The organism is Erwinia tasmaniensis Et1/99, from assembly GCF_000026185.1.
Taxonomy (GTDB): domain Bacteria; phylum Pseudomonadota; class Gammaproteobacteria; order Enterobacterales; family Enterobacteriaceae; genus Erwinia; species Erwinia tasmaniensis.
Genome location: NC_010694.1, coordinates 688592 through 919277, shown reverse-complemented (window position 1 = coordinate 919277; position 230686 = coordinate 688592). Strand labels below are relative to the sequence as shown.

The following is a 230686-nucleotide window of genomic DNA, read 5'->3' as shown; positions in this document are numbered from 1 at the left end:
ACGATGGCCACCACCAGCACCACTTTCACCAGATCGCCCGGCAAAAAGCCCAGCGATGCAACGCCCGCCTGCTTCAGGGAGATGCCCGCCACGGCGGCAATCCACGGGATGCCCATCGAGTAGATCAGCCCCAACCCGCCCAGCGCCACGATCGGCAGCTCTTTCACCCACGTCAGGGAGCGCAGGCTGCGGCGATAGAGCCAGCCGATCAGCAGCGCCGCCAGCGGCCAGGCAAGGATAAACCCGCCGCTGGGACCGATAAAGATGCCAAACCCGCCGCGCCCTCCGGCCAGCAGCGGCAGCCCCATGGCCACCAGCAGGTCAAACAGCACCATCGCCAGCGCGCCGCGTTTCGCCCCGGCAATCGCTCCGGCAAACATGCAGCCCATTGACTGGGCGGTGATCGGCACGCCAATGACCGGCAGGTTAAATGCCGGAAACAGGCCCAGCGCCGCCGTCATGGCGGCAAACAGCGCAATGTACACAATATCTTTAGTCGACATGGATCTTCTCTCCGTTTTTCCGCGGGCTGGATAACTGCGGGTCGTAAGCGCGGGCCTCCAGCGCAGCGGCGATATCATCGGCCATTTTCAGAGTCCGTACCATCACCGGCACGGCCACGGCAATCATGCTGTTATCCAGCCCGCGCGCTTTTTGCGCTTCGCGCACTTCAAGCGTGATGGCCGCCAGCACCGGGATAAAGCGCAATGCCAGCGCCAGCGCCAGGCTGATTTTTGCCGGATTGATGCGCATATAGCGCAGCCAGAACAGCCCTTTTTCCAGCGCCTCGATCATCGCGCTGGTGCGGGTGGTGAGCGTCACCAGCGCCGCCATCAGCATTAACGCCGCCAGGCGCACTATCACCAGCAGGCCGGACTGCCAGCTCACCATCCACCACTGCACGGCAAACAGCAGCAGCAACAGCCACAGCAGCGGCTTGAGTTGCAACAGCAGGGTACGCACGGGAATATGCGCCAGCGGATAAAGCACCACGATGGCAAACAGCGCGGCAACGGCAAACTCCAGCCGGGGAAAGATAAACAGCAGCGTGCCCAGCGCCGCCAGCGCCAGGATCTTGATCCCTGGCGGCAGACGGTGGATGGCGGAATCGCCGGGCTGGTAATCACTTACCGTCATGACATCATCCTGATATAGGCATTCAGCGCCACGGCGGGAATATCATCCACCACCACCTGCCCGCCGTCGAATACCAGCACGCGGTCAAAATCCTGTAAGAAGTCCAGATCGTGCGATACCACAATGGCGGTTTGATCCAGTCCGGTAATGGCTTCGGCAATGCGGCGCTTGTTGCGCAGATCGAGCAGCGTGGTCGGTTCGTCAAACACGATATACTGCGGCTCCATCACCAGCACCCCCGAAATGGCCAGCAGCTGCTTTTGTCCACCGCTTAACAGATGTGCCGGGTGCTGGCGCAGATCCTGCATATCGTAACGCGCCAGCGCGGCGTCGGTGCGCTCGCGGATGGTCGCTTTCGACAGCCCGAGATTTTTCATGCCGAAGGCCAGATCTTCCTCCACCAGCGGAAACACAATCTGGTTATCCGGGTTCTGAAATACGAAGCCCACTTTACGCCGCACCGCCTTGCCATGCTGGCGGGTACTCAGGCCATCGACCAGCACCTCGCCCTGCTTCGGCAGCAGCAGGCCGTTCAGCAGCCTGGCGAAGGTGCTTTTGCCGCAGCCGTTGCTGCCGACGATGCCGATACGCTTTTCAGTCAGTTGTATATCGATGTTATTGAGTACCTGGCGCTCACCGAACGCGTGCGATACTCCCTGTAGTTCCAGCATGAAAGCTCCTGAATCAGGCGGGTTGACGCGGGCGCGGCTGACGCCCGATGGTCAGCAGTTCGACCGCCGCAGCCGGCGACAGCGACATGACAAAATCGACGGCACGACAGATATCGGCGGTGGTTAACATCTCATCCGCCTCAAGGCCGCTACCCTGCGCCATCTCGGTATCCACCACGTCCGGGCACAGGGTGGTGACCTTGATCCCCTGCATGCCCAGCTCGCGGGCGATGGATCGACCGTAGCCCACCAGCGCGTGTTTGCTGGCGGCATAGCTGGCAATGCTGCCGTACGGCTGCACGCCGCTGACCGAAGCAAGGTTAAAGATGCGGCCCTCTGCGGATTTCAGCAGCCACGGTGTACACAGCTGGCAAAGATGGTGGATGGCGGTGACGTTGGTCGCCAGCAGCGCGCTGAAGTCAGCCAGCGGGGTTTGTGTTGAAGCCGGGCGGAAAATCCCGGCGGCGTTAACCAGCACGTTCAGATGCTGATACCGCGCCAGCGCCAGCCGTAGCCGCTGTGCCACCGCCGGAGAATCACAGAGATCCAGCGCCAGCGCCTGCACGCGCTGCCCATCAAAGGTGGCGGTCAATGCCGCCAGCCGCTGCGCATCACGCGCGACTAAAATCAGGTGGTAGCCCTGCGCATAAAAATGGCGGGCAAGATGGTGACCGATACCGCGGGAGGCACCGGTGATCAGGGCAACTTTCTCGGACACAACGCGCCTTTTCATCGCTATTCAAAGGCGGCAACGATACGCTATTTTGCCGCAGAAATACAAAACGGCCCCCGCAGGAGCCGTTATTTTTTTACGCCAATCGCGACTTATTTCTTTTTCGCTTTCGGGTTCGGCAGGTCGGTAATGCTGCCTTCAAAGATTTCCGCCGCCAGGCCAACCGATTCATGCAGGGTCGGGTGCGCGTGGATGGTCAGCGCAATATCTTCCGCATCACAGCCCATTTCGATAGCCAGACCGATTTCACCCAGCAGCTCGCCGCCGTTGGTGCCGACAATGGCACCACCGATAACGCGATGGGTGGCTTTGTCGAAGATCAGTTTGGTCATGCCGTCGGCGCAGTCGGAAGCGATAGCGCGGCCTGAAGCGGCCCACGGGAAGGTGGACGTTTCATAGCTGATGCCCTTCTCTTTCGCTTCTTTCTCAGTCAGACCAACCCAGGCAACTTCCGGCTCGGTGTAGGCAATGGATGGGATCACTTTCGGATCGAAGTAGTGTTTCTTACCGGAGATCACTTCTGCCGCTACGTGGCCTTCATGCACGCCTTTGTGCGCCAGCATCGGCTGCCCGACGATATCGCCGATGGCGAAAATGTGCGGCACGTTGGTGCGCATCTGCTTATCCACGCGGATAAAGCCACGGTCGTCCACTTCAACGCCGGCTTTGCCCGCGTCCAGACCTTTACCATTGGGTACGCGGCCAATGGCCACCAGCACCGCGTCGTAACGCTGTGGTTCTGACGGCGCTTTTTTGCCTTCCATCGTGACATAGATACCGTCTTCTTTCGCTTCAACGGCGGTCACTTTGGTTTCCAGCATCAGGTTGAACTGCTTGGAAATGCGTTTGGTGAACACTTTCACCACGTCTTTATCCGCAGCAGGGATCACCTGATCAAACATTTCCACCACGTCGATCTGTGAACCCAGCGCGTGATAAACGGTGCCCATTTCCAGGCCGATAATACCGCCGCCCATTACCAGCAGGCGTTCCGGCACGTCTTTCAGCTCCAGCGCATCGGTGGAATCCCAAACGCGCGGATCTTCATGTGGAATAAACGGCAGCTCGATTGGGCGTGAACCGGCGGCGATAATCGCATTGTCGAAAGTGATGGTGGTTTTCGAACCATCTTCTGCGGTCACTTCCAGCGTGTTGGCACCGGTGAATTGACCGAGACCGTTAACCACATTCACCTTACGGCCTTTCGCCATCCCGGCCAAACCGCCGGTCAGCTGGGAGATGACTTTCTCTTTCCAGCCGCGAATTTTATCAACGTCAGTCTGCGGTTTGCCGAAGACAATGCCGTGCGCTTCCAGCGCTTTCGCTTCTTCAATCACTTTGGCAACGTGCAGCAGGGCTTTAGAAGGGATACAGCCCACGTTCAGACAAACACCGCCCAGGGTGCTGTAACGTTCAACGATTACGGTCTCCAGACCTAAATCCGCTGCACGGAATGCCGCAGAGTAGCCTGCAGGACCTGCCCCAAGTACCACGACCTGAGTTTTAATTTCTGTACTCATCATGACCTCTTAATTGATAGTCCGGCGGGTCAAACTTTATTTCAACGTCCTTCATCCACCGGGACGCGTTCACCGCAAGAGTTTACAGAATTGTTAACAAACTGCAAACCACGGCGCCACGGATCTTTACAACAAGGCCGGCTTACGCCGGCCTTAATCAATGGTCCTACATCACCAGACGGCGAATGTCGGCCAGGGTGTTATTGATGATGGTGATAAAGCGCGCACCGTCCGCACCGTCGATGACGCGGTGGTCGAAGGAGAGCGAAATCGGCATCATCAGGCGCGGCATAAATTCTTTGCCGTTCCACACCGGCTCCATCGCCGACTTGGAAACGCCGAGGATAGCCACTTCCGGCGCGTTAACGATCGGCGCAAAGTGGGTGGTTCCCAGGCCACCAATGCTGGAGATGGTGAAGCAACCACCCTGCATTTCGCCCGCGGTCAGTTTACCATCACGCGCTTTTTTCGAGATGGCGGTCAGTTCGCGCGACAGCTCAACAATCCCTTTCTTGTTGACGTCCTTGAAGACCGGAACCACCAGGCCATTTGGCGTATCAACCGCCACGCCGATGTTGATGTATTTTTTCAGCGTCAGCTTCTGCGCATCTTCAGACAGCGAGCTGTTAAAGCGCGGCATCTGCTCAAGTGCAGCTGCTACCGCTTTCATGATAAACACCACCGGGGTGAACTTCACGTCCAGCTTACGCTTCTCTGCTTCGGCGTTCTGCTGCTTACGGAACGCTTCCAGATCGGTGATGTCGGTTTTGTCAAAGTGGGTAACGTGCGGGATCATCACCCAGTTACGGCTCAGGTTAGCACCAGAAATTTTCTGGATGCGGCCCAGCTCGACTTCTTCAACTTCACCAAACTTGCTGTAGTCCACTTTGGGCCACGGCAGCATGCCCGGCATTCCGCCACCGGCAGCCGCCGGCGCTTCGGCACGTTTCACCGCGTCTTTCACGTAGCTCTGCACGTCTTCTTTCAGAATACGTGATTTGCGTCCGGTGCCCTTGACCTTCGCCAGGTTAACGCCGAATTCACGCGCCAGACGGCGGATAACCGGGGTGGCGTGCACGTAGGCATCGTTTTCCGCAAATTCAGACTTCGCCTCTGCTTTGGCAGGAGCCGCGGCCGGCGCGGCTTTTTCTTCCTGCTTAGCCGCAGCAGGTGCTGCCGCTTCAGTTTTCGCCGCCGGAGCGGCGGCAGGCGCCGCGCCCTCAACGTCAAAGACCATCACCAGAGAACCGGTGCTGACCTTATCGCCAGCGCTGATTTTGATCTCTTTCACCGTACCGGCGAATGGCGCAGGCACTTCCATTGAGGCTTTGTCACCTTCAACGGTAAGGATCGACTGTTCTGCTTCAACCTTGTCGCCGACTTTCACCATGATCTCGGTGACTTCAACCTCGTCGCCGCCGATATCCGGTACGTTCACTTCTTTCGCCGCGCTGGCTGCTGCCGGAGCAGGAGCAGCAGCCGGGGCCGCCTCCTGCTTCTCTTCAGCTGCTGCCGGTGCTGCTGCATCGCCAGCCGCTTCGAAGATCATAATCAGCTTACCGGTTTCAACCCGGTCGCCGGTGGCGATTTTGATCTCTTTCACCACGCCAGCCTGTGGCGAAGGCACTTCCATTGAGGCTTTGTCGCCTTCGACCACCAGTATTGACTGCTCAACTTCTACCGTGTCGCCAACCTTGACCAGGATCTCGGTGACTTCAACTTCGTCCGCCCCGATATCAGGAACATTAATTTCGATAGCCATTACTCTATTACCTCTTATGCCAGACGCGGGTTAACTTTATCAGCATCGATGTCGAATTTAGCGATCGCTTCTGCTACCACTTTCTTATCGATTTCGCCACGTTTAGCCAGTTCGCCCAGCGCGGCAACGACCACGTAAGATGCGTCCACTTCAAAGTGGTGACGCAGATTTTCACGGCTGTCTGAACGACCGAAACCGTCAGTACCCAGTACGCGATAATCGCTAGCCGGGATGAAGCTGCGCACCTGCTCGGCAAACAGTTTCATGTAGTCGGTAGACGCCACGGCCGGGGCATCGTTCATCACCTGGGCGATGTACGGTACGCGGGCTTCTTCGGTTGGGTGCAGCATATTCCAGCGCTCGCAGTCCTGACCGTCACGGGCCAGTTCGGTGAACGAGGTCACGCTGTAGACGTCAGAACCTACGCCGTAGTCCTTCGCCAGGATCTCTGCCGCTTCACGGACGTGACGCAGAATAGAACCTGAACCCAGCAGCTGTACTTTGCCTTTGCTACCTTCGATCGTGTCCAGCTTGTAGATACCCTTACGGATACCCTCTTCTGCACCGGCCGGCATAGCAGGCATGTGGTAGTTTTCGTTCAGCGTGGTGATGTAGTAATAGATGTTTTCCTGCGCTTCACCGTACATACGCACCAGGCCGTCATGCATGATAACCGCCACTTCATAGGCGTAGGCCGGATCGTAGGAGATACAGTTCGGGATAGTCAGCGACTGAATGTGGCTGTGGCCATCTTCATGCTGCAAGCCTTCGCCGTTCAGGGTGGTACGACCGGAGGTGCCGCCGACCAGGAAGCCGCGCGCCTGCTGGTCGCCCGCTGCCCAGCACAGATCGCCGATACGCTGGAAGCCAAACATTGAGTAGTAGATATAGAACGGGATCATCGGCAGATTGTTGGTGCTGTAAGACGTTGCCGCCGCCAGCCAAGATGCGCCTGCCCCCAGTTCGTTGATCCCTTCCTGTAGGATCTGACCTTTCTCGTCTTCTTTATAGTAAGCAACCTGCTCACGGTCCTGCGGGGTGTACTGCTGGCCGTTCGGGCTGTAGATACCGATCTGACGGAACAGACCTTCCATACCGAAGGTACGCGCTTCGTCGGCGATGATCGGCACCAAGCGATCTTTGATCGACGGGTTTTTCAGCATCACGTTCAGGGCACGTACAAAGGCGATGGTGGTGGAGATCTCTTTGTTCTGCTCGTCCAGCAGCTGACGGAAATCTTCCAGCGCCGGCATTTCCAGCTTCTCGCTGAACTTCGCTTCACGCGTTGGCAGGTAACCGCCCAGCTTTTCGCGCTGGCCGTGCAGGTAGTTATACTCGTCTGACCCTTTTTCGAAGGTCACGTACGGCAGTTTTTCGATGTTGGCATCGTCAACCGGCACGTTGAAACGATCGCGGATGTAGCGCACGCCATCCATGTTCATTTTCTTCACCTGGTGAGCAATGTTTTTGCCCTCCGCGGTTTCACCCATACCGTAACCTTTCACGGTATGCGCCAGGATCACCACCGGCTTACCTTTGGTGTCCTGCGCTTTTTTCAGCGCGGCGTAGATTTTCTTCGGATCGTGACCACCACGGTTCAGTGACCAGATTTCGTCGTCGGTCATCTCTTTCACCAGCTCGGCGGTTTCCGGATAGCGACCGAAGAAGTGCTCGCGCACGTAGGCACCGCTCTTCGATTTGAAGGTCTGGTAGTCACCGTCAACGGTTTCGTTCATCAGCTGGATCAGCTTGCCGCTGGTATCTTTACGCAGCAGCTCGTCCCAACGACCGCCCCAGATCACTTTGATCACTTCCCAACCGGCGCCACCAAAGATGCCGTCCAGTTCGTTAATGATCTTGCCGTTACCGGTGACCGGGCCGTCCAGGCGTTGCAGGTTACAGTTGATGATGAACACCAGGTTATCCAGCTTTTCGCGGGTGGCGATAGTGATCGCCCCTTTGGATTCCGGCTCGTCCATCTCACCGTCGCCGAGGAAGGCGTAAACGGTCTGGGCAGAGGTGTCTTTCAGGCCACGGTGTTCCAGATATTTCAGGAATTTAGCCTGATAGATAGCGCCCAACGGGCCAAGACCCATAGAAACGGTTGGGAACTGCCAGAAGTCAGGCATCAGTTTAGGATGCGGGTAAGAGGACAGGCCTTTACCGTCCACTTCCTGACGGAAGTTGTTCAGCTGGTCTTCGGTCAGGCGGCCTTCAAGGAAGGCGCGGGCATAGACGCCCGGAGAGATGTGGCCCTGGAAGTAAACCAGATCGCCGCCGTCTTTTTCGGTGCGCGCACGGAAGAAGTGGTTAAAGCACACTTCATACACGGTGGCAGAAGACTGGAAGGAGGACATATGGCCACCCAGTTCCAGATCTTTTTTCGACGCACGCAGAACGGTCATGATCGCATTCCAACGGATAGCGGAACGGATACGGCGCTCTAAAGAAGCGTTGCCCGGATATTCCGGCTCATCTTCAACGGCAATAGAGTTGATGTACTGACTGGCGGACGTACCGGCAGCCACCTTAACGCCACCTTTACGTGCTCCGCTCAGTACCTGGTCGATCAGATACTGTGCGCGCTCAACACCTTCTTCACGGATGACCGACTCGATCGCTTCTAACCAGTCGCGAGTTTCCATCGGATCCACGTCATTGTTTAAACGTTCTGACATGGGGGTATTCCTTATCTGTGTCTAATTTCGTTGAATTGTCTGGAACCTGTCTCTCTGTGCTCTGATCCTCTGCAAAACACAGAGAGACAGGTCCTTCGTGAGTCACATACCGTTATCGGGTACGTGCCGCGTTATCTTTACGCGTTAGTCTTTACGTTGCTGTAAACGGCGCAGGGAGCGTTCTCTACGAGTCTGTTCCCGGCTTCTGTCCAGCAATACTTCCTCGATAAACGCCAGATGGCGGTGTGAGGCTTCACGCGCCTTTTCCGGCTCGCGTGCCACAATCGCCGTGAAAATACTGGCGCGGTGTTCGCTAACCCGCGCCAGCATTTCACGGCGCGAGTAGAGCATTTCAAAGTTCTGTCTGACGTTCTGTTCCAGCATCGGCCCCATGCTACGCAATAAATGCAGCAGCACGACATTATGTGCCGCTTCTGTGACAGCAATCTGATACTGCATCACGGCATTGGCTTCCGCATCCAGATCGCCACTTTGTTGCGCCGTCTGAATCTGCAGATGGCAGTCGCGAATACGTGCCAGGTCTTCGTCCGTACCGCGCAGCGCGGCGTAATAGGCAGCAATGCCTTCCAGCGCATGACGCGTTTCTAACAGGTCAAACTGGGATTCAGAATGGCTGGCCAGTAATTCAGCCAGCGGGTCGCTCAGGCTTTTCCACAGACTTTTCTGCACAAAAGTGCCTCCCCCCTGACGGCGTAATAACAGCCCCTTTGCTTCCAGACGCTGGATAGCTTCACGCAGTGAGGGACGGGAGACGTCAAACTGCAAGGCCAGCTCACGCTCGGGCAGCAGTTTCTCTCCGGGACGCAGCGTCCCTTCCATTATCAGGGACTCAAGCTGTTGCTCAATAACATCAGAGAGCTTTGGTTGGCGGATCTTGCTGTAGGCCATCATCCCTTCTTTGTACGATTAGCCGAAGTAAATTGGTAATACCAATTCCAAAAAGGTGCCAGTAAACTAACAAAGTATTCACCTGATGTCCATATGGTAACCCATGGAAAGCAGACCCTGCCCTCGTCCCCCATCAGCGCTCAGGCATCCTGTTACCCTCCTCTCAGCTGGAGATAAAATTGTTACATAAGATCGTTTTTTTGAAACGAGGCAGCGAGTTACTGCACAAAATCACGGTGGGTCATAAGAGAATATTATTCGTCATTCTGCTGATTTTGTGACAAAAGAAGGAACGGTGTTACCTGATACGAACGCCGTATTTTTACGCAACCTTACTTACATAATACGAAACCAGGTGCATTAGTCGGCTCATATCACTATTCTCTGCGCTGGGATAGCTTTTGCCCGATATTTAGCTTATTAGCGGCGTAAAGTTTTCAATACATTACGGTAATACCGTCACGCACCGGATTGCAGGTAGATGGCGAGCTCTCTCACCAGGATGAGCGTAGATGGCCACATCATCGGATGATATGTACAGCTGATAACTCTGCGGCTTAGTGCACGCCGGGAAGTTAAGCCTGACACAGACATTAATAAGAACGAGGTTTCTATGGAACAACAGCAGGGCGACACGCTGAAACGCGGCTTGAAAAACCGCCATATTCAGCTGATCGCGTTGGGCGGGGCCGTCGGTACGGGCCTTTTCCTCGGTAGCGCATCGGTGATCCAATCCGCCGGTCCCGGCGTCATACTCGGCTATGCCATTGCCGGATTTATCGCTTTCCTGATTATGCGCCAGCTGGGTGAAATGGTGGTGGAAGAGCCGGTAGCCGGCAGCTTCAGCCACTTTGCCTATAAATACTGGGGTAACTTTGCCGGTTTCGCCTCTGGCTGGAACTACTGGGTACTGTACGTGCTGGTCGCCATGGCCGAACTGACCGCGGTAGGGAAGTATATTCAGTTCTGGTACCCGGAAATCCCCACCTGGATGTCTGCCGCCGTCTTCTTCGTGCTGATTAACGCCATCAACCTGACGAATGTGAAAGTGTTTGGTGAGATGGAGTTCTGGTTCGCCATCATTAAAGTGGTGGCCGTAGTTGCCATGATCCTGTTCGGCTGCTGGCTGCTGTTCAGCGGCAACGGTGGACCACAGGCTACCGTGCGCAACCTGTGGCAGCAGGGCGGCTTCCTGCCTCATGGATTTACCGGGCTGGTGATGATGATGGCGATCATCATGTTCTCATTCGGCGGCCTGGAGCTGGTCGGGATCACCGCAGCCGAAGCGGACAACCCGGAAACCAGCATTCCTAAAGCCACTAACCAGGTGATTTACCGCATCCTGATTTTCTATGTCGGGTCGCTGGCCGTGCTGCTGTCCCTGATGCCGTGGACGCGGGTCACCGCCGATACCAGCCCCTTCGTGCTGATCTTCCACGAGCTAGGGGATGCGCTGGTGGCAAACGCCCTGAACGTGGTGATCCTGACCGCCGCGCTGTCGGTGTATAACAGCTGCGTTTATTGCAACAGCCGCATGCTGTTTGGCCTGGCGCAGCAGGGCAACGCCCCTAAAGCGCTGCTGAAAGTGGACCGTCGCGGCGTGCCGGTGGCGTCTATTCTGTTCTCTGCCGTGGCTACGGCTTTCTGCGTGCTGCTCAACTACCTGATGCCGGGCGAAGCCTTTGGCCTGCTGATGGCGCTGGTGGTATCGGCTCTGGTGATCAACTGGGCGATGATCAGCCTGGCGCATATGAAGTTTCGCCGTAAGAAAGATCGGCAAGGGATAAAAACCCGCTTCCCGGCGTTGTTCTATCCGCTGGGAAACTGGCTCTGCCTGCTGTTTATGGTCGCAATCCTGGTGCTGATGGCCATCACGCCGGGTATGGCGATTTCCGTCTGGCTGATCCCGGTATGGGTGCTGATCCTTGCCGTGGGCTACTGGATTAAAACCCGCAGCCAGCGCGCGTAATCATTACACGCGCTTCTGATTCGGCCAGCCGTGCTGGCCGAATTGTTATCTGCCTCACATTTAATACTCTCCACGCGTTTAATCCATCTTTGCGGCGTTTTTCACCTGCACATCCCCTCCGTTAAGAGTCAATACTCTGCTGTACCAACCACAGTGGGAGAACGATCCATGAAGGGCACAGCACTCTCTGTCCGTGAGAAAATTGGCTACGGAATGGGCGATGCCGGGTGCAACATGATCGGCGGCGCCATCATGCTGTTTCTCAACTACTTCTATACCGATGTCTTTGGCCTTGCCCCGGCGCTGGTCGGCGTTTTGCTGCTATCGGTCAGGGTACTGGATGCGATAACCGATCCGATAATGGGCGCAATTGCCGACCGCACCCGAAGCCGCTGGGGGCGTTTTCGTCCGTGGCTGCTGTGGATCTCCCTACCCTACGTGCTGTTCAGCGTGATGATGTTTACCACCCCCGACTGGAGCGATGACAACAAGGTGATCTACGCCTTTGTCACCTATTTCCTGATGTCGCTGACCTACACTGCCATCAATATTCCCTACTGCTCGCTGGGCGGCGTGATCACCAGCGATCCGGGCGAGCGGGTCTCCTGCCAGTCTTACCGCTTCGTGATGGTCGGGATTGCCACCCTGATCCTTTCCCTTTCCCTGCTGCCGATGGCCGAGTGGTTTGGCGGCGTGGATAAAGCGCGCGGTTATCAAATGGCGATGAGCGTGCTGGCGCTGATCGGCCTGTTGATGTTTCTGTTCTGCTTCGCCACGGTGCGCGAGCGCATCCGCCCCGCGGTGCCCAGTCATGATGATTTAAAGGCCGACCTGCGTGACGTGTGGAAAAACGACCAGTGGGTGCGCATTCTGCTGCTGACGCTGTGTAACGTCTGCCCCGGATTTATCCGCATGGCCGCCACCATGTACTACGTTACCTGGGTCATGCAGCAGACAACCCAGTTCGCCACGCTGTTTATCAGTCTGGGCGTTGTCGGCATGATGATCGGCAGCACGCTGGCAAAAGTACTGACCGACCGCTGGTGCAAACTAAAGGTTTTCTTCTGGACAAATATCGCGCTGGCCGCGTTTTCCGGCGGTTTTTACTTCCTCGATCCGCACGCCACCCTCCTGGTGCTGGTGATGTATTTCCTGCTCAACATCCTGCATCAGATCCCTTCTCCGCTGCACTGGTCGCTGATGGCCGACGTCGATGACTACGGCGAATGGAAAACCGGTAAACGTATTACCGGCATCAGCTTCTCCGGCAATCTGTTCTTTCTTAAAGTGGGCCTGGCGGTAGCCGGAGCGATGGTCGGATTCCTGCTCTCGTGGTACGGCTACGATGCCGCCGCGCAACGGCAAAGCCCCGCCGCGCTGAACGGCATTGTGCTGCTGTTTACCGCCATTCCGGCGCTGGGTTACCTGATCACCGCGGGCGTGGTCAGGCTGTTAAAAACGGACCGCAGGCTGATGCAGCAGATCCAGGTTGACCTGCAACTGCGCCGCGCCAGCTATCAGGAGCTGAACGAGTATCAACACGACAAAGAGATGAACACACCATCACAAGGAGAGATGCGATGAGCCACTGGCCAAATCCGCTGATCGAACGGCGCGCGGACCCTTTTATCCTGCGCCATCGGGGCAGCTACTACTTTATCGCCTCAGTGCCGGAATACGATCGGCTGGAAATACGCAGGGCCGCAACCCTCGCGGGGCTGGCACAGGCAGCGGCCGTCACCGTGTGGAGGAAACACGCCCACGGGCCAATGAGTGCGCTGATTTGGGCGCCGGAGTTGCATCATATTGACGGTCAGTGGGTGATCTACTTTGCCGCCGCTCCGTCACCGGAGATTAAGGCGGGTCTGTTCCAGCACCGCATGTTTGCCCTGACCTGCGACGCTAATGACCCGCTCACGGGGGAATGGGTAGAGCGCGGGCAGATCCGCACGCCAATCGACAGCTTTTCGCTGGATGCCACCCACTTCGTGCACCAGGGTAAAAACTGGTATCTGTGGGCGCAGAAAGACCCGGCGATCCCCGGTAACTCCAACCTCTGGCTGGCGCAGCTGGCCACCCCCTGGCAAATCAGCGGCCAGCCGATCATGCTCAGTCGCCCTCAGTACGAATGGGAATGCGCCGGCTTCAGCGTCAATGAAGGCCCGGCGGCAATTCGCCACCAGCAGCGGCTGTTTATCAGCTATTCGGCCAGCGCCACCGATGAGAACTACTGCATGGGGCTGTTGTGGATTGACGCGGCTGCCGACCCGCTGGTAGCTGCTAACTGGCATAAATCTGCCGCGCCGGTGTTCACCAGCAGCTGGGATAATCGCCAGTACGGGCCGGGGCATAACAGCTTTACGCGGGGGGAGAACGGCGAGGATGTGCTGGTGTATCACGCGCGTAGCTACACCGAAATTGACGGCGACCCGCTGTATGACCCCGGCCGCCATACGCGGATCAAGCGTTTTGACTGGGATGCCGACGGCATGCCGCAGTTTGGGACGCCCCCGGCAGACAGCGTGATGTAAACGGTAAGTCACATTGACTGCAATAAACCGATTTTATTGCAGTAAAATATAGCACCACAAGGTATTCTCTTATTTTATATTTTGAGCGTATTCAATGCTAAAAAAACCAGTCAGGCTGAGGGAGCCTTGATGCCTCATGAGACAATATAAATTAAAGCGCATTATAACTAATGATTCCTTCACAACTGATACCCGCGAAAAACGTTGTAAACAGGTTGCTACATTCATATTAAGGGAGACGTAGATAACATCGATCTTTTATCCCTGCAAGCTCTTACCGTTGCACCTCAGACAAGCGTTGCGTGAAGATTATACATAATCCCTTTATGTATCTTATAACGCGTTAATAAGAAAAATAACGATTTAAACCTGTTAATAGCCAAATATTATTTGTTATGAAGAAATAATACTTACTCTAATTACAGGATGTTAAGCATGCCAATACCTTCGCCTCACCAATATAAATACGAATTTGCTGATCGAAAGCAACATGATGATCTTATTAACAAAATGGCAATACATCGCGGAAGGCATAGCGGCAATATAACCCGCCAGGATTTTTCCAATATATTTCTGCATTGCCTTTCCCGGGCGGCCAGCGACAATCGTAGCATAACGCTTGACAGCAGTAGCCACCCAGCGCCTGTGATTTACACCTCTGCGTGTCATTTAACTGACGCCAATCCGTATCCATACCTGAAATTGACCAGCTGGAAAGTTGGTACTTCAGACATTCAAGATGAAGGTCCATTTATTCATAATGGCCTCTGTTTAAACCAGCTTGAGCAAAAGGTGTGCCAGGCATTGGATAAGCTTATCCTGCTACAAACAGCAAAGCTGCCCGCAGACAGGCCGTACAGCATCCCCCACTGCACCGATTCAGCGGCCACGGCACAGGCGCCCGCCAATGGTATGACCACTCTGCTGGATAAAATTGAAGGAGTAGCCAGAATCGTTGGTGATTTTATTGCTTATTATGAACCGCTACAACTTCAGCGGGTGGAAGCGCTCCCTTACAGCACCAAAAATCTGGCTGAAGAACCATCAAATAATCGTAAAACCCATGATGAAATCACCATCAAAGATATCGATTCGAGAAGATTAAATGACAGTTCGGAAAAAAAACCCGAGCTTCATAAAATTGTCAGCGTGGGTCGGGAAGCTATGGACTCTTTTTTTGATGTCTACAAAAAAAAACCCCCCAACCTGAAAGAGCTGGCAAGAAAAATCCTTAAAGAAAAAATAGCGCAGCGTTTTCATTTAAACCTTGACCCTGACCGAGTTTTTTTTATGCAGTTTGACGTTAGCATGTATGAAGGTGACAGGTTACTTCAGTATGGGCCGCCCATAGCCAAAAAAACGCTGACGGAATATCTTTTTACTAACTTTGGCAGTGACGTTCAGGATTACCTGGTAAATGTGGATGCGGTGAGTGGGATCTATGATGCCTCACAGCAAAACGTCAGAATTCATGACGTAGCCGATGCAATAAAAATAAAACCTACGGACTTTATTAAGCTGATATGGGATATTGATTTTTATAGTTATGCGAAGGTGAAACTCACTGACGACTTCAGCCATCAGGATGAGCATATTAAAAATCATTTTATCTCCTTTATCAATCACCTTGATACGGCCCAGATTGACAGCGGTGCGGCTAAAGATGTTCTTAACGGAGTAGGACTGTTAAAAAACAACAACGTTATAGTCACTCCTTTTGATATTAATCAATACCGCGCTGCCGATGCCTTCACTTTCAGAAATAGAGACAATCAGCGTGTAACGCTATATTTTCCCAAAAGCGATTTCAAACTTATCTCTTTCAGGGGGGATTTTGAAATGCGCACATGGGTTACCAACGCCTGTGCCACTGAAGAACACAGAAAAATGCTGGCCTCGCACTTCACTCTGGCAAACAGGCAGGATGGCCTTTTTTACTACGGCGTGGATGCCTGGCTGAATTCGATTAATCTTGATAATGGCTATTCAGACAGAATTGCCATCTCATCAGTTGAAGTCCCGTCAGAGCACTTTTTTAGTGCATTATTTAACAGCGTAAAGGCTAAAACGTTCTCCGACCTGGACTCACAGATAAAATCCGATGCAGAGGTCAGGCGTGATATGTGGGAGGAGATGGTTGATGCATCGAATATCGTTCCTAACCCGGTATCGCCGTTCCTGTCTCTGGCTATGCATATTGAGCATGCCATCAATGCTGACACCTACAGGGAAAAAATGCAGGAATGGAGGAAGATTGAAAATGATATGGTTAATCTCATCGCCTTGGTGGTCCTGGATAAAATGATCAAATCACTTGGGTTTGAAGGATATGCGTTTATAAACGCAGTAAAGGAAGGAATCAATGAAGAACGAATTCTGGATATTAGCAATATGCTTGCTGGAGAAAATAAACCACAAGTGCCAGAATATGACATATTTAACCCCCAGTCTCCGGGATGGAACTGGTTATTTGATAATGATGAGGGTGTCGCCCATCCCGCTGAAGAAAATTACCCCACCGTTAATGAATCTCAATATTTCGATCCTGCCTCGCCAGAATGGGAATGGCTTCTCAAAGAGAAAAATGACATTCCTCAAAAAAAACCACACCTGAAAAAATTCTTACCAACAAGAAACATCTTTTATACTAAAAAAATTACCTCACTAAATGAATTTATATATAAATCTGTTTTCGAAAGGCTTCAAAGACATCCATTCGATATTTTCTATGGCATGGAAGATAATGATTTAGAATCACCTCAATACGTCAATCATGCAAGAACCAATTGCAGAGCCGCGTTAACATCATCTGGTAAGCACATTGAGTTAGCTCTTGATAAATTAAACAGTCTGGATTACGAAGAAAGAATCAAAAATTATCTATCTATTGCTCTTGATACGACAGACGACAGCATACTCACAGAAGCCTTATCCAGACTAAGATGTCAAGCAAAACGTACAGCCGATTATCTTACCGAATGCGAAGAAACTGGCTTTAAAAATATAGGGTTCGTATCGACAAAGCAGACCGTGAATCCGAGGAGCAAAATTTTATTTACTAGCGAAATAAAAGATCTTAATTATCTTAAAAATTTGGAACTGGGTTTTTCCTGTAAGCTGGACCCCTATCGAAGGATTTTTATTATGCTAGATAGCAGCCAGTCAATGAGAAAAGCAGGAACAGACATTCTTCACAGGAATGTCGATCTGGTCGATGGTATATTTATGCATGAAGCATCCCACCTGTCATCAGATACGATGGATTTTTGTTATAATTCTTTTTTTGACAGGATATTTGACGCAGGAAACCCAAAAACTCTCCTTGAGAAGTTTAACGGAATACTCACCAGTGATTCACTAAAGGAAAATAAAGATTTTGAATTGTTTATGCATATGGTTTATAGCCAACTTGGTATCACTGAACCCTATGATATTGATGTTGCCATCGAGATGATTAAAAATGACCCCATGCTGAAAGCCAACATGTTGATGAACAATGCGGATAATTTTGTTACGTTTATCAAATACCTGTCTGATTTAGATAATAACCTAAGGCAGACAAGGTCTCTAAAGTCAGATCCCAATACCGATTCTTATATAATGCTAATATTTACTGCAACAAGAAATCATTTTATCCTGTCGCCATAGAGTAGACCTCTTTAGACAGGAAAAATAACAATATGGATTTACCCTCCATTCTTACCATAGTAGAAAATTATTCAACGACCTTCCAATATCACAAACATCCTGCTATTAGCGTCTGCCAGGCATTGATGTTTTTATACCTTTGCAGATTATCATGCAGAAATCATTATACGTGAACGATTTACCTGACTTTCATCCGGTTAACCCTGTAAAACTCATCAAGCCGCTCACACCACTAAAAATGCAATTTATCACAGTGAATGGCCGCTCTTTATCACCTCTAAAATAAAACAGGACGTACAAATGCCAATTTCTCCGGCTCTGCAAAACACTCGCGATTTGTATACCCCTATTGCCCAGAAAGATTCGGTTTCTGACCTTTCGAAAAATCTTGGGCGACATAGCAATAATATCATGCGCCAGGATTTGTCTAATCTTTTTCTGCATTGCCTCTCACGAGCTACCTGCGCACGGCAAAGCTACGGTGATAACTCAACAGTCGGTAATAATACCCACACACAGCCTGTGATTTACCCGTCCAGCCATAATTTTATTTTCGTCAGTCAGTATCCCGCACAGTGCACGCATGGGATAAATAGCGCCCGAAGCGATCCGTTGGAAAAAAAACAAAAGAATGACGGCCACGAAGCGGATTTAATTCAGCTTGAACGGCAGGTATGCCAGGCGATTAAGAAGTTTACGCAACTACAGGCAAAAGAGCCTGCCCTGAAGAACCCGCACGCCGAAGTGATAGCTCCATTCGACCAGCCGGCGACCACGGCTATACGTGTTGGCAGTAAGATCATCCATCTGCTGAGTAAGATTGCAGGAATGCTGGATCAGGCTGGCAATTTTATCGTTTTTCATGACCCGATAAGATTTCCGCTCGCAGAGGCATTTCATCTAAGTCAAAATAACGCCGTTGGGGAGGGCGATGATAACCGTATTATAGAAAGTATTGAGGGGACTATTTTTCAGCTAAAAAATGCTTATGGTAAGATGGCGATAAAAGAAACGGAGCCCTGTCACTTTATTGCAACAGGACGGGAGGCATTGAAAAAATATGTTGAAAAATACGCCAGTCAATATCCAGATTTAAGAGATCTCGCTGCTACCGTTTTACGAGAAAGGATCGGCCGGAAATTTAATTTAGACATCGATCCTGACAAAAACTATTTCATCACATTTATGGAGCGTTTTGAAGATGGTGTAAACATTACTTATTTTATGCCCTTAATAAAGAAAACGCTCACTGAATGCCTTTTCACCAATTTTGGCAGCGATTTTTGGAAATATTATGTGCGGGTTGATGCGGTTAGTGCGATTTATGATATCTCTTATCTGAACTCTCATACTAAAAATTTTGAATTTGGTGACAGGATTAAAATAGACCCCACTAAATTCGGCGATCTGGTATGGGAGATAGATTTTTATAATTACGCTAAGCAAAAGCTAACTGAACAATATAAACATAAAAATGAACATATAAAAAATATTTTTATTTCATTTATCAATCATCTGGACAGCAGCGAGATTAACCGAAGTTCGGCCATAGATGTACTCAACGGCGTGGGATTGTTAAGGGATGGCAACGTCACCGTGACTCCTTTTGATATCAACGGCTACGGCGCGGCAAATGCTTTTGTTTTCAGAAATAAGAATAGTGGTCAGGTGACGCTATACTTACCCAAAAGTGATTTTAAGTTCTTCCCTTTCAGAGGTGATTTTGAGATGCGTTCATGGGTAACCAATGCCTGCGGGAGCGAAAAAAATCGGGCTATGATAGCTTCTCACTTCACTCTGGCAAACAGGAGGAGCAATCTATTTTACGATGGTATTGATGCCTGGCTAAAGACCCTCAGTGACGATAATCTTTATGTGGACAGAGTGGCGATAAATACAGCAGAGGTCAGTTCTGAAGTTTTTTTTTCAGATTTATTTACGTCCATAAAAAATAAAGCATTATCCGATCTCCACTCACAGATAAAATCAGATACCAGCGTGGGCCGTGATATTTATGAAGAGATGATTGAAGCATCAAATATCATTCCTAATCCGATATCCCCCTTCTTGTCACTGGCTATCCATATTGAACATGCTATAGATGCTGATACCTATGAAGAACAAATTCAGGAATGGAGCAAGATAAAGGATGATGCGGTGAGCTTCATCATGATGGTTGTTTTGGATAAGGCGATAAAACTACCTGATACAGAGGGATATGAGTTTATAGATTCGGTAAAAAAAGGATTCGATAGACCTATTCTAAGCATATTCACCGAAAGATTGAAAAAAAATGGTGAATTAACCATCAATGATGCCAGATATATTTATCGTGAAGCACCTGCCGGTGGGGGATTAACAGATGAGCAGATTGAGCATATTAAAACTATAAATGCATTTTTACCGATAAGAAAAGTACCCTTTGCTGAAGATATGGTAACGTTGACGGCGGATATGAATAGCTATATTACTCGTGACCTGTCGGGGCATCCATATGATTTATTCTACGGCTTTCATCAGGATAATTTAGCGCCTCCTTATATCACTCTTGCACGCACAAAATACCGTATGGCTTTTAGATCGGCACAAGAGAATATTGCTCTGGCAATTAGCCGGATAAGCGATCTGTCTTATGAACATGAAATTAAGGGATATCTTGCCCTGTCTCTTAACACTCGCAGTGAAAAAATACTCAGTGAAGCCCTGTTGAGGCTTAAAGGACAATTGGGGCGCGCGCGTGATTTTCTAAGTACATCTGAAATAAATGCCTATAACAATATCGTTATTGTATCCACCAGACGTATTGTAGACGTGTTAAACCCATTTAATTCCCATAGTACAATCGCAGATCAAAATGTTCTCAGAAAGATACCGCTGGCTTTTACGTATTTGGAAGACCCTGGCCGCAGGATATTCATCATGCTTGACTCTAATGTAGAGCATAAAGCCGTAGGCAGTTCCATTATGGAGATGAACGTTAACTATCTGGACTCTACCTTTATTCACGAAACCTCTCATTTAACATCCTGCACGTCGGACATTTGTTATAACGGTAGGTTTGAAGAAGTCTTTTTGCCTGGTGATACCCGTGCTCTGCGCCAACAACTCTATGACCAAATTGAAAGTGGTGAGTTAAAAAACAACATACACTTTAATCTATTTATGCGAACTGTCTACCAGCACTTTGGTATAACCCAACCTGTCGATGCTGAAACAGGTTTAAATATAATAAAAACCACCCCGATGTTAAAATCAAATTTAATCATGGACAATGCGGATAACTTCGTCGCTCATGTAAACACCTGGCAAACCTGGACTACGATAAAAGATTCAAAAGAGACTCGGATAAAGAAGATAACGGAGATAAGGATAATTACCGCTATCTGGGGTTAATCTTTCTGGCTTCAACAGAGGGGTCTATCAACACCATCTCATCCGTTCCGTTCATGTGAAATCAGTCCGTTGACGGGTATAAAATCACCGACTTATATTTCCAGCCAGTCCCCGGCAGGCCGGTTCTAAACCAGCGTGCCGTAAATCGTCAGTAATGCCACCACAACCACCAAAACCAGAGAGACTTTTTTCGCCAGCACAACCGCCACCCGTGGTGTTTCAACCTTATCCATGTGGGGATCGCGGGCCAGAGAAAACTGCGCCAGAGTGGTTAACACCTGGTACTGCGAGGTGTGCCGATCTGCCAGTGAGGCAAACCATGCGGGCAGCGCACGCTCACCATGCCCCAGCAGTGCATAAGCGACGCCCACCAGCCGTACCGGAAGCCAGTCTACCCAATATAAAATGGCATCAACGCCAGACTGAACGCGAGCCAGAGGATCGGGCATGCGCGCCAGCCAACTCTGCCATGCACGCAGAAATGCATATCCCATCAGCAGTACCGGCCCCCAAGGCCCACCGACAACAAACCAGAACAACGGGGCCAGATAAAATCGGTAGTTAATCCACAGTAACGCATTTTGCAGCTCGCGCAGATATTCACGTTCGTCACAGTCAACGGGTACGCCATGGATGAGGGTTAGCTCTTGTGCCATCGCATTATGGGCCGCCGTATCGTTGTGCCCGGCAGCTTTCAGATAAGCATGGTAATGCAGACGTACCGACCCCGCCCCAATGCATAGCAGCCCTACCAGAACCCAAAACAGCAGCTTGGGAACACCAAAAAACAGTCCTTTCACCGCCAGCAGGCAGAGCGCCGTCAGCCCCATAACCACCAGCAGCATCAGTAGAGTACGTGTCAGGGAAAAGTGCGTGCGAGCACGAAACAGGGGTATCAAATGATGATCGAGCTGCCAGTGCTCGCCCAGCTTAAATAAGCGTTCCCATCCAAGAACCAATAACAGACTAAATAATGTCATTCCTTAACTCCTGTTGCATTGGTATGAGCGTGCGTAGCCAGTCCGGTACGAAAACGCAACCAGTCGAAAGACGGGCCGGGATCGGTTTTACGCTGCGGAGCGATGTCGCTATGCCCGGTAATATGCTGTGCGATTGATGGATAATACTGGATCAATGATTGAGTGACCGCCCGTAACGCCTGGTACTGCGCGTCGGTATAGGACAGCGTATCCGTACCTTCCAGTTCAATGCCAATTGAAAAATCGTTGCAGGCTTCGCGTCCCCTGTAGCTGGAAACGCCTGCATGCCAGGCCCGCAGATGAAACGGAACGTATTGCACAATCTCGCCATCACGACGGATAAGGCAGTGTGCAGACACCTGTAGCTGGCATATCTCGGCAAAATAAGGATCGGCGTTGGCATCAAGCTGACCGGTAAACAGCGCATCAATCCACGGGCCGCCAAACTTACCGGGAGGCAGGCTGATATTATGAATGACTAACAGTGAAGGAGCTTCACCATCCGGCCGCTGATTAAAATGCGGCGATGGCACGCGCCGCACGCCCTCAATCCAGCCGTCTTGCAGCTGCATACCCTGCTCTCCTCACTTTTGACGAAAGCAGATTAACGTGGTTTTTTCTGCTTTCTCACGCTTCAGCGCCACTGCGTTTGCGTCTTACCTTATCAAGTTGCGGCCATCTTTGACAACCGCGGAACCAGCTGTGCCAGTAAGATTTCGCGCAGACGACCGGCGGCAGGCGCGATAATCTCTTGCCCCTGATGCAGCGCGATCCCCAGTTCAGCAACTTTGGGCAATAAGGGGTGATGCAGTATTTGTAGCCCGGCAGGCAGGCCAAGCTCACTACGTAATGTCACCCCCAGCCCGGCCGTGGCCGCCGCCCATATTCCACTCAGGCTGCGGCTGGTAAATGCCACACGCCAGGGAATAGCCGCATTATCAAGCGCGTCTATCGCGCGCATACGGATCAGGCAAGGTGCATCGAATAATAGCAGCGGCAAAGGTTCACCCTGCGCCAGCCATCGTTCAGGCCGCATCTCTTCGCAACCAATCCAACCAAGGGTAGCCGCCGGTAGTGGCTGCATAAAGCGTGTGTTCAGTTCGCCCTGCCAGCACAATGCCAAATCAAGCTCTCCCTGATGGATCCCTTGCAGCAGCTGCGCATTACCACCAATAGACACTGAAACCTGCACCTGTGGATGAGCACGGGAAAACTGGCCGAGCACTTCCGACAACAGCGCCTCGCCAAAATCTTCCTGTAAACCAATACGCACGCTGCCGGCAATATTCCGTCCGGCCATTGTGCTGAAAGCCTCATCATTCAGTGCCAGAAGGCGACGTCCATAGGCCATTAACAGCTCACCATTTTCGGTTAGCTCCAGCCGCCGTCCAGCTTTATGTAAAAGAGGTAGACCGCTTTGTTGCTCCAGTTTTTTCAGTTGCGCGCTGACGGCTGACGTAGAGCGGTTCAGGCGGCGAGCCGCTAATGCAAAGCTTCCCAATTCCATACCCAGTACAAAACTACGCAACGCGTCCAGATCAAAAGTTACAGGCCTCGAGGGTGTCATTAATCATCCTGTTTTTCGGGATTATCGATATCAAATTATGCGATTTTATAAACTATTTACCAGGGTTATGCTGCAACTCTGTTTCAGATAATGGAGTTTCACGATGAGTCTCTCTCAAGATAATAGTAATTTGATATGCCGAGTTTTTGCTACGCACGGCGCTCCCCAATACCTTAAATATCCTGGAGACGGATCGGCCGCCAGCGATGAAAACGTTCACCGATCTGCGGAGAAACACCCATGATTGCCATGCAATATCGCTTCCGGCTACCTGTCGACTACGACATGAGCATCATTACTACCCGTATCCTGGAAAACGGTCATCAGTTTGATAACGTCCCAGGACTGTTGCTGAAAGTCTGGTGCTATTCTGAAAGCAACGACCCGTTTTGTACGGATGAACCCCTATATGCGCCGTTTTACCTCTGGCAGGACTGTAGCAGTATGGCGAGCTTTCTTACCGGAGGCGGCTTCCGGCGGCTAATGCAGGATTTCGGCCGTCCAGCAATCGACAGCTGGCTGGTGCAAGACTTTCAGCCAGCTGCCGAACTTGTACAATCGGTTTTTGCCCGTCGTATCATTACCCCTGTTTTACCCAAGGCAGATTTAGCGCAGTGCCGTCACGCAAGCGAAACCGTCGCTGAAAGCACTACACAAATAGTGGCTTGGGACGTACAGCGTTGGCGACAATTGAACTTTCAGTTAAGCCCACAACCATTCACTGACGACGACAGTGCCGAGCGCTACCGGGTGGGCCATCTCTCCATTTCGCATCACATGACGCCGTAGCACAAGCACTGGCTGGCACGGCCGCAATAAACGCGTTAGCATGTCAGCCTCTGCTACCCGACTTTTCGGAGTTTAATCATGCCATCCCGCCGTTACGATGCGGACAGCCGCCGCACCGCGCTGCTCGATCGTATTGAAAGCGATATTCCTCCAAGCGTAGAACAGGCATTACGTGAAGACTTAGGTGGAGTCATCGACCCCAGCCGCGACATTACCGCCAGCCTGCTGTCTGCCGATACGCATTCTCATGCAGTGGTGATCACCCGTGAGCCCGGGATTTTTTGCGGTAGGCCCTGGGTAGAAGAAGTGTTCATTCAGTTGGGGAACAAAACGCAACTCACTTGGTTCGTCGATGATGGCGATACCCTGATTGCCAATCAGCCGCTTTTTGAGGTGACAGGGCCCGCTTCGCTGCTTCTTACCGCCGAACGCACGGCACTGAACTTCGTGCAAACGCTCTCTGGCGTAGCGACTGAAGTCAGACGTTATGTCGCACTGCTGGATGGCACCCGCACCCAGCTGCTTGATACACGTAAAACCGTGCCGGGGCTTCGTAGCGCGCTGAAGTATGCCGTTTTGTGCGGCGGCGGAGCCAATCACCGTCTTGGTCTTTTCGATGCCTTTCTGATCAAAGAAAATCATATTATTGCCTGTGGTTCGATAGCCAAAGCCATTGAAAAAGCCTGCTGGCTGCACCCGGATGTTCCGGTGGAAATCGAAGTCGAGTCGCTCGAAGAACTTGAACAGGCACTTCAGGCCGGGGCAGATATTGTGATGCTCGACAACTTCACCGTTGAGCAGATGCGAGATGCCGTGAAGCTGAGCGATAACCGCGCCCTGTTGGAAGTCTCCGGCAACGTAACCGACCAAACCTTGCGAACATTTGCCGAAACCGGCGTGGACTATATCTCCGTGGGTGCTCTGACCAAACATATACGGGCCCTCGACCTGTCAATGCGCTTTTGTTAACTCGTCCATCCTGTTTTACTCCAGGCCAGCCGTTGGCGCTGGCCTTTTTACCCGAAGAATACTGTTTTTGCGTAGTGGCTTCAGGCAATCACCTTATGCAATGTAACGAACACTCACATCTTGCGGCGACCGCCTGAAACCGGATATTTGTCGCTGGCACAGGCCAGCTGCTCCGAATTATTGTGCTTACCTCTCAACCACAAGGAGGTTTGCCATGACCCACCAACAGGGATTCACCCTGATCGAACTGATGATTGTCATCGCTATCATCGCCATTCTTAGCGCTATCGGTCTGCCCGCCTACCAGAGCTATCTGCAAAAGGCCGCACTTACCGATATGTTACAGACCACCATGCCATATAAAACGGCCGTTGAACTTTGTGCCATTGAGCGCGGCGGCAGCGGCAACTGTAGTGCAGGAAGCAACGGCGTTCCGACCGAGCGCACCTCGCGCTACATTTCAGCCCTCAAGGTCAATGCGGGGGTTATAACGCTGACGGGCCAGGAAAGTTTAAAGGGATTGAGCGTCAGGCTTACCCCCCAGTGGGACAGTAAAGATGGGCAGCTAAGCTGGCGACGCAGCTGTGAAAGCACATCCGCTGGTCTCAAAGAAGCTTGCCAGGATCTGTTCCGTTTTGATGAGGAGCCGTTGCCATGACGCCGGCAACGCAACGAGCGGTAGAAGGTATTTGTCAGGCTTATCAGGCGATAATAGTTGACTTCACCGCCGAACGTCTGCATATCGCCGTAGCAGAAACGCCCAGCCATGCACTGATGGCTGAGCTTCGCTTCGCTACCCACTGCCCTGTAGAAGTTGAATGCTGGCCACGGGCAAAACTGGAACAGTTTAACGTGAAGGGGAGCATTTCAGCCTCTGTTACGGCAGAGGGTACGTTGGAGCAGTACGGAACGGCAGTAGAAATTATTAACGCCTTGCTGATACAGGCTCTGCAAAAACGTGCTTCTGATATTCATATCGAGCCGCAAAAAGATAGCCTGCGGCTGCGCTTACGCGTCGACGGTGTATTACAGCAGTTGCCTTGTACCGGGGTTGAAAACAGCGCACCGCTGATCGCTCGCCTGAAAATCCTTGCCAGCCTTGATATTGCAGAACGCCGGGTTCCGCAGGACGGACAGTTTTCACTGGTGCTCAACGATAATACCGAATCGTTCCGTCTTTCGACCCTGCCGACGCGTTTTGGTGAAAAGGCCGTGGTACGCCTGATGCAAAGCGATAGTCATACCATCGCGCTGGAAAATCTCGGTATGCCCAGCCCCTTGTTAAAACGCTACCGCGAGGCGCTGGCTCGTCCTCAAGGGATGATTCTGGTTACCGGTCCCACGGGAAGTGGCAAGACCTTTACGCTCTACAGCGGCCTGAGCTGGTTGAATATCGCCACACGTAACCTGTGCAGTGTAGAAGATCCGGTTGAAATCCCGTTGGAGGGGGTCAATCAAACCCAGATCCACGCTAAGTCAGGGTTGGATTTTCACCGTGTATTACGCGCCCTGCTGCGCCAGGACCCCGATGTGATTATGGTCGGCGAAATCCGTGACGGTGAAACCGCCGAAATCGCCGTAAAGGCAGCACAGACAGGACACCTGGTGCTTTCAACATTGCATACTAATTCGACTACCGAAACGCTGGTGCGTCTGGGACAGATGGGCGTACCCGGGTATCTGCTGGCTTCGGCTCTTAAACTCGTTATCGCCCAACGTCTGGTACGAAAGCTCTGCCCTCACTGCCGTCAGCCTGCGCAAGCGACGTCCCATTTCCCTCCTCACATCTGGCCAGGTACGGTGCAAAACTGGCAGGCGATAGGCTGTGAACGCTGTTTCTCTGGTTTCTATGGCCGTCTCCCCCTGTTTGAACTGCTGCCCGTGTCCGCACGTCTGCAAAACGCACTGGCAAAATCAGCGCCACCGGAAGAGCTGACGGAAATTGCACGGCAGCAGGGAATGAACACGCTATTCGTTGAAGGTCTGCACTGCGTCAATCGCGGAGAAACTACGCTGGAGGAGTTAACCCGAGTAGCGGGAGGAAGCGATGAGTGAACGCTATCTGTTCCGCTGGCAGGCTATCGATGATAGCGGGCAACTTCACCAAGGCTACAGCTTTGCAGCCAGTCCCTTGCAGATCACGGAAGAGCTGGCTGCACAACATCAGATAGCGCTAAAAATTTCGCGTGGCCGCCGCTATAGATCTCGCCGCTGGCGATGGCAGCAGAAGAACGCATTTTTCCGCCAGCTCGCCACGTTGCTGAAAGCAGGGTTACCACTGCCCGGATGTTTGCAGCTATTAGCAGATGGGCATCCTGAAGCAGGCTGGCAGGCGCTACTGCTCAACCTGCATCAGCGAATTAGCGCCGGGGAGCCGTTTTCACAGGCGTTACGCGAGTGGCCCGATATTTTTCCGCCGCTGTTTCCAGCGCTGGTTCATATCGGCGAACTCACCGGAGATCTGGACGAATGCTGCCTGCAGCTGGCAATTCAGCAGGAGCAACAGCAACAACTTCAGCATAAAGTACAAAAAGCGCTGCGTTATCCGCTGTTTATCATCGCCGTTGCCCTGCTGGTTAGCATCGGCATGCTGGTTTTTGTTCTCCCGGAGTTTGTTGCCATTTATCGTTCGTTTAACGCGCCGCTGCCGGGGTTTACAAAAGCTGTGATTGCGTTCTCGCAGCTATTACAGCAGCAGTCGCTACTCTTGGCGGGTATTTTCACAACGCTTTGCCTGCTTTGGAAAACACAGCGCCTTAAATATCCTGCATGGCAGCGCTATGAGCAACGCCTGCTGCTCCGGCTACCGCTGGTGGCCAGGTTATATCGAGGCAGCCTGTTAAGTCAGATATTTACAACCCTTTCCCTGACCCAACGAGCCGGATTGACGCTGTTACACAGTCTACAGGCGATAGAGAAAACGCTTACCCCGCTGCTGTGGCGTGAGGCCATCCGTCAATTGCAACAGCATATTGCGGCGGGCTACCCACTGCACCAGGCGCTAAAGTCACACCCGCTATTTACCCCGCTGTGTTATCAGCTAATCAAAGTGGGAGAAGAGTCGGGCTCGCTGGATACGCTGCTGACCCGGCTGGCAATGTGGCACAAACAGCAGACTCATCAGCTGGCAGACACGCTGGCGGCAACGTTGGAGCCACTGATGATGATAGTGATCGGCGGGATTGTTGGTACGCTGGTCGTGGCGATGTATTTGCCCGTATTCAGACTGGGGGATGCGCTTGGATAGGCGACTCTCCCGGCCCGGAACCAGGCAGGGAGAGACCGGACAACTAACGGTTAAACACGCGGTTTTCCTGCTCGTTGACGCGGATAAAGGTAGTACGCTTGGTCAGCTCTTTCAGTCGCTCGGCACCAACATAGGTACAGGCGGAGCGCAGGCCGCCTAAAATATCGAGCGCGGTGGGTTCCACCGGGCCACGCACCGGCAGCCTGACGGTTTTACCCTCTGCCGCACGATATTGCGCAATGCCCCCCACATGGCGCTTCATGGCTGATTCGGAACTCATGCCGTAAAACAGCATAAACCGTTCACCATTTTCTTCCACCAGCGTGCCCTCACATTCATCATGAGCGGCCAACATACCGCCCAACATGACAAAATCAGCGCCGCCGCCGAAGGCCTTAGCCACATCGCCAGGAACCGAGCAGCCGCCATCGCTGACAATCTGCCCGCCCAGGCCATGCGCCGCATCAGCGCACTCAATCACCGCAGAAAGCTGTGGGTAGCCCACGCCAGTTTTAACACGGGTAGTACAAACGGACCCCGGACCAATACCGACTTTGACCATATCTGCCCCGGAAAGGATAAGCTCCTCGACCATTTCTCCCGTCACCACATTGCCCGCGCAAATAGTCTTATCCGGACAGGCTTCGCGTGCTCGCTGTAGGAAAGTCACAAAATGCTCCGAGTAGCCATTAGCCACGTCTATGCAAATAAAGTTAAGCATCGGCGACAGCGCCAGGATCTGTTGTAGCCGGGTAAAATCGGCTTCAGACGTGCCGGTAGAGACCATCACATGGCGCAACACCGCTGGCGAGACACGCTCTACAAACGCTCGCCACTGCTCAACACTATAATGTTTATGTACTGCGGTAAGAATATCGAAGGAGGAGAGCGCTTCTGCCATATTGAAGGTGCCAACGGTATCCATGTTGGCCGCGATGACCGGCACGCCAGACCAGGCTATGCCCGAGTGTTTAAAGGTAAACTGGCGTTCCAGCTCCACCTGAGAACGGCTTTGTAACGTTGAACGTTTAGGCCGGATAAGAACGTCTTTGAAACCTAACTTAATATCTTCTTCGATACGCATAACGATTTTCCTGGTTGGTGGCGTTTATCCGAATTCGTTCCCTGTATCGGTTCACGCTTTCGTTTACAGGCGAAGTGCCAGCTCCAGTGACGCTATCATACGCGCTAAAAACGTGTAGACAAGACTGCGACATTGGCTTTGTTTACGTTACAATCACTTAAATTTGCCTGTAAATTTGCCTTGTGATCTGTGCCACATTATTTGTTTGCGTGCGGTAAATAATAAGCCAACATAACATCGTAGCTTGAGCTAAAACCTATGTCCTATACAGTAGCGCTGACCGGTGGTATCGGCAGTGGAAAAAGTACCATTGCTAACATTTTTGCCGGGCTGGGCGTTGAGATTGTTGACGCCGATATTATTGCGCGTCAGGTCGTCGAGCCCGGGCAACCTGCTCTGGCGGCCATCCATGAGCATTTTGGCGATGAAATACTGATGCCAGACGGTACGCTGAACCGGACGATTCTGCGTCAGAAAATATTTAGTTCTGCGGCTGATAAAATGTGGATTAATAATCTGTTACACCCTCTTATCCACAGCAGAACCCGGCAGCAGTTAGCATTAGCGCGCTCCCCCTGGTGCTTATGGGTTGTGCCTCTCTTAGTGGAGAACCGTTTGCAGCATCATGCCGATCGCGTGCTGGTGGTCGATGTTGACCGCGCAACCCAGATAGCCCGAACCACTGAACGCGACAAAATTAGCCGCGTTCAGGTTGAGCAGATCCTTGCTGCCCAGGCCACGCGCGAAGCGCGTCTGGCTGTGGCAGATGACATTATTGATAACTGCGGATTGCCGGAAACGGTGATTGCGCGCGTTGCCGAACTTCATGAGCGTTATCTGGTTTTGGCAACCGATCGGGATTAACAGTATGAGCACAACGGTTCTTTTTGAGCACCCTCTGAATGAAAAAATGCGTACCTGGCTGCGTATTGAATTTTTGCTAAAACAGCTTAGCGCCAGCCAAATCATTGTCGATCACCAGGGCGCTTTGACGTTTTTTCGTAATGCTGGCGAGCTGCTGGACGTGTTTGAACGCGGAGAACTGCGTACCGAAATACTCAAAGAGCTGGAACGCCAACAGCAAAAATTGCTTTCATGGGCTGAAGTGCCCGGCGTTGATATGACGCAAATCGAGATGCACAGAGCAAAGCTCAAAGGCTGCGCAACATCCTTAATTGCGGCACCGCGCATGGGGCAACTGTTGCGTGAAGAACGCCTGATAAGCCTTGTGCGGCAGCGCTTAAGCATTCCGGGCGGCTGCTGTAGTTTTGATCTTCCCACACTGCATATCTGGCTGCACATCGAACAACAGCTGCGTGACCAGCAGGTCGCCGTCTGGCTTGATTCGCTGGCCCCTATACGTGATGCGTTGATGCTACTGCTCGCTCTGATCCGTCAGTCCGGGATATTACGAACCCACACCAGCCTGAACGGTTTTTTCCAGGACAATGCTGAAGGTGCCGATTTGCTGCGCTTGCAGCTCCGGCTGGAGGATGCGTTATATCCTCAGGTCTCCGGACACAAGAGCCGTTATGCCATCCGCTTCCTGCCGTTAGACAGTGAACGAGGCGAAGTCCCTGCCCGCTTTAATTTCGAGCTGGCCTGTTGTTAAGGTAAAAATCATGAATGATGTCACTGTTGTCAACTGTCCGACCTGCAACAAGCAGGTGATCTGGGATGAACTCAGTACCTGGCGTCCGTTTTGCAGTAAACGCTGTCAGCTTATTGACCTGGGTGAATGGGCCGCTGAGGAGAAGCGTATTCCCAGCAGCGGCGATCTTAATGATAGCGATGACTGGAGCGAACAGCCACTCGATCGCCAGTAAACCTTGTCTGTCTGTTATCAGTGGCCTGCTTTCAGCCTGGCCACGATTTCAGCATTCGCGGGTGGAAACTCTGCGGCGTTGAGTTGACCCTGTGCAACCCAACGCTGTGGCTGCCCTTCGCGACCATAGGGTTCGCCATTCCAGCGATCGACAATAAAAAAATGTAGCGTTACGCGCAGATCGCTATAGCTGTGGTCGATAATATCGTAAGGTACGGCGTTAAGCGCTTCGATACCCGTTTCTTCCAGCAACTCACGTTTCAAAGCCTGTTCAGGCGTTTCACCCTCTTCAATTTTCCCGCCGGGAAACTCCCACATATTGCCCATATGAACACTGGCTGCACGCTGTGCTAAAAAAATCTTCTGTTGGTCATCGCGAATAATTCCTACTGCCACCTGTAAATATTTCATCATCGTTCACTCGAAAGGTTCAAACAGAATGGCGACAAATTTTATCATCGAATTATGCTGCTGTCTCGGCCATCAGTGCTGCCTCGTGGTCTGAGCATTGCCAGCAGGCATGACGTCTTTTCCTGCCGCCGGCCGAGATTATCGCAGCATCGAATTTGAATTACGCCCACATATTTCCCACACGCTCACTATTAAATGACTACCGAAATAGCGTTGAGTACAAATGGTATTCTCATTGAGCGTCAAATCCTGATTTACAACCCCGCTGATGGTGAAAAATCAACAGAGTTACATTATTTTAATTAATGTAACCCCTCCTTAAAAAAAGAAATCAGCTCTTTATCAGCCTTCATATCATTACCGAGGTGACAACCTCACTTTTTTCCAGATAACACATAAATCACGTAAGCGACTAAAAAAACGCCGCTATTTTTAGCTAATCGTAAAATTGACAGGAACAACAAGTGTCAAACTATGTCAATACGGCTATAAAATACGAAATAGAATAGAAGATATGATTAATTTAATAGAGATTAAAACCTTAAACACCGTTAAATAACAACAACAGAAGTAACGTAAAATCAGACAGTTACCAATTTTCAATGAAAAATTAAACTTATTGCGTGTTGCAAAAAAACAGGCAAAGATTTTATGATCCTCATCAAGTTATCGTTTTGAAAAAGCTGATTAAAAAAACATAATCGTTTATTTAAAGCGTTTTTCATGAGAGTTTTTCTCTCCCATATATCAGCGAAAAGCTGCATACATTGGAGACTTCATAAGGAATAAAGAAAATGTTAAGCGTTGAACAATACGAAAAGATACTCGACATTGAAAACATTCACTACAGTACTTTTTTTAGTCTCGATTGTCAGATGAACACGCTTGATATTCCCTGTAAGAAGCTGACGATCGCGCTTAGCGAAACGCAAAAACGACTTTTAATCTGCCTCACGCAAAAAATAAACAGCAAGAGAGAAATCATTAATATTGTCTGGTATGAAAACCATCAATGTGTCCGTGATAATAATTATCACCAGTTGGTGTTCCAAACGCGTGCGCTTCTGCAACGTAACCAGCTGCCAACCAATATTCTGATTACCGTTCCTTACTACGGCTTAAAAATAAATGAACCTCTTTTAAGAAAATTAGAAGAAGAGGCTATGAATACCGCCGCTTCCCCTCATACATTCCAGGACAACCTCACGGATAAAAACAACAGGCCGTCATTAAAGAAATGGCTATTGAATGCCATTCGCTAATCGTTGCTTTCGCATCATAATTCATGGGTTTTAGCATGAACTTATTCTCTGACAATGCGCCGATAACTGATTTAAAGCGAGTTGCATCACCACGTGCCCTCTATTTTGTAAGCGTCATCCTGCCGCTCGCCGCGCTGGGTTATGCGCTTAACTTCCCTACGCCTTCGCTTCTGCCTCCTCCCGAGGCTCCACAGCTGTCGGCTGAAACCGAGCCGGAGAGGACTCAGGATGGGTATACCAGTCTGTCGGTCATTTCATTATTTACCGCCCCGCGCAAGGACCTGGCCGTTCAACAGCAGGATGACAGTGATGAGCAACTGTTGCGGGCACCAGAAAGCACGCTACCGCTCAAGGTGACCGGATTGCTGAGCAGTAACGTTGATTCGCACTCTATCGCCATCATGCAGCAGAACCAGCAGCAGATCGCTCTGAGCATCGGAGACACGCTGCCCGGTACAACCGCAACCCTCGTGCGTATCTTTCCGCAGCGCGTAATTATTCGTCACCAGGGAAGGTATGAAGCCTTAACCCTGAAGTGATGACACCGAATTAAATCCAGGACTGCCTATGAAACTGATGAACTCCCACCGCCCAGCCAGCGCCAGGCGTTTGCCCCTTCTGCTGCTGATTTGCTCGCTATTCTCCTCCTCCGTGCAGGCGGAAGGCTATCAGGCAAGCTTTAAAAACACCGAGATCGAAGAGTTTATTAACACCGTAAGTAAATCACTCAATAAAACCATCATTATCGATCCGACGGTGAAAGGAAAAATTAGCGTCCGCAGCTATGAAACGCTCGATGCCGATCAGTATTACCAGTTTTTTCTCAGCGTACTAGAGGTCTACGGCTACACCGCGATCAGTATGGATAACGGCGTGCTTAAGATTATTCCCTCGAAAAGTGCCAAAGGTGCCGCCGTGCCGTTTGTCACGGGTGGGGCCAGCGTGAGCGGCGATGAGATCATTACCCGGGTTGTGCCACTTCAATTTGTCGCGGCTAAAGATCTGGCTCCGTTATTACGCCAGCTTAACGATGCGGCAGCAGGTAGCGTCGTTCATTACGACCCCAGTAACGTACTATTAATGACGGGCAGAGCGGCGGTCATCAGTCAGCTGATGGCCATCGTCGAAAATATCGATCTGCCTGAAGATACGACGGTTAACACCGTGAAATTACAGTGGGCATCAGCGCCTCAGGTCGCAGAGATCCTCAATTCAATCAAGGGTGATAACAAAACGGCAGGCGGTAATAAATCGTTCGCCAAAGCCGTTGCGGATACGCGTACCAATTCCGTGCTGCTTACCGGCGACGAGCTGGCACGCCAGCAGCTGATCGACGCGGCCAGAAATCTGGACGAGGAGAAAGACCACAGCAGCAACTCCAAAGTGTTTTATCTGAAACATGCCAAAGCGGAGAACCTGTTAGAGGTTCTGAGTGGCGTAAGCGGCTCTATACAGGATAAAGCAGAGTCTAAAACCGCCAGCCCTGTCGCGATGTCAAAAGACATTGTGGTGAAGGCCGACACCTATACCAACTCCCTGATTATCAACGCGCCACCGGACGTGATGGGCGATCTTGAAGATATCATTAACCGACTCGATATCAGCCGTGCACAGGTGCAGGTAGAAGCGATCATCGTTGAGGTTCAGGATGCTGACGGGCTGGCGCTGGGCGTTCAGTGGTTTAACCAACACGGAGGGGGAACGCAGTTTCCGGCAGCCGATGCGCCAGTCAGTCACCTGATTGGCAGCACCGTTGCCGAAACACTGAGCAAAACCAACGGTCTGGCTGCGGGCTTCTATCACGGTAACTGGGCCGGATTATTTAACGCGCTGCAAACCAACAGCCTGAATAATATTTTGGCCACGCCGAGTATTGTGACGCTGGACAACATGGAAGCCGAATTCACCGTTGGCCAGGACGTCCCTATTCTCACCGGCTCACAAACCACCAGCGGCGATGGCGTATTCAACTCGGTCGATCGTAAAAGCGTGGGTATCAAACTGAAAGTGAAGCCGCAAATCAACGAAGGCGACTCGGTGTTGATGGAAATTGAGCAGGAAGTCTCCAGCGTGGCAGAACAGAGTTCGGTCGATCCGCTGGGAGCCACCTTCAATACCCGCCTGGTCAAGAATGCGGTTCTGGTTCAAAGCGGTAAAACCGTCGTGGTCGGCGGGCTGCTTGATACCACACATAGCAATGTAGAGAGCAGCGTTCCGTTGCTAGGCAAAATCCCGTTCATCGGCGGGCTGTTCCGTTACACCTCTGATAAAAAAAGTAAACGCAACCTGATGCTGTTTATTCGCCCAACGATTATCCGTCAGCAGGACAGCTTTGATCTTACCAGCGGCGGCAAACTGAAAAACTTCCGCGAAACGCTCAGCGAAGAGGAAGGAGACAAACGCATCGGTAAAGCGATCGATGAGAATTTGTCCGGCAAGCAGAGCAATCAGGCGCTGATGGAAACACAGAAGCAGATCGCTGATTTTTATCGGAAACAGCCGCGATGAGCCAGGCATTATTTCCGTTCAGCTGGGTGCAGCAGCATAACGTGTTGCTGCTGCCGGAGGGGGGATCCACGGCCCTGTGCTTCCATGCGGGGAGCAGAATGACGGCCATTCTGGAAGCACGCCGCCATGCACCGGAGGCCAGCCTGACGTTGCTTTCTGAAGAGGTGTTTCTCCAGAAGATGAGCGATGCTTATCAACAGAATGCCTCTTCAACGCAGATGTTTGAAACGCTGGGCAGTGAGTTCGATCTCGATGAGCTGGTGGATGGACTACCGGAGGATAACGACCTGCTCGACAGCGATGATGGCGCGCCGGTTATCCGCCTGATTAACGCCATCCTCAGTGAGGCAATCAAAGAAGGCGCTTCCGATATTCATATCGAGCCATTCGAGAAAAAGCTAAGCGTCCGCTTTCGCATCGACGGCATGCTGCGCACCATTCTGTCGCCCCCGGCACAGCTCAGTCGCTACCTGTTATCGCGTATTAAGGTGATGGCAAAGCTCGACATTGCGGAAAAACGCATACCGCAGGATGGACGTATTTCTCTGCGCCTCGGCGGCAGAAATATCGACGTGCGCGTTTCGACCCTGCCCTCGCGTCACGGGGAGCGCATCGTGCTGCGCGTGCTGGATAAAAACGGACTGACGCTGAACCTGGCCGATATCGGCATGTCACCCCAGGCGGAGCAGGCGATGAATCGCCTGCTGAAAACGCCACATGGCATTCTGCTGGTGACCGGCCCCACCGGCTCTGGGAAAAGCACCACCCTGTACGCCGGGCTTAAGCTTATCCATAGCGACGATAAAAATATCATGACCATCGAAGATCCGGTGGAGTACGAGCTGGAAGGGATCGGACAGACGCAGGTCAACAGCAAGGTTGATATGACCTTTGCCCGTGGCCTGCGCGCCATTCTGCGCCAGGACCCGGACATCGTGATGATCGGGGAGATCCGTGACGGTGAAACCGCACAGATCGCCGTTCAGGCCTCCCTTACCGGGCATCTGGTGCTCTCCACGTTACATACCAACAGCGCTTTTGGTGCCATCGAGCGCCTGCGCGATATGGGGGTTGAACCCTTCCTGCTGGCCAACTCACTGATTGGCGTACTGGCCCAGCGTCTGGTTCGCCGGCTGTGCCCCGCCTGCCGTCAGCCGGGCGAGGCTACCGCTGCTGAATTGACCCACTTCCCACACAGCCCGACTCAATGCGTACCGCTGTGGCGCGCCGTCGGCTGCGAAAAGTGCAATCAAAACGGCTATCGGGGGCGCATCGGCATCTATGAGCTGTTGACCATTGATGATGCGCTGCGCCAGGCAATCGGCCAAAACAAAAGTGAAAAGGAACTTAGCCAGCTGGTCAACGCCGACTATTGCTCTTTGCAACAGGACGGGCTGCAAAAGGTGCTTAGCGGCATGACCACGCTCGAAGAAATCCTTCGCGTCACGCGCGAGGCACATTGATATGCGCTTTCGCTATCAGGCGCTCAATCAGCGCGGCGTCAAGGTACAGGGAGAAACCGAGGCCGACACGCCGCAGCAGGCACGCCAACGGCTGCGCGAACAGCAGCTCCAGCCGCTGCGCTTGCGCCCGGTAAAATCAGGTTCACTGCGTGCTGCCTCGTCATCCCGCCGTTCGCTGTCCGCCGGCGAGCGGGTCTTAATGACACGCCAGCTGGCAACGCTGGTCGGTGCGGCCTTACCGCTGGAACAGGCGCTGCTGGCGCTGGAAAAGCAGACGACCAGGCCGGCGGGGCGCACCATGCTGCACGCCATCCGCCAGAAGGTGCTTGAAGGCGCTTCGCTGGCGGATGCCGTTAGCCTCTATCCCGCCACCTTCCCCCCTCTCTATCAGGCGATGATCGCCGCGGGCGAAGCCTCGGGGAAACTGGATAACGTGCTGGAGCAGCTGGCCGATTACAGTGAAAAAACGCAGCAGATCAAAAGTAAGCTCACCCAGGCAATGATCTATCCCCTGCTACTGACGCTGGTTGCTATCAGCGTCATTACCATTTTGCTGACGGCAGTAGTACCGAGCGTGGTCGAGCAGTTTGTGCATATGAAACAGGCGCTGCCGCTTTCTACCCGTCTGCTGATGGCCATCAGCGAGATGACGCGCGCCGTTGGCCTGCCGGTACTGCTGGTTATGCTGCTGGCGGGGTTCTGCGCCCGCATCCTGCTGCGCCGCCCGACACAGCGTATGCGCTGGCACCGGGCCAAGCTGCGGCTACCGCTTATCGGGCGTATCGCGCTGAACCTCAACCTGGCGCGCTATGCGCGTACCCTCAGTATTCTCACCAACAGCGCCGTGCCGTTGCTGGAGGGCATGCACATCAGCGCCACGGTGTTGACCAATCTGTTTATACGCCAACAGCTCCAGCTCGCCGCGGAAAGAGTACGCGAAGGCACAACCCTGACGCTGGCGCTGGAACAGACAACGCTATTGTCGCCGATGATGGGCCACATGATCGCCAGCGGTGAAAGCAGCGGCGAACTGGACAGCATGCTGACCAAAGCGGCCGATATTCAGGACAGCGCCTTTCTCGGCCAGATGACGCTGGCAGTCAGCCTGTTTGAACCCCTGCTGGTGGTGGTGATGGCGGGCGTGGTGCTGTTTATCGTCCTGGCCATTTTGCAACCGATTTTACAACTTAACAGTCTGATAGGATAAATCACAATGGAACAATCAACCGCACGCCGCCGCCAGCAGAGCGGCTTCACCCTGCTGGAAATTATGGTGGTGATCGTCATTCTCGGCATTCTTGCCAGCCTGGTGATCCCCAGCCTGATGGGCAATAAGGACCGCGCCGATCGCCAGAAAGCCGTCAGCGACATTATTACCCTGGAAAACTCGCTGGACATGTACCGGCTGGATAATAGCCGCTATCCCACCACGGCACAGGGGCTGAAAGCGCTGGTCACCAAGCCCACGGCAGAACCGGTGCCGCGGAATTATCGTAGCGATGGCTACGTTCGCCGCTTGCCGCAGGATCCGTGGGGCAACGATTACCAGCTGGCCAACCCAGGCCAGCATAGCGCGCTGGATATTTTCTCTGCCGGTCCTGACGGCACGCCGCAAACCGCAGACGATATTACCAACTGGCAGCCTGAGGCCGAAGCGTTGTAATGCAGCGCCACGCCGGATTTACCCTACTGGAAGTCATGCTGGTTCTGCTGCTGTTAAGCGGTATCGCGCTGCTCGCCGTGGCGACCCTGCCGTCGGACAGTACCCGTCCCGAAGCCGAAAAACTGCTGGTGATGATGCGCTGGGCCGCTGGCCAGGCGCCGCTGGACGGGGCGGTGATCCGTTTAAGGATAGATCCACAGCGGGGTGATCTGGCACGTCTGGTGCCGGGAGAAAGCAAAGATGACACCCTTTTTAAAGGTTATCGCTGGCAACCGGTCGAAAACCGGCTGGCGCGTTATCAGCTACCGGCAGGCCTCTCTGTCACCCTCCACCAACAGGGAAAAATGGTGAAGCTGCCCGCTACGCTGCTGTTTCTTCCCGATGGTGACCAGCCGCCGTTTACCCTGCGGCTGAGCGGGCCAGACATGACGGCCAGCGAGATTGTTTCGGCTGAGGGTGAGATAACGCTGCGGGAGTTACCATGAAACAGCGGGGAATGACGCTACTGGAAGTGATGGTCGCATTAGCGATCCTGGCCATCGCCGGGCTGGCATTGATGAAAACGACCGGGGAACAGGTACGCAACCTGACCCTTCTCGAGCAGAAGCAGTTTGCTTACTGGGTGGCCGACAATCAGCTGGCTGAACGTTATCTGGAGCGTACCTGGCCTGCACAGCAGTGGCTGTACGGCACCAGCGTCATGGCAGAGCAGCGCTGGTTCTGGCGCTGGCGAGGAGTCAGTACCAGCGACCCCAAAATCCGTGCGCTGGAGATTGAGGTACGTTCAGACAAAAACAGTCAGCATGCTATCGCCACCCTACACAGTTGGCAGGTAAAGGAATAATGCAGAAACAACGAGGATTCACGCTGATCGAAATGATGCTGGCGCTGGCTATCTTTGCGCTGCTCGGCCTGATGGGATATCAGATACTGCAAGGGGTCATGCGCAACGGTGAACTGACACGTGAGCACGTTACGCGGCTGGAAGAGATGCAGCGCCTGTTCTCACTGCTCGACCGCGATATCTCGCACGCCATGATCCCGGCACAGGATGAAACGATTTCAGGCACGCGGCCAGCCTTTATCAGCAACAGGCCTGAAGCCCTACTCCAGTTAACTCGCCGTAACGCGACGTTGCCCGGCTCCACGCTGCCCCGCTCAACCCTACAGGCAATCCGCTGGCGGCTGGCAGACCAGCAGCTTATACGTGAAACCGTGGAAGACAATGCGATCACCGCGCGCTTTAACGAGATTGAAAAGGTCACCCTGCGTTACTGGTCAGCGGGGAGATGGTCGCCCCAATGGCGCGCCGCATTTTCACTGCCGCAAGCGATCGAGGTGACCCTGAATACCACGCATTACGGCAAACTAAGCCGGGTCATTATCGTGAGTGGGGTAGACTGATGCCAAGATCGCAACGCGGAATGGCTATGCTGGTGGTCCTGCTGACGATCGCCATTATGGCGCTGCTGGCCACCACCGCTAACCAGTATGGCATGCAGGCATTGGCGCGTGCAGAAAGCAGCCAGGCGTTCCAACAGAGCAAATGGGATCTGTTGAGCGCTGAACGCTGGTTTCTCAACTCGCAGCCGCTGCAAAAGCCGCAGTTAGTGGTACGCCAGCGTCAGTTTGGCGAGCAGCTGATCCAATTTGAACTGCTGGACCACCAGGCATGCTTTAACCTCAATACGCTACTGCCGCAAAGGGTGACAGACCCGGCGCTACAGGTTCCACCGCCAATGGCGCATCAGGTATTTGTGCATATGCTAAGCAATCTGGGCATGGCACGACCGCAGGCTGAAGCCCTGATGCAGCAGGTGATTTCCCTCGTCAAACCCGATCCGCTAGTCAATAAATGGCGTCTGTTCGATGAAATCAGCCAGATAAAACGGCTGCCGACGGTCACGCCCGACCTTTGGCGTCAGCTGCAACCCTTACTGTGTGCGGTCCCTGAAACGAATATTGCCATCAATATTAACGGGTTGACCGACAGGCAGTTACCCCTGATGCGGGCACTGTTTGCCAATACGCTGTCAATAAAACAGGTTCAGTCCCTGCTAGATTCGCGTCCGCCACAGGGATGGGCGGATCTCAGCGCATTAATCAAACCCCTCAACATGACAACTATCGGCCCGGCTATCGCCCTGCTGCAAAGCGTGCTGGCGACCCGAAGCGATCGCTACGAGCTGCTGATGTGGAGCAACCACCCGACGATATTTGCCGCACTGCGCAGTCGTATCCAACACCAGGATGGACAATACCGGATCACCGCACGTCTTCATGGATTAAGCGAGTAATTAAGATGGCAAAAAAAATACCTAAAAACAGTGGGATACTCTGTTTTTATTTTAGCGGGCAGCCGCGCAATACGCTGTGCTGGGAATACCGCAGCGCCAGCGGAGAATTTCGCAGCGGCACGGAGGACGATCCGATCCCCGGCGCGAAGAAAGACAGGGTGTGGCTGGCGATCCCCGCCGAGCAGTGTCTGTTTTATTGCGTGACCGGCGGCAAGATGTCGGCGGAAGCGTTGAAATGGCAGCTGGAGGGGACCGCGCTGGGTGATGTCGACACATTGCATCTCACCGTGCTGGCGCGTACCGCACAGGAAAATCACCTGGTGGCCGTTGATCCTCCCAGGCTACAGGCCGCCCTTGATGCGGTTAAGCAGCGTGGTTTTACCCCAGACTACGCGCTACCAGACGTCTTAATGTTGCCACATGGCCAGGCTTTCCGCCTTGATGAGCAGTGGCTGGCGCGCACCGAACCGTTCAGCGGCGTCAGCGTAGCCGTGGCCGATCTGCCGCTGCTTGCTGCCCAAGACAGTGCGCTTTGCGAGCGCGTTAAGGAGCATGAAACGTGCGGCCGATTAACGGCAGAGGCTGAAAAAATCAGCCTGCCGTCACTGCTGCACGGTGGTTTCAGCCCTGCGGTAAACTGGCGTAACGGCTTACGTAGCCTGACCGCCGCACTGTTCCTCTCCGGATGCTGTTTGTCGGCGATCCCGCTTTATCATGGCTGGCAGCTAAACCTAGCCGCCGACCGGTTCAGAGAGCAGACGCTGCAACACTATCAGCACTATTTTCCACAGGAGCGACCGGCAAAGCCCGCACAGGCATTGCTGGCACACATACATCAGAAAGAAACCCATAAGCCCACCGCCGGCCTGCTGGTACTTCTGACGGAATGCTCGGCCCTGCTCTCAAACATCAAAGAAATCCCGCTGCAAACGCTGGAGTGGGATGCTAAACGCCAGCAGCTAAGTTTACACTTCGCCAAAGTGATACCGGCGGATAACGAGCTGATCACGCCGGAGGGCTATCAACTGGCCAGACAAGGCGACAGCAGCATTATTATTAGTAGGAAACCATGAATAAAAAACGTCTCAACTTTTGGCAAAGCAGGCAACCCCGCGAGCGCTGGCTGCTGATGCTTTGCCTGTTCGGTGCCATCGTCGCCGGATCCTACATCGCCAGAGAACAGGCGGTAGCCTGGCAGCTGCGGGCGGAGAACCAACTGCAACAGCGTCAGCTTGAATGGCAGCAGATCCGTCAGCTGGAAGGCCGGATACAGGCGGTACTGGCCCGCCAGCCGGAAAAAAAACCTGCCCTTGCACAGCTGAATACGCTGCTGCCACAGGGCTTAGCCCTGCAACAGACATCGGACGACACCTGGACCGCGGCCAGCGGGCAGGTCTCGCTGGCATCGTTATTAAACTCACTGGTGAAGCTGGAGCAGCGCTACGCGCTGCAACCGTCGCGTTTGCTTATTGAACAAAAGGGGACTCAACTGCAGCTGGTTCATATGGAACTCAATCGTGATCGATAGCGGCTTTTACTGGCTGTTATTGGCCTTGCTGGGGGCCGCAACAGGGAGCCTGCTTAACGTGGTGACCTGGCGTCTGCCGCTGATGATCGGTGCGGATGCGCCGCCGGGGTTCAACCTGTGGCTACCGGCTTCACACTGCCCGGGGTGTAAAACTACGGTGCGCTGGCGCGACAATATTCCGCTCCTGAGCTGGCTGCTGCTCAGGGGGCGCTGCCGCCATTGCCAGCGACGAATATCCCGCCGCTATCCTCTGACCGAGTTCGCTACGCTACTGCTGACGCTGGCGCTCGGCTGGCTTTTTCCCCCCGGAACCTTATTACTGGCGGTGCTGCTGTTTAGCTGGCTATTACTGGCGCTGGTATTAATTGATGCCGAACATCAGCTGCTGCCCGATGCGCTGACGATGCCGCTGTTGTGGATTGGCCTGTCGGCCAATTTACTGGGGTGGCTTCGAGGCCCCGGCCTGGCGGCGGCCGTCATCGGGGCAATCGCGGGTTATTTGACCCTGGCGCTGCTGGCGCAGGGTTATCGCCTGCTGTCAGGTAAGGACGCACTTGGGCTGGGGGATGCGAAGTTACTGGCTGCCCTGGGCGCATGGCTGGGTTGGCAGCAGCTGCCGGTGCTGCTGCTGCTGGCTTCGATTAGTGGAATAACCTGGGTGCTGTTGACCCATTTGCTGTTCCGGCGATCGCTCAATGCGCCGCTGCCATTCGGCCCCTTTCTTAGCGCCGCAGGTTTAATACTGCTGATCTGCGCGAATGGCTATAGGTTTTTCTGGATATACTGACTATCAGACCATCATGCGGCCTGATAGTCAGGCCGACACATTGTTAAAACGCTTACTTTTCAACGCTTCCTTGCCGCTGCATCACTCCCCCTACCGCCCGCCGTATGCTTATTTTTGTGCATACTGGATAAAAGGAACGACTGCCTGATTCAGGGCTGCGCATTTAACCGACTGCGATGGGCTGTCCGCGTCCAGCGCACTGATACGCGTGGAAACCTGTTGAGCAAACTGCTGGCGGAAGTTCCGGTCGACCGTCCATCCGCGCTCTTTAGCAAGGTCCAGCGCCTTATTCACTAATATCACCTTGTCAGGAATATCACCCCGGTGACAGTTTTGCTTTAACCAGCTGGCGGAAGCCACCAGCGAAGAGAGTTGTGCCAGCTGGCTGGTTACCGGGATAGCGGCAGGTTTACTACTCTGTGAGCTTTGACAGCCGACTAAGGTCAACAAGGGCAGTAATAGAATAGTACTTAGGATTTTAATACTCATAATCATCACATCAGATAAAAGATAAGCAATTATACCTTTATCGTTATTTTCCGGTGTTTTAATAAGGTAATTTAAGTTTTTATAAGAAAACCGTTAAATAAGATGCTCCCAAAAAAATCAACACGCTGAATTTTACAATGAAAGCAGGATGACAGAGATATAACGTATTCTAAGAATCATTAAGTACCGCACCAGCTAACTTCCCCCTATTCTTCACTGGCTTAGCTGCAGTTGCAGTTACGGCTAAAGGCATGGATTATCCGGCCTCTATTTTTATATTAGCAAATACGGAATAGATGAAATTATGAAATTTAACAAACTCGCTCTTGCCATTACTACCTTATTAGTCAGTGGGAGTGTGTTAGCACACGGTTATATCACCACCCCTCCTTCTCGTGACACCATGTGCAAGATGTCAAAGAACAACACTGAGATCTGCGGCGACCAGGTTCAGTACAATACTTCATCGATTGGTGAATCGCCTAAAGGCTTCCCGGGTAATATCAATACGCCGCCAGATGGTAAACTTCCAAGCGGTACGGGTAGTGCTGCACCAATGAGCGAAAAACTTAACCTGCAAACTGCCGACATGTGGGCCAAAAGCCCAATTAAGGCAGGGGAGTACAAATTCACATGGGAAATTACCGCACCGCATAAAACCACCAACTTCAACTACTTTATTACCAAGCAGGGCTGGGATGCCAATAAGCCGCTGACGCGCGACTCATTTGAAACCGTGCCGTTCTGTGTGAATGAGATGAACGGAGTTGCACCATTACTGGGCGCGGTCAGCCATGACTGCGTACTGCCTGAACGTACCGGTTATCAGGTTATTTATGCCGCATGGGAAATCTCGGATACGGGTAATACCTTCTACAAAGTTATCGATGTCGACTTCGGCAACGCCATTCCTTCTGAATTTCCAAAATCAGTTGGCGAAATTAACCCAACTATCGATCTTAAAGCAGGTGACACCGCCTCTGTCCGCGTATTTGAAGACACGGAAAAGTCGAGCGCTGGCGTAACTCTGAAGATCAACAGCGATGCCGAAGGTAAAAAAGAGGTCTGGAGTAAGGCGTTGGCTGAACTGATCAACAAAGAGTATAAAGACGTGCGTGCCGGAATTCTCAACGAGGATGGCACCGTGGAACCGGCCGCTGGCAGAAACAACATTTATGCCAAGAAAGATTCCGCAATCTCGGCTATTCACCTGGAGCTTGAAACCGAACAGGTTGCGCCTCTGGAGCTGGAAGTTAACAAACTCAAAAAAGAGTACAAGCTGACTGACGGCGCGGTGAAGATCGATGTGACGGGAAGCGCAACGCCTGAGTCGAAGGTTACCGCAGAGCTTATCAGCAAAACGCGTAAACAGGGCAAACTCGAGACTGCGGTCGTGGGTGCCGATGGTAAATTTAAACTGTTGCTTGAAGGTTCCAATCTGAAAGCCGGCATTTCTTCGGTGGTTGTTAAAGCCACTACCCAGAATGGCGCTGCTCCTAAGCAGGATACCCAGAATGTGAAGCTGACCGCAAATGCGGGCGGCGGCAACGTTGAGGCAGAATTTACCTACCCTGAAGGCATTGAAAAGTACGTGTCCGGAACGACAGTGCAGCAGGCTAAAAACGGCAAAGTCTATCAGTGTAAAGAAGGTGCGGTCGCTGGCTGGTGCCGGATCTACTCTAGCAGCGCTAACCAATTTGAGCCAGGCGTAGGCTCAAACTGGCAGGACGCATGGAACGAAGTGGGCGCAGCTAAAAAAGCTCACTAAGTTATCCCTGATATTCCATCATTATCTGGCCGCAACAGGGGCCAGATAATGATGTTCATCCACGCCCTGTCCGCATTTGCGGGCGGGGCGTTTTTTTATTCATCCTACGGTCCTCTGCCTGCCGTATTTCCTTTAATAGCGCCTGCCTGAAAAATGCGTTGTGCGCTGAACAGGATAGAGACAACCGCGGGTGCCCGCTAATGATACGGATGGATAATGAGCTGAAGAGCAGGGTGCGAGGCTGGAACCTATCAAGCCGGCTAAGCCGACGCGGAACGCGTTTATCGCAAGGTTTAACAGCACGTACCGGACAGAAGAACTGGATTGTTACCTGGTCAAACGCTGAACGAAACACGGAGGATCGCGGAACGCTGGCTGGCTGGCTGAATGAATACAACAGCGAGCGTCCTCATGAGTTCCTGAATAACCTGACGCCGGAAGAATACCGGCTGATAAAGCGAAAATCTCAAAAAGTGCGTGGAACTCAAGCTGAAATACATACACGCAGCGCCAGCCAGAATAAAGCTGGCGAAAGCCGTGATTTATTCCGGGGCGGTATAAGCCGCAAAGCGCTTATGCAGCTTTTGCAACTTGGGAGGAATAACGGCAAGACAGTAACGATTTCCCTGCCCTTCTCCAGCCCAGTAATCCTGATGATAATCTTCTGCCGGATACCAGGTCGAATGGGCTTCAATGGTGGTCACTATTGCGTCGTTGTGCTCACTCTGGGCGCGTGCAATGGCCATTTTTGCTTCTTCCAACTGTTCCTCGCTGACCGGGAATATGGCCGAACGATACTGCGTGCCGATATCATTTCCCTGGCGGTTGAGCTGGGTCGGATCGTGGGTGGCAAAACTGATATCCAGCAGGTCGCCGAAGCTGACCTTTTCCGGATCAAAACCAATGCGGATGGCTTCAGCATGCCCCGTATCACCACCGCACACCTGTTTGTAAGTGGGATTTTCTGTGTGTCCTCCGATATAACCACTCTCAACGGATACCACGCCATGAATCTGTTTAAATACCGCTTCAGTACACCAGAAGCAGCCTCCGGCAATGATTGCGTATTCTGTCGCCATTTTTTACTCCTTTTGCCTAAAATTCTGCTGATTCGCTATTGAGTTCATATCAGCTTTGGCTATTTGTCACGCCAGGTCAACACGTTTTTAGCCAACCGCACCACGGTTGATATTCTATCGAGGTCATTAAGATCTTCATCGTTCAGGAAGACGCAGACCACCACAAAAATAAAAAAGTGCCATCCATAATGGGGTGACGTACAGGATGTCGAACGTTCTTTTAAACGCAGTGAACCGGCATTCAGGGCTTCAATTCACGGGGCAGGCGCTCGGCTGTCGCCATCAGGCAGAACCGATTCCCCTTATGATTTCACTCATGCCTGGTGGCCAGCAACGTTTTCATCGCCTGTAAATTGACAGAGCGCGTGCCCTTGCGCCATACCAGCCAGATAGAAATGTGCCCCATTCCCTCACCGAGAGGCCAGGCGTTAACGCTGTCTCGTCCGGGCATACTTTCCAGCATGCTGGCCGGGATCAGCGCCAGCCCGGCACCGGCGCTGACGCAGGCGAGAATACCGTGATACGACTCCATCTCGAAAATTTTTCCGGGAACGGCATGGGTGCGAGCAAACCAGTTTTCAAACAGGCGGCGGTATGAGCAGTTGGCGCGAAAGGCGTAGATGGTCGAGCCGGAAATGCCGGAGGCATCGGAAACCGGCGGATGATTGAGCGCGCCGATCAGCACCAGCTCCTCGGCGAAAACCGGCATCCCTTCCAGCTGCGGGTGCTTAGGCGGCCCGTCAACAAACGCCGCGCTGTACCGGCCGGCCAGCACGCCGTCAATCATCTCGCCCGAAGGCCCGGTGGACAGATCCAGACCGACCTGCGGCCAGCTCTGATGATAGCGTGCAATTAGCGGTGGCAGCCTGACGGCAGCGGTGCTTTCAATGGCGCCCAGCGTGAAAATACCCGCGGGCTGCTGGCCTGAGACGCTCTGTTTCGCCTCCTCTGACAGCGCAAGAATACGCTGACTATAAGCGAGAAACGTTCTGCCGCTGTCCGTGATATGCAGACGCAGCTTTTCGCGCCGAAACAGCTCGCAGCCAAGTTCTTCCTCAAGCTGCTTCAGACGGGTAGAGATATTGGACGGTACCCGATGCAGCTTTTCCGCCGCCGCGCTAACGCTGCCCTGTTCGGCTATCGCACACAATATCTCCAACTGTGTCAGATCCATATCATTCTCTTTTTGAGATAGTAATTTTCTCTATTATTCATTTTAAAAGAATCATTCGCAAGATTATGATCGGCGCTATGCTGAGTCATGGCGCAACGGACGCTGGCTTTCCACTTATTCTGTTTTTTGATAAGGCGGTAATGATGAAAAACGTTTCTTCTGCGGCAGCGGTTTCCCGCAATCCGGCCACGGGCGACGAGCTTGCCCGCTATCCATTTGCCAGCGGCGATGAAGTCGACAGCGCGCTGGCATTAACCGATAGCGCATTTCAACGCTGGCGTCATAGCGCCATCAGCGAGCGCGTGACGCTGCTGCGCAACGTGGCGGGTGCCCTGCGTCAGCAGGCGCGCGAGCTGGCGGAGATGATGACTCGTGAGATGGGCAAGCCTGTCGATCAGGGGCTGGCTGAGGTCGAGAAAAGCGCCGGGCTGTGCGAATGGTACGCTGAACACGGCCCGACTTTCCTTCAGCGTGAGCCGACCCTGGTCGAGGGGAACAAAGCCTTTGTCGACTACCTGCCGCTGGGGCCGGTTCTGTCGGTGATGCCGTGGAATTTTCCCATCTGGCAGGTGCTGCGCGGGGCTGTGCCCATTCTGCTGGCCGGCAACAGCTACCTGTTGAAACCGGCACCTAACGTGATGGGATGCGCGCTGTTACTTCAGAAAACCCTGATCGGTGCCGGCGTACCGGAAGGGCTTTTTGCGGTGGTGAACGCCGATAATGACGGCGTGGCGCAGGCAATTAACGATCGGCGTATTGCCGCCGTGACCGTAACCGGCAGCGTGCGCGCCGGTGCGGCAATCGCTGCCCTGTCCGGTGCGGCGATAAAAAAATGCGTGCTGGAGCTGGGTGGCTCCGATGCCTTTATCGTGCTGGCGGATGCGGATATTGATGCTGCGGTAAAAGGGGCAATTGCGGGCCGCTTTATGAATAACGGTCAGCTGTGTATTTCCGCGAAGCGCATTATCGTGGAAGCGTCGGTGTTCGACGCGTTCCGGGATAAGTTTGTCAACGCCGTTAAAGAGATGAAAATCGGCGACCCGCGCGAACCCGGCACCTGGATTGGCCCGATGGCACGCTACGATCTGCGCGACGAGCTGGATGCTCAGGTACAGGCCACGCTGAAGGAAGGAGCCACCCTGCTGCTTGGCGGCCATGTTCTGCCGGGCGAAGGTAACTATTATGCGCCGACGGTGCTCAGTGGCGTGAAGCCAGGCATGACCAGCTTTGCACAGGAGCTGTTTGGTCCAGTGGCTTCGCTGATCGAGGCTGATGATGCTGAACACGCGGTGGCAATGGCGAATGACTCGGAGTTCGGCCTCGGCGGCAGCCTGTGGAGCCGCGACCTTGCCGTGGCGCAAAAGCTGGCGTCACGTATCGAGACCGGCGGCGTCTTTATTAACTCGCCGAGCTTCTCCGATCCGCGCGTTCCGATCGGCGGTGTGAAGAAAAGCGGCTTTGGTCGTGAGCTGTCTCACTTTGGTCTGCGTGAGTTTACCAATACTCAGACGGTGTGGATGGAAGAGTAACCGCTGACCTGACGACTTCCCTCTTCTCATTGAGGAGGGGGAAGTCCAACAGCCGACGCTTATCGCATCTCTGGCCATGATACGGTTGGAATGCCGTTAAGCTTTGGCTTTGCAAACAGAAATCCCTGGAATTTGCTGATACCGGCGGCTTCCAGCCACATCCACTCTTCCGCTTTTTCTACCCCTTCCGCGATCTCCAGCGAAGAGCAGCATTTGATGATCGCCTGAACAATGGCCTGTTTCGGTCCGCTTTGGTGTATATCGCTGATGATATGACGGTCAATTTTTATCTTGTCCGGCTGGAATCTTGCCAGCAGCAACAGGCCTGCTGAACCGGCGCCAAAGTCATCTATCGCCAGACTGATGCCTGCCGCCTTCAGCTGCTTTAATGCCGTTTCAAGGGCGTCGATACTGGAAATAACCTCATTTTCAGTGACCTCAATCACTATCTGTTCGGGAACCAGACCGTTGTTGCGGATCTCCTGCAACAAAAAATCCACCGCATCAGGAACGTCGACCAGCGCCATCGGCAACAGGTTGATGGATAAAGTGATCCCCTCAATCCCCATTCTTTGAGCCATGCTGAAAACGTGCTTTTTCGACTTTAGATCCGTTTCGTATACTTTATCCGGCGGTAACTGCGCAAAATACGCCAGCGGAGACCCGCCATCCGCACTGCGCAGTAAGGCTTCAATGGAGACAATCTTCCGGGAAAGGGGATCGATTATCGGTTGAAAAGCAAAGGTCAGGCCGTCGGCGGAAGAAACTGCCGTCTCTTCGAATACCGGATGATCATCCGGGATGAATTCCCAGAGGTCTGCCGGAGGAATTTCGAAGTAGTTTTCCTTTTCCGTAGTCTCAATGAAGGTGCGGAGGAACTGCAGCGCCCTGTCATCATAGGTAAGATTAAACTTTGACGTTCCTCTGTCGAGGACGGCCTGAAGCACGGACTCCTTGTCATGCTTTCTCAGGTCGAAAAGCTCCATGCCCGCGTTGCCAAACCGACGTAGCGGGGCATAATCGCGCATAAGCTTGACCACATTATGATGCCGGGGATCTTTGCAGATATGTTCGTAGAGGGTATTCACCGCCGCTTCCGGGCCTTCCAACACCTGAAAAAAATGGGTGCCGTTGAAAAGCAAAATGCCGGTGATGTGCAGTGAGCCGTTCACTTTATTGGCTTTTTCTGCCAATCGTGCAAGTGATTTCACCGGGACATCATCAGAAAGGTGGCTGCGGTAGATGAGCGTTGACAACATAAAATATTCCCGGCGTTAACGTGAGTGGCGCACACATTACCAGATATCTTCGGGGCATTGTCTACCGCTATTTTACTTGTGAGAAAATTTCATCGGTTTGTCCAACGCAAGTACGGTGATACGCCACACCGCAGCCTGTTTTCAGACCATGGGGGCAGCAGGATGATTATTTTCTCTGCCTGTTATTCCAGGGGTTATCGGCCGGCGGCTGCGGCTCGGTGGTGTGGGCATCGTTTAGCGAAGCCAAATAGAGATCTTCGACCTCTTTGCGCGCCCACGGCGTGCGGCGCAGAAACTTCAGGCTGGATTTAATGCTAGGATCGCTCTTAAAGCAGTTAATGTTGATGCGCTTTGCCAGCTGCTCCCAGCCAAAACGCGCGACCAGCCTATTGAGCAGCGCTTCCAGCGTGACGCCATGTAACGGGTCTTTTGCAGAGGGATTTGTCATGGTTTCTTCCAGTGGTTCGGCACGAATGGCGCACACCTTACTCAGGGTGAGTGGCTTATGCAACTGCGGTTGTGCTCCGGGCCTGTATGTGAATAAAGAACCGCATGGTCCAGTGCTGTTTTTAGCCAATTTCGCACCGCTCTGGACACAACCGTCATTCTGTCACATTCCGTTGGCTTTCCTGCCCAGTGACTCACACCGTAACCGCGGTGTGATCAGAAGCCTTTTCCTGCTTTCAGCGGCCCGCGGCAATTATCGCCAAATGGCTAAACCCCCGCAGTTCAAGCTCCGTCGCCGCTTTTGCCGCCCGGAGACCGCTGGCACAGACCAGCACGATACGGCGGTCGGTGGGGGGCTGCCAGTCTGACAGCTGCTGAGGCAGAACCCGCTGCACGGCATCGGTCACGCTGTCCGGTGCCTCATCCACGCTACGCAGTTCCACCACACAGTCTTGTGCCGTCAGCAAATGGCGATCGATAAACGGCACCGGCGGCTGGTCAGGCTCGGTGGCGGAATCAAAACGAAACGGGCGAAAATGCCACTGCACAAAGTCGCAGTTGACCAGACAACCCAGCGGAGAAGGCGAGAAGTTCAGCAGGATACTGAGCGCCATCTGCGCCTGCATTGCGCCCAGCGTGGCAACCGCTGGCCCCATTACCCCGGCAGTATTGCAGTTCGCGGCGGAACCCGGCAGCTGCGGAAAAAGGGCGCGATAGCTGGGCGCGCCAGCACAAAAGCCGCCCACGTAACCCCGGCGGCCCAGCACGGAAGCGCTGACCAGCGGAATATGATGCGCCAGACAGGCATCGGAGAGCTGCCAGGTCAGGGCAAAGTTGTCGGCGGCGTCGATAGCCAGGTCGATGCCATCAAGCGCGGCCTCCGTGGCGCTGGCCGTCAGGGCGTGGGGACGTGCATCCACCACGCATTCAGGATTACGAGTGGCCAGCGCGCGCCGGGCGCAGAACACCTTCTCCTCACCGATATCCTGCATACCGTACAGCGTCTGGCGATGCAGGTTATGCTCTTCAACCCTGTCGCCATCATACAGGCGCAGATAGCCAACGCCGGCTGCTGCCAGCAGCGGCAGCAGCGCTGAACCCAGACCGCCCGCGCCGATGACCAGGACACGCGCCTGGGCCAGGCGCTGTTGCCCGCTTTCGCCGATTTCCGGCAGCATGGATTGTCGTTGATAACGACTCATGATTTACCACTCCTGTGAGCTAAACTGCGCCATACCAAAGATCGGCGTTGAGGCCGTTGCCATATCTCGCCGCTCGATCAATCCCGCACCGCGTGCGTCATAGCCCGCACGAATGGCCGCTGCAAACGCCTGCGCCATACGCCGCGGGTCCTGTGCCTTAGCCACTGCGGTATTCAGCAGGATGGCATCAAACCCCATCTCCATCGCCAGGGCGGCCTGGCTTGGCGAACCGATGCCCGCGTCAATAATCAGGGGAATATCTTTGAACCATGAACGCATGGAACGCAGCCCCTCAATATTGCGCAGCCCCTGCCCGGAGCCAATCGGTGCGCCCCACGGCATCAGCAGTTCACAGCCAGCCTCCAGCAGCTTTTCTCCAAGGATCAGGTCTTCGGTGGTGTAGGGGAAGACCTGAAACCCGTCGGCGCACAGAATGCGTGCCGCTTCCACCAGGGCAAACGGATCCGGTTGCAGCGTGTCGGCATGACCAATCACCTCCAGCTTTATCCAGCGGGTATTGAACAGCTCACGCGCCATATGGGCCGTGGTGACCGCCTCTTTCACCGTATGACAGCCTGCCGTGTTGGGTAAAATGCGTTTGTTCAGCTGCGTCAACAGCTCGCGGAACGCGCCGCCCTGACCGCCTTCGCGGCGCAGGCTAACGGTAATAATTTCACTTTTTGAAGCCTCCGCTGCCTGCTGCAGGATCTGCGGCGAGGGGTAGCCGGCGGTGCCGAGTAAAAAACGCGATTGCGGCACGAAGTCGTAAAACATGTTTCAGCCTCCCTGCATCGGCGATAGCACTTCCAGCTCACACCCTTCTGTCAGCGGCTGTGAGTCGTACTGCGATCGCGGCACAAACTGGCCGTTGACGGCGCTGGCGATACAGCCTGCATCGATCTGCCGTTCACGCAGTAATTCCGCCAGGGTACGGGCGTGGGTATCGATCGAGCTGCCGTTAAGTTGAATGTTCAAATCAGGTTCTCCTGCGTCAGTTGTTGCATCAGTTTCTCCGCCATCATCGGCGCGAGAAGAAATCCGTGTCGGTACATGCCGTTGAGATACCAGGCACCGTTGCGATGACGAACTTCAGGAATATTGTCAGGCCAGGCCGGACGCAGCCCCGTACCGCTCTCCACGATCCGCGCCTCTGCCAGAGCCGGATGGATGCTGTACGCCGCGCTCAGCATTTCCATCATGGCACGGGCGCTGATCGGGCTGCCGTCGTGGCTCTCTACCATGGTGGCGCCCAGCATAAAACGCCCTTCCGCACGCGGCACCAGGTAGCAAGGAAAGCGCGGATGAAGCAGGCGGATCGGGCGTGAGAACTGGACGTCATCGCAGTGCAGGATGAGCATTTCGCCGCGAACGGCACGCAGGCCGGGCAGCTCAGCGGCCGCGTGAATGCCGCGACAGTCAATTATCCGGCCCGCCGGCGGTCCGTGATGAAAGTTGACGCCAGCGCGTTGTAATTTCTCACGCAGCTGCTGCATGGCGTGACGCGGGTCGAGATGGGCCTCACCAGAGAAAAAAAGTCCACGAGCGAAGCGTCCTGCCAGGTCCGGCTCCAGAGCATCGGGCGCGACCCACTGGTGAGCATGAGTCATGCGGGCGAAGCGCGTCAGTTCAGGGGCATCGCGCGGCGGAGCCACCACCAGAGTACCTCGATGTTCCACTCCGTCAACGCGGGCGGACCACCACGGCGCCGAGCGCTGGCCGAGTTCAACCACCTCTGGCGGCGCGCTTTCACCTTCACACCAGGGCGCGAGCATGCCGCCCGCCAGGTGTGATGCCGGCTGATGCTGCCTATCGACGATCACTTCCAGTGATGCGCCCCGCTCGGCGAGGAGAGTAGCGATACAAAGCCCGGTAACGCCATCGCCGATCACTGACCAGCGACTCATGATGTAGGGTTTCCGGGCGACGGAATAAAAGCTGCGGATGGTGTCACGTAAGCCTCTCAAATCATGCGGAGACCCGTGATACAGGAAGGGAAAAGGCGAAAGCGCTGTGGGATCGTGCTCTCGCGGCAGGTATCTTCAGGATCGGCAAGATACGAGTCTTCCTACGCCAGTATCATCTGGGTCAGGTTCTAAGGGTCGCTAAGCCGCGAAAATCGCTATTAGCCTCTCAGTCTCTTTGGCGAGACTCCCCTGACAGGTACTAGTTGTATTTTACCAGGGGCCTGCCGTCAAGCCGCAGGCCCTTTTTTTCGCCGTTATTATCCGTACGATCTACCATAACATCCGTTGCGCATCGGGCGTGAAAAGCCGCTTAGTTCGCGGCTTTCAGGCACGATCAATAGTGATAACGGCAGGAGGCGATGAGTAAAGAATCATCGCTGACGGCGTAGACCAGCCGATGCTCGGAAGTGATCCTTCGAGACCAGAAACCAGCCAGGTTATGTTTCAGAGGCTCAGGCTTCCCTTTTCCTTCAAAAGGTATCCTGCTGGTATCCTTAATGAGCTCATTTATCTTTTTTACCGTTCTTTTGTCCGCTTCCTGCCAGTTAAGATAGTCTTCCCATGCTTCAGCGGACCATGTCAGCTTCACTCAATGATGTCCCTTTCTACACCTTTACCGCTTTGCAGGCTTTCTACGGAGTCGATAAGCCTGCGCGCATTCTTGGGCGATCGAAGGAGATAAGCGGTTTCTTCGAGGGAATTATATTCTTCGAGAGACATCAGCACGCATGATTCACCGTTCTGGCGGGTGATCAGCACAGGTGACCTGTCCTCGACTGTCTGAAGCATTGTTGCAGACAGATTTTGCCTTGCTTCGCTGTAACTTATCGCTCTCATGTATGCCCTCTCATCAAACAGACAAGTCATTGTACAATCATCATTGTAAACCATTTTGGTTTACATTGCTTTGTCTGCGCATTGGATCATAACACCCGTTGCGAATTGAACATGAGCAAGCCCGTAGTACGGGCTTCAGTCGTAGACAGCGCATCGATGGCCGATAGAGCCAGAATCCCCCAACACGTCAGGCCCATTTTTTATTAAATGACGATCGGATAAGTCGCAGGACGTGAAGATCGCAGAATTTTTTTTATTTGAATGCGCGATCAATAAAAACTATCATTTATCCCCTTACGCAAAGAATTTTCTTCCTAAGCGAGGTTTTCTAACAAAAGTTACAACGATAAACTAAGATATTATACGACTGATATCCTGGTGGTTCTCCCAGTGTGATTAGCGGATATACGGCGGTTTTAACCCAATATGCGCTAATGCGCGCTTTGCAGAGCTTAATCCAGGATTTTTCTTTTTGAGCATTTTTTCGGAGATATTATGCCGACCACTGAAACACCAGAAAAGCTCCAGAGAGATCGCATTAATCCCGTGGTTTTCTACACTTCAGCAGTACTGATCCTGCTGTTTTCTCTGACAACCATTCTGTTTACCGATTTTTCCGATCGCTGGATTAATCGTACCCTTAACTGGGTTTCCAATACCTTCGGCTGGTATTATTTACTGGCTGCCACGTTGTACATTGTGTTCGTTATCTTTATGGCCTGTTCACGCTTTGGCTCAATAAAGCTCGGGCCGGAACAGTCGAAACCTGAATTCAGCCTGATGAGCTGGGCTGCAATGCTATTTGCTGCCGGGATTGGTATCGATCTGATGTTCTTCTCAGTGGCTGAACCGGTGACCCAGTACATGATGCCGCCGGAAGGCCAGGGGCAGACGCTGGAGGCGGCGCGCCAGGCGATGGTGTGGACCCTGTTCCATTACGGCCTGACGGGCTGGTCGATGTATGCGCTGATGGGTATTGCCCTCGGCTACTTCAGCTACCGCTATGGCCTGCCGCTGACTATCCGCTCCGCGCTCTATCCCATCTTCGGTAAACGAATCAACGGTCCTATCGGGCATACGGTGGATATCGCCGCGGTGCTGGGCACTATCTTCGGCATTGCCACCACCCTCGGTATCGGCGTGGTACAGCTTAACTACGGGCTGAAGGTGCTGTTCGACGTGCCTGAAGGCCTGACGGCGCAGGCCGGACTGATCGTTCTTTCAGTAATAATGGCGACGATTTCAGTCACCTCCGGCGTGAATAAGGGTATCCGCTTTCTGTCGGAGCTGAACGTCCTGCTGGCCTTTGGTTTGATCCTGTTCGTGCTTTTCGTCGGCGATACCAGCTTCCTGCTCAACGCGCTGGTGCTTAACGTGGGTGATTATATCAACCGCTTTATGGGCATGACGCTCAACAGCTTTGCATTCGATCGCCCGACAGAATGGATGAACAACTGGACGCTGTTCTTCTGGGCCTGGTGGGTTGCCTGGTCGCCGTTTGTCGGACTGTTCCTGGCGCGTATCTCCCGTGGCCGTACTATTCGCCAGTTTGTGCTTGGTACGCTCACCATTCCGTTTATCTTCACCCTGTTGTGGCTGTCGATTTTCGGTAACAGCGCGCTGAACGAGATCATCCACGGTAACCTGGCACTGGCACAGGAAACGCTGGCGCACCCTGAGCGCGGCTTCTACAGCCTGCTGGCGCAATATCCTGGCTTCACGTTTAGCGCCTCTGTCGCCACCATCACCGGCCTGTTGTTCTATGTCACCTCGGCGGATTCCGGCTCGCTGGTGCTGGGGAACTTTACCTCCCATCTGACAGACATCAATAATGATGCGCCGAACTGGCTGCGTATTTTCTGGTCGGTGGCAATTGGCGTGCTGACACTGGGTATGCTGATGGTGAACGGCGTGACGGCGCTGCAGAAAACCACGGTGATCATGGGGCTGCCCTTCAGCTTCGTCATCTTTTTCGTGATGGCTGGACTGTATAAATCGCTAAGGGTTGAAGACCATCGCCGTGCCAGTGCGACGGTAAATACGCCGCCGGTTCCTGTATCACGCGATGACCGTCTGAACTGGAAACAGCGTATTTCGCGCGTGATGAACTACCCGGGAACCACCCATACACGCAAGATGCTGGACACTGTGTGCCGCCCGGCGATGGAAGAGGTGGGGCGCGAACTGGAGCGCCGTGGCGCGAAAGTACAGGTCAATGAGATCCCGGCGGTAGATGACGAACGACTGAACCATCTTGAACTGCTGGTCGATTTGGCCGATGAACAGAGCTTCCTCTATCAGATTTGGCCACAGTGTTACTCTGTACCGGCATTTACCTACCGTGCACGCAGCGGTAAGTCTGACTACTTCCGTCTGGAAACCTTCCTGCTGGAAGGTACACAGGGCAACGACCTGATGGACTACACGAAAGAGCAGATCATTAATGATATTCTCGATCAGTATGAACGTCATCTGACCTTCCTGCATATCCACCGGGAAGCGCCAGGCAATAGCATGCCTTTCCCTGATGCCTAAAATTCTCCTCGCCCTTCGGGGCGAGGATGAACCTGCCGACGGGTTTCCTGCCGTATTTAGCAACCTGAAATATCATCTTTTCATAAAATAATGAGATGAGAAATTAAGGTGACAGATTAAAAATGGGGCGGTGAAAGTCGTTAAATCAAATGAACGGCGGCTGCCCTTTCGAGCTTAAACTCACCGTTAAATACGACCGGATGAAAAAGTGCGTGACTGTAATGGGTACGCATTTAGCCAGCCAACCGGGAAGTAATCACGTTTGTGTAAAAAAAGTGATGAGATTTATCCCCCTTTCCATTAAATGAGATAACGGCAAGGGATCATGCGGGATAATCTGAAGAATTGATCGTTATCCGTATCAACTCACATCCCGCCATTCTGATAAAAGAGATCGCCTTCTGATAGAATTTACTTTTTCTCAGTGGCCGTAAATACGGCAACGACGCCATGTTGTTGGATATTGACCTGTTCAAAATAACGGCACAAGACGTTTTTTAGGTCATTAAGCGAGTCATATTTGTTGCTGAAAATACCTTTCTTATTATAGAGATTCATTAAGTAGCGTCCAAAGGAATTGTGTTCCACACCGCTCCCTAAGATCGTCGCCCCGTGAAGCGTGCCTTTGTCAGATAAGGCGTGTGATGCATGCTCTATCGCTGATGCTTTTTCCTGCATATTCCCCTGTAAACAATGCAAGAGATAATACATTGAAACTGAATCATATTTTCCCTTTTCTTCCTCGGGTAACGGAGTGAATATATCGTGCTGTAATACGTGTTTTACTCTGTGAACGCCAATCCGTTTTTTTGCCGCCGCAAGGCTATTGGGGTTGAGATCCAGAAGAGTTATGGTGTCGGAAATATCATTGGCTTTCGCCAGATAGTAACCCGTGCCAACGCCTATATCCAGATGGTTTTTTGCCATATTCTGCTGGAAATGAGGAAGTAATATTTTATCAGTATTGCAACGCCACGCGTAATTATTCGATATATTCAATACCCACATATCATAAAGTTTTAATATGAATGGGGTGTATATGCCAGCTCCCTTCTCACTTCTGCGGTCCATTTTTATTCTCCATGTATTTATTTACCATCCTACTGTAAACGATAAGCACAAATAGATAAAGTTATGTTTCATAGTATGACTATATGACATTCATAGAGCGTATTCTTTGAATCACGAATTTTTTCTCCGAAGTCTCCCTGATATTGCAGTCAGCCTGGATAACAGAAAATATCTCCGCTAAAATTATTTGTTCTTCCGGTACAGGGTTAATCCGTACTCCTGTGCACAACATTCTCGGCGCGGGTTCGGCTGGGATAGTGAACCTTCAGCTTTTTTCTAAAGCTGCCGATAGTCTGGCCCGTAATATCGTTTGCTGGGTAGTTCCGTATTTTCTGGCAACGGCGCTGACACCTTCTCACGCATCGATAGCCGCAATCACCCGGCGTACGCTAAAACCCAATGCACCTCAGGCGCATTGGGTCGGATGAGCTGCCCGCCATGAATATTATGGCAATGTAAGAGCGCTACTTTTGGATATTATTCATCCTCACCTGCAGTCTGGAAATTTGTCCGGTTATCTCGGCCGTCCTCTCTGCAAGAGCCCTTATTTCACTCGCAATAACTGAAAAACCACGTCCCTGCACCCCGGCTCTGGCCGCTTCTATACTGGCATTAAGCGAAATCAGTTTAATTTGTGACGCTATATTGCTGTTTTCTGAAACCAGTTCGCCAATTCCTTTCGTGATTTCTACAGAGTCCTGTCTGTACACTTGCTGTTGAGCTTCGTACACCTGCCGATCTTTGAGTGCCTGTATATCGATAAGTGCACCGACCGCTCTCAGCGGCGTACCGTCCGCTTTTCGCTTTGTCTGACCCCGTGCGCGAAACCATCGATACTTACCGTTGCGTAGCATAAGCCGGTATTCAATATCGAAATCCGTCTGCCCTGTTCTGTCACCGAGATGTTTGCCGAAAGCATCAAGCGCCAGCTGTTTGTCTTCAGGGTGAAGGCGTGATGCCCAGCTATCCATGACATCAGGAAACTCTTCTACCGTCTCAAATCCAAGCAGTTTTCGAAACTGTTCAGACCACCAGAAAACATTATCAGGATTCATCGCATTGCCATTAATAATGTCCAGGTCCCACAAACCATCGTTAAGCATTTCCCGGGAAAGATTAAATCGTGTCAGGACCGTTTCATAGTCTTTTTCTTTCTCAAGGTTCTCGTTAACGTCTTCAAAGGACACCAGGGTCATCGACCCCAAATTATTCAGAGAAACGTTGAACCCTCTTTTATACCCCTTCCCTGTCTCAATCAGGCAGTCATGCATGTATCCGTGTTGATCACCGACGACAGAGTTCTTCAAAAGTTGCTTAAACTTTTCACGATCTGCGGAATTAAACAAGGCGATCAGATCCAACAGCGGCCTCTCATCATCGTAAGAAAGACCAAACTGCACGCATGCTTTTTTCGAAAGCCATACGGTTGTATGAGCGTCAGTCGCAGATCCACTGACAATACCCATTCCATCTTTTGCGAAATCCATCACCTGGTAAATAAGTTTCCTGGCTTCTTCACTGTCTTTTTCCTGAGGTTCAACTGAAGGTGTGTCATCACACCGAATTCCCTCTGGCATAGAATGAAGCTGATTTTTTTTCTTATTTTTAAAAATTCTGTTGAGCATGTTGCTCCCCTGGAGTTTAGTTGGTAAATCATGAAGCGTGTTCTGGTAGCTCACATCGGTTATCGGTTCTTTAAGAGTAAAATTTAAAAAAAACTGCCATCACCGCCGCTCCTCTGATGGTGAATATATAAATATCTATTATTTTCATAAGATTGTGGCAGGTGGCATGCGATGTTCTTTTCGCTATTTAAAAATGGTGGTTCATTTAAGAGAGAATCCCTGCCACTTGGATGTTGTAACTATTTATGTTGGTAACCTCTGCGTGACAGCCTTTGATTTGTCCCTTTTTCATGCACGATTAACTAAAAAGCAGGGACGGATTATCCTAACACCACCGCCAGTAAACCTATTTACCCTCGCCATAAAAACGGGATGATCTTTTTTCGCTTAAGCAGGCTAATAATGGCAAAATGATGTCATAAAATGTGACGGGTAACATTAATGCTAAAAGGTGTTGCTCTCAGAATAAAATGCTCAAATAAACCTCCCTTTCGGAGCGCATAAATCAACACCATTTGAGATATGTAATGCTACCCCCCGAAAAATGAGTGGTGTATCTTCAACTACAGCTCTTACTCATAATTTTCCGTTAGGATTTATCTCATATTTTGTAAATTCACTATATGATAGGAAGGTTCTTATCTATGCTGAATTTTGTGATTAGAAAATTCTAATTATAAATTTTTAGATTTAGTGTTTTTTCGAGATCCATTTGTCTGTAGACTGGTGCTCGTTGCAGTAGCTATCAATTTCAAATCAACTCAAGGTTACGGATTCCATTATGAGCGAAACGCTGAAAGTATTAAATAATATTCGCACTCTTCGTGCCCAGGCCCGAGAAGTGTCTTTATCTGAACTGGAAGAGATGCTAGAAAAACTGGAAGCGGTAGTAAATGAAAGACGTGATGCAGAAGCAACTATCGCCTCTGAGATTAAAGAGAAAGAAGAAAAGCTGGCTAAATATCGTCAGATGTTACTGGAAGACGGTATCGATTTAAGCGAACTGACTTCAGCAGAAAACACAGCGGGCAAGCCGCGTGCAAAGCGCGCACCACGACCGGCTAAATATGAATATACTGATGAAAACGGCGAACAAAAATCCTGGACCGGTCAGGGCCGTACGCCTGCTGTTATTAAGCAGGCTCTGGATGCCGGTAAAAAACTTGAAGAGTTTCTGATCAAGTAAATAAAGGCGGGCCACGTCATCCAGCGTGGCCGCATATTATGCCTACATTGTCTCAGGGCAAGTCATCGGTGTTTATCAGCATTGCCAGTCATTTCCCCGCAAAAAAGCCGTTTCGCGGCATCATAATTGAGTTAAGTACTTTCATATTCCAGAGTCAGGTTGACCAAGACCCCTAACGATCCGCACACAGGCCCCTCCTGTAACTTCGCCATCAATGAGAATTATCATTCGCTACTCTGTCGAAACTGGGCGGAGCGTCAAAGATGTCTGCCCCTGGAAGCCCGCCATTATCGAATAGGGTTAACTGAACGCACCGGACAGAAACGCTGGAATGTTATCTGTATAGAGATGATGTACGGATAATGACGAAGCGCTGGCTGACTCACTGCAACAGTGATCGACGTCCTGAATCTTCGGATAATCTGACGCCGGAAAACCTATCGTCCGACGGATGGAAGAATGAAAATCTAAAAAAAGTGTGGGGAACTCAAGCTGGGATACATACAACAGGCGGGAAAAATTCAGCAGATAACGATAAATGACCGTCATCGCTGACGGATAAAAAAAAAGGGACGAGCTATGCTCGTCCCCTCTGCGATGCCGGGTCGGTGTTGTTACGCCAGACGACCGTGGCACTGCTTATATTTTTTACCCGAACCGCAAGGGCATGGGTCGTTACGCCCGACTTTGCGCTCGCCGCTCTGTTCTGCCAGCGACTGTGCCGCTTCGGTTTCGGCATCCACATGGCTCAGCTGCTGCTGCTGCGCCAGGCGCTCGGACTCCTGGCGGCGCTGCTCTTCCATCTGCTCGACTTCTTCCGGCATCCGCACCTGTACTTTACTTAGCGTACTCACCACTTCATATTTCAGCGACTCAAGCATCGCGGCAAACATAGCGAACGACTCGCGCTTATACTCCTGCTTAGGATCTTTCTGCGCATAGCCGCGCAGATGGATACCCTGACGCAGATAGTCCATTGCGGCAAGGTGCTCTTTCCACAGCGAGTCCAGGGTCTGCAGCATCACGCCCTTCTCGAAGCTGCGCATCATTTCTACGCCAACCACCTCTTCTTTACGCTGATACTGCTCCTGCGCCTGCTGCATAATGCGCTCGCGCAGCGTCTCTTCATGCAGATTTGGCTCTGCAACCAGCCAGTCAGCAATCGGCAGCGTCAGGTCAAAGTCATTGCTCAAACGTTCCTGTAAACCCGCAACGTCCCACATCTCTTCCATCGACTGTGGCGGAATATAGCTGTCGATCGTAGTTTTGTAGACGTCCTCACGAATGCTGGCGATAGTTTCTGACACGTCGGAAACATCCAGCAGTTCGTTACGCTGTGAGTAAATCGCGCGGCGCTGGTCATTAGCCACATCGTCGTATTCCAGCAGCTGCTTACGAATATCAAAGTTACGGCTTTCCACTTTACGCTGGGCGTTGGCAATGGCTTTGGTCACCCACGGGTGTTCGATCGCTTCACCTGGCTTCATACCCAGCTTACGCATCATATTGGTGACGCGATCCGAGGCGAAAATACGCATCAGCGCATCTTCCATCGACAGATAGAAACGAGAAGAACCGTGGTCGCCCTGACGACCGGAACGGCCACGCAGCTGGTTGTCGATACGGCGCGATTCATGGCGCTCAGTGCCGATGATATGCAGACCGCCAGAGGCCAGTACCGCATCGTGGCGAATTTTCCACGCGGCTTTAATCGCGTCGATCTGCTCAGCGCTGGCGTCTTCCAGCGCGGCAATCTCTGCCTGCCAGCTGCCGCCCAGCACGATATCCGTACCGCGTCCCGCCATGTTGGTGGCGATAGTCACCGCGCCCGGCTGGCCCGCCTGTGAAACGATGTCGGCTTCACGCGCGTGGAACTTGGCGTTAAGCACTTCATGCTTTACGCCCGCACGGGTCAATTCCTGAGACACCACTTCAGACTTCTCAATCGAGATGGTTCCCACCAGCACCGGCTGGCCGTTTGCGGTACGCTCACGGATATCTTCGATGATGGCACCGATCTTCTCCATTTCGGTCATATACACCAGATCCGGCAGATCTTTACGCACCATCGGGCGGTTTGTAGGAATAACGATGGTATCGAGCTTGTAAATAGAGCTGAATTCAAAGGCTTCGGTATCCGCCGTACCGGTCATTCCGGCCAGTTTGTTGTACAGGCGGAAGTAATTCTGGAAGGTGATGGATGCCAGCGTCTGGTTCTCATTCTGAATGTCCACGCCCTCTTTGGCTTCCACCGCCTGATGCAGGCCGTCAGACCAGCGGCGCCCCTGCATAGTACGTCCAGTATGTTCATCAACGATGATCACCTCACCGTCTTTGACGATGTAGTCAACGTCACGGGTAAACAACACATGGGCGCGCAGCGCGGCGGTCACATGGTGCATCATCATGATATTGCCCGGCGAGTAAAGCGATTCACCCTCGGCCATGATCCCTTCGCTGACCATCAGCTCTTCAACGGCAACCAGGCCGCGCTCGGTGAGATGCACCTGGCGCGCTTTTTCATCCACCGAGAAGTGGCCTTCTCCCTGGAAGCTGTCGGAATCTTCTTTTTCCTGACGGATCAGGTTAGGAATGATTTTGTTAACCTTGATATACAGCTCGGAGCTGTCTTCTGCCGGGCCGGAGATGATCAGCGGGGTACGCGCTTCGTCGATCAGGATGGAGTCCACCTCATCCACCAGCGCATAGTTCAGCTTACGCTGCACACGCTCTTCCGGGCTGAAGGCCATGTTATCGCGCAGATAGTCAAAACCGTACTCATTGTTGGTGCCGTAGGTGATATCTGCCGCATAGGCTTCACGTTTAGCCGGTGCCGGCAGGCCGGGCAGGTTGATCCCGATGCTCAGGCCGAGGAATTCAAACAGCGCGCGGTTGTTTTCCGCGTCACGCTGGGCCAGATAATCATTGACCGTGACAACGTGAACCCCTTTACCGGACAGCGCATTGAGGTAAGCAGGCAGCGTTGCGGTCAGAGTCTTACCTTCACCGGTGCGCATCTCTGCAATGCAACGATCGTTCAGCACCATACCGCCCAGCAGCTGCACATCAAAGTGACGCATACCAAATACGCGCTTGCTGGCTTCACGCACGGTGGCAAACGCTTCCGGGATCAGGGCTTCCAGCTCTTCGCCTTTCTCCAGGCGCGCCCGGAATTCAATAGTTTTAGCCTTCAGCTCGTCATCGGATAACTTGACGAAATCCGGTTCCATTTTATTGATCTGCTCTACGGCTTTGCGCATACGGCGCAGTGTACGATCATTGCTGCTGCCAAAAACTTTAGTCAATAGTTTGATTAACATAGTAAATAATTTCTCTCAGTCACTGCCACAAGCAGTAGCACTTAATATTTGATTTGATGGGACGCGTTTTGTTAACTGAGTGCTGAAGGTGGCCCGGCGCGGATGCCACAAACCTGGGCCAGCCACAGGCCGATATGATGACGCGGCGAGCTGCTCACCTGGCGCTGTGTGGTATGGCGAATGATTACCGGCGGTCTGGCTTCGTGGGTCAGCAGTGCGTTTAACGTATCCAGCAGCGCCAGCTTATGCGCTTCCAGCGGCACCGTGGCGGCCACAGTTGATACAGAAGGAGTAAGAGAGAAGGATAAATGGCGGATTACCGTGCGGATAGCATGCTGGTGCCAGTAGTCCACGCTGAACGAGGAACGCCGGGCGCTTTCCTGTAGCATCACCAGGCGGTCAATGCGCGTGGCGCTGCCGATATTCAGGCTTCGTGCAGAGGTTTCTGCTAAGGTAGTTCCATCATGAGCCGACGCCTGGGGCAGACCAAAGCTCGCCGCGACCATCCCCAACAGGAGATGCGGCCAGAAATAGCGTCTGCCAAATTGTCGCCAACGATTTAGAATACCGATCACTGTGTTCCGCCGGAGCTTATCTATGCGCGATAGTCGCCCACAATCTATTGAAAGTTTCTTCGACCAGGCTCAGGAACAGAGCGTACTGCAACATGTGCAGCAGCGCGCCATCGCGCTGAACAAGCTGAATCGTGCAGTTCAGGGGGTGATCCCCTCGCAACTGCATCCCTGGTGCCGCGTGGCCAATTTCCGTCAGGGGATTCTGGTGATCGAAACGGCCAACGCCAACTGGTTGATGCGCTTACGCTATGAACAGTCCAGTTTGCTGTCAGCTTTACGAGCGCAAATATTACCATCATTGACGTCAATCGACATCAGGATAAATCCTTCGCTGGCGGCAAAAGGTCAGGAAACTGTGCAAGAAAACAGCAGTCGGACGCCGATGGCAGAAAAAGCGCCGTTGAGACAGCTCAGTGAGGAAAGTGCGGAAGTTCTACGCGGGGTCGCGAGCCAAAGCCCGGAAAAGCTGAAAAAGATTTTAGAACGACTGGCCTCGCTGGCCGGAGAGAGTACCAGCTCAACCAGTCGTAATAAGTAGTTCCGGCTTATGCCAGAACCAGATTGGGTGCCCTGAACGTGACCGGCAGCGTCGCTTCATCTTCGAAGGTTGCCCATTCCCACGCTTCCTGCTTAGCCAGAACAGCCTGTAACAGCTTGTTATTTAGCGCATGGCCAGACTTGTAGGCGGTAAACGCACCGATGATATTATTGCCGCACATATACAGGTCGCCGATGGCATCCAGCATTTTGTGACGAACAAATTCATCTTCAAAGCGCAGGCCGTCTTCATTCAGCACGCGATAATCATCCACCACAATGGCACAGTCAAAGCTCCCGCCGAGCGCCAGCCCACGGGATTGCAGCGCTTCGATATCACGCATAAAGCCAAAAGTACGTGCGCGGCTAATCTGTCGCGCAAAGGCTTCTGCAGAAAAGTCCATGCGGTAGCGCTGCGTGCTGGCGTCAATAGCCGGATGGTTAAAATCAATGGTGAAATCCAGTGAAAAACCATTATGTGGCGAAAGCTCTGCCCATTTGTCGCCATCTTCAACCCGGACAGGCTGTTTGATGCGCACAAATTTTTTGGCGCTGTTCAGTTCTTCAATACCGGCATCCATCAACAGATAGATAAAGGGTGCCGCGCTGCCATCCATGATAGGAATTTCAGGCGCGTTCACTTCCACCACGATATTGTCGATACCGAGACCTGCAAGCGCAGCGTTCAGGTGTTCGACCGTTGAAATCCGGACGTCATGCTCGTTAACCAGGCAGGTACAGAGCATGGTATCACGCACGGATTTAGCATCAGCCGGGAAATCAACCGGGGGATTCAAGTCGGTGCGGCGATAGATGACCCCGGTATTAGCCGACGCAGGGCGTAGTGTCAGCGTAACCTTTTTGCCGGTATGCAAACCAACACCGGTTGTCTGAACAATACGTTTTAATGTCCGTTGTTTGATCATCTCGTTATCTCGCAGTAATTAGCAATACTACCGTCAGATTATGCTACTGGCGGGAAAGTATTTTAACACAAAGAGCGCAGGATCCCAATTCAGGAAATTCCTAGTCTGCCTGTTTACGCAGGAAGGCCGGAATATCCAGATAATCAGGTTCTTTGTTCGTTTGTGTGCCCGGCTCATTAACCACTTTCGCTGCAGGCTTCTGCTCCTGCGGCAGCGGTGACATCCCGTGCTGCTGGTAGCGGTGATCCATGACAGGCTGAGCCGGCTGTTTGTTCGTCACCAGGGTGATTTCCGGGCGCTTGTCCATACCGATACCGGTCGCAACCACGGTCACGCGCAGCTCATCGTTCATCTCTGGGTCCAGAGAGGTACCGATCACCACTGTGGCGTTATCCGAAGCAAATGCACGGATCGTGTTACCCACGGTTTCGAACTCATCCAGACGCAGATCGAAGCCAGCGGTGATGTTAACCAAGACGCCACGCGCACCGGAGAGATCGATATCTTCCAGTAACGGGCTGGAGATGGCCATTTCAGCCGCCTCTTCCGCACGGTCTTCACCGCACGCCACGCCAGAACCCATCATCGCGTAGCCCATTTCGGACATTACGGTGCGCACGTCTGCGAAGTCGACGTTCATCAGGCCCGGACGGGTAATCAGTTCGGCGATACCCTGCACAGCGCCTTTCAGCACATCATTCGCCGCGCCGAACGCGTCGAGCAGAGAAATTCCGCGACCCAGCACTTTCAGCAGCTTGTCGTTAGGAATGGTGATCAGTGAGTCAACGTGCTTCGACAGCTCGGCGATACCCTGCTCAGCAAACGCCATGCGTTTTTTGCCTTCGAAATTGAATGGCTTAGTGACCACCGCAACGGTCAGGATACCGAGGTCTTTGGCAACTTCCGCCACCACCGGTGCCGCACCGGTACCGGTACCGCCGCCCATGCCTGCGGCGATAAACACCATGTCTGCGCCTTCCAGCGCCTGACGCAGTGCTTCACGGTCTTCTTCAGCCGAGTTGCGGCCCACTTCAGGGTTAGCGCCTGCACCAAGACCTTTGGTAATGCCATTACCGATCTGAATGGTCTGGCCCACTGCAGTTTTGCGCAGTGCCTGAGCATCCGTGTTTACCGCGAAGAACTCAACGCCTTCGATACGTTCACGCACCATATGCTCTACAGCGTTACCGCCGCCGCCGCCGACGCCGATGACTTTAATCACCGCGTCATTGGTTAGTTCCATTGGTTCAAACATAATTTCTCTCCGTTATGTGCTGTTCGCCTGGAGATCACTCAACATGCCTAGCATGATCCCCTTTGGTAAAAATTAAAACTCTTTTCTCAGCCAGCTGTTGATTTTCTTAAACCAGTTGCCCACCGAGGCTCTTTTTTCTATATCGGCCTCACCGTTGAGGTGAGACTCTTTTCCATAGTGCAGTAAGCCGACCGCCGTCGAGTAATAAGGCTCCTGCGCGTAATCCGTTAATCCGGTAATATTCAGCGGCTGTCCGATACGCACCTGAGTGTGAAATACACGCTGGGCGCAAGCCGCCAACCCTTCAATCTGGGCCGCGCCGCCGGTCAGAACGATACCGGCCGCGAGGTGATGTTTAACGCCCTGCTGACGCAGCTGCTCCTGAAGCTGAAGGATCTCGTCATTGACGAGATTCAGCAGCTCGGTGTAACGCGGCTCGATCACTTCTGCCAGCGTCTGGCGTTGCAGGCTACGCGGAGGACGCCCCCCCACGCTAGGCACTTCCACATTTTCATCCTTACCGACGATAGAGCCCAGCGCACAGCCATGACGCACTTTAATCGCTTCAGCGTCAGTGGGTGGCGTACCAAAGGCGTAGGCGATATCGCTAGTCACAACGTTGCCCGCATAGGGGATCACCTTGCTATGACGCAGAGCACCACCGGTATAGACCGCCATATCCATTGTGCCGCCCCCAACGTCTACCACGCAGACGCCCAGCTCGCGCTCATCTTCAGTCAGTACAGCAAAGCTAGATGCAAGGCCAGCAAAAATCAATTGATCTACCTTCAAACCACAGCGTTCTACCGCTTTAACGATATTTTTCGCCATGTCATTATGACAGGTGATCAGGTGAACTTTTGCCTGCATACGCACGCCGGATAAGCCAACCGGGTTTTTAATGCCTTCCTGGTAGTCAATCGCATACTCCTGCGGGATCACATGGAGGATACGATGCTCATCACGCACGCGCACAGATTTGGCCGTGTGCACCACGTTTTCCACATCTTCCTGGGTTACTTCTTCTTCGGAAATAGGAACCATCCCTATTTCGTTCTGGCAACTGATATGTTTGCCAGATAATGCAAGGTAAACCGAGGAGATCTGGCAGTCCGCCATCAGCTCCGCCTGATCGATGGCGCGCTGTACGCATTTCACCACCGATTCCAGATCGTTGACGCCGCCTTTATCCATACCGCGGGACGGGCAGCTCCCTGCCCCGATGATATTGACCATACCATCAGGCAGGACCTCCCCTACCAGGGCGGCAACCTTTGCAGTGCCTATCTCGAGTCCAACTACCAGTTTTCTGTCCGTCGACTTGATCATTGTTGTTTAACCTGTGCCTGATTCTGTTGCTGATTACCGTCAGCCGCCGCCACGGGAGCCGTTTTCCATCCTACTGCCGCGCCAGAGTCGTAACGCAGGTCTACATAGGTAACACGTTTATTCTCCGCCTGCGCCTGCTGTTGCAGGGTTGGAAGCAGATCGATAAAGCGCTGAAGCCGCTTCATGTCGTCGCTGCGCCCTAACTCCAGACGGGTATCGTCCTCTAACACCAGCTGCCATGAACGCCGTGCGGTCATGGAGGCCGCTTTCACTTTCAGTTTACTGACCGCCAACGCATCGCTCATCTGACGGTAGCCTGCCAGCACTTCTGACTCACTGCCCTCAGGCCCGTACAACATCGGCATACTCTCTTTGCCGATATGGTTGGTGGGAACGCTAAATGATTGACCATCCGCATCAACCATATGTACATCATTCCAGCGCGCCACCGGAACATACTCCACCAGATGAATTTTTAACTCATCCGGCCACTGCTTGCGCACGCTGACCTGTTTAATCCATGACAGACGTTCTATCTGCGTCTGGATGATATTGACATCCTGCGACATAAATGTGCCCGGCTCGCCAAGCGACAAAATAGTCTGGCGAATGTCGTCATTGGTGGTGAAGTGCTTCTGACCGGTGACCACCAGCTTAGATAGCGGCAACCGGGAGGCGTCATTCATCCACTTCATGACCACAAACCCACCCGCCAGCATCACGCCGATCACCATCAGCAGAAAGACGATCCCGGCAAGCCGTGAGCCGTTGCTGCGACCGGTGCGCGCTTTTTCCTGCGCTTCACTTTGACGGACATTCAAAGCTGCCTGAGACATATCAGTCGGCCAGTTCCAGAATGCGCGCTACCAGCTGTGAAAAACTCATGCCGGCCTGGTTGGCCGCCATCGGTACCAGGCTATGGCTTGTCATCCCTGGGGAGGTATTGACCTCCAGCAGGTAAAACTGCCCATCTGCGCCCATCATCACATCGACACGCCCCCAGCCGCTGCAACCCAGAGCGCGCCAGGCGGCGATGGTCAGTTCGCGAAGTTCCGCTTCCTGGTCGGCGCTCAACCCTGACGGACAAAAGTATTGAGTTTCATCAGAAAGGTACTTTGCATCATAGTCATAGAACTCGCTGGCGGTCTGAATACGGATAGATGGCAGAATGTCCGTGCCGATCACCCCCACGGTGTATTCGGGGCCGCTGAGAAACGCTTCTACCAGCACTTCATCGTCAAAACGGAAGGCTTCTTGCAGCGCAGCCTGCAATTCTGAAGCCTGGTTAACGCGCGAAATACCCACGCTGGAGCCTTCACGACTGGGTTTGACAAACAGCGGTAATCCCAGCGCGTCGATGCTTGTCATCAGCTGCGCATCCAGCCCCGCATCCATTTGTGCACGATTAAGCGCCACAAAGGGCGACACCGGGAGCCCACAGCCCTGCCACAGATATTTACTGCGCAGTTTGTCCATGGTGATCGCCGAAGCCATCACGCCGCTGCCGGTATAGGGGATCGCCAGAAACTCCAGCACGCCCTGTAGGGTGCCGTCTTCACCGCCGCGCCCATGTAGCGCGATAAAGGCTTTATCGAAACCTTCTTCTTTCAGGCGCATCGCCGGAAAATCACGAATATCAATCGCGTGTGCATCAATTCCGGCTTCCTTAAGCCCCTTCAGGACCGCTGCTCCGGATAACAGCGACACATCTCGTTCTGCGGAGGTTCCACCCAGCAATACCGCGACTTTCTCAGCCATGATGTTCCTCATTATTCGTCTGTAACTGCAATTTAACATCGGCCAGGCTGCGGGCGATACGCCCTACGTTTCCGGCACCCTGTACCAAAATCAGATCGTTGCCGGTTAACTTCGGCAACAGCATTTCCAGTACCGCGTCGTGGTCAGAGACCAGAATCGGGTCAACTTTGCCGCGACCGCGAATGGTGCGGCACAGCGACCGGCTGTCAGCCCCCGGTATCGGCGTCTCACCGGCTGAATAGACATCCAGCATCAGCAGCACGTCGACCTGCGAAAGTACGTTGGCGAAATCGTCATACAAATCGCGCGTGCGGGTATAGCGATGCGGCTGGAAAATCATCACCAGATTTTTATCTGGCCAGCCCGCCCGCGCCGCCTTGATGGTGACGTCCACCTCCGTTGGATGATGTCCGTAATCATCAACCAGCATGGCCGTGCCAGCGCTGCCGTTTACCTGCGCCAGCGGGTACTCTCCGAGGAAATCGAAGCGGCGGCCGGTTCCCTGGAAGCTCTCCAGCGCGGCGAGAATATCCTCATCGTCAATATTCTCTTCGGTCGCCACCGCCACCGCTGCGGCGGCATTTAAGGCGTTGTGACGCCCCGGCGCGTTCAGCGTAACCTGCATCAGCGGCTTGTCCTGGCGCACCAGGGTAAAGTGCCCCTGCGCGCCGCGCTGCCGGTAGTTTTCAACGCGCACATCGGCATCTTCACTAAAGCCGTAAGTGGTAATCTGACGCCCAACGCGTGGGATCAGCTCGCGGATCACCGTATCATCCACGCACAGCACGGCGCGCCCGTAAAACGGCAAATTGTGTAAAAAATTGATAAAGGTTTGCTTTAAGTTTTCGAAGTCGCCCTGGTAAGTATCCATATGATCGGCTTCGATATTGGTGACAATCGCCACCATCGGCTGCAAATGCAGGAACGACGCGTCGCTCTCGTCGGCTTCAGCAATCAGGTAACGGCTGCTTCCCAGTCGCGCGTGCGTACCGGCCGCCTTCACCAGGCCACCGTTGACAAAGGTCGGGTCAAGCCCCCCTTCGGCGTAAATACTCGACACCATGGCAGTCGTGGTGGTCTTGCCGTGCGTACCGGCAACGGCAATACCGTGACGAAAGCGCATCAGTTCGGCCAGCATCTCCGCACGGCGAATAACCGGGATACGCGCCTCACGCGCGGCAACCACTTCCGGGTTGTCCTGTGAAACCGCGGTGGATACCACCACCACGCTGGCATCGCTGACGTTTTCCGGGCGATGGTTAAAATAAATTGTTGCGCCCAGGGCATTCAGATGGCGGGTTACCGCGTTAGGCGCCAGGTCCGAACCGCTGATCTCATAACCTTCATTAGCCAACACTTCGGCAATACCGCCCATGCCGGCACCACCGATGCCCACAAAATGGATGTGCCGGACGCGACGCATCTCGGGCACGATAGAACGCAGTTTTGCCAGTTGTTGTGTATTCATCTCTTCTGCCTGCCGGTGTGTTGCCACACCTTATTCATTCCGGGACGGGCTTCTCCGCCCCGCGTGAGTATCTTTAGCGCGCTGCCTTGCTGACTTCAGCAGCAACGCGCTCTGTTGCGTCCGGGATCGCCACCGCGCGCGCTTTTTCAGCCATCGCCAGTAGCGTCGGACGATCCCAGCCTGCGAGGGTTGCAGCCACCGCATCGGCGGTAAACTGCGGCTGCTCGTAAATAACGGCCGCCCCGGCCTGCTCGAGCGGCAGGGCGTTCCAGTACTGCTGGCGATCCTTATGCTGGAATGGCACAAAAATCGCCGGTAATCCGGCCGCCGCCACTTCGCTAACGGTCAGCGCACCCGAACGGCACACCACGACATCAGCCCACGCGTAGGCGCTTGCCATATCGTCGATGAATTCCGACACCCGATGTTGGCTCTGGTTCACCCTGGTGTAGTCCGCATTCACCTCATCCAGTGCCCCCTTGCCAACCTGATGCCACAGGCTGATGCTGTCACCGAGCCTGGCCGCCACCTGCGGCATCGTCTGGTTCAACACGCGGGCTCCCTGACTGCCGCCGATCGCCAATACTCTGGTCGGCCCGTCACGCCCGCTTAAACGCACGGACGGTAACGGGAGCGCCAGCACATCGGTACGCACCGGATTGCCGACGACCTCCGCATCGGGAAACGCGCCGGGAAACGCCTGCATCACTTTAGTGGCAATCTTTGCCAGCCACTTATTCGTTAAACCAGCAATACCATTCTGTTCATGCAGCACCACCGGAATACCGCAGCTCCACGCCGCCAGACCACCGGGGCCGGAAACATAGCCGCCCATGCCCAGCACCACGTCCGGCTGCCAGGCTTTCATAATCGCCCGCGCCTGACGCCAGGCGTTGAAGATACGCAGCGGTGCCGCCAGTAATGCTTTGATGCCTTTACCACGCAGCCCGCTGATGCGGATAAACTCAATGTCGATACCGTGTTTCGGCACTAAATCCGCTTCCATACGGTCAGCGGTACCAAGCCAGCGCACCTGCCAGCCCTGCGCCATCAGATGGTGTGCGACCGCCAGCCCGGGGAAAACGTGCCCGCCGGTTCCGCCAGCCATCACCATCAGTCGCTTTCCACTCATCGACTATCCTCGCGTGAACGCCTGGGCCTTTGCCAGACGCGTTTCATAATCTATACGTAACAAAAACACGATGGCGGTCGACATAATAATCAGACTCGAACCACCGTAACTGATCAGCGGCAACGTCAGACCTTTGGTCGGCAACATACCCGCTGCGGCCCCCACGTTGACCAGTGCCTGGAAGCTAAACCAGACGCCAATTGAACAGGCAAGAAAGCCCGAAAAGCGCTGATCGAGCTCCAGTGCGCGTCTTCCGATCGACATCGCACGAAAAGCGACGAAGAATACCATTAACAACGCTAAAACCACACCGATATAACCCAGCTCCTCACCGATAATCGAGAAGATAAAATCGGTATGGGCCTCCGGCAAATACTCGAGCTTTTGTACCGAGTTACCCAGCCCCTGCCCCCAAAACTCACCGCGCCCGAAAGCCATCAGTGACTGGGTTAACTGGTAACCGCTGCCAAACGGATCTTCCCAGGGGTTCCAGAAAGAGGTCACGCGGCGCATACGGTAGGGTTCAGCCACAATCAGCAGGCAAACGGCGAAAATACCGGAGCCGATTATCGCCATAAATTGCCATAATTTAGCCCCGGCGAGAAACAGCATGGCCAGCGTGGTGACAAACAGCACCACCACCGTACCGAGGTCGGGCTGTGCCAGCAGCAGTACCGCCAGTACCACCATCACGCCCATCGGCTTACAGAAACCCCAGAAGTTGTTGCGCACTTCTTCAACTTTGCGCACCAGATAGCTGGCGAGATAGCAGAACAGCGACAGCTTAGAAAGCTCAGCAGGCTGAATGCGCAGCGGGCCAAGCGCGATCCAACGCGATGCCCCGTTGACCGAGCTGCCCACTACCAGCACCACCAGCAGCATGACCACCGTCGCCAGCAGCATCATATTGCTATAGCGCTGCCAGAAATCCATCGGGATACGCAGCGTCACCAGCGCCATGCCGAGCGCCAACAGCAGATAGAACGCATCGCGCTTGGCAAAATAGAAGGGATCTGCGGATAAGCGCTGGCCCACCGGCATTGATGCCGATGTCACCATGACAAAACCAATGATAGCCAGACCAAAGGTCAGCCACAGCAGCGTGCGGTCATAAAGCACCATCGAACTGGCATCACTTTCGCGTGATCCCATAACCCAGGATTTCAGGCGATGTGAAATCCCACCGGCAAAACTGAGACCCGGTATACGCATCAGCCAGCCTCCCGCGCCAGTTGGGCAAACAGATCGCCGCGCTGCTCGAAGTTTTTAAACTGGTCAAGGCTGGCACAGGCTGGCGACAACAGCACCAGGTCGCCAGGCCGCACCTGAGCGGCAATCTGCCGCACGGCTTCCGCCATCGTCGCCGTTTGTACCGCTATTTCCGGACGCAGGGCCGCCAGTTCAGCGCCGTCACGACCGAAGCAGTACACCCGAATGCGCTCGCCCTGCAAATAACGGGTGAGGGGCGTAAAATCCGCCGACTTGCCGTCTCCGCCCAGCAGCAGCCACAAGGTACCGGCTGGATGTAAACCATTCAGCGCCGCCTCGGTGCTGCCAACATTGGTGGCTTTGGAATCGTTGATCCAGCGCACACCGTTATGTTCATGAACCAGCTGAAAACGGTGCGGCAAGCCGTTAAAGGTCGTTAAGGCTTTCAGGCTGGTAGCGCGCGGCAGGCCAACGGCATCCGCCAGCGCCAGCGCCGCCAGGGCATTCGTATAGTTATGCTGACCGACCAGGTGCATTTCGTCGGTATTCAGCACTTTTTCCCCCTGCACACGCAGCCAGGTGCTGCCCTGCTGGCGCGTAAGGTGATAGTCGCCGAAGTCGGCACCAAAACTGACGCAGCGTGCATCCGCGCCGCGTATTGGCATGGTCATCGCATCATCGGCATTGACCACGCAGGCCGTGGCATTTTCATAGATGCGCAGCTTGGCAGCGCGATATTGCTGCATGCCGAGCGGGTAGCGATCCATATGATCTTCGGTCACGTTGAGGAGGGTCGCCGCCGCCGCTTTCAGGCTGCTGGTGGTTTCCAACTGGAAGCTCGACAGCTCCAGCACATACAGCTGGGCAGGCTGCTGCAACAGCGTCAGTGCGGGCAGGCCAATATTGCCCCCTACGCCAACCTGCCAGCCTGCGGCTCTTGCCATCTCGCCGACCAGCGTCGTCACGGTGCTTTTACCGTTGGAACCGGTGATCGCCACGATCGGTGCCTGCGCTTCGCGGCAGAACAGCTCAACATCGCCAACGATCTCCACTCCGGCCTGCGCCGCAGCGATCAAAGAAGGATGCGCCAGCGCCACGCCGGGGCTGGCAACGATCAGATCGGCATCCAACAGCCAGCTGTCGTTCATCGACCCCAGCCAGCGCTCAACGTTTTTCGGCAGCTTTTCCAGCCCCGGTGGCACGACACGGGTATCTATCATGCGCGGCACAACGCCGCGCGCGATAAAGAAATCAACACAGGAGAGGCCGGTCAGGCCCAACCCGATAATGACCACTTTTTTACCCAGATAGTCAGCCATAGTTAACGTACCTTCAGCGTGGCCAGGCCAATCAGCACCAGCATCAGTGAAATAATCCAGAAGCGGACGATGACGCGCGGCTCCGGCCAACCCTTCAGTTCATAATGATGATGAATGGGAGCCATACGGAAAATTCTCTGCCCGCGTAATTTGAAAGAACCAACCTGTAGGATGACTGACAGGGTCTCTACTACAAACACCCCGCCCATAATCACCAGCAGGAACTCCTGACGCAACAGCACGGCGATAGTACCCAGCGCGCCGCCCAGCGCCAGTGAGCCAACGTCACCCATAAAGACCTGGGCTGGATAGGTGTTGAACCACAGGAAGCCTAAGCCCGCCCCAACGATCGCGGTGCAGACAATCACCAGCTCACCGGCATGGCGCAGATAGGGAATATGCAGATATTCAGCAAACTTCACGTTACCGGTGGCCCAGGCAACAAGAGCAAATCCGGCGGCGACAAACACGGTGGGCATAATGGCCAGGCCATCAAGGCCGTCGGTCAAATTCACCGCATTGCTGGTGCCGACAATGACAAAGTAGGCCAGCAGCAGGTACAGCAGCCCCAGCTGCGGCATCACATCTTTAAAGAACGGCACCACCAGCTCGGTAGCCGGGGTATCTTTGCCAATCATATACATGACGAAGGCGACAACCAGAGCGATGGCCGACTGCCAGAAATACTTCCAGCGAGCAATTAATCCCTTAGTGTCTTTGCGCACCACTTTGCGGTAATCATCCACAAAGCCCACGATGCCGTAGCCGACCAGCACAAACAGCACGCACCAGACGTAGGGGTTGGAGGGATAAGCCCACAGCAGCACCGAAACGGTAATCGAGGTCAGGATCATGATCCCACCCATCGTCGGCGTACCGCGCTTGCTAAAGTGCGACTCCGGGCCGTCATTACGCACCACCTGGCCAAATGACATCTCCTGCAGGCGGGCGATCATACGCGGCCCCATCCACAGGGAAATAAACAGCGCGGTCAGCAGGCTGACAATGGCGCGAAACGTCAGATACGAGAAGACGTTAAAGCCCGAATAAAAAGTGACCAGATGCTCGGCCAGCCAGACTAACATGTGCCTTTCTCCTGTAAAATTTGCACTACCTTTTCCATAGAGGCACTGCGTGAACCTTTAACTAATAGGGTGATCTGCTGATGTTGCGCCAGTAGCTCAAGCGCCCGTGCGCCGAGCGCCGTCTTGTCGGCGAAGTGCTCGCCAACGCCGCTGGCGTCAGAAATGCCGTGGCTCAGTGAACCGGTGCTTAATACTTTATCAATGGCGGCATGGCGAATAGCGTTGCCCACCTGGCGGTGGCACTCGGCGGCTTCTGCCCCCATTTCCGCCATATCGCCGACGATCATCACGCGGTAGCCGGGCATCTCAGCCAGAACCTGCGCTGCGGCGGTCATAGAACCCACGTTGGCGTTATAGCTGTCGTCCAGCAGTAGCTTATCGGCGCTAAGCGCCAGCGGAAACAGTCGTCCCGGCACCGCCTTCAGGGTGCTTAGCCCCTGACACACCGCACTCAGCGGCGCACCCACCGAGAGCGCCAGCGCGCTGGCGGCCAGCGCATTGGCGATATTGTGACGCCCCGGCAGCGGCAGGGTGACATCCACCTCACCCTGCGGCGAATGCAGGGTAAAATGCGTTCCCTGCGCGCTGAGGGTGACGCCGGAGGCATAAAAGTCGCTGTCGGCCTGACGATCGGGCGAGAAGCGCCAGACGGTTTTACCGTGCAGCGCCGACTGCCAGTGCGGCCAGTCGTTACTGTCGCTGTTAATAATGGCGGTGCCATTGAGCGGCAGACCGCTAAAAATTTCGCCCTTCGCCTTCGCCACGCCGGCCAGAGAACCAAAGCCCTCCAGGTGCGCCGCCGCGAGGTTATTAACCAGTGCGGTTTCCGGGCGTACCAAATCAGTGGTATAGGCAATCTCGTCCTGGTGGTTGGCCCCCAGTTCAATGACCGCATATTGATGTTGCGGCTTCAGGCGTAATAGCGTCAGCGGCACGCCAATATCATTGTTGAGGTTACCTGCGGTATACAGCGTCTCGCCGCACTGGCGCAGAATGGCCGCCGTCATCTCTTTTACCGAGGTTTTGCCGGACGACCCGGTTAGCGCCACGATGCGTGCCTCAGACCGCTGACGCACCCAGGCGGCCAGCTGCCCCAGCGCAATTCGCGTATCGGCGACCACCACCTGGGAGACCTCTACAGGTAAGCGTTGACTTACTAACAGACCTGAACAGCCTGCCGTAACCGCATCTGCGACAAAATCGTGGGCATCAAAACGCTCGCCTTTAATGGCGATAAACAGATTTCCCGCCGTCGCTTTGCGTGTGTCGGTCGTGACCTCGGCAATTGCACCGTCACTGCCGTACAGCGTACCGCCGGTTATCTCGGCAAGTTGTTGTAATGTCAGGGTTATCAAGCGAACCCCCCCAGCAGACGCGCGACCGTATCCCGGTCAGAGTAGTCAAAGCGCTGATGGCCGATAATCTGGTAATCTTCGTGGCCTTTACCGGCAACCAGCACAATATCGCCTTGCTGTGCCTGCATCACGGTGTTAGTGACCGCTTGCGCACGGCCCATGACTACCCTGGCGCGCCCCGCATCAAGCAGGCCGCTTAATATGTCGCTAACAATAGCCGCCGGATCTTCGCTGCGCGGATTGTCATCGGTGATCACCACCACATCAGCACACTGCTCGGCAATCGCGCCCATCAGCGGGCGCTTGCCTTTATCGCGGTCACCGCCGCAGCCAAACAGACACCACAGCCGCCCCTTGCAGTGCAGACGTGCCGCCGTCAGCGCTTTTTCCAGCGCATCGGGAGTATGGGCATAATCCACCACCACCGTTGGTTTGCCCGGTGCGCTGAAAACCTCCATGCGCCCGGTAACAGGTTGCAGCTGGCTGGCGGTCGCCGTTAATGCGGCCAGCGGATAGTCCAGAGACAGCAGTGTTGCCAACGCCACCAGCAGATTACTGACGTTAAATGCGCCCATCAGGCGGCTGTCGATATCCCCCTCTCCCCAGCTGGAGGAAAAGTGCACCCTGGCCCCGCCGTCGTGGTAATCCACCTTTGTCGCCTTCAGCCAGCGGCCATGACAGCCCGGCTGGAGATGATTTTCCATCGTCACCGCCACCGCATCCGGCAGCTTTTCCAGCCAGCGGCGTCCGACTTTATCATCGGCATTGATGATGGCCTGGCCGACCTGATGTTCGGCAAACAGCAGCCACTTGGCGGCTTCATAACGCGCCATATCGCCGTGATAGTCGAGATGATCGCGGCTGAGGTTGGTGAAAGCGGCCGCCGCAAACGGCAGCGCCGCCACGCGGTGCTGCACCAGGCCGTGCGAAGAGATCTCCATCGCCGCCAGGCTTGCGCCTTTGTCCACCAGCGATGCCAGCAAATGCTGCACATCCACCGCCGATCCGGTGGTGTTTTCCGCCGGGGCAAGCTGCCCGTAAAGGCCGTTACCCACCGTTCCCATCACCGCGCCGGTTTCACCCAGCAGCTGCGCCCACTGCGCCAGAAGCTGGGTCGTGGTGGTTTTGCCATTGGTGCCGGTCACGCCAATCAGCTTTAGCTTTTCGCCCGGCTGCTGGTAAAAACGACCAGCAAGCGCCGACAGACGTTGAGAAAGCTGCGCCAGATAAATGACCGGGACGCCGTGCGTCTCGACGATCTGTCCGTCTTCCGCTTCGCCTTCCGCCTCGGCAATCACCGCCGCCACGCCCTGAGCAATCGCCTGAGGAATAAAACGCCGCCCGTCGGCCGCATGACCTTTAATCGCGACAAACAGATCGCCCGATGCCGCTACACGGCTGTCCAGCGTCATTTCGCGCAGTGCGCGCTCCGGTGCGCCCGGCACCCACGGAGCCAGTAAATCACGCAGTTTACGATCTGCCACTGAGTGCCTCATTTTTGTTAGTTACCATCTCATTCTTATCAATAGTGGGTAACGCATCCGGTTCAACGTTCATGGTGCGCAGTACGCCCCCCATAATGGCGCCAAACACCGGTGCGGATACCGCACCACCGTAATATTTGCCTGACTGGGGATCGTTTATCACCACCACCAGCGCAAAACGCGGTTTGCTGGCCGGAGCAACCCCGGCGGTATAGGCAATGTAGCGGTTGACGAATTTACCGTCTGGCCCCACCTTCTTGGCCGTACCGGTTTTGATGGCAATACGATAACCCTTGATGGCGGCTTTTACGCCGCCGCCGCCCGGCAGGGCGACGCTTTCCATCATATGTAGCACCGTGCGTACCAGCGGTTCAGGGAACACGCGCTCCCCCGCTACCGGTGGGTCAACTTTGGTTATCGACAGGGGACGATAAATGCCATAACTGCCCAACGTTGCATAAACTCGCGCCAGCTGTAGCGGCGTGACCATCAGCCCGTAGCCAAAGGAGAAGGTCGCCCTTTCTATGTCGGCCCACCGCTGTTTCTGTGGGTACAGCCCGCTGCTTTCTCCAACCAGCCCTAAATTGGTCGCTTTACCTAAGCCAAAACGTGAGTAGGTATCCACTAACGCATTGGAAGGCATCGCTAACGCCAGTCGGGAGACGCCCACGTTCGACGATTTCTGTAACACCCCGGTCAGCGTCAGTTCGTTATAGCGCGCCACATCTCTGATTTCATGACCGTTGATTCGAAAAGGAACGGTATTCAGCACGCTGCTTTCATGCACTACGCCGCGCTGGAGTGCGGTCATCACCACCATGGGCTTCACCGTTGAGCCTGGTTCAAACATGTCGGTGATAGCCCGATTGCGCATCACGTCTTTGGTGACGCCGGTCAGATTATTCGGGTTATAGGCCGGGCTGTTGGCCATCGCCAACACTTCGCCGGTATTAATATCCAGCAGAACCGCCGTCCCGGATTCCGCTTTGTTAAAAGCCACCGCGTTATTCAGTTCGCGATACACCTGCGCCTGCAGGCGCTCATCGATACTTAAAGCCAGGTTGTGTGCCGCCCGGCTATCCACGGAGGAGATATCTTCTATTACCCGGCCAAAACGATCTTTACGTACCGTTCGTTCGCCGGGCTGCCCGGTCAGCCATTTATCGAAGCTTTTCTCAACGCCTTCAATGCCCTGCCCGTCAATGTTGGTAAATCCAATCAGGTGCGAGGTGACCTCTCCGGCAGGATAATAGCGTCGTGATTCCTCGCGCAGGAAGATGCCGGGCAGCTTCAGCTTTCTGATGTAGTCACCGATCGCCGGATTCACCTGACGCGCCAGATAGACAAAGCGCCCGTTAGGATTAGCATTGACTCGCGCCGCCAGCTGGTCAAGCGGGATCGAAAGCGCGTCTGACAGGGCTTTCCAGCGGCTATCAAGCGTAATTCCGCCCTTGTCGTGCAGCTCTTTCGGATCGGCCCAGATGGCATTAACCGGAACGCTGACCGCCAGCGGACGACCGGCGCGGTCGCTGATCATACCGCGCGATGTCGGGATAGCCTGTACGCGCAGTGAGCGCATATCCCCTTCACGCACCAGCCTGTCGGGATTGATCACCTGCAAATACGCCACCCGCAGCAGTAGCCCTACCAGTCCGAGAAAAATACAGCCGCACAGCAATGCAAAACGCCAGCTGACAAAGCTGGCCTGATCTTCCGTACGTTTCGCTTTCTGCTTCTGCGTTTTTTTTGCGGCTCTCATCAAGTCCGATTGTCCTTAGTTATGAACCACAATATTTTCCTGTGAAGGATCAACATGCTGCATTTGTATTTTCTCCGTTGCGATGCGCTCAACCCGGCTATGATCGCCCAAAGCATTCTCTTCCAGGATCAGGTTGCGCCATTCGATGTCCAGCGCGTCACGCTCCAGCACCAGCTGCTCGCGCTGGGCGGTGAGGAGCCGCGTTTTATGCGCGGTGGTCACCACCATCAGGGCAGAAACCAATACCGCGATAAAAACCAGTACCGGGATCTTACCGTGGCGTATCAGATCTCCGCCAATAACCCCCGGCAGGCTATGACGCTCGTTACCGATCACGAGGCGGTACGCTCCGCGATGCGCAGTACTGAACTGCGTGCGCGTGGGTTATCCGCCACTTCGCTTTCTCCCGGCATCATTTTCCCCAGCGCCTTGAGTTGACGCCCGCCCAGGCTGCTAAGCTGCGCTTCGGTCATCGGCAGACCGTGAGGTATTTGCGGCCCGCGGCTTTGTTCGCGCATAAAGCGCTTCACGATGCGGTCTTCCAGCGAATGGAAACTAATAATGGAAAGGCGACCACCGGCGGTTAGCGCGCTTAGCGCACCTTTAAGCGCCTGTTCAATTTCTTCCAGTTCGCTATTCACCCAGATGCGGATCGCCTGGAAGCTGCGCGTTGCCGGGTGTTTAAATTTGTCTTTGACCGGGGTTGCGGCGTAGATAACATCAGCCAGCTCTTTAGTGCGCGTCATCGGCTGCTCGCGATTGCGCTCGACGATGGCACGAGCGATGCGCTTGGCGAAACGCTCTTCGCCAAAGGTCTTCAGCACAAAAGCAATATCGCTTTCTTCGGCTTTCAACAGCCATTCAGCCGCCGACTGGCCGCGCGTAGGGTCCATACGCATATCCAGGGGCCCGTCGCGCATAAAGGAGAAACCGCGTTCGGCGTCATCCAGCTGCGGAGAGGAAACGCCAAGATCCAGCAAAATGCCGTCAATTTTCCCCTTCAGCCCGCGTTCTTCGGCATACTCTGCCAGCGCGGAAAACGGGCCATGGATAATGGTGAAACGAGGATCGGTAATTTCAGCGGCGGCGGCAATGGCCTGCGGATCGCGGTCAATCGCGTACAGGCGGCCGTGCTCGCCAAGTTGAGAAAGGATTAGGCGCGAGTGTCCCCCGCGCCCAAAGGTGCCATCAATATAGATGCCGTCAGACTTGATATTGAGACCGTTGACCGCCTCATCTAACAGCACCGTGGTATGTTTAAAAGTATCGTGCATAGTTATAAAGACAAATCCTGTAACCGCTCAGACAAAGGCTGCTTTGAAGACCGCTCTTCGTCTATATCTTCCCTGACCTGTTGATACCAGGTCTGTTCATCCCACAGTTCAAATTTGTTGAACTGCCCAACCAGCATCACTTGTTTACTCAGGCTCGCCTGTTGACGAAGCGTATTCGCCAGCAGGATCCGGCCTGCATTATCCATCTGGCATTCACTGGCATGCCCCAGCAGCAGGCGTTGTACGCGGCGCTCGGCAGGGTTCATGCTGGAAAGGCGAGATAGTTTTTGTTCAATGATTTCCCATTCAGGCAGGGGGTAAAGCAGCAGGCAAGGTTGGTGGAGGTCAATGGTGCAGACCATTTGCCCCTGAGATCCCTCGTTCAGCATTTCGCGATAGCGCGTTGGCACGGCAAGCCGGCCTTTGCTGTCGAGATTGACTAACGTTGCTCCACGGAACATGCCAGCCTGACTCCTCCACCCAATTTCACCACTTTACTCCACATTTTCCCACTAAAAGAGTTTACGGAGCAGAGGAAAACATTGTCAAGCCGCAGTATCGGCCGATTCGCAATATTTCTGCACACAATAAAATGCGTGCGGGTTAAAAACGGCGCGTAATAATGCGATATAAAAAATAAGCTGATGAATACTGACAGGAATTTTTCTCATGTTGCATAAGTGCTCAAAAATATATCGTTTTTATCCCGGCAAAACACAGGCTGCCCGCTTTGTAACATAAATTGTATTTTAAGCAAGTTCCTATCTGCGTGTAGCGCAGGTCTGGCAGGATATAAATAAGCGGGTGGTTTTATAATTAGATGCTGCGGGGGTATTTTTACTTTAATTTACGCTGGCGGGTCGATTATAAAAACTGAATCATTATCTGCTGCCGTTAACACCGGGGAATAGCCGTCAAATAGAAACGTCACAGGCAGCTTTCGCTGCCATATGAAATCAGTTTGTTTGGCGATTTAATCGACCGCGCCGGTAAAGATTACGGCGAATACGCGTCAGGCCCACTTTAGGTTTGCGCGGTTCATCAAGGCTGGCCAAAACCAACTCAAGCACGCGCTCCGCGACATCGCGGTGCTTCTGTCCGACCGACAACACCGGGCACTCAAGGAAATCAAGCAGTTCATGATCGCCAAAGGTCGCAATCGCCAGGTCTTGCGGCAAACGCCCTTCGCGTTGCAACGTCACATCCATCACGCCCTGCAGCAGCCCAAAGGAGGTGGTAAACAGCGCCTCCGGCATATCGTGGGTCTCGAGATAATTTTCGAACAGGGTCGCTGCCGCGCTGCGCTCAAAGCTGTTGGCATAAATAAAGTCCGGCTGACGTTCATCGCCTTCCCAGCCCTCGCGGAAGCCCAGCTCACGCAGAAAACTGACGGACAGTTCCGGCAGCGCGCCGACAAACAATACGGATTTCGCCGACAGCTTGCGCAGTTCTGCGGCCAGCGCCTGCGCATCTTCCTGGTCCGCGCCGACAACGCTGGTAAAATGTTCGCGATCCAGCGCACGATCCAACGCGATAATCGGCAGCGGATCGTTAATCCAGCGCTGATAGAAAGGATGTTCAGGCGGTAATGACGTGGAAACGATAATGGCATCAACCTGACGTTGCAGCAGATGTTCCACGCAGCGCATTTCGTTATCGGGCTGGTCTTCCGAACAGGCAATCAGTAATTGATAGCCGCGCTGACGCGCCTGACGTTCAAGATAGTTAGCAATCCGCGTATAGCTGGTATTCTCCAGGTCGGGAATAACCAGTCCTATCGAACGCGTGCGCCCAGCGCGCAATCCGGCCGCAACGGCATTAGGGTGGTAATTATGTTCGCGCACTACCGCCATCACTTTCTCGACGGTTTTATCGCTGACGCGATACTGCCTGGCCTTGCCATTGATAACATAGCTGGCAGTGGTACGCGAAACCCCTGCAAGGCGCGCAATTTCATCCAGTTTCACAATAACCCCATACTTTTCTATGGATTAGATTTCGTAACATATAACCGCAGAAAAGTGTGGCGAGCAACTGCTTTTGTTCAGCAACCCCGGCCTGATAACAAAAATAAAAAAACCCGGCATTACGCCGGGTTAGCTCATATTCTTGACAATCAACTTAGGCAATCAACGCATAATGCGATCGCCGCGAGCTACGCCAACGATACCAGATCGCGCCACTTCAACGATTTCCGCCACGTCACGAACCGTACCGAGGAAAGCGTCCAGCTTGTCGCTGGTGCCTGCCAGCTGAACCGTGTAAAGCGATGGCGTGACGTCGACGATCTGCCCACGGAAGATATCCGCGCTACGTTTCACCTCTTCACGGCCATAACCCGTGGCCTGAATCTTCACCAGCATGATTTCGCGCTCGACGAAATCACCCTGCCCGAGTTCGCTGACGCGCAGTACATCAACCAGCTTATGCAGCTGCTTTTCGATCTGCTCGATCACCTTCTCATCACCGACGGTCTGAATGGTCATGCGTGACAGCGTGGGATCGTCAGTGGGAGCCACCGTCAGGCTTTCAATGTTGTAGCCGCGCTGGGAAAACAGCCCCACCACGCGGGATAATGCGCCGGATTCGTTTTCCAGCAGAACCGATAATACGCGACGCATAGTTAAGTCCTCTCCGTTTTGCTCAGCCACATTTCATCCATACCGCCACCGCGAATATGCATCGGGTAGACGTGCTCGCTGTCATCCACGTTAATGTCGACAAACACCAGGCGATTTTTCGCCAGCTGTTCCAGCGCCTGCTCTAGTTTCGCTTCCAGTTCGTCGGGGCGAGTCACGGAAATGCCCACATGGCCGTAAGCCTCTGCCAGCCGTACAAAGTCAGGCAGTGATTCCATATAAGATTGTGAGTGGCGACCGGAGTAAATCATATCCTGCCACTGCTTCACCATGCCCAGCACGCGGTTATTGAGGTTCAGCACCAGCACCGGAATGCCGTATTGCAACGCGGTCGACAGTTCCTGAATATTCATCTGGATACTGCCGTCACCCGTCACGCACACCACCGTTTCATCAGGCAGGGCCAGTTTAACCCCGAGGGCCGCCGGCAGGCCAAAGCCCATCGTGCCGAGACCGCCAGAGTTGATCCAGCGGCGCGGTTTATCAAACTGATAGTAGAGGGCCGCGAACATCTGATGTTGTCCGACGTCGGAAGTCACATAGGCATCGCCTTTCGTCAGGCGGCAAATGGTTTCGATAACCGCCTGCGGTTTGATCTTGTCACTGGTGCGGTCAAACTCCAGGCAGTGACGGGAGCGCCACCGTTCAATGCTCTGCCACCAGTCGCGCAGCGCGTCAAAATCCTGCCGGGCGGGATCCTGCCCCAGCAGCTCCAGCATCTGTTGCAGAACCTGTTTGGCATCGCCGACGATCGGCACATCGGCGGCGATGGTTTTTGAAATTGACGTTGGGTCAATATCAATATGCAGCACGGTGGCATTCGGGCAATACTTTGCCAGATTATTGGTAGTACGGTCGTCAAAACGCACGCCAACGGCAAAGATAACGTCGGAGTGATGCATCGTCATGTTGGCTTCGTAAGTGCCGTGCATGCCCAGCATGCCTAAGCATTGATGGTGCGTGCCGGGAAACGCCCCCAGCCCCATCAGCGATGTGGTCACCGGCACGTTCAGCGTTTCCGCCAGCTGGCGCAGCTCATCATGGCAGGCAGCATTGATCACTCCGCCCCCGGCATAAATCACCGGATTTTTCGCAGCCAGTAAGGTCTGTAGCGCACGCTTGATTTGGCCTTTATGTCCCTGCGTCGTCGGGTTGTAAGAGCGCATGCTGACCTCATCAGGCCAGACGTACGGCAGCTTATTCGCCGGGTTCATCATATCCTTTGGCAGATCGACGACGACCGGCCCCGGACGGCCGCTGGCGGCGAGCCAGAACGCCTTTTTCATCACGGTCGGGATATCTTCTGCCCGCTTAACCATAAAGCTGTGTTTAACCACCGGGCGGGAGATCCCCACCATGTCGCACTCCTGGAAGGCATCATAGCCAATCAGAGAGGACATCACCTGGCCGGACAGCACCACCATAGGAATCGAATCCATATACGCCGTGGCGATACCGGTAATCGCGTTGGTGGCACCGGGCCCGGAGGTAACCAGCACCACGCCGACATCGCCGGTAGCGCGGGCATAGCCATCGGCCATATGCACCGCGCCCTGCTCGTGGCGCACCAGGATATGGTCCACGCCGCCAACGGTTTGCAGGGCGTCATAAATATCGAGGACCGCTCCGCCGGGATAGCCGAATACATGTTTTACGCCCTGATCGATTAACGATCGGACTACCATCTCGGCTCCTGATAACATCTCCATTTTTGCCTCCAGGCTCTAAGGTGCTGACTTATCTGACGCGAAAAACGTTCATACGCTTTTCGTCGGCGGCAGACAGGATCAAAACCTGTTTTATGCTTAGATATTGGAACTCACTTTCCAACATCAGGGTACAGGGCTAAGCCCCATTATTGAGGTTATGGCAAACACCATAACCGTAGAAAAGTTGGCAGGCAAACGGCAACCCCGGCCATGAGGACGAAAAAGAGTATTAAGGCTCTGCCTCCTGCCCCCTGTCAGCGGCGATAACACTGAAAACAAAGCAATATAAAAGCGAAATATACTGCTGCTCCATCATTTTTCAGCGCGATCGTTTTGTTATTAAAACCAAGCTACGGCAAAAGGATGGTCAGCCATTCTAACCATTCATTATTTTTGGTTTTATCTGCTAACTTTCAAACAAAAAATAAAATTTTCATCCTGAAGACAGGTCACGCACCTTGCCTAAAGACTTCATGAAAATATAAATATACCACCTAAAAACAATGACATAGAAAAAATTAACCGAAAGATAAATGAGATAATCGGCTTTTGGCATTCACTTTCCGCCTGGCATTTTGGCTATTATTCTGCTGCCTGTCCTGTCACCAGAATAAATTTCTTGCGCGTTTACCCGCAGCACATTCATTGTGCGGGCATTTAGGTTGACAGCCCCAACCTTTATCGGGTATCAATATTGCCACATTGAATTAATGAGGTCTGAACCAATGATTCGTTTCAACCGCCTACTCGGCCTACTACTTAACGCATTCCTAATGCGCGGTAGGCTTGTGGGCGGAATCAATCACTGATTCAGACTTGCAAAACTAAGAAACCCGCGCCGATGCGCGGGTTTTTTTATGCTCGCGGAAACAGGCGACATACAGACGACAAGGAACCACCCAATGAGCCAACAAGTCATTATTTTCGATACCACTCTGCGCGACGGTGAGCAGGCATTGCAGGCCAGCCTGAGTGTGAAAGAAAAGCTGCAGATTGCCCTGGCGCTGGAACGTATGGGGGTCGATGTGATGGAGGTCGGCTTCCCGGTCTCGTCCCCTGGCGATTTTGAATCGGTACAAACCATTGCCCGCCAGATCAAGAACAGCCGGGTGTGTGGCCTGGCGCGCTGTGTGGAAAAAGACATCGACGCCGCTTATGAAGCGCTGCGCGTGGCGGATGCTTATCGCATTCACACCTTCCTGGCGACCTCACCAATGCATATCGCCACCAAACTGCGCAGCACCCTGCCGGAAGTGATTGAACGCGCCGTGAAAATGATCAGGCGCGCACGTAATTATACCGATGATGTGGAATTCTCTTGCGAAGACGGCGGTCGTACCCCGATTGATGACCTGTGTCGCGTGGTCGAAGCCGCGATTAATGCCGGTGCTACCACCATTAATATCCCGGATACCGTGGGTTATACCTTACCTTACGAGTACGCCAACATCTTCAGCGCGCTGCGTGCGCGCGTGCCGAATATCGATAAGGCGATCCTGTCGGTGCATACCCACGACGACCTGGGCATGGCCGTGGGTAATGCCCTCGCCGCGGTCAATGCCGGGGCACGTCAGATCGAAGGGGCAATGAACGGACTGGGTGAACGTGCCGGCAACTGCGCGTTGGAAGAGACCATTATGGCAATCAAAACCCGTGGTCAGCTGATGAACGTGCATACCCGCATCAATCACCAGGAAATTTACCGCACCTGCCAGACCGTCAGCAAAATCTGCAATATGCCGATCCCGGCGCATAAAGCCATTATCGGTTCAAACGCCTTCGCCCACTCTTCCGGCATTCACCAGGATGGCGTGCTGAAAAACCGCGAAAACTACGAAATTCTGACCCCGGAATCGATCGGCCTGAAACAGGTGCAGTTGAATCTTACCTCACGATCCGGCCGCGCCGCGGTGAAACACCGCATGGAAGAGATGGGTTACGGCGAAACCGAATACAACATGGACAGGCTGTACGATGCGTTCAAGGCGCTGGCCGATAAAAAAGGCCAGGTGTTTGATTATGACCTTGAGGCACTGGCCTTTATCAATCAGCAGTCGGAAGAGCCGGAATACTTCAGGCTGGATACGTTCAACGTGCAGTCAGGCTCCAGCGTGATTGCCACCGCCACCGTGCAGCTGCGCTGCGGCGATGAACAGAAAACCGAGGCCGCTACCGGTAACGGTCCGGTTGATGCCGTTTATCAGGCAATTAACCGTTTGACTGAATTCGATGCCGAACTGGTCAGTTATCAGCTGACCGCCAAAGGTCACGGCAAGGATGCGCTGGGCCAGGTCGATATCGTGGTGCAATACAACGGGCGCAAGTTCCATGGCGTGGGCCTGGCGACCGATATCGTCGAGTCCTCGGCAAAAGCGATGGTCAACGCGCTGAACACCATCTGGCGCGCCCGTCAGGTTGAGCAGGAATTGCAGCGCAAGTCCCAGGTAAAAGATCAGAAGGAAACCGTATAACATGTCCAGCACTTACCATATTGCAGTATTACCCGGTGACGGCATCGGCCCGGAAGTGATGGCCCAGGCCAGCAAGGTGCTCGACGCAATCCGCCAGCGTTTCGATCTGCGTATCACCACCAGCGAATATGACGTGGGCGGTGCGGCTATCGACCGTCACGGCGTGCCGCTGCCGGACAGTACGGTGAAAGGCTGTGAGCAGGCCGACGCCATTCTGTTTGGCTCGGTCGGCGGGCCAAAATGGGAGCATCTGCCCCCGGCAGAACAGCCGGAGCGCGGCGCGCTGCTGCCGCTGCGTAAACACTTTAAGCTGTTCAGCAACCTGCGTCCGGCCAGCCTGTATCAGGGGCTGGAAGACTTCTGCCCGCTGCGCAGGGATATAGCCGATCGCGGCTTCGATATTCTGGTGGTGCGCGAACTGACCGGCGGCATCTACTTTGGCCAGCCGAAGGGGCGCGAAGGCAGCGGAATGCACGAGCGCGCCTTCGATACCGAGGTTTATCACCGTTTTGAAATCGAGCGCATTGCGCGTATCGCCTTTGAGTCGGCGCGTAAACGCCGCCACAAAGTCACCTCGATTGATAAAGCCAACGTGCTGCAATCCTCCATTCTGTGGCGCGAAATCGTCGGTGAAGTGGCACAGGACTACCCGGACGTTGAGCTGCACCATATGTATATCGACAATGCCACCATGCAGCTGATCAAGGCGCCGTCACAGTTCGACGTCATGCTGTGCTCTAACCTGTTCGGCGATATCCTGTCGGACGAATGCGCGATGATCACCGGCTCAATGGGCATGTTGCCTTCGGCCAGCCTTAACGAGCAGGGCTTTGGCCTGTTTGAACCGGCCGGCGGCTCCGCGCCGGATATCGCCGGTAAAAACATCGCCAACCCGGTGGCGCAAATTCTGTCGCTGGCGCTGCTGCTGCGCTACAGCCTGAACGCGGCCGACGCCGCCGATGCCATCGAGCAGGCGATCAACCGCGCGCTGGAAGAAGGCTATCGTACCGGTGACCTGGCCGGTAACGGCAAGGCCATCGGCACAGATGAAATGGGCAGCGTGATCGCCCGATTTATTCGCGAAGCATAATACGATGAAAACACTGTACGAGAAGCTGTTTGATGCGCATGTCGTGCATGAGGCCAGCGGCGAAACCCCGCTGATCTATATTGACCGCCACCTGGTGCATGAGGTGACGTCCGCACAGGCCTTTGACGGCCTGCGCGCTCATAATCGTCCGCTGCGCCAGCCGTCAAAAACCTTCGCCACGATGGATCACAACGTGTCTACCCAGTCACGGGATATCAATGCCAGCGGTGAGATGGCGCGTATCCAGATGTCGCTGCTGATGAAAAACTGCGAGGCCTTCGGCGTACAGCTGTTTGATCTCAGTCATCAGTTCCAGGGGATCGTGCACGTGATGGGCCCGGAGCAGGGGCTGTCGCTGCCCGGCATGACCATCGTCTGCGGTGATTCCCATACCTCGACCCACGGCGCGCTCGGCGCGCTGGCGTTTGGTATCGGCACCTCGGAAGTGGAACACGTGCTGGCCACCCAGACGCTGAAGCAGTCACGCGCCAAAACCATGAAGATTGAAGTACAGGGCCATACCGCGCCGGGGATCACCGCGAAAGATATCGCGCTGGCGATTATTGGTAAAACCGGCAGCGGTGGCGGTAACGGTCACGTTGTCGAGTTCTGTGGGGCGGCGGTGGCAGCGTTAAGCATGGAGGGCCGTATGACGCTGTGCAATATGGCGATCGAGCTGGGCGCTAAGGCGGGGTTAATTGCCCCGGACGACACCACGTTCAGCTACGTGAAAGGCCGCCGCTATGCCCCAAAAGAGGCAGAGTGGCAGCAGGCGGTCGATTACTGGCGCACATTGCGCAGCGACGAGGGCGCGCACTTTGATAAGGTGGTAACGATCGACGCTGCCACCATTGCCCCGCAGGTGACCTGGGGCACCAACCCCGGACAGGTGATCGCCGTCAGCGACCCGATCCCCGACCCGGCCTCCTTCAGCGATCCGGTGGAGCGTGCCTCGGCGGAAAAAGCGCTGGCCTATATGGATCTCAAGCCCGGTATTCGCCTGACCGATGTCGCCATCGACAAGGTGTTTATCGGCTCCTGCACCAACTCGCGCATTGAAGATCTGCGCGCGGCGGCGGCGATAGTGAAAGGGCATAAAATTGCCCAGGGCGTGCAGGGCTACGTGGTACCCGGCTCCGGCCCGGTCAAAGCCCAGGCGGAAGCGGAAGGGCTGGACCGCATCTTTATTGATGCCGGATTTGAATGGCGTCTGCCGGGCTGTTCGATGTGCCTGGCGATGAACAACGACCGCCTCCAGCCCGGCGAGCGCTGCGCGTCGACCAGCAACCGTAACTTTGAAGGCCGCCAGGGGCGTGGCGGGCGTACTCACCTGGTCAGCCCGGCAATGGCGGCGGCGGCGGCGGTAGCCGGTCACTTTGCCGATATCCGCGAGCTAGCGTAAGGGATCATCATGGCTAAAAAATTCACTCAACATCGCGGTATCGTGCTGCCGCTGGATGCCGCCAACGTCGATACCGATGCGATTATCCCGAAGCAGTTTTTGCAGATGGTGACGCGCACCGGTTTTGGTCGCAACCTGTTTTACGACTGGCGCTATCTTGATGCCGAAGGGCAGCTTGCTAACCCGGATTTCGTGCTGAATAAACCCGAGTTCAGCGGTGCCAGCATTATGCTGACGCGTGAGAACTTTGGCTGCGGCTCATCGCGGGAACATGCCCCCTGGGCGCTGACCGACTACGGCATTCAGGCTATTATCGGATCCGGTTTTGCCGATATCTTTGCCAATAACGCGTTTAATAATCAGCTGTTGCTGGTGACGTTAAGCGAGCAGCAGGTCGATGAGCTGTTTCAGCAGGTTGCCGCTCAACCGGGGATAGGCTTCACCGTCGATCTGGAAAGCCAGCAGGTTCAGGCAGGCGATAACATTTACCCGTTCGCCATCGACCCTTTCCGCCGTCACTGCCTGCTGAATGGCCTGGACGCGATTGGCCTGACCCTGCAGCACGATGCCGATATCAGCGCCTGGGAGCGGCAACAGCCCTCATTTTTGCGCTGACCACCCATCGGTGCGTGCAGATTGCTGCACGCACCGATACCTTTTGTCTGTCGGCTATGGGCACGACTGCGGTTTTATCTTCCGCGACTCTCTGACCTGCCAGGATAAAGCGAACGAAACCAGCGCCAGCAGCAATGCCAGCCAGTACACCGCGTGGTGGCCGAAGGTCTGCGCCATTGCGCCCTGTAGCACCCCGGCCAGGATCACCCCGGTGGAAATACTGTTGGTAAACAGCGTGGTGGCAGAACCCGGACGCCCCGGCATCAGATCCTGAAACCAGATCATCCCAATCCCGGCAATAATGCCGATAAACACCGCATTTAGCAGCTGAAGCAGCATCAATGCAGTTCGCCCATGCAAAAACACCAATCCGAGATAAAACAACGCGCCGCAGCCGACGGCCAGCAGCATCATCGGGCGTTTACCGAAGCGTTTTACGTAACGGCCTGCCAGCAGCATCACCGGAATTTCCAGCCCGGCAGCGATACCCATCAGCAGGCCGGCCAGCTTATCGGGCAGTCCGAGCACGCTGCTGATGTACAGCGGCATATCGATCACATACATGGTGTTGCAGGTCCACATAAATACCGACGCGACAAACAGCATGCGCATATCGCGGTCCTTCCAGCCGCTGATATCGGTGAGCGGCACCGCAGCGCTGGTCTGCGCGCGCGGCACCGACGGCAGCGTGAACCAGATCAGCGCCACGCAGATTAAAAACAGCACGGCAGCCACCAGGAACATGGCGGTAAAGCCATAGTTAAGCGCGATGGCAAACGACAGCGGCGGGCCGATAACCCATGCCAGCGACAGCTGCGCGCGCATTACCGAACTGAACATCACCGCCTCACGCGCCGAGCTGTCGGCATACTCGCGCGCCAGTGCGAAAATCTGCGGCATCGCCACGCTGGCAATCGACGAGAGCACCACGCCGGCCATAACCAGCGTCAGGTAGTGGCGGTTAAAGGCAAACAGCACGGCGTTGGCAATCGCAATGACGCAGCAGAACAGGATCAGCATGCGCCGATCGCCCTGATTATCCGAGCGCTTTGCCAGCATCAGGCTGACGATAATCCCCGCCACCGCGTTCAGCGTGTAAAACAGCCCAACCCAAAAAGGCTGTACGCCAACCTCGCGGCTGAGAAACAGGCTAAGCGTCGGGGCCTGCAATGCGCCCGCGATACCGACCATAAAAGAAACCGCCATAAAAGCCAGATAGACAGGGTGTAGACGGCGACGACGGCTTAAAAACGCTTTCATGACGATGGCCTCAACGGACTGAAGTGCTAAACCCGCAGCTTATAAGAAAAATAACGAAAAAAGCCAGCGGCTCGCATGCCCGCTGGCTGGTGAAAAGCACCATACTCAGAAATACCCGTAAAAGCGAAAGCTCCCGGATACGATGTCAGAACGCCATTCAGACGATGAATGCCTCCCGCTCTTCCATCTGTTGCCATTATCGCCATAATATAGGGTAAGAAAAACAGACAGCTTTTAACACGGAGTTCCTCTTTTATGCCGTCGAAGCGTTTGCAGCAGCAGTTTATCCGGCTCTGGCAGTGCTGCGAGGGTCAATCGCAGGAAACCACGCTCAGCGATTTGGCGGTGCAGCTCTGCTGCTCACGGCGCCATATGCGTAACCTGCTCAACGCCATGCAGCAACAGGGGTGGCTGGCGTGGCAGGCCGAGGCCGGACGCGGTAAACGCTCCACCCTGACCTTCCACTACACCGGGCTGGCTCTCCAGCAGCAGCGGGCGCAGGAGCTGCTGGATCAGGACCGCATTGACCAGCTGGTACAGTTGGTGGGCGACAAAGGGCGCGTGCGTCAGATGCTGCTTTCCCATCTAGGCCGCAGCTTCCGCCAGGGCAAGCACATTATGCGCGTGCTGTACTACCGCCCGCTGCTCAATTTACTGCCCGGCACGCCGCTCAGACGTTCGGAAACCCACCTGGCACGGCAAATCTTCAACGGCCTCGCGCGTATAAATGAGGAAAACGGGGAAGTGGAGCCGGACATCGCCCATCACTGGCAACAGATCGGCCCGCTGCACTGGCGGTTCTTTATTCGCCCGGCCATCCATTTTCACCACGGGCGTGAACTGGAGATGGATGATGTCACCAGCACGCTGCAACGGCTAACGGACCAGCCGCTGTTTGGCCATCTGACGCGCATCGAGTGCCCCGCCCCGTGGACGCTGGACATTCATCTCAGTCATCCTGACGGCTGGCTGCCCTGGCTGCTGGCCAGCGTCAGCGCGATGATCCTGCCAAAGGAGTGGTCCGAGCTGCGCAACTTCTCCCGCCAGCCGATAGGCACCGGGGCCTACGCGGTAGAACGCAACCAGCACAGCCAGCTGCGTATTGCCGCCTTTGATGATTATTTCGGCTATCGGGCGCTGATCGACGAGGTCAACATCTGGGTTCTGCCGGAGATCAGCGACGAACTGGTCTATTCCGGCGTCAAGTTGCAAACCGAAAACAGCGATGAAAAATCAGAGGAGAGTCGTCTTGAAGAAGGCTGCTATTTTCTGCTGTTCGACCAGCGCTCTGAACAGGGGCGCAACGAACAGCTGCGGCGCTGGGTCAGCACCATTTTCAACCCTATCGCCCTGCTGAATCACAGCGGGATTGCCTACCAGCGTTACTGGTTCCCGGCTTACGGCCTGCTGCCGCGCTGGCATCACCGCCGGCATATGGAGGCTGCGGAAAAACCCGGCGGCCTGGCCTCGCTGACCATCACCTGGTACAGCGACCACATTGAGCACCGTGGCATTGCCAACGCGCTTGGCCCGATCCTCGCCGCACACGGCGTCGAGCTGATCACTCAGGAGATCGATTATGAAAGCTGGCATCGCGGCGATGCGCAGAGCGATCTTTGGCTCGGCAGCGCCAACTTCACCCTGCCGCTGGAGTTTTCCCTGTTCTCCCTGCTGTATGAAATTCCGCTGATCCACCACTGTGTGCCCATCGATTGGCAGGATGTGGCCAGGCGGTGGCGCGAACGGCAGCTGCCGCTGGCAGACTGGAGCAAACAGCTGATCGACAGCCACTATCTGCATCCGTTGTTCCACCACTGGCTGCTGCTACATGGGCAGCGCAGTATGCGCGGCGTGCGTATGAATACTCTGGGCTGGTTCGATTTTAAATCCGCCTGGTTTGCCCCACCTGACGATGAGACTTTCGTCTCGACGACGAAACTACTAGAATAAGCCGTTCTCAACGGGGTGCGGAAAACCCTGATGTTGATGCCCGATCCATGGCGCGCAGCACGTTAAAACGCCGTGAACAGCCATTCAGGCGATGAAGGACAGCGCGCAGCAACCGCAGCATACAAATGAGTATGTGAGGATTGCGAGCACTGCCCGACGCCGGATCAATGGCGCGCAGCACGTTAAAACGCCGCGAGCAGCCATTCAGGCGGTGAAGGACAGCGCGCAGCAACCGCAGCATACAAATGAGTATGTGAGGATTGCGAGCACTGCCCGACGCCGGATCAATGGCGCGCAGCACGTTTTCCGCTGAGAAAAACCCGTCGAACCTGATCCGGATAATACCGGCGTAGGGATTTGAGAGTGTCACTCACTCAGATCCTTTGCGCATTTCCCACTCTAAGGAACGCAAAGTGTTGAAAAAATGGTTACCTCTGCTGGCGCTGTTCTCCCTGCCCTGCCTCGCGGCAAAAGAAACGCTCACCGTCTATACCTATGACTCCTTTGCGGCTGACTGGGGCCCCGGCCCGGCGGTCAAAAAAGCGTTTGAAGCCCACTGTAACTGCGAACTGAAGTTTGTGGCGCTGGAAGACGGCGTTTCGCTGCTTAATCGTCTGCGCATGGAAGGAAAAAACAGCAAGGCCGATGTGGTTCTTGGGCTGGATAACAACCTGCTCGACGCCGCCGAAAAGACCGGGCTGTTTGCCGCGTCAAACGTCGATACGGCTGCCAGTACCGTGCCGGGCGGCTGGCACAACAGCACCTTTATTCCCTACGACTACGGCTGGTTCGCCTTTGTCTATGACAAAACCAAACTGCCAAACCCGCCGAAAAGCCTGAAGGAGCTGGTGGAAAGCGACCGCCCGCTGAAAGTCATCTACGAAGATCCGCGCACCAGCACGCCGGGACTCGGACTGCTGCTATGGATGCAGAAGGTGTTCGGCGATAACAGCCCGCAGGCCTGGCAGCAGCTGAGCAAAAAAACCGTCACCGTCACCAAAGGCTGGAGCGAAGCCTACGGCCTGTTCCTGAAGGGCGAAAGCGATATGGTGCTGAGCTACAGCTCCTCCCCGGCTTATCACCTGATTGAAGAAAAAAAGGATCGCTACGCGGCGGCCGATTTTAGCGAAGGACACTACTTACAGGTGGAGGTCGCCGGACGGCTGAAGGCCAGCAAACGGCCGCAGCTGGCACAGCAGTTTATGCAGTTCATCCTGACCCAGCCATTCCAGCAGCACATGGCGACCGGCAACTGGATGTACCCGGCGATAAAAACGACTCTGCCTGACGGTTTCGCAACCCTGACGGTGCCGAAAACCACGCTTCAGTTCAGCCCGCAGGACGTGGCGCGCCAACGCACACAGTGGATCGGCGAATGGCAACGCGCCGTCAGCCGCTAATCCCCGGCTGGCTGTTGCCCGGCAGCCTCGCCGCCCTGCTGCTCACCAGCGTTGCCGCGCTGGCGTTTTTTGCCCTGTGGCAAAACGCGCCCGCTACCGACTGGCGCGGCGTCTGGCAGGACGGCTACCTGTGGCACGTGCTGCGCTTCTCTTTCTGGCAGGCGCTGCTGTCGGCCGCGCTGTCGGTGCTGCCGGCCATCCCGCTGGCTCGCGCCCTGTATCGCCGGCGCTTCCCCGGCCGCAGTACCCTGCTGCGCCTGTGTGCCATGACCCTGGTACTGCCGGTGCTGGTGGCGGTATTTGGTATCCTGAGCGTCTATGGGCGCACCGGCTGGCTGGCACAGCTCTGCGCCCTGTTTGGTATCGACTACGCGTTCACCCCATACGGCCTACGGGGCATTCTGCTGGCACACGTCTTTTTCAACCTGCCGCTGGCCGCCCGCCTGCTGCTACAGGCGCTCCAGCAGATCCCTGCGGAACAGCGCCAGCTTGCCGCACAGCTGGGTTTAAGCGGCGGGTCGCATTTTTATATTGTTGAATGGCCGTGGCTGCGGCGGCAGATCCTGCCCGCGGCCGCACTGATCTTTATGCTGTGCTTTGCCAGCTTTGCCACCGTGCTGTCGCTCGGCGGCGGCCCGCAGGCCACCACCATTGAGCTGGCGATCTTCCAGGCGCTGAGCTTTGACTACGATCCGGGGCGCGCTGCCCTGCTGGCGTTGTTACAGATGCTGTGCTGCCTGGCGCTGGTGATACTGAGCCAGCGCCTGAACAAAGCCATCCCGGCGGGCAGCAACAGCCTCAGCGACTGGCGCAATCCCCAGGATAGCAGGGGCGCGCGCGTGCTGGACACCCTGGTAATCGCCGCCGCCCTGCTGCTGATCCTACCGCCGCTGCTGGCGGTGATTACCGATGGTCTTAACCAGGGGTTGAGCGGCGTACTTCAACAGCCCGCGCTATGGCAGGCGATGTTCACATCGCTGCGCATCGCCCTTGCGGCGGGCGTCCTGTGCGTGCTGCTGACCCTGATGCTGCTGTGGAGCAGCCGCGAACTGCGGCTGAATCAGCACCCGCGCTGGGGGCAAACGCTGGAGCTAAGCGGTATGCTGATCCTCGCCATGCCGGGTATCGTGCTGGCGACCGGCTTCTTCCTGCTGCTGAACCAGACGATCGGGCTGCCCGGATCCGCAGACGGCATCGTCACCTTTACCAATGCGCTGATGGCCATCCCCTATGCGATGAAGGTGCTGGAAAACCCGCTGCGCGACATCGCCGAGCGCTACAACCGCCTCTGTCAGTCGCTGGATATTCGCGGCTGGAACCGCCTGCGGCTGATTGAGCTGCGCGCGTTGCAGCGCCCGCTGGCCCAGGCGCTAGCTTTTGCCTGCGTGCTGTCGATGGGGGATTTTGGTGCCGTGGCGCTGTTCGGTAACGAGGACTTCCGCACGCTGCCCTTCTACCTGTATCAGCAGATTGGCGCTTATCGCAGCAGCGACGGCGCGGTCACCGCTCTGCTGCTGCTGCTATTATGCCTGCTGCTCTTCACCCTGATTGAAAAACTGCCGGGACGCCATGTTAAGCCTGACTAATCTGACCTATTTATATCATCATCTGCCGATGCGCTTTACCTTCAGCGCGCAGGCCGGTGAACGGCTGGCGATCCTCGGGCCGAGCGGCGCGGGCAAAAGCACGCTGCTCAGCCTGATTGCCGGGTTTCTTGCGGCGAAGAGCGGAGATTTGATGCTTAACGGCAGCGATCACCGCCTCACTGCCCCGGCGCAGCGCCCGGTTTCCATGCTGTTCCAGGAAAACAACCTGTTCCCCCACCTCACGGTGGCGCAAAACATCGGCCTCGGGCTGCATCCGGGACTGAAGCTTAATCATCAGCAGAAACATCAGTTGCAGGACATCGCGCGGCGCGTCGGGCTGACGGAGCACCTGTCGCGCCTGCCGCACCAGCTTTCCGGCGGCCAGCGCCAGCGTGCTGCCCTCGCCCGCTGCCTGGTGCGTCAAAGGCCGATCCTGCTGCTGGATGAACCCTTTTCCGCCCTCGATCCGGCGCTACGTCAGGAGATGCTCAGGCTGGTGGATGAGGTCTGTGCAGAACGTGATATGACCCTGCTGATGGTGTCGCACAGCATTGAGGATGCGGCGCGGATCGCCCCGCGCAGCCTGCTGATTGTCGACGGTCGGGTTTACTGGGATGGCAGCACCGCACGCTTGCAGGGCGGTGCGGTGCCGGAGGCGGCGGTACTGGGTATCGCGTTAAAAGAACACTTCCCACAGTAAATGACGGAATAGCGGCATCATCGGGTGGAACTGGATGGCGGTAAAACTTCCCACGGCCAGCAGCAGCATCAGCGGTGCCAGCCAGCGTAGCCGCACGGCGGGAAGGTAAGGCGTTGCCCAGTCATCCTGCTTACCGGCGCGCAGCCAGCGCCAGCCCAGCCAGCAGCCGAGCCACACCAGCAGCGCCACCCCCAGTAACAGCCATTTAAACATGCCGCTGCTGGCATCTTTCGGCACGTCGATCGCCACCCCGGCGAGAATGCCGGGCAGCAGGTAGAGCGGCGGCCACAGAATACAGCCGATGATGTTAGGCGGAATAAACTTGCGCACCGGCAGCTCCAGCATGCCCGCCACCAGCGGGATCAGCGGCCGCGTTGGGCCCACAAAACGACCCACGATAATGGTGAACATGCTGTGTTGATGCAGGGCGTGCTCGGTTTTGTCCATCAGCTTGTGGTGTTTTTGGATAAACGACCAGCGGTGTAGCGGCCCTTTAAACTGCCAGCCGATCAGATAAGAGGCCCAGTCCCCCAGCAGACAGCCGATGGTGCCCACCGCCCAGGCGGGATAAAGCCCAATCTGCCCGCTGCCGATCAGCGCGCCGAACGACGCCATCAGCACCGTGCCCGGCAGCAGCAGCCCGACCAGCGCCAGTGACTCCAGGAACGTCACCAGCCCAATAGCAAACAACGACCATGCCAGCGATTGGGTAATTAAATGTTGCAGCCAGGCTTCCATAGTGTTCCAAACTGATTAACAGAACCCCGGATTGTCCAGAGGACGCCGGAAAGCGTCAAGCGCTGATTTTGTCCGAAAGGAGAGCGGCGGCAGAAAATCCGGCCCGCGCCAATAAACACTGTATAAATAAACATGCTATTATAAAATATTAACCGCCGGAGGAGGCTGAGTGAACGACGCGCGTGCAGGATTCTTGTTAACCCGCCACTGGCGGGATACCCCGGACGGGGCTGAAGTGGTGCTATGGCTGGCAACCGACAGCGGCCCGCAGCAGGTGGTATTACCGCCGCAAGAGTCCGTGGCGTTTATTCCGGCTTTGCAGCAGGAGGAGGCGACCAGGCTGCTGGCGGGGGATCGCCACTGGCGCTTTGCCCCACTGGAGCTCAAAGATTTCCATCAGCGTCCGGTGGTAGGTCTGTACTGTAAACAGCATCGCCAGCTACAACAGCTGGAAAAACGGCTGCGCGAAAACGGCATCACGCTGTACGAGGCCGACGTGCGCCCGCCGGAGCGTTTTTTGATGGAGCGCTTTATCACCGCCGCAGTGTGGTTCAGCGGCCAGCCTGCCGGGGACCGTCTGATCAATGCCCGCCTGAAGCCGCATCCGGACTATCGCCCGCCGCTGAAATGGGTATCGCTGGATATTGAAACCACCCGCCACGGCGAGCTGTACTGCATCGGCCTGGAGGGCTGTGGCCAGCGTGACGTCTATATGCTCGGCCCGGAGAATGGCGATGCCAGTCGGCTCGACTTTAACCTCGAATATGTCGCCAGCCGCCCGCAGCTGCTGGAAAAACTGAATGCCTGGTTTGCCCGGCATGACCCCGACGTGCTGATTGGCTGGAACCTGGTGCAGTTTGATCTGCGCGTACTGCAAAAGCACGCCGACCGCTACGGCATCCCGCTGGTGCTGGGGCGCGGGCATCATGGCAAGCTGGAGTGGCGTGAACACGGCTTTAAGCCCGGCGTGTTCTTCGCCCAGGCCAGCGGCCGCCTGATTATTGACGGCATCGAGGCGCTGAAATCCGCCTTCTGGAATTTTGACTCCTTCAGTCTGGAAGCGGTATCCCGCCAGCTGCTGGGGGAAGGCAAAGCGATCGGCAATCCGTGGCAGCGCATGGAGGAGATCGACCAGCGTTTTGCCGAAGATAAGCCCGCGCTGGCCCACTACAATTTGAAAGACTGTGAACTGGTGACGCGCATCTTCCAACATACCGAACTGATGCCGTTCCTGCTGGAGCGCGCCTCGGTTAACGGACTGGCGGTCGATCGCCACGGCGGTTCGGTGGCGGCGTTTGGTCATCTCTATTTGCCGCGTATGCACCGCGCCGGTTTTGTTGCGCCGAATCTCGGCGATGTCGCCCCCCAGGCCAGCCCAGGCGGTTACGTGATGGACTCACGCCCCGGCCTGTATGACTCGGTGCTGGTGCTGGACTATAAAAGCCTGTATCCGTCGATTATCCGCACCTTTCTTATCGACCCGGTCGGCCTGGTGGAGGGGATGGCGCACCCGCAGGAGGCGGATTCCGTCAGCGGCTACCTGGGAGCACGCTTCTCGCGTACCGCCCACTGCCTGCCGGGGATCGTCAGTCAAATCTGGCAGGGTCGTGAAGCCGCCAAAAAACAGGGGAACAAACCGCTGTCGCAGGCCTTAAAAATCATTATGAACGCGTTTTACGGCGTGCTGGGAACCAGCGCCTGCCGCTTCTTCGATCCGCGCCTGGCTTCGTCGATCACCCTACGCGGCCACGATATCATGCGGCAAACGCGTGAACTGATTGAGGCGGAAGGCTACGACGTGATTTATGGCGATACCGATTCGACCTTTGTCTGGCTGAAATCAGCCCATGATGAAGTGGCGGCAGAGCAGATTGGCTGCCGGTTGGTTGCAAAGGTTAATCAGTGGTGGCAGCAGCATGTGCAAAGCGAGTATGGCCTGGAGAGCGCGCTGGAGCTGGAGTACGAAACGCATTTCAGCCGCTTCCTGATGCCGACCATTCGCGGCGCCGAGCAGGGCAGTAAAAAACGCTATGCCGGGTTAATACGCAGCGGAAACGAACAGCGCATGGTGTTTAAAGGGCTGGAAACGGTGCGTACCGACTGGACGCCGCTGGCGCAAAATTTCCAGCAGGCGCTGTACCTGAAGATTTTCACCGGACAGCCCTACCAGGATTATATCCGTGAAACCGTGCGACGGCTGCTGGACGGCGAGCTGGACGAACAGCTGGTTTACCGTAAGCGGCTGCGTCGCCCGCTGGACGACTATCAACGCAACGTGCCGCCGCACGTTCGCGCCGCGCGCATCGCCGATGAGCAGAACCAGAAGCTGGGCCGACCGCTGCAATATCAGAAAGGCGGCCATATACGCTACGTGATCGCCACCTCTGGCCCAGAGCCGCTGGAGGCGCGTATCACCCCGCTGGATTACAATCACTATCTGACGCGCCAGCTGCAACCGGTGGCTGACGGTATTCTGCCTTTTATGCAGGATGACTTCGCCACCCTGGTAACCGGGCAGCTGGGCTTGTTTTGACAGGTGACGAACGGGCGACCTTCCAGTACCATATGAGGCTGCCCGTGTATTTACACCCTCATATCTGAAGCTGCTGCCGTGTTGATATCTTTTTTATCATTCATCGCCAGGCCAGTTGCCTGGCAGCAGTGCTATTGCCTGAAACACTAGACGAGAATCGAGCCGAATATTTATGCCTTTTACACTTGGTCAACGCTGGATAAGCGATACGGAAAGCGAACTGGGACTGGGAACCGTGGTTGCCGTTGATACGCGCATGGTCACCCTGCTGTTCCCTGCTACGGGCGAAAACCGTCTCTATGCCAGAAATGACTCACCCATCACTCGCGTCGTGTTTAATCCCGGTGACACCATTACCAGCCATGAAGGCTGGCAGCTGGACGTTGACGAGATAACCACCGCCAACGGCGTGGTCAGTTATATCGGTACCCGGCTGGACACCAGCGAAACGGGCGTGGTGCTGCGTGAGGTGATGCTGGACAGTAAGCTGGTATTCGGCAAGCCACAGGATCGCCTGTTCGCCGGGCAGCTGGACCGCATGGACCGCTTCGCCCTGCGTTTTCGCGCACGCAAGTATCAGAGCGAGCAGTATCGCCTGGCCACCAGCGGCCTGCGCGGTATGCGTACCAGCCTGATCCCACACCAGCTGCACATCGCCCACGACGTTGGCCGCCGTCATGCGCCGCGCGTGCTGCTGGCGGATGAGGTCGGTTTAGGTAAAACCATTGAAGCGGGGATGATTATTCATCAGCAGCTGCAGGCCGGCCGCGCCGAGCGCGTGCTGATCGTGGTGCCAGAAACGCTCCAGCATCAGTGGCTGGTAGAAATGCTGCGCCGCTTCAATCTGCGTTTTGCGCTGTTTGACGACGACCGTTACGCCCAGGCACAGCTCGACAGCGACAACCCGTTTGATACCGAGCAGATGATTATCTGTTCGCTGGACTTTGTGCGCCGTAACAAGCAGCGTCTGGAAAAGCTGGCCGATGCCGAGTGGGATTTGATGGTGGTGGATGAAGCGCATCATCTCGTCTGGTCTGAAGACGCGCCGAGCCGCGAATATCAGGTTATTGAACAGCTGGCCGAGCAGGTTCCCGGCATCCTGCTGCTGACCGCCACCCCGGAACAGCTGGGGATGGAGAGCCATTTCGCTCGTCTGCGTCTGCTGGATCCCGACCGTTTCCACGACTTTGCCCAGTTCGTTGAAGAACAAAAGCACTTCAGCCCGATTGCCGATGCGGTGACGCTGCTGCTGGCCGACCAGAAAATCGGCAACGATGAGCTGAACCTGCTTAACGATCTGATGGGCGAACAGGACATAGAGCCGCTGCTGCAAACCGCTAACAGCGACCGTGAAGGCAAGCTGGCAGCGCGTCAGGAGCTGATCAGCATGCTAATGGACCGTCACGGCACCAGCCGCGTACTGTTCCGTAACACCCGTAACGGCGTGAAGGGCTTCCCGAAACGTGAACTGCACCAGATCCGTCTGCCGCTGCCGACGCAGTACCAGACGGCGATTAAAGTGTCCGGCATTATGAGCGCGCGTAAAACCGCCGACGAGCGCGCACAGGATATGCTCTATCCTGAACAGATCTATCAGGAGTTTGAGGGTGACAGCGGCACCTGGTGGAACTTTGATCCGCGCGTCGAATGGCTGATGGGCTACCTGACCAGCAACCGTGACAAGAAGGTGCTGGTGATCTGCGCCAAAGCCGCCACCGCCCTACAGCTTGAGCAGGTGCTGCGCGAGCGCGAAGGCATTCGTGCCGCCGTGTTCCATGAAGGGCTGTCGATCATTGAACGCGATCGTGCCGCGGCCTGGTTCGCCTCGGAAGAGGACGGCGCCCAGGTTCTGCTGTGCTCAGAGATCGGTTCTGAAGGACGTAACTTCCAGTTCGCCAGCCAGATGGTGATGTTCGACCTGCCGTTTAACCCGGACCTGCTGGAACAGCGTATTGGCCGTCTTGACCGTATCGGCCAGGTGCACGATATTCAGATCCACGTGCCTTACCTGGAAAAAACCGCGCAGGCGGTGCTGGTGCAGTGGTATCACGAGGGTCTGGATGCCTTCGAACACACCTGCCCAACAGGGCGGGCGGTCTACGACAGCGTTTATACCCAACTTATTGCCTACCTCGCGGCGCCGGAAAACAGCGAAGGCCTGGAGGCATTTATTCAGCACTGCCGCAAGCAGCACGATACGTTAAAGGCGCAGCTGGAGCAGGGGCGTGACCGCCTGCTGGAGCTGAATTCTAACGGCGGCGAAAAGGGCCAGGCGCTGGCGGATATGATCGCCGAGCAGGATAATAATATTGAACTGGTGAACTTTGCGCTCAACCTGTTCGATATCGTCGGCATCAACCAGGAAGATCGCAGCGATAACCTGATCGTTCTGACGCCTGGCGACCATATGCTGGTGCCGGATTTCCCTGGGCTGCCGGAAGATGGCTGTACCATTACCTTCGACCGCAACCAGGCGCTGTCACGTGAAGATGCGCAATACGTGAGCTGGGAGCACCCGATCATCCGCAACGGTCTGGATCTGATCCTTTCCGGCGATACCGGCAGCTGTGCGATTTCCCTGTTGAAAAACAAAGCGCTGCCGGTCGGTACGCTGCTGGTTGAGTTGATTTATGTGGTGGAAGCCCAGGCACCGAAGCACCTGCAGCTGACCCGCTTCCTGCCGCCAACGCCGATCCGTATGATGGTTGACCGTAAGGGCAACAATCTGGCGGCTAAAGTCGAGTTTGAAAGCTTCAACCGTCAGCTTAATGCGGTAAATCGCCACACCGGCAGCAAGCTGGTGAACGCGGTGCAGTCGGATGTGCATGAGATCATCACCCTGTCGGAAGATCAGGCGGCGGCAGAGGCGCGTAAAGTGATCGACGCTGCCCGTCAGGAAGCCGACGAGAAGCTGAGTGCCGAGCTGTCGCGCCTCCAGGCATTAAGCGCGGTGAACCCGAACATCCGTCAGGATGAAATCGACGCGCTGGAAAGCAATCGCCAACAGGTGTTGAGCAATCTCGATGAGGCGGGCTGGCGTCTTGACGCGCTGCGCCTGATCGTCGTAACGCACCAATAAACCCAACGGGGCCAGCGCTCGCTGGCCCTGATAAGGATCTTATGGAACCCTATAATCCCCCGCAGGAACCCTGGCTGCACGTTCTCTATCAGGACGAGCACATCATCGTGGTGAATAAACCCAGTGGACTCCTGTCGGTGCCGGGTCGGCTTGCCGAGTACAAGGACAGCGTGATGACGCGCGTGCAGCGTGATTATCCGGCGGCCGAATCGGTCCATCGCCTGGATATGGCCACCAGCGGAGTGATGGTAGTGGCATTAACCAAAGCCGCCGAGCGCGAGCTGAAGCGTCAGTTCCGCGAACGCGAACCGCAGAAAACCTACGTGGCGCGCGTCTGGGGACATCCGAAGCCGGCAATCGGTTTAGTGGATCTGCCGCTGATTTGCGACTGGCCGAACAGGCCTAAACAGAAAGTGTGTTTTGATAGCGGAAAGTCTGCGCAAACGGAATATCAGGTGCTGGACTATGCCAGTGATAACAGCGCGCGCGTACTGCTAAAACCGATCACCGGGCGTTCGCACCAGCTGCGCGTGCATATGCTGGCGCTTGGCCATCCGATCCTGGGCGATAACTTCTATGCCCATGATGAAGCCAGAGCGATGGCACCACGACTTCAACTCCATGCTGAAAGCCTGTGCATCAGCCATCCGCAGTACGGCACGCCCATGACCTTTCGCCAGCCGGCGGAGTTTTAATCAGGCTGACCTCCGGCAGGCCAGCCTGTTCAGATCCCACAAAGTTAAAGAGGCCCAGGCAGCTTAGCCAACCCGATCACTTAAACCCTTTTTCGCGTTTGATCAGGTCATAAGCCGCCTGGATCTCCTGCGCTTTCTGTTTCGCCATTTCCATCATCTCTGACGGCAGACCTTTTGCCACCAGCTTGTCCGGATGGTGTTCGCTCATCAGCTTGCGGTAGGCTCTTTTAATGGTGGTGGCATCATCGCTGCTTTTCACTCCCAGCATATTGCAGGCGTCTTCCAGCGTTGGGCCGCGCTGCCCCTGGCTGTAGCCACCCTGCGACGATCCTCCGCCCTGATAGCCGCCGCCAAACTGCTGCCCGCTCTCCATCATGCGCAGAAACTGATCGAACTGCGTGCGCGAGATACCCAGCTCTTCCGCTATCACATACAGCACCTGACGTTCGTTAGGATGCAGTGAGCCATCGGCAAACGCTGCCTGGATCTGAATTTCCAGGAACATACGGATCAGATCAAAACGGCCAAAGCAGGCGCTGCGCAGTTCGCGCAGCTTATCGCGCAGAGGATAATCCCCCTCTTTGCCTTCGCGGAAGGCTCGCTGTGCCGCCGTGCGCGCTTCACCATGCAGCTGCATACGCTCCATCAGCAGGGAGGCCATCTGAATATCGGCATCCGTGACCCGCCCTTTGGATTTGGTCAAATGCCCCATCACCTGAAACGTGGTGCGAAAAAACAGCGCCTGACGCGTTTGCTGATCGGCAAAATAGCCCTGCCTGGCAGGCGAACGCGCTTTATCAATCATATGCCCAATAAGAAGGCCAATAACCACGCCCCAAAAGCCCGCACCGGACAATAAACCGATAACCAGCCCTAATACTTTTCCCCAATAGCGCATAAACTCCTCATTAGGCCATGCTGAAGGCTAAATTTTGCATTATCATACCTGTCATTTATCTCATCGCCTATTGGTACGCGGCCAAACAAACCAGAAGTTTACCCGTTCACGTTCCGGGTTAAGGCGAAAACCAACGCCTTTCTGCTCGGAAAGATCCAGGGTATTACTAGCGCAACGCTACCGAGTGCGATAGTCTCTGACCGTTTGTCGGCATGATGCCAGTGATTACGGAACTTTCGATACCGCGTATGAAAAAAAGACTACCTACATTGCTGGCCACGCTTATTGGCTCAGCACTTTATAGCCAGCAAGGGCTGGCCGATGACCTCGCATCACAATGTATGCTTGGGGTGCCCAGTTACGACCGTCCGCTGATTCAGGGGAAAAACACCAACGAGCTGCCGGTGACGATCGATGCGGATAATGCCAAAGGCAACTACCCGGACAACGCCGTTTTTAGCGGGAATGTCGATATCCAGCAGGGCAACAGCCGTCTGCAATCCGACGAAGTCCAGCTGCACCAAAAAATGCTGGGCGGGCAGGCTACGCCAACGCGCACCATAGATGCATTGGGTAACGTGCACTATGACGATAATCAGGTGATCCTGAAAGGCCCGAAGGCCTGGTCTAATCTGAATACCAAAGACACTAACGTGTGGCAGGGTGACTATCAGATGGTCGGCCGCCAGGGACGCGGTAACGCTGACCAAATGAAGCTGCGCGGTGATAACCGCTATACCATTCTGGAAAACGGTACGTTTACCTCCTGCCTGCCGGGTCAAAACAGCTGGAGCGTGGAAGGTTCTGAGATTATCCATGACCGCGACGAACAGCTGGCGGAGATTTGGAACGCCCGTTTCAAACTTGGATCGGTGCCGATTTTCTATAGCCCTTATCTGCAAATGCCGGTGGGCAACAAGCGTCGCTCAGGCTTTCTGATCCCCAACGCCAATTACAGTAATAACAGCGGCTTCGATTTTATGCTGCCGTATTACTGGAACATCGCTCCGCAGGCCGATGCCACCCTGACGCCACACTATATCAGCCGCCGCGGCATGCAGTGGCAGAATGAGTTCCGCTATCTGACCGGTGCAGGTCAGGGTCTGGTAGAATTTGACTATCTGGCTTCTGATCGTACCTATGATGATGTGCACCAGGAGGATAAAAACTCAAGCCGTTGGCTGTTCCACTGGCAACATTCCGGCGTATACGACCAGAACTGGCGCTTCAATGCCGATTATACCAAAGTCAGCGATCCCTATTACTTTACCGATCTTGATTCGCCATACGGATCGACGACGGATGGTTACGTCACGCAGAAATTCAGCGTTGGCTACGCGGAAAGAAACTGGGATGCCACGCTGTCCACCAAGCAGTTCCAGATTTTCACCACCAACGCCAATAATGATGTCTATCGTGCCGAACCTCAGTTCGACTTTAACTATTACAAAAATGACGTCGGGCCTTTCGATACGCATGTTTATGCTCAGGCGGTGAAATTCACCAATGTTGACGGCCGTATGCCGGATGCCACGCGTTTGCACCTTGAGCCAACCATCAATCTGCCGTTAGCGAACCGCTGGGGCAGTCTGAATACCGAAGCCAAGCTGCTGGCGACCCATTACGAGCAAAACGATGTTGATTATTATAATTCGCTTTCTACCAGCTCAAATAATCAGCTGAAAAACTCGGTTAACCGCGTGATGCCGCAGCTTAAGGTCGATGGCAAGATGGTCTTCGACCGGGATATGGACTGGTCACCAGGCTATACCCAGACGCTGGAGCCGCGCGCACAGTACCTTTACGTGCCCTATCGCGACCAGAGCCATGTCCGCTCTTATGACTCTACGCTGCTGCAAAGTGATTATACCGGCCTGTTCCGCGATCGCACATACAGCGGTCTGGATCGCATCGCTTCAGCTAACCAGATGACCACCGGCGTCACCACGCGAATTTTTGATAACGATCTGGTTGAACGTTTTAATGCTTCCGTAGGTCAAATCTACTCGTTTACTCCGGCACGCACCGGGTTGAATGTCACCGATGATGACGATCGGGGTAGCCTGGTATGGGCGGGTGACAGCTACTGGAAGATTAGCGACCGTTGGGCAGCACGCGGTGGTTTGCAGTACGACACCCGTTTGGATAACGTTTCCCAAGGGAATGCCGTGCTGGAATGGCGTCGTGATGCCGATCGCATGGTACAGCTGAACTATCGCTATACCAGTGAGGAATACATCAGGCAGACGTTACCGAACTATGGCGACAATGCTCTGTATCAAAAAGGGATTTCTCAGGTCGGCGCTACCGCCAGCTGGCCAATCGTTGACGCCTGGTCAGTGGTCGGTGCCTGGTACTACGATACGAAGGCCAATCAGCCTGCCGATCAGCTGTTGGGCGTTCAGTACAGCTCCTGCTGCTATGCATTGCGCCTGGGCTACGAACGTAAAATCACCGGTTGGGAAAACGACAACAGTAAATACGACAACAAAATCTCGTTCAACATTGAACTGCGTGGCCTCAGCCCAAGCTACGGCTTAGGTACTGGGCAGATGCTGCGTAAGGGCATACTGCCTTATCAACGCGCTTTCTGATGTTGTTTCTTTAGAATGCCAACCCGCAGTGCGGATATAAGAATGGAAAAAGTATGAAGAACTGGAGAATGCTAATCCTCGGTGCAGCTCTGACAGCCAACACCGCGTTCGCAGCCCCGCAAGTTGTAGATAAAGTTGCCGCCGTTGTTAACAACGGCGTGGTGTTAGAAAGTGATGTCAACAGCATGATGCAGTCCGTAAAAGGTCAGGCGCAGCAGGCGGGTCAGCAGCTGCCGGATGATAAAACCCTGCGTCACCAGATTCTGGAGCGCCTGGTCATGGACAATATCCTGCTACAGAAGGCGAAACAGGCTGGCCTACAGGTCAGCGATGCTCAGCTCGACCAGGCGATCGCCAACATCGCTCAGCAAAACAAATTGAGCATTGACCAGCTTCGTAGCCGCCTGGCCTATGACGGCATGAACTATGCCACCTACCGGGAGCAGATCCGTCAGGAGATGGCGACCTCGGAAGTGCGCAACAGCGAAGTTCGTCGCCGCGTTAGCATCCTGCCACAGGAAGTGGACTCTCTCGCAGAACAGATGGCCTCGCAAAACAGCGCCGGCACTGAACTGAACATCAGCCACATTCTGTTACCGCTGTCGGAAAACCCAACGCAGCAGCAGGTCGACGACCAGGAGAAGCTGGCGAGGCAGCTGACCAGCGAAGCCCGAAGCGGCGCTGATTTTGCTAAGCTGGCGATTGCTAACTCTGCCGATGCCCAGGCGCTGAAAGGCGGCAACATGGGTTGGGGACGTCTCCAGGAGCTGCCATCACTGTTCGCTCAGGCGCTGGTGACGGCGAAAAAAGGCGATATCATCGGCCCTATCCGTTCCGGCGTTGGCTTCCATATTCTGAAAGTTAACGACATGCGTGGCGATAACCAGAGTATTTCGGTCACCGAAGTGCACGCTCGCCACATCCTGCTGAAGCCTTCACCGATCATGACCGACGATCAGGCTCGACAGAAATTGCAGCAGGTCGCCGCCGAGATCAAAAGCGGTAAATTGACCTTTAGCGATGCCGCTAAACAGCTGTCACAGGATCCGGGTTCGGCTAACCAAGGCGGCGACCTCGGCTGGAGCTCTGCTGAAGTTTTCGATCCGGCTTTCCGTGACGCCCTGCTGCGTCTGAAGAAAGGCCAGATAAGTGACCCGGTTCACTCCTCATTCGGTTGGCACCTGATTGAGCTGATGGATACCCGTAAGGTGGATAAAACCGACGCGGCCAAAAAAGAGCGGGCTTATCGTCTGCTGTTCAACCGTAAATTTGCCGAAGAAGCACAGACCTGGATGCAGGAAGAGCGCGCGGCAGCCTACGTGAAAATTCTGGACCCGAATGCTCAGTAAGCAACGCGTTGTCATCACTAGCGGTGAACCCGCCGGGATTGGCCCCGATCTTGTGGTTCAACTGGCGCAGCAAGACTGGCCGGTTGAACTGGTGGTTTGTGCCGACCCCGAGCTGCTGCGCGACCGCGCGGCAGTTTTGCGTTTACCCCTTACGCTGCGCGAGTACCAGCCTGGCACCGACGCGCAGCCGCAGCAGGCCGGCTCGCTTACCGTGCTGCCAGCCCATCTTGCCCAGCCGGTTAACGCGGGCGAGCTGTGCGTGGATAACAGCCATTACGTGCTGGAAACCCTCGCCCGCGCCTGTGACGGATGTCTGAGCGGTGAGTTCGCCGCACTGATCACCGGCCCGGTGCACAAAGGGGCGATCAACGATGCCGGCATTCCGTTCAGCGGGCATACCGAATTTTTTGCCGAGCGCGCACGCTGTGAGCGCGTGGTGATGATGCTGGCCACGGAAGAGCTGCGCGTTGCGCTGGCCACCACGCACCTGCCGCTGAAAGACGTGGCCGCCAGTATTACGCGCACCACGCTGCATGAGGTCATCACGATCCTGTATCAGGATCTGCAAAGCAAGTTCGGTCGGGCCGAGCCACATATTTTTGTTTGTGGTCTTAACCCTCACGCCGGCGAAGGCGGTCATATGGGCCGTGAAGAGATTGATGTGATCATCCCGGCGCTGGACGAACTTCGCCAGCAGGGGATGAAACTGACCGGGCCGCTCCCTGCGGACACGCTGTTTCAGCCGAAATATCTGCAACATGCCGATGCCGTGCTGGCGATGTACCACGATCAGGGGCTTCCGGTGCTAAAATATCAGGGCTTTGGTCGGGCGGTGAATATCACCCTCGGTCTGCCATTTATCCGCACGTCTGTTGACCACGGCACGGCTCTTGAGCTGGCCGGTAGCGGTCAGGCCGATGCGGGCAGCTTTAAGACGGCGCTTAACCTCGCCATTACAATGATTAAGAGCAGTAATGAATAGTCGCGTTCACCAGGGCCACTTCGCCCGCAAACGTTTTGGACAGAACTTCCTTAACGATCAGTATATTATCGACAGCATTGTCAACGCTATCCACCCCCAGCGCGGTGAAGCGGTGGTCGAAATCGGCCCCGGTCTCGGTGCGCTGACGGAACCGGTAGGAGAGCGCCTGGATAACATGACGGTTGTCGAACTCGATCGCGATCTTGCCGCTCGTCTGCAAACCCATCCGTTTCTCGGGCCCAAGCTGACGATATTCCAGCAGGATGCTATGACCTTTGATTTTGCTGCCCTGGCGCAGGAAAAAGGTCAGCCTTTACGCGTTTTTGGCAATTTGCCGTACAACATTTCCACGCCGTTGATGTTCCATCTGTTTAGCTATGTGGGTGCCATTAAAGATATGCACTTCATGCTGCAAAAAGAGGTGGTTAACCGTTTGGTTGCCGGGCCGGGTAGCAAGGCCTACGGCCGTCTGACGGTAATGGCACAATATTACTGCCAGGTGATCCCGGTACTGGAGGTGCCACCTGAATCTTTCACTCCCGCACCCAAAGTTGACTCTGCGGTAGTGCGTCTGATGCCCTATGCACAACCGCCGCATCCGGTTAACGATATTCGCGCCCTGAGCCGTATCACCACGGAAGCCTTCGGCAAGCGCCGCAAAACGCTGCGCAATAGCCTGGGTCACCTGTTCACGGTCGACGTGCTGGCAGAGATGAATATCGACCCGACGTTACGCGCAGAAAATATCACCGTTGCGCAATATTGCCAGCTGGCTAACTGGTTGACTGCGCACCCTCAGCCGCAGGAGAACTAATCATGAACGATACGCCCCGAGTCTGTGTTCAGGTACAAAGCGCCTATATTGAGTCGCAGTCCGCGCCTGAAGAAGAACGCTATGTCTTTGCTTACGCGGTGACCATTCGTAACGTGGGGCGTATTGCTGTTCAACTGATCGGCCGCTATTGGCTAATCACCAACGGTAATGGCCGTGAAACTGAAGTTCAGGGAGAGGGTGTGGTCGGAGAGCAGCCGCATATCGAACCCGGCGGCGAGTACCAGTACACCAGCGGTGCCGTGTTGGAAACCCCAATCGGCACCATGCAGGGACACTATCAGATGATCGATGCTGATAGCGAAAACTTCCGTGTTGAAATTCCTGTCTTCCGTCTGGCGATTGCCACCCACATCCACTAATCCGGCTTTGTTTGCATGAGCACTTACTTAATTGGCGATATCCACGGTTGCTACCATGAGTTGCAATCGCTTCTTGATCAGGTGCAGTTTAATCCTGAAACCGACCAGCTGTGGTTGACCGGCGATCTGGTGGCTCGTGGGCCAGACTCGCTAGAGGTGCTGCGCTTTGTGCGCGCCCTGGGCAACTGCGTCAGGCTGGTTCTGGGAAATCACGATCTGCACCTGCTGGCAGTTTATGCAGGCATCGGCCGCAATAAAACGAAAGATCGCCTTAGCGATCTGCTGGAAGCTGACGATGTCGATGAGCTGATCAACTGGCTGCGCCGTCAGCCGCTGATCCAGGTTGATGAAGAGAAAAAGCTGGTGATGGCACACGCCGGGATCACGCCCCAGTGGGATATCGCCACCGCGCAGGCCTGCGCACGCGAGGTTGAAGCGGTGCTGGGCAGCGATACCTACCCGCTGTTTCTCAACGCCATGTACGGCGATATGCCGAACAGCTGGTCGCCGGAATTAGGCGGGCTTGCACGTCTACGCTTCAGTACCAATGCCCTGACGCGCATGCGTTATTGTTTCCCCAACGGTCAGCTGGATATGATTGCCAAAGAGCCACCGGACAGCGCACCGCCGCCACTAAAACCGTGGTTCGATATCCCCGGCCCGGTGTCACGCGACTATACCATCGTCTTTGGCCACTGGGCATCGCTAGAGGGCAAGGGAACGCCGGAAGGGATTGTCGGCCTTGATACCGGCTGCTGCTGGGGTGGCAACCTGAGCATGCTGCGTTGGGAGGACAAACAGATGTTTATCCAGCCCTCACGGCGAGAAAAACAGCTTTAGTTCGGCGGGCCTGAACGCAGGCCCTACTGAATGATTATCGGCGATCGAGGATCTCAAAACAGAAACTGTGCGAATTGTTCTCATCAGCATCGTGAAACTCGCTGAAGGTCGACTGCCATTCGTCCGGTTCGTAGTCCGGGAAATGGGTATCGCCCTCCACTTCTGCATCAATATGCGTCAGATAAAGGCGATCGGCACGCGGCAGCATTTGCTCATAAATACGTCCGCCGCCGATCACCATCAGCTCTTCCACCTCACCAGCGGCACTTAGCGCATCTTCGATGCCGGTCACCCAGACCACACCTTCGGCCTCACCCTTCTGGCGACTGATCACAATATTCAGACGGCCCGGCAGCGGACGGCCGATGGATTCCCAGGTACGGCGTCCCATAATCACCGGTTTATTCAAGGTGTGTTTTTTGAACCAGGCCAGGTCGGCCGGCAGGTGCCACGGCATGGCATTTTCCATACCAATGACGCGATCGGCTGCAAGGGCAGCAATCAGGCTAATCATCATATCAAACTCAACAGGGGGTAAAATTGGCGCCATCATACGTAAAGGTGAAACTTTCGTCGATAGCTAACCAAGAGTAATTAGGTAAAGGTTTAGCAAGGTATCGGTTCCATCACCCTGTGCATGTTTTTCGCCGTCTGAATAGTGCGGGCATGCTAAACTTCTGCAATCTATTTGCCGCAGGCTACCACTATGTTAGAAACCAGCTTATTTGTTGCCACCATCGTGGCGCTCGGAATGCTTTCTCCCGGCCCTGATTTTTTCCTGATCGTTAAAAATGCCGCTCGCTATCGCCGTAGCGCCGCGATGATGAGCGCGCTCGGCGTAAACTGCGCGGTTGCCAGCCATATGGCCTACTGTGTCGCCGGGCTGGCGGTGGTGATCACCACCACGCCGTGGCTGTTTATGCTGCTGAAATATGCCGGTGCCGCCTATTTGATTTATATCGGTATTCAGGCGCTGATGTCACGCGGCAACGGTACAATGAATATCAACAATGTCACACTGGAAGAGACCTCATTGAAAAAAGCCTTCCTGCAAGGCTACCTGTGCAACCTGCTTAATCCCAAAGCCACGCTGTTCTTCCTGTCGATCTTCACTCAGGTGCTGAACGTCAATTCAGGCATCAGCGAAAAACTGCTTTATGCGGGGATTATTCTTGGCCTGTCGGCCATCTGGTGGCCATCACTGGTGCTGCTGATGCAGAGCGGTCCGGTACGTCGTGGGCTGGCAAAAGCCCAGCGCGTGGTGGACAAACTGCTCGGCGGCGTGCTGATTGCGTTGGGGATAAAGGTCGCGTTGTCCTGACGGCTGGCTATACCTGTCATCTTCTGCGCCATGAAAAAGCCCCTCCCGATCGACCGGGAGGGGCTTTTTATTGTCGGCTGCTTATCGCTACCGGGCCAGAGCGGGGGCGCACCCCGCTCTTGTGCTTAGCTGACGATCTGCGCGTGCATCTCCTGCACCGAAATAACCTGCTCGGTGGCGCTGGCATTCAGTGAGTTGGCGGTGGCGAAACCGCCGTTCAGCGTGGTGTCGTAGTGGACCTTATACTGCAGGGCACTGCGGCGGATCAGCTTAGAATCTTCAATCGCCTGACGCCCGGCTGTGGTGTTGACAATATAAGCGTACTCGCCGTTCTTCAGGCGGTCCTGGATATGCGGACGCCCTTCATGCACCTTGTTAACCTGGCGAACTTCGATACCGGCCGCCGTCAACACCGATGCGGTGCCAGCGGTGGCATCCAGCTCGAAGCCAAACTCCTGTAGGCGACGCGCCAGCTCTACGATACGTTTTTTATCCCCTTCGCGTACCGACAGCAGCGCACGACCGCTTTTCTTCATGTTGCTTTGTGCGCCAAGCATCGCCTTGCAGAAGGCCTCGGCGAAGTTACGGCCCACGCCCATCACTTCACCGGTCGAACGCATTTCCGGGCCGAGGATCGGGTCAACGCCCTGGAACTTGTTAAACGGCAGTACCACCTCTTTGACCGAGTAATACGGCGGGATAATCTCTTTGGTCATGCCCTGCGCCGCCAGGGTTTTACCCGCCATCACGCGCGCGGCCACTTTCGCCAACGGCATACCGGTGGCTTTGGACACAAACGGGACGGTACGGGCGGCACGCGGGTTAACCTCAATCAGGTAAACTTCGTTATCCTTGACCGCAAACTGCACGTTCATCAGGCCGCGTACGCCCAGCTCAAACGCCAGCTTTTTCACCTGCTCACGCATCACGTCCTGAATTTCCGCACTCAGCGTGTAGGCTGGCAGTGAACAGGCCGAGTCGCCGGAGTGTACGCCAGCCTGCTCGATATGTTCCATAATGCCGCCAATCAGCACCTGCTCGCCGTCACAGATGGCATCAACGTCGACTTCTACCGCATCGTCGAGGAAGCGGTCCAGCAGCACCGGCGCATCGTTTGATACCGATACGGCGGTGTTAAAGTAGCGCTTCAGGTCGATTTCGTCATAGACGATTTCCATTGCGCGGCCGCCCAGCACGTAAGACGGACGCACCACCAGCGGATAGCCGATGATCGCCGCTTTTTCTACGGCCATCTCGATGGCGGTCACCGTGGCGTTAGCCGGCTGCTTTAGACCGAGGCGCTCAACCGCCTGCTGGAAACGTTCGCGGTCTTCAGCGCGGTCAATGGCATCCGGGCTGGTGCCGATAACCGGGACACCGGCGGCCTCCAGCGCACGCGCCAGCTTCAGCGGCGTCTGCCCGCCGTACTGTACGATAACCCCTTTCGGCTTCTCGATGCGCACGATTTCCAGCACGTCTTCCAGCGTCACCGGCTCAAAGTACAGGCGGTCGGACGTGTCATAGTCGGTGGACACGGTTTCCGGGTTGCAGTTGACCATAATGGTTTCAAAACCGTCTTCGCGCAGCGCCAGCGAGGCATGCACGCAGCAGTAGTCGAACTCAATGCCCTGCCCGATACGGTTCGGCCCGCCGCCCAGTACCATAATCTTGTCGCGATCCTGGTGTGGGTTAGCCTCACACTCCTCTTCATACGTCGAGTACATGTAGGCCGTGTCGGTGGAAAACTCCGCCGCGCAGGTATCCACGCGCTTATACACCGGGTGCAGATTATGCTGCTCGCGCAGCTGACGGATTTCGCTTTCAGGTACGCCGGCCAGCGCCGACAGGCGCGCATCGGCAAAGCCTTTACGCTTCAGGGTACGCAGGAAGTCGTAGCTCAAACCACTCACGCCCTCTTGCGCCACCTGCTGCTCCAGCTGCACCAGCTCTTCAATCTGTACCAGGAACCAGCGGTCGACGTTAGTCAGCGCAAACACATCTTCCACCGTCAGTCCGGCGCGGAACGCATCGGCGATGTACCAGATACGATCAGAACCCGCATCCTTCAGCTCGCGGCGGATGGTGGTCAGCGCTTCGGGATCGTTCAGATCGACTTTCGGGTCAAAGCCGTTCGCGCCGACTTCCAGACCGCGCAACGCTTTCTGCATTGACTCCTGCAGCGTTCGGCCAATGGCCATCACTTCGCCCACGGATTTCATCTGCGTGGTCAGACGGTCGTTAGTGCCGGCAAATTTCTCGAAGTTAAAACGCGGGATCTTGGTGACAACATAGTCGATGGACGGCTCAAACGAGGCCGGGGTCAGGCCACCGGTGATATCGTTCATCAGCTCATCCAGCGTATAGCCCACGGCCAGCTTGGCGGCGATCTTGGCAATCGGGAAGCCGGTGGCTTTCGAGGCCAAAGCCGAGGAGCGCGAGACGCGCGGATTCATTTCGATGATGATCAGACGGCCATTTTCCGGGTTGACCGAGAACTGGACGTTAGAGCCGCCGGTTTCCACACCGATTTCACGCAGCACCGCCATCGAGGCGTTACGCATGATCTGATACTCTTTATCGGTCAGGGTCTGGGCCGGCGCAACGGTGATTGAATCGCCGGTATGTATTCCCATCGCATCAAAGTTTTCAATTGAGCAGACGATGATGCAGTTGTCGTTTTTATCACGCACCACCTCCATCTCGTACTCTTTCCAGCCAATCAGCGATTCATCGATCAACAGCTCATTGGTCGGAGACAGGTCAAGACCGCGTTCGCAGATCTCTTCAAACTCTTCGCGATTGTAAGCAATGCCGCCGCCGGTGCCGCCCATGGTAAAGGAGGGGCGAATAATGCACGGAAAACCGACGTCGGCAGCCACTGCCAGCGCTTCTTCCATGGTATGGGCGATACCGGAACGCGCGGTATCCAGGCCGATACTCTTCATCGCCACGTCAAAACGGCGGCGATCTTCTGCTTTATCGATCGCATCAGCGGTAGCGCCGATCATCGTCACGCCAAATTCAGCCAGTACGCCCTGACGTTCCAGCTCCAGCGCGCAGTTCAGCGCGGTTTGACCGCCCATGGTCGGCAATACCGCATCCGGGCGCTCTTTTTCGATAATTTTGCGCACCACTTCCCAGTGAATCGGCTCGATGTAGGTCGCATCGGCCATCTCAGGGTCGGTCATTATGGTCGCCGGGTTGGAGTTCACCAGGATAACGCGGTAACCCTCTTCGCGCAGCGCTTTACACGCCTGCGCACCGGAGTAGTCAAATTCACAGGCCTGGCCGATAACAATCGGGCCAGCGCCAAGGATCAGGATACTTTTTATGTCTGTACGTTTTGGCATTTTTTCGCTCCTGATTATTTGGCAGTCGAACGGTAGGCTTCAATCAGTTCGATGAAGTGATCGAACAACGGGGCCGCATCATGCGGGCCTGGGCTCGCTTCCGGGTGGCCCTGGAAGCTGAAGGCCGCTTTATCGGTGCGGTGAATGCCCTGTACCGTGTGGTCAAACAGTGAGGTATGGGTAACGCGCAGATTAGCCGGAAGGTGGCTGTCGTCGACGGCAAAACCATGGTTCTGCGCGGTGATCATCACCGTGTTGTTATCGTGATCTTTCACCGGATGGTTACCGCCGTGGTGGCCGAGTTTCATTTTTACCGTCCTGGCACCGCTGGAAAGTGCCAGCAGCTGATGGCCGAGGCAAATACCAAATACTGGAATGTCGGTTTCCAGCAGACGGTTAATCGCCGTAATCGCATAGTCGCACGGCTCCGGGTCGCCCGGGCCGTTTGAGAGGAACACGCCGTCCGGATTAAGTTTCAGCACGTCTTCTGCACGGGTTTGGGCGGGCACCACCGTCAGGCGGCAGCCGCGGTCGACCAGCATACGCAAGATGTTGCGCTTCACGCCGTAGTCGTAAGCCACCACATGGTACGGCAGGTCACTTTCGGCTTTTGCCTTCGGCAGCTCTTCTTCCAGCGTCCAGCTACCCTGTAACCACGTATAGGCTTCCGGTGTGGTCACCTCTTTTGCCAGGTCCATCCCTTTCAGGCCCGGAAACGCGCGCGCCTTTTCCAGCGCTACGGCGGCGTCCAGCGCATCGCCGGCAATGATACAGCCGTTTTGTGCCCCTTTTTCACGCAGCAGACGAGTCAGTTTGCGTGTATCGATATCGGCAATAGCGACAATGTTGTGGCGAATCAGATATTCAGACAGGCCTTCCTCATTGCGATAGTTGCTGGCAATCAGCGGTAAGTCGCGGATAACCAGACCTGCCGCATGAACCTGAGTTGATTCTTCATCAGCGGAGTTGGTGCCGACATTGCCGATATGGGGATAAGTGAGAGTAACGATTTGGCGAGAATAGGAAGGATCGGTGAGGATTTCTTGATAACCGGTCATTGAAGTGTTGAAAACAACTTCTCCCACTGCCGATCCGATTGCCCCTATGGCCCGACCGTGGAATTGGGTTCCGTCTTCCAGAACCAAAAGCGCTGACTTAATCAAAACATCCTCCAGGGAATAAACAGTCATATTATCTGCATATTAATTCAGGAACCTAGCCAAAATCAATGCAAAAACTGCCTGACTGCTCAGTTTTTGGCAAATTGCGCGCATTCTAATGATACCCCCTGCTAATGTCTACCCCACAGGGTAGGTTTTTTATCGTTTTTAACTCACTGAAGCAAAAAACGAAGATTTGGCGCTGAAAATGCCACATATCCTGGTCATAAAATCGATTGCCTGCCCCTGATACTGGTTTCCAGACGTTTTAAGACTTAAAAAACAGACCAAATGGTCAAAAACAGCAAATAGCGTCGAAGAAAAGACACCAGAAATAGTCATTACAGACATCTGGAAACAAAATACATAAAAAAACGTCATTTTTTCAATAAAAAAAGGGCAATAAAATAATTACCCTTTTTAGTCATTAATTTAAAACAAAACAACCCATATCAAAAACTGTACTCACCGCCTACAAGTCATGCAGATTCAGCACGCATCTCATATCATAAAGACCTTTTTTACGACCATCCAGCCAGATTGCCGCACGAACCGCACCTTTCGCAAAAGTCATCCGACTGGAAGCCTTGTGGCTTATCTCCACACGCTCGCCGATATCTGCAAACATCGCCGTGTGCTCCCCGACAATATCGCCAGCACGGACGGTGGCAAAACCGATGGTCTGAGCTTCACGTTCTCCGGTGAAACCTTCACGAGCGTAAACGGCATGCTGCTTAAGATCCCAGCTCATCGCGTCGGCTATAGCTTCTCCCATCGCCAGTGCCGTACCGGACGGGGCATCCACTTTATGGCGGTGGTGCGCTTCGATAATTTCGATATCCGCATATTCCCCCATCACCTTGGCCGCTTTTTCCACCAGCTTGAGCACCACATTCACCCCAACGCTGAAGTTGGCGGCAAAGACGATGGCGATATCCTGTGCGGCCGCCTCAATGGCAGCCTTGCCCGCATCGTCAAAACCGGTCGTACCGATCACCATCGCTTTATGATGCTGACGGCAAAACGCAAGATAGTGCAGCGTGCCCTCCGGGCGCGTGAAGTCGATCAGTACGTCAAAATCGTTGGCTACCGCTTCCAGGTCATCGGTAAGGGTAATCCCCAGCGCGCCACAGCCAGCCAACTCTCCGGCATCGGTGCCAACCAGCGATGAACCGCTGCGCACCAGTGCTGCCCCCAGGCGGGCACCTTCAGCCAGAACAACTGCCTGTATAAGTTGACGCCCCATGCGCCCTGCGGCTCCCACGATGGCGATCCGGATTTCTGCATTACTCATAATTATTCATTCCTGACTGATATCTATGCCTTTATAACCTGTACAGGTTAATCATGCGTTAATCCCTGCACCACTATTACCACTCTGCTATAAGAATTTTACGCCAGAGAGAGATGATTATCAGTAAAACAGATTTTGACGAAATGAGGAAAAGGGAAGGGTGGGATAAGGATCGTACGAGATGAAAACCTGAATAAAATGCGCCCAATGTCGTGGTATGCAAAAAAAAGGGGCGCCAAATTCGCGCCCCTGACGGATTAGTCCAGCTGTTTAACCTCTACGCGCAGCTCTTTCGGCACTTCGAAAATGATATTTTCTTCACGGCCAATCAGCTCAACGGCGTCCACGCCGCCCAGCTCGTTGAGCCGCTGGATCACCTGCTGCACCAGTATATCCGGCGCGGAAGCCCCGGCGGTAACGCCAACGCAGCTTACGCCTTTCACCCACGCTTCCTGAATATCCTCGGCGGAATCGATCAGCCGCGCCAGCTTGCCGGCACGCTGGGCCAGTTCCGCCAGGCGATTAGAGTTTGATGAGTTCTTTGAGCCGACTACCAGCACCACGTCAGCATCGCGCGCCAGGGTTCTGACCGCTTCCTGACGATTGGTGGTGGCATAGCAAATATCGTCTTTACGCGGCCCGACAATTTTAGGGAAGCGCGCACGCAGGGCGTCGATCACGTCACTGGTGTCGTCAACCGACAGCGTGGTCTGCGTCATAAAGCACAGATTATCTTCATCCTTAACCTGTAGATTTTGCACATCGCCCGGCTGTTCAACCAGGTACATGCCCCCCTGCGGGTTATTGTACTGCCCCATGGTGCCTTCGACTTCCGGATGGCCCGCATGGCCAATCAGAATGGCCTCGGTGCCCTTACGGCTGGCACGCGCCACTTCCATATGTACCTTAGTGACCAGCGGGCAGGTGGCGTCAAACAGCATGGTTAAGGCACGCGCTTTGGCTTCGGCGCGCACCGCCTGGGAAACGCCGTGGGCGGAGAAGATCAGGATTGAACCGTCCGGAACCTCATCAATCTCTTCAATAAAGATTGCGCCGCGTTCGCGCAGGCTATTGACCACGTAGCGGTTATGCACCACCTCATGACGCACGTAGATCGGCGCGCCATACATTTCCAGCGCACGCTCCACGATGCTGATAGCGCGATCAACGCCCGCGCAGAAACCACGCGGATTAGCCAACAGGATCTGCATTGCTCATCTCCAGGTGCGGATCGATTTCAAGCACGTCGATGTCGAAATGAATGGTCTGTCCGGCAAGCGGATGGTTGAAATCGACGGTGATAGAATCGCCGGAGATCTCACGAATAACCCCCGGCATTTCATTGCCGTCCATGCCGCTGAACAGCATGATGGCGCCGATTTCCGGCTCCCCCGCGTCGACGAAGTCACGACGCGAAAAGTACTGGATCAGGTCCGGGCTGATGCTGCCGAACGCGTCTTGTGCCTCCAGCGCGAACGCCGCCTTACCGCCGACCGACAGCCCGATAAGATGATTTTCCAGCGCCGGAGACAGGCTACCGTCTCCCAGACGAAACAGCGCGGGCTTAGCGTTATTACGCGTGGATTCCGCCGTCGAACCGTCCGCCAGTTTTAGCGTGAAATGCACCAGCACCGCGCTGTTACTCTGTACAGAATCGCTCATGCGTTACCCTTTATGCTCAGACCGTTTACTGGTCGGGTTGATAAACCCTTCCAGTACGATCAGCGCGGCACCGATACAGATACCGCAGTCGGCAATATTAAACGTGGCAAAATGCCAGTCTCCGATAGTGAAGTCGATAAAATCGACGACAAAACCGTGATATGCGCGGTCGAACAGGTTACCCAACGCGCCGCCAACAATCAGCGCATAGGCAATATTATTCAGCCTGTCGCTGGCTTTGCTGCGGTACATCATCACCAGCAGCACCACGACGATAGCGACGGCGATACCGGCGAAGAACCAGCGCTGCCAGCCGCCCTTATCGGCAAGGAAACTGAACGCCGCGCCATAGTTATGGGCGTAAAAGAAGTTGAAGAACGGCATCACCGGCATCGATTCGTGCAGCATCAGATTATTCATAATCCACTGCTTGCTGACGAAATCAATGGCGATCACCACCAGCACCAGCCACAGCCAGCGCAATCCGGTTGAGAGAACGGGTTTACTCATCATGCAAACTTACGCTCTTCACCACTGCCGGCGACGTTAGTCACACAGCGACCGCACATATCAGCGTGTTCGGCATTTTGACCGATATCGCTGGTGTAGTGCCAGCAGCGCGGACACTTCTCACCTTCCGCTTTACGCAGGGCAATTTTCAGGCCTTTCACCGTTTCACTCTGTTGAGCGTCGTCGGGGGCCCCTGCATAATCCGCCACTTCAGCCCCTGATGTCAGCAGCACAAAGCGCAGCTCTTCACCGAGGCTGGTGAGTTTTTCCGCCAGCTGCGCATCGGCATACAGCGTCACGCTGGCTTCCAGCGAACCGCCCACGCGCTTGTCGGCACGCGCCTGCTCAATAACCTTGTTGACTTCACCACGTACTTTCAACAGCTCAGCCCAGTAGGCATCGTTCATCGGCTGGTTATCCTCCAGGCTGAACAGGCCGTCAAACCACTCTTCGGTAAACACGTACTGCGCACGTTTGCCCGGCAGATAGCCCCAGATTTCATCCGCGGTGAAGGACATGATCGGTGCCATCCAACGCACCAGCGCTTCAACGATGTACCACAGCGCGGTCTGGCAGCTGCGGCGCGCCAGGCCATCGGCTTTGGCGGTGTACTGGCGGTCTTTGATGATATCCAGATAGAAGGAGCCCATCTCAACCGAGCAGAACTGCATCAGGCGCTGCACCACTTCATGGAAGTCGTAAGCTTCGTATGAAGCGACGATATCATTCTGTGCCGCCAGCGCACGCCCTACCGCCCAGCGGTCAACCACCACCATCTCTTCCGGTTTAACCTTATCGGTTTCAGGATTGAACCCGGCGAGGTTAGCCAGCAGGAAACGCGCGGTGTTGCGGATACGGCGATAGCTGTCGGCGGAGCGTTTAAGGATTTCGTCGGAAACGGCAATTTCACCGGAGTAATCGGTGGATGCCACCCACAGGCGCAGAATATCAGCACCCAGCTTGTTCATCACATCCTGCGGGCTGACGGTGTTACCCAGCGATTTTGACATCTTGCGGCCCTGACCATCGACGGTGAACCCGTGAGTCAGTACCTGGCGATACGGCGCTTTGCCTTTCATCGCCGTGGAAATCATTAATGACGACATAAACCAGCCGCGATGCTGGTCGGAACCTTCCAGATACAGATCCGGCGCGCTGCCGCCAAATTCAGGGCGCGCATCAACCACTGAATAGCTGGTTGAACCCGAGTCGAACCACACGTCCAGCGTATCCGGCACCTTGACGTAGTTGTCAGCGTCCGCGCCCATCAGTTCGCGGGCATCGAGATCCCACCACGCCTGAATGCCGTCCTGCTCTACGCGCAGGGCCACTTTTTCCATCAGCTCCAGCGAATCCGGGTGCAGCTGCTCGGTGTCTTTATGCACGAACAGCGCCATCGGTACGCCCCAGGTACGCTGGCGCGAGATGCACCAGTCGGGACGGTTGGCGACCATCGATTCAATACGTGCCTGGCCCCAGTCCGGGATCCACTGCACGCCTTTGATCTCCTTCAGCGACTGCGCACGCAGTCCCTTCTGATCCATGCTGATAAACCACTGCGGCGTGGCGCGGAAAATGATCGGGGTTTTGTGACGCCAGCAGTGCGGGTAGCTGTGATGCAGTTTTTCAAGGTGCAGCAGTGCGCCCTTTTCACGCAGCAGTTCAACGATCGTGTCATTGGCTTTAAACACGTTCAGGCCGTCGAGCGTGGGGTAAGTGCCCGGTAAGAAGCTGCCGTCTGGCCCAACCGGATTGGCGGTTTCAATGCCGTACTTCTGCCCGATAACATAGTCGTCCGGGCCGTGGCCCGGGGCGGTGTGCACCGCACCCGTACCGGCTTCCAGCGTCACATGCTCGCCCAGCACCACCGGAGAAACGTGAGCTAAGAACGGATGCTGGAAGCCCATCAGCTCCAGCGCCGCGCCCTGCACGTCGCCCAGCACGGTCCATTGCGTTACGCCAACGCGCTTCATCACGCTGTCGACCATATCTTTGGCAAGGATCAGCGCCCGACCTTCGACCTGAACCAGCTGATAGTCGAATTCAGGATGCAGGGAGATGGCACGGTTAGCCGGCATGGTCCACGGCGTGGTGGTCCAGATAACCAGTGAAATCGGGCCATTGACGTGGGCTGCGCCAAATTTGGCCTGCACCGCGTCTTTATCCACGGCGTCAAACATCACGTCAATAGAGGGAGAGGTTTTATCGTAATACTCCACTTCCGCTTCCGCCAACGCGGAGCGGCAGTCCAGGCACCAGTGTACCGGTTTGGCACCTTTGTGCAGATGGCCGTTGCCGATGATTTTGCCCAGCGCGCGGATGATGTTGGCTTCGGTTTTGAAGTCCATCGTCAGGTAAGGACGATCCCAGTCGCCCAGCACGCCCAGACGGATAAAGTCCGCCTTCTGGCCTTCCACCTGCTCGGCGGCGTATTGACGGCAGGCCGCACGGAATTCCGCCGCGCTGACCTTCTCGCCCGGCTTGCCGATGGTCTGCTCCACTTTATGCTCAATCGGCAGGCCGTGGCAGTCCCAGCCTGGGACATAAGGTGAGTCATAGCCCGCCATGCCTTTCGACTTAACGATAATATCTTTCAGGATCTTGTTAACCGAGTGACCAATATGAATGCTGCCGTTAGCGTAGGGAGGGCCATCGTGCAGAATAAAGGTTTTTTTCCCTTTTTTGGCTTCGCGGATGATGCTGTACAGCTTGTCATCATACCAGCGTTGCAGCATGCCCGGTTCGCGTTTGGCCAGGTCGCCACGCATTGGGAACCCCGTTTCCGGCAAATTCAGGGTAGATTTATAGTCACTCATCAGATTCTCGGTTCCGTATGTCGGTTCTGTTTAAACTTAAACCGATGTTGACTGGCCAAAAAAGCGTCTGGCAGTCACAACATCGTTTGCAATTTGTTCTTTCAGTGCATCGAGCGAGTTAAAACGCTGCTCATCGCGTATTTTATCCAGCAGTACCACTTCAATATGCCGTTCGTAAAGGTCAATGGTAACGTCCAGCAGATGCACTTCCAGCTGTTGACGTAGACCGGCAACGGTAGGCCGTGTCCCGATATTCGCTACGCCGGGCAGCGCTCGCGGCCCCAGGCCCAGCACCTCAACGGCATAAACCCCTTTGACCGGGGAAACGGTACGGCGCAGCGGCAGATTAGCAGTAGGAAAACCGATGGTGCGGCCCAGCGCATCGCCATGCACCACACGACCAGAAATGCTGAATGGGCGACCAAGCAGTGACCGTGCCAGCGGCAGATTATCTTCCGCCAGCGCCTGGCGCACCGCCGTGCTGCTGATACGTTTTCCGTTGTCGCAAAACGTCTGGGTGCTGATGACATCAAAGCCATATTCAACGCCAGCTTTCTGTAATAACAGGAAATCACCCTGGCGACCAGCGCCAAAGCGAAAATCATCGCCCACCGCCAGCAGCTGTACGCCGAGCCTGTTGACCAGCAGATCGGTGATAAAACGTTGCGCACTGTAAGCGGCAAAATGGCGGTCAAAGCTCACACAGAGTACCGCATCCACACCGGCCTGTTCCAGATAGCGCAGCTTTTCGCGCAGCCTCGTCAGCCGGGCGGGCGCCTTTTCAGCGGCGAACAGTTCCAACGGCTGGGGTTCAAACAGCATCACCATCACCGGCAAATTGCGTTCGCGCCCCTCTGCGCACAGCTGCGCAAGTAGCGCCAGGTGCCCGCGATGTACGCCATCGAAGTTGCCGATGGTCAGCACGCAGCCGCGATGCTGCGCTCTAAGGTTATGTATGCCGCGTATCAACTTCATAACTGGCTCAAATTTGTGGAAATCGGCGGATTATACCTTGTACAGCCCTGAAGGTTAACCCACGAATACCGGCTTTGGTGCTTTCTTCCTGCTATTTCATTCTGTATGGTGCTCTCCCAGCGCGGGATAATATTTTTCTTGTGATTAAGCTGTATTAGCCGGGACGAAGCTGATAGAATCTTGCGCCATCGAAACGTAACCAAGTGCCTTTGCTTCACCGGCGCTTATTTGCACAAATCCATTGACAACCGAAGGCGAAAAGGGCATATTCCTCGGCCTTTGAATGTCCTCATAGAACTATTTGGGAGTTGGACCTTGGCTAATATCAAATCAGCTAAGAAACGCGCCGTAACGTCTGAGAAGCGTCGTAAGCATAACGCTAGCCGTCGTTCAATGATGCGTACTTTTATCAAGAAAGTATACGCGGCTATCGCTACTGGCGATAAAGCGGCTGCGCAGAATGCATTTAATGAAATGCAACCACTTGTGGACCGTCAGGCTGCTAAAGGCCTGATCCACAAAAACAAAGCTGCACGTCATAAAGCAAACTTGACTGCACAGATTAGCAAAATGGCTTAAGCCTGCTTGTTAGTCGAGCTTTGATAAAGAAACCGCCTATACGGCGGTTTTTTTATTGGCATTCTTCCTGACCGTTTGCTGCGCGGCGGTGATGCGGCGTTAAAAAGCGCCTCAAAATGCTCACTGACTTCAGTAAGCTGCGCTTTTTCGTGAATTTTTGCCTTGCCTCACCTTTGCTCGCTGCACTCTGTTCGGTGTAAAAAGAGCACTTCAAATACTCACCGCCTCCGGCAAGCTGCGCTTTTTCGTGAATTTTTGCCTTGCCTCACCTTTGCTCGCTGCACTCCATACAATATGGAAAAACCTGTTACACCAGGCAAAACTCGCAGAGCGGGCTACCCCGTCCAACCGTGCAGCCCGCCCCGTGCCCTACCTTAGCTTCACTCGCAGCAACGTATAGCCAACCAGCGCGGAGATCACCGATCCGCTCAGAATGCCAAGCTTAGCCAGCGTCACCAGTTCTTCATGCGCGCCGTCAAACGCCAGCGAAGCGATAAATATCGACATGGTAAATCCAATACCGCAGAGCACGCCGACCGCAGCAATATCAATGAGGCGGGTATTTTCGGGCAGCGCGGCAATTTTCAGCTTCACCGCCAGCCAGCAGATCAGGGTGATCCCCAGCGGTTTACCGATGAATAGCCCCAGCGTGATCCCCAACGGCACGGCAGAGAACAGGCCATTTAAAGAGACTCCGCTGAGAGAAATTCCGGCATTAGCGAAAGCAAACAGCGGCAGGATCAGCCAGCTGACCCAGGGGTGAAGGCCATGCGCCAGCTCAATCGCCGGGGAGTGCCCTTCTTGCTTCTTGAGCGGTATGAACAGGCCAACAATTACCCCGGCCAGCGTGGCATGTACGCCGGATTTCAGTACCGCCACCCACAGCACCATCCCCACGGCCAGATAAACTGACGTTTTACGTACACCACACCCATTCAGCACGGCCAAAACCGCAATGGAGGCAGCCGCCACGGTCAAAGAAATCAGCGAAAGCTCGCTGGTATAGAACAGGGCAATGATAACGATCGCCCCCAGGTCGTCTATCACCGCCAGCGCCATCAGGAACATTTTTAGCGCGGCGGGTACGCGGCTCCCCAACAGGGCAAGAATGCCCAGAGCAAACGCAATATCGGTGGCGGTAGGAATGGCCCAACCGTGGATCGCCTGCGCGTCCTGGTGATTGAATGCGGCATAAATTAATCCCGGTGCCAGCATGCCGCCCAGCGCGGCAATCAGCGGAAACATTGCTCGCTCTCTTCCCTTGAGCGAGCCCATCATCAGTTCACGCTTCACCTCCAGGCCGATCATCAGGAAAAAGAGCGCCATCAGCGCATCGTTAATCCATAAGAGCAGATCTTTATTGATATCCAGTGCACCGAAACGAAACTGAACCGGCAGCGTAAGCATCGCCTGATAGGCGTGCCGGGTGCTGTCGTTATTGGCAAGAAACATGGCAAATGCTGCGGCGACTATCAGTACCACGCCGCCGGTAGCGTCATTTTTTAACAGTTTTTTTAGAAACAGGTTCATTACAGACTCCGCTGATTACCCAGGTGATATTGTCCAGAAGATGGACAGCATACGTGTTTAGTCCATGCAAAAAAACAGTTTATGCCGCGCCTTTCTCCGCGGGTGAAACGGGAAAGCAGGATGCGGGGGAGAGATAAAATCGAGTGGAACGCAGGATAAATAAAAAAGCCGCCAGAGGCGGCTTTACTCAATCAATTCAGCGAGCTTACAGTTCGCAGTACACGCGCGCTTCGCGCGGGGTGTAGATACCTAAAGTCACTACCCTGAGCAGGACATTGACAAAAGTCTCTTGAACTTCAACGCGTTCCACCTTGGCAGCACCGCCACAAATTGCCGCTGCGTCTACCGTTTTCTGCTGGCCGATGCCCGAAACGAAGAAGTGATGAGTGGTAACCTGCTTAGGCGCGGCCACCTGATTATGTTTCATCTGAAAAGTCTGCTGTGCACAGCCGGATAAAAGAACGGCTAAAGTCGTTGCGACCAAAATCTTTTTCATAGAATCCAATTCCGTTAGATAAATTTAAGTCGGACACACTAACAGATGGAATCTAAACGCAACACTAAGCGATGCAACTATTTATGCGTTGATTGACAAAATGGGGCGGTAAGCCAAGGGGGATGGGCGCGTAAACACAGAAAGGGATAACGGAAAATAGGCTGGCCCGGCTCACTGCCTAAGCAGGGAGCCGGGCCAATGTGATTAGCGCGTCAGGTCGTCAAAAAACTTCTTCACGCCATCAAAGAACGTTTTAGAGCGCGGGCTGTTTTTTTCCCCGGACGGGCCGCCAAAGCTCTCGTCCAGTTCACGCAGCAGCGTCTTTTGTTTCTCATTCAGGCTGACGGGCGTTTCGACCACCACGCGGCACAGCAGATCGCCCTGCGCACCGCCACGTACCGACTTCACGCCTTTGCCACGCATCCGGAACAGCTTGCCGGTCTGCGTTTCTGCCGGCACCTTCAGGTTGACGCGGCCATCCAGCGTTGGGACTTCAATCTCTCCACCCAGCGCGGCCATCACAAAGTTGATGGGCACTTCGCAATAGAGGTTGTTCTCTTCACGCTCGAAGATATGGTGTTTACGCACCTGAACCTGCACATACAGATCGCCAGCGGGAGCGCCCTGCTCACCGGCTTCCCCTTCACCACTAAGACGAATGCGATCGCCGGTATCAACGCCAGCCGGAATTTTCACCGACAGGGTTTTCGATTTCTCGACCCGGCCATGACCATGACAGGCGTTGCACGGGTCTTTGATCACAGAGCCACGTCCGTGACAGGTCGGACACGCCTGCTGGACGGTAAAGAAGCCTTGACGCATCTGCACCTGGCCTGCGCCATGACAGGTTGAACAGGTTTGCGGTTTCGTTCCCGCTTTTGCTCCGCTGCCGTGGCAAACGCCACACTCTTCAAGCGTGGGGATACGGATCTCTTTGGACACGCCGCGTACCGCTTCTTCCAGCGTCAGCTCCATGTTGTAGCGCAAATCAGCACCGCGAGCGGCGCGCTGCTGACGGCGGCCTCCGCCGAAAATATCGCCGAATACGTCGCCAAAGATATCGCTGAAGTCAGCACCGCCGCCACCAAATCCACCGTGGCCGCCGCCGCCCATGCCACCCTGTTCGAAGGCCGCATGACCGTACTGATCGTAGGCCGCTCTTTTCTGACCATCGGTCAGGATTTCGTAGGCTTCTTTAATCTCTTTAAATTTGCCTTCAGATTCTTTATCGCCCTGGTTGCGGTCAGGATGGAATTTCATGGCCAGACGTTTGTAGGCCTTTTTGATTTCACGTTCGTCCGCCGACTTGGCAACGCCTAAAATCTCGTAATAGTCTCTCTTCGCCATTGTTATTGATCCTGCCCTTAACATGCGTGCACGGGCGTGGATAAAATCCTACGCCCGTGCTGGTTAATTCAGGTAGCCCGCGGTGGGCTACCGTGCCCGCTCAAGGGCGCTTATTTTTTGCTGTCTTTCACTTCTTCAAATTCAGCGTCGACAACATCGTCATCTTTTTTCGCGCCTTCGGCAGCATCAGCGGCACCGCCAGCGGCCTGCTGCTGCTGAGCGAACTCCATCAGCTTGGTAGAGACTTCCATCAGAGCCTGAATCTTGGCTTCGATTTCCGCTTTGTCTTCACCTTTCAGAGCGGTGTTCAGCTCGGTCAGGGCCGCTTCAATTGGCGCTTTGTCTTCTGCTGGCAGTTTATCGCCCGCTTCGTCGAGCTGCTTACGCGTGCTGTGAGCAGCCTGATCGCCCTGGTTACGCGTCTGCACCAGCTCTTCGAACTTGCGGTCAGACTCGGCGTTAGCTTCGGCATCGCGCACCATTTTTTCGATCTCTTCGTCATTCAGACCGGAAGAAGCCTTGATGGTGATTTTCTGCTCTTTACCGCTATTTTTATCTTTAGCGGAAACGTGCAGGATGCCATCAGCATCGATGTCGAAGGTTACTTCAATCTGCGGCATGCCGCGCGGTGCGTTCTGGATGCCGTCAAGGTTAAACTGCCCCAAAGATTTGTTATCCGCAGCACGTTTACGCTCGCCCTGCACCACATGGATGGTCACCGCAGACTGGTTATCTTCCGCAGTAGAGAACACCTGGCTGTGCTTGGTTGGGATGGTAGTGTTTTTGGTAATCAGTGAGGTCATCACACCGCCCATGGTTTCGATACCCAGCGACAGCGGGGTCACGTCCAGCAGCAGAACGTCTTTCACTTCACCAGCCAGCACGCCGCCCTGAACCGCAGCACCAACGGCAACCGCTTCGTCCGGGTTCACGTCTTTACGTGGTTCTTTACCGAAGAACTCTGCCACTTTCGCCTGCACCATTGGCATACGCGTCTGGCCACCGACGAGGATAACGTCGTTGATATCAGATACCGACAGACCCGCATCCTGCAAAGCCACTTTCAGCGGATCGATAGAACGCGTAACCAAGTCTTCAACCAGTGATTCCAGTTTGGCACGGGTAACTTTGATGTTCAGGTGCTTAGGACCGGTCGCATCCGCCGTGATGTACGGCAGGTTAACATCGGTCTGCTGCGCGGAAGACAGCTCAATTTTAGCTTTCTCTGCGGCTTCTTTCAGACGCTGCATGGCCAGCGGATCGTTGTGCAGATCGATACCCTGGTCTTTCTTAAATTCGGCCACGAGGTAGTTGATCATACGGCTGTCGAAGTCTTCACCACCCAGATGGGTATCACCGTTGGTTGCCAGAACTTCGAAGGTTTTTTCGCCATCAACCTCATCGATTTCGATAATGGAGATATCGAAAGTACCACCGCCCAGGTCATATACCGCGATGGTGCGGTTACCCTGGCCTTTATCCAAACCGTAAGCCAGAGCGGCTGCGGTAGGTTCGTTGATGATACGTTTTACGTCCAGACCCGCGATACGTCCGGCGTCTTTAGTCGCCTGGCGCTGCGCATCGTTAAAGTAAGCGGGCACGGTGATAACCGCTTCAGTCACCGCTTCGCCGAGATAATCTTCGGCGGTTTTCTTCATTTTTTTCAGCACTTCAGCTGAGATCTGCGGCGGAGCCACACGCTGGCCTTTCACGTCTAACCAGGCATCGCCATTGTCAGCGCCAACGATTTTGAATGGCATGATTTTGATATCACGCTGAACTTCTTCATCCTGGAAACGACGGCCAATCAGACGCTTGATCGCAAACAGGGTATTCTGCGGGTTGGTCACGGCCTGACGTTTAGCAGGCTGACCGACAAGGGTCTCACCATCCTGGGTGTAAGCAATAATCGAAGGCGTGGTACGATCGCCCTCTGCATTTTCCAGCACGCGCGCCTTGCCGCCATCCATGATGGCAACACATGAGTTGGTTGTACCCAGGTCAATACCAATAATCTTACCCATCTAAACATCTCCCACTTAAAATTTGTGTCAATCAGGTTATGAACCATTAGATGTGGGCATCTTTTACAGTTTCAACTGCTCGCCCTACGTTTTTTTTCCAGGTTCGTACTCTTGGATGCCAGATAAGATGGGGCCGGGTAACACGGCATCAAGGGGGCGGGTAAAAAAATTTTTCACTTTCTGGCAAAATAATCGGCTGCTCACGCCGTGCCGGGTGGCGATCATCATCCGCGGGCTGTTATCCGGCATGCCACGCCGTCCACCGACGCTGCTGGCCTCAATCTGGCGCGGCAGCGTCAAATGGGAAACATAACGCTGCCGGGAGTGGATAAGGGCAGGAGATCACGCGCGACAAACCTCTTTATCCCCCATGAATATTCCAGATTTACCGGGGCCGGGTTCTGTCCCTTTTTCCCCCATCCTTATGTTTAGCATCATCTAATAAAGACCTTTCGGTAGCAAAATGATGTTAAGCCAATGTCAGTTCATTTATTCTGTACACAGAATGAAACATTAACAGATATGGATGCGAAATGACGGCATTACAAGGCTGGTCAAATAAGCTGGAAGGGTTAAGAGGAATAGCCTACTTATAGATTTTGTTAGGGCATATTAGTTTGCGGGTTAACTTTCACAAAAAACGCATTTCTTCACCCAGGATTGGCGTCAACCCGTTCATTCTTTTCTCTGGTTATCTAATTGCAAAAATTATATAGGGCGTAAGGAAACAGCGCCATGGGATGAGGTGAACGCAACAAGAGAGTTCTGGATACGCCGTTATTTTCCGTACTGCACCACGTTATTATACTTTACTCTTTGTAGCTATCTGCTCTGATCCGTGGTCTGGTGATATACGAGATGTTATCTCACAGTATTTTCCGCATTCAGCGACTGAAGTATCGCAATATTCAGACCCATCCTTATCTGATATTTTAACTCACGTCGCCTTCATCTTCGGACTCTTATCGGCATACGGTTTTGACACCGTCCTTCCCGACGGGAGCATTGGTCTGGAGATGCAGTTCTACATACGATTTCCCGCGTCGAAACAGCTGACAGCTGACTGATAATAATTTTTTTTTGCAGAACACACTGGATATAAAATATCGCTGTGCGGAACGCCCCCGGGTAAGTTTAGGGGCCGTTCCGGCTGGATCTTCAGATGTTTGTCTCGCGGCGGGCGCTTTTCGGGCGAAATGCGACCACTATCTGCGGATTGGTCTCAATATACGGCCCCTCCAGCAGCTGAATGCAGTAGGGCACGCTGGCAAATATCCCCGCCACCTGACTGTTACCCTCCTCGTCCTTCAAACCTTCCAGCGTCTCTTTGATCGACTTTGGCTGCCCCGGCAGATTTATCACCAGCGACTGCTTACGGATCACCGCCACCTGGCGTGACAGGATAGCGGTAGGAACGAAGTTAAGGCTGATTTGGCGCATCTGCTCACCGAAGCCTGGCATCTCACGGTCGGCCACGGCCAGCGTGGCATCCGGGGTCACATCGCGCCGCGCCGGGCCGGTTCCACCGGTAGTGAGAACCAGATGACAGAAGCGCTCATCGACCAGATCGCAGATCGCCTGCTCAATCATCGGCTGCTCGTCAGGCACCAGACGTTTCTCAATCTCAAATGGCGATACCAGCGCCTGCCCCAGCCACTCTTCCAGCAGCGGTAAACCCAGATCCTGATAAATGCCGTTCGCCGCGCGATCGGACACGGAAATCAGTCCTATGCGTAATGTGTTCATATGCTCTTCGCCGTGTACTAAAAGGGAATGGAGGAAGGATAAACCAGAGTAAAGCAGGATGTATAGCGCGCAAGGTTGCGTAATGACAGGCGCGGCCGTGGGGCGTGCCGTGGTTCAAACCCCGGTTACCTGTCAGAAAGTGACCGGGGTCAACACTCGCGATCGCTGCCGCTTATGCTTCAGAAAAGCAGAGGATCACAGTAAATCAGCAATCATTTTGTCCAGTTTGCCCTGGTCGATAGCAAAGTTACGGATGCCTTCAGCCAGTTTCTGCACCGCCATCGGGTCCTGATTATGCTGCCACAGGAATTCAGATTCGGTCATTTTTGCCGGACGCGCCTTCACTTCACCGCGGTAAGAGAGCTTACGTTCAATGCTGCCTTCGGTTTCAGCCAGCTCTTTCAGCAGAGCCGGGGAGATGGTCAGGCGGTCACAGCCGGCCAGTTCGATAATTTCAGCCACATTACGGAAGCTGGCGCCCATCACCACGGTCTCGTAGCCGTGCTGCTTGTAGTATTGATAGATTTCGCTGACGGAAATCACGCCGGGATCTTCAGAACCCGCGTACTCTTTCTTGTCGGTGTTGGCTTTGTACCAGTCAAGGATACGACCCACAAACGGCGAGATCAGGAAAACGCCCGCTTCTGCACAGGCACGTGCCTGGGCAAAGGAGAACAGCAGCGTCAGATTACAGTTAATGCCTTCTTTTTCCAGCTGTTCAGCGGCACGAATGCCCTGCCAGGTGGAGGCCAGTTTGATCAGGATACGGTCATTGCTGATGCCGGCGTCGTTATACAATTTGATCAGGCTGCGCGCTTTAGCGATGCTGCCTTCGGTATCGTAAGACAGGCGGGCGTCAACTTCCGTTGAGATACGGCCAGGCACCAGTTTCAGGATTTCCAGGCCGATGTTGACGGCCAGGCGATCGGCGGCATAAGACACCTGCTCATCTTTGTCACTGCTCTGATCGCGTGCCCACGCAATGGAGGCATCGATAAGCTTACGATATTCAGGGATCTGTGCCGCGCTCAGGATCAGGGAAGGGTTGGTGGTGGCGTCCTGGGGCTTATAGCGTTCCATTGCCGCGATGTCGCCGGTATCAGCAACAACGGTAGTGACTTGACGCAGGGAAGATAATTTGTCCGTCATGGTTGTCATTCTCATCAGGGTTGATATGTCGGTACGTTGAAAATGTCTGCTTCGGATGATAGCACGCGCACCCTGCCATGCAAGCAGCGCCGTTTCCGATAACACGACCGGCTAAATTTGCCGTCGGAATGCCCCTCTCCGCAGCATAACATCGCCTTTATTGCTCACCGATGGCAGTGATTAGTCACTCTCTGACGCTTTTTTGCTACAGTAGGCGCTGGCGAACTCTCTGCACTATAAGCGCTTAAATAATAAAAGGACGCGAGCATGTTAATGGTTATTTCCCCGGCCAAAACGCTGGATTTTGCAAGCCCGTTGGCAACCGAACGCTTCACTCAACCGGCGCTGCTGGCAGAGTCTCAAAAACTGATTAACGTGGCGCGTAAACTTTCTCCGGCCGACATCGCCTCACTGATGCATATCAGCGATAAGCTGGCCGTGCTCAACGCCGAACGTTTTAACGACTGGCAGCCGGCCTTCACGCCGGACAATGCGCGACAGGCGATCCTCGCGTTTAAGGGCGATGTGTATACCGGCCTACAGGCAGAAACCTTCGGCGAGGAGGATTTCACCTTCGCCCAGCAGCATCTGCGCATGCTGTCCGGTCTGTACGGGCTGCTGCGCCCGCTCGATTTGATGCAGGCCTACCGCCTGGAGATGGGGATTAAGCTGGCAAACCCGGCGGGTAAAGACCTCTACAGCTTCTGGGGCGATAAGCTGACCACCGCCCTGAATGAGGCGCTGGCGCAACAGGGCGATAACCTGCTGATTAATCTCGCCTCCGATGAATATTTCAGGTCGGTGAAGCCGAAGCGGCTTGAGGCCGATATCATTAAGCCGGTGTTCCTTGATGAGAAAAACGGCAAATTTAAGGTTATCAGCTTCTACGCTAAAAAAGCGCGTGGCCTGATGTGCCGCTATATTATCCAGAACCGGCTCACGAAAGTGGAGCAGCTGAAGAAGTTTGACCTTGACGGTTATGCCTTTGACGGCGATACCAGCAGCAATAACGAGCTGGTCTTTAAGCGGCGGGAAATGGCGTAAGAGAGCTGTGTTAAATAGCAGGGCTGGCTCTTTGCAGCGCACAGCCCTGAAAACGACTTACTTCTTCAGCAGGAACGCACGCAGCTCGGCAAACTCCGCTTTCATGCTGTGAGACAGCAGCGGCAGATCGGCGCGCTCGGCCAGCGCATCCGGCAGCGGCAGGGTGCGCTCCAGGATCGTTTCCACGCTCTCTTTAAATTTCGCCGGGTGCGCGGTGCCGAGGAACAGGCCAAACTCACCATCCTGTAAACCATCGCGCAGCAGGCGCCAGGCGATAGCCGCATGCGGCTCAGAAAGGTAGCCGAGGTCGGCCAGCTCGCGCATGGCTGCTTTGGTGGTTTCGTCATTGACCGCACCGTAGCCGAGATCGCCGAGACGCCAGGTTTTACGGCGGAACAGCTCCTCAACGCGCGGCCAGTTGTTCGGCTGGCTGACGTCCATCGCGTTTGACAACGTGGCTACGGTAGCATTTGGCGTCCACTGGCCGTCGGCCAGGAAGCGCGGCACGGTGTCATTGGCGTTGGTGGCGGCAATAAAACGCTTCACCGGCAGGCCAAGAGACTTCGCCAGCAGGCCAGCCGTCAGGTCGCCAAAGTTGCCGCTCGGCACCGAAATCACCAGCTGATTGCGTTTTTCCTGCGGCAGCTGCGCCACGGCCTCAAAGTAGTAGCAAATCTGTGCCAGCAGGCGGCTGATATTGATCGAGTTCGCCGAGTTCAGGCCAATGGCCTTTTTCAGCTCCTCATCGTCAAACGCCTGTTTTACCAGCGACTGACAGACATCGAAATCGCCGTCGATGGCGATGGTCTCGATGTTGCCGCCGAGGGTACAGAACAGTTTTTCCTGCAGCGGACTGATCTTGCCCTGTGGATAAAGGATCACCACGCGCACATTTTCCATGCCGTAGAAGGCATGAGCAACGGCGGCACCGGTATCGCCGGAGGTGGCGGTCAGGATAGTGATCTGCTCATCCGCACCGCTCACATAAGAGAGCATCTGCGCCATAAAGCGACCGCCGAAATCTTTAAACGCCAGCGTCGGGCCGTGGAACAGCTCCAGCGCGGCGATATCATCAGTCACATCCACCACCGGAGCCGGGAAGGTGAACGCCGTTTTCAGACGCTCATTCAGCTGGTGCGGAGGAATTTCATCACCGATAAACGCCGAGAGGATTTTGCTGCTACGGGTAACAAAATCCATTTCCAGCATGTCGTCAATTTCGGTCAGTTCGAACTCAGGTAGCTCCAGAGGAAAGAACAGCCCCTGCTGTTTGCCCAGCCCCTGCTTCACCGCCTGGGCGAAGCTCACCTGCTCGTTGTGATCCTTAAGATTATACAGTTTCATACGTTATCCCAGTTTACGTGCGCCTGCCGTGTCTAAACGGCAAATATGGACGAAGCCTTCATCATTTTGCAGATAGTGCTGGCTCAGCCAGTCTGCCATACGGTTTGCGGTATCCGGCTGATTACAAACGGCAAACAGCGTTGGCCCAGAGCCAGAAATACCGCAGGCCAGCGCGCCGATATCAGCCGCCGCCTGACGAGCCTGTGCAAAGCCCGGTAGCAGTTTGGTGCGGTAAGGTTCAGCAATCACATCCTGCATCAATTTCGCCGCCAGCAGCGGCTGCTGCGTGTGGCAGGCGTGAATAAATCCGCCCAGATAGCGACCGTGGCGGATAATCTCTTCTTTACGGTACTGCGCGGGCAGGATGGCACGCGCTTCGGCCGTTGAAACCTTAATGCCAGGATAGGCCATCACCCACAGCCAGTCATTAAAGCCTGGCACCGGCTGACTGATAATGTCGTTCTCTTCCAGCATCAGCTGCATGCCGCCGAGAAAACAGGGTGCCACATTGTCAAAGTGTACGCTGCCGGACACCCGCCCTTCCAGCTCACCCATCAATATTAACAGCTCGTTATTGTTCAACGGCCTGTTGCAATATTCGTTCATCGCCATCAGCCCGGCAACCACCGAGCAGGCGCTGGAGCCAAGGCCAGAGCCAATAGGCATATTTTTTTCCAGCGTCATGGCAACCGGTACGCGCTGGCCAATCGCGCTACAGAAACGATCCCAACACTGGTAAACGATGTTGTCTTTCGGGTCGGCAGGCAGCTTGCTGACAAAACGGCCTTCATTGCGCAGACTGAATTCGGCCGCCGCCTCTACGCTGACGCAATCGCCCAACAAAGTGCCATCAACCGGCGACACCGCAGCCCCAAGCACGTCGAAACCTACGCTGACATTGCCAATTGAGGCAGGGGCATAAATTTTAACCATGATTAAACTCCCAACTTCCACGTCAGTGTGCGTAACAGATCGGCAAACACGCCCGCCGCAGTGACATCATTACCGGCACCATAACCGCGCAGCACCAAAGGAATAGGCTGGTAATAACGACTGTAGAACGCCAGCGCATTTTCACCATTTTTCACTTTATACAGCGGATCGTTGCCGTCTACGGCAGCAATTTTAACCTTACAGGCCCCGCCCTCTTCAATCTCGCCGACAAAGCGTAACACCTTACCGGCATCACGGGCACGGGACGTCCGCGCGGCAAAACTTTCGTCCAGCTCCGGCAGGCGCGCCATAAACTCTTCAACATCGGCAATGGCGGTAAACTCTGCCGGCAGCACTGCCTCAATCTCAATATCGCCCAGTTCCAGTTGATAACCCGCTTCGCGAGCCAGGATCAGCAGCTTACGCGCCACGTCCATACCGGAAAGATCGTCACGCGGGTCCGGCTCGGTAAAGCCCATTTCACGCGCCATGCGGGTGGCTTCTGACAGCGAAACGCCTTCATCAAGCTTGCCAAAAATAAACGACAGCGAGCCGGAAAGGATACCGGAGAAGCTAATCAGCTCATCACCGGCATTCAGCAGATTTTGCAGATTTTCAATCACCGGCAGTCCGGCACCCACGTTGGTATCGTACAGGAACTTGCGGCGCGATTTTTCCGCCGCTGCGCGCATCTGCTGATAGTAATTGTACGTTGAGGTGTTCGCCTTTTTATTCGGCGTGACGACATGGAAACCGTCGGAGAGGAAATCAGCGTACTGATCCGCCACCTTCTGGCTGGAAGTACAGTCGACAATCACCGGATTAAGCAGGTGGTACTCTTGCACCAGGTGATTCAGGCGAGTGAGGTCAAACGGCGCCTGCGCGCTCTTCAGCTGTTCCTGCCAGCGATCAAGCGGGATACCGTGCACGTTAGTCAGCAGCGCTCGCGAGTTGGCAATCCCACAGACGCGCAGATCGATGTGTTTATTTTTCAGCCACTTCTGCTGACGATGCAGCTGGTCGATCAGCGCGGCACCCACGCCGCCCACGCCGATAACAAAGACTTCGATCACCTGGTCGGTGGCAAACAGCATCTGATGAACCACGCGCACGCCGGTAATGGCCTGAGCGTTATCTACCACCACCGAGATGGAACGCTCGGATGATCCCTGGGCAATGGCGACGATATTGATATTGGCACGGGCCAGCGCCGAGAAAAACTTAGCCGAAATGCCGCGCAGGGTACGCATGCCGTCCCCCACCACTGAAATCACCGCCAGCTGCTCCATCACGTCGAGAGGTTCCAGCAGGCCATCCTTCAGCTCCAGATAGAACTCATCTTCCAGCACCCGACGCGCGCGCGTCAGATCGCTTTGCGAGACGCAGAAGCTGATGCTGTATTCAGAGGAGGATTGAGTGATCAACACCACCGAAACCCCGCTGCGCGACATAGCGGCGAAGACACGCGCCGCCATACCTACCATGCCCTTCATCCCCGGCCCTGAGACATTGAACATCGCCATATTATTGAGGTTGGTTATGCCTTTAACCGGATTGTCATCATCGCTGCCGTTACCGCCGATCAGCGTGCCCGGCGCCTGCGGATTGCCGGTATTCTTGATCAGACAAGGGATTTGGAACTGGGCGATTGGAGCGATGGTGCGCGGGTGAAGCACTTTAGCGCCGAAATAGGACAGCTCCATCGCCTCCTGGTAGGACATCGATTTCAGCAGCCGTGCATCCGGCACCTGGCGGGGGTCACAGGTGTATACGCCGTCAACGTCCGTCCAGATTTCGCAACAGTCAGCGCGCAGACAGGCTGCCAGCACCGCCGCAGAGTAATCAGAGCCGTTGCGCCCCAGCACCACCAGCTCTCCGCGCTCATTACCGGCGGTGAAGCCCGCCATCAGCACCATATTACCGGGCGGGATCTGTCGTGCGGCAATACGGCGGGTGGACTCGGCAATATCAACGGTAGATTCCAGATAATGGCCGACGGCCAGCAGCTGTTCAACCGGATTAATCACACTAACGCCGTGGCCACGCGCCTGTAGCACCCCCTCCATAATCGCGATTGAGAGCTTTTCACCACGACAGATCATGGCGGCGTTAACGCTATCTGGGCACTGCCCCAGCAGCGCAATGCCGTGCAGAACCTGCTTCAGCTGCGCGAACTCCTGGTCTACCACGCTTTTCAGGCGCTCGTAAGCAAAGCCCGGCTGCGCGTCTGCCAGACCCTGCAACAGCCCGGCGAAGATATGCTCGGCGTCACTGATATTGGCCGAAGCATCCTGGCCGCTGATGGTTTTCTCAATCATGGCGACAAGATGATTGGTGATCTTTGCTGGCGCGGACAAGACGGTAGCAACCTGTCCCTGTTTTGCATTGCTTTCCAAAATATCAGCCACGCGCAGAAAACGTTCCGCATTGGCTACCGAGGTTCCACCGAATTTCAGCACTCGCATGTTCAAGTTCTCCTGAATTTTGCCGAAAAAAAAGCCCGCACTGGTCAGGTGCGGGCTTTTTTAATTTATCCTGTATGCGTCAGCCCGCACCGTTACCTGTGGTAATGGTGGTGGTAATAATGATTGTGGTCATCAGGCTGTCTCTACGCATTTTTAAATTTATCATCTGTCTGTATAAATTTGTCGGATTCCAGAATTAAAGCAAAGCACGGGCTAAGTCAATTTTTTTATCGGCGGGCTGGCGCATCGCCCTTCACATCTGCACGGTTTTTTCGTCGACCTGTAGATAATCCTGATTACCCTGAAGAACACTGGCAGTAAATCGCACTGGTTGACCCTGTCTGGGCAGAACTTTTCTCTGTCACCTTTTTTCTGCCCCCGGGCGCCTCACTGCGACGACAGGCGGCCAGGCTGCTCTCTTTCCCTGCAAACTTTACGTCAACCACCGCACGATTTGCAGAAAACCCTGCTCATCGTGCGGTGTACCTAACGACCAGCTTCACACGCCGTTGACGTGAACCTCGTCTATCCCTTCCCCACCCGCTTCTTTCCTTTCGTTATCCAGCTGACTGCCATAATTTACGCGCCCACGGCTACCGGCCCGGTTCTGGCGGATATTTATGCTACGTTTGGACTCGGTGCATCCGCTGCCGGTTTGCTGAACTTTACTGGAATGGATGCTTTGGGCGAAACCAGCCGCTACATAGGTAGCAATACGCCCCACTTTAATTGATTAAAGGTTGCTGTCTGCACTGTGTCTGAGTAAAGAAGACATATTTCAGATACCTTATAAATGTCTTTATCAGAACTGTCTTATTAACCTCATCGGGATAACCAAAACATCAACAATTTATTATTTAAATGATACTTATCAATGGGATGTGTTTTATTAAAGCGGTTAACATTTTTATCACACCCGCGCGAAAACACACGTCGCCGAAAGCCATTTAACGAGGGAAATCAGGGCTTCGGGAAGCATTTTTCACAAAACTGTTAACGTGCTACAATTAGTTTGATACCGGTTAGCTGTGCGTTGTTTATCACGTATAGTGCTATAACCCATATTGTTATACTGCTGTTAATGCAGTTAGGATAGATGCCCCTTTGCACCAACGGGCATACCAGTACCATCTTGTTGACTGTGCGCATCTTGTTGACGGCCGTAGGATGGTTTTTCAGGAATATCATGCTGTACTGCTGTTGTCATTTTCCGGCTCATCACACCAGGTTTTGCCAGAATAACAGCTGTATGTCCTGTTCCGATTTTGTTGGCAATTTTAGGTAGCGAACACATGCAGACCCCGCACATACTTATCGTTGAAGACGAATTAGTCACTCGTAATACGCTCAAAAGTATTTTTGAAGCCGAAGGCTACATGGTTTATGAAGCTACGGACGGTGCTGAAATGCACCAGATTTTGACCGAAAACGACGTCAATCTGGTGATCATGGACATCAACCTGCCGGGCAAAAACGGCCTGCTGCTGGCGCGTGAACTGCGTGAGCAGGCAAATGTGGCCCTGATGTTCCTTACGGGTCGTGATAACGAAGTTGATAAGATCCTCGGCCTGGAAATCGGCGCTGACGACTATATCACCAAGCCATTTAACCCACGCGAACTCACCATTCGTGCACGCAACCTGCTGTCGCGCACCATGAATCTGGCCGCCGTTAGCGACGAGCGCAGGCTGGTAGAAAGTTACCGCTTTAACGGCTGGGAACTGGACATTAACAGCCGTTCACTGGTCAGTCCGCAGGGCGATCAGTACAAGCTGCCGCGCAGCGAGTTTCGCGCCATGCTGCACTTCTGTGAAAATCCGGGAAAAATCCAGACCCGCGCCGACCTGTTGAAGAAAATGACCGGTCGCGAACTGAAGCCACATGACCGCACCGTTGATGTGACTATTCGCCGCATTCGTAAACATTTTGAATCGACCCCCGACACGCCGGAAATTATCGCCACTATTCATGGCGAAGGTTACCGTTTCTGTGGTGAGCTGCAGGATTAGTCCTTGTGGGACGGAGGATCACCCCGTCCCGCAGTTTTCATCTCTTGCCATATCCCTTAAGCCAGCCCCGCCGGATTATTTATTCCACGGCATGATGGGTACGGCGCTAAGCGCATTCTTAGGTGAACCATCAACCACCTTGTCGGAGTAGCTCAAATAGATCAGGGCGTTGCGCGTTTTATCGTAAAAACGCACGACCTGTAGCTTTTTGAACACCAGCGAGGTTCGCTGCCGGAATACCACGTCACCTTCCGCTTTACCCTGTGCGATCTTGTCGCTCAGTTCAACCGGCCCGACCTGCTGACAGGAGATGGCAGCATCCGCGGTATCTTCAGCCAGGCCCAGCCCCCCTTTGATCCCGCCGGTCTTCGCCCGACTGATATAGCAGGTGACATTTTTCACATCCGGATCGTCGAAAGCTTCCACCACAATCTTATGATCGGGGCCAAACATCTTAAATACGGTATCCACTGAGCCAACCTGCTCCGCCTGCAACGCCGCTGAAAACAGCAGGATTGACGTAGCCACTAACACTTTTTTCATTGTCATCACCTTACCCGTTTAATAAAAGCAGATGCCATTGTAAATTATCCCGAAAATAAATCATGGATAAATATTTCTAATATATTGCGGCTAATCGTCCTGGACGGCTTTTTTAACAAAAAAAACCTAATATTTTGCTTTGGCGATTGGTGCTACTATTTGTCGTCTTTGCTTTTCATCGCATCAAACCTGAGTCATATGAGGACGATTTATGGACCAAGCTGGTATCATTCGAGATTTGCTTGTCTGGCTGGAGAGCCACCTTGATCAACCGTTATCACTGGATAACGTGGCAGCAAAATCAGGTTATTCAAAATGGCATCTACAAAGAATGTTCAAGGACGTCACGGGTCACGCCATTGGTGCGTATATTCGTGGCCGCCGTCTGTCTAAAGCGGCAGTCGCTTTACGTTTGACCAGCCGCCCTATCCTGGACATTGCTCTGCAATACCGTTTTGATTCGCAACAAACGTTTACCCGCGCCTTTAAAAAACAGTTTTCTCAGACGCCTGCCTGGTATCGTCGCTCATCTGACTGGAAAGCGTTTGGCCTGCGCCCACCCATTCGCCTCGACAACTACGTGATGCCAGAGCCAACCTGGGTCAATCTGCCGGAAACCCAGTTAGTCGGTTCGACCCAATGCTATAGCTGTACCCTGGAACAGATTTCCAGTTTTCGCGATGAAATGCGCTTACAGTTCTGGCGTCAGTTTTTAACCGAAACGGACACCGTTCCCCCCATATTGTATGGCCTGAACCAGGCGCGCCCAAGCAGTGATAAAGATGATGAGCAGGAGATCCTCTATACCACTGCGGTGCTTTCAGACCAAATGTCGAGCAAACTGCAGGCCACGCAGACGGTGATTTTGGAAGCGGGTGACTATGTTCAGTTTACCTACAAAGGACTACGTTGTGGGCTGCAAGAGTTTGTCCTGCAAATTTACGGCACCTGCATGCCGACCTTAGGCCTCACAAGGCGCAAGGGGCAGGATATAGAGCGCTTTTATACCCACGGCGGTAAAAGACGCCCGGAGCCACCGACCGATATTCACTGCGAGTATCTGATCCCTATCCGCCGTCAGCCAGAATAAATGCCGTGCTGCACCAAAGGCCGATCGCACCGGCCCTTGGTGCACACCACTTTCAGCGCTGCAGCTCGTCGAGCGCCGTGTCCTCAAGATGAGACACGTCGCCTGCGGTCTCCACCACCCAGCCAGAGGCCAACCACGGGCTTTGCTGATGATCGACGCGGGAAATTGAGCAGTTACGCAGGCGCAGACGGCGCTCTGCATTGGCCGGCAGGCCGAGGATAGTACTCACCAGCACACCCAACGCCATGCCGTGACTGACAATCAGCGGGCGGCTGTTTTCTGGCAATGACAGGCAGGCATCCAGCGCCTGACGCATCCGCTGGGCCATTTCGCTCATCGACTCGCCCTGCGGAATGCGTCCGTTTTCCGTGCCGTCCACCAGCGCTTTGCGCCAGCTCTCTTCTTCCGCACTCAGTGAGTCCAGCTTACGCTGTTCCAGCACGCCCATATTCAGCTCGCGCAGGCGAGGGTCGAGGACCACAGAGCAGCCACAGGCATCCGCGATAATCTCGGCGGTACGCCGGGTACGGCCCAAATCGCTGGCGATCACATGGGTAATACCGAGGTCCCTCACCCGCTGTCCCACCTGATAAGCCTGCTGCTCTCCTTTCTCAGTCAGCGCGCTGTCTGACTGCCCCTGAATGCGGCGCGCCGCATTCCATAGCGTTTCTCCGTGGCGAACAAGATAGACCTGTAACATGCGTTTTTCCGTTATACTGCGACAAATTTGCGTAAAGGGTTCAAACAATTATGTACCATGTTGTCGCTGCTACCATCAACCCGGCCAAAATTAAGGCAATTTCTCAGGCGTTCAGCGATATCTTCGGAGCAGGATCCTGCCATATTGAGGGTGTCGAGGTCGACAGCGGCGTTGCTGCGCAGCCCATCTCAAACACAGAAACGAGAACTGGCGCACGTCAGCGCGTAATGAATGCGCGGCGGGTGAGGCCGGAAGCCGATTTTTGGGTCGCGATCGAAGCCGGAATTGAAGAGGATACCGCCTTTGCGTGGATGGTGGTTGAAAACCAAAAGCTGCGCGGCGAATCGCGGTCTGCCAGCTTTACGCTGCCCGCCATCGTGATGAAAGGCATTCACCAGGGACGCGAACTGGGGGATGAGATGGCTCGCCTGACCGGCATTGATAATATCAAGCACAAAGGCGGCGCGATTGGCGCTTTTACCGCTGGCCACCTGACGCGCTCAAGCGTGTATCATCAGGCGCTGATCCTTGCGCTCTGCCCTTTCCATAACGACATCTATCAGCGCAAGGCCGATGATGAGGATTCAGACCTTATCTGAACCCGTTAACAGTTGCGCTTCCAGCCAGTTTTTCAACGCCGGGGGCGCGCTTTTAAGACTATTTGAACCACGCGTGATCGTCGCTATGCCCGCCCCAAGTTCATTCTTCAGCTCGCGCTGACTCATTTCACCGCGCATCAGCTCTTCGATAATGCGTAAACGCGTACCCAGTGACTCACGCTCATCCGGGGTCAGCATCAGCTGCAGCAACGGCAGCTGGAGATCGCTCTGACAGGCGCGTTGCAGCAGCGTGACAAAGCGCAGCCAGTCTTCATCAGGCGGGTCGGCGGTCACGGGAACGGATGAATAATTGGTCATAATGGTAAGCTGCCATACTATTTAACTAGTACAACAGCATACCATCATCGCCTGCGGACTTGAAGCCGGCAGCACACGGCGCTCGGTTAGTAGCGTTGCTGCCACTCACTGTCGGCAAACAGCTTATCCGACTGGTTAAGGAAATGACGATAGTAGGCATCATAAGCCAGCACGTTTTTCACATAACCCCGGGTTTCAGAGAAGGGAATGGTTTCGATAAACGCCACCACGTCGAGCTTCCCGGCGCTGTTGCCCTGCCAGGTACGAACTCGCGACGGCCCGGCGTTATACGCCGCCGAGGCGAAGATGCGGTTTTCTCCGAACTGCTGATAGACCGATTCCAGATACTGTGTGCCGATCTCAATATTGGTTTCTGCATCCAGCAGCTGGCTACTGTTGCTGTAACCCGAAATGCCAAATTTGCTCACGGTGTGCTGGGCGGTGGCCGGCATCACCTGCATCAGGCCGGAGGCCCCGACCGGAGAACGCACTTTCGGGTTCCAGGCGCTCTCCTGACGGGCAATCGCCATCGCATAGCTGACCGGGATCGCCTTGCCGCTGATATAGCGCGCAAACTGCGGCTGCCAGGCCAGCGGGAAGCGCTCCTGTAGGCTGTTCCACAGCTTACCGCTGATGGTCGCCTGCACGCTCAAATCCCACCAGTTTTGTGACAGCGCGTAACTGGCCAGCATTTGCTGCTGGCTGCGGCTGCGGCTGGAGATCAGATAGCTCCATTCACTGCGCGCCAGATTATCCATGCCCCAGTACATCAGCTCGCGCACGCGGGAAATCTCCGCGCCGCGCGTCAGGCTGTCGTCTGGTGCCGGGGCTTTATCCACCTGCAACGGGTAATCCACGCCGAGCTTCTGCGCCGCGACCATCGGATAAAAACCGCGCTGCTGCATCAGCTTACGCAAAATCCCATCGGCCTCCTCTTTGCGCCCCTGCTCAAGCAGCAGATCGGCCTGCCAGTACCGCCATTCATCCTTCTCTTTTGCTTCAACCGGCAGGCGGGCAATCCAGGTATTCATGCCGTGGCGGTCATTATTACCCAGCGACATGCGAACCCGGCGCTCAAGCAGCGTGGTGGCGTCGCTACGCATTACCACGTCGTCACGCCAGCGCGCCTGCTCGCTGGTGATATCATTGCTCATCAGACGCCAGGCCACCGCCTCTTTCAGCGCCTGCGCCTGCTGCTCGTCCAGCTTTTGCAGCTGCACCAGGCGCGGTATCAGCTGCCGTGCCTGCTCCGCATCGCTACGCGCCAGGCTGGCAAACCCAATCATGCTGGCCTGGCGGGTAAAATCAGTCGGCCCCACGCTGGCGGCAAAGGTCTCTACCGTCTGCGGATTATTTTGCAAAGCCTGCACCGCGTTGGCGATGGTCTGATAATCCTCGGGCAGCTGCTTCGCCAACGCGTTGACCAGGCTGCTGTTACCGGCTTGCATCGCCAGGCGAATGCGCTCAAGTGTAGTTATCGGGTTTTGCTGCCCGGCCTGCTGCCAGGCGCTGAACAGTTTGTCACAGGCGGCGGGCAGCGAGCTCCCCGTCAGCCAGATGGCTTTGGCCCCTTCCCAGGCAACCTGCGGCTGCCCGGTAGACCATTTCGCGTAGTACCAGTTACAGCGCGCGGCGACCGGTTTAGGCGGCTGCGGGCTGAATACCAACAGCCCGCGCCAGTCTTCACGGGCGGCCAGCTGGTTAACAAAACGGGCGGGAAGCGAGGCGACCGGGGGCAGGGTCGGGTAGCGCTGGATAAACGCATTGACCGCCAGTCCGGTTTCCTGGTCAAGGTTTTGCGCCAGCTGGCGGTACTCAAGATAGGGATACAGCGGATAATCTTGCAGGGTGGGCATCAGCTGCTCCACGGTGTCCATCTGTTTGTTATCCCAGGCCTGCTTAATTTGCTCATAGCGAGTACGCTGTTCGTCGAGCGAGTCTGCCCGCACGCTGCCGGAGAGCGCCGTTAAACATGCCGCCGCTGCCCACCACTGCCACTTGTCCACCATGACTTTCTTCACGTTACCGCCTTGTTTTGTCCTGAACCGCCAAATATGCTTACTTCATGCTAACCAGGAGCGGCCTTTCCTGCCATGCGTACAACAAATATTTACTGATTGCTCGCCTCGTCATGCCCTGTTGCTGCTCACCTCATGCGCACTTATCGTGCAATATATCGACATTTATTTTAAAAATCGTTAGCAATCAGCAAGATAAAAATTGGCACGGCCTTTGCTCCGTTGAATCCCATCTTGTATACCGGACGGAATTCATCTTATGGCTTTAACCAGCGGGTTTACGCTACAGGACTGGCAGCAGCATTATCAGCAATATCCGCAGCAGGTGCTGCCCACGCTGGGCAGGCTGCTGGCAGAACTTTCCACTGACGACAATGCCTGGCTGTATGTGGCGACGCCTGAACAGTTACGCGCCCAGCTGGAGCCACTGCTGGCCCGCTGGCAACAGGATCCGGCATCGCTACCGCTGTTTGGCGTGCCTTTTGCGGTAAAAGACAATATTGATGTCGCCGGCTGGCCGACCAGCGCCGCCTGTCCGGCACTGACCCGGCTGGCCCAGGCCGATGCCCAGGCGGTGGCAAATTTAAAGGCCGCAGGCGCCGTGGTGATTGGCAAAACCAACCTCGACCAGTACGCCACCGGCCTGGTCGGCACGCGCTCCCCGTTCGGGGCGGTGCGCAACGCCTTCAACCCGGATTACATTAGCGGCGGCTCCAGCTCCGGATCGGCCTCGGTGACCGCCCGTGGCCTGGTGCCTTTTGCCCTCGGCACCGACACCGCCGGTTCCGGGCGCGTGCCGGCCGGATTCAATAATATCGTCGGCCTGAAACCCACCAAAGGCTGGCTTTCCGCCAGCGGCGTGGTTCCGGCCTGCCGTCTGAATGACACGATTTCCGTTTTTGCCCTCAGGGTAGAAGATGCTTTTCTTGTCGCCAGCTGCGCGGCAGGTTATGACGCTAAGGATGCCTATTCACGCACCAACCCTGGCCTGGCTCCGGCGGCACTGCCCGCCGCCCCGCGCTTTGCCATTCCCGATATTACCGAGTTCTTTGGCGACCAGCAGGCGCAGGACGCCTGGGAAGCGGCGCTTGGCGCGTTAACCACGGGCGGTGCTACTTTACATCCTGTCGACTTCACCCCGTTCCGGCAGCTGGCGGAACAGCTCTACGCCGGGCCCTGGGTCGCCGAACGCACCGTGGCGGTCGGCGAGATGCTGTCGCGGCCGGAAGAGATGGACCCGGTGGTGTACGGCATCGTCGCCAGCGGCCATCGCTTCAGCGCGGTTGATGCCTGGCAAGCCGAGTATCTGCGCGCCGATCTTACGCGCCACATCCAACACACCCTCAGCCAATACGATGCGCTGGTCGTGCCCACCGCGCCAACCATCCGCACTGTGCAAGAGATACAGCAGGAGCCGCTGCGCTACAACGCGCAGCTCGGCACTTATACCAACTTTACTAATCTTGCCGACCTCTGCGCGCTGGCACTGCCGGGACCGTTTCGTCGCGATGGCCTGCCCGCCGGGATCACCCTGATCGCCCCCGCCTGGCACGATCGGGCGCTGGCGAGCTTTGGTCTGCGCTGGCAGCAGCAGCTGGCGCTGGATCTCGGCGCGACCGGCAAACCGCAGCCACGGGCCGATGCGGCGCTGCCCGTTTCGGCGCTGCATGTGCGCGTGGCGGTGGTCGGTGCGCACCTGAGCGGCATGCCGCTCAATCACCAGCTGACCCGGCGTAACGCGCTGTGGGTGGAGGAGACCACCACCGCCGACTGCTACCGCCTGTACGCGCTGGCCAATACCATCCCGGCAAAACCGGGGCTGGTAAAAGCCGCATCCGGCGCCGCCATCAGCGTCGAGCTGTGGGATATCCCGCTGGCGCGCTTTGGCGAATTTGTCGCGGAGATCCCGCCGCCGCTGGGCATCGGCACGCTTGAACTGGCCGATGGCCGCCGGGTAAAAGGCTTTATCTGCGAACCTGCCGCACTGACACAGGCCACCGACATCACCGAGTTCGGCGGCTGGCGTCGCTGGCTGGCCCAACGGGAGAATACCCATGTTTAATACCGTACTGATTGCTAACCGTGGTGAAATCGCCTGCCGCGCTATCCGCACCCTGAAACGCATGGGCATCACCAGCGTGGCGGTATATTCAGACGCCGACAAAAACGCCCTGCATGTCAAACAGGCCGATATCGCCATCGCGCTCGGCGGCGACAAGGCCAGCGACAGTTATCTGGTTATCGACAAGATCCTCAACGCGGCCCATCGCAGCGGTGCACAGGCTATCTGGCCCGGCTATGGCTTTCTGTCAGAGAGCCTGGCGTTTGCCGCCGCCTGCGAAGCGGCAGGCATTGCCTTTGTCGGGCCAAGCGCGCAGCAGATCGGTGAGTTCGGCTTAAAACACCGGGCGCGCGAGCTGGCGGCCGCTGCGGGCGTTCCGATGACGCCAGGCACTCCGCTACTCAACTCGCTGGATGAAGCGCTAGGCGCGGCGGCTAAAATCGGCTACCCGGTCATGCTGAAAAGCACCGCCGGCGGCGGCGGTATTGGCCTGACGCGCTGCGCCGATGAGGCCGCATTGAGCGCGGCCTGGGAAAGCGTGCGCCGCCTCGGCGAGCAGTTCTTCAGCCATGCCGGGGTCTTTCTTGAGCGCTGTATCGATCGCGCGCGCCACGTCGAGGTACAGATCTTCGGGGACGGTAAGGGCAAGGTGGTAGCGCTGGGTGAACGCGACTGTTCGCTACAGCGACGCAACCAGAAAGTGGTGGAAGAAACCCCGGCGCCCAATCTGCCCACCGCCACGCGTCGCGCGCTGCTGGCATCGGCGGTCAGGCTGGGCGAGCGGGTCAATTACCGCAGCGCCGGGACGGTAGAATATATCTACGATGCGGCGCACGATGAATTCTTCTTCCTTGAGGTGAATACCCGCCTACAGGTGGAGCATCCGGTCACCGAATGTGTGACCGGGCTGGATCTGGTGGAGTGCATGTTGCAGGTGGCGGCAGGTGAAGCCCCGGACTGGGAGCGCATGGCGCAGCCGCCGCAGGGGGCCTCGATTGAAGTACGTCTGTACGCCGAAGATCCGCTAAAAAACTTCCAGCCCAGTCCCGGCGTATTAACCGACGTCTTTTTTCCGCCGGATATCCGTGTCGACAGCGGCGTTGACGGCGGCAGCGAGGTTTCCGCCTTCTACGATCCGCTGATCGCCAAGCTGATTGTGCACGGAGAAGATCGCCCGTCGGCGCTGGCAAAAATGCAGGCGGCGCTGGGCGAAACGCGCCTGCACGGCATCGCCAGCAACCTTGACTATTTGCGCCAGGTCGTCGCCAGCGAGGCGTTTCGCAGCGGGCAGGTCAGTACCCGGCTGCTCGATGGCTTCACGCCGCATTCCCCGGTGGTGGAGGTGCTCCAGCCCGGCACCTGGAGCAGTATCCAGGACTATCCGGGCCGCCTCGGCTACTGGGATATCGGCGTACCGCCGTCCGGCCCGATGGACGATTACGCGTTTCGCCTCGCCAACCGCATCGTCGGTAACGCCGAAGAGGCCGCCGGGCTGGAGTTCACGCTACAGGGGCCAACGCTGCGCTTTCACAGCGATGCGCTGATCGCGCTGACGGGCGCGCCCTGCCCCGCCACCCTTGACGACGGCGCGGTGGCCTGGTGGCAGCCGCTGGCGGTAAAAGCCGGGCAGACGCTGACGCTGGGGCGCATGCAGCAGGGCTGCCGCACCTATCTGGCGGTGCGCAACGGCTTTGACGTGGCGGAATACCTCGGCAGCCGTTCCACCTTCGCCCTCGGCCAGTTTGGCGGTCATGCCGGACGCACGCTGCGCGTGGCCGATATGCTGGCAATTTCACAGCCATCGCTTGCCGCCTGTACCACGCCAGCGCCGGTCAGCGATCCGCAGCCGCTGCCGGTGGCAGCGCAGCCGGTTTACGGCGATGAGTGGCGTATTGGCGTTTTATATGGCCCGCACGGCGCGCCGGACTTCTTTACCCAACGGTCGATCGACAACTTTTTTGCCGCCGAATGGCAGGTGCATTACAACTCCAACCGCCTCGGCGTGAGGCTGGTGGGGCCAAAACCCGGCTGGGCGCGGCTCAACGGCGGTGAAGCCGGGCTGCACCCTTCTAACGTCCACGACTGCGAATATGCCATCGGTGCGGTGAACTTTACCGGTGATTTCCCGGTGATCCTGACGCGTGACGGCCCCAGCCTAGGCGGCTTTGTCTGCCCGGTGACCATCGCCAAAGCGGAGCTGTGGAAAGTGGGCCAGGTGAAACCGGGCGACCGCATTCGTTTCCATCCGATCGGCGTGGAAGAAGCCAGCGCGCTGGAACAGTCGATTGCGCACGCCGTGGCAACGCTGAAACCCGGCCATGCGCCTGCCTTTGCTGTTCCTTCGCTGGCAGCAGGCGCTAACGGCTCGGCCAGCGTGCTGGCGTCGATTAAGGCCAGCGCCACCACACCCACCGCCATTTACCGCCAGGCGGGGGACAACTATATCCTGCTGGAATACGGCGACAACGTGCTGGATCTCGCCCTGCGTCTGCGCGTCCATCTGCTGATGACCGCTCTGAATGAGGTCGGTCAACCTGGCGTGGAAGAACTGTCGCCGGGGGTGCGCTCGCTGCAAATCCGCTATGACAGCCGTATTATCAGCCAGAAGAAGCTGATGGCGCTGCTGCTTGAGCTGGAAAGCGACCTCGGCGAGGTCAGCCAGATGCAGATACCGTCACGCATCGTCCATTTGCCGCTGGCGTTTGAAGATAGCGCCACCCTGGGGGCGGTCGAGCGCTATCGGCAAACCGTCTGCGCCAGCGCCCCCTGGCTGCCGAATAACGTCGATTTTATTCAACGTATCAATGGCTTGAGCAGCCGCGATGCCGTTAGTCGTACCCTGTTTGACGCCAGTTATTTGATCCTCGGTCTCGGCGATGTCTATCTCGGCGCGCCCTGTGCGGTACCGATCGATCCGCGCCACCGCCTGCTGAGCTCAAAGTACAACCCGGCGCGCACCTTCACCGCCGAGGGCACGGTCGGCATCGGCGGTATGTATATGTGCATCTACGGCATGGACTCCCCCGGTGGCTACCAGCTGGTGGGCCGCACCTTGCCAATCTGGAACAAATTTCTGAAAAACGCACAGTTTGCCGCCGGAGAACCCTGGCTGCTGCGCTTTTTCGACCAGGTGCGTTTCTACCCGGTTAGCGAGGCGGAGCTGGAGGTGCTGCGCGATGACTTCCGCGAAGGCCGCGCCAGCATCCGCATTGAGCAGTCGGTATTTGATTTCGCCGAACATACGCAATTCTTGCACGACAATGCGCAATCCATCGCTGAATTCCGGCAAAAGCAGGCCAGTGCCTTTGAAGCCGAGGTCGCGCTGTGGGCACAGGAGGAGGAAGCAACGCCACCGGCCGCTGAAGAGATGCTGCCGGCCCCGCCGGAGGAGGAAAGCGGCTGCCTGGTCAGCGCCGATCTCAACGGCAATATCTGGAAAGTGCTGGTGCAGCCGGGCGATGAGGTGGCAGCAGGCCAACCGCTGATTATCGTCGAGGCGATGAAAATGGAGCTGGCGATCGCTGCCCCACAGGCCGGGTGCGTTAAACGGATCGCCTGCCAGCCCGGACGGCCGATCGCGCCCGGCGATGCCCTGCTGTGGCTGGAATAAGGGGATGTTTATGAGCGCATCACCGCAGCCCGGTAAGAAAGCCCGGCCTGAAGCGCTGGCCGACCGGGTTTACCTGGCGCTGAAAAATGACATTTTCGATTTCCGCCTGCTGCCGGGTGACCGCTTTAGCGAAAGCGAAATCGCCACCCGCATGGCGGTCAGCCGCACGCCGGTGCGCCAGGCGCTGTTCCGGCTACAGCGTGAAGGTTTTGTCGAGGTCTGGTTCCGCAGCGGCTGGCAGGTGCGGCAGTTTGATTTTGCCTGGTTCGAGGATCTGTACGATCTGCGCATCGTGCTGGAGTGCGAGGCGGTAAAACGCCTGTGCCTGATGCCACCCGCGCGCAGTGCGGAACTCCTGGAGCCGCTAAGCGCTTTCTGGATAAACCAACCGCGCCTGGAGGACGGCATCCTCGTTGCACAGCACGACGAAGCCTTTCATATCGCGCTGGTCACCACGGCGGGCAACGGTGAAATAGCGCGGATCCACCGCGAACTGACGGAGAAAATACGCATTATCCGCCGCCTTGATTTCACCGATGAGGCGCGGATTGACGCCACTTATCGTGAACATGCGCACATCTTACGCGCGGTACTGAACCCGCAGCACGAGGAAGCGCAACGCCTCCTCACTGACCATATTGCCATCAGCAAGGCAGAGGTGAGGAAAATCACCCTTCACCGCCTGCAGCAGGCAAGACAACACACCGTTTCGTCCACTTAATATCAGGGGAATACCGATGAAAAGACGTTCACTGCTCAAGGCCTTTGCACTCTCTGCCACCGTCGCCGCAATGGGGTTGGCCTGGGGCGCACAGGCCGCTGATACCATCAAGGTGGGCATTATGCACTCTCTGTCCGGCACGATGGCCATTTCCGAAACGCCGCTCAAGGAGGTGGCGCTGATGACCATTGACGAGATCAATGCGCAGGGCGGCGTGCTGGGCAAAAAGCTCGAACCGGTGGTGGTCGACCCCGCCTCTAACTGGCCGCTGTTCGCCGAAAAGGCGCGCCAGCTGCTAACCCAGAACAAAACGGCGGTGGTGTTTGGCTGCTGGACGTCGGTATCACGCAAATCGGTACTGCCGGTGTTTGAGGAGCTGAACGGGCTGCTGTTCTATCCGGTGCAGTATGAAGGTGAAGAGATGTCGCCCAACGTGTTCTATACCGGCGCCGCGCCAAATCAGCAGGCGATCCCGGCGGTGGAGTACCTGATGAGCGAGGACGGCGGCAGCGCCAAACGCTTCTTCCTGCTGGGAACCGACTATGTTTACCCGCGCACCACCAACAAAATTTTGCGCGCCTTCCTGCACAGCAAGGGCGTTAAAGACGGCGACATTGAAGAGGTTTACACGCCGTTTGGCTACAGCGATTACCAGACCATCGTCGCCAATATTAAGAAATTCTCTGCCGTGGGCAAAACCGCCGTGATCTCCACCATCAACGGCGATTCCAACGTGCCCTTCTATAAAGAGCTGGCTAACCAGGGGATCAGGGCCACCGATGTGCCGGTAGTGGCCTTCTCGGTCGGTGAAGAAGAGCTGCGCGGCATTGATAGCAAACCGCTGGTCGGTAATCTGGCGGCGTGGAACTACTTTGAGTCGCTGGATAACCCAACCAATGCCAAATTTGTTGCCGCCTATAAAGCCTGGGCCAAAGCGCACAGGCTGCCGAACGCCGCTAACGTGGTGACCAATGATCCGATGGAAGCCACCTACGTCGGCATCCATATGTGGGCGCAGGCGGTAACAAAAGCGGGCACCACCGATGTAGACAAAGTCCGTGCGGCAATGGCCGGACAGACCTTTACCGCCCCGGACGGCTTTACGCTAACCATGGATAACAGCAACCATCATCTGCATAAACCGGTGATGATCGGCGAAATCGAAGATAACGGTCAGTTTAACGTGGTGTGGCAGAGCGATAAGCCGGTACGCGCCCAGCCGTGGAGCCCGTTTATCGCCGGGAACGACAAAAAGCCTGACCACCCGGTAAAAAGCAGCGATTAATTTCATTAGCCCGGGGCGGGTCATACCTGCCCCTCCTCCCACTGCGGAGCACCCTGTTATGACGCGATCTCTGTTATTCCTGCTGCTGTGCCTGCCCTGGTTTGTCCAGGCCGGCCCGGCCGCCGATTTTGCCGCGGCCAGCCGCAGCACCCAGCTACAGATCCTGCAACAGTGGGCAGCCGCGCCGGATGCCACTCGCCTGCCGCTGCTCCAGGCGCTGCATCAGGAAAACCTGGTGCTGGATGAGAACAAACGCCCATTTACGCAAATAAACGGAGTATTGACGCCGCTCGAAGGCAGCGCCACGGCGGCAGGCCCTGTTAAAAAACTGTTTATTAACAACCGCCTGCGCGTTGCGATAGCCAGTACGCTCGCCGCGCACCAGCTGGCAAGCCCGCTGGCATCCACCCGCCTGAATGCCGCACGCATCCTACAGAGCGATGTCAGCCCCGACTGGCTGCCGCTGCTGCAACGTTATCTGACCGACGAAAAGGACCCGGCGGTACAGGCGGCGCTGGCACAGGCCGTGGCCACGCTGCAACTCGGCGATCCCCATCCGGCGGTGCGCCTTGCGGCGGTCAGGCTGCTGGGTGAAACCAGCGATGCGCAAAGTCAGGCAAGGCTTGAACAGCTGCTACAGCCGGATCACGAGACGAATGCCGACGTACGCGCCGCCGCCGCCCACAGCCTGCAAAACATCCGCCATCGCCTCCAGGCCGGGGATCTGCTCGGACAGGCTTTTAGCGGGTTGTCCCTGGGCTCTGTGCTGCTGCTGGCAGCGCTGGGCCTGGCCATCACCTACGGCCTGCTTGGCGTGATTAATATGGCGCACGGTGAAATGCTGATGATCGGTGCCTATGCCACCTGGATGGTGCAGCATCTTTTCCAGCGCTATGCGCCTGAATGGCTGACGTTCTATCCACTGCTGGCGCTACCGGCGGCGTTCTTTCTCACCGCCGCTATCGGCATGATGCTGGAACGCACCATTATTCGCCATCTGTACGGCCGCCCGCTGGAAACCCTGCTCGCCACCTGGGGGATCAGCCTGATGCTTATCCAGCTGGTGCGCATGCTGTTTGGCGCGCAGAACCTTGAGGTTGCCAACCCGGCATGGCTTTCCGGCGGCTGGCAGGTGCTGCCAAACCTGATGCTGCCGTATAACCGCCTGGCGGTGATGCTGTTTGTGGTAGGCGTGCTGGTGCTCACCTGGCTGTTACTGAATAAAACCCGTCTCGGTCTGAACGTGCGCGCGGTCACGCAAAACCGGGCGATGGCCGACTGCTGCGGCGTGGCGACCGGGCGCGTTGATATGCTGGCGTTTGGCCTCGGCTCCGGGATCGCCGGGCTGGGCGGCGTGGCGCTGTCGCAGCTGGGTAACGTCGGGCCGGAGCTGGGCCAGGGCTATATTATTGACTCCTTCCTCGTGGTGGTCACCGGCGGCGTGGGCCAGCTGGCGGGCACCGTTTGCGCCGCGCTCGGCCTCGGCATCCTGAATAAAGTGCTGGAGCCGCAGATCGGCGCGGTGCTCGGTAAGATCCTGATTCTGGTACTGATCGTATTGTTTATCCAAAAACGGCCGCAGGGGCTGTTCGCGCTGAAAGGGAGGGCCATTGATTGACAATGCAACCATTAACGCTGCGCGCCGTGCGGCAGGCGCCGCGCCTCACCAGCATACTGGGCGGCATGCTGCTGCTGGCGCTGCTACTGCTGCCTTTGCTCGCCCTGCTGCCGCCGGAAAATCCGCTGGCGATTTCCACCTGGACGCTGACGCTGGTCGGCAAAATCCTGTGCTATGCCATCGTCGCGGTCGCGCTCGACCTGGTCTGGGGCTACGCCGGGCTGCTGTCACTCGGCCACGGGCTGTTCTTCGCGCTCGGCGGCTATGCGATGGGCATGTATCTGATGCGCCAGGCCGCCGGTGACGGACTGCCCGCCTTTATGTCATTCCTCTCGTGGAATGAACTGCCGTGGTTCTGGGCTGGCACCCAGCATTTCGCCTGGGCACTGTGTCTGATCGTGCTGGTTCCAGGCGTGCTGGCGCTGCTGTTTGGCTGGTTCGCCTTCCGTTCGAAAATCAAAGGGGTCTACTTCTCGATTATCACCCAGGCGCTGACCTATGCGGGCATGCTGCTGTTCTTTCGCAACGAAACCGGCTTCGGCGGCAACAACGGGTTTACCGGTTTTACCACCCTGCTCGGCTTTCGGATCGACGCCACCGGTACGCGCATCGCACTATTTTTCGCCAGCGTTTTACTGCTGATTGCCAGCCTCGGCGTGGGCTTTGCGCTGGCGCGCAGCAAGTTTGGCCGCGTGCTGACGGCGGTGCGTGATGCGGAAAACCGTCTGATGTTCTGTGGCTACCATCCTGAAGGCTTCAAGCTGTTTGTCTGGACGCTCTCTGCCGTCCTGTGCGGACTGGCCGGGGCGCTGTATGTGCCGCAGGTTGGCATTATCAACCCGGGTGAAATGTCGCCGACCAACTCGATTGAAGCCGCCATCTGGGTGGCGCTCGGCGGACGCGGTACGCTGATTGGGCCTCTGCTGGGTGCGGGCATCGTTAACGGGGCAAAAAGCGGGTTTACCGTTGCCTTCCCCGAGTACTGGCTGTTTTTTCTCGGCCTGATGTTTATTCTCGTCACGCTGTGGCTACCGCGTGGCGTCATTGGCCTGCTGCGCCGGAGGAAACATGACTGAACGGCCGTTTACCCAACCTCATCCGGCGGATCGTCATCGTCAACGGAGCGATCCGATATTGCAGCTGGAGAAGATTAACGTCACCTTTGACGGCTTCAGGGCGCTGACCGATTTGTCATTAGAGATAGGCGTGGGCGAACTGCGCTGCGTCATCGGCCCTAACGGCGCGGGTAAAACCACGCTGATGGATGTGATCAGCGGAAAAACCCGTCCGGACAGCGGCCGGGTTATTTACGATCAGACGACCGACCTCACCACGCTGTCGACTGTGGAGATCGCCCGCATCGGTATCGGGCGCAAATTCCAGAAGCCGACGGTATTTGAAGCATTGACCGTTTTTGAGAATCTGGAGATTGCGCTAAAAAGCGAAAAATCCGTCTGGGCCTGCCTGCGCGCCAGATTAAGCGGCGTGCAGCGTGACCGCATTGACGAAGTGCTGGAACTGCTGCGCCTTGGCGAACTGCGAAAGCGGCCAGCCGGCCTGCTGTCGCACGGCCAGAAGCAATTTCTCGAAATCGGCATGCTGCTGGTGCAGGAGCCGCATCTGTTGCTGCTCGATGAGCCGGCAGCAGGGATGACCGATGCGGAAACCGCCTGGAGCGCCGAGCTGTTCCGCCAGCTGGCCGGTAAGCATTCGCTGATGGTGGTAGAGCACGATATGGGTTTCGTCGAAACCATTGCCGACCATGTCACGGTGCTGCATCAGGGTCAGGTACTGGCACAGGGATCGCTGCGTAAAGTGCAGGAAAATGAGCAGGTTATAGAAGTTTATTTGGGGCGCTAACATGTTACAGGTTTCTGAACTGCATCAATATTACGGCGGCAGTCATATTCTGCGCGGCCTGTCGTTTGAGGCTAAAGTGGGCGAGATCACCTGTCTGCTGGGGCGTAACGGCGTAGGAAAAACCACCCTGCTGAAGTGCCTGATGGGGCTGGTCGCGGCAAAATCCGGCAGCCTGAACTGGCAGGACACATCGATAAATCATCTCAAGCCGCACCAGAGGGTGCAGGCGGGTATCGCCTATGTTCCGCAAGGGCGCGAGATATTCCCGCGTCTGACGGTAGAGGAAAACCTGCTGATGGGGCTGGCGCGTTTCTCCGGCAGCGCGGCTAAGCAGGTGCCGCAGGAGATCTGGCAGCTGTTTCCCGTGCTGCAAGAGATGAAGCAGCGGCGCGGCGGCGACCTGTCCGGCGGTCAGCAGCAGCAGCTGGCGATCGGTCGGGCGCTGGCCTCTCGGCCGCAGCTGCTGATCCTCGATGAACCCACCGAAGGGATCCAGCCCTCGGTGATCAAAGAGATCGGTGCGGTGATCCGCCAGCTGGCCAGCCGTGGCGATATGGCGATCCTGCTGGTGGAACAGTTCTACGAGTTTGCCGCCGGGCTGGCCGATCGGTATCTGGTGATGTCACGTGGTGAGATTATTCAGAGCGGCCTGGGCAAGGATATGGCAAAAGATGACGTCAGCAGCCTGGTGGCCATTTAAGCCCCAGGCTCGGAGCACCCGTGTTTACGGCGCAATCATCTTGAAGGTAAACTGCAAAGTGCGTAACACTCACCCGGTCAGTTTTACCTTTTACTCCTCGCGACAAGGGAAGCAACATCATGGAAACCCGGCGTGACAAACGCATCAATATGCTGTCCCAGGCGTTGCAACGCACTGCTAAAATTCATCTGAAAGAAGCGGCTCAGCTGCTCGGTGTATCAGAGATGACCATCCGCCGCGATCTTAATGAAGGCTCGGCGGCTGTGGTGCTACTTGGTGGCTATATCGTCGGCGATGGGCTGCGCAAGCAGAGCCACTATTTTGTTTCCGACCAGCAGGCGCAAAATGTCGATCGCAAGCGCCTGTTGGGACAGCTTGCGGCGGCGATGATCCACGCTGAAGAGACGGTCTGGTTTGACTGTGGCACCACCATCCCATGGATTATCGATGCCATAGACGACGACCTGCCATTTACCGCCGTGTGTTGCGCGATGAACACTTTTTTGGCACTGAAAGAGAAACCCGCCTGTCGGGTGATCCTGTGCGGCGGAGAGTTTCGTCCGGATAACGCCATCTTTACCCCGCTCGGTCAACCGTCGGTGATGGAAAGTCTGTGCCCGGACAAAGCCTTTATCTCGGCCGCCGGGGTCGATTTACGCCAGGGAGCCAGCTGCTATAACCTTAACGAGCTACCGATCAAGCATCTGGCGCTACAGCGTTCACGCCAGAAATTTTTGGTGGCGGACAGCAGCAAGTTTGGCCAGGTGCTGTCGGCGCGCATTGCCCCCCTTAGCGCATTTGATCTGTTGATTAGCGATGCGCCTCATCCTGACGTTCTGCCAATTGCGGTGACCTCTCCAGGCAGCGACTGAAACCTGATGAAACTGCGCATCTTTATTATGATGCTGCTCGCAGCGATCCATTCTGCTCCCTGACAGCCTGCCAAAAAGTTTTGTAGACTCGCCTTCAAGCTGAGTAAGCGATTTGTCTCAGCATAAACGGATTAAAATGCTGAAGACCATCCAGCATAAACGGGGCGTTGTTTTTACACTTCAATCAAGGAAAAGATGATGAACAGACTCAAGCTATCTGAAATACGTAGCGGCGCTGCGCAGTCACTGCCAGGCCAGGCAGAGGGTTACTCTGGTCTCGCAGGTTGTGGTATGGGCGGCGGCAAGGACGACAATATCGATTTGAGAGCGTCTCGAATTGCAACCGATATTGATTATATCAGGCATGACGCCGCTGAAATTAAATCAGACGTTAAGGCAATGGACTCCAGGCTTACCAAAATTGAAACCGGCATCTGCACGGTTAAATCCACCCTCAAATCCTCCGCTGCCGTTATCAGCATCGGCTTTGCTCTCTGGGCCTGCGTGTTTGGCAGCTATGTTTTAAAAATACTTGATGCCCTGAATGGCTTAGTGCTCAGGTAGTCATCTGCATGGCCGTTGCCTTCACCACCGGACGCTCAACGCATTGACAGCATGGCTCTGCTTTCCCCCTGGGAGATCCGTTCGTGTGAGATAGCTGGCGATTGCTATACTACGCGCTTAGTCAGTGACAGCTGGGATATCACGCGAAAAAACGCTAAAATCCGGCACGTCATGTCTGGCCTTCGCGCCGCGCCTTTGCATGCTGGCGCTCATCAGCGGCAGCGGGTACGGCAATTATTGCGACGCAGAGGGTGCATTACCGGTTGGCATTTGAAATGCCTGACCTGGAAAAGTGCCCATAAGAAGCTCAGGCAACCTCAGAAACCCGTAAACCAGAGGCTCAAACTAACGTGGCTCAATTCGTTTATAGCATGCACCGCGTGGGAAAAGTCGTCCCGCCGAAGCGTCATATTTTAAAGAACATCTCCCTCAGCTTCTTCCCAGGTGCCAAAATCGGCGTTCTGGGTCTGAACGGTGCGGGTAAATCCACCCTGCTGCGCATTATGGCCGGTATCGATAATGATATTGAAGGGGAAGCCCGCCCACAGCCGGGGATTAAAATTGGTTATCTGGCACAGGAACCGCAGCTAAATCTGGAACACACCGTGCGCGAATCGGTGGAAGAAGCGGTGGCCGAAGTGGTTGGCGCTCTGAAGCGTCTTGACGAAGTGTATGCCCTTTATGCGGCAGAAGACGCCGACTTCGATAAGCTGGCGAAAGAGCAAGGCGTGCTGGAAGAGATTATCCAGGCACACGATGGCCACAACCTCAATACCCAGCTGGAGCGTGCCGCCGATGCGCTACGTCTGCCGGACTGGGACGCGAAAATCGCCAATCTGTCAGGGGGTGAGCGCCGCCGCGTTGCCCTGTGCCGTCTGCTGCTGGAAAAGCCGGACATGCTGCTGCTCGACGAACCGACCAACCACCTGGATGCAGAGTCCGTGGCCTGGCTGGAGCGTTTCCTGCATGACTTCGAAGGCACGGTAGTGGCGATTACCCACGACCGTTACTTCCTCGATAACGTGGCCGGTTGGATCCTTGAGCTGGACCGTGGCGAGGGTATTCCGTGGGAAGGCAACTACTCCTCATGGCTGGAACAGAAAGATGCGCGTCTGGCGCAGGAAGCCTCCTCCGAAGCCGCTCGTCGCAAATCGATTGAGAAAGAGCTGGAGTGGGTGCGTCAGGGCGCGAAAGGCCGTCAGTCAAAAGGCAAGGCCCGTCTGGCTCGCTTCGAAGAGCTGAACAGCACCGATTACCAGAAGCGCAACGAGACTAACGAACTGTTTATTCCACCTGGCGCGCGCCTTGGGGATAAAGTATTGGAAGTCAGTAACCTGCGTAAATCCTACGGCGATCGCCTGCTGATTGACGATCTCACCTTCTCAGTACCGAAGGGCGCGATTGTCGGCATCATTGGTCCGAACGGCGCGGGTAAATCTACCCTGTTCCGCATGATGTCCGGTCAGGAACAACCTGATTCCGGCAGCATCGTGCTGGGGGATACCGTTAAGCTGGCCTCTGTCGATCAGTTCCGCGACAGCATGGATAACAGCAAAACCGTCTGGGAAGAAGTTTCCGGCGGTCAGGACATTATGCGTATCGGCAATACCGAAATGCCGAGCCGTGCCTACGTTGGGCGCTTTAACTTTAAAGGGGTCGATCAGGGCAAACGCGTCGGTGAATTGTCCGGCGGTGAGCGCGGTCGTCTGCATCTGGCCAAGCTGCTACAGGTTGGCGGCAACGTGCTGCTGCTGGATGAACCGACCAACGACCTGGATATCGAAACCCTGCGCGCGCTGGAAAACGCCCTGCTGGAGTTCCCCGGCTGCGCGATGGTCATCTCACATGACCGCTGGTTCCTTGACCGTATCGCCACCCATATTCTGGATTATCAGGATGAGGGCAAGATCGAGTTCTTTGAAGGTAACTTCACCGAATACGAAGAGTACAAGAAACGCACGCTGGGCGCGGAAGCGCTGGAGCCGAAGCGTATCAAGTACAAACGTATGATCAAGTAATCCCTGCCGCGATCTCATGGAGATCGCGGTGGTTTTTGCTGGGTCGATCCTGCTGGGATCGGCCCTTAACGATAAAACTCACGCAATATTTCCGACCGCATGGCGAAATCAACAAAGCGCGAAAGCGCCGGTGAATTCAGCTTACGGCTGGGATAAACCAGCCACAGCTCATTGCCCTCCACTTCCCACTCAGGCAGTACCTGTACCAGCTTTTCACAGCTCAAAAAACGCGGCAGCAGGGTGATCCCGCCCGAAGAAAGCGCACATTCGCGCGCATAAACCAGATTATCCGTCATATGGGTCGGTGGCAGCAGCCAGCGGTAATACTCTTCGTTGCGCTTCAGCAACCATTCATTCCACGCGCGATGGGCAATACAACGATGCTCCGATAGCTGGCGTGGATGAGCGAGCGTCTGATAATCAGCAAGATAATCCGGCGATGCCACCAGCAGCCGCTGGCAGTAGCCAATACGCCGACCAATCAGCGATAGATCCTGCGGCCGTCCGGTGCGCAGCGCCACGTCAAACCCGTCCTGCACCAGATCGCACATCTCGTCAGAAATAGAAACTTCCAGCGTCACGTCCGGGAATTGCTGCTGGAAGTCGGTATTAACCCGCGCCAGCAGGGTTGCGCCAATACCGGCAGGGGATGTGATACGTAAACGCCCGCTGGGGTTATCACGCAATCGTTCAATCACCAGTCCGGCTCTTTCGCTGGCCTGCAACATCTCCTGGCAGTGCACCAGGTAACGCTCGCCGGCAAACGTCAGGTTGAGCTGGCGCGTGGTGCGGTTAATCAGCCTGAGTCCCAGCGCATGCTCAAGCTGGCTGATACGCTGGCTGACGCTGGATTTGGGCAACCCTGCACGCGCTGCCGCCGCTGTGAAGCTGCCGCACTCGGCGACCAGGGCAAACAGGGCCATATCCTGCAACTGTTTAAACACGATTGTTCATCCTGTGCGAACACTGATTACGTTATTGTCCATCTTATCATTAGCCGCATTGTTGCCTACACTGAATATCACCTCATTAAGGAGAAACATCATGACGCACAAAGCGATTGCTATTAACCCGGAAAATCCACAGCAGTTTATTGAAATCCAGCGGCCGCAGCCCACCCCCGGCGAATACGATCTGTTGGTGGAGGTGAAAGCCGCTTCGGTCAATCCGGTCGATACCAAAGTGCATAAAGGCGCGCAGAAAAACGGTCTGCAACAGCCGCGCGTGCTCGGCTGGGACGCCAGCGGCATCGTACTGGCGAAAGGAAGCAAGGTCAGCGGTTTTAACGTGGGTGATGAGGTTTTCTATGCCGGCGATATCACCCGCCCCGGCAGTAACACCACGCATCAGCTGATTGATGCACGCATTACCGGCCACAAGCCGAAAACGCTCGACTGGGCGCAGGCGGCCGCCATCCCACTCACCGCACTGACCGCCTGGGAAGGATTGTTCGATCGTCTGCATATCGACAGTGAGGGTGAGGGTAAAACCTTACTGATCGTCGGCGGGGCCGGGGGCGTAGGGTCGCTGGCCATTCCGTTTGCGAAACTGCATAGCAAGGTGAAAGTGATCGCCACCGCGTCGCGCCCGGATTCGGTACAGTGGTGCCTCGATCGCGGCGCTGATCTGGTGATCAACTATCATGACATGCCCGCCGAGCTGGAGAAGCATGGCCTGAAGCAGGTTGACTACATTTTCTGCCTGAACGATACCGATGGTCACTGGCAGACCATGAGCCAGCTGATTGCGCCACAGGGTCAGATTTGCACCATCGTGGAAAACGCCGGGCCGCTGGATATGGAACAGCTGAAGCTGAAAAGCGCTGCGCTTCACTTTGAATTTATGTATACCCGCAGCATGTTTACCACCCCGGACATCGCCCGCCAGGGAGAAATCCTCGACGCTACGGCGCGGCTGCTGGATGAAGGCAAAATCACCACATCGCTCAGTAAGACCCTGCACGGTTTAAGCGTGGAAACGCTGTCTGAAGCGCACCGTCTGGTGCTTGAAGGGCATATGCGCGGCAAAGTGGTGATGGTTTACTAAGCGCGCCGGCCGATCCTGCCAGTCAGGATCGGTCTTTTCTCCCATCCCGGCGCAGCCCACCCCTTTGAGCTGCACTCTCTTTCGCGACACGGGATCAGATGCCGTTGCTAAAGTTATAGGTAAAGGTCGCGCTGAAACGCCAGTCGCGCTTGCTACTGTCAGTCGGCACATCCCCAATCGGACGCGCAGCTTCCAGCGACAGGGCATAGTGCCGGTTATCGCCAAACGTGACCCCTGCCCCATACGAGGCCAGCTGCTTGCTGGCCAGCCCCGACTGATGAAAGGCGGTGCGGGCAGCGTCAACTATCACATAAGGCTGTATGGTTTTAACCCAGTCCCCGGCGCTACGATCGTGGAGATAACGCATCTCCACCTGGCCGCCCATTCCGTAATCCCCCGAAGCATCTGAATCGGGATAACCGCGACCGAAATGGAAAGCGCCAAAGGTCAGGCGTTCCGGCTCCGGCAATGACCTGTCGGACCAGTCCCCCTCTACGGCGCTACTCAAACGCCATTTCTGATTAAATACCCAGGCAGCATCACCATTGACGCGCCAACGGGTAAAAGAGAGGTCTCCGGGGCCGGTAGTATTGCTGGCACCGAGGCCGTTTATTCCCTGGCGCACGCTGAAGCGCGTATTCCAGCTGGCCTGCTGATACTGACGACTGCCGGACAGGTTAAGCTCTGCTGCCGGATAACGAAGGTGCTGGTTGATAGTGGGCAAATCCGCCGTCAGCCCCCCCTGCTCGGCCTGTAGCCTGTAGTCATAGCGCTTATGAACATAGTCCAGCTCTCCCGCCAGGCTCCACTGCTGCTTAGCCGTGAGTAATAGCGGATAATTCAGCCCTACCCCAGCGTTATACAGCACCTCTTTCTCGCGCACATTGATATTCACGCCGTTGGCCTGCGTTAATAACGGAGTAAAATCCCTAGGGTTTTGGTTGAGATAACTGCCTTTAACCTGAAGTTGCAGGCCGTCATCCCCCAGATATTGCTGGTAGTTAAGCCCGAGATACGATTCACGAGTCTGGTTATTTAACGGGATGAGGGTGGCCACGCCCAATTGCTCACCGTAAGGCGTCAATCCGCTCAGCGTGGCGCTCACTAAATCCAGACTTTGCTTTTTGCGCATATCCAGGGTGTTAATCACATTCCAGTTATGGGTCCGCTGCGCGTCGACATCCAAAACGGTCGCGCCATAAATATTTTCGGGACTTTTAGCCGTTGCCTTCACTTTGGTATCCGGGGTTCTCGCCATCAGCATGCTGTAACGGTCAAAGGTATCCTGAGTGAGGGGTTTTTCTGCCATAATCCGCTGCGACAGCGCGCCCAGCCAGCGGCCAACCTGCTGGTTATCGCTGCGTATCCGGCTGTTGGCGACATACCCTTCCACCAGACCGATGTTAAGCACCCCCTGGTGGAAGTTATCGGCAGGGATATAGGCGTAGGAGAGAGGATAACCATCGCGATGGTAGCGCTGCGTAATGCTGTCCGTGGCGGTCAGTAACGCCTGCAGGGAAACCCTTTTCCCCACCAGCGCGCTAAATGGAAGAGTTAGCGTCGCCAGCGGATAGCGGGTTCCGCCAACAAAGTGAATACTATTGAAGGTAACCAGAGATTGCTGCGTTATCACGGGCGGCGGCGCTGCCAATCCAGGGAGTGCGCCTGCCGACGTCAACTGACTCGTTGACTCTACACCGGGGACGTATCTGGACCGTTGAGTGGGGTTATTCGGGTCAACTAAAGTGGGCAGCATCTCGCCAGAGCTTTGACCACTGACCACACTGATAAAAACAACGACGCATGATTTTATTTTCAAAATGATTGTCTCCATCAGCCCATGCCGGGCAAAAGAGCCCCCCGCAAGCAGGGGGCATATAAAGACATTCCGTTGTTAATGGTGCGGGGTGATTAACCCTGAGTTCAGTCCAGATGTTAAGCCGTTCACCGTATTACCCATCAGCGGTAAACCGTTAGGTGAAGCCGCTCCCGTAGGCGTAGTGGCGATACCACCCAGTGATCCGCTCGCCGCGGCCGATCCTGCCACTGCGGTTGCGACACCACCCAGTGGCCCACTCACCGCAGCCGCTCCTGATCCTGCTCCCGCCCCACCGAGTGACACGCCACCGCTGAGCAGTCCGCCGGATGAGCCGCTACCCGTCGGGGTAACCAGGCCACCGGTCTGGGAAACGGCTATACCGGTATTCTGTACGGCCTGACCCAGACCGTTTAAAGCAGGTGTCGTGGTGCTGATTTGCGTTCCGACACCGGTCACAACGTTCCCGACACTGTTAAGTAAACCGCTGACAGGCGCCCCCAAACCGGTTGCGCCACCCACGCCCTGAGTCACGCCCTGTACCTGACCCACTATCGGAGTGACCAGGCCAGTTGCGGCCGTAGTCACACCGGATGCAGGCCCCGTTTGCAGGTTCTGCGCCAACCCATTCCCCGTAGAGGTCACCAGCCCCCCCACGGCGCTGACCAGATTGCCGCCGGTGCCCGTGACGCCACCGAGCGGCGTGTTAGTCGTGTTACCGGAAAGCGAATTTCCCAGCCCGCTGATACCGGTTCCGAGAACCGCTACCCCTGCCGGGACCCCAGCGGCGGTCACACCGATAGCATTAGGGTTGCTACCTAACTGACCGACGCCATTTTGTATGCCGCTGCCGATGGTGGTAACCGCATGACCCGCGCTGTCAAGTAATGTGACAACGCCTGAGCCGCCAATCGGCAGGCTGCCAACCGGCGTCTGAGTGGCAATGCTACTGACCTGTGACCCCACATTGCCGACCGCAGCACCCGCGCTGTTGAGAAGGGTACCTGTGGTCAGCACGCCCGATGTACCGCCACCGCCCGATGTACCACCACCGCCCAATGTACCGCCACCGCCCGATGTACCACCACCGCCCGATGTACCACCACCGCCCGATATACCGCCACCGCCCGATATACCGCCGCCGCCAGATGTACCTCCACCGCCAGATCCACTACCGTTTGTGCCACTGCCGGAACTGGCAGCAGCGGTTGGTTTTGCCGTATGGCCTGTACTACCGCCGCCGCCACCACTACAGGCAGCAAGAGATAATGCAAGCAGGATTGCCAGCCCAATCTTTCCTGGGCGGCCAGGATTGCCAGGGCGCATGATAGGCCCTCCACAATGAATACGCCTGTTGGCGTACTTTAAGTGTATGCGTTTTTGTACGTTATGCGATGCGGAGGGGGTGTTTATTTTTTAAGCAGCATAGCTGTGATTAAGATCATCATTTTCAATGAGATAGAATGAGGTTTCGCTGCGTAAACGAGAGAAAAAATGGATGAATAATTCGGGCCAGAGCCTAACTGTGAGCGCGCTCACAAGCGTAAAAAATAGCCTCGAACGGCCATTTACCGCCCCACAAACTTTTTATACCGATTGATTGAACAGAAAGGTAACAGTGACAGCAGTGCCACGTAACGCCTGGCTTATCAGGCGTTACGATCTTAGACGGCATGACGCGGGGGGAAATTAAGCGCCGAGCATCTCTTTTACCAGGTCCACGCAGCGTAGAAAACGTTCATCGTAGTTATCCTGATCCACATGTATATAGCTGATGCCGTTCTCTTCCAGCATGGACACCAGCAGCGCCTGGAACTCTCTGCGGTCCACCGAGCTGCCCAGGCTGCGTAGTCCATCCGCCACCCAGGGCACGTTATTCTCTACCAGGATCACCAGGTCGAAACGATACTCATCGATCAGCGCCTGCACAAACGGGTGTTCACGCCCTTCATACTTTTTGCAAAACGCCTGGGTGGTGACAAAATCGGTGTCAACAAAGGCGACTTTGTTCGCATATTTCACCGCGAAATCGATGTACTGCGCCTGGCCGAGAGCAATTTTGTCATAGTCGGAGTACTGCAACGCCATTTCATCACCACCGAGATGTGAGAACACGTAATCTCGGCCAAATTCCCAGGCGCTGGTGGTATTGAAGATATTAGCCAGCTTATTAACCAGCGTAGACTTGCCGCTCGACTCACCGCCGAGGATCGCCACGGTGCGCACAAAGAACGGCTTCACTTCGGTGGGAATATATTCCCAGTAGCGAAACGGATCCTGACGGATCTGACCGCCGCTGATATTCATAAATGAACGCGTTGGATCGATAAGCACCGCTTCCACGCCAAGATGAGCGCGGAACTGCGGCGCATCGGCTTCTTCACTGGTGTAGATCAGATCCGGGATAATGCCCCGATCCGCCATAAACTCCTGGATACCCGGGCTCCAGACATCCCAGCCGTGCGGATACGGCTCCATACCTTCTTCATTAAAGGAGTGGATACGGATATTTTTCTGATATTTGAAGGTTTGCAGCAGCCAGCGCAGACGGTCACTGACCGTTGGCTGCTGCGACATGGCGCTCTCTTCAAACAGCTGACGGTCACGCGGTTCGTCGTAACCCATAATGATATGCAGCTCATCGACCTGGCTACAGGCGCGCTGGATAAGATAAATATGCCCGGTATGCAGCGGGTAGAACTTACCAAACACCACGCCAATGGTCTTTTCGCGGCGCGGAAACTCCAGTCCGAGGAAACGGTGCAGCGCTTCCAGCTTCTGCGCGCTGGGGCTTTTAATTTTGGCATTCAGCAGCTGGCTAAGATAGCCCTTCGTCATGCCGCTGGCATCAGCCACCTTTTGCAGCGTACAGCCCTGTTGCCGGATTGCGCTTTTCAGATAATCAAAAGACGACACGTATGCCTCCTGCAGGATCGGCGAGCCATACCGGCCCGCGTCATGTCATTTATAGGTCGTCAAGGATGGCCAGCGCATCGGCCAGCTTCTTCACACCGAACACTTTCATATTTTCCGGCGGCTTCTTCGGCACGTTTGCAGCAGGCACGATAGCACGGCGAAATCCATGTTTAGCCGCTTCGGAAATACGCTCCTGCCCGCTGGGTACCGGACGTATTTCTCCCGCCAGCCCCACTTCACCAAATACCACCAGATCCTGTGGCAGTGGGCGATCGCGCAGGCTGGAGACCATCGACAGCATCAGCGCCAGATCGGCGCTGGTTTCCGTCACTTTGACCCCGCCGACCACGTTGACGAACACGTCCTGGTCGGCCATTTGCAGGCCGCCGTGGCGGTGCAGTACCGCCAGCAGGATCGCCAGACGGTTCTGCTCCAGGCCTACGGCGACACGCCTGGGATTACCCATCATGGAGTGATCTACCAGCGCCTGGATTTCGACCAGCAGCGGACGCGTTCCTTCCCACAGCACCATCACCGAGCTACCGGAGGTAATTTCATCCCCCCGGCTTAAGAAGATGGCCGATGGATTACTGACTTCGCGCAGCCCCTGCTCGGTCATCGCAAATACGCCCAGCTCATTGACCGCACCAAAACGGTTTTTATGGCTGCGCAGGGTACGAAAGCGCGAGTCGGCATCGCCATCCAGCAGTACCGAACAGTCAATACAGTGCTCCAGGACTTTAGGTCCTGCCAGCGAGCCATCTTTGGTGACGTGGCCGACCATCACAATAGCCACCCCTTTGGTTTTGGCAAAGCGCGTCAGGTAAGCGGCGGTTTCACGCACCTGGGCAACGCTGCCGGGGGAGGACTGGATATCCGCCATGTGCATCACCTGGATCGAGTCGATCACCATCAGCTTCGGCTGCTCCTGCTCGGCGATCAGGCAGATCTGCTCTATGCTGGTTTCCGACAGCATGTTCAGGTTGGCGGTGGGTAATCCCAGCCGATGGGCGCGCATCGCCACCTGTTGCAGCGACTCCTCCCCGGTGACGTACAGGGTTTTCATCCCTTCGGCCAGTTTGCACAGGGTTTGCAGCAACAGGGTACTTTTCCCGGCACCGGGATTACCGCCGATCAGGATGGCACTGCCCGGCACCACGCCGCCGCCCAGCACCCGGTCAAACTCTTTAAAACCGGTCGAGAAACGCGGCAGTTCATCAAGGCTGATTTCCGACAGTTTCTGCACGCGGCTGGGCCCGGCGCTGCCGGCATACCCCGTCAGGCGTTCATTACGTGCCACGGTGGGCGATGCCGCCAGGCGCACTTCGGTGATAGTATTCCAGGCATGGCAGGCACTGCATTGCCCCTGCCAGCGTGGATAATCTGCGCCGCATTCATTACAAACAAAGGCACGCTTTACCGCTTTGGCCAAATCTTCCCCTTAACGCTCTTCGTGGATCAGACTACCGCTGAGGATGCAGAACACCCCCATCAGGTCCGCATGACGGATAATGAATTCGCTCTGCTGGTTAACCTTCGGCTTGGCATGGTAAGCAATGCCGAGCGCCGAGGCTTTAATCATCGGCAGATCGTTGGCACCATCGCCAACGGCAACCGTCTGCTGCGGCGAAATAGCAAAACGCGTCGCCAGCTTTCGCAGGGTATCCGCTTTATATTGTGCATCGACAATATCGCCCAGCACTTCGCCGGTCAGTTTACCGTCGCGGATTTCCAGCTCATTGGCCACCGCCGCCGACAGATGCAGCGTATCACGCAGATATTCGGCAAACCAGGTGAAACCACCGGAGGCAATCGCCACGTGCCAGCCCAGCGCCTGAAGCTTTTGCACCAGGGAAGTCAGCCCCGGCATCAGCGGCAGCTCATCGCGTACGGTCTTCAGGATATTTGCATCCGCATCTTTCAGCGTTGCCACGCGCTGGCGCAGACTGGCGGCAAAGTCCAGCTCGCCGCGCATTGCGCGCTCGGTCACCTCGGCAACCTGCTCGCCACTGCCCGCCAGTTTGGCTATCTCGTCGATACATTCGATTTCAATCGCCGTCGAGTCCATATCCATCACCAGCAAACCCGGCGTTTTCAGGTGCGGAATACGGCCAAGCGGCGCAACGTCCAGGCCGGCATCATGCGCCAGACGGGTCGCCAGCGGCGTGAGTGAACCGGCAAGGCGCACCACCTGATAGTCTTCCACCACCCAGGCGCTAACAATCACCATCGCCGCGCCCAGCTGATGCTGATAGGCGGTAAGGCAGGCTTTGTCGAGTTGACGCCCGTACAGCAGCCAGCCGCTGCGGCCCGCACGGTAATCAAGCGGCATGACCTCATCGCCGCTTAAAGAAAGAGGTAACCCCGGCCAGAGAGAGACTTCAGCAGGCAGGTCGCACCAGGTCAGACTATTTGGCATTACAGCTCCTGTAAGGACTTTTACCCCCCGTTATGCGCAAAACAGGGAGAGCATTAAAACCTGGCAAGAGGCTACCCTGTAAGCCCGCCTTCTGGCAACATAAAGCTATCCCCGCGCTACCCCAGGCGGCAGGTATTCATCTGGCAATGTTAAGGGTCGACATGGCAAAAGCCAAAATCAAATTTCGCCTGCACCGTACGGCGATCGTGCTGATCTGCCTTGCGCTACTGGTTATACTTATGCAGGGCGCATCGTGGTTCAGTCTCAGCCACCAGGCGGCACGTTCCGAACAGGTTGAGGAGCTGGCGCATACGCTGACCCGCCAGGTGGCCTGGAGTCTGACGCCGCTGATGGATAACCCGGACGACAACCAGCAAAGGATCGCCGACACGCTGAACCAGCTGACGAACGCAAGCCGTATCCTTGATATTTCTTTGTATGATGGATCGGGTAACCTGGTGGCGCACAGCGGTGAAAACATTAACGTGCGCGATCGCCTGGCGCTCGACGGGCAGCGCGCCGGCAGCTATTTCAATCATCAGATTGTCCAACCGCTGGAGAGCAAAGACGGCCCCAGCGGTTTCCTGCGCGTCACGCTGGACACCCACGTGTTGGTCACCGAGGTTAAGCAGGTGGATAACACCACTAATATCCTGCGCCTGATGATGCTGCTGGCGCTGGCTATCGGCATTATTCTCACCCGCACGCTGCTGCGCGACCGCCGCACGCGCTGGCAGCAGTCACCCTTCCTGCTCACCGCCAATAACCCGGTGAAAGAAGATGATGATGAAGACAATCAGGAAGACGATCGAGAGAGCAGTGACGCCGCATCGGCGACCACGGAAAAAAAGACCGACTAGCGGCGCTTTTCAGGCCATGCGCGCGATGCGCGCGGCCAGCCCTGACAGCTGCTGCTGCATCTCCGCGGCCAGCTGGCGGAAGCCCGCACTGAAAGCACCCTCTGCGCTGATTGACTGCCAGAACTCCCCGGCCATTTCCAGCGCGGTTTGCCACTGCTGCTGGCTCACGCCGTCATCAAGCCGCAGCGCCACGGCGCCGTCACGCATATAACCGGCGCTGTTCGGCGCGAAGCTCATCGGCAGCATGTCGTATGCTGGCGTTAACCCTAAGCCGCCGTCGTTCAGAAAAAACGACAGATTACCGGCGTGCATATCGCCGTTGGCAATCAGGCGACCAAACGCCCACTGTAAAATGCCGCGCTGCGCATCATGCTCGCTCAGACGTTTCTGCTGTACCAGCTGCCGTAACGCCGCTGGCCAGTGATTCGGGTGACCGATAAATTCTGCCTGCACCGCCTCCAGCGAGACCATGCTGCGCCGTCCGTTTTCACCCTCGCGGTCAAAGCGCACCACTTCAAGGAACAGCTGACCGCTATCAGCCGCTATCACCGTCGCCCGTGCTGCGGCCAGCCCGTGTTGCTGCATCAGCCGCAGCGCCAACGCCTCGGCACGAAGCAAATCGCACCAGCGCTGGCTGTTTTCGTTGGTGCGTGCCGGGGTAAATTTGACTAACACAGGGGCCAGACTGCCGTCGGGCAGCTCCGCCAGGCTGGCAAATTTAGGCTGTTCGCCCCCCGCCGATGAACCGGGCTGCTCACCTGCCAGAACCTGACCAGCCAGCCGTGGATAACAGGTGGCCTTATCAGCCAGCAACACCGCCGCTGGATCCGACCGTTGCAGCCACTGCTGATAGCTGTGCTGACCAATCAGCCAGCTGCCGGTGACATCGGCCCCGCGGCTGCTCAGTGCCAGCAGACAATGGTCGTCGTTCCACTGGCGAATATCTTCCGGCAGCCCCAGCAGCCGTGCGCAGTCGCGCCCCCATAGCCGTCCGAGAAAGCCCTGCGGGCGCATATCGCTTAAATACCAGGGTAATCCGGGATAGTAGCGCCAGCTGGCGTTCGCATCCTGCACCACACAGCTTCCCGCTGGCCAGACGCGATAAAGCTGCCCGGCGGCATGAGCCTGTCCGACGCTATCTATCTGCCACAATGGAAACTGACTGACCTCGCGCAGCGGTCGCAGCAGGGCATAGCGCGTGGCGCGGGCGCGGCCGTATTTCAGCACCTGCGGCTGGGCCTTAATCAGGCGGGACAGCGTGGCCTGGCTGATGCCGAGCCGTGCCTGAAGGCTGGCGGCATCCAGCGGCCCCTGTAACAACAGTGTTGTCAGTTCGCTCATGATGAATAGATTTATGAATAGATACGTGAATAGATAATTATCACTTAATCACTTGTGATAAAAGAGAAATAGTGATGATGAAAGATAAAAAATGAATAGATACTCAATAAAAAAGGCTGGCAGATACCAGCCTCGACAGGAAGAAAATTACGCTTTGTCGCCCAGCAGAACCGACTCCAGCGCGATCTCAATCATCTCGCTGAAGGTGGTCTGACGCTCGGCGGCAGTGGTCTGCTCGTGGGTACGGATATGGTCGGACACGGTGCAAATCGCCAGCGCTTTGGCGCCAAACTCTGCCGCTACGCCGTAAATACCGGCGGCTTCCATCTCTACGCCGAGAACACCGTATTTCTCCATCACGTCAAACATCTGCGGGTCCGGCGTGTAGAAGAGGTCGGCAGAGAAGATGTTGCCCACGCGGGCTTTGACGCCCAGCGCCTGCGCCGCATCTACCGCGTTGCGTACCATGTCGAAATCAGCAATCGCTGCGAAATCGTGGTCTTTAAAACGCATACGGTTCACTTTGGAATCGGTGCAGGCACCCATACCAATCACCACATCACGCAGCTTCACGTCGGTGCGCACCGCGCCACATGAGCCAACGCGAATGATCTTCTTCACGCCGAATTCAGTGATCAGTTCTTTGGCATAGATTGAGCAGGAAGGTATGCCCATACCGTGTCCCATAACCGAGATTTTGCGGCCTTTATAGGTACCGGTATAACCCAGCATGCCGCGCACGTTGTTCACTTCTACCGCGTCCTGCAGGAAGGTGTCAGCAATATGTTTAGCACGCAGCGGATCGCCGGGCATCAGCACCACGTCAGCGAAATCACCCATCTCAGCGTTAATATGAGGCGTAGCCATATTTAATCCTTATATTGTCAGGCCAGGGACTGCCTGGCCGGTTACGAATAGCGTTAAAGCGCGCTTTAACTTTTAGAAGAATGGTTTGCCGTAAGCCATCGGCGACAGGCCAAAATAGTGGGCAAGCGTCTGGCCAATATCGGCAAATGTATCACGATAGCCATAGTCACCCGGCCTGACGCCCGGCCCGAAGATAAGCACCGGGATATGCTCACGCGTGTGCTCGGTTCCGGGCCAGCTTGGGTCGCAGCCATGATCGGCGGTCAGGATCAGAATATCCCCCTCTTTCACCAGCGCCATCAGCTCCGGCAGGCGGCGATCGAACAGCTCCAGCCCTGCCGCATAGCCAGGGATATCCCGGCGATGCCCCCACGCCGAATCAAAATCGACGAAGTTGGTGAACACGATGCTGTTATCCGGCGCGCTTTTCATTTCGCCCACCGTAGCGTCAAACAGCGCGTCCAGGCCGGTGGCCTTCACCTTTTTAGTGATGCCAACATGGGCGTAGATATCGGCGATTTTACCGACGGAGATCACTTCTCCGCCCTGCTCATCGACCAGCTTTTTCAACACGGTCGGTGCCGGAGGTTCTACCGCCAGATCGTGGCGGTTGCCGGTGCGCTCAAAGTGGCCCGGCTTATCGCCAACAAACGGACGGGCAATCACGCGGCCAATGTTGTAACCGCCTTCGGTCAGCGCCTCGCGGGCTATTTCACACAGCGCGTAAAGGCGTTCAAGACCAAAAGTCTCTTCATGACAGGCAATCTGGAACACCGAGTCGGCCGAGGTATAGAAAATCGGTTTTCCGCTCTTCATATGCTCTGCGCCAAGCTGGTCGAGGATCACCGTTCCCGACGAGTGGCAGTTACCGAGATAGCCGGGCAGATTGGCTTTTTCCACCAGCAAATCGAGCAGCTCCTGCGGGAAACTGTTCTCGGTATCGCTAAAGTAGCCCCAGTCAAACAGCACCGGCACGCCGGCAATTTCCCAGTGGCCTGACGGCGTGTCTTTGCCGGAGGAAAGTTCGCTGGCATAGGCGTAAGCGCCGATGATTTCGGCGTTTTTATCCAGGCCTGGCGGAAATTTCCCGCTTGAGGCCTCTGCCGCTTTGCCTAAGCCTAATGCGGTCAGATTGGGAAGGTGGAGCGGGCCTTTACGCCCCTTGTCTGCTTCGCCCCTGAAGCATGCCTCGGCGATATGCCCGAGGGTATCCGAGCCTTTATCGCCGAACTTTTCAGCGTCTTTGCTGGAGCCGATCCCGAAGGAATCCAGCACCATGATAAATGCACGTTTCATCCTGATCTCCTGCGCTATCCGCGCGATGAGCGTTAAAAATTTTCGATCGGAATAGAATACCGCTTATTGTGAAATTCTGCGATAAATAACTGCCGTTGACGCTGGCTGCTGCTGTCCCACCATCACGGCATGCTGCACGGCCTGGGCGGCCTGCTGCCAGCTGGCTTCACTGGCGGCGTGGATCACCGCCAGCGGTCGTTCGCCGTCAACCTTATCGCCCGGCTGCACCAGATGGCTCAACCCCACGCTGTAGTCGATGCTGTCACTGGCGCGGCGGCGCCCCCCACCCAGCGCCACGACCGCCATCCCCAGCGCACGAGTATCCATCGTGCTGACGATACCGCTGGTTGTGGCATAGACCGCTTTACTTAGCATGGGGGCGGGCAGATAGCTGTCGATACGCTCGATAAAGTCCGCCGGGCCCTGCTGCGCCGCCACCATACGGGCAAACGCTTCGGCGGCGGCACCGTTATCCAGAACGGCTTGCAGCTTCGCCTGCGCTTCAGCGTCGGACTGCGCCAGCCCGCCGGAGAGCAACATTTCGCGGCATAGCGCCATCGTCACTTCCAGCAGGCGCGGATTGCGGTATTCGCCGGTCAGGAACTGCACCGCCTCACGCACTTCCAGCGCATTACCCGCGCTGGAAGCCAGCGGCTGATTCATATCGGTCAACAGCACGGTAGTTTTACAGCCGGCTCCGTTTGCTACGCCAAAAATCGCCTGCGCCAGCGCTTCAGATTGTTCAAGAGTGGGCATCAGCGCCCCGGAACCTACCTTCACATCCATCACCAGCGCATCCAGCCCTTCGGCCAGCTTTTTGCCGAGGATCGAGGCGGCGATCAGCGGAATGGAATCCACCGTGGCGGTGATATCACGCGTGGCATAAAAGCGCTTATCTGCCGGGGCCAGCGACCGGGTTTGCCCGACGATCGCTATCCCAACCTGTTTGATAATCTCGCGAAAACGGTCGTCCGAAGGGAAAATATCAAAGCCGGGAATGGCTTCCAGTTTATCCAACGTGCCGCCGGTATGACCCAGCCCACGACCGGAGATCATCGGCACATAGCCGCCACAGGCGGCCACCATCGGGCCAAGCATCAGCGATGTGACATCGCCAACGCCGCCGGTTGAGTGTTTGTCCACCACCGGGCCATTAAGGTCAAGCCCCTTCCAGCAGAGTACCGAACCGGAATCACGCATCGCCATGGTCAGCGCCACGCGCTCCGGCAGAGTTATATCACGAAACCAGATGGCCATCGCCAGCGCGGCAATCTGCCCCTCGGAAACCGAGTTGTCACGCACGCCGTTGATAAAGGAGCGGATCTCCTCATCACTCAGCGCATGGCCGTCACGTTTTTTGCGAATAATTTCTTGTGGCAGGAACACGATAACTCCCAGGTCAATACCATCAATGATGCTGTTCCACGGCGGCGTGATGGCTGTCGCCGGTCTGGAGGCGCAAACACCGCGCGAGGTGGTGAATCAGACACCCGGTGGATGCGTAAAGGTTAGTAGTTGCTGTCGCTGGTTGCACCGTTAAACCCGGCAGCGTTTAACAGGCTGGCAAGCAGGCTGGAGGCGCCGAAACGGAAATGACGCGCGTCCGCCCAGTCGGGGCCAAGAATATTATCGGCCAGCTTCAGATAGAGCGCCGCATCGTCCGCACTACGCACACCGCCGGCAGGCTTGAAGCCGACCTGTTTCTGGACGCCTTTCGCGGCGATGGTACGCAGCATGATCTCTGCAACCTCTGGCGTGGCGTTGACCGCGACTTTTCCGGTGGAGGTTTTGATGAAATCAGCACCGGCATCGATCGCGATTTCGGACGCTTTACGGATCAGAGACGCCTCTTTCAGCTCGCCGCTTTCAATAATCACTTTTAGCAGCACGTTCGCTTCCCGACAGGCCTGCTTACAGGCTTTTACCAGCTCAAAGCCGATCGCTTCGTTACCGGCCATCAGCGCACGATACGGGAATACCACGTCCACTTCATCCGCCCCATAGGCAATCGCTGCGCGGGTTTCCGCCAGCGCAATCTCGCTATCATCATTGCCGTGTGGGAAGTTGGTCACGGTAGCAATACGGATTTCCGGCGTTCCCTGCTCGCGCAGCGTCTTGCGCGCCAGAGGGATAAAACGTGGGTAGATGCAGATAGCGGCGGTGTTGCCCGCCGGGGATTTGGCCTGATGACAAAGAGCGATCACTTTCGCATCGGTATCGTCGTCATTAAGGGTAGTGAGATCCATCAGTTGCAGCGCGCGCAGCGCCCGATCTTTGACTTCAGACATGCTTATCTCCAGATAAAAATAGTCGGGTAGGCGTTAACCGGCCAGGGGATGACTGCACCTACAATGTGAAAATTATAACAGCCAGTGAAGTGTTATTTTATGGCGGTGTTCACGAAAATAATATTGCACTTGCAACATTATTACATGAAGCAGTAGAGAGATCACAATCAGATGGCTATATGGCGGTGAAGTCCGGCAGATCGCCGGAATAACACAATGTTATAATTGTCACATAAAGTCAGCCTGCCAGCGCCGGGCTGCACTCACACATCAAACAGGGCGCGGGTATTTTCGCGTAGCGTTTCGGCTATATGCTGCGGGGATTCGTCACGCAGGGCGCACAGCGCGTGCCAGACATCTTTGACCCGCTCTGGGCGGTTAGGCTGGCCCTGAAAACCCTGTAACGGCATATCGGGGGCGTCAGTTTCCAGCAGCAGCGAGGTGAGCGGTAGCCGTGCAATGGCTTGACGCGTTTTGCTGGCGCGCTCATAGCTGATGGTGCCCCCTACGCCGATCGCATAACCGGCACGAATAAACGCCAGCGCCTGCTGTTCACTTCCGGCGAAACCGTGCACCACGCCACGCCTGGGCAGATCGATGCGACGCAGCTGCTGCGCCAGCTTGTCATGAGTACGGCGCGAATGCAGGATCACCGGAAGCGCGTAATCGCGCGCCAGGCGCAGCTGCGCTTCAAGCAGCGCCTGCTGCCTTGCAAACTGCGGGTTGTCGATATACAGGTCGAGGCCGATTTCGCCGATAGCCACCAGTTTCGGATGCCGTCGCCGCAGCTGCTGCTCCAGCGCGGCCAGGCTCTGCTCATTATGCTCTGCCACCGCCATCGGATGCAGTCCGAGCGCGGCATATACCGCAGGGTGCCGTTCAGCCTGCGCCATCACTCCGGCAAAGCGCGGTGCAGATACGCCAACGGCAATGATCTTTTCAACCCCGGCGTGAGCCGCCCGCGCTAGACTTGCCTCTTCATCACCCACAAATGGCGGAAAGTCAAAGTGGCAGTGTGTATCGACAAAGCACAGCGTCATGCCGGCCCCCTCTCGTAGTGAGTCTTATTCCGCAAACTTGCCCATTCCTGCTCCCTGGCGGTCGGCTTCATTCGCCACGGGAACGGGCGGTATCACAATATGCCGATGCGCAGGGCTGTCGTCGCTACCCAGCCACTGTCCCAGCGTGGCAAGGAAATAACGTCCGCAGCGTCTGCCAAGATGATAGTCCTTATTTAAGGAGGACACACGGCTGCCCAGCGCCATGCTGGACAGTGGGTGCGGCGGATAAATTTCGATGATGCGCAGGTTACCCGGCGGATGATTGATAAAATTCTGCGTCTGACGATAACTCTCTTCATGCAGCCGCATGATGTTAATCAGCGGCTGCAAGGCGCCATCGCTCATCCAGCGCTCCATTCTTTTCAGCCATTGCGGGGTGTAGGTCATTTGCGATGGCACGGTGCGGATAACCACAATGGTTTCAGCCCCACGCCGTGCCGCCTCGCGCACCGGGATGGCATCGCTGATACCGCCATCCAGATAGCCCACGCCGGAAAGATCGACACCCAATCGGTACAGGCCGGGAATGGCGCTGGAAGCACGGATGATGTCATGCCAGTTCTCGGCGGTCGGCGCAAAATAGTTCGGGCTGTAATCATCACTGCGGCAGGCACACATATAGAACTCGCGCCCGGACGCAAACAGCTGCTGCGCCGCGTCGATCGCCAGCGGCAGCTCCCGGCGCGTGATATCCATCAGCCAGTCAAGATCGAGCAGGTGCCCGCCGCGCGCAAAACGCAGAGGATCGAAGAAAAGTTTGCTGGTGGTATAGCGCGTGATCACACGACGGGCATAGCCCGGTTGGGCGCAAACGAAGGCTGAAAGATTCTGCGCTCCGGCAGAAGTGCCGAGCATTAAATGGAAGGGATTAAAGTCAGCACGCTGGAACTCATCGAGCACGCCTGCGGTAAAAATACCGCGCTGTCCGCCTCCCTCACACACCAGGGCGAGTTTGCCGGGTGCAAAAGGCCGTATGGCGAGCGGCTCAATATTGCCGGGGGTAATCGGGATATGTATGCCCAAGTCAGGTATCCTCTTAGTGTCAGCGCGTAAAGAGGATACCCGTAATCATTTACCGCCGTGGGGCGCTTCTTGCTATCCGTAGCAACGCGCTTGAGCGATGAGCAATATCACTAGAGTTTCTTGCGGCCGGTAAACAGGCTGATCAGGAAGATAACGATACCCACAACAAAGACAACTTTAGCTGCCCATGCCGCAGTGCCCGCCAGACCACCGAAGCCTAACGCCGCGGCAATCAGCGCGATAACCAGAAAGATAATACCCCAACGAAACATAAGCCTCTCCTTACCAGTAGTGAATGCGGACTGTTTTTTATCATTCGGCACGCGCCAGGCGTGCCGAACGTTTTTCTTTGCGGGTCATTCTGATGGCGACGCGTCACGCAGTCGCCAGCATATTACGGCTTAACGCTCAGATCGTTTTTAACGCTTTTAACGCCTTTGATCGCTTTGGCAATGCCTTCGGCACGTTCAGACTGCGCTGAAGTTTTCACCGACCCGCTCAGCTGAACCACACCGTTAGTGGTTTCTACCTTCACGTGACGTGACGCTACGACATCGTCAGCTAACAGTTTAGCCTTAATTTCGCTGGTGGTTGCGGTATCGCCGGCATAACCGCTAACGGTCTGTTTGGTGCTGTCTTTCACGTGCAGCTTGTCGCTAACGGACTTCACGCCTTCAACTTTCTTCGCGACCGCTACCGCTTTTTCCGCCTGGTCCTGGGTGGTCACGAAACCGTTGAGGGTGACCACGCCGCTGTGAGTCTCAACAGAGATATCGGTGCTTTTGATCGCTTCATTATCAACCAGCGCCGCTTTTACCTTCGCGGTAACGCCGCTGTCGTCCATGTAGCCGCCAACTTTTTTCATTGAGCTGTCGAACTTGGCACCGGCGCTGTCAGCGCTTGACTGCGCTTTATGGGTCATCGACTCGTCTGCCAGCGCAGAACCGCTTACCAGTACAGAACCTACCATTACTGCCATCAGAGTTTTTGCAATGTTAGTCTTCATCATCGATTTGTTCCTTTAGTCTTAGACAACTCACAACGGTGAGCTTTTCAGCCACAAACGACGTGACTGTAGATGTCGGCATAATGCTATCGCCTGTGAACGTTGCAGCAACCGCGCCGCATATTTTGCGTCCTGTGCAAATGAATATAGTTGGTAATCAGGATTTCACAGGAAACAACAGTGGGATTGATGGATAAAACAGCAAAAAGCAGATTCTTTAGGAGGAGTCTGTAAGCGGGCGGGCCAGGATAGGCCCGCCGCCGCCGGCAAAAGCGAAGATTAATGCTCGCGGGTTTTGCGGAACACCACGTCAGGATAACGTTCCTGAGTAATGTTCAGGTTCACCATCGTCGGGGCGATGTAGGTCAGGTTATCCCCGCCGTCTAAGGCCAGGTTGATCTCATTTTTACGCTGGAATTCGTCAAATTTCTTCACGTCATCGCACTCTACCCAGCGCGCGGTAGAGACGTTGATCGCTTCATAAATCGCTTCGACGTTGTACTCACTTTTCAGGCGCGCCACCACCACATCAAACTGTAGCACCCCCACCGCGCCAACGATCAGATCGTTGTTGTGCACCGGGCGGAATACCTGTACAGCGCCCTCCTCCGACAGCTGAACCAACCCTTTCAGCAGCTGTTTCTGCTTAAGCGGGTCGCGCAGGCGGATACGGCGGAACAGCTCCGGCGCGAAGTTCGGAATGCCGGTGAACTTCATATTCTCGCCCTGGGTAAAAGTATCGCCGATCTGGATAGTCCCGTGGTTATGCAGGCCGATAATATCGCCGGGATACGCCTCTTCAACGTGTGAACGGTCCCCGGCCATAAAGGTCAGCGCATCGGCTATCACCACATCTTTACCGGTGCGCACCTGGCGCAGCTTCATGCCTTTTTCATACTTGCCGGACACCACGCGCATAAACGCCACGCGGTCGCGGTGTTTCGGGTCCATATTGGCCTGGATTTTGAACACGAAACCGGTGAATTTCTCATCGGTAGCGGTGACGGTACGCAGATCGGTGTTACGCGGCATCGGCGACGGCGCCCACTCCACCAACCCGTCGAGCATATGGTCAACGCCGAAGTTACCCAACGCCGTGCCGAAGAACACCGGGCTTAACTTACCGTTCAGGAAGGCGTCACGATCGAATTCGTGCGAAGCCCCCTGTACCAGCTCCAGCTCGTCGCGCAGCTGGGCGGCGAGCTCGTCGCCGATGGCAGCATCCAGCTCCGGATTACCCAGCCCTTTAACAATGCGCACTTCCTGAATAGTGTGGCCTTTACCGGACTGGTACAGGTAGGTCTCATCTTTATACAGGTGGTAAACGCCTTTAAACAGCTTGCCGCAGCCAACGGGCCAGGTGATAGGCGCGCAGGCGATCTTCAGCTCGCTTTCCACTTCATCCATCACTTCCATCGGGTCACGGATATCGCGATCCAGCTTGTTCATAAAGGTCAGGATCGGCGTATCGCGCAGGCGGGTGACTTCCATCAGCTTGCGGGTACGATCCTCAACGCCTTTAGCAGCATCGATCACCATCAGGCAGCAGTCCACCGCCGTCAGGGTACGGTAGGTATCTTCAGAGAAGTCTTCGTGTCCGGGGGTATCCAGCAGGTTCACCAGGCTTCCGCGATAGGGGAACTGCATTACCGAGGTGGTAATGGAGATACCACGCTGCTTCTCCATTTCCATCCAGTCAGATTTGGCATGCTGGTTGGAGCCGCGGCCTTTTACCGTACCGGCGGTCTGGATCGCCTGTCCGAACAGCAGCACCTTTTCGGTGATGGTAGTCTTACCGGCGTCCGGATGGGAAATGATGGCAAAAGTGCGGCGGCGTGCCACCTCTTGCATAAAAGGTGCATTTGACATGAAGATTCTTCTGGTTTGGCGCTGCACCAGTCCGTTACGCAGCGCGCGTAGCGGACTGGCACAGCCGATTGAACATTAATGGTCGGCATTTTCGCCGATCCCAGCGCCAGACACAATGCGGAACGGCGCTTAATCCGTGGAAAAGCGCCGGTACGTGGTATTCATCCTCCCGATACGGCTTTATCAATAGCCAGCGCACAGTCAGGTTGAGCGGCAGAACAGGATAGACTACGCCGCCGGAGCGGCTGCAAACAACTGCTGTGCCAGCCGGGCGATACGCGGCTCTTCGACCAGTTTCTCCCGCCAGTCCGGCGGAATAGTGCTGTAGCCGTAAAGCGCGCCGGCAATCTGCCCGGCTGTCGCGGCCACGCTGTCGGCATCGTCGGCCAGATTGGCCGCCAGCAGCACCGCGTCACGGAAATTATCCGTCTGCCAGACCGCCCACATTGCCGCTTCCAGCGTATCAATCACATAGCCGCTGGAGCGGATCTGCGCTCGGGATTTATGTTGATATTCCCCGGCATTAATCAGCGCGGTTCGGGCATTAAACGGGCACAGTCCCGGAGCCATTGCCGTGCGCTTATCGGCACCATTCAGCAGTAAACAGAGCACCCGCCCCAGCAGACGGCTGGCGTCCAGCGACTCCAGCGCGCCGTGGGTGGCACGCCCCTGCTGTTCCGCATCATGCAGGGTACGCAGCAGGGAGTGACGCTGGAAGATCGCCGCCGGGGCCAGACGAATAATCGCCGCATTGCCCGCGCTTTGCGGCCCGGTATTGCCAAACCAGTCGCTCCCCTGTAACAGATACTGCTCCAGCGCATGACGGGTGGCGTTGCCGATATCAAAGCAGATGCCGTTGGCGCTGTTGACCCCGTGCCGATACCAGTTAACCAGCCGGTTACGAAAATCGGTCAGATCCAGCCTGCCGAGGTGCAGATAGGTTTCCGCCAGGCACAGCGCCATTGAAGTGTCATCGGTCCACTCGCCGACCTTCAGCTGAAAGGGGCCGCCGCCGACCATATCACTGACGAACTGCTGGTCACGCGGCAAAAACTCCAGCGTGGTGCCCACCGCATCCGCCACCGCCAGCCCGACCAGCGCCCCTTTGGCACGATCTAACCGCTGCCGCTCGCTGCCCTGCGTTGGCGGATGATTTAACCAGTATGGCGGCGGCCTGTGTCCATTCAGCCAGCGAGAATAGTCCAGATGAAGATCGCACCCGTGCGCGATGGCATCATGATACTCAGCCGGACAGTATTGACGATAATGGTCAAATACATAGGTGCTCAGCAGTGACTCCGGCTGACGTAGATCGGCGGACATAGCTCTTTTCTCATCAAAGGTAAACAGCGGTTACATGCAGAGCACAAGCCGCCTCTGCACGGTCAGGAGTCATAGCAGGACCGCAGACGATGTGGCAAAAATATCGGTCGCAGCAGAAGGAGCATACATTCGCAAATATCAGTAAGGGTTCTGGCGCGTTAACGCCCCTGTCAGGCAACCAGTGTCATTACACGGTTGTTCTCAATAAAGCGCACCATCTCATCAAGACGCTCAAAACTTTCTCTGGAAACGATATCCCACCGCTCTTCATTGGTATTCAGGTAAAAACGATTATCAGGCGTAAGATCGATAGGGTAATGTAACAAGTTATGCCATCTGTCCATATATACCAGAAAGTTTTTAACACCTCTCTTTTCAATAATAAACTGACCGGGATTTTTTAATAACGTTATGACAGAAGGGGGCGTCATAGTATGTCTTGCGTTAGTCACCCCAACTTCAAGCAGCAAATCCCCCTGTACCGCCCTGGGGCGATGTGCCCGGGAACAGCGATAAATTTCACCTGGATCTTTAAATATCCCTCCCGTTTCATCAGCGGGAAGATCGTTAACGCGAATGCTGACCACCGCGTTTAAATCAGCCAGACCGGGCACACCTTCGAATGTATTTATATGAGCACTCCCCACTAGAGCAATCCATTTACTCTGGTGATGTAACTGGTTCACATTGATCAGCAGGTGAGAGTAATAATTCATTAATGCCACTCTGTCAGTGCTTCCTGAACTTGGCGGAATACCGTAATAACTGACAAATGAATCGATAGCCGTAATACGGATCTTCCTCTTCTGCGCCGTTTTTATTAGCGTCATAAACGTATAGCGTCCAAGCCAATCCGTCTCAAACATTAAATCCAGTTCGGTAATGAAATTTTGTAGCCTGACTGACATTACCCCCGTTTTAAAGAAGCCATCCAGATCATCCTGATGCATATCGGTTTGTAGATGTTCGAGATAGAGCGTTCTGACGCCATTTTTGTGGAGAACATCAATATTTTCAATGATGAACTTCTTGCTGGCTATTGATGAGTGATACTCACCTATCGCTATACCGTTATTCTTTTCGTATATTTTTGAGAGGAAATATTTCGGTTCATCCGATAAAGCTATGGCAGGGACATCACCTTTTTTAAGGTAGTCCGTTCCTTTTAGGAAGAAGTTCCTCGCATCCGCCAGCATACTTTCCGTATTCTTCCTGAAAGTAATGACTATATTTTCCTCCTCAGCTTCAAGGCCGTCAGAATAATAATCTCTGTCATTCAATACTTTTTTATCCATCTTTATTGCAGTCGCCCTCATATTTTCAGGCATGAGAAAATTTCGATGATCCATAAACGACAGTCTTCTCATGGCAGAATGCAGCTCTGCTACGGCTTTACTGGTTCCTGCGCACTCCATCATATTTTCTTCCGGCGTATTAAAGTAGTACCCCCCTCCATCTCTGCTAGCAGTCACCTCCGCTATTTTCTTCTTCATTAACTTACCGAAAATAAATCCTGATTTTGGGCCAGTGACTGACAGAATTTCATCCGGTTTTTTTGGGTATTCATTTTTCAATCTAAAAAAAACATCCTCATATTTTATATACAACTTCCCGTGTGGGTTTTTATAAAGCCCCGGATGAGATTCTGCTGGGTTTAGCGTGGGCAAATGTCTTTCCGGGGTCCCAAAACGCTTATTTTCCTTGAAGGCATTCTCCAGCATGGGGGACAAATGCACGCAGCGCCCGGTTGGCGAACGTAGTGACCGACAGGGTTGATATTTCACATCCAGCCTCGTCGCTTCATTGATTTTATAATAAATATCGTCAAATCGAGCGACTTCTATATTCTTTTTATCGCTAAATCTTATTGACCAGGCCTCTCTTCCCGGTTCAATACGATAGAATAGACCCTTGACTTTTAGAGCGCGTCTTTTTTGATGCGTAACAAAATCTATATAACTGTACAACCCTTTATCATCAGGTGTTAAATGTGTTAAGTGAGCAAGATTTAATGCAGGCACCTCATTGATTACATATTCAAGGTTACTGTCAGAATAAGCATTCTCATCGAGATATTTTACCGGGGCTTGATGAAAAAATTCGCCAACCAGATAATAGGGGATGCCGAACGCTTCCCCTGTTTCAGGATTAAACTGTACATACAGATCCCTCCCATTTTCATGCCTGATACGTTTTAAAGTTATACTTAATTCCGTGCCGGGAATTGAAGCCATTATTAATTCTGCCGGTGGTGTCAAAGGCTGGCTGTCGATAACACCGGATGGTGCAATCTTTTGCGCCAATCCAGACGTTTTGCTATCGGATGCCAACAGCGCTAACACTCTTTTACTAAAACTCCGGCTGGCTGTCGACAGCAGCTCAAAACCTGGATCGATGCCTCTCAGCGCCGTTTTGCCTAATAAAGTCATTTCAGCAATGCCGGGAGGACCGACATGTTTAAGCGTGTGTTTAACTACTGATATTACCCCCGCTTTGCCGACGGTCGCTACACCATGAAGAGCTGCATGAGCAAGCTTCATCCCAAAACGCCCAGTCAAATCTACAGCTAGCATGAATGCAGGTGCTGATGAAATACCATCCATAATACAGGAAGGCACCCCCTGAACGGGATCGTTATTCATTATGCCTTCAGCGCAATCGTAAAAAGGAATAGTGTGTTTGACAATGTTCCAAATTTTAATGATATCCGAGCTGTCGTTTCCCATTTCATAAAGAGATTGGTAGAGATTGTCACGATGTAATGTGCTGAGGAAATTGATAAGCGATTTTATATCACCGTCTCTAGCGGATACGTGACTGCGGTCAGCCTTGATAGTATATTCGAAGTTATCATTACTGCATTTCACTTTGTTACCATCCACCCGGTAATAAGTACCAAATCCATTGTAGTTAAAGATGTCAGAATCAATGTATTTTCTAATATCATAGTCAACACGAATAATGCTGTAGCCCTCATGTTTCTCATTATTTCTTTTCAGAGCATAGATCCTTTCCTCCCTTAGATGATTCACAGAAATAAGATCGGTATGTTTCAGAAAGACATTGAAGTCGTTATTCGTTGCTATGCCATACGTGGCCCACGTACCCCGGCTGGTTCTCATACTAAAAGCCACCGGAAACATCACCGCATCCAATGAAGAAATAAAGTCATGCTCAACGACCGGCAAGGATTCAAAAGCCGATAAAATAAGATTTTTATCAAGCTCCTTAAAGCTGTCAGCAACATTTAATGTTATTTTTTTGTACTCATCACTCAAACTTTCAGGCGAACTTTTGCAGGGTTTCCTCCAACCGTTTAAATAATTCTGCTTGACGCCAGGTACGGCATTTTTACGGCGCTGCTGCTCATTTCGGATGCCATCTGCTATATCAGGCAGTGCGAATAATTCTGCGGTGGGGCACTGAGATATAAAATCATCAGCCAGTTTCCCCTTACTGCGCCAAGAAGTTACCGCATTAAGATAAGAATTATAAAGTGAAATTATAAGGTTTTTTTTCCGGCTGACGATATACTCCATAATGGCAGCCGAACTGAGATCGCGGATAGGGACTTCATTAGCGAATTTTTTCGGTGAATTCTTGGCGATAAAAAAGAGAGCCGGTACGCGAAGATAATCTATTTGATGCTCTGTGATATTGCCATTAAGAGCCAGATTCCATATCACGTCACCCGCTTTCACCGCTTCTTCTGCGGTACAGCTCCAATATTCTACGTCTTCAAAAAATTTCGTTCCAGCATAAAGAGAAGCGAACTTTTCACCGTAAAGCACAAACCCCTTATCTAACGCATCTGCGAATCTTAAAAAACGCATTTCTTCATTCAGTAGCGAAGTCCACATCAGATTAAAAGCATCAAAACTTTTCTTGTCGACTTCGTCAACATATGATGAGGAGTTTGAATAGAGCATTTCAAATGAGAAGAGTTTTTTAATCTTACCGGGCGTATAATCAGTAGGAGACTTGCTGAACGCCATCTTTTTTGCGATGACTTCTTCAGGAGTACCTCCCAGTACATTATTGAAAAACCAGTAGCGGATGGCAGCTTTTACCTGCTGCATTGAAAGCGTTTCGTGATCTTCTCCGCCATACAGGCCTGCTGCGGCAAGTACTTTCCTGGCTAACAGCCTGAATTTATCCTCTTGCGTGAAACCATCTACAGTCAAAAGATAATCGGATGCCGCAATAAGCATATTTGTTTTATTGACATCGATCTCTTCCAAATAATTTTCATTATAAAGATGCCAGATTATTTTTCTGTTTGCCTCTTTGATCGTGTCGGGTATTTTAATATGTCGCTTTTTCCTTTTTCCGGCGTCAGGCATCCCATTCGCAGGGATGTTGTCTGCCTCCGGCAGGGCATAGAAACCGGGTCGGCTAGGGGAACCGTTGCCGCCTGCCGCGTCATCATGACGATGAAGATGAATCGTCATTGGATCCCGCAGTGTTTTGCCACTCGCGTTATACGGAATGCCTGAACTACTGCTCGCTGTCGTGCCGGGGGGATCCTCGCTGAAGTCCCCCGTCGGGGCATCGCTGACATTTCTTCTAAAATAATACCCCGCCCCACAGCCTGCTCCGCTGAGCAAAACCGCACCAAGGGCAATCCCCACTTTTCCCTTGAGTATTAACGGCAGAGTCTGATGCTCATTCTGCGTGCGGCTGGAATGATTGATGGCTTCCGCCCGGTTGAGCAGCTCATCACCCTTGTCGTGCACCGATTGCAGCTCAAAATCCTGTTCGCAGGCGCGGTAAACATGCCAGGGTGACCATTCATGCAATGACCTGTAAATCCCCCTCCCTGTGTTGAGTACCGGATCGATAAGATACCTGACTGTCGAGTTGGTAGCGGACCCCAGCAACTTGCTCAGCCTGGTGGCCTCGCCATGCTTACTGGCGGAGCCTCCGGATGAGCAGGAGAAAGTGGTTTGTGGGTTTATTTGCAGATTTATATTGGGCACGATACATTCTCCGGTGAATAAGTTAGATTGGACATGTATCAAGGTAACGGAATTTCGATCGTGACTTCAGTCAGTTGACATTTATTGATATCAAAAACCGATTTTATTTTTTTAATGACCATGTTTAAGCTGGCTGATTCGATTCAGTGTGCAATATGCCGCTCACGATGCCTTCTTTGATTAATACCCGGCAGGGCCGATTCGTTTATGAGCGAAGGATCACAAATTAGCGTGATTATGCAGAGTTATACTCGTGAAAATAGTCTTGGTCAGATAGATAACGGCACGAAATGGCTGTAACAATGTTTAAAACTTGAATGTAACAACAAGACTTTAATAGCAACCCATAGGTGTTTGGCACCCCAAAAATGTCATTTCATAAAATGATCTTCACTCACACTGCAGGGTACGACTAAAATGCTAACGTCTAAATATAAAGAACTTAAAAAAAATGACCGTTACGAAATTCTGGCACTGCTGCGTGAATCGATGAAAAAGAATGGTAATGTTGAGTTTATATTACCAGAACGTACACTCAGCTGTCAGTTTCTGCATATTGACCTGAAGAATTTGAGCATTGCCTATTTGGAAGATCTCCACAGCGTCGCTACGCCAGTTGAAGTGGTGATAAAAGGTCGATGTGAACGGATTAGTTTTACAACCAGAAAATCAGAAACTGAATGCCAGACAGGGACTTTACTTTATGATTTTCCGATAGAAATTACCATAACACAACGCCGCAGCCTCACCCGAATTGCGATAGATGAAAGCTATAATTTTTTTTGTGAAGGGCGTTTCCGCGATGGTTTCAATTATAAGCTCCGCATCAAGGATCTGTCACGGGACGGTATTGGTCTGCTGTACCAGCGCCCACTACCAGAACTAACACGCTCAGGTATTTTATTAAAAAATATGATTATACACTTAGGAAAATGGGACAGTTACCCGGTAGATTTGATGTTTTCAGACATTAAAGAAATTACTTCATTTGATAACGAACACAATAAAATAATTTACTATATCATCTCCTGCCGCTTCCAGAAACCATCCAAATCCTTTAATCGAAAAATTGAAGGGATCATAATGGAGATTCTTCTTGAGCAGAAAAAAATAAAACGTCTACGCTGACGGGCATGACTATCGTGTTACTTGCCTAACATTTTGTTAAATAAACTGATGTATTCAGATGTTCATCTGATTGTCGATAAAGAACATAGGCGGTTTTTATCCGCCGCGCATACGGTCCCACCCCCACCCTTCCAGAAAGAGTTAAATTAAATATCCAAATCAATAGGATGTATTTAATGATAGTTTCTACCTGTTGATTGGCAGCATTGTCATAAAATTAATAATCAATAGTGCGAACTATTCGGAATAAATTATTTTTGAACTAACAAGTACTCCCTGACAGCCTTTGCCTTGTGTGTTGACGAAGAGATAAAGGAGAAATTGGTCGGGAATGACGATGTCCGATTCACCGCTCACCCTTTTTAATCTATGGAGTAAACATGAAAAAATCTTTGCTGTCTGTCGCTAGCGTGGCGTTAGTGCTCGCTGCTGTTAATGCACAGGCCGAATCAGTTAATAACCCTGGCGGTAACATTTCGTTTTTAGGTTCTCTCGTTGCATCCACCTGCGTTATCGATAGTGGAGATCAATCAAAATCGGTAACGCTGGGGCAATATGCTACCAGTATTTTCAAAAACATAGGTGACCAAACGCCTGATGTGCCCTTTACTATCAGGTTAACTGGGTGTGCGAAAGCAGCCAATAACTACGGGCTGCGTTTTGAGGGTACTACCGTTAATAGCAGCCCAAATTTATTAGCACTCAAATCGACGTCTGATCTTGGAGTCGGCATCGAAATATTGGGTGCGGGCGATAAAGTCATTAATCTGAATCAGCCAGCAGATGATACAACGTGGCAAGCAGCGCAAGCTGCGGGTGCAACTGATATCACCACTTTTAACCTGAAAGCACACTATAAGTCTTTCGCGCAAAAAGTTTCCTCTGGTGATGCAGCTTCCAACGTAAAATTCGTTATCGCATATAAGTAGTCATTATGACCATGTCTGCCACGGAGGGCTCACATTTAGAAGAGTTGATCGATGAAAAATTTATTAAGTGCTCTGCTGTGCTGCATTTCTTTCAGCGCTGCGGCCGGTATTCAGGTTGATGCAACACGGGTTATTTATAATGGTAGTGCGCAATCCGCCTCGCTGAACATCCATAACGATAAAGCAGATACTTATATGGTACAAACCTGGCTTGACCAAGGCGACGCCAGTAAAACACCTCAGGATATTCCCCTACAGGTGATCCCACCGGTGTTAAAACTTGCCGGTAATAAAGAAGCGGTACTGCGTTTCATCTATTCTGGTAAGGGACTACCTCAGGATCGTGAATCGCTGTTTTGGGTCAACGTACAGGAAATCCCACCAACGTCTAACAAGGAAAACGTACTGCAGATCGCGGTTCGCACCCGAATCAAACTGTTCTATCGCCCCGATGGCCTTAACACCAGCTTAGAGAAGCAGGCAGCAGCATTAAAATGGCATCGTCAGGGCAATCAACTGACGGTTGAAAATAGCGGTCCGTTTAATATTACGCTGGGCACGATAACGCTAACCAGCAGCAACGGTAAAAAACAGACTATTAATGCTGACATGATTAAACCTTTCGATCGTGCAACGATCAATCTTCCGGCAGGTACAGAAAATGGTTCCCGGTTAAGTTTCAGCTATATCAATGATTATGGCGGTAATAGTGAGGTCAAGGATATCAGCCTGTAAACCAGAAAGATTGTCCACCACAGCTGATTGTTGTCAGGGGAAGTAAGGCCTAAATAATTTTTGCGACCAGCGGCGTTGGCAAAATTATACCCTGCCGGGCATCCCAGCCACGGTGGTCTTCTTCCCCTGGTAAGAATGCCCAGCAACCGTATGGATCCGTGCGTTAAAAATGCAGTACATCTTTCCGACATTAAAGACTGCTATATAAATCATTCCGATCAACAGGATGCTTTGAATGATAGCTTTACCATTAAATGGATTTCATTGGATAAATACAGATAATCAATCGCCCTATAAAACCAGATTACATTTACTATCCGCCAAACTTCCACGCTAGTGATTACCATACATGGTCACTGGACATGAGTACGATAGATGGCATGTTAAGCGCACCCTAATACATTGCTATTCAATATGTTCTGATTAATGGAAAAAAAATGAGAAATGTTCTGCTATCTTTGGCTGGCGTCGTCCTGATACTGGTGAATACCGTTTCTGAGGCGAGTACTCAACTTAATTTCACCGTCAACGTAATTCAATCCTGCACGCTAAGTATGAGTAGCAATCCCCTGACGGTGAACATGGGGAAATACCCCACCTCTTTTTTTTCCAAGAACGGCACCAGTAGCCCGGAAAAACCCTTTGAGATACATATATCCGGCTGTCCAAATAGCAAAATTGCGCTCAAGTGGAGCGGAGGTATAGTCACCGGAAACGAATATTTATTAGCGGTCGATGGTGCTCTGGGCTTGGGAGTCCGGATTATAAACAAGCCGGGTAATCAATTCTCTACTTTCACCCGAGTCCCAAATAGTGACATGTTTATAACCATGCCAGATATTGGCAACTACGATTTTAATTTGGCCGCATACTATGAATCCTACCAAGACAGCGTCACCGCAGGCCCTGCGAATGCCAGCGCAACTGTTGAAGTCACTTATGGATAGTTACCCATAACCGTATTTACCCTTTTTGATAAGGTTTATTTACACCGACAATATTGAGTTTTGGATATCAAAAACCATATCGTTATTATAATCCTCTGCCGAAAAAGATGCCCGCGGTGCTTTATACATTGTGGTGAAAAACAGGCCAGAGATGAGGATTCGTTATTCCGGGTTAGTGCTGAAGAGGGTGTCAGTATCGCCAGATAATGATTGATAGTAACGCCAGTTCATTACACTCTACATTAACCAACAGCAGCCGAAACATATAAATCTTTTTTCTGATACTACACGGCTATTAGTTAATCTGCCGCAGCGCATAGTAATAAAAACAGCTCAATCAGTTAAATAATTTTATCGACGTATAAATCACCACACTTTTGGGGAAAACTTTCCACACGACCTTAAAACGCACCATTGTCTTTTCGTCTCATGAAATCGCAAAATAACACAACTAAATCAACAAGATAAAAATAATGATAGCTTTTACCTGTTAATAACCTGCAATAGCTAAATATAAATAATTAATAAACTACCGGCTCCGGGATAAATTCATCATCAATAAGGTTTCTCCTGTTGTTCTTTCAACGTTAAAGGAATACGTGAGTGATGACTGCATCAGGGCTGGAATATAGTTATTAATTTTTTTTATTATGGGAAATAAAAATGAGAACATTTTTCTTACCTCTGGCTGTGATGTTGCTGGCATCTGCCTGTGCTCAGGCTGCCGATACCGTTAATTTCAGAGGCGATATCGTACAAACCTGTACGCTAAGTATGAACAGCACGCCCCTGGTAGTGGATCTGGGGAAGTACCCCACTTCGTTCTTTTCAAAGAGCGGGACTGAAAGTCCACATAAACCTTTTGGAATACATATATCCGGCTGTCCAAATAGCAAAATAGCGCTTAAGTGGAGCGGAAATGTCGTCAGCAGTTATGAAAGTTTATTAGCGGTCGATGGCGCTAAAGGTGTGGGGATTATAATTTTAGACATAAATAAAAACAATATATATAGTTTTACCCAACCCCCGGGTGAAAATATGTTTACACAAACGTCTTCCCTGGGTGTCCTTGATTTTCAACTGGCCGCGTACTATTACTCCTACGAGAACAGCGTCACCGCTGGCCCGGCAAACGCCAGCGTAACTGTTGAAGTCATTTATGGATAATCATTCAGTACCCTGTTGGTCGCTGCTGATGTGGTGTATTTAAAACCATAATGTGAAGATATGGAGATTAAGCACCCAAGCCTTCAAAATAATCTCCTCTGCCGGTAAAGATGCGCAGCTGCGTTCATCTATTGTGGTAAAAACAGACCCGGAATGAGGAGTCGTTATTTTGAGTTAGTGGGCAGAAATGCGTGTCAGCATCGCCAGGTAAGGATTGAAAGTAACGACCAGGTCATCAGGTGCTGACATTAACTCACGGCAACCGTAACAGATAAACTAATGAAATCAACAGAATGCTATCAACGATAGTTTTTACCTTTTAATAAATCGCGCTGGATAAATATAAATAATTAATCATATCACAACTCAGGGATAAATTTATCCTATAGCAAATCTCTTATGCTGTTTATGTTAAAGGAATGCGAAAAAGAGTATTTCACCGATGTAGCAACAGGGTTATCGATTCGGCAGGTTTTATTAGAGGAAGTAAAAACGATAAAAATTGTCTTGCATATGGCTGGAGTGGTGCTGGCGGCTTCCTTTGCTAATTAAACCTATCCAATCAATTACAAAAACTATTCCATGCAACCTTATCTGATTGCCATATCAAATATTTTACTGTTGTAATAAGGACTTTTTCAGGCGAGCTGAAAAGCTGAATATTTATTATCAACCCTTAGAACTAAACCATGCTGCCGGCTACGATGCGCAGCGGTTTCACCTGATAAATAAAGTCATCACTCAGGATGAAAATAGCCACGACTAAGCTCCAGATATATCTCAATTTTATCGACAACGATCGAACTATTGATATCAGCCTTGGAGTGACGGACTGAACGATAACGATGTTAACACTGGAAGAAATTTAATGATTGTAGCCATTACCCGCCCCCCTGCCGATGACAGGAAACGACATATCTCTTCTTTATCCCCTATCGTGGCTGCAATACTTCTTTCATTGAATTCCACTCTGGTGTTAGCTGAAGAAACTTTTAATACCGCATTTATCCACGGAGATGCCTCCGCCGTGAATGCACTGACCAGCGTCGATAATATTCTACCCGGCAGTTACCCCTTTGATATATTCCTCAACGGGCAGCAGGTGGATCATCGCTCGGTTGAATTTCGAAAAGTCGCTGCCGATAAACCCGTTCAGCTCTGTCTCAGCTCAGAGCAATACCGCGAATATGGTATCCGGCTTGATGCAGCACAGGACGAGAAAACAGACTGTGTCGACCTTGCCAGCCAGATTACCGGCGCTCAGGTTACTTATGATGCAGGCATACAAAAAGTGGACATCTCGGTGCCACAAATTTTTCTTATCCCCATGGCACAAGGCAGTATCCCAACGCGGGTCTATGACGATGGCATAAACGCCGGGTTTATTAATTATAACTTTAGCGCCACACGCAACCGTAACCACGCTGGCGGCCTGAACGGTGCCAGCAACTATTATTACTTGTCCACGAATAGTGGGGTTAACTTGGGGCGCTGGCGGCTGCGCAATGATGCCAGCTGGCAGAAGCAGCCCAACGGCGGCAACCGCTGGAAGCCTTTCGCCAGCTGGTTGGAGACCGATATCGCCCCCTTGCGCTCGCGCCTGCAGGTCGGCCAACGCAGCACCAGTAATCAGGTATTTGACAGTTTTCAATTCCGTGGTGTGCAGCTTGCCAGTATTCCTGAAATGCTGCCGGACAGCCTGCGCGGTTATGCGCCGGTAGTCCATGGGGTTGCCCGCACCAATGCGCGCATTGAGGTCCGTCAAAATGGCTATACGGTTTACAGTACAAACGTGGCGCCTGGCCCCTTTGCACTCAGTGATATTTATCCCAGTACCTCAAGCGGAAATTTGGTGGTAACGGTTTTTGAAGCCGATGGCTCAAAACAGAGCTTCAGCGTTCCGTTTTCTTCCGTTCCCAATATGCTGCGTGAAGGGATCTGGGACTACTCGCTAACGGCAGGTAAGTATCAGAACGGCTCGTCAAGCTGGCAGCCACGCTTTATCCAGGGCACCCTCTCACACGGCATGAAATACGACATCACGCCGTATGGTGGCGTGCTGCTGGCGGATCACTACCGCTCTGCGGTACTGGGGATGGGCAAAAGCCTCGGAAACTTTGGTGCTGTTTCTTTCGACAGCGCGTGGTCAGATACTGACTTGAGTAATGGTGATAACAAGCAGGGCAACAGCTTTCGCCTGCTCTATGCCAAATCGCTGAATGAAATGGGCACCGAATTTCGCATCGCCGGTTACCGCTACTCCACATCAGGCTATTACGATTTCAACGATATGGTGTCCGAGCGGGCCAACTATGAGAATGGCCGTTACCGCAATGAATACCACGACAACGCTGACGGCGGGGACGGTATCCCCGACTGGGCTAATCCGCAACACAAATACTATTACACCGGGCGCTATAACAATAAACGACAGCGTGTGGATATGACGATTAGCCAGAATATCGGGCCGGTATCACTTTATACCACCCTTTCAAACCAGAGCTACTGGGGATCGGAGCAACGCGAGCGCACCCTGCAAGCGGGCGTGAACGGCATGGTAGGAAAAATCAGCTACGGCGTTTTCTTACAGGACAGCCGCAGTAATTACGGTGATAAGGATCGCAGCATTGCTCTTAACCTCTCGATGCCATTTAGCGCATTCGGCGGTAATCAGCTGAACACCAATCTCAACCTGTCGCACAGCAGGCAGAGCGGCGACAGTGTTAGCAGTGGCGTAAGCGGGACGCTGCTCGATGACAACCGCCTGAACTATGGCCTGCAAACCGGCCATTCACGCGCGGGCGGTGAAACCAGCAGCCTTAATTCGGGCTATATGGGCAGCATGGGGAATATTGATATGGGCTATGCATGGAGCGGCAACTATCAGCAAAGCTCGCTGAACCTGGCGGGTGGCGCGCTGGCGCACAGCGGTGGCATAACCCTGAGCCAACCGCTGCAAAATACCATCGTGCTGGTGCAGGCGAAAAATGCCCAGGGCGTGCGGCTGGAGAATCAGGCCGGTGTCGCCATCAACCGGGCGGGCTATGCGGTGATGAATTCTGCCATGCCTTATCGCCATAACCGGGTAGCGCTGCGCACCGAGGATATTGGAGCCGGGCTGGATATTCCGATGGCCGTCAAAGATATTGTGCCGACCCAAGGCGCGATTTCCCGGGTCACCTTTGAAACGCGCAGCGGCCAGAGTTTACTGATCCATCTGCAAAGTGCAGAGGGTAATTTACCCACCATCGGCGCGGCGGTGTTTAACGCAGACGGCGGTAACGTTGGCACCGTGGGTACCAACGGCAGCACCTATGTTTCCGGCATCAGCAGCAATGAACGACTGCAGGTGAAGTGGGGTGAAGGGGCGGCACAGCGCTGCTGGATCACCCTGCCGACGATTCAGGCCAGCACAAAAGCGGGCTATCAGGAGCTCAGCCTGACATGCAGGCCTAAGTAACCGTCCTCCGAAAAGGGGGGGGCAATAATTATTCCTGTTATCCGGGCCATGCTGAAGCCCGGATAAATCAGTCAGAAAAAAGTATACGTTATCCAGATAAGGATTTATTCAATGTATATAACCTTAAGCAAAAAAAATGCCTATTTCAGCGCCATTATTTTGGCGATTATTTTGTACGTTTTTTCTCATAGTGCTATGGCTGAAGTTGAATGCTTTGATACTCAAGGTAATTCCACTAGTCATTTAACAACTAAGATCGAAAAGCCCATCGAGATTTCAACCGCCGATTTGAAGCCGGGAACCATTATTTGGCAATCCCCAGAAATAACTCTCCAATTACTGTGTAGGGACTATCAATCTAATGTTAACCAAGGTAATATTTTTCTAAACTTTGATCCTACAAACATGATTTCAAATATTCCCCCGTCGCTTATGATATACGTGAAATATCGCGGCGCTGATCGCCCAATCATGCCAAAAAACGCGCTATTTGTTTCTCGATTAGTCGGTTGTGCGCCATTACTCTGCCCTCCAGAGCCTGTAATAGTCAGTTTTTCTATTGTAATCAAAGCCACGGGCCAAGCCCTGCCTGCAGATGGGAATATTCATAGTAACGGAGAGTATGCTTTATTTAATGTCGGTGCGAAAAATAGCAACTCTATATCATCATCTTATAATGCTTACCTGGGTGGCCTGTCAAATATCCACTTTGTCTCCTGTAAACCGCAAATTAACGTGGTGGCAAATAACGGCAACACGCTGGATTTTGGTCCTGTTCAGTCACACAATGCGCAGGCGGGAAAAACGGAAAAACAGATTCAGTTCTCTGTGGTGGCAAATTTAACCAATGCGGGGCAAGACTGCCAGGGCAAGGCAATGAACGTCAGCTTTAGCACCACCAACCCAACCAACGGCGGAGATATGATTTTACCCAGTAACGACAGCGGCTTTGGCTTTTCTGTATCACCGGCTAATGATCAAAACAGATTTATTCCGTTAAACACCAGCGTACCACTGGGCTATGTCAATGGCAGCGTGGTTAAAAATGATTTTGTTGCCAGTCTGCGCTGGCTGAATAACTCCCCAAAAATCGGGGTATCCAGCGCCTCGGCAAATGTGGACGTCACGTTTAAATAGCGCAGCCCGCAGCGATGGCTGAAAAGCCTGTTCATGGCATACTCCCCTTTTAACCAAAGCGAAGCCCGCCGCTACCTGGCGGGTTTCGCATCACTTTTTCCAACGTGGTGGTTTTCTGCGATAAGCTTTTATAGTCGGGGAAAGCTGACGGTACTGGATGGCTGTCTGCTGCCGATCTCCGTGCGGGCAATGGAATGGCAGCTTAAGGCGCAGCAGCAAGAGCTGGAGCAGGTTAAACAGCGGATGACAGAGATGCTGGCGTGAAGGGCGGCTGAAGGTAAAAGGCCGGAAGGATCGCTTCCGGCTTAAATTTATTTAGTGATGATAATATCTGGGTACTTTTTTGATTTTATAAAGTCTGAAAAATGTTCATGCCCAAATTCATCTCCGTATTTTTCCATCATGTTAATTGCATTATCGATAAAACTTGATAATTTCTTTAACTCATCGATAGTCACTTGTAACGATATTTCCTGAAGAGATACTAAATCACTGTCTTCATTCTCATATCCGTAGATTTTCATAATACCTCTCATGTTTAGTCTGGTGGTGTCCAACCGTGACTAATCAGCCATTTACGAGCTTTTTTGGTAGGGTTTGGCATACCACGATGCGCATCATGGATAACGCCACTCACATTAGAAGAAGTTCCGTCAGAATATAGTGCAAACCCGTTTCGCCATCAAAGTACTGGCCCTGGTAACGCAGCGGCTGGTGTATTGTCTCGGCGTCAGCAACCTGCTGCGCATAACTCACCTGCCGCGTGTTGCCCCATACACGGTAATCTGCCTGCCAGCAGATATCGCCGCTGCGGTTGCTCAGCTCGCGTGGCATCCCTGCCTGATCCGTATGATACCAGTGGATCTCCGCCTGCTCTTCCGTATCGCCCTGCGTGGCGCTAATCTGCGCCAGCGGCACAAAACCGCTATCCTCGTACACCCACGTATGGCTGCGTGCGCCCCGTATCTCGCTTAACAGCCGGTCACCATCCCAGACAAAGTATGTGACGCCGAACTTATCCTTCTTCCAGCCGCGACGGCCAAACGCATCATAGCCGTAGGTGGTGGACTGCTCCACCCCACGCCGTTCGCCGTGCGCTTCCTCCAGCTGGTGCTCTGCGTTCCAGATAAACCGTTGCCGCGTATGCCGCCCGATGCGTTTCTCCGTCACATTGCCGTGCGCATCGTACTCCCAGCGTTTGTCTTCATATACCCGCATGCGGTTGTCTCGCAACGGGGCGTCCGTCGCCGCTGAGAGCAGATTGTGCGCCGGATCGAAAGCAAAGCGTTCTTCCCCCGCCTGTGTTATCCGACCAAGCGCATCGTACTGGTAGCGGTACACGCCGCTGCTCAGGTCAACCATCTGCTGCAGCTCGCCGCTGCGCCGCCAGCCATACTCCCTGGCAACCTTCAGTTTGCCGCCCTGTGAAGCACGCTGAGTGATAAGCCTGCCCGTTTCATCACGCACATACTCAGAGATGAGCCCCCCCTGGCTGCGGCGGGTTTCCCGGTGCAGGGCATCACGGCTGATTTCGCTGATAACCCGTTTACCCAGGTTGATCTGGATGCGATGTCCGCTGCCGTAATAAAAGCTCTTCAGCTCGCGTCCATCCGGCAGCGTGGAGAGGGTGCGGTTGCCCAGCTCGTCATGCTGATGACGAAAAACCCGCTCCTTACGTTTTTGATACTAAAAACAAGCGGCTAAAAGAGTTGTGTAAACAGGTTGATGGGTTAAAAACGGAAGATCAGGACATGATTTGCCATTTTCTGGATATGGCAATCGCACAAGAGAAAGTCAGACAGGCGATCAAGCTAACACGCTGATATTTAACGCGACTGCTACAGGAGGCAACCTGTAACAGCCGCTAACCACAAGCAACTATACGAGGTAGTTAATCATGGCTGAGCACGATTGTATTTCAGATTCAAGGATTTCCAAAGCGCAGCGGCGCGTTACCGTCGGCTACCGCCCGAAAGGCGGAGATCGCGACACGCCACAGGTCAGTATCACGGGCAAGTGGCTGGCGGAGGCGGGTTTTGCGGTGGGAACCGGCGTAAGCCTGGCGGTGCTGGACGGCTGTCTGCTGCCGATCCCCGACAGCCGCGAGGAGAGGCGGCTGCGGGCAATGGAACAGCAGCTTAAGGCGCAGCAGCTGGAGCTGGAGCAGGCTAAAAAGCGGATGATCGAGATGCTGGCGTGAAGGGCGGCTGAAGGTACAAAGGCCGGAAGGATCTTGGGGATCGCTTCCGGCTTTGTTTATTTTATATATACATCACATCGTTGGAAGGTTAGTGACTTAAAGTCAATGGTTATATTCCAGTCAATTCCCTTTGAAGTAAGGGAATATATTCCACTTTCTTTAATATCAATTACCAGTGGAGAAGGCGTTATACTTTGCCAGTTATTTATTTCAACCTTAGATATAAACTGCGCCAGTACATTAATTACAATTACATTGTAATCCTTACCCCACACACCCCATTTAGCAACCACTTTATCTGGAGTCTGACTTGTATGTACACTTATCATAACTTGATCAGCTATATCTAAAGAGACCTGACCAATCAAAATATTACCTTCAATACCATGAGGATAAAGAGAATGTATGAATCTATTTTCCATCAGTTCAACTATATTCATATAAGCCTCTAAAAATTATAATGCCCATGAGTTCCAGGAACATCACCTGTATTCAAATTCTTAGCAGGCCTTACATTGAAATGTGGTTCAGCCCCATGTAAAGGTGTTGCTTTAGCATGCCCTAAGCTATGTTCCTGAATAACCACGGTTGAACCATTCTGGTCTTTAAAATGGTATTGTCGAGTTTGTAAAGGAATACCATTTTTATCTCTCACATGATCACCATATCCATCGCCTAATTTAGCCCTACTAACTTCATAAGGATGCTGATTATTAGGTATGCCCGCATCACGTTTAGCCTGCCTGAGTGCATCTCTGCGGCTGACACCTTCATAAGTCGTTTTCTTATGCGGCGAACATTTCATCAACCCCAGCGGATCCACCCACCCATACGGATTCGGCGCATACTGGTATAAGTTCATCCCCCCCGACAGCCCCACCGGGTCCCGGCTAATAAACCGACCGATATCCGGATCATAGTACCTGAAGCGGTTATAGTGCAAACCCGTTTCGCCATCAAAGTACTGGCCCTGGTAACGCAGCGGCTGGTGTATTGTCTCTGCGTCAGCCTCCTGCTGCGCATAGCTCACCTGCCGCGTGTTGCCCCATACACGGTAATCTGCCTGCCAGCAGATATCGCCGCTGCGGTTGCTCAGCTCGCGTGGCATCCCTGCCTGATCCGTATGATACCAGTGGATCTCCGCCTGCTCTTCCGTATCGCCCTGCGTGGCGCTAATCTGCGCCAGCGGCACAAAACCGCTATCCTCGTACACCCACGTATGGCTGCGTGCGCCCCGTATCTCGCTTAACAGCCGGTCACCATCCCAGACAAAGTGCGTGACGCCGAACTTATCCTTCTTCCAGCTGCGACGGCCAAAAGCATCATAGCCGTAGGTGGTGGACTGCTCCACCCCACGCCGTTCGCCGTGCGCTTCCTCCAGCTGATGCTCTGCATTCCAGATAAACCGTTGTCGCGTATGCCGCCCGATGCGTTTCTCCGTCACATTGCCGTGCGCATCGTACTCCCAGCGTTTGTCTTCATATACCCGCATGCGGTTGTCTCGCAACGGGGCGTCCGTCGCCGCTGAGAGCAGATTGTGCGCCGGATCGAAAGCAAAGCGTTCTTCCCCCGCCTGTGTTATCCGACCAAGCACATCGTACTGGTAGCGGTGCACGCCGCTGTTCAGGTCAACCATCTGCTGCAGCTCGCCATTGCGCCGCCAGCCATACTCCCTGGCGACCTTCAGTTTGCCGCCCTGTGAAGCACGCTGAGTGATAAGCCTGCCCGTTTCATCACGCACATACTCAGAGATGAGCCCCCCCTGGCTACGGCGGGTTTCCCGGTGCAGGACATCACGGCTGATTTCGCTGATAACCCGTTTACCCAGGTTGATCTGGATGCGATGTCCGCTGCCGTAATAAAAGCTCTTCAGCTCGCGTCCATCCGGCAGCGTGGAGAGGGTGCGGTTGCCCAGCTCATCATACTGATGACGTAAAACCCGCTCCTTACCCCGTGTCAGGCTTCTCTCCAGCAGCAGCTGCCCTGCCGCGTCATATTCCAGCTCGACCCGACCACCGTGATTAATGCCCGCCGCCAGACGCCCCACGGTGTCATAGCGAAAGCGGGTACGCTGCCAGCGTTTGCTTCCGGCCCGGCTAACCAGCTTTTCCAGCAGTCGGCCAGCGTTATCACGCTGATAGTGCGTGCGGATCTCACTGCTGCCGTTTCCACTGTCACCATATTCGCGTCGCGCGGTCAGCATATCGCCCGCATCATATTCATAGCGGGTAATGCAGCCATCAAAGCCCTGCTCCATCACCAGGTTATCGCGCTCATCGTACTCCATGTGGTACTGCGCGCCGTTTTCATTAGCCAGCAACGCAAGGCGTCTGGCATTATCGTAGCAGTAGCTGACTCGCTGCTGCAGCGCATCGGTGCGCATAAGCGGCAGTCCATCTGCGGCAAGCTGCCATCGGGTTGCCCGGCCTTCTGCATCGGTAAAGGCGATCAGACGCCGCCAGCGGTCATATTCAAAGCTCTCTGTGGTACCGTCCGCCTGGGTGACTATCAATGGCTGACCGTCACGCCCGTGATGAAACCGGGTCATCTGGCCTGCGGCATCGGTGCGCTCCTTCAGCCAGCCGTATTTGTCGTAAGCATACTTTGTTTGGCTCCCCGAACAGTCGGTGTGCGCCAGTAGGAACCCGACACTGTTCCAGCTGAAGCGCTGAATACCCGATGCGGCATCACAAATGCGCACCAGGTTGCCCTCGTCGTCATGGTTGTATTCGGTAATACGCCCCAGTGCGTCCATTTCGCGGATCAGGTTACCCACCACGTCATAGGTAAATTCGCGCAGATTACCCGCCATATCCGTGATACGCACGGGCAGGTTCCACTGCGGATGATAGTCAATGCGCTGCATTTGACCATCTGGCGCGGTGATGGCAGTAGTGTTACCGCGCTCGTCGTAGCGATAGTGGGTAGTGCGCCCGAGTGGTTCAATCACCTTCAGCGGCTGCCCACGTCCGTTCAGCTTCAGCCGCGTATGGCCGCCGCTGGCATCGGTAAACCCCGTCAGATCGTGGTTAGCATCAAATTCATAGCGCGTCTGGCGCCCAAGTACATCGGTAACACGGGTGTACCCCTGACCGTATTCGAAATGCCATTCTTCTCCCAGGCTGTTACGGTGGGCGAGCACTTTGCCCTCCGGCACCAGCCGATCGTAATGGTAGAAGCAGGCCAGCTCACCGGACAGGCGGTGTGCCACCATCATATGGTTGCGATAGTGGAAATCGCGCACCACCTCATCCCTGCCGTTGCGCACGGCCATCAGATCGCCCCAATCTGAGTAATCATACTGGCACAGCAGGTCGGCAGACTCTGGCTCTGAAGGGTGATAGCAGGCAACGCTACTGAGTCTGCTGACTTCCGCCCCTGATGCCAGGGCTATCTGGCGGAAGGAGATGGCAAAGCGCCGCCCGGCGCTGTCGGTGATGCTAACGGGCTGGTGCAGGGCATTGTAGGTCAGGGTAAGAGCGTTACCATGACGATCTTCAATAGCGCTTAACTGCCAGCGCCGGGCCGCCGTGGCATGGGCGAAAATCCAGTGACGGCTGCCATCGCCCTCTGTCAGCCGGTATTGCCCGGACACGGGCTGCGACAGCCAGAGCTGTTCATAACGATGGAAACGGGCGGGATAGCCCGGCAGCACATCGGGAAAGTCGATATTGCGCCCCTGCTCATCAGTGAAGATAACAATACCATCGCGCTTTTCAATACTCAGAGAAAACGGCAGCGACCAGCCCTGTCCAAGCCAGCCGTTGCCGGTGACATCAGAGAAATAGCTGCGCTGCCAGCTCAGTGGCACCGCTGCCGGAAAATCAAAGTCGTTGTCTTCTTCACCCGCCAGCACTTTGATACCCAGCAGCGGATTAACCGGGTTGCCAACGGTAAGATTCAGTTTGCAGGGTTCAGTTTTGCTTTTACCGCCTTTTCCGCTGGCGCTACCGCCTTTATCACTGCCCGCCTTGCGCCCGTTGCGACTGACGGCCTTAGCCTCGTTTTTAGCTGCCCCGCTCTCGGCCTTTACCAGCGCTTTTTCGGCCATTTCAGCGCCCTCTTTTGCCGCAGTTTTCCCCGCTTTGGCGACGTCAACCGCTTTGCCAGCTTTGGCAGCCAGCTTACCTGCCTTAAATGCCGCCCCGCCTCCCGGCACGAAGTTAGCGGCCGCAGAAGCGGCAGAGAGAGCAGCATTGCCGTAATCGCCTTCGGCAGTGTAGATAGCAGCGTTGGCACCGTCCGCCACCGCGCCGACGATGGGCACAGCACCCAATATATCAAGACCGGTATGTACCCAGTCTCCGTAGCTGCTCCACCAGCTTTTTTTTACCTGTGGATTAGCGCTGCCGGCGTTAACGCGGCCCTGAGGGGCGGGTGCATACTGCAATTTGCCAATCGTATTTCCTGTTGCCATATAGATCCCTGTACTTCATTCGGAGCTATGATCAGTTGCATCAAGCGCTGCAAATCATCATGGCTCCGCGAAACATCATTATTTAAATAAGATGAATGACATTCACAAAAATATAGAATTTCATCGCCGTCATAAAACACCTAAGAGGTAATATTCTGACGGAGTGAAAACATCAAAATGGGCACTAACGAGAAAAAAACCTGATAATATTAACTGTAATACCCAGCACACAGGAAATAATCAGCGGCCACTGCACCAGCCCGAGAAAAATATCGAAAGCATCTTTATCGATATATTTCCCTGACAGATAAAGCAGAGGCTGAATAACTGCCAGCATCAGGCAGAAAAGAGTCCGCTTTTCACGCCAGATATTAATGATTAAGAAACAGGAAATTGCGGCCAGGATCACCGCCAACGTCGCCGTTTTAAGTACGGGTGCAAATCCTCTCAGCCATTCTCCCCAATGGAACTCTCCGTCACCGGCCAATGAGATAAGTAGCCATAGTGCGCCATAACCCAGCATCATATTGATGCCAAGAAAAATAAGCGCATGACTGATAACCAGTGCAATTCGCAGCAATCTTGGCAGGGTTAATATTTTTGTGGTGCCCATTTCATCCCTTTTGAAACGGCTTTTTTAGCGATCTCATCGAGTTTATGATCATCCCCTTGTGACCTTCCCTCTTTACTGTACAAAAACGTAAGTACGGACGAGAAAGAATCACCATTATTGGTTTTAACTGTCGGATCGCCACCATGATCAAGTAGCCAGTTTACCGTATTAAGCTGAAAACCAGCCAACGCTTCAAACAGCACCGTACGTCCTACAGAGTCTCTTTCATTCACATCAGCACCGCGCTCAACTAATAAAGCCAGTGTGGCAAGCGAGTTATCAGCAGCAGCACCAAATATCAGCGGAGAGTCTCTGACGATAACTTTTGGGCTCATGCCGCCATCCAGCAACGCCTTAATATATTCCGGGCTGGTCGATCTCGCAGCCACCCCTGCAACGCTTCCCATATCTGGCACACGCTGTAACGGATCGGCACCTTGTTTAACCAGTACTGACATGATCTTCAACTGTTGTGCTTTTTCGTCTGACGCCGCCTGTAAGGCATAAAACAGCAGAGTCATATCCTGGTTACCCGGCTTATTTAAATCGGTGTTCCTGGACAGAGAAACCACAACGTCCAGATTACCGTCATAAATGGCCTGAGCGAGACTCAACTGAGTTCCATGGAAAAAATCTTCAGGTGGATAAGTTTTCATTGCATGACATCCTGAAAGGGTAAAAAGTGATAGCAATATGCTCAACAGGCTTATCCTGCTGACTTTGCAAAAAAAATCCTTTATGTTCATAAAATTCCTCACTGAGACAACAGGATAGATTCATCTTCATGCTTTTCCAGCTCGATACAATGCAGCACCTGATCCATACCATGCTTGCTGACCGTGCTGCCTGTTCCACCTTCCATATCGTGACGTATTCCCACAGATTTTGGTGCCATAACGACGCCAGCACCAAGTGCCCCAAACCCGTAAATGAGCGCAGCACCGCCCCAAAATCCCGGCTCCTGTATTGAGGTCAGAACCTCACCGTTTACCCGATAAGCGTTGATATTTTCAGTACCTTTTGGCGTTACGACAGTCCCACCGTACTTTTCAACCGTGCCCGACTTCAAACCTGCCGCATTATACGTCCAACCGGGTTTACCGCTGGCCTGCGACGCAGCAGAGGCTAATCCTCCCCCCAGAGAGTGGCCTACGATATCAATATGCTCAGCGCTATTTCTGGTCAATGTGCCTATTTTTACCGCTTCCTTATAGTACTCAGATTTTAAACCAATACCCTGCTGGAGATTATTTTTCCAGTCTATCCACTCTGGCATACGCGTACCGCGAAAAACCACCGAAGCAGACATATCATCAGCAAATACACGCTTATCTGGCACGTAAACGCGCGACCTGAAGCCGGGCTGCCCCTCTATTTCGAGATCTGATGACTTTAGCCCGTATTTAGACAATGCTTTTGCATCATCACTAATATCATTCCACCCTTCCGGGATCGGCGGAGTCGGTTTTGTCGCATCGCGCGGCTCATAAACATAGTCAGCAAGGCGGGCTTTTTCCACCCCGGCGTTATTCAGCTCCAGCCGCTCGGCGGCGGCGCGGACTTTGGCATCACTGCTCTGCTTGCCTTTATCAATCAGTGCCTTACGCCGCTCCCACGCCTCATGTTTAGTGATAGCGGCTCCGCCCCGCCCGCCTACTGCCTTGCCGTTCATGGCGAACAGGTCATTAATCCGATTAAGCGGGCTACCGCCGATAAAAGTGTCGGGACTGTGTTCAAGCGACCAGCAGTCGCCCTCAACGGTTCCACTTACCACACCTTTATTGCTCCCGGCTGCATCGCCAATGGTAACGGGCACAAAGCTACGGTCGAAGATAAACGCCGGATGACCATTGAAGTTGACGGAATCTACCGTGCTCTTGGACGAGCCTAACGTTGTGGTGACCGGATAAGGCACCGGGGTAGGGATCCCCGGCGTAAAGCAGGCATCGGGGGCAATGCCCACCACTTTATAAGCCCCATCCTTACGCGCTGCATACTGTTCAGCCATCAGCTTCTCCCGGTTGTCGTTGCTTTAGCAGGCTCGGCGGCAGGGGCACAAACCCGCTGGAATGAGGATCACCGTTAAGACGCGCCGCCAGCATCTGCTGCTGCTGGCGTTCTTCTTCAGCTATAAAGCGCAGTTCAGTCATTACGGGGGACATCAGCTCAGACACCACCGTACGATAGCTACAGTGAATCTTGCGCGTTGGCAGATCGATGACCAGCGTATCCAGCCGCATATCCTGCGCTACTCCGGCTCCCTGTTCGGTAGTCAGGAAAATAAACAGCGATTCGACGGGCACACTCAAGTGGATCTGCTGATCCGCGACTTCGCTCGCGGCAACCAGATAGCGCAGCGAAACCGGTAATCTTTTTAGCGGTTCGGGCAGAGGAAACTGTAGCCACGGATGTGCCCCATTCCAGTAATCAAAGCTGAAATCCTGCGGCAAAAGAGGATGACGATCGCGTTGCCAGGCCTGGTCGTAGCTTCCGGCATGTTCGATACGCCCCTGCCATCCACGGCCATAGAAGCCAAATCCTGCTGGCGCTATAGCCCGATCGATATTCTCTACCGGATGCGTCACCCACTCAATCTGTGGGGCGGGCAGGCGCTGAACCTTGGTTTGCTTCAGGATGGCACGCGGATACCAGCCCATCCCCACGGTGTTAGCTGGCGAAGCAATAGGTTCGGCTCCCGCTGGTTGATAAAATCCTCCGACGGCATATTCATAGCGTAAATCGAGTGACGCGATCGGCTTTGCTTCTCCCAGCTGCCAGCTGGCGATCATCTTGCGCCATTCACGGGCGCCGAAAATTCGGATAAGCCGGGTGGCTTCGCCGATACGTATCCCCGCAGTGAAGCTTTTCACCGCGTTGTCCTGCGGTGCCCAGGCGGTTGCGTTGATCACCACATCCAGTCGTGGCTTGTAAGGTGCCAGATCGCTTTCAAAGCGAGTACTGCTGCGACCGGTCTCACCGAAGTACTCGTCCTGTTCTACCAGTTCCCCCTGCTCTTTACACAGACGGAGCGTGCCAGAATGAATATCCAGATCGTAACTCAGACGGGCCACCACGCTGGTAAAACCGTGATCTTGCTGGTCAAGAGATTCAAATTGCAGCGCGGGAAAAGGCGTTAAATTAATGAAGTTTTGCATAATCAGTTGATATCTATCTGTGTGCCGTCCAGATCAATCATCTTCTCACCAACCAGCTTGATTTTGCTGCCGCTAAGCGTGATGGTGCCATCCTTTTCCAGTACAATTGCCGCCTCGCCGCATACCAGCGAGATTTTATCTTCCGCACTGTAGTCGGCGGTCGTCCCAGCTGAAAGGTTGATATCCTTGCCGCTGTTAACCGAATATTTCATCCCCACGTTATGTATTTGCATTGCGCCAGTGGTGGTCACCCAGCCAGCGCCAACGTTGAGGAGATAAGCCGCGCCAATATTGGTATTTTGCGCCAGGCCCACGTTCAGCATTGAAGCCAGCACGATAGTTTCTGTTTTTGCCCGATCTACCTGCAATGATTGATTACCATTAATACTGACCGATTGATTCTGCCCGATGCGCACTTTTTCATTCTTATCCACCGTTTCAGTCCGGTTACTGTGCACGGTGATGGTTTCATTGCCGTCTACGGTTTCAGTACGGTTCTGGTGGATAGTGATCGTTTCATTCTGGTCAACCGTTTCGGTGCGATCTTTCTTCACCTGTGTGGTTTCATTACCACCAATAGTTTTACTGCGGTTGCTACCAACCAGTCGCGTTTCGTCGTTCTCAATTTCGGTGTCCATATTGCGCTCAGCATGGATCCACACCTGCTCCGCGCCCGCCTTATCCTCGAAGCGCAGCGCGTTAGCGTTGTCCGGCGTGCCGTCCTTCGAGCGGCTCATAAAGCCCATCTGCGTCGCGGCGGCCGGCAGCGCCCACGGCGGCATGCTCGCCTCGTTGTACACGCGCCCGGTGATGATTGGCCGGTCCGGATCGCCGTTGATAAAGTCGACGACCACCTCGTCGCCCACGCGCGGGATCTGCACACCGCCGTAGCCCTGACCCGCCCAGGCGCTGGAAACGCGCACCCAGCACGAGCTGGTGTCGTCGCCCTTCGCCAGCCGATCCCAGTGAAACTTCACCTTGATGCGGCCATATTTATCGGTCCAGATCGACTCGCCCTCCGGCCCCACCACCTTCGCCGTCTGCGGCCCGTGGGTGCGCGGCCACGGCGTGTCCGGCTGTGCGCGGAACGTTACGGCGGAGGGGATCACGCGGATGGCGATATTGTGTTTTGTTCCGCCGGCACCGTCGCCGCTGGCGTACTGATTCTCTTCAAAATCGTAGTACGCCTCGGTAGTCAGGTACTCGCCGTTATCGCTGATAAACGGCGCGTTCAGCACCGTAAAGGTATGGCCCGGCGCCAGCCCCAGCGCGGTACCGGCGGCACCGATCTGCTGGTGCTCCACCTGCCACACCTCCTGGCGGATGCGCGTGTAGAACTCGCCGTGCTCGTGGTCGACAAAGTGGCCCGGCCAGTCGTAGACGTCGATGGCCCCCGGCTGCGGCGAGGCCGGATTCTGCCGCGCCTGGAGCATCCACGCGTTCGGCTTGCGGAAGTCGTAGTCGTCGATGCTGTACATCCCCGGCGTGACGCTGTCCTCCAGCGACCACAACCCGATGCCCTCTGCGCTGGTGCTGCCGCCGGACGGCGTGACGTGGTAAGGGATCGCCTCGTAGCCGCTGAACGGCTGATGCTGCGCCGCCGCGTCCATCAGCACCAGCGTGTGCCCGTCCGCCTCGTGGCGGAAGTAGTAATAGATCCCCTCCAGCTCCATCAGCCGGCTGATAAAGTTAAAGCTGCTCTCCTGGTACTGCACGCAGTACTCCCAGCTGCGGTAGCTGCCGGTCAGGCGGTCTTCCAGCCTGACGTTGTACTCGCCGAGCAGGGTTTTGACGATCTGCGGCACCGTCTGCCCCTGGAAAATACGCAGGTTTTTATCCCGTTTCAGCGGCCACAGGTCCGGCTCCATCATCAGGGTATACACCGCATAGCGCGTGCCGCCCAGCTCCAGGCTGCTGACCGAGACTTTGGTGATTTTACCGTTCAGGTAGCGGGTGCTCATTATCCCCTGGGTGGGGATGGAGATGACGATCGGCTGGCCGAGCAGCGCCTTGCGCTCGATGCGCGCGTCGGTGCTTAACAGCTGTACGCTCAGCTCAAATGAGTGCGACAGCGCTTCGCGCCCGCTAAGACGCCAGAACAGCAGCCCGTCCATCGGCAGCTGGACGGTGATACGGTCAAACATAACTCTCTCCTTAAAACGGCGCCCGCAGGTTGGCGGGCGTGGTCTTTAATTCTGTGGTTTTAGCCGCCGGGCGCGTGGGTTATTTTGATTATCGACAATAACGGCCGCCTGTTTTCTTTGATCTATTTTCAGCGCACCACCAGGTTAATTTTATATCTTCAACAATGGCAATCTTAAGAAAAAAGCTATTTCTTTACCGAATAAAAAGAACCATCAGTGGTGCCAGCATCAGTTAACAGTGAGAGATTTTGACGATCGACCTTAAATCTGAACAGATGTACTGATGTGTCCGGGTCTCCTCCGCAGATTGCGTATTTTTTATCCTCGCGCACATCAACAATATAATAATTCTTATCTGATCCCTCATCAAAATCGTAAGCCAGACAGTGATCCCTTAATGAAGATAATTTGTTATCACGGATCGCCTGATGGACCATCAGTACGGCAATATCTTCATTTTTTTGTTTAATCTGAAAAGTCTTTTCATTTATTGCTAACTTGCTTAATGGCGGAGAATTTGCTGGGAATAAAGCCAGTGAAAAAATAAAGATTAGAGTAATAGCAAGTATATTTCTCATTATTTAATGTATCTTAGTCAGGATCGGTTAAATTTGGCGATCGAATAAATCAGGTTCAGACAAAAAATTGAGATAGTTCGAACAATAGTATCACCTTTATTATCCATACGATGATCTATTATTAATGATCACATCCACCTTCCAGTCTGGTTTACCAGCACCTTATTGCCCTGAGTGACTTTTAGCGTTGGTGGTTCAAAAGAGATATGGTATTCGACAATGCCACTTTTAAAAATAGCGCCTGTGGCATGATGAGTTTTATCATCATCAATGGATCTCCCTCTAAGCTTTATCTTACTGTTATCTTTATTGCGTAAACCAAAATAAGTCACGTCCTGGCAGGATACATTAAAATCCCCACACCCGTTCACAATGGTAATTGTGAAACTATCCGTCGAAAACGTTCTGGTTTTCATCATACTGGTTAATTTCGCATCTTCTTTTTTAAGTGAAAAAGACTTGGGGGCATAGAACTCTCCTGCGATGGGATCGCTAACTAATTTCCACATCATCCCCCGATGATTTATTGAAAGTTCAGCCTTGCCATTTTTTCCACCAAAAGTAGAGTTAAACAATATATTTGCTTTATCGCCGATAACGCTGCCGTGTAAATTATCTTCGCTGTCGTCCGCACAATCGATGCGGTTCCCTTTCTGGGTAACGTAACAATAGCTTCCGTTTAATTTATCAGCAATCTGATTTATCTTTAGTGATAATTTTGAATAAGGCGTGCCATCTTCATCATTAATCACACCACTCCAGTGGCCAGAAAAATCGGGCATGGAAAATACTGAAAAGGAGAGCAATGCGATTAATAAAGCAATGCCATTGACTATTTTACTCATTTATATTTCCGCAGCGGGTCGGGCGCAAGAAAAATTTCAGTGATAACGGTGGTGCTATGGCCACCGTTATCCCTGCAGCCCCTGGTTTACTGGCTAAAATCATCGGCGCGTTGCGCCGTCATCTTCAGATAGCAGCTATCGGCAATAACCGCAGACAGCGTTCCACCGGCTTCCTGAGAGGCAAACGCATTACAGTCTAAATCCCTGAATTTTACCCACTGGCGCTGCGCATCAATAAAGTTCTTTTTCACATCAGAACTCATTTCCGAGATAAACTTCTTGTAATTATCATTCAACCTTTTATCCTGAACGATTATTTCACCCGCAAGACAATCACGCATTGAGACTGTTACCCCGCCCGCTTTATCCATACACTGATTATAGCTGACAGAATAAGCCAGCTCTTTAGCCTGCACGGTAAACGAAAACAGAAGTGCAATAAATGTAGCAATAAATATTTTCATTTTATATCCGGTCCGTTAACATTTTAAACGCACTGTTTTTTTCATCAAGATATCGATTCACTAATCCAGATTTAGTTTTTTCATTTAGCTTAGAAAGGCTATTTACATAGTCTGTTCTGTTGCTGTACAGCTGGTTAATAAATTCCCTGTCAAAATTAACATTATCTACCGGCGTTGTGGCTTTAACTTCATTAACAGCTTGAGTCAGCATTTCCGCCGCTTTACCATGCTGGACAGATGTCGACCATGCAACGTCCTGTACGGCAGCACTCCTCAACGAAAGGTCAACACCCGTACTATCTAAAACTTTTTCAAGTGCTGGCTTAAAGTGTGTTCGCTCAATAAAAGCATGTTGCGCATTGAACATCTCGTCAGGTTGACTGTTAGCAATTTCTTTCCATTTACTCTCAAAAGAGCCGGACTTTTCGGGATTCATACCACTGAACTCTTTAGTCCACTTTGCGCCTTCATTTTGCAAAAACTTCTGCACCTGATGTCCACCTTTAGCTGAAGATGCAAGCTGATAAGCACCATAAGACTTACCTCCAGGATCTCCTCTCCCGGATGAGACAGTTGCCGCAGCCTGAGCATATTGGCCTGGACGTCTTCCGGTCTCATATTTCATTGAAAGGTCGCCACGCCGGTGGCTTTCTGTATCCGAAGAAGAAGGTGGTGATTTTTTTACCGCCGTCCCTTGCTTACTCCCCTTTTTTGCCGGGAACAGCGCCTCCACGGCACTGGTAATATTTGCTTTATGGGATGAGCCCGGCGCGGCGGTCGCTGCCGCGCTACCGTCATTCAGATTCAGCTTACCGCCGGTATTGATAAAGCCATCCTGTTCCACGCAGAAATTAAAGCCCTTGCCCACAATATTGATCTGCCCGCCGGCGGTTAGTTCAATGGCGCTTTCACCGCACTCCAGGCGCAGCGTGGTGCCGGAACCAATCACGTAGGTTTCTGCCGCCGCATCGCTTTTCCCTTTGCCGGTTAGCAGCTGTTCAGCCCCCTTAATGCCGTGCACGCGATCGGTCTCTACCCGGTGCAGCTCACTTTCTCCAACGTAATGACTGTGGTTTTTACCCACGCTGTGGCTGGCGTCATTCTTCACCTGGGTGTCCATATTGCGCTCGGCCTGGATCCACACCTGCTCCGCGCCCGCCTTATCCTCGAAGCGCAGCGCGTTAGCGTTGTCCGGCGTGCCGTCCTTCGAGCGGCTCATAAAGCCCATCTGCGTCGCGGCGGCCGGCAGCGCCCACGGCGGCATGCTCGCCTCGTTGTACACGCGCCCGGTGATGATTGGCCGGTCCGGATCGCCGTTGATAAAGTCGACGACCACCTCGTCGCCCACGCGCGGGATCTGCACACCGCCGTAGCCCTGACCCGCCCAGGCGCTGGAAACGCGCACCCAGCACGAGCTGGTGTCGTCGCCCTTCGCCAGCCGATCCCAGTGAAACTTCACCTTGATGCGGCCATATTTATCGGTCCAGATCGACTCGCCCTTCGGCCCCACTACCTTCGCCGTCTGCGGTCCGTGGGTGCGCGGCCACGGCGTTTCCGGCTGCGCGCGGAACGTCACGGCGGAGGGGATCACGCGGACGGCGATATTGTGTTTTGTTCCGCCGGCTCCGTCACCGCTGGCGTACTGATTCTCTTCAAAATCGTAGTACGCCTCGGTAGTCAGGTACTCGCCGTTATCGCTGATAAACGGCGCGTTCAGCACCGTAAAGGTATGGCCCGGCGCCAGCCCCAGCGCGGTACCGGCGGCACCGATCTGCTGGTGCTCCACCTGCCACACCTGCTGGCGGATGCGCGTGTAGAACTCGCCGTGATCGTGGTCAACAAAGTGGCCCGGCCAGTCGTAGACGTCGATGGCCCCCGGCTGCGGCGAGGCCGGATTCTGCCGCGCCTGGAGCATCCACGCGTTCGGCTTGCGGAAGTCGTAGTCGTCGATGCTGTACATCCCCGGCGTGACGCTGTCCTCCAGCGACCACAGCCCGATGCCCTCTGCGCTGGTGCTGCCGCCGGACGGCGTGACGTGGTAAGGGATCGCCTCGTAGCCGCTGAACGGCTGGTGCTGCTGCGCCGCGTCCATCAGCACCAGCGTGTGCCCGTCCGCCTCGTGGCGGAAGTAGTAATAGATCCCCTCCAGCTCCATCAGCCGGCTGATAAAGTTAAAGCTGCTCTCCTGGTACTGCACGCAGTACTCCCAGCTGCGGTAGCTGCCGGTCAGGCGGTCTTCCAGCCTGACGTTGTACTCGCCGAGCAGGGTTTTGACGATCTGCGGCACCGTCTGCCCCTGGAAAATACGCAGGTTTTTATCCCGTTTCAGCGGCCACAGGTCCGGCTCCATCATCAGGGTATACACCGCATAGCGCGTGCCGCCCAGCTCCAGGCTGCTGACCGAGACTTTGGTGATTTTACCATTCAGGTAGCGGGTGCTCGTTATCCCCTGGGTGGGGATGGAGATGACGATCGGCTGGCCGAGCAGCGCCTTGCGCTCGATGCGCGCGTCGGTGCTTAACAGCTGCACGCTCAGCTCAAATGACTGCGACAGCGCTTCGCGTCCACTAAGACGCCAGAACAGCAGCCCGTCCATCGGCAGCTGTACGGTGATACGGTCAAACATAGATTCACTCCAGGAAAACAGCGCCCGCGCAACGGCGGGCGGGGGATCAGCTTTGCGGATTTAACAGCCACGCACCTTCGTGTTCGATGGTGATGGTCTGGCTGCGCGTCTGGCGGCCGTTGGAGATGCGGAACTGGTATTCACCCGGCGGCAGTTGCAGGGTGGCAAAACCGTTGGGGGATGGCATCAGCGCTTCGGCCTTGCCGTTGATTTCCACCTGCTCACCGCGCGCCAGCTGTAGCCACACCTGTGCCACCGGTGCAGGCGGCGGTGCCACCATGGGGGCCTGTACTGCCGGTTGCTCTACCGCAGCCGGGGCGTTGCTGGCCACCTCCGCTGCCGGTGCCTGGCTGGTTGGCGGCTGCGTACCGTCACCGCCCGAATTCAGCAGCGCACCCACGCCAATCCCCACCAGCACCCCGGCGGCAATCAGCCCCGGCAGCTTGTAACGCTGTAGCCTGTTCACCGCCGTCGCCGTGGGTTCTTCATCCTCCACCGCCACCAGCATGGTGCCGGGGCCATCGACGTTGACCTGATGAATGGCGTCGAGATCCGATTCTTTCAGCTCCATCAGCGCCGCCAGCTGGTCAACGGTCTGCGGACGATCTTCCGCCTGTAGCGCCAGCGCGTGGTCGATGGCGCTCAGCAGCGCCAGCGAGTAGCCCGCCGGACGGCGCTGCGCCAGCGGCCGGTAGTTATCCTCAATGCTGCGCACCACGCTGACCGGCGGCGGCGAACCGACAATCAGCGTATGCAGCACCGCGCCCAGCGCGTAGATATCGGTCCAGGTGCCCTGCTCGCTTTCGTTATCGTCGCTGTACTGTTCGATCGGGGCAAAACCCGGCTTGAGCATAGTTTCGGTTTCATCGGACAGGTTGCCAATCGCCTTACGCGCCGAACCAAAGTCCAGCAGTACCGGCACGCCGTTATCCTGGATCTGGATATTGTCCAGCGAGATATCGCGATGCAGGTAGCCTTCCTGATGGATGGTGTTAATGGCACCAAACAGCGGCGGCAACAGCCTGCGGATCCAGGCTTCGTTAATGATTTCCGGGCGCTGCTGTTGCAGGCGCGACAGGGTGGTGCCGCTGTAGAACGCGGTGCCCATGTATGCCGTATCGTTTTGCACCCAGAAGCGCAGCACGTGCAGCAGGTTCGGGTGGGTAAAGCGCGCCAGCAGGCGCGCCTCCTGAATAAAGCTGTTCAGCCCGGCATGAAAGGTCTTGCTGAAGTGTTCGCTACGCAGTACCAGCGTCAGGTCGTCATTGCGCACCGCCAGCGAGGCGGGCATAAACTCTTTGATGGCGATGGTGCGTTCCAGCTGATGGTCACGCGCGCGGTAAACAATGCCAAAGCCGCCGCCGCCAATCACCTGCTCAATTTCAAACTCATTGAATCGGTAGCCAACCGGTAGCGCATTGGGCATCGTCTGGCTGTTGTCCTGTTGTGACATAATTGATAACTCTCTGATAGCTAATGGCTTTACGCCTCAAACTGACACTGGAATTCGCCCTGGTGTAACGTAACGCGCAGGCGACGGTATTGTTCGTCGCGCGCGCTGGCAGACAGCAGCATCTGGCTCATTTGCGGCAACAGGGTATTGGTAAGAATGGCGTCGACCATACGGCCGCCGGACTCCACTTCGGTACAGCGCTGAACAATCTGGCTAATCACGCTGTCATCCACTTCGGAGATGATACCGTGATTCTCCTCGAGCCGCCGCTGAATACGCTGAAGTTGCAGACGCACGATATTGGCCAGCACCTCATCATTGAGCGGATAGTAAGGCACCACCAGCAGGCGGCCCAGCAGGGCGGGAGGGAACACCTCCAGCAGCGGCGGGCGCAGCGCAGCGGCCAGATCGTCCGGCTGCGGGATCAGTTCCGGGTCGGCACACATGGCGCTAATCAGCTGCGTACCGACGTTAGAAGTGAGGATAATGATAGTGTTGCGGAAATCGATATGCCGCCCTTCGCCATCCTCCATCCACCCCTTGTCAAACACCTGGAAGAAGATCTCATGCACGTCCGGGTGCGCCTTTTCAATTTCATCCAGCAGCACAACGCTGTACGGGCGGCGGCGCACCGCTTCGGTCAGAACGCCGCCTTCGCCGTAGCCCACGTAGCCCGGCGGTGCGCCCTTCAGGGTGGAAACGGTGTGCGCCTCCTGGAACTCGCTCATATTGATGGTGATAATATTCTGTTCGCCGCCGTACAGGGTTTCCGCCAGCGCCAGCGCGGTTTCGGTTTTACCCACCCCGGATGGCCCGCACAGCATAAAGACCCCGACCGGCTTGTTGGGGTCATCAAGACGCGCGCGCGAGGTGCGTACCCGTTTGGCAATCAGGTCAAGGCCGTGGCGCTGGCCGATCACCCGCTGGTTAAGGGTATCCGCCAGCTTAAGCACCGCGTCGATTTCGTTTTTCACCATGCGCCCCAGCGGAATGCCGGTCCAGTCGGCGACCACCGCCGCCACCACGTTGGCATCCACCGCCGAAAACAGCAGCGGGGCTTCGCCCTGCAGTTCATGCAGCTGCTGCTGGCGTTCGGCAAGATCACGATGCAGGCTCGCCTCGTCTTCCGCCGCCTCTGCGCTTAGCTGCCCGCGCAGGGCGATAATCTCGTCCACCAGCGCGCGCTCCTGCTGCCAGCGCTCATTGAGACTGCCGCGCTGTTCAGCAAGCGCCGCCAGCTGCTGTTCCAGCTGCGTCACACGCCCGGCCTCGCCGATGCCGACTTTCGCCTCGCGCCCGGCGATATCGCGCTCAATCTCCAGCGCGTGAATACGATGCAGGCAGTCTTCCAGCTGCGGCGGCTGGGCGCTCTGGCTGACGGCAACGCGCGCACAGGCGGTGTCCAGCAGCGCCACCGCCTTATCCGGCAGCTGACGCGCCGGAATATAGCGATGGGAGAGCCTGACCGCCGCCGCAACGGCCTCGTCCAACAGCAGCACCCGATGGTGCTGTTCCAGCGGGCTGACGGTGCTGCGCAGCATCAGCAGCGCTTTCTCCTCGTCCGGCTCGTGCACCTGCACGGTCTGGAAGCGGCGGGTCAGCGCCGGGTCTTTCTCAATGTACTTTTTGTACTCCGCCCAGGTGGTGGCACCGATGGTGCGCAGCTGACCGCGTGCCAGCGCCGGTTTCAGCAGGTTGGCGGCATCGCCTGTGCCCTGCTGACCGCCCGCGCCGACCAGGGTGTGGATCTCGTCGATAAACAGGACGATCGGCGTTGGACTGGACTGTACTTCATTAATTAGCGCCTGAAGCCGCGCCTCAAATTCGCCCTTCATGCCGGCTCCGGCCTGCAGCATGCCGATATCCAGCAGCCACAGCTGCACCTGTTGCAGCGGTTCAGGCACCTCGCCAGCGGCGATACGCAGCGCCAGCCCTTCCACCACCGCCGTTTTGCCTACCCCGGCTTCCCCGGTGAGTAGCGGGTTGTTTTGGCGACGGCGCATCAGAATATCCACCATCTGGCGGATCTCCGGGTCGCGCCCGGCCACCGGATCGATCTTGCCATCGCGCGCGCGCGCCGTCAGGTCCTGGGCGTACTGCGCCAGGGTTCCCTGCTGCTGCGGCACCTCGCCGCTGGCGGTCTGCGGCGCGATGCTGACCTGCTGAGCTTCTTTGCTGTCGCCAAACACCCGCTCAAACTGCTCCAGCAGCACGTCAACGCTGACGCGGCTGAACTGCGGCGAGATGCTTTTCAGCAGGTTGGCGAGATTGAAGGTTTTCAACAGGCCGATCAGCAGGTGGCCGCCGCGGATCTGCTGTACGCCGAACTTCAGCGAGCCGTAAACCCAGGCGCGTTCCACCGCGCTGTCGATATGTTCGGACAGGTCAGAGACCGCGCTGGCTCCGCGCGGCAGCCTGTCGAGCGCCGCCACGATATCCCGCGTCAGCGCCTCTTCATCCAGTGAAAAATGGCGGATAAGCTGCTGTAGGTCACCGCCCTGATGCTGCATCAGCTGATGCAGCCAGTGCACCAGCTCCACATAGGGGTTGCCGCGCAGTTTACAAAACGCGGTGGCGCTCTCCAGAGAGGTAAATAACAGCGTATCCAGTTTGCCGAACAGTACGGCGCGGCTGATTTCTGACATGGTTGATCCCGGTAGTGAGTATTCTGTTGAAAAACGGCATGATTGCGCGGCGTGCAATCATCATCAGACGGCGGATTGATAAGCGTTAATCGGGTTATCTTTTTAACGATTTAAAGTCAACAACGAAAATAATATAAGCAACAAAGAAGAACATGGCAGAGTATCTTATTGAAGAATCATCCCATGCGGCGTAGCCAAAGAAGCGATATATATCGTCAGCACCAAACTTGATAATCTGATACTGGATAAATGAAAAAATCATCACAACTATAATGGTAAATAAATTATGATGCCTGAAAGTAATTTCACGCCCAGACCTCAAAAAGATAAAAAAAGCTAAAATGGCAACCGAGCATACTTCATAACCGAGGGTAATTAACCAGGAGTTGTCAGAGATAGTCACTTCACTGTACATAATAAATTCAACCTAATTGAGTTGACGGATACTATATGCTGTAGAGGCAACGCCTGTTAACTCCGCAGCCATAGGGACTTTTCCCATCTCTTGCCAACCCCGAAAAAAAATCAGAGTTGATATGATTAAACAAGCGCCAGGAGCCTTGCTTTGGTAACTTACGCGCCATGCCATAGCCGGACAAAGCAATATCAATGCTTGCATAGGCCAAGTCCGCCTTGTTATTACTGTATCCCAGCTTTTTCGCCACTTCTCGATAGGCCTGACGCGTATAACCTTGCTTTTCCGTCCGGTACAGAAGGTAATAACCACTTTCATAGGTGTTGTTCATCCCATGTACAATCAGAGGTGTACCGTATGTCGCACATGCAACCCCTAAGGATGCAGCACAAACACCGAAACCAGCAAACACCTGACTACCACCGCTGACAAAACCTATCTGTTTCAGAAAAAGATTGGCTTTTTTATCCCGAACTGATTTTTCTATCGCTAAGTATTGTTTTACTTTCCCAGAAATAATATCAAACTCCTGAAGCCTTAACCGATCCATCTCTTTTTTGATGATTTCATAGCCACCCTGTACAGACAGGCAGTTAATATCCACTTCATTGCTTACGTAACGAATAAGATCATTAATCTCTTTCTGAAAAAGGTAACGCGTTACACCTTGAGGAAGCCAGGTTTGCGAAAGTGAATAACTCATCTGGCGTAATTGATCTACTACAATTTCAAATTCAGATTTTCTGACACTTGTAAACATAACCACTTCCTTGTTGTTTTTTTATATTATCAAAAAATTTTCTAAACACTTTCCTGTGGCTCCGGGCTAAAGGTGAGATCGCTGCGGTGCTGTGGGATAGCCGGCCGTCCCAGCCAGCTGCTGTATCCCAGCCGCGATGCGCCGCCGAGGGTGACGCCCTGCACCTCGGCGGCATCAAGAATAAGCCGCACCTCCCAGAGAAACTCAATGCCCAGGTACTGACGCACCCAGTCGCGCAGCTGCTGCGCCCAGGGTTCGCCGGGCAGAAAGCGCCGGTAGCTGTCCATCGATAGCGGCCCCAGCTCCAGACGAAACTTGTGCTGCACGTCGCGCACCGCCACGCCGAGAAACGCCGACACGCCGAGTCGCGGCTTGTGCCGCCCGGCCCCCAGGCTGGCGCGGTCGCGGCGATCGACCGGCTGCCAGTGGGGAACGTTTTCCACCAGCCGCACCGGCACCTGAAAGTAGTGGCTGAGAATTTTTTGCAGCCCCTCGGCATCGCGCGCCTGTCGGGTCAGATGCCCGGCCAGCGCCAGGCGTGAATGCGGGCTAAGGCTGCCCTGCCTGAGCTGCCCCGGCTGCCCCATGCCGATCAGGCTGGCGAGCCAGCGCTCAAACTGACGTTTTTCCGCCCTGTCCAGCGCCACCGTGGGCTGCGCATCGGCCCAGGCGCGGTAAAACAGCAGCGTCAGGCGATGGTGGAACAGATCGGTAAAGGCACTGAGGCTGTTGTCCTGATGGTGGTCGCTGCGCTCACGCGCATATTCCGTGAGATGGACGGGCAGCGGGCCGTTGGGGCCAAACAGGCCAAAGCTGTAGATCGACACATCGTGCAGCGCGCTGCCGTCACGCGGCGTGACGCTGGCGATGGCCGCCGGGGCAAAGGCCAGTGACGGCCGCTGTCCGATGCGCAGCGGCTCGTGGCGCGGCAGCGGCGCACGCCCCAGCGGATAGCGCTGGCCGCCCTGCGCATCCAGCCGCCGCAGCAGCTGGAACAAATCGTAGCGCCACGGCGTGGCGCACAGCGCCGCCCAGAAGTCCGGCGGCAGACGATGCAGGCGGTGGATCTTCTCCGCCTGCGCGGCGGGCTGCTGCGTCATATCAGTGTCCTTTTGCCCATGCGTGGCGCCCAGTAGCCGACATCCCCGCGCTGCTGGCTGGTGAGCGTCATTTCGGTAAAGGTGTTGATCGCCACCAGACGTGAGAACACCCGCTCCAGCACGCTGCCGAGTAGCCACGGGCTGCTGCCAGAAAACGCCTGCTCGTCCACCTCCAGCTCAATGCCGATGCCACGGGCAAAGACTATCGGGCCTGGCTCCGGCACGCGCCGGAACACCGGCTTGAGCTGGCAGTGGCGAATGCCGTCGATCTGGCGCGCCGCGGCGGCTTCAGCGAGGTTGGCATACAGCCCGAGCATCTGGCGCAGCGCCGCCGCGCCCTGGCCGTCGTCGCCGTCCATCAGGCTGAGATAGTTCATTTGCAGGTGACTGACCAGCCGCCAGGCGATTTTCCCCTCCGCCAGCGCCGGGCGCGGCGGGGTTGGCCCTTTACGCAGCGTCAGCTGGCGCACCGGGATCGAATCAGGCATCACAAACTGCCCCTGCTGTTGCAGCAGCAGTAACGGCAGGTCGCGGCTGGTGCACATCACCTCGGCGGTGAGATAGCGCAAATCTTCATGCCACGGCGAGTTGTGCTCATCCACCAGCGAAAGAAACACTTCCGAACCCACATAACCTGTGCGCGTACCAAAGCGCTGCGCACGCTCGGACAGGGTGCGCTGTTCGCGCCGCAGCGAGAAATAGGCCCCGTAGTTGCCGCCGTCATCGCTGAAGGTGCTCCAGAATGGGCGAAACTGCTGCTCCTCGCGCTGGCGCTCGCCGCTGGCGTACAGCTTCTGCACCGAGTAAATTTCGTAGTCCAGCGGACGGATGTTATCCACCACCAGGTGGTATTCGTGCACGCTGTCGCTGAGCTTTTGCCGCTGCGCCACCTTTGGAAACAGGTTAATCACCGGGGTGCAGTGCAGCGCCAGATGGCTGTGGTCAATCACCCGCTCCAGGCCTGGGTTGGCGCTGTCCAGCAGCAGCACGATATCGAATTCGCGCGCCTGCGGGTCACAGGCCTGGAGCAGCGGGCGCAGCTGGCCGATGCTGATAAACTGGAAGCGCGCCGGGAAGGCGAAATACTCCTGCAACAGACGATAACCATCGAAGTTGCGCAGATCGTTTGGCAGCAGCGCCTGATCTGCCGCAAACCCCTCCTGCCGTAGCGCATCATCACCCAGCGGCGTGCGCTGCGGGCTGCTGCCCAGGCTCTGGCAATAGCCGCCCACGTAGTGCTGCATCACCAGCTCCAGCAGTTGCAGCGCCTGCATATCCGGCCCGCTAAGAAAGAACATCAGGCTGTCAAAGCTGAGATGGGAAAGCGTGACGCTCTCATCACAGGCAATACGAATACGCAAGGCGCTGACCGCGCCGCGCTGGCTTAGCCCCAGCTCGCCGAGCGGCACGTCGGCCGGAATGCCGCCCAGCTCGACGCTTTTGATGCGCACCGGTTGCAGCATCACGTCATGGGCGGTGGTGTAGCTACAGGTGACGCCATTCTGCTTCAACGCCTGGCTGTCCATCATGGTGCCGCGCGGCACCAGAAAACCGTTGCTGATATCCCCTTTACGGCTGTCCGGCTGCAGTTCGGCAATCGCCATCGACGGCGTTGGCGACAGGTAGTTCGGCGCAATCATCTCCAGCAGGCGCTGGGAGAAACGCGGAAACTCGGCGTCCATTTTCAGCTGCACGCGGGAGGTAAGAAAGGCAAAGCCCTCCATCAGCCGCTCAACGTAGGGATCGGCGACCTCGTCGCCACGTATGCCGAGTCGGCCAGCCACCTTCGGATAGCGCCCGGCAAACTCCGCGCCCATTTCGCGCAGATACGCCAGCTCACGGTTGTAATAGTCGAGCTGCTTACTGTCCATGAAATTGACCTTCTTGGTTAACCGATATCGCGCAGAGCAAAGTGGCCGTTTTCCAGATCCACATCGGTACGAAACAGGAACTCCAGCGGGTACGGCACGCACCACAGGCGGCCCTTGATCTCAATCGACAGCACGTTGTGCAGGTCGAGCGAGCCGATGTCGGACACGCAGCGCACCTGTAACCCGGCGGGCAGAATGCGCGGTTCAAAGTTGAGGATCGCCGCGCTCAACTTGCGCTGGATATCCTGCCATTCAATATCCGACATGCGCTGTCCCGCCAGCGGAGCAATGCCGAAGTTCACCGTCGAGCGCTGCACGTGCGGGAACGGCGACAAATCCTGCTGCGCTTCATTGTTAATGGTATTAAACAGCCATTGCAGATCGCGCAGCACGTTGCGCCGCAGCGCGCTGTGCGAGATCAGGGTGCTGTTCGCCGCTTCACGCGGGTTGTCCGGCGCGTGGTCGGTTAAGCGGTCGAGCAGCGATGGCTGCATTTTGTCGCGCACGTTCAGCCCTTCCTGCTGGCGGCGCTGGCGGTAACCGCCGTGCAGCAGCTTGTGCCCCTCGTCGCTGTGCTGGCTCATAAGCCTGGCTCTGCTTCGCTAAACGCCAGCGTCTCCATGCCCAGCAGCGGGAATTCGGCATCGGCGCTGAACCAGCATTTCTGACCGTGGCCGCTGAACTGCGGGTCGTCGCCCGCCAGCGGCTGCCATTCGGTGAGCGTGGCCAGGCGGTAGCGGTCGTCGGCCTGTTCGCCGAACGGATAGCGTACCGGGATCTGGCACACCTGCTCGCTGCCATCCACCAGCCTGACCAGCGTATGCCGCCATACCAAGTCGGTGACGCTGACCGGTGCCTGAAAGCGCATTTCGCTGATGGCGCTGAACGGCAGCCAGCTGTACTGTCCGTTGGCAATCAGTTCACAGATCGGGCCGAGCCGCCCGTCACCGTCGGTCAGCCAGTCAAAGGCGTGCTGCTGGTTCTGGTGCGTAAGCTGGCCGGGATTGAGCTGCGCCTCGTCTAAGGCGGCGGCGCGCAACTGCTGCGCCCGGGCAGTGTCGCCTGCGGCATCGGCCGCCAGCGCTGCAAGCAGTTGCTCTGCCCAACCCCAGGCCGCTCCCGGCATCCGTGGCGCGGCTTCACCGGCGAATACCGCCGCGCGCTGGCGTTCGCCGTTAATTGCCTGCTCCAGCAGCGTCACCGTGGGCTGTGCCTGCGGCTTCAGCGCAAGCCAGCTTTTCAGCTGGGTCTGCGCCCGGCTCCAGTTGCCCGCCAGGCACAGCAGCTGGACAAAGCTGGCGCGCAGATCGGCATCGGCGGGCTGGCGTTTAATCTGGCTTTCGAGGCTCGCCAGGGTTTCGGCCAGCGACTGGCCGTCCATCAGATGGTGTAGAGAGTGCATGGCGTGTCCTTAATGTAGGGTACGGAAGGCACCGGCGGCCGGGTCCTGGAGCTGCGGATGCAGCGCATCGACCAGTTTGATGGTCAGATCGGTACTGTTTTTCAGCAGCGGCGACCACAGGTTACGCACCTCATTCAGGCGTTTTTGCAACGTGCCGTTATCCGCCGCCTCTGCCGCCGGGATCTGCACCACCAGCACGCCGTTCGCCTGCCAGCCGTTTAGCTCGGGGGCATAAGGCAACACCATCCAGCTGTCCGCCAGCCTGCTGTCGTTCAGCACCATGCGCTGATTATTGACCGTCACGATGTGCAGACTGTTACCCAGCGCCTTGTCATTCAGTCCGGCGATCGGGAAGCCCTGCAGGAAGGTCATCGCCAGGTTTTTCGCCGCGCCGTGCCCCAACTGGGTGGTAATGCCCGATCCCTTCAGCCAGCCGTCGCTGCCGCAGCTGACGCCGCCTTTGGCGGGGACAAACAGCGCGCTGGTCTGGCTGCTGCCGCGCCAGAACGTGCGGAAATGACAGCCGTCCAACAGGCTGAACTGCACCCACGGGGTGGTATCCGCCGCGGGTGAGAGATCCTCTGCGCGAGGGGTTGATGCAACCGCTGGCGTTTGCGCTGGCGGCGGCGTTTCTGGCGTCACTGGCGGCGTAGTCACCGGCGTTTCCAGCGCGGTCTTCACCGCCCAGCCCTGTGCTTTGCTGGCGCTTCCTACGGCCAGCTTTTTGCCGCCGTCGTCATTCATCTGCCAGTTAATCTGGCTGAGCGCGGGGCACTGCTTCTGCAAAAAGCTGCCCACCTTCGGCAGGTAGTCATCCAGCAGCGCCGGATCTTTTTTGCCATTGGCAACAATACGCAGCGGCAGTGTACGCGCGCACCAGCTTTCGGCACTGGTACTTTTCACGTTATCGATCCAGATATCCAGCTTAAGCGCCGGGGACTGAACCAGCCGGTGATCCTGCGCCCAAGCGCTGGACGCGATCATCAAGGTGAACGCACCTGACAGCCAATATTTCATAAGTTCCTTTTCCTGTATTAATCGCGCAGAGCAATAAATTGTGCCGCTTCCGACAGGGAATGCAGCAGCGTGGTGTCCTGTGGCTCACCGATCCAGACGGCAACCGCACTGTAGTTGTCCTGCTTGTCGTTGGACTGTTCATCATTCTTTTTAATCATCTGCTGCATTAACGTCAGCCATTCCTGCGGCGTGTTGACCATATGCAGCGCCTGCTGCATATGGTGCTGCGACACGCCGTGCCAGAAGCCATCGGTACACAGCAGAAACGCATCGCCATCTTCTATCGGCACCACGTCGCTGTAGCTGGCATCCCGGTCTTCATCGCCCATGCCGAGGGCAAAATAGAGCAGGTTGCCGTTGATGCCGTCGGTCTGGTGCCCGGCATCCTTCATCTGCTGCACCAGGCTATGGTCGGTGGTGACATGATAGAGATAGCCGCGCCGGAATAAATAAAGGCGGCTGTCACCGGCATGCGCCCAGTAGGCCAGCTGGTAATCGCGGTCAATAAACAGGCTGACCAGCGTGGTGCCCATACGATGATGGGGCGGATCGGCTTTCTGCCGTTGACGGATGGCGCTGTTGGCATCATTAACATACTGGCGGATCAGCTGGGCGTTAAGGTGCTGCTGACCGTCAAAACGCTGTAACAGGGTGTCGCGCGCCACGCTGGCGGCAATATCGCCGCCGGGCAGGCCCGCCACGCCATCACACACCACAAAGCAGGCCGAGCGGTCGCCGACAATATCACCGACCTGATCCTGATTACTGGCGCGCGCTCCCTGATTGGACATTGAGGCTAAGGTGATATTCATCATTCTTCCGATCTGATCTGTGAGTCTTTGTACTGGTTGACTTCCATATCGTAGGCGTGCAGGAAGGCTTCGCCGAACAGCGTATGGAAGTCATCTTCAATCTCACCGGCAGTCTCGCTATAGCGTTTGCTGAAGTGGTCCCACAATGCCGCCTTGCGGCTGCCCGGCAGCGACAGACGCGAGGTGACGCCCTGCTGACGCGCCTCCTCCTCCAGCTGC

General features: G+C 54.8%; 196 protein-coding genes, 2 pseudogenes, 1 riboswitch and 1 other annotated feature (2 of these 200 cut by a window edge). Of the genes and pseudogenes, 80 read left to right on the top strand and 118 right to left on the bottom strand.

The genetic code is table 11. The annotated features are described in order from the left end of the window. From ETA_RS05200 to pdhR, 8 genes are all read right to left on the bottom strand, one after another. Positions 1-581, bottom strand: the 5' portion of a protein-coding gene (locus tag ETA_RS05200; protein ID WP_193345524.1) for a biotin transporter BioY. Its footprint begins 37 nt before the window's first position; only the first 581 of its 618 coding nucleotides appear in the window; its start codon is at positions 579-581; the stop codon falls past the left edge of the window. Continuing rightward, positions 493-1137 carry an energy-coupling factor transporter transmembrane component T family protein gene (locus ETA_RS05195; protein WP_012440567.1) on the bottom strand — a complete coding sequence of 215 codons (645 nt, stop codon included), beginning with the start codon at positions 1135-1137 and terminating at the stop codon, positions 493-495. Before ETA_RS05195 ends, ETA_RS05200 begins: the two co-directional genes overlap by 89 nt. Continuing rightward, on the bottom strand, positions 1134-1808 hold the full coding sequence (locus ETA_RS05190; protein ID WP_012440566.1) for an energy-coupling factor ABC transporter ATP-binding protein: 675 nt from the start codon (positions 1806-1808) through the stop codon (positions 1134-1136). The genes ETA_RS05195 and ETA_RS05190 overlap by 4 nt, the downstream gene beginning before the upstream one ends. 13 nt (positions 1809-1821) lie before the next feature. Beyond that, the gene (locus ETA_RS05185) at positions 1822-2541 is read right to left on the bottom strand and encodes an SDR family NAD(P)-dependent oxidoreductase (protein WP_012440565.1); all 720 of its coding nucleotides are present in this window, start codon (positions 2539-2541) and stop codon (positions 1822-1824) included. A gap of 92 nt (positions 2542-2633) precedes the next feature. Further along, positions 2634-4061 (bottom strand): dihydrolipoyl dehydrogenase, encoded by a 1428-nt coding sequence (lpdA, locus tag ETA_RS05180; RefSeq protein ID WP_012440564.1) that lies wholly within the window; start codon positions 4059-4061, stop codon positions 2634-2636. Positions 4062-4227: 166 nt separating this feature from the next. Beyond that, the gene (aceF, locus tag ETA_RS05175; RefSeq protein ID WP_012440563.1) at positions 4228-5823 is read right to left on the bottom strand and encodes a pyruvate dehydrogenase complex dihydrolipoyllysine-residue acetyltransferase; all 1596 of its coding nucleotides are present in this window, start codon (positions 5821-5823) and stop codon (positions 4228-4230) included. Between the two features lie 14 nt (positions 5824-5837). Beyond that, on the bottom strand, positions 5838-8501 hold the full coding sequence (gene aceE, locus ETA_RS05170) for a pyruvate dehydrogenase (acetyl-transferring), homodimeric type (RefSeq protein ID WP_012440562.1): 2664 nt from the start codon (positions 8499-8501) through the stop codon (positions 5838-5840). 144 nt (positions 8502-8645) lie between these two features. After that, positions 8646-9410 (bottom strand): pyruvate dehydrogenase complex transcriptional repressor PdhR, encoded by a 765-nt coding sequence (gene pdhR / locus ETA_RS05165; RefSeq protein ID WP_012440561.1) that lies wholly within the window; start codon positions 9408-9410, stop codon positions 8646-8648. A gap of 613 nt (positions 9411-10023) precedes the next feature. Between pdhR and aroP the strand changes: the two genes are divergently transcribed. The 5 genes from aroP to ETA_RS05140 all read left to right on the top strand — a co-directional run bounded on the left by aroP (position 10024) and on the right by ETA_RS05140 (position 20951). After that, entirely contained in the window at positions 10024-11379 is a 1356-nt protein-coding gene (aroP, locus tag ETA_RS05160) for an aromatic amino acid transporter AroP (RefSeq protein ID WP_012440560.1), read from the top strand. A gap of 168 nt (positions 11380-11547) precedes the next feature. Further along, positions 11548-12963 (top strand): glycoside-pentoside-hexuronide (GPH):cation symporter, encoded by a 1416-nt coding sequence (locus tag ETA_RS05155; protein WP_012440559.1) that lies wholly within the window; start codon positions 11548-11550, stop codon positions 12961-12963. Next, positions 12960-13910 (top strand): glycoside hydrolase family 43 protein, encoded by a 951-nt coding sequence (locus ETA_RS05150; RefSeq protein ID WP_012440558.1) that lies wholly within the window; start codon positions 12960-12962, stop codon positions 13908-13910. Before ETA_RS05155 ends, ETA_RS05150 begins: the two co-directional genes overlap by 4 nt. Positions 13911-14345: 435 nt before the next feature. Beyond that, on the top strand, positions 14346-17558 hold the full coding sequence (locus ETA_RS05145; protein ID WP_042958675.1) for a dermonecrotic toxin domain-containing protein: 3213 nt from the start codon (positions 14346-14348) through the stop codon (positions 17556-17558). A gap of 300 nt (positions 17559-17858) precedes the next feature. Further along, entirely contained in the window at positions 17859-20951 is a 3093-nt protein-coding gene (locus ETA_RS05140; protein ID WP_012440556.1) for a dermonecrotic toxin domain-containing protein, read from the top strand. A 125-nt stretch (positions 20952-21076) separates the two neighbouring features. Here the strand turns inward: ETA_RS05140 and ampE are convergent, their stop codons facing one another. From ampE to ETA_RS05125, 3 genes are all read right to left on the bottom strand, one after another. Then, the gene (ampE, locus tag ETA_RS05135; RefSeq protein ID WP_012440555.1) at positions 21077-21931 is read right to left on the bottom strand and encodes a beta-lactamase regulator AmpE; all 855 of its coding nucleotides are present in this window, start codon (positions 21929-21931) and stop codon (positions 21077-21079) included. Further along, a complete protein-coding gene (gene ampD / locus ETA_RS05130) occupies positions 21928-22503 on the bottom strand; it encodes a 1,6-anhydro-N-acetylmuramyl-L-alanine amidase AmpD (RefSeq protein ID WP_012440554.1) in 576 nt (191 codons plus the stop codon). Before ampD ends, ampE begins: the two co-directional genes overlap by 4 nt. 92 nt (positions 22504-22595) lie before the next feature. After that, positions 22596-23498, bottom strand: coding sequence for a LysR substrate-binding domain-containing protein (locus ETA_RS05125; protein ID WP_012440553.1), 903 nt, complete (start codon positions 23496-23498; stop codon positions 22596-22598). 240 nt (positions 23499-23738) lie between these two features. On the opposite strand from ETA_RS05125, the gene ETA_RS05120 reads away from it, so the two are divergent. The 5 genes from ETA_RS05120 (at position 23739) to hofC (ending at position 28503) form a co-directional block, all read left to right on the top strand. Further along, a complete protein-coding gene (locus ETA_RS05120) occupies positions 23739-24287 on the top strand; it encodes a DUF4865 family protein (protein WP_012440552.1) in 549 nt (182 codons plus the stop codon). Between the two features lie 78 nt (positions 24288-24365). Next, positions 24366-25256, top strand: a complete 891-nt coding sequence (nadC, locus tag ETA_RS05115) for a carboxylating nicotinate-nucleotide diphosphorylase (protein ID WP_012440551.1) — start codon at positions 24366-24368, stop codon at positions 25254-25256. A 214-nt stretch (positions 25257-25470) separates the two neighbouring features. Beyond that, the gene (gene ppdD, locus ETA_RS05110) at positions 25471-25914 is read left to right on the top strand and encodes a prepilin peptidase-dependent pilin (RefSeq protein ID WP_012440550.1); all 444 of its coding nucleotides are present in this window, start codon (positions 25471-25473) and stop codon (positions 25912-25914) included. Beyond that, complete coding sequence (gspE, locus tag ETA_RS05105) at positions 25911-27311, top strand: type II secretion system protein GspE (protein ID WP_012440549.1); 1401 nt, start codon at positions 25911-25913, stop codon at positions 27309-27311. The genes ppdD and gspE (ETA_RS05105) overlap by 4 nt, the downstream gene beginning before the upstream one ends. Further along, a complete protein-coding gene (gene hofC, locus ETA_RS05100; protein ID WP_012440548.1) occupies positions 27304-28503 on the top strand; it encodes a protein transport protein HofC in 1200 nt (399 codons plus the stop codon). Before gspE (ETA_RS05105) ends, hofC begins: the two co-directional genes overlap by 8 nt. A 43-nt stretch (positions 28504-28546) precedes the next feature. Here the strand turns inward: hofC and ETA_RS05095 are convergent, their stop codons facing one another. Continuing rightward, positions 28547-29587, bottom strand: coding sequence for a GMP reductase (locus ETA_RS05095; protein WP_012440547.1), 1041 nt, complete (start codon positions 29585-29587; stop codon positions 28547-28549). 258 nt (positions 29588-29845) lie between these two features. On the opposite strand from ETA_RS05095, the gene coaE reads away from it, so the two are divergent. Genes coaE through yacG form a run of 3 tightly spaced genes read left to right on the top strand, consistent with a single transcriptional unit; the run spans position 29846 to position 31413 of the window. Beyond that, complete coding sequence (coaE, locus tag ETA_RS05090) at positions 29846-30451, top strand: dephospho-CoA kinase (RefSeq protein WP_012440546.1); 606 nt, start codon at positions 29846-29848, stop codon at positions 30449-30451. A gap of 4 nt (positions 30452-30455) precedes the next feature. After that, complete coding sequence (gene zapD / locus ETA_RS05085; RefSeq protein WP_012440545.1) at positions 30456-31199, top strand: cell division protein ZapD; 744 nt, start codon at positions 30456-30458, stop codon at positions 31197-31199. Between the two features lie 10 nt (positions 31200-31209). Continuing rightward, a complete protein-coding gene (gene yacG / locus ETA_RS05080) occupies positions 31210-31413 on the top strand; it encodes a DNA gyrase inhibitor YacG (protein WP_012440544.1) in 204 nt (67 codons plus the stop codon). A 17-nt stretch (positions 31414-31430) separates the two neighbouring features. Here the strand turns inward: yacG and mutT are convergent, their stop codons facing one another. Beyond that, positions 31431-31823 (bottom strand): 8-oxo-dGTP diphosphatase MutT, encoded by a 393-nt coding sequence (gene mutT / locus ETA_RS05075; protein WP_012440543.1) that lies wholly within the window; start codon positions 31821-31823, stop codon positions 31431-31433. A 794-nt stretch (positions 31824-32617) separates the two neighbouring features. Here mutT and ETA_RS05070 point away from each other — a divergent pair. The 13 genes from ETA_RS05070 to ETA_RS05010 are packed head-to-tail and all read left to right on the top strand — an operon-like array spanning position 32618 to position 43331. Beyond that, entirely contained in the window at positions 32618-33085 is a 468-nt protein-coding gene (locus ETA_RS05070; protein ID WP_012440542.1) for a winged helix-turn-helix domain-containing protein, read from the top strand. Between the two features lie 35 nt (positions 33086-33120). Then, positions 33121-33624 carry a type II secretion system protein N gene (locus tag ETA_RS05065; protein WP_012440541.1) on the top strand — a complete coding sequence of 168 codons (504 nt, stop codon included), beginning with the start codon at positions 33121-33123 and terminating at the stop codon, positions 33622-33624. Positions 33625-33652: 28 nt separating this feature from the next. After that, positions 33653-35593, top strand: a complete 1941-nt coding sequence (gspD, locus tag ETA_RS05060) for a type II secretion system secretin GspD (protein WP_012440540.1) — start codon at positions 33653-33655, stop codon at positions 35591-35593. Further along, a complete protein-coding gene (gspE, locus tag ETA_RS05055) occupies positions 35590-37056 on the top strand; it encodes a type II secretion system ATPase GspE (protein WP_012440539.1) in 1467 nt (488 codons plus the stop codon). Before gspD ends, gspE (ETA_RS05055) begins: the two co-directional genes overlap by 4 nt. Position 37057: 1 nt before the next feature. Continuing rightward, positions 37058-38263 (top strand): type II secretion system inner membrane protein GspF, encoded by a 1206-nt coding sequence (gspF, locus tag ETA_RS05050; protein WP_012440538.1) that lies wholly within the window; start codon positions 37058-37060, stop codon positions 38261-38263. Positions 38264-38269: 6 nt separating this feature from the next. Beyond that, a complete protein-coding gene (gene gspG, locus ETA_RS05045) occupies positions 38270-38719 on the top strand; it encodes a type II secretion system major pseudopilin GspG (protein WP_012440537.1) in 450 nt (149 codons plus the stop codon). Further along, positions 38719-39204 (top strand): prepilin-type N-terminal cleavage/methylation domain-containing protein, encoded by a 486-nt coding sequence (locus tag ETA_RS05040; RefSeq protein WP_012440536.1) that lies wholly within the window; start codon positions 38719-38721, stop codon positions 39202-39204. Before gspG ends, ETA_RS05040 begins: the two co-directional genes overlap by 1 nt. Continuing rightward, positions 39201-39563: a type II secretion system minor pseudopilin GspI gene (gspI, locus tag ETA_RS05035; RefSeq protein ID WP_012440535.1), complete on the top strand. Its 363-nt coding sequence runs from the start codon at positions 39201-39203 to the stop codon at positions 39561-39563. The genes ETA_RS05040 and gspI overlap by 4 nt, the downstream gene beginning before the upstream one ends. Then, complete coding sequence (gspJ, locus tag ETA_RS05030; RefSeq protein ID WP_012440534.1) at positions 39563-40123, top strand: type II secretion system minor pseudopilin GspJ; 561 nt, start codon at positions 39563-39565, stop codon at positions 40121-40123. Before gspI ends, gspJ begins: the two co-directional genes overlap by 1 nt. Continuing rightward, a complete protein-coding gene (gspK, locus tag ETA_RS05025; protein ID WP_012440533.1) occupies positions 40123-41016 on the top strand; it encodes a type II secretion system minor pseudopilin GspK in 894 nt (297 codons plus the stop codon). Before gspJ ends, gspK begins: the two co-directional genes overlap by 1 nt. A 5-nt stretch (positions 41017-41021) precedes the next feature. Next, entirely contained in the window at positions 41022-42089 is a 1068-nt protein-coding gene (gspL, locus tag ETA_RS05020) for a type II secretion system protein GspL (protein ID WP_012440532.1), read from the top strand. Next, positions 42086-42544, top strand: coding sequence for a type II secretion system protein (locus ETA_RS05015; protein WP_012440531.1), 459 nt, complete (start codon positions 42086-42088; stop codon positions 42542-42544). Before gspL ends, ETA_RS05015 begins: the two co-directional genes overlap by 4 nt. Next, on the top strand, positions 42534-43331 hold the full coding sequence (locus ETA_RS05010; RefSeq protein ID WP_012440530.1) for a prepilin peptidase: 798 nt from the start codon (positions 42534-42536) through the stop codon (positions 43329-43331). The genes ETA_RS05015 and ETA_RS05010 overlap by 11 nt, the downstream gene beginning before the upstream one ends. 108 nt (positions 43332-43439) lie before the next feature. Here the strand turns inward: ETA_RS05010 and gspS are convergent, their stop codons facing one another. Beyond that, entirely contained in the window at positions 43440-43820 is a 381-nt protein-coding gene (gspS, locus tag ETA_RS05005; protein ID WP_042959260.1) for a type II secretion system pilot lipoprotein GspS, read from the bottom strand. A 304-nt stretch (positions 43821-44124) separates the two neighbouring features. On the opposite strand from gspS, the gene gbpA reads away from it, so the two are divergent. Beyond that, on the top strand, positions 44125-45588 hold the full coding sequence (gene gbpA / locus ETA_RS05000; RefSeq protein WP_012440528.1) for an N-acetylglucosamine-binding protein GbpA: 1464 nt from the start codon (positions 44125-44127) through the stop codon (positions 45586-45588). A 182-nt stretch (positions 45589-45770) separates the two neighbouring features. Next, positions 45771-46081 (top strand): annotated as a pseudogene (locus ETA_RS19870) (integrase core domain-containing protein); the annotation flags it as partial. A 49-nt stretch (positions 46082-46130) separates the two neighbouring features. Here ETA_RS19870 and msrA read toward each other — a convergent pair. Together msrA and ptrR are read right to left on the bottom strand one after the other, a co-directional pair. Beyond that, the gene (gene msrA, locus ETA_RS04995; protein WP_012440527.1) at positions 46131-46667 is read right to left on the bottom strand and encodes a peptide-methionine (S)-S-oxide reductase MsrA; all 537 of its coding nucleotides are present in this window, start codon (positions 46665-46667) and stop codon (positions 46131-46133) included. A gap of 310 nt (positions 46668-46977) precedes the next feature. Next, complete coding sequence (gene ptrR, locus ETA_RS04990) at positions 46978-47841, bottom strand: putrescine utilization regulator PtrR (RefSeq protein WP_012440526.1); 864 nt, start codon at positions 47839-47841, stop codon at positions 46978-46980. A 140-nt stretch (positions 47842-47981) separates the two neighbouring features. On the opposite strand from ptrR, the gene ETA_RS04985 reads away from it, so the two are divergent. Further along, positions 47982-49370: an NAD-dependent succinate-semialdehyde dehydrogenase gene (locus ETA_RS04985; RefSeq protein ID WP_012440525.1), complete on the top strand. Its 1389-nt coding sequence runs from the start codon at positions 47982-47984 to the stop codon at positions 49368-49370. Between the two features lie 59 nt (positions 49371-49429). On the opposite strand, the gene ETA_RS04980 is transcribed toward ETA_RS04985, so the two are convergent. The 8 genes from ETA_RS04980 to yefM form a co-directional block, all read right to left on the bottom strand. Then, a complete protein-coding gene (locus tag ETA_RS04980; RefSeq protein ID WP_012440524.1) occupies positions 49430-50629 on the bottom strand; it encodes a diguanylate phosphodiesterase in 1200 nt (399 codons plus the stop codon). 166 nt (positions 50630-50795) lie between these two features. After that, positions 50796-51077, bottom strand: coding sequence for a VF530 family protein (locus ETA_RS04975; RefSeq protein WP_012440523.1), 282 nt, complete (start codon positions 51075-51077; stop codon positions 50796-50798). A 235-nt stretch (positions 51078-51312) separates the two neighbouring features. After that, positions 51313-52278, bottom strand: a complete 966-nt coding sequence (locus ETA_RS04970; protein ID WP_012440522.1) for a ThiF family adenylyltransferase — start codon at positions 52276-52278, stop codon at positions 51313-51315. A 3-nt stretch (positions 52279-52281) separates the two neighbouring features. Continuing rightward, positions 52282-53052, bottom strand: coding sequence for a thiazole synthase (locus ETA_RS04965; RefSeq protein ID WP_012440521.1), 771 nt, complete (start codon positions 53050-53052; stop codon positions 52282-52284). Positions 53053-53055: 3 nt separating this feature from the next. Beyond that, positions 53056-53253: a sulfur carrier protein ThiS gene (gene thiS / locus ETA_RS04960; RefSeq protein WP_012440520.1), complete on the bottom strand. Its 198-nt coding sequence runs from the start codon at positions 53251-53253 to the stop codon at positions 53056-53058. Next, on the bottom strand, positions 53250-54182 hold the full coding sequence (locus ETA_RS04955; protein ID WP_042958674.1) for an FAD-dependent oxidoreductase: 933 nt from the start codon (positions 54180-54182) through the stop codon (positions 53250-53252). The genes thiS and ETA_RS04955 overlap by 4 nt, the downstream gene beginning before the upstream one ends. 141 nt (positions 54183-54323) lie before the next feature. Next, a riboswitch (TPP riboswitch) is annotated at positions 54324-54443 on the bottom strand. Between the two features lie 133 nt (positions 54444-54576). Beyond that, positions 54577-54831 carry a Txe/YoeB family addiction module toxin gene (locus ETA_RS04950; protein WP_012440518.1) on the bottom strand — a complete coding sequence of 85 codons (255 nt, stop codon included), beginning with the start codon at positions 54829-54831 and terminating at the stop codon, positions 54577-54579. After that, complete coding sequence (gene yefM, locus ETA_RS04945; RefSeq protein WP_042959259.1) at positions 54828-55079, bottom strand: YoeB-YefM toxin-antitoxin system antitoxin YefM; 252 nt, start codon at positions 55077-55079, stop codon at positions 54828-54830. Before yefM ends, ETA_RS04950 begins: the two co-directional genes overlap by 4 nt. Before the next feature lie 495 nt (positions 55080-55574). On the opposite strand from yefM, the gene ETA_RS04940 reads away from it, so the two are divergent. Then, positions 55575-57614: a choline transporter gene (locus tag ETA_RS04940; RefSeq protein ID WP_012440517.1), complete on the top strand. Its 2040-nt coding sequence runs from the start codon at positions 55575-55577 to the stop codon at positions 57612-57614. 411 nt (positions 57615-58025) lie between these two features. Here ETA_RS04940 and ETA_RS04935 read toward each other — a convergent pair whose 3' ends face one another. Together ETA_RS04935 and ETA_RS20540 are read right to left on the bottom strand one after the other, a co-directional pair. Next, complete coding sequence (locus ETA_RS04935) at positions 58026-58685, bottom strand: class I SAM-dependent methyltransferase (RefSeq protein WP_042958671.1); 660 nt, start codon at positions 58683-58685, stop codon at positions 58026-58028. Positions 58686-59149: 464 nt separating this feature from the next. Beyond that, positions 59150-60310 (bottom strand): methyl-accepting chemotaxis protein, encoded by a 1161-nt coding sequence (locus tag ETA_RS20540; RefSeq protein ID WP_042958668.1) that lies wholly within the window; start codon positions 60308-60310, stop codon positions 59150-59152. Between the two features lie 781 nt (positions 60311-61091). Between ETA_RS20540 and ETA_RS04925 the strand changes: the two genes are divergently transcribed. Beyond that, entirely contained in the window at positions 61092-61496 is a 405-nt protein-coding gene (locus ETA_RS04925; RefSeq protein ID WP_012440513.1) for an H-NS family histone-like protein, read from the top strand. 614 nt (positions 61497-62110) lie between these two features. Here the strand turns inward: ETA_RS04925 and secA are convergent. Together secA and secM are read right to left on the bottom strand one after the other, a co-directional pair. Continuing rightward, positions 62111-64816 (bottom strand): preprotein translocase subunit SecA, encoded by a 2706-nt coding sequence (gene secA, locus ETA_RS04920; protein ID WP_012440512.1) that lies wholly within the window; start codon positions 64814-64816, stop codon positions 62111-62113. Positions 64817-64887: 71 nt separating this feature from the next. After that, entirely contained in the window at positions 64888-65391 is a 504-nt protein-coding gene (gene secM / locus ETA_RS04915) for a secA translation cis-regulator SecM (RefSeq protein ID WP_012440511.1), read from the bottom strand. Positions 65392-65413: 22 nt separating this feature from the next. Here secM and ETA_RS04910 point away from each other — a divergent pair, with 22 nt between their 5' ends. After that, positions 65414-65929 (top strand): DUF721 domain-containing protein, encoded by a 516-nt coding sequence (locus tag ETA_RS04910; RefSeq protein ID WP_012440510.1) that lies wholly within the window; start codon positions 65414-65416, stop codon positions 65927-65929. A 7-nt stretch (positions 65930-65936) separates the two neighbouring features. Here ETA_RS04910 and lpxC read toward each other — a convergent pair whose 3' ends face one another. From lpxC to ilvI, 19 genes are all read right to left on the bottom strand, one after another. Beyond that, positions 65937-66854, bottom strand: a complete 918-nt coding sequence (lpxC, locus tag ETA_RS04905; RefSeq protein ID WP_012440509.1) for a UDP-3-O-acyl-N-acetylglucosamine deacetylase — start codon at positions 66852-66854, stop codon at positions 65937-65939. Between the two features lie 100 nt (positions 66855-66954). Continuing rightward, a complete protein-coding gene (gene ftsZ / locus ETA_RS04900; protein WP_012440508.1) occupies positions 66955-68109 on the bottom strand; it encodes a cell division protein FtsZ in 1155 nt (384 codons plus the stop codon). A 72-nt stretch (positions 68110-68181) separates the two neighbouring features. After that, complete coding sequence (ftsA, locus tag ETA_RS04895) at positions 68182-69438, bottom strand: cell division protein FtsA (protein ID WP_012440507.1); 1257 nt, start codon at positions 69436-69438, stop codon at positions 68182-68184. Further along, positions 69435-70274: a cell division protein FtsQ gene (ftsQ, locus tag ETA_RS04890; RefSeq protein WP_012440506.1), complete on the bottom strand. Its 840-nt coding sequence runs from the start codon at positions 70272-70274 to the stop codon at positions 69435-69437. The genes ftsA and ftsQ overlap by 4 nt, the downstream gene beginning before the upstream one ends. Before the next feature lies 1 nt (position 70275). Continuing rightward, positions 70276-71196, bottom strand: a complete 921-nt coding sequence (locus ETA_RS04885; RefSeq protein ID WP_012440505.1) for a D-alanine--D-alanine ligase — start codon at positions 71194-71196, stop codon at positions 70276-70278. Further along, a complete protein-coding gene (gene murC, locus ETA_RS04880) occupies positions 71189-72664 on the bottom strand; it encodes a UDP-N-acetylmuramate--L-alanine ligase (RefSeq protein ID WP_042958666.1) in 1476 nt (491 codons plus the stop codon). The genes ETA_RS04885 and murC overlap by 8 nt, the downstream gene beginning before the upstream one ends. 73 nt (positions 72665-72737) lie before the next feature. Continuing rightward, entirely contained in the window at positions 72738-73796 is a 1059-nt protein-coding gene (gene murG / locus ETA_RS04875) for an undecaprenyldiphospho-muramoylpentapeptide beta-N-acetylglucosaminyltransferase (RefSeq protein WP_012440503.1), read from the bottom strand. Positions 73797-73799: 3 nt separating this feature from the next. Continuing rightward, a complete protein-coding gene (ftsW, locus tag ETA_RS04870; RefSeq protein WP_012440502.1) occupies positions 73800-75008 on the bottom strand; it encodes a cell division protein FtsW in 1209 nt (402 codons plus the stop codon). Next, positions 75008-76324: a UDP-N-acetylmuramoyl-L-alanine--D-glutamate ligase gene (murD, locus tag ETA_RS04865; protein WP_012440501.1), complete on the bottom strand. Its 1317-nt coding sequence runs from the start codon at positions 76322-76324 to the stop codon at positions 75008-75010. Before murD ends, ftsW begins: the two co-directional genes overlap by 1 nt. Positions 76325-76326: 2 nt before the next feature. After that, on the bottom strand, positions 76327-77409 hold the full coding sequence (mraY, locus tag ETA_RS04860) for a phospho-N-acetylmuramoyl-pentapeptide-transferase (protein WP_012440500.1): 1083 nt from the start codon (positions 77407-77409) through the stop codon (positions 76327-76329). Next, positions 77403-78764: a UDP-N-acetylmuramoyl-tripeptide--D-alanyl-D-alanine ligase gene (gene murF / locus ETA_RS04855; RefSeq protein WP_012440499.1), complete on the bottom strand. Its 1362-nt coding sequence runs from the start codon at positions 78762-78764 to the stop codon at positions 77403-77405. Before murF ends, mraY begins: the two co-directional genes overlap by 7 nt. After that, the gene (murE, locus tag ETA_RS04850; protein ID WP_012440498.1) at positions 78761-80248 is read right to left on the bottom strand and encodes a UDP-N-acetylmuramoyl-L-alanyl-D-glutamate--2,6-diaminopimelate ligase; all 1488 of its coding nucleotides are present in this window, start codon (positions 80246-80248) and stop codon (positions 78761-78763) included. The genes murF and murE overlap by 4 nt, the downstream gene beginning before the upstream one ends. Then, positions 80235-82007, bottom strand: coding sequence for a peptidoglycan glycosyltransferase FtsI (locus ETA_RS04845; RefSeq protein ID WP_012440497.1), 1773 nt, complete (start codon positions 82005-82007; stop codon positions 80235-80237). Before ETA_RS04845 ends, murE begins: the two co-directional genes overlap by 14 nt. Before the next feature lie 15 nt (positions 82008-82022). Continuing rightward, positions 82023-82343, bottom strand: coding sequence for a cell division protein FtsL (ftsL, locus tag ETA_RS04840; RefSeq protein ID WP_012440496.1), 321 nt, complete (start codon positions 82341-82343; stop codon positions 82023-82025). Continuing rightward, complete coding sequence (rsmH, locus tag ETA_RS04835) at positions 82340-83281, bottom strand: 16S rRNA (cytosine(1402)-N(4))-methyltransferase RsmH (protein WP_012440495.1); 942 nt, start codon at positions 83279-83281, stop codon at positions 82340-82342. The genes ftsL and rsmH overlap by 4 nt, the downstream gene beginning before the upstream one ends. Before the next feature lie 2 nt (positions 83282-83283). Next, positions 83284-83742 (bottom strand): division/cell wall cluster transcriptional repressor MraZ, encoded by a 459-nt coding sequence (mraZ, locus tag ETA_RS04830; protein WP_012440494.1) that lies wholly within the window; start codon positions 83740-83742, stop codon positions 83284-83286. Between the two features lie 495 nt (positions 83743-84237). Beyond that, positions 84238-85248 (bottom strand): catabolite repressor/activator, encoded by a 1011-nt coding sequence (cra, locus tag ETA_RS04825; RefSeq protein WP_012440493.1) that lies wholly within the window; start codon positions 85246-85248, stop codon positions 84238-84240. Positions 85249-85410: 162 nt separating this feature from the next. Then, positions 85411-85902 (bottom strand): acetolactate synthase small subunit, encoded by a 492-nt coding sequence (ilvN, locus tag ETA_RS04820; protein WP_012440492.1) that lies wholly within the window; start codon positions 85900-85902, stop codon positions 85411-85413. A 2-nt stretch (positions 85903-85904) separates the two neighbouring features. Beyond that, the gene (ilvI, locus tag ETA_RS04815; RefSeq protein WP_012440491.1) at positions 85905-87629 is read right to left on the bottom strand and encodes an acetolactate synthase 3 large subunit; all 1725 of its coding nucleotides are present in this window, start codon (positions 87627-87629) and stop codon (positions 85905-85907) included. A gap of 710 nt (positions 87630-88339) precedes the next feature. On the opposite strand from ilvI, the gene leuL reads away from it, so the two are divergent. The 5 genes from leuL (at position 88340) to leuD (ending at position 93207) form a co-directional block, all read left to right on the top strand. Then, positions 88340-88438, top strand: coding sequence for a leu operon leader peptide (gene leuL / locus ETA_RS20675; RefSeq protein WP_407919830.1), 99 nt, complete (start codon positions 88340-88342; stop codon positions 88436-88438). Between the two features lie 93 nt (positions 88439-88531). Then, positions 88532-90100, top strand: coding sequence for a 2-isopropylmalate synthase (gene leuA, locus ETA_RS04810; protein WP_012440490.1), 1569 nt, complete (start codon positions 88532-88534; stop codon positions 90098-90100). A gap of 1 nt (position 90101) precedes the next feature. Further along, positions 90102-91190, top strand: coding sequence for a 3-isopropylmalate dehydrogenase (leuB, locus tag ETA_RS04805; RefSeq protein ID WP_012440489.1), 1089 nt, complete (start codon positions 90102-90104; stop codon positions 91188-91190). A gap of 4 nt (positions 91191-91194) precedes the next feature. Next, complete coding sequence (leuC, locus tag ETA_RS04800; protein WP_012440488.1) at positions 91195-92592, top strand: 3-isopropylmalate dehydratase large subunit; 1398 nt, start codon at positions 91195-91197, stop codon at positions 92590-92592. Positions 92593-92601: 9 nt separating this feature from the next. Next, a complete protein-coding gene (gene leuD / locus ETA_RS04795) occupies positions 92602-93207 on the top strand; it encodes a 3-isopropylmalate dehydratase small subunit (protein WP_012440487.1) in 606 nt (201 codons plus the stop codon). 54 nt (positions 93208-93261) lie between these two features. Here the strand turns inward: leuD and ETA_RS04790 are convergent, their stop codons facing one another. Beyond that, positions 93262-94467: a sugar efflux transporter gene (locus tag ETA_RS04790; RefSeq protein ID WP_012440486.1), complete on the bottom strand. Its 1206-nt coding sequence runs from the start codon at positions 94465-94467 to the stop codon at positions 93262-93264. Positions 94468-94722: 255 nt separating this feature from the next. Here ETA_RS04790 and sgrR point away from each other — a divergent pair, with 255 nt between their 5' ends. Then, the gene (gene sgrR / locus ETA_RS04785; protein ID WP_012440485.1) at positions 94723-96417 is read left to right on the top strand and encodes an HTH-type transcriptional regulator SgrR; all 1695 of its coding nucleotides are present in this window, start codon (positions 94723-94725) and stop codon (positions 96415-96417) included. 7 nt (positions 96418-96424) lie between these two features. Here sgrR and ETA_RS20735 read toward each other — a convergent pair whose 3' ends face one another. Continuing rightward, entirely contained in the window at positions 96425-96787 is a 363-nt protein-coding gene (locus ETA_RS20735) for a hypothetical protein (protein ID WP_042958663.1), read from the bottom strand. 43 nt (positions 96788-96830) lie between these two features. On the opposite strand from ETA_RS20735, the gene thiB reads away from it, so the two are divergent. Genes thiB through thiQ form a run of 3 tightly spaced genes read left to right on the top strand, consistent with a single transcriptional unit; the run spans position 96831 to position 100103 of the window. After that, positions 96831-97817 carry a thiamine ABC transporter substrate binding subunit gene (gene thiB / locus ETA_RS04775; RefSeq protein ID WP_012440483.1) on the top strand — a complete coding sequence of 329 codons (987 nt, stop codon included), beginning with the start codon at positions 96831-96833 and terminating at the stop codon, positions 97815-97817. Continuing rightward, a complete protein-coding gene (thiP, locus tag ETA_RS04770; RefSeq protein WP_012440482.1) occupies positions 97793-99403 on the top strand; it encodes a thiamine/thiamine pyrophosphate ABC transporter permease ThiP in 1611 nt (536 codons plus the stop codon). Before thiB ends, thiP begins: the two co-directional genes overlap by 25 nt. After that, on the top strand, positions 99387-100103 hold the full coding sequence (thiQ, locus tag ETA_RS04765; protein ID WP_012440481.1) for a thiamine ABC transporter ATP-binding protein ThiQ: 717 nt from the start codon (positions 99387-99389) through the stop codon (positions 100101-100103). Before thiP ends, thiQ begins: the two co-directional genes overlap by 17 nt. Here the strand turns inward: thiQ and ETA_RS04760 are convergent. Continuing rightward, a complete protein-coding gene (locus ETA_RS04760) occupies positions 100080-100841 on the bottom strand; it encodes a DedA family protein (RefSeq protein WP_012440480.1) in 762 nt (253 codons plus the stop codon). The two genes, thiQ and ETA_RS04760, sit on opposite strands and share 24 nt — an antisense overlap. A 169-nt stretch (positions 100842-101010) precedes the next feature. Here ETA_RS04760 and polB point away from each other — a divergent pair, with 169 nt between their 5' ends. The 3 genes from polB to rluA all read left to right on the top strand — a co-directional run bounded on the left by polB (position 101011) and on the right by rluA (position 107148). Next, on the top strand, positions 101011-103374 hold the full coding sequence (gene polB, locus ETA_RS04755) for a DNA polymerase II (protein ID WP_012440479.1): 2364 nt from the start codon (positions 101011-101013) through the stop codon (positions 103372-103374). A gap of 172 nt (positions 103375-103546) precedes the next feature. Further along, positions 103547-106453: an RNA polymerase-associated protein RapA gene (gene rapA / locus ETA_RS04750; RefSeq protein ID WP_012440478.1), complete on the top strand. Its 2907-nt coding sequence runs from the start codon at positions 103547-103549 to the stop codon at positions 106451-106453. Between the two features lie 41 nt (positions 106454-106494). After that, a complete protein-coding gene (rluA, locus tag ETA_RS04745; protein ID WP_012440477.1) occupies positions 106495-107148 on the top strand; it encodes a bifunctional tRNA pseudouridine(32) synthase/23S rRNA pseudouridine(746) synthase RluA in 654 nt (217 codons plus the stop codon). A 76-nt stretch (positions 107149-107224) separates the two neighbouring features. Here the strand turns inward: rluA and djlA are convergent, their stop codons facing one another. Next, a complete protein-coding gene (gene djlA, locus ETA_RS04740) occupies positions 107225-108046 on the bottom strand; it encodes a co-chaperone DjlA (protein ID WP_012440476.1) in 822 nt (273 codons plus the stop codon). 212 nt (positions 108047-108258) lie between these two features. On the opposite strand from djlA, the gene lptD reads away from it, so the two are divergent. The 6 genes from lptD to apaH are packed head-to-tail and all read left to right on the top strand — an operon-like array spanning position 108259 to position 115005. Beyond that, positions 108259-110640, top strand: a complete 2382-nt coding sequence (gene lptD, locus ETA_RS04735) for an LPS assembly protein LptD (protein WP_042958661.1) — start codon at positions 108259-108261, stop codon at positions 110638-110640. A 53-nt stretch (positions 110641-110693) separates the two neighbouring features. Continuing rightward, complete coding sequence (gene surA / locus ETA_RS04730; RefSeq protein ID WP_012440474.1) at positions 110694-111989, top strand: peptidylprolyl isomerase SurA; 1296 nt, start codon at positions 110694-110696, stop codon at positions 111987-111989. Then, entirely contained in the window at positions 111979-112971 is a 993-nt protein-coding gene (pdxA, locus tag ETA_RS04725; RefSeq protein ID WP_012440473.1) for a 4-hydroxythreonine-4-phosphate dehydrogenase PdxA, read from the top strand. Before surA ends, pdxA begins: the two co-directional genes overlap by 11 nt. Further along, positions 112964-113785 (top strand): 16S rRNA (adenine(1518)-N(6)/adenine(1519)-N(6))-dimethyltransferase RsmA, encoded by an 822-nt coding sequence (gene rsmA, locus ETA_RS04720; protein ID WP_012440472.1) that lies wholly within the window; start codon positions 112964-112966, stop codon positions 113783-113785. The genes pdxA and rsmA overlap by 8 nt, the downstream gene beginning before the upstream one ends. A 2-nt stretch (positions 113786-113787) precedes the next feature. Further along, positions 113788-114165 carry a Co2+/Mg2+ efflux protein ApaG gene (gene apaG, locus ETA_RS04715; RefSeq protein ID WP_012440471.1) on the top strand — a complete coding sequence of 126 codons (378 nt, stop codon included), beginning with the start codon at positions 113788-113790 and terminating at the stop codon, positions 114163-114165. Positions 114166-114180: 15 nt separating this feature from the next. Continuing rightward, a complete protein-coding gene (gene apaH, locus ETA_RS04710; RefSeq protein WP_012440470.1) occupies positions 114181-115005 on the top strand; it encodes a bis(5'-nucleosyl)-tetraphosphatase (symmetrical) ApaH in 825 nt (274 codons plus the stop codon). Positions 115006-115039: 34 nt separating this feature from the next. Here the strand turns inward: apaH and folA are convergent, their stop codons facing one another. Beyond that, the gene (folA, locus tag ETA_RS04705) at positions 115040-115522 is read right to left on the bottom strand and encodes a type 3 dihydrofolate reductase (RefSeq protein WP_012440469.1); all 483 of its coding nucleotides are present in this window, start codon (positions 115520-115522) and stop codon (positions 115040-115042) included. A gap of 189 nt (positions 115523-115711) precedes the next feature. Here folA and ETA_RS04700 point away from each other — a divergent pair, with 189 nt between their 5' ends. Next, a complete protein-coding gene (locus ETA_RS04700; RefSeq protein WP_012440468.1) occupies positions 115712-116326 on the top strand; it encodes a LysE family translocator in 615 nt (204 codons plus the stop codon). Positions 116327-116451: 125 nt separating this feature from the next. Here the strand turns inward: ETA_RS04700 and carB are convergent, their stop codons facing one another. The 8 genes from carB to ribF form a co-directional block, all read right to left on the bottom strand. Continuing rightward, positions 116452-119676 (bottom strand): carbamoyl-phosphate synthase large subunit, encoded by a 3225-nt coding sequence (gene carB, locus ETA_RS04695; protein ID WP_012440467.1) that lies wholly within the window; start codon positions 119674-119676, stop codon positions 116452-116454. 14 nt (positions 119677-119690) lie between these two features. Next, the gene (gene carA, locus ETA_RS04690; RefSeq protein ID WP_157861782.1) at positions 119691-120839 is read right to left on the bottom strand and encodes a glutamine-hydrolyzing carbamoyl-phosphate synthase small subunit; all 1149 of its coding nucleotides are present in this window, start codon (positions 120837-120839) and stop codon (positions 119691-119693) included. A gap of 469 nt (positions 120840-121308) precedes the next feature. Beyond that, positions 121309-122130: a 4-hydroxy-tetrahydrodipicolinate reductase gene (gene dapB / locus ETA_RS04685; protein ID WP_012440464.1), complete on the bottom strand. Its 822-nt coding sequence runs from the start codon at positions 122128-122130 to the stop codon at positions 121309-121311. Between the two features lie 257 nt (positions 122131-122387). Next, positions 122388-123341 carry a 4-hydroxy-3-methylbut-2-enyl diphosphate reductase gene (gene ispH, locus ETA_RS04680; protein WP_012440463.1) on the bottom strand — a complete coding sequence of 318 codons (954 nt, stop codon included), beginning with the start codon at positions 123339-123341 and terminating at the stop codon, positions 122388-122390. Next, positions 123322-123792, bottom strand: coding sequence for an FKBP-type peptidyl-prolyl cis-trans isomerase (gene fkpB, locus ETA_RS04675; protein WP_012440462.1), 471 nt, complete (start codon positions 123790-123792; stop codon positions 123322-123324). Before fkpB ends, ispH begins: the two co-directional genes overlap by 20 nt. Positions 123793-123795: 3 nt before the next feature. Further along, on the bottom strand, positions 123796-124305 hold the full coding sequence (gene lspA / locus ETA_RS04670) for a signal peptidase II (RefSeq protein ID WP_042958658.1): 510 nt from the start codon (positions 124303-124305) through the stop codon (positions 123796-123798). Further along, entirely contained in the window at positions 124302-127118 is a 2817-nt protein-coding gene (ileS, locus tag ETA_RS04665) for an isoleucine--tRNA ligase (protein ID WP_012440460.1), read from the bottom strand. The genes lspA and ileS overlap by 4 nt, the downstream gene beginning before the upstream one ends. Before the next feature lie 36 nt (positions 127119-127154). Further along, positions 127155-128093, bottom strand: a complete 939-nt coding sequence (gene ribF, locus ETA_RS04660) for a bifunctional riboflavin kinase/FAD synthetase (RefSeq protein ID WP_012440459.1) — start codon at positions 128091-128093, stop codon at positions 127155-127157. Positions 128094-128408: 315 nt separating this feature from the next. Between ribF and rpsT the strand changes: the two genes are divergently transcribed. Next, entirely contained in the window at positions 128409-128672 is a 264-nt protein-coding gene (rpsT, locus tag ETA_RS04655; RefSeq protein ID WP_012440458.1) for a 30S ribosomal protein S20, read from the top strand. A gap of 369 nt (positions 128673-129041) precedes the next feature. On the opposite strand, the gene nhaA is transcribed toward rpsT, so the two are convergent. The 4 genes from nhaA to dnaK form a co-directional block, all read right to left on the bottom strand. After that, positions 129042-130202 (bottom strand): Na+/H+ antiporter NhaA, encoded by a 1161-nt coding sequence (gene nhaA / locus ETA_RS04650; protein WP_012440456.1) that lies wholly within the window; start codon positions 130200-130202, stop codon positions 129042-129044. A gap of 205 nt (positions 130203-130407) precedes the next feature. Continuing rightward, complete coding sequence (locus tag ETA_RS04645) at positions 130408-130698, bottom strand: Bor family protein (protein WP_012440455.1); 291 nt, start codon at positions 130696-130698, stop codon at positions 130408-130410. A 204-nt stretch (positions 130699-130902) separates the two neighbouring features. After that, positions 130903-132045: a molecular chaperone DnaJ gene (gene dnaJ / locus ETA_RS04640; RefSeq protein WP_012440454.1), complete on the bottom strand. Its 1143-nt coding sequence runs from the start codon at positions 132043-132045 to the stop codon at positions 130903-130905. Between the two features lie 110 nt (positions 132046-132155). Continuing rightward, the gene (gene dnaK, locus ETA_RS04635; protein ID WP_012440453.1) at positions 132156-134069 is read right to left on the bottom strand and encodes a molecular chaperone DnaK; all 1914 of its coding nucleotides are present in this window, start codon (positions 134067-134069) and stop codon (positions 132156-132158) included. Positions 134070-134184: 115 nt separating this feature from the next. Here dnaK and ETA_RS04630 point away from each other — a divergent pair, with 115 nt between their 5' ends. Then, positions 134185-134382 carry a hypothetical protein gene (locus ETA_RS04630; protein ID WP_042958656.1) on the top strand — a complete coding sequence of 66 codons (198 nt, stop codon included), beginning with the start codon at positions 134185-134187 and terminating at the stop codon, positions 134380-134382. Between the two features lie 845 nt (positions 134383-135227). Here the strand turns inward: ETA_RS04630 and mog are convergent. After that, positions 135228-135815 (bottom strand): molybdopterin adenylyltransferase, encoded by a 588-nt coding sequence (gene mog, locus ETA_RS04625; RefSeq protein WP_012440451.1) that lies wholly within the window; start codon positions 135813-135815, stop codon positions 135228-135230. Between the two features lie 195 nt (positions 135816-136010). Continuing rightward, on the bottom strand, positions 136011-136964 hold the full coding sequence (gene tal, locus ETA_RS04620; RefSeq protein WP_012440450.1) for a transaldolase: 954 nt from the start codon (positions 136962-136964) through the stop codon (positions 136011-136013). A 267-nt stretch (positions 136965-137231) separates the two neighbouring features. Between tal and yaaA the strand changes: the two genes are divergently transcribed. After that, positions 137232-138008 carry a peroxide stress protein YaaA gene (gene yaaA, locus ETA_RS04615; RefSeq protein ID WP_012440449.1) on the top strand — a complete coding sequence of 259 codons (777 nt, stop codon included), beginning with the start codon at positions 137232-137234 and terminating at the stop codon, positions 138006-138008. Positions 138009-138065: 57 nt separating this feature from the next. Here yaaA and thrC read toward each other — a convergent pair whose 3' ends face one another. From thrC to ETA_RS19855, 6 genes are all read right to left on the bottom strand, one after another. Continuing rightward, on the bottom strand, positions 138066-139352 hold the full coding sequence (gene thrC, locus ETA_RS04610; protein ID WP_012440448.1) for a threonine synthase: 1287 nt from the start codon (positions 139350-139352) through the stop codon (positions 138066-138068). A 3-nt stretch (positions 139353-139355) separates the two neighbouring features. Then, positions 139356-140285 (bottom strand): homoserine kinase, encoded by a 930-nt coding sequence (gene thrB, locus ETA_RS04605; protein WP_012440447.1) that lies wholly within the window; start codon positions 140283-140285, stop codon positions 139356-139358. Positions 140286-140287: 2 nt separating this feature from the next. Beyond that, positions 140288-142750, bottom strand: a complete 2463-nt coding sequence (gene thrA / locus ETA_RS04600) for a bifunctional aspartate kinase/homoserine dehydrogenase I (protein WP_012440446.1) — start codon at positions 142748-142750, stop codon at positions 140288-140290. A gap of 24 nt (positions 142751-142774) precedes the next feature. Then, positions 142775-142894 (bottom strand) — a sequence feature (Thr leader region). Continuing rightward, on the bottom strand, positions 142830-142901 hold the full coding sequence (gene thrL / locus ETA_RS20670) for a thr operon leader peptide (RefSeq protein WP_407919829.1): 72 nt from the start codon (positions 142899-142901) through the stop codon (positions 142830-142832). It overlaps the preceding feature by 65 nt. 348 nt (positions 142902-143249) lie before the next feature. Next, positions 143250-143474, bottom strand: coding sequence for a hypothetical protein (locus tag ETA_RS04595; protein ID WP_012440445.1), 225 nt, complete (start codon positions 143472-143474; stop codon positions 143250-143252). A 363-nt stretch (positions 143475-143837) separates the two neighbouring features. After that, positions 143838-144044, bottom strand: coding sequence for a hypothetical protein (locus ETA_RS19855; protein WP_157861781.1), 207 nt, complete (start codon positions 144042-144044; stop codon positions 143838-143840). Here ETA_RS19855 and arcA point away from each other — a divergent pair. Continuing rightward, positions 144043-144759 (top strand): two-component system response regulator ArcA, encoded by a 717-nt coding sequence (gene arcA, locus ETA_RS04585; protein WP_012440444.1) that lies wholly within the window; start codon positions 144043-144045, stop codon positions 144757-144759. The genes ETA_RS19855 and arcA overlap by 2 nt on opposite strands. A gap of 75 nt (positions 144760-144834) precedes the next feature. Here the strand turns inward: arcA and creA are convergent, their stop codons facing one another. Further along, positions 144835-145308 (bottom strand): protein CreA, encoded by a 474-nt coding sequence (gene creA / locus ETA_RS04580; RefSeq protein WP_042958653.1) that lies wholly within the window; start codon positions 145306-145308, stop codon positions 144835-144837. Between the two features lie 205 nt (positions 145309-145513). Here creA and robA point away from each other — a divergent pair, with 205 nt between their 5' ends. Beyond that, positions 145514-146392: an MDR efflux pump AcrAB transcriptional activator RobA gene (gene robA, locus ETA_RS04575; RefSeq protein WP_012440442.1), complete on the top strand. Its 879-nt coding sequence runs from the start codon at positions 145514-145516 to the stop codon at positions 146390-146392. A 52-nt stretch (positions 146393-146444) separates the two neighbouring features. On the opposite strand, the gene gpmB is transcribed toward robA, so the two are convergent. Next, positions 146445-147092, bottom strand: coding sequence for a 2,3-diphosphoglycerate-dependent phosphoglycerate mutase GpmB (gpmB, locus tag ETA_RS04570; protein WP_012440441.1), 648 nt, complete (start codon positions 147090-147092; stop codon positions 146445-146447). Between the two features lie 50 nt (positions 147093-147142). On the opposite strand from gpmB, the gene yjjX reads away from it, so the two are divergent. Beyond that, positions 147143-147691: an inosine/xanthosine triphosphatase gene (gene yjjX / locus ETA_RS04565; protein WP_012440440.1), complete on the top strand. Its 549-nt coding sequence runs from the start codon at positions 147143-147145 to the stop codon at positions 147689-147691. Here the strand turns inward: yjjX and trpR are convergent. Both trpR and sltY read right to left on the bottom strand, forming a co-directional pair. Then, the gene (gene trpR, locus ETA_RS04560; RefSeq protein ID WP_012440439.1) at positions 147677-148009 is read right to left on the bottom strand and encodes a trp operon repressor; all 333 of its coding nucleotides are present in this window, start codon (positions 148007-148009) and stop codon (positions 147677-147679) included. The two genes, yjjX and trpR, sit on opposite strands and share 15 nt — an antisense overlap. Before the next feature lie 86 nt (positions 148010-148095). After that, positions 148096-150018, bottom strand: coding sequence for a murein transglycosylase (gene sltY / locus ETA_RS04555; RefSeq protein ID WP_042958650.1), 1923 nt, complete (start codon positions 150016-150018; stop codon positions 148096-148098). Positions 150019-150286: 268 nt separating this feature from the next. Between sltY and atzF the strand changes: the two genes are divergently transcribed. From atzF to ettA, 11 genes are all read left to right on the top strand, one after another. After that, positions 150287-152089, top strand: coding sequence for an allophanate hydrolase (gene atzF, locus ETA_RS04550; RefSeq protein WP_012440437.1), 1803 nt, complete (start codon positions 150287-150289; stop codon positions 152087-152089). Next, positions 152082-155699 carry an urea carboxylase gene (uca, locus tag ETA_RS04545; RefSeq protein ID WP_012440436.1) on the top strand — a complete coding sequence of 1206 codons (3618 nt, stop codon included), beginning with the start codon at positions 152082-152084 and terminating at the stop codon, positions 155697-155699. The genes atzF and uca overlap by 8 nt, the downstream gene beginning before the upstream one ends. 10 nt (positions 155700-155709) lie before the next feature. Beyond that, positions 155710-156420 carry a GntR family transcriptional regulator gene (locus tag ETA_RS04540; protein ID WP_012440435.1) on the top strand — a complete coding sequence of 237 codons (711 nt, stop codon included), beginning with the start codon at positions 155710-155712 and terminating at the stop codon, positions 156418-156420. A 16-nt stretch (positions 156421-156436) separates the two neighbouring features. Next, positions 156437-157705, top strand: coding sequence for an urea ABC transporter substrate-binding protein (gene urtA, locus ETA_RS04535; protein WP_012440434.1), 1269 nt, complete (start codon positions 156437-156439; stop codon positions 157703-157705). A 58-nt stretch (positions 157706-157763) separates the two neighbouring features. Further along, positions 157764-159323 carry an urea ABC transporter permease subunit UrtB gene (urtB, locus tag ETA_RS04530; RefSeq protein WP_012440433.1) on the top strand — a complete coding sequence of 520 codons (1560 nt, stop codon included), beginning with the start codon at positions 157764-157766 and terminating at the stop codon, positions 159321-159323. Positions 159324-159325: 2 nt separating this feature from the next. Then, complete coding sequence (gene urtC / locus ETA_RS04525) at positions 159326-160399, top strand: urea ABC transporter permease subunit UrtC (protein ID WP_012440432.1); 1074 nt, start codon at positions 159326-159328, stop codon at positions 160397-160399. Then, entirely contained in the window at positions 160392-161183 is a 792-nt protein-coding gene (gene urtD, locus ETA_RS04520; protein WP_012440431.1) for an urea ABC transporter ATP-binding protein UrtD, read from the top strand. The genes urtC and urtD overlap by 8 nt, the downstream gene beginning before the upstream one ends. Before the next feature lies 1 nt (position 161184). Then, on the top strand, positions 161185-161883 hold the full coding sequence (gene urtE / locus ETA_RS04515) for an urea ABC transporter ATP-binding subunit UrtE (RefSeq protein WP_012440430.1): 699 nt from the start codon (positions 161185-161187) through the stop codon (positions 161881-161883). Between the two features lie 119 nt (positions 161884-162002). Next, complete coding sequence (gene deoR / locus ETA_RS04510; RefSeq protein WP_012440429.1) at positions 162003-162755, top strand: DNA-binding transcriptional repressor DeoR; 753 nt, start codon at positions 162003-162005, stop codon at positions 162753-162755. A 198-nt stretch (positions 162756-162953) separates the two neighbouring features. Next, positions 162954-163319, top strand: a complete 366-nt coding sequence (locus tag ETA_RS04505) for a hypothetical protein (protein ID WP_042958647.1) — start codon at positions 162954-162956, stop codon at positions 163317-163319. Positions 163320-163669: 350 nt separating this feature from the next. Further along, positions 163670-165337, top strand: coding sequence for an energy-dependent translational throttle protein EttA (gene ettA, locus ETA_RS04500; protein WP_012440427.1), 1668 nt, complete (start codon positions 163670-163672; stop codon positions 165335-165337). 65 nt (positions 165338-165402) lie between these two features. Here ettA and ETA_RS04495 read toward each other — a convergent pair whose 3' ends face one another. Next, positions 165403-166284, bottom strand: a complete 882-nt coding sequence (locus ETA_RS04495; RefSeq protein WP_042958645.1) for a LysR family transcriptional regulator — start codon at positions 166282-166284, stop codon at positions 165403-165405. A 97-nt stretch (positions 166285-166381) separates the two neighbouring features. Here ETA_RS04495 and ETA_RS04490 point away from each other — a divergent pair, with 97 nt between their 5' ends. Then, entirely contained in the window at positions 166382-167383 is a 1002-nt protein-coding gene (locus tag ETA_RS04490; protein ID WP_012440425.1) for a zinc-binding alcohol dehydrogenase family protein, read from the top strand. 94 nt (positions 167384-167477) lie between these two features. Here ETA_RS04490 and ETA_RS04485 read toward each other — a convergent pair whose 3' ends face one another. The 5 genes from ETA_RS04485 to serB form a co-directional block, all read right to left on the bottom strand. After that, positions 167478-169217 (bottom strand): ShlB/FhaC/HecB family hemolysin secretion/activation protein, encoded by a 1740-nt coding sequence (locus ETA_RS04485; protein WP_012440424.1) that lies wholly within the window; start codon positions 169215-169217, stop codon positions 167478-167480. 60 nt (positions 169218-169277) lie between these two features. Further along, a complete protein-coding gene (locus ETA_RS04480; protein WP_012440423.1) occupies positions 169278-170525 on the bottom strand; it encodes a collagen-like triple helix repeat-containing protein in 1248 nt (415 codons plus the stop codon). A gap of 363 nt (positions 170526-170888) precedes the next feature. After that, entirely contained in the window at positions 170889-172115 is a 1227-nt protein-coding gene (gene nadR / locus ETA_RS04475; protein WP_012440422.1) for a multifunctional transcriptional regulator/nicotinamide-nucleotide adenylyltransferase/ribosylnicotinamide kinase NadR, read from the bottom strand. Between the two features lie 49 nt (positions 172116-172164). Then, positions 172165-173547 carry a DNA repair protein RadA gene (gene radA, locus ETA_RS04470; RefSeq protein WP_012440421.1) on the bottom strand — a complete coding sequence of 461 codons (1383 nt, stop codon included), beginning with the start codon at positions 173545-173547 and terminating at the stop codon, positions 172165-172167. 9 nt (positions 173548-173556) lie between these two features. After that, a complete protein-coding gene (gene serB, locus ETA_RS04465) occupies positions 173557-174534 on the bottom strand; it encodes a phosphoserine phosphatase (protein ID WP_012440420.1) in 978 nt (325 codons plus the stop codon). A gap of 161 nt (positions 174535-174695) precedes the next feature. On the opposite strand from serB, the gene ETA_RS04460 reads away from it, so the two are divergent. Further along, complete coding sequence (locus ETA_RS04460) at positions 174696-175394, top strand: YtjB family periplasmic protein (protein WP_012440419.1); 699 nt, start codon at positions 174696-174698, stop codon at positions 175392-175394. Between the two features lie 9 nt (positions 175395-175403). On the opposite strand, the gene yjjJ is transcribed toward ETA_RS04460, so the two are convergent. The 12 genes from yjjJ to ETA_RS04405 form a co-directional block, all read right to left on the bottom strand. Further along, positions 175404-176735, bottom strand: a complete 1332-nt coding sequence (gene yjjJ / locus ETA_RS04455; protein ID WP_012440418.1) for a type II toxin-antitoxin system HipA family toxin YjjJ — start codon at positions 176733-176735, stop codon at positions 175404-175406. A 147-nt stretch (positions 176736-176882) separates the two neighbouring features. After that, positions 176883-177602, bottom strand: coding sequence for a purine-nucleoside phosphorylase (deoD, locus tag ETA_RS04450; protein WP_012440417.1), 720 nt, complete (start codon positions 177600-177602; stop codon positions 176883-176885). A gap of 72 nt (positions 177603-177674) precedes the next feature. After that, entirely contained in the window at positions 177675-178898 is a 1224-nt protein-coding gene (gene deoB / locus ETA_RS04445) for a phosphopentomutase (protein WP_012440416.1), read from the bottom strand. Between the two features lie 63 nt (positions 178899-178961). Further along, positions 178962-180284 (bottom strand): thymidine phosphorylase, encoded by a 1323-nt coding sequence (gene deoA / locus ETA_RS04440; protein WP_012440415.1) that lies wholly within the window; start codon positions 180282-180284, stop codon positions 178962-178964. Between the two features lie 122 nt (positions 180285-180406). Continuing rightward, complete coding sequence (gene deoC, locus ETA_RS04435) at positions 180407-181186, bottom strand: deoxyribose-phosphate aldolase (RefSeq protein WP_012440414.1); 780 nt, start codon at positions 181184-181186, stop codon at positions 180407-180409. A gap of 263 nt (positions 181187-181449) precedes the next feature. Beyond that, the gene (locus tag ETA_RS04430; protein WP_012440413.1) at positions 181450-182226 is read right to left on the bottom strand and encodes a metal-dependent hydrolase; all 777 of its coding nucleotides are present in this window, start codon (positions 182224-182226) and stop codon (positions 181450-181452) included. 24 nt (positions 182227-182250) lie between these two features. Beyond that, positions 182251-183270, bottom strand: coding sequence for a patatin-like phospholipase family protein (locus tag ETA_RS04425; RefSeq protein WP_012440412.1), 1020 nt, complete (start codon positions 183268-183270; stop codon positions 182251-182253). 110 nt (positions 183271-183380) lie between these two features. Next, entirely contained in the window at positions 183381-183542 is a 162-nt protein-coding gene (locus tag ETA_RS18775) for a DUF1328 domain-containing protein (RefSeq protein ID WP_004159835.1), read from the bottom strand. Between the two features lie 122 nt (positions 183543-183664). Further along, positions 183665-184279, bottom strand: a complete 615-nt coding sequence (gene osmY, locus ETA_RS04420; protein ID WP_012440411.1) for a molecular chaperone OsmY — start codon at positions 184277-184279, stop codon at positions 183665-183667. Between the two features lie 276 nt (positions 184280-184555). Further along, positions 184556-186145, bottom strand: a complete 1590-nt coding sequence (gene prfC / locus ETA_RS04415; RefSeq protein WP_012440410.1) for a peptide chain release factor 3 — start codon at positions 186143-186145, stop codon at positions 184556-184558. Positions 186146-186373: 228 nt separating this feature from the next. Further along, positions 186374-187468, bottom strand: coding sequence for an ADP-ribosylarginine hydrolase Tri1 (gene tri1, locus ETA_RS04410; protein WP_012440409.1), 1095 nt, complete (start codon positions 187466-187468; stop codon positions 186374-186376). A gap of 170 nt (positions 187469-187638) precedes the next feature. Further along, on the bottom strand, positions 187639-192267 hold the full coding sequence (locus ETA_RS04405; protein ID WP_231853300.1) for a membrane-targeted effector domain-containing toxin: 4629 nt from the start codon (positions 192265-192267) through the stop codon (positions 187639-187641). 597 nt (positions 192268-192864) lie between these two features. Between ETA_RS04405 and ETA_RS04400 the strand changes: the two genes are divergently transcribed. From ETA_RS04400 to ETA_RS18665, 9 genes are all read left to right on the top strand, one after another. Further along, positions 192865-193575 (top strand): PilZ domain-containing protein, encoded by a 711-nt coding sequence (locus tag ETA_RS04400; RefSeq protein WP_012440407.1) that lies wholly within the window; start codon positions 192865-192867, stop codon positions 193573-193575. Positions 193576-193955: 380 nt separating this feature from the next. After that, complete coding sequence (locus tag ETA_RS04395) at positions 193956-194504, top strand: fimbrial protein (protein ID WP_012440406.1); 549 nt, start codon at positions 193956-193958, stop codon at positions 194502-194504. A gap of 51 nt (positions 194505-194555) precedes the next feature. Continuing rightward, positions 194556-195239 (top strand): fimbrial biogenesis chaperone, encoded by a 684-nt coding sequence (locus tag ETA_RS04390; RefSeq protein ID WP_012440405.1) that lies wholly within the window; start codon positions 194556-194558, stop codon positions 195237-195239. 437 nt (positions 195240-195676) lie between these two features. Then, complete coding sequence (locus ETA_RS04385) at positions 195677-196186, top strand: fimbrial protein (RefSeq protein WP_012440404.1); 510 nt, start codon at positions 195677-195679, stop codon at positions 196184-196186. Between the two features lie 663 nt (positions 196187-196849). Further along, positions 196850-197353: a fimbrial protein gene (locus ETA_RS04380; RefSeq protein ID WP_012440403.1), complete on the top strand. Its 504-nt coding sequence runs from the start codon at positions 196850-196852 to the stop codon at positions 197351-197353. Between the two features lie 399 nt (positions 197354-197752). Continuing rightward, positions 197753-197905 carry a hypothetical protein gene (locus tag ETA_RS19850; protein ID WP_157861780.1) on the top strand — a complete coding sequence of 51 codons (153 nt, stop codon included), beginning with the start codon at positions 197753-197755 and terminating at the stop codon, positions 197903-197905. 316 nt (positions 197906-198221) lie between these two features. After that, the gene (locus tag ETA_RS04375; protein ID WP_012440402.1) at positions 198222-200813 is read left to right on the top strand and encodes a fimbria/pilus outer membrane usher protein; all 2592 of its coding nucleotides are present in this window, start codon (positions 198222-198224) and stop codon (positions 200811-200813) included. 111 nt (positions 200814-200924) lie between these two features. After that, entirely contained in the window at positions 200925-201950 is a 1026-nt protein-coding gene (locus ETA_RS18770) for a fimbrial protein (RefSeq protein WP_012440401.1), read from the top strand. Positions 201951-201983: 33 nt separating this feature from the next. Beyond that, positions 201984-202214, top strand: coding sequence for a hypothetical protein (locus ETA_RS18665; protein WP_012440400.1), 231 nt, complete (start codon positions 201984-201986; stop codon positions 202212-202214). Positions 202215-202261: 47 nt separating this feature from the next. On the opposite strand, the gene ETA_RS04360 is transcribed toward ETA_RS18665, so the two are convergent. Beyond that, positions 202262-202474, bottom strand: coding sequence for a hypothetical protein (locus ETA_RS04360; protein WP_012440399.1), 213 nt, complete (start codon positions 202472-202474; stop codon positions 202262-202264). Positions 202475-202610: 136 nt separating this feature from the next. Continuing rightward, positions 202611-203609, bottom strand: a pseudogene (locus ETA_RS04355) (RHS domain-containing protein); the annotation flags it as partial. A gap of 238 nt (positions 203610-203847) precedes the next feature. Between ETA_RS04355 and ETA_RS04345 the strand changes: the two are divergent. Next, positions 203848-204150, top strand: coding sequence for a SymE family type I addiction module toxin (locus ETA_RS04345; RefSeq protein ID WP_012440396.1), 303 nt, complete (start codon positions 203848-203850; stop codon positions 204148-204150). Positions 204151-204206: 56 nt separating this feature from the next. Here ETA_RS04345 and ETA_RS04340 read toward each other — a convergent pair whose 3' ends face one another. From ETA_RS04340 to tagH, 22 genes are all read right to left on the bottom strand, one after another. After that, positions 204207-204590, bottom strand: coding sequence for a hypothetical protein (locus ETA_RS04340; RefSeq protein ID WP_042958639.1), 384 nt, complete (start codon positions 204588-204590; stop codon positions 204207-204209). An 8-nt stretch (positions 204591-204598) separates the two neighbouring features. Then, positions 204599-208567 (bottom strand): RHS repeat-associated core domain-containing protein, encoded by a 3969-nt coding sequence (locus tag ETA_RS04335; RefSeq protein WP_012440395.1) that lies wholly within the window; start codon positions 208565-208567, stop codon positions 204599-204601. 184 nt (positions 208568-208751) lie between these two features. Beyond that, the gene (locus ETA_RS04330) at positions 208752-209180 is read right to left on the bottom strand and encodes a hypothetical protein (protein WP_012440394.1); all 429 of its coding nucleotides are present in this window, start codon (positions 209178-209180) and stop codon (positions 208752-208754) included. Then, complete coding sequence (locus tag ETA_RS04325; RefSeq protein ID WP_012440393.1) at positions 209159-209836, bottom strand: ankyrin repeat domain-containing protein; 678 nt, start codon at positions 209834-209836, stop codon at positions 209159-209161. The genes ETA_RS04330 and ETA_RS04325 overlap by 22 nt, the downstream gene beginning before the upstream one ends. A gap of 98 nt (positions 209837-209934) precedes the next feature. Continuing rightward, positions 209935-211188, bottom strand: a complete 1254-nt coding sequence (locus ETA_RS04320) for a DUF4150 domain-containing protein (protein ID WP_012440392.1) — start codon at positions 211186-211188, stop codon at positions 209935-209937. Further along, entirely contained in the window at positions 211181-212335 is a 1155-nt protein-coding gene (locus ETA_RS04315; RefSeq protein WP_012440391.1) for a DUF2169 family type VI secretion system accessory protein, read from the bottom strand. The genes ETA_RS04320 and ETA_RS04315 overlap by 8 nt, the downstream gene beginning before the upstream one ends. 2 nt (positions 212336-212337) lie before the next feature. Continuing rightward, positions 212338-214479, bottom strand: coding sequence for a type VI secretion system Vgr family protein (locus tag ETA_RS04310; protein WP_012440390.1), 2142 nt, complete (start codon positions 214477-214479; stop codon positions 212338-212340). Between the two features lie 185 nt (positions 214480-214664). Then, entirely contained in the window at positions 214665-215057 is a 393-nt protein-coding gene (locus ETA_RS04305) for a hypothetical protein (RefSeq protein WP_012440389.1), read from the bottom strand. Positions 215058-215185: 128 nt separating this feature from the next. Further along, the gene (locus ETA_RS04300) at positions 215186-215902 is read right to left on the bottom strand and encodes a hypothetical protein (RefSeq protein ID WP_042958637.1); all 717 of its coding nucleotides are present in this window, start codon (positions 215900-215902) and stop codon (positions 215186-215188) included. 86 nt (positions 215903-215988) lie between these two features. After that, on the bottom strand, positions 215989-216366 hold the full coding sequence (locus ETA_RS04295; RefSeq protein ID WP_012440387.1) for a lysozyme inhibitor LprI family protein: 378 nt from the start codon (positions 216364-216366) through the stop codon (positions 215989-215991). 1 nt (position 216367) lies between these two features. After that, complete coding sequence (locus ETA_RS04290) at positions 216368-218992, bottom strand: type VI secretion system Vgr family protein (RefSeq protein WP_012440386.1); 2625 nt, start codon at positions 218990-218992, stop codon at positions 216368-216370. A gap of 46 nt (positions 218993-219038) precedes the next feature. Further along, positions 219039-220445 (bottom strand): serine/threonine protein kinase, encoded by a 1407-nt coding sequence (locus tag ETA_RS04285; protein ID WP_012440385.1) that lies wholly within the window; start codon positions 220443-220445, stop codon positions 219039-219041. A gap of 29 nt (positions 220446-220474) precedes the next feature. Then, complete coding sequence (gene tssH, locus ETA_RS04280; protein WP_012440384.1) at positions 220475-223090, bottom strand: type VI secretion system ATPase TssH; 2616 nt, start codon at positions 223088-223090, stop codon at positions 220475-220477. A 94-nt stretch (positions 223091-223184) separates the two neighbouring features. Continuing rightward, the gene (locus tag ETA_RS04275) at positions 223185-223505 is read right to left on the bottom strand and encodes a hypothetical protein (protein ID WP_012440383.1); all 321 of its coding nucleotides are present in this window, start codon (positions 223503-223505) and stop codon (positions 223185-223187) included. A 31-nt stretch (positions 223506-223536) separates the two neighbouring features. Continuing rightward, positions 223537-224265, bottom strand: a complete 729-nt coding sequence (locus ETA_RS04270) for a DUF4225 domain-containing protein (RefSeq protein WP_012440382.1) — start codon at positions 224263-224265, stop codon at positions 223537-223539. A gap of 41 nt (positions 224266-224306) precedes the next feature. Then, positions 224307-225365, bottom strand: coding sequence for a type VI secretion system baseplate subunit TssG (gene tssG / locus ETA_RS04265; protein ID WP_012440381.1), 1059 nt, complete (start codon positions 225363-225365; stop codon positions 224307-224309). Further along, a complete protein-coding gene (tssF, locus tag ETA_RS04260) occupies positions 225362-227236 on the bottom strand; it encodes a type VI secretion system baseplate subunit TssF (RefSeq protein WP_012440380.1) in 1875 nt (624 codons plus the stop codon). Before tssF ends, tssG begins: the two co-directional genes overlap by 4 nt. 17 nt (positions 227237-227253) lie before the next feature. Beyond that, positions 227254-227820 (bottom strand): type VI secretion system baseplate subunit TssE, encoded by a 567-nt coding sequence (gene tssE, locus ETA_RS04255; protein WP_012440379.1) that lies wholly within the window; start codon positions 227818-227820, stop codon positions 227254-227256. Continuing rightward, positions 227817-228638, bottom strand: a complete 822-nt coding sequence (locus ETA_RS04250) for a type VI secretion system accessory protein TagJ (RefSeq protein WP_012440378.1) — start codon at positions 228636-228638, stop codon at positions 227817-227819. Before ETA_RS04250 ends, tssE begins: the two co-directional genes overlap by 4 nt. 9 nt (positions 228639-228647) lie before the next feature. After that, positions 228648-229655: a hypothetical protein gene (locus ETA_RS04245; RefSeq protein WP_012440377.1), complete on the bottom strand. Its 1008-nt coding sequence runs from the start codon at positions 229653-229655 to the stop codon at positions 228648-228650. A gap of 17 nt (positions 229656-229672) precedes the next feature. Continuing rightward, positions 229673-230467: a PP2C family protein-serine/threonine phosphatase gene (locus ETA_RS04240; protein ID WP_012440376.1), complete on the bottom strand. Its 795-nt coding sequence runs from the start codon at positions 230465-230467 to the stop codon at positions 229673-229675. Then, positions 230467-230686, bottom strand: the final stretch of a protein-coding gene (gene tagH / locus ETA_RS04235) for a type VI secretion system-associated FHA domain protein TagH (RefSeq protein WP_012440375.1). 1610 nt of this gene lie beyond the right edge of the window; only the last 220 of its 1830 coding nucleotides appear in the window; its start codon lies beyond the right edge, outside the window — the gene reads right to left on this strand; the stop codon is at positions 230467-230469. Before tagH ends, ETA_RS04240 begins: the two co-directional genes overlap by 1 nt.

Bases quoted from the DNA above. Each gene is read 5' to 3' on its own strand.
- ETA_RS05195 (WP_012440567.1), bottom strand. From the start codon at position 1,137: ATGACGGTAAGTGATTACCAGCCCGGCGATTCCGCCATCCACCGTCTG.
- ETA_RS05190 (WP_012440566.1), bottom strand. From the start codon at position 1,808: ATGCTGGAACTACAGGGAGTATCGCACGCGTTCGGTGAGCGCCAGGTA.
- ETA_RS05185 (WP_012440565.1), bottom strand. From the start codon at position 2,541: ATGAAAAGGCGCGTTGTGTCCGAGAAAGTTGCCCTGATCACCGGTGCC.
- lpdA (WP_012440564.1), bottom strand. From the start codon at position 4,061: ATGAGTACAGAAATTAAAACTCAGGTCGTGGTACTTGGGGCAGGTCCT.
- aceF (WP_012440563.1), bottom strand. From the start codon at position 5,823: ATGGCTATCGAAATTAATGTTCCTGATATCGGGGCGGACGAAGTTGAA.
- aceE (WP_012440562.1), bottom strand. From the start codon at position 8,501: ATGTCAGAACGTTTAAACAATGACGTGGATCCGATGGAAACTCGCGAC.
- pdhR (WP_012440561.1), bottom strand. From the start codon at position 9,410: ATGGCCTACAGCAAGATCCGCCAACCAAAGCTCTCTGATGTTATTGAG.
- aroP (WP_012440560.1), top strand. From the start codon at position 10,024: ATGGAACAACAGCAGGGCGACACGCTGAAACGCGGCTTGAAAAACCGC.
- ETA_RS05155 (WP_012440559.1), top strand. From the start codon at position 11,548: ATGAAGGGCACAGCACTCTCTGTCCGTGAGAAAATTGGCTACGGAATG.
- ETA_RS05150 (WP_012440558.1), top strand. From the start codon at position 12,960: ATGAGCCACTGGCCAAATCCGCTGATCGAACGGCGCGCGGACCCTTTT.
- ETA_RS05145 (WP_042958675.1), top strand. From the start codon at position 14,346: ATGCCAATACCTTCGCCTCACCAATATAAATACGAATTTGCTGATCGA.
- ETA_RS05140 (WP_012440556.1), top strand. From the start codon at position 17,859: ATGCCAATTTCTCCGGCTCTGCAAAACACTCGCGATTTGTATACCCCT.
- ampE (WP_012440555.1), bottom strand. From the start codon at position 21,931: ATGACATTATTTAGTCTGTTATTGGTTCTTGGATGGGAACGCTTATTT.
- ampD (WP_012440554.1), bottom strand. From the start codon at position 22,503: ATGCAGCTGCAAGACGGCTGGATTGAGGGCGTGCGGCGCGTGCCATCG.
- ETA_RS05125 (WP_012440553.1), bottom strand. From the start codon at position 23,498: ATGACACCCTCGAGGCCTGTAACTTTTGATCTGGACGCGTTGCGTAGT.
- ETA_RS05120 (WP_012440552.1), top strand. From the start codon at position 23,739: ATGATTGCCATGCAATATCGCTTCCGGCTACCTGTCGACTACGACATG.
- nadC (WP_012440551.1), top strand. From the start codon at position 24,366: ATGCCATCCCGCCGTTACGATGCGGACAGCCGCCGCACCGCGCTGCTC.
- ppdD (WP_012440550.1), top strand. From the start codon at position 25,471: ATGACCCACCAACAGGGATTCACCCTGATCGAACTGATGATTGTCATC.
- gspE (WP_012440549.1), top strand. From the start codon at position 25,911: ATGACGCCGGCAACGCAACGAGCGGTAGAAGGTATTTGTCAGGCTTAT.
- hofC (WP_012440548.1), top strand. From the start codon at position 27,304: ATGAGTGAACGCTATCTGTTCCGCTGGCAGGCTATCGATGATAGCGGG.
- ETA_RS05095 (WP_012440547.1), bottom strand. From the start codon at position 29,587: ATGCGTATCGAAGAAGATATTAAGTTAGGTTTCAAAGACGTTCTTATC.
- coaE (WP_012440546.1), top strand. From the start codon at position 29,846: ATGTCCTATACAGTAGCGCTGACCGGTGGTATCGGCAGTGGAAAAAGT.
- zapD (WP_012440545.1), top strand. From the start codon at position 30,456: ATGAGCACAACGGTTCTTTTTGAGCACCCTCTGAATGAAAAAATGCGT.
- yacG (WP_012440544.1), top strand. From the start codon at position 31,210: ATGAATGATGTCACTGTTGTCAACTGTCCGACCTGCAACAAGCAGGTG.
- mutT (WP_012440543.1), bottom strand. From the start codon at position 31,823: ATGAAATATTTACAGGTGGCAGTAGGAATTATTCGCGATGACCAACAG.
- ETA_RS05070 (WP_012440542.1), top strand. From the start codon at position 32,618: ATGTTAAGCGTTGAACAATACGAAAAGATACTCGACATTGAAAACATT.
- ETA_RS05065 (WP_012440541.1), top strand. From the start codon at position 33,121: ATGAACTTATTCTCTGACAATGCGCCGATAACTGATTTAAAGCGAGTT.
- gspD (WP_012440540.1), top strand. From the start codon at position 33,653: ATGAAACTGATGAACTCCCACCGCCCAGCCAGCGCCAGGCGTTTGCCC.
- gspE (WP_012440539.1), top strand. From the start codon at position 35,590: ATGAGCCAGGCATTATTTCCGTTCAGCTGGGTGCAGCAGCATAACGTG.
- gspF (WP_012440538.1), top strand. From the start codon at position 37,058: ATGCGCTTTCGCTATCAGGCGCTCAATCAGCGCGGCGTCAAGGTACAG.
- gspG (WP_012440537.1), top strand. From the start codon at position 38,270: ATGGAACAATCAACCGCACGCCGCCGCCAGCAGAGCGGCTTCACCCTG.
- ETA_RS05040 (WP_012440536.1), top strand. From the start codon at position 38,719: ATGCAGCGCCACGCCGGATTTACCCTACTGGAAGTCATGCTGGTTCTG.
- gspI (WP_012440535.1), top strand. From the start codon at position 39,201: ATGAAACAGCGGGGAATGACGCTACTGGAAGTGATGGTCGCATTAGCG.
- gspJ (WP_012440534.1), top strand. From the start codon at position 39,563: ATGCAGAAACAACGAGGATTCACGCTGATCGAAATGATGCTGGCGCTG.
- gspK (WP_012440533.1), top strand. From the start codon at position 40,123: ATGCCAAGATCGCAACGCGGAATGGCTATGCTGGTGGTCCTGCTGACG.
- gspL (WP_012440532.1), top strand. From the start codon at position 41,022: ATGGCAAAAAAAATACCTAAAAACAGTGGGATACTCTGTTTTTATTTT.
- ETA_RS05015 (WP_012440531.1), top strand. From the start codon at position 42,086: ATGAATAAAAAACGTCTCAACTTTTGGCAAAGCAGGCAACCCCGCGAG.
- gspS (WP_042959260.1), bottom strand. From the start codon at position 43,820: ATGAGTATTAAAATCCTAAGTACTATTCTATTACTGCCCTTGTTGACC.
- gbpA (WP_012440528.1), top strand. From the start codon at position 44,125: ATGAAATTTAACAAACTCGCTCTTGCCATTACTACCTTATTAGTCAGT.
- msrA (WP_012440527.1), bottom strand. From the start codon at position 46,667: ATGGCGACAGAATACGCAATCATTGCCGGAGGCTGCTTCTGGTGTACT.
- ptrR (WP_012440526.1), bottom strand. From the start codon at position 47,841: ATGGATCTGACACAGTTGGAGATATTGTGTGCGATAGCCGAACAGGGC.
- ETA_RS04985 (WP_012440525.1), top strand. From the start codon at position 47,982: ATGATGAAAAACGTTTCTTCTGCGGCAGCGGTTTCCCGCAATCCGGCC.
- ETA_RS04980 (WP_012440524.1), bottom strand. From the start codon at position 50,629: ATGTTGTCAACGCTCATCTACCGCAGCCACCTTTCTGATGATGTCCCG.
- ETA_RS04975 (WP_012440523.1), bottom strand. From the start codon at position 51,077: ATGACAAATCCCTCTGCAAAAGACCCGTTACATGGCGTCACGCTGGAA.
- ETA_RS04970 (WP_012440522.1), bottom strand. From the start codon at position 52,278: ATGAGTCGTTATCAACGACAATCCATGCTGCCGGAAATCGGCGAAAGC.
- ETA_RS04965 (WP_012440521.1), bottom strand. From the start codon at position 53,052: ATGTTTTACGACTTCGTGCCGCAATCGCGTTTTTTACTCGGCACCGCC.
- ETA_RS04955 (WP_042958674.1), bottom strand. From the start codon at position 54,182: ATGAGTCGCTGGTCAGTGATCGGCGATGGCGTTACCGGGCTTTGTATC.
- yefM (WP_042959259.1), bottom strand. From the start codon at position 55,079: ATGAGAGCGATAAGTTACAGCGAAGCAAGGCAAAATCTGTCTGCAACA.
- ETA_RS04940 (WP_012440517.1), top strand. From the start codon at position 55,575: ATGCCGACCACTGAAACACCAGAAAAGCTCCAGAGAGATCGCATTAAT.
- ETA_RS04935 (WP_042958671.1), bottom strand. From the start codon at position 58,685: ATGGACCGCAGAAGTGAGAAGGGAGCTGGCATATACACCCCATTCATA.
- ETA_RS20540 (WP_042958668.1), bottom strand. From the start codon at position 60,310: ATGCTCAACAGAATTTTTAAAAATAAGAAAAAAAATCAGCTTCATTCT.
- ETA_RS04925 (WP_012440513.1), top strand. From the start codon at position 61,092: ATGAGCGAAACGCTGAAAGTATTAAATAATATTCGCACTCTTCGTGCC.
- secA (WP_012440512.1), bottom strand. From the start codon at position 64,816: ATGTTAATCAAACTATTGACTAAAGTTTTTGGCAGCAGCAATGATCGT.
- ETA_RS04910 (WP_012440510.1), top strand. From the start codon at position 65,414: ATGCGCGATAGTCGCCCACAATCTATTGAAAGTTTCTTCGACCAGGCT.
- lpxC (WP_012440509.1), bottom strand. From the start codon at position 66,854: ATGATCAAACAACGGACATTAAAACGTATTGTTCAGACAACCGGTGTT.
- ftsZ (WP_012440508.1), bottom strand. From the start codon at position 68,109: ATGTTTGAACCAATGGAACTAACCAATGACGCGGTGATTAAAGTCATC.
- ftsA (WP_012440507.1), bottom strand. From the start codon at position 69,438: ATGATCAAGTCGACGGACAGAAAACTGGTAGTTGGACTCGAGATAGGC.
- ftsQ (WP_012440506.1), bottom strand. From the start codon at position 70,274: ATGTCTCAGGCAGCTTTGAATGTCCGTCAAAGTGAAGCGCAGGAAAAA.
- ETA_RS04885 (WP_012440505.1), bottom strand. From the start codon at position 71,196: ATGGCTGAGAAAGTCGCGGTATTGCTGGGTGGAACCTCCGCAGAACGA.
- murC (WP_042958666.1), bottom strand. From the start codon at position 72,664: ATGAATACACAACAACTGGCAAAACTGCGTTCTATCGTGCCCGAGATG.
- murG (WP_012440503.1), bottom strand. From the start codon at position 73,796: ATGAGTGGAAAGCGACTGATGGTGATGGCTGGCGGAACCGGCGGGCAC.
- ftsW (WP_012440502.1), bottom strand. From the start codon at position 75,008: ATGCGTATACCGGGTCTCAGTTTTGCCGGTGGGATTTCACATCGCCTG.
- murD (WP_012440501.1), bottom strand. From the start codon at position 76,324: ATGGCTGACTATCTGGGTAAAAAAGTGGTCATTATCGGGTTGGGCCTG.
- mraY (WP_012440500.1), bottom strand. From the start codon at position 77,409: ATGTTAGTCTGGCTGGCCGAGCATCTGGTCACTTTTTATTCGGGCTTT.
- ETA_RS04845 (WP_012440497.1), bottom strand. From the start codon at position 82,007: ATGAGAGCCGCAAAAAAAACGCAGAAGCAGAAAGCGAAACGTACGGAA.
- rsmH (WP_012440495.1), bottom strand. From the start codon at position 83,281: ATGCACGATACTTTTAAACATACCACGGTGCTGTTAGATGAGGCGGTC.
- mraZ (WP_012440494.1), bottom strand. From the start codon at position 83,742: ATGTTCCGTGGAGCAACGTTAGTCAATCTCGACAGCAAAGGCCGGCTT.
- ilvN (WP_012440492.1), bottom strand. From the start codon at position 85,902: ATGCGTCGCGTATTATCGGTTCTGCTGGAAAACGAATCCGGCGCATTA.
- ilvI (WP_012440491.1), bottom strand. From the start codon at position 87,629: ATGGAGATGTTATCAGGAGCCGAGATGGTAGTCCGATCGTTAATCGAT.
- leuL (WP_407919830.1), top strand. From the start codon at position 88,340: ATGAGGTCTGAACCAATGATTCGTTTCAACCGCCTACTCGGCCTACTA.
- leuA (WP_012440490.1), top strand. From the start codon at position 88,532: ATGAGCCAACAAGTCATTATTTTCGATACCACTCTGCGCGACGGTGAG.
- leuB (WP_012440489.1), top strand. From the start codon at position 90,102: ATGTCCAGCACTTACCATATTGCAGTATTACCCGGTGACGGCATCGGC.
- leuC (WP_012440488.1), top strand. From the start codon at position 91,195: ATGAAAACACTGTACGAGAAGCTGTTTGATGCGCATGTCGTGCATGAG.
- leuD (WP_012440487.1), top strand. From the start codon at position 92,602: ATGGCTAAAAAATTCACTCAACATCGCGGTATCGTGCTGCCGCTGGAT.
- ETA_RS04790 (WP_012440486.1), bottom strand. From the start codon at position 94,467: ATGAAAGCGTTTTTAAGCCGTCGTCGCCGTCTACACCCTGTCTATCTG.
- sgrR (WP_012440485.1), top strand. From the start codon at position 94,723: ATGCCGTCGAAGCGTTTGCAGCAGCAGTTTATCCGGCTCTGGCAGTGC.
- thiP (WP_012440482.1), top strand. From the start codon at position 97,793: ATGGCAACGCGCCGTCAGCCGCTAATCCCCGGCTGGCTGTTGCCCGGC.
- thiQ (WP_012440481.1), top strand. From the start codon at position 99,387: ATGTTAAGCCTGACTAATCTGACCTATTTATATCATCATCTGCCGATG.
- ETA_RS04760 (WP_012440480.1), bottom strand. From the start codon at position 100,841: ATGGAAGCCTGGCTGCAACATTTAATTACCCAATCGCTGGCATGGTCG.
- rapA (WP_012440478.1), top strand. From the start codon at position 103,547: ATGCCTTTTACACTTGGTCAACGCTGGATAAGCGATACGGAAAGCGAA.
- rluA (WP_012440477.1), top strand. From the start codon at position 106,495: ATGGAACCCTATAATCCCCCGCAGGAACCCTGGCTGCACGTTCTCTAT.
- djlA (WP_012440476.1), bottom strand. From the start codon at position 108,046: ATGCGCTATTGGGGAAAAGTATTAGGGCTGGTTATCGGTTTATTGTCC.
- lptD (WP_042958661.1), top strand. From the start codon at position 108,259: ATGATGCCAGTGATTACGGAACTTTCGATACCGCGTATGAAAAAAAGA.
- surA (WP_012440474.1), top strand. From the start codon at position 110,694: ATGAAGAACTGGAGAATGCTAATCCTCGGTGCAGCTCTGACAGCCAAC.
- pdxA (WP_012440473.1), top strand. From the start codon at position 111,979: ATGCTCAGTAAGCAACGCGTTGTCATCACTAGCGGTGAACCCGCCGGG.
- rsmA (WP_012440472.1), top strand. From the start codon at position 112,964: ATGAATAGTCGCGTTCACCAGGGCCACTTCGCCCGCAAACGTTTTGGA.
- apaG (WP_012440471.1), top strand. From the start codon at position 113,788: ATGAACGATACGCCCCGAGTCTGTGTTCAGGTACAAAGCGCCTATATT.
- apaH (WP_012440470.1), top strand. From the start codon at position 114,181: ATGAGCACTTACTTAATTGGCGATATCCACGGTTGCTACCATGAGTTG.
- folA (WP_012440469.1), bottom strand. From the start codon at position 115,522: ATGATGATTAGCCTGATTGCTGCCCTTGCAGCCGATCGCGTCATTGGT.
- ETA_RS04700 (WP_012440468.1), top strand. From the start codon at position 115,712: ATGTTAGAAACCAGCTTATTTGTTGCCACCATCGTGGCGCTCGGAATG.
- carB (WP_012440467.1), bottom strand. From the start codon at position 119,676: ATGCCAAAACGTACAGACATAAAAAGTATCCTGATCCTTGGCGCTGGC.
- dapB (WP_012440464.1), bottom strand. From the start codon at position 122,130: ATGAGTAATGCAGAAATCCGGATCGCCATCGTGGGAGCCGCAGGGCGC.
- ispH (WP_012440463.1), bottom strand. From the start codon at position 123,341: ATGCAGATCCTGTTGGCTAATCCGCGTGGTTTCTGCGCGGGCGTTGAT.
- fkpB (WP_012440462.1), bottom strand. From the start codon at position 123,792: ATGAGCGATTCTGTACAGAGTAACAGCGCGGTGCTGGTGCATTTCACG.
- lspA (WP_042958658.1), bottom strand. From the start codon at position 124,305: ATGATGAGTAAACCCGTTCTCTCAACCGGATTGCGCTGGCTGTGGCTG.
- ileS (WP_012440460.1), bottom strand. From the start codon at position 127,118: ATGAGTGACTATAAATCTACCCTGAATTTGCCGGAAACGGGGTTCCCA.
- ribF (WP_012440459.1), bottom strand. From the start codon at position 128,093: ATGAAGTTGATACGCGGCATACATAACCTTAGAGCGCAGCATCGCGGC.
- nhaA (WP_012440456.1), bottom strand. From the start codon at position 130,202: ATGAACCTGTTTCTAAAAAAACTGTTAAAAAATGACGCTACCGGCGGC.
- ETA_RS04645 (WP_012440455.1), bottom strand. From the start codon at position 130,698: ATGAAAAAGATTTTGGTCGCAACGACTTTAGCCGTTCTTTTATCCGGC.
- dnaJ (WP_012440454.1), bottom strand. From the start codon at position 132,045: ATGGCGAAGAGAGACTATTACGAGATTTTAGGCGTTGCCAAGTCGGCG.
- dnaK (WP_012440453.1), bottom strand. From the start codon at position 134,069: ATGGGTAAGATTATTGGTATTGACCTGGGTACAACCAACTCATGTGTT.
- ETA_RS04630 (WP_042958656.1), top strand. From the start codon at position 134,185: ATGCCAGATAAGATGGGGCCGGGTAACACGGCATCAAGGGGGCGGGTA.
- mog (WP_012440451.1), bottom strand. From the start codon at position 135,815: ATGAACACATTACGCATAGGACTGATTTCCGTGTCCGATCGCGCGGCG.
- tal (WP_012440450.1), bottom strand. From the start codon at position 136,964: ATGACGGACAAATTATCTTCCCTGCGTCAAGTCACTACCGTTGTTGCT.
- yaaA (WP_012440449.1), top strand. From the start codon at position 137,232: ATGTTAATGGTTATTTCCCCGGCCAAAACGCTGGATTTTGCAAGCCCG.
- thrC (WP_012440448.1), bottom strand. From the start codon at position 139,352: ATGAAACTGTATAATCTTAAGGATCACAACGAGCAGGTGAGCTTCGCC.
- thrB (WP_012440447.1), bottom strand. From the start codon at position 140,285: ATGGTTAAAATTTATGCCCCTGCCTCAATTGGCAATGTCAGCGTAGGT.
- thrA (WP_012440446.1), bottom strand. From the start codon at position 142,750: ATGCGAGTGCTGAAATTCGGTGGAACCTCGGTAGCCAATGCGGAACGT.
- arcA (WP_012440444.1), top strand. From the start codon at position 144,043: ATGCAGACCCCGCACATACTTATCGTTGAAGACGAATTAGTCACTCGT.
- ETA_RS19855 (WP_157861781.1), bottom strand. From the start codon at position 144,044: ATGTGTTCGCTACCTAAAATTGCCAACAAAATCGGAACAGGACATACA.
- creA (WP_042958653.1), bottom strand. From the start codon at position 145,308: ATGACAATGAAAAAAGTGTTAGTGGCTACGTCAATCCTGCTGTTTTCA.
- robA (WP_012440442.1), top strand. From the start codon at position 145,514: ATGGACCAAGCTGGTATCATTCGAGATTTGCTTGTCTGGCTGGAGAGC.
- gpmB (WP_012440441.1), bottom strand. From the start codon at position 147,092: ATGTTACAGGTCTATCTTGTTCGCCACGGAGAAACGCTATGGAATGCG.
- yjjX (WP_012440440.1), top strand. From the start codon at position 147,143: ATGTACCATGTTGTCGCTGCTACCATCAACCCGGCCAAAATTAAGGCA.
- trpR (WP_012440439.1), bottom strand. From the start codon at position 148,009: ATGACCAATTATTCATCCGTTCCCGTGACCGCCGACCCGCCTGATGAA.
- sltY (WP_042958650.1), bottom strand. From the start codon at position 150,018: ATGGTGGACAAGTGGCAGTGGTGGGCAGCGGCGGCATGTTTAACGGCG.
- atzF (WP_012440437.1), top strand. From the start codon at position 150,287: ATGGCTTTAACCAGCGGGTTTACGCTACAGGACTGGCAGCAGCATTAT.
- uca (WP_012440436.1), top strand. From the start codon at position 152,082: ATGTTTAATACCGTACTGATTGCTAACCGTGGTGAAATCGCCTGCCGC.
- ETA_RS04540 (WP_012440435.1), top strand. From the start codon at position 155,710: ATGAGCGCATCACCGCAGCCCGGTAAGAAAGCCCGGCCTGAAGCGCTG.
- urtA (WP_012440434.1), top strand. From the start codon at position 156,437: ATGAAAAGACGTTCACTGCTCAAGGCCTTTGCACTCTCTGCCACCGTC.
- urtB (WP_012440433.1), top strand. From the start codon at position 157,764: ATGACGCGATCTCTGTTATTCCTGCTGCTGTGCCTGCCCTGGTTTGTC.
- urtC (WP_012440432.1), top strand. From the start codon at position 159,326: ATGCAACCATTAACGCTGCGCGCCGTGCGGCAGGCGCCGCGCCTCACC.
- urtD (WP_012440431.1), top strand. From the start codon at position 160,392: ATGACTGAACGGCCGTTTACCCAACCTCATCCGGCGGATCGTCATCGT.
- urtE (WP_012440430.1), top strand. From the start codon at position 161,185: ATGTTACAGGTTTCTGAACTGCATCAATATTACGGCGGCAGTCATATT.
- deoR (WP_012440429.1), top strand. From the start codon at position 162,003: ATGGAAACCCGGCGTGACAAACGCATCAATATGCTGTCCCAGGCGTTG.
- ETA_RS04505 (WP_042958647.1), top strand. From the start codon at position 162,954: ATGAACAGACTCAAGCTATCTGAAATACGTAGCGGCGCTGCGCAGTCA.
- ETA_RS04490 (WP_012440425.1), top strand. From the start codon at position 166,382: ATGACGCACAAAGCGATTGCTATTAACCCGGAAAATCCACAGCAGTTT.
- ETA_RS04485 (WP_012440424.1), bottom strand. From the start codon at position 169,217: ATGGAGACAATCATTTTGAAAATAAAATCATGCGTCGTTGTTTTTATC.
- ETA_RS04480 (WP_012440423.1), bottom strand. From the start codon at position 170,525: ATGCGCCCTGGCAATCCTGGCCGCCCAGGAAAGATTGGGCTGGCAATC.
- serB (WP_012440420.1), bottom strand. From the start codon at position 174,534: ATGCCAAATAGTCTGACCTGGTGCGACCTGCCTGCTGAAGTCTCTCTC.
- ETA_RS04460 (WP_012440419.1), top strand. From the start codon at position 174,696: ATGGCAAAAGCCAAAATCAAATTTCGCCTGCACCGTACGGCGATCGTG.
- yjjJ (WP_012440418.1), bottom strand. From the start codon at position 176,735: ATGAGCGAACTGACAACACTGTTGTTACAGGGGCCGCTGGATGCCGCC.
- deoD (WP_012440417.1), bottom strand. From the start codon at position 177,602: ATGGCTACGCCTCATATTAACGCTGAGATGGGTGATTTCGCTGACGTG.
- deoB (WP_012440416.1), bottom strand. From the start codon at position 178,898: ATGAAACGTGCATTTATCATGGTGCTGGATTCCTTCGGGATCGGCTCC.
- deoC (WP_012440414.1), bottom strand. From the start codon at position 181,186: ATGTCTGAAGTCAAAGATCGGGCGCTGCGCGCGCTGCAACTGATGGAT.
- ETA_RS04430 (WP_012440413.1), bottom strand. From the start codon at position 182,226: ATGACGCTGTGCTTTGTCGATACACACTGCCACTTTGACTTTCCGCCA.
- ETA_RS18775 (WP_004159835.1), bottom strand. From the start codon at position 183,542: ATGTTTCGTTGGGGTATTATCTTTCTGGTTATCGCGCTGATTGCCGCG.
- osmY (WP_012440411.1), bottom strand. From the start codon at position 184,279: ATGATGAAGACTAACATTGCAAAAACTCTGATGGCAGTAATGGTAGGT.
- prfC (WP_012440410.1), bottom strand. From the start codon at position 186,145: ATGTCAAATGCACCTTTTATGCAAGAGGTGGCACGCCGCCGCACTTTT.
- tri1 (WP_012440409.1), bottom strand. From the start codon at position 187,468: ATGTCCGCCGATCTACGTCAGCCGGAGTCACTGCTGAGCACCTATGTA.
- ETA_RS04400 (WP_012440407.1), top strand. From the start codon at position 192,865: ATGCTAACGTCTAAATATAAAGAACTTAAAAAAAATGACCGTTACGAA.
- ETA_RS04395 (WP_012440406.1), top strand. From the start codon at position 193,956: ATGAAAAAATCTTTGCTGTCTGTCGCTAGCGTGGCGTTAGTGCTCGCT.
- ETA_RS04390 (WP_012440405.1), top strand. From the start codon at position 194,556: ATGAAAAATTTATTAAGTGCTCTGCTGTGCTGCATTTCTTTCAGCGCT.
- ETA_RS04385 (WP_012440404.1), top strand. From the start codon at position 195,677: ATGAGAAATGTTCTGCTATCTTTGGCTGGCGTCGTCCTGATACTGGTG.
- ETA_RS04380 (WP_012440403.1), top strand. From the start codon at position 196,850: ATGAGAACATTTTTCTTACCTCTGGCTGTGATGTTGCTGGCATCTGCC.
- ETA_RS19850 (WP_157861780.1), top strand. From the start codon at position 197,753: ATGCTGTTTATGTTAAAGGAATGCGAAAAAGAGTATTTCACCGATGTA.
- ETA_RS04375 (WP_012440402.1), top strand. From the start codon at position 198,222: ATGATTGTAGCCATTACCCGCCCCCCTGCCGATGACAGGAAACGACAT.
- ETA_RS18770 (WP_012440401.1), top strand. From the start codon at position 200,925: ATGTATATAACCTTAAGCAAAAAAAATGCCTATTTCAGCGCCATTATT.
- ETA_RS18665 (WP_012440400.1), top strand. From the start codon at position 201,984: ATGGCATACTCCCCTTTTAACCAAAGCGAAGCCCGCCGCTACCTGGCG.
- ETA_RS04360 (WP_012440399.1), bottom strand. From the start codon at position 202,474: ATGAAAATCTACGGATATGAGAATGAAGACAGTGATTTAGTATCTCTT.
- ETA_RS04345 (WP_012440396.1), top strand. From the start codon at position 203,848: ATGGCTGAGCACGATTGTATTTCAGATTCAAGGATTTCCAAAGCGCAG.
- ETA_RS04340 (WP_042958639.1), bottom strand. From the start codon at position 204,590: ATGAATATAGTTGAACTGATGGAAAATAGATTCATACATTCTCTTTAT.
- ETA_RS04335 (WP_012440395.1), bottom strand. From the start codon at position 208,567: ATGGCAACAGGAAATACGATTGGCAAATTGCAGTATGCACCCGCCCCT.
- ETA_RS04330 (WP_012440394.1), bottom strand. From the start codon at position 209,180: ATGGGCACCACAAAAATATTAACCCTGCCAAGATTGCTGCGAATTGCA.
- ETA_RS04325 (WP_012440393.1), bottom strand. From the start codon at position 209,836: ATGAAAACTTATCCACCTGAAGATTTTTTCCATGGAACTCAGTTGAGT.
- ETA_RS04320 (WP_012440392.1), bottom strand. From the start codon at position 211,188: ATGGCTGAACAGTATGCAGCGCGTAAGGATGGGGCTTATAAAGTGGTG.
- ETA_RS04315 (WP_012440391.1), bottom strand. From the start codon at position 212,335: ATGCAAAACTTCATTAATTTAACGCCTTTTCCCGCGCTGCAATTTGAA.
- ETA_RS04310 (WP_012440390.1), bottom strand. From the start codon at position 214,479: ATGTTTGACCGTATCACCGTCCAGCTGCCGATGGACGGGCTGCTGTTC.
- ETA_RS04305 (WP_012440389.1), bottom strand. From the start codon at position 215,057: ATGAGAAATATACTTGCTATTACTCTAATCTTTATTTTTTCACTGGCT.
- ETA_RS04300 (WP_042958637.1), bottom strand. From the start codon at position 215,902: ATGAGTAAAATAGTCAATGGCATTGCTTTATTAATCGCATTGCTCTCC.
- ETA_RS04295 (WP_012440387.1), bottom strand. From the start codon at position 216,366: ATGAAAATATTTATTGCTACATTTATTGCACTTCTGTTTTCGTTTACC.
- ETA_RS04290 (WP_012440386.1), bottom strand. From the start codon at position 218,992: ATGTTTGACCGTATCACCGTACAGCTGCCGATGGACGGGCTGCTGTTC.
- ETA_RS04285 (WP_012440385.1), bottom strand. From the start codon at position 220,445: ATGTCACAACAGGACAACAGCCAGACGATGCCCAATGCGCTACCGGTT.
- tssH (WP_012440384.1), bottom strand. From the start codon at position 223,090: ATGTCAGAAATCAGCCGCGCCGTACTGTTCGGCAAACTGGATACGCTG.
- ETA_RS04275 (WP_012440383.1), bottom strand. From the start codon at position 223,505: ATGTACAGTGAAGTGACTATCTCTGACAACTCCTGGTTAATTACCCTC.
- ETA_RS04270 (WP_012440382.1), bottom strand. From the start codon at position 224,265: ATGTTTACAAGTGTCAGAAAATCTGAATTTGAAATTGTAGTAGATCAA.
- tssG (WP_012440381.1), bottom strand. From the start codon at position 225,365: ATGACGCAGCAGCCCGCCGCGCAGGCGGAGAAGATCCACCGCCTGCAT.
- tssF (WP_012440380.1), bottom strand. From the start codon at position 227,236: ATGGACAGTAAGCAGCTCGACTATTACAACCGTGAGCTGGCGTATCTG.
- tssE (WP_012440379.1), bottom strand. From the start codon at position 227,820: ATGAGCCAGCACAGCGACGAGGGGCACAAGCTGCTGCACGGCGGTTAC.
- ETA_RS04250 (WP_012440378.1), bottom strand. From the start codon at position 228,638: ATGCACTCTCTACACCATCTGATGGACGGCCAGTCGCTGGCCGAAACC.
- ETA_RS04245 (WP_012440377.1), bottom strand. From the start codon at position 229,655: ATGAAATATTGGCTGTCAGGTGCGTTCACCTTGATGATCGCGTCCAGC.
- ETA_RS04240 (WP_012440376.1), bottom strand. From the start codon at position 230,467: ATGAATATCACCTTAGCCTCAATGTCCAATCAGGGAGCGCGCGCCAGT.